The sequence below is a fragment of the Solwaraspora sp. WMMA2065 genome (assembly GCF_030345075.1).
GTDB lineage: Bacteria > Actinomycetota > Actinomycetes > Mycobacteriales > Micromonosporaceae > Micromonospora_E.
Window position 1 is genome coordinate 2,068,823 of sequence record NZ_CP128361.1, and the last position, 230,686, is coordinate 2,299,508.

Below are 230,686 nucleotides of genomic sequence, written 5' to 3' on the forward strand. Positions count from 1 at the left end.
AGACCGGCAGCGTACCGAGCCGTACCCGGGTGAGGGCGCCGTCCGGGCGCAGCCGTTCCGACACCAGGTCCCGGACCATCGACACGAAGGCCGGGTGGGTGCCGGGGCTGGCCGCCCGGGCGTACGCCAGACCGAGCTCCTTGGCGGTCGCCGCGGCCTCGGTGTCCAGGTCCCAGACCACCTCCAAGTGGTCGGAGACGAAACCGATCGGACTGACCACCACTGCGTCGACCCCCTGACCGGCGAGTTCCCGCAGGTGGTCGTTGACGTCCGGCTCCAGCCAGGGCACCTGCGGCGGCCCGGACCGGCTCTGCCAGACCAGGTCGTACGGCAGGTCCGGGGCGGCGTCGGCGGCGACCAGCCGGGCGGTCTCGGCCAGCTGGGCCTGGTAACGCCCGCCCTCCGGGCCGGCAGCGGCCGCCGCGCTGGTCGGGACCGAATGGGCGGTGAACACCAGCCGGGTACGCCGACGCAGCGCCGGGTCGATCGTGTCCAGCGCGGCCCGGACCGCTTCGACGTGTGGACCGACGAACCCGGGGTGATCGTGGAACTGCCGCAGCTTGTCGATCACCGGGGCGTCCGGGCCGACCGCCGACCGCGCCGCCGCGATGTCCTCCTGGTACTGCCGGCACGACGAGTAGCCGCCGTAGGCGCTGGTGGCGAAGGCGAGGGCGCGGCGGACCCCGTCGTCGCGCATCCGGGCCACCGTGTCGGTCAGCATCGGATGCCAGTTGCGGTTGCCCCAGTAGACCGGCAGGTCGAGCCCGTGGGCGGCGAAGTCGACGCGGATCGCGGCGAGCAGCTCCCGGCACTGCTGGTTGATCGGCGACACGCCGCCGAAGTGCTGGTAATGCTCGGCGACCTCGGCCAGCCGTTCCGGCGGCACGTTGCGGCCCCGGGTCACGTTGCGCAGGAAGGGCAGCACGTCCTGCGGACCTTCCGGGCCGCCGAACGACAGCAGAACCAGTGCGTCGTACGCCATGGGCCCTATTGTTCCTGGTCGGGCCGGGCCGGGCGGCGGCGCATCCCGAAGATCAGGCGCCGATGGCGTGGAAGCCGCCGTCGACGTGCACGATCTCACCGGTGGTCGCCGGGAACCAGTCTGACAGCAGCGCCAGGCAGGCCCGCGCCGCCGGCTCCTGATCGGTCAACTGCCAGCCCAGCGGCGCCCGCTCGGTCCAGGCCTGCTCGAAGGCCTCGAAGCCGGGGATCGACTTGGCCGCCATGGTGCGCAGCGGGCCGGCGGAGACCAGGTTGCTGCGGATGCCCTTCGGTCCCAGGTGCAGCGCCAGGTAGCGGGACGCGGACTCCAGGCCGGCCTTGGCGACCCCCATCCAGTCGTAGACCGGCCAGGCCAGGGTGGCGTCGAAGGTCAGCCCGACGACCGCGCCGCCGGGACGCATCAGCGGCAGCGCCGCCATCGCCAGCGACTTGTACGAGAAGGTGGAGATGTGCAGCGCGGTGGCGACGTCGTCCCAGGGCGCGTCGAGGAAGCCGCCACCGAGGCAGCTCTGCGGGGCGAACCCGATCGAGTGCACCACCCCGTCGAGGCCGTCGACGTGCCCGGCAACCTTGTCGGCCAGCCCGGCCAGGTGCTCCGGGTTGGTCACGTCGAGCTCGATCACCGGCGCTTCGGCCGGCAGCCGCTTGGCGATCCGCTCCACCAGCGACATCCGGCCGAACCCGGTGAGCACGACGGTGGCACCGTTCTCCTGGGCGAGCTTCGCCACCGAGAAGGCGATCGACTGGTCGGTGATGACGCCGGTGACGAGCAGCCGCTTACCGGCCAGCAGTGCGGACACAGGTTTCTCCGTTCGGTGTTTCGTAGCCAGGTCGGGTCGGTGCGGTGTCACAGGTCGGTGCGGCGTCGACGGTCAGTGCCCCATGCCGAGGCCGCCGTCGACGGGAATGACCGCCCCGCAGATGTAACCGGCGGAGTCGCCGGCGAGCCACGTCACCGCGGCGGCCACCTCGTCGGCGGTGGCGAACCGACCGGCCGGGATGGCCTTGCGGTACTCGGCCTTGCGCTCCTCGGGCAGCGCCGCCGTCATGTCGGTCTCCACGTAGCCGGGGGCGACGACGTTGGCGGTGATGTTGCGTCCGCCGAGTTCGCGGGTGATCGACCGGGCCATGCCGACCAGGCCGGCCTTGCTCGCCGCGTAGTTGACCTGACCGGGCGAGCCGAGCAGGCCGACCACCGACGAGATGAAGATCAGCCGGCCCCAGCGGGCCCGCAGCATCTTCGTCGAAGCGCGCTTGGCGCAGCGGTACGCGCCGGTCAGGTTGGTGTCCAGCACCGAGGTGAACTGCTCCTCGGACATTCGCAGCAGCAGCGTGTCGTCGGTGACGCCGGCGTTGGCGACCAGCACCTCGACCGGCCCGAGCTCGGCTTCGACCGCGCCGAAGGCCTGGTCGACCGAGTCGGCGTCGGTGACGTCGCAGCGTACGCCGAACAGGCCGGCCTGCTCGGCGAAGCCGGACCGGTAGGTGACCGCGACCCGGTCGCCCTGCTTCGCGAACGTCTGCGCGATCGCCAGGCCGATGCCCCGGTTACCGCCGGTGACCAGTACGGTGCGGGCCACGTTCCCCCCTCGTCGTCGATGATCCGGCCTTGGAGACTAGGTGCTACCGCCGGGTAAGCAGTAACCCGGGGGTACTACCCCTGTGGTGTCTTGACACCAGGTCGGTCCGGTCGTAGCCGCAAAGTGGTGAAGTTAGTGGCCGCGCAGGTCGGTGCGGCCGGGCTGGCGATCCGGTGGTTGCGAGGCCGGATCGCCACCACCGCCCGGTGGTGGTCGGTGGTCGCGGCGGTGAACCGGCACGCGCTCGGCGTCTACCTGTGGCACCAGCCGGTACTCATCGGGCTGACGGTCGCCGCGCTGGGCTGGCCGGTGGGACCGCCGTCGCCGGGGTGCACACCGCGCCGGAGCATCCCGGGTGGCTGGTCGACCGGGCCGTCTATCTGCCGGTTCTCGCCGTCACACTGATCACGTTGCTGCGGATTGTGCCGACCTGCCGGCCCAGGTGTACGCTCTTGCCCGGTTCAACGGCCGGACGACCTGTGGAGGTGATCGCTGTGCGAGATAGCGATCCTCCTAGTCGTCGCCGGGCCACCGGTCGAGCGCGCTGAGGTCGGCGTGGCTCCTGGTGCGCCCGTGCGATCTGCCCGTGTCGCCCGTCAGCCCGCCCGCCGGTCACCCTGATCCACAGGTGGCCGGCCCGTCGCCGGAGTCCACCCTCGATGAACCGTTACGTCGCACCGCTGGGGTTCACCCTGGCCGCCGTCTGGATCGCCGTCATCTTCGTGCTGGCCAGCGGCGCACGGTGACGGGCCCCGGCCGGCGGCGGGTGTCCGTCGCCTGCCGGGCCGGGCCCTGTCACCTGCTGGTCCGGTCGGGCCGTCTCACGGCAGCCGCGAGGTCCACAGCAGACTGAGTACCGCCGCGCCCAACGCCAGCAGCAACGCCAGGGCCGCGTACCACTGGGTTATCTCCCGGGGCACGGTCCGCTGCCCGATCGACGAGCCCATGTCCTCGTACACCTGGTTGAGCTCGCCGACCGACGCCGCCTCGTAGAAGAAGCCGTTGGTCGCCTCAGCCAGCTCGGCCAGCGCGAACCGGTCCACCGGCACCCGCTGCACCTGGTTACCGATCTGCACCTGGCCGTCGTCGGTGCCGAACGCGATCGTCGACACCGGTACGTTGGCCGCCGACGCCGACGCAGCGGCCTCCTCGACCGACCGGCCCGAGGTGCGGTAGCCGTCCGACAGCAGCACGATCCGGGCCGGCGGCGGGCCCTGCGCACCGTCGGTCGGCACCAGCCGGATCGCCTCCAACGAAGTGAACACGGCCTCGCCGGTGGCGGTGGCCTCGGCCAGCACCAGACCGTCGATCGCCTGGGACACCGCAGCCCGGTCCTTGGTCGGCGAGACCAGCACGTTCGCCGACTTGGCGAACGCGACCAGCCCGATGTTGTAGCCCTCCGGCAGCTCCGCGACGAACTCCTTCGCCGCCTGCTGGGCCGCCTCGATCCGACTCGGAGTCACGTCGTCGGCCTCCATCGACAGCGACACGTCGATGGCGAGAATGACGGTGGCCCGCTCCAGCGACTCCTCAGCGTCGATCGACGGCCGGGCCAGCGCCGACGCCAGCACCAGCAGACTCAGCAGGAACGCCCCGGCGGCCAGGTGACGACGCCAGCCGAGGCCACGCGGGGCCAGCGTGCGCAGCAGGTCCACGTTGGTGAACCGGACCGCGTACGCCTTGCGGCGGAACTGACGCCACACGTACATCCCGGCGATCGCCAGAACCGGCAGCAGGGCGAGCAGCCACCAGGGCTGCAGGAAACGGATCATCGAGCTTCGCTTTCCGGGCGCGGGGTGGGGGCCGGGCGGGCGATGCCACGGGTACGGGCGTGCCGCTGCCCGGCGACGAACCGGACGATGTCCAGCAGCCAGTCCGAGTCGGTCCGCAGCCGCAGGTGGGCCGCGCCGGCACCGCGCAGAGTCTGCGCGATCGCCGCCCGCTGCGCCCCGGCCGCCTCGGCGTACCGCCGGCGCAGCCGCGGATCGGCGGTCTGCACCTCGTGCAGCGTGCCGGTCTCCGGGTCGGCCAGGGTCAGCACGCCGGCGTCGGGCAGCTCCAGCTCACGCGGATCGACCACCTCGACGGCGAGGACGTCGTGGCGGACCGCGAGTTTTCGGACCGGCCGGCCCCACTGCTGCGGCGGGGCCAGGAAGTCGGAGATCACCACGGCGACGCCGCGGCGACGCGGCGGCCGGTTCAGCATGTCGACCAGGGCACCGAGGTCGCTGCGGCCGGGTCGGGACTGGGTGCCGGCGATCGCCCGCAGCAGCCCGTGCGCCTCCTTGCGGCCGGTCCGCGCCGGCAGCCGGGAAAGGACGCCGCCGAGCGCCGGATCACCGGTGCCGATCACCGCGCCCACCCGGTTGCCGCCCCGCGCGCTCAGGTGCACCATCGCCGCCGCCGCCGAGACGGCCAGGTCCCGTTTGAGGCAGCGGGCGGTGCCGAAGTCCAGGCTGGCCGACAGGTCCACCGCCACCCAGGCTTCCAACTCCCGGTCGGCGACGGTACGCCGTACGTGCGGCACGGTGGTCCGGGCCGTCACCGGCCAGTCCATCCGGCGCACGTCGTCACCGGGCCGGTACTCGGTCGACTCACCGGCCTCACTGCCCGGACCGGGCAGCAGCCCCACGTAGTCGCCCTGCAGCAGGCCGTCGAGCTTGCGGGTGACGGTCAGGTAGAGCCGGGACAGCACCGCCTCCGCCCGGCCCGAGCTCGGCACCGCAGCGGTCACTGCGACTGTCCGGGCCAGCCGGCGCCACCGGGCGGGCCGGGCACCGCGGCGGCCGGCGCGGCATGTCCCATCGGTCCCACCGGCTGCGGCGTCGCGTTCTGCCGGGGGGCTACCGACGGCAGCGGCACCATCTGCATGATCCGCCCGACGACGTGGTCGGCGGGCACGTCGTCGGCCAGCGCGTCGTAGCTGAGCACCAGCCGGTGACGCAGGATGTCCGGGGCGATGTCCTGCACGTCCTGCGGCAACGCGTAGTCGCGCCCGCGCAGCAGCGCCAATGCCCGGGTGGCCCGCACGATGCCCAGCGAGGCACGCGGGCTGGCACCGTACTGGATCAGCTGCGCGACGTCCGGCATGCCGTGCTCGGCCGGCGCCCGGGTGGCCAGCACCAGGCGTACGGTGTAGTCGACCAGCGCGTTGTGCACGAACACCTTGTCCGCCTTGCGCTGCAGGTCGACCAGGTCGGTGGGCTTGAAAACGACGCTCGGCTGCGGCGCCTCCACCCCCATCCGGTAGACGATCTCCCGCTCCTCCGCGTCGGTCGGATAGCCCACCACGATCTTCATCAGGAACCGGTCGCGCTGCGCCTCCGGCAGCGGGTAGACGCCCTCCTGCTCGATCGGGTTCTGGGTGGCCATCACCAGGAACGGATCCGGTACGGGATGCGTCTGCCCGCCCAGCGACACCTGCCGCTCGCTCATCACCTCGAGCAGCGCCGACTGCACCTTGGCCGGCGCGCGGTTGATCTCGTCGGCGAGCAGGAAGTTGACGAACACCGGACCGAGCTCGATGTCGAACTTCTCGCTGGACTGCCGGTAGATCCGGGTGCCGACCAGGTCGGCGGGGACCAGGTCGGGGGTGAACTGGATCCGGGCGAACGAGCCACCGACGACGGTGGCCAGAGTCTCCACGGCGAGCGTCTTCGCCACCCCGGGGACGCCTTCCAGCAGGCAGTGCCCCCGGGCGAGCAGCGCGACGAACATCCGCTCGACCATCCGGTCCTGACCGACGATGACCCGTTTGACCTCGAACATCGCCCGCTCCAGCAGGGTCGCGTCGGCGGCCGGTGTCGCCTCGGGGGGCGACGGTGGCGCAGCGGTCGGTGTCGAAGATTCGGGCGTGGTCGGCTGGGCCACCGGTCCTCCACAGCGTGCTCTGGTGTCGTCAGGGTTCTGGCGTCGTCGGGTCGAAAAGGTCGTGCCGCACTAAGCGTCGCACGCCGGTCCGAACCGGCGGGCAGGGGCCGAGAAAGCACCGCCAGGTGGGTAGACACGAGGGGGATCGGCGTGTGTACGATTCAGCCGTCGCCGGGCGGCTTCCCCCGTGGCCGCCCGGCGCTCACTCCTTCAGGTGCGTGCCGCCCTGTCCCGGTGCCGTCCCCGGCATGCTGCCGACCTCGCCCGGTGCCGACCTGGACTCGCCTGGCGCCGGCCTAGACTCGTACCGTGGCCGCACCCCCCGATTCCGCCGACACCGCACCGGGCGAGCAGTTGGTCTGTTCTGCCAAGGGCTGCCGTGCCCCGGCGATCTGGGCGCTCAACTGGAACAACCCCCGGCTGCACCAGCCCGAACGCCGCAAGACCTGGCTGGCCTGCGCCGACCACCGGCACCGGCTCGGCGACTTCCTGCACGTACGTGGATTCCTCCGCGACGTGGCGCCGCTTGGCTGATCGCCTACGCTCGTAAGGGTGACCGAACAGTCCGCCGCACCGGCAGCCCCGATCAGCCCTCTGGAGCCCTGGCCGGAGACGGTGCAGTGGCAGCCCGTCTCCCGCGACCTGGTCTGGGTGGAGCTGATCCGGCTCGCCATCGGGATGAGTTTCCTGCTCGTCGGGCTCGGGGTCGGCTGGGCGATCACCGGTTTCTGGTTCGTTGGCGTCGGCTTCGCCGCCGCCGTGCTGCTCACCGTGCTGCGGGTGGTGGCGACGGTGCGGGCCGTCTACGCCTGGGGGTACGCCGAGCGCGACGACGACCTGCTGGTGCGGCACGGGCTGCTGGTCCGCCGGCTGTCGATTGTCCCGTACGCCCGGATGCAGTTCGTCGACGTCTCCGCCGGCCCGCTGGAACGGGCCTTCGATTTGGCGACCGTGCAGCTGCACACGGCCGCGGCGGCCAGCGACGCCCGGGTGCCCGGGCTGCGGCCCGCCGAGGCGTCCCGGCTACGGGACCGGCTCACCGCGCTCGGCGAGATCCGGGCGGAGGGTCTGTGAGCCAGCCGCACGATCCGGTCCCGCCGCCGTACCCGCTGCCCGGACAGGCCTACCCGCTACCGGGCCAGCCGTACCCGCCGCACGGTCCGGTCGAGGAGCCCCGCCAGCGGCTGCATCCGCTGAGCCCGATCCTCAAGGGCAGCAGGGCCCTCGTGGTGATCATCGCCGGCCTGTCCTGGCAGACGCTCGGCCGGGTCGGCTTCGGTCGCTTCGCGCTGCTGGTCGTGCTGTGCCTGCTCGGCTACCTGGCGGTGGCGGTGATCAGCTGGTACAACACCGGCTACCACGTGGTCGGCCGTGAGCTGCGGATTCACGAAGGTCTGCTGTGGCGGCGGACCCGTGCCATCCCGCTGGAGCGGCTGCAGGCGGTCGAGGTTGTCCGGCCGCTGCTCGCCCAACTGACCGGCCTGGCCGAACTGCGGCTCGAAGTGGTCGGCGGTGGCCAGACCGAGGCGCCGCTGGCATATCTGACCGTCGCCGACGCCGCCACGCTGCGGGCCCGGCTGCTGGCGCTCGCCGGCCGCGCCAAGCCGGCCCCGGACGCGGCAGCTCCCGACGGGACGGCACCGCTGCCGGACGGCACCCCGGCCGGCCTGCCCGACCCGTCCGCGCCGCCACCCGGCCGGCTACTACACACCGTGGTCAACCGGGACCTGCTGATCAGCCAACTGCTCACCCCGCAGACCATGTTCCTGCCGTTCGGTGTCGCGTTCGTTATCACCCAGTTCGCGATGGACGCCACCTGGTCATTCGTGGCGGTCGCCAGCACCCTGACCGCCACCGCCGGGGTGATCCTGCAGCCGATCCGGCGGGTGCTCAGCGACTGGAACTTCCGGCTGGCCCGCGACGAGGTGGGTCTGCGGGTCCGGCACGGGCTGACCGAGACCCGGTCGCAGACCGTACCGCTGCACCGGATCCAGGCGATCGGTGCGACCTGGCCGCTGCTGTGGCGGGGGAAGAGGTGGCTGCGGTTGCGGTTGCACGTCGCCGGCTACGCCGCACCGGACGGGCAGGGTGGCGGCACCCAGTCCGACCAGTTGCTGCCGGTCGGCGTACTGCCCACCGCGAACCACATCCTCGCCGACGTGCTGCCCGGAATCGCGCTCGACGCGCTGCCGATGACGCCGCCGCCGCGCCGGGCCCGCTGGCTCAACCCGCTGGTGCAGCCGAAGCTCGGTGCCGGGCTTGCCAACGACGTGTTCAGTGTCCGCAGCGGGTTGCTGACCCGGCAGATGCTGGTCGTGCCGTACGCGAGGATGCAGAGCGTACGGGTGGTGCGCGGGCCGCTGCAGCGGCTGCTCGGGCTGGCCACCGTGTACGCCGACACCGCCGGCGGGCCGAGCGCCGCCGCCAAGGACCGGGACGTGGCCGAGGCGTGGTGGCTGGCGGCGGAGCTCAGCGACCGGGCCCGCGCCGCCCGCAGCACGCCAGCCGATCCGCCCTCGCCGCAGCCGTCGATCTAAAAGGAGTCGTGGTCGATATACCGGCCAGATCCTTTTAGATCAACTGGTGGACGAGGGCGAGCAGCAGGTCGCAGCGTTCGGCGGCGCGCACCGCGCGGCGCAGGTTTGGTCCGTGCGACGACTGACCGAACGAGATCATCGCCGCCTTCAGGATGCCGCCGCACAAGCGGCAGTCCAGGTCCGCGGCGTCGGCCGCCGCGATCCCGGCGGGCGAGGCGAGCCGCGTCCACCGCAGGTGCCGGTCGCCGGGTCACCCGTCACCGTCGTCGTCCGGCTCGCCGGCCGGCATCAGCCCGGACAGGTGCAGCACAGCCCGGATGCGCCGGGCGGAGCTCGCGTCCCACCGGTCCAGAATGGCGAGTGCCCGCAGGAACGGTCGACACGGTGCCGGGATGCCGCCGCACCGGTGACACTCCCCGGTGGTGCGGTTCGGGATGTGGGTCCGGGCGGTGGAGTTCGCATCATGGACGACTCGGGCCAGCTCCGGTGACCAGGTAGGGTCGCCGCCTCGCGTCGGGTCGTCCGGGGCCCACCGATCCCGTCGTTTCTGATCATCATTACCCCCTCGGATCGATTACGAACAGCGTGTATCTTTCTGCTGAGTTCCACCCTGGATCGCTGACCATGCTCAATGGAAGAAGGCGTTAGGCCCAGGGAATGCACGTGCTGTCCAGGCCAGCAAAAGATCAACAAGTTCGAGCGATTTGGGGGATGTGAAGGTCTATGGCTGGGAGCGATTATCTGATATCGGAGCTACGCCGGCTGCGCGAGTCGTTCGGGCTGACCCAGGATGCGTGGGCCGACCGGATCCACTTCTCGGCGAAGCACGTGGGTGCCATCGAGCGCGGCGAGCGGCCCGCACTGCCGGACTACCTGAAGGCCGTCGACAAGGTGTTCGGCACCGCGCTGGTCAGGTTCTATCGGGAGTTCGTCCGGGGCGACTGGACACCCGTGTGGTACCGGCCGTTCGTCGAGTACGAAGGTCGGGCGACCCTGCTGCGGGTCTACCATCCGACGCTGATCCCCGGACTGCTGCAAACCGAGGCGTACGCACGCGCTCTCCTGCCGGCAATGAACGTCCCGGCCGAGGACGTCGAACAGACGCTCGCGGCACGGCTGGACCGGCAAGAGATCATCACCCGAACCACCAGCCCGTGCCGCCTGGTCGTGATACTCGACGAAATGGCGATCCGCCGCACCTCCGGCGGGCCGGAAGTGATGCGCGAACAGCTCAAAGCACTGACGGAGATGGGCGATCGACCGAATGTACAGATCCACGTGGTGCCACTGGCCACCCCGGCGTATGTCGGGATGTACGGCCCGATCGTCCTGGCCTCGGTTGAGGGTCGCACAGTTGGCTTCCTCGAAGGCCACCAGGAAGGCCGGGTGGTGGAGTCGCCCGACCGCACCGCGAGCCTGGAGAGCGACTGGGAGTCGATCCGGCAGTACGCTCTACCCTGCGCGCAGTCGCTCGAACTGATCACGAAGGCGGGAGAGACATGGACCTGACCAAGCCTCGTTGGCGTAAGAGCACCAAGTCCGACACAGGGGCCTGCGTCGAGGTGGCCGACAACATCACCGGGCGCGTCCTCGTGCGGGACACCAAGGACCGCGACGGCGCGATGCTGACCTTCGGACCGACCGCGTGGCGGTCCTTCGTGTCGACGGCTGCCACCCTGAAGCCTTGAGCCATCGGACAGCGCCGAGTCAGCCGTAGGCCGGATCACCCAGGCTTGACTCCGCCCTCGCGGTTGGAGCCAAGCCTGGGTCGTCCTATTGAGCTGCGGCGCTCTCGCTCGCCGGCAGCCGGTACGTCGCCCGCAGCGGCGACAGCAGGGCCGGCAGGAAGGCGGCGGTCATCCCGGCCGTACCGATCCACAGTACGGCCGACGCCCCGAACAGGCCGCCGAGCGCACCGCCGAGCAGCGCCGCGACCGGCATGCTGCCCCACTGGACGAAGCGGACCGTGGCGCTCATCCGGCCCAGCAGCCGATCCGGAGTGATGCTCTGTTGCAGGCCCGCCTGCGCGACAAGCCGGACCACCCCGCCGAAGGACAGCAGTGCCAGCCCGGCCACAGCAAGCCAGGTCGGCCAGCCGACACTTGTTGCTGGCAGCAGCGCGGCGGCCGGAGCGGTACACAGCGGCGCCAGCCAGATCGCCGGACCCGGGCCGACCCTGGCGATCAGCCGGCCGGCCATCAGCGCGCCGACGAACCCACCGCAGGCCATCGCCGAGAGCACCGAGCCGATGCCGGACGTACTCAGATCCAGCTGCCGGGCCAGGAAGACCAGCAGCATCGTCTGGTACACGACGAGGAAGAGACTGAAGAAGCCGTCGGTGAACAGCATCGGCCGCAGCAGCCGATGACCGAGAACGAACCGCAGTCCTTCGGCAACCTCCCGGATCAGCTGCCGATCGGTTGCTTCCGGCCGCACCACCTCGACGGTACGGATTCGCAGCATGCCGAGCGCGGACAACAGCATCCCGGCGGCGCTCACGATCAGCGTGAGCGGTGCACCGAGCCAGCCGACCAGGGGACCCGCCAGACCGGGGCCGCTGATGCTGACGGCGGAACGGACCGCAGCGATCCTGCTGTTCGCCTCGACCAGGTGGTCACGACCGACCAACGTAGGGACATAGCTTGTGTATCCGACCTCGAACAGTACGGTCAGCAGTCCGTGGCCGAGAGCAATCGCGTACAGCAGCCAGATCGACAGCGCATCGGCCCACCAGGCCAGCGGTAGCGTCATCAGCAGCGCGGCTCGCAGCAAATCCGTGTTGACCATCACCGGGCGCTTGCGCCACCGGTCGACCCACGCACCCGCCGGCAGCCCGATCAGCAGCGACCCGGCCGTGGTCATCGCGGTCAGCACGCCGACCGCGAACTCGTCCGCGTCCAGCCAGAGGATCGCCACCAGCGGCAGCGCGAGGTAGACGAACCGGTCGGCGAGCTGACCGGCGACGGTCGCGCCGAAGAACCGCCGGAAATCTGGCTCGTGAAAGAGACCAAGTCGGACCATCATCGAATCCACTCCTCGCTGCGCACGAGGACCGAGGATAAGCAGGAGGCATCCGAGCATGGTGACGCGGCCGTCGTATGTGGTCACTGGAGGTGCCCGGGGCATCGGTCGCGCGATCGCCGAACGCCTGGCCGACGAGGGGCAGGTTGTCGTCGTGGACGTCACCGGTCAACTCAGCTGGCAGCACGAACGGGTCATGCTGATCACCGGCGACGCCCGTGACGCCGAGACAGGGCGACGAGCGGCGGCCGCCGCCGAGTCCGCCGGTCCGCTGCTCGGCTGGGTCAACAACGCCGCGGTCTTCGGTGACGCGGGTATGGATGACGCGTCTGCGGCCCGGATCCTGGACCTGATCTCCACCAACCTGGCTTTAGCGGTCACCGGCTGCCATGTCGCGGTCAACCACTTCCTGACGCACGGGCGTAGCGGGGCCATCGTCAACGTCTCGTCCCACCAGGCGCAGCGCCCAGTCCGCGGAGCGCTGCCCTATGCGACCGCGAAGGCTGCTGTCGAGGGTCTGACCCGGGCAATGGCGGTGGATCACGGGCCAGCCGGCATCCGTACCAATGCTGTCGCGCTCGGCTCGATCGCCACCGACCGGTTCGAGCGGTACCGTGCCCGGCACCCCGAAGTGGACACCGAGATGGCCGCACTGCATCCGCTCGGCCGGGTCGGTACCGCACAGGAGGTCGCCGACACTGTCGCCTTCCTGTTGTCTCCCGCCGCCGGATTCGTCAACGGCGTCGTCCTCGCCGTCGACGGCGGACGGGCAGTCAACGGACCCGACCCCGAAGCCACCGGGGTCGCGGGGCGGGCCCGGTCGGAGGGCGACCAGCGGCGCGGTGGTGCGTTCGATGTACCAGCGGGTGTAGAAATGTTCGTTGACGACGACTCCGGCTAACTCGCCTGAATCGACCGGCACCCGGACGGCTTAGTGCTCAACACCCACCGCTACCCGGCCGCCAGCTACCTTGTGCTGCACCGCAGCACCTGCCGGACGATCACCGGCGCACCGGCCGGCGGCAGCCGCTGGACCTCGGACTACAGCAAGATCTGTGGCCAACGCCGTGACCTCGAACAGTTGGTGTTGGAACGGCTAGGCGCGGTGGTCCACCCGTGCAAGTTTGTGCGAACCCCCCTGACCGTGCTGGGAAGATGTGGTGGTCGTCGAGGAGAGCGCTATCCGATTGCCACTGTGGCATGAGGTGGATAGCGCTCCGCTCGATGTCGGCGACCGGACGATCGGCGGCCCCGCTACGGGGCCCAGGCGGGGTCGACGTCCCAGGTGACGTCGGCGGCCCAGCTGGTCGGCGAGTTCCAGGACGGGCCACCGGCGCCGTCGCTGAGCCAGATCTCGGCGGCGTAGTGGCGCAGGAACGAACCCGGATAGTTGAACGACTCCAGCGAGACATCAGATCCGGTCAGGCCGCGCCGGGCGCACCAGGTGGCGTCGGCGCGCAGCAGCGCGGTGCCGTCGTCGGGCGAGGTTCGGACCCGGGAGTTGGCATGTCGGAGGTACTGGCCCGGGAAGTTGACCGACTCGAACGAGTAGCAGTCCGGGTTGGCCAGACCGGGCCGGACCACGTACGTCGCGTCGTCCTTGAGTAGTTGCGGGCTGTCGGCGGTGACCACGTCGGTGTAGGCCAGGCTGTCGCGGTGGCGCAGGTAGCGGTCGGTGAAACCGGGTGTGGTGACGCGCAGCGACCGGCGGGCATCCAGCGGCAGGGCGACCGGTGTACGCGGCGGCAGCGCCCGGGAGGTGGCGATCAGCGCCAGGTTGGCCGCCCGTACCCGGGCCTCGTCCATCTTGACCACCTGCCGGTCGTAGGTGAGGAAGCCGTTCAGCTCACCCTCGACGTCGGTGATCTCGGTGTGGACGGCGGCGCTCAAGCCTCGGCCGATCATCAGGTTGGCGGTGCCCTGGATTAGCCCCACGTAGCGGTCGGTCAACGCTGTCGGGGTCGGCTGCCACTCGTACGCCTGGAAGTTGCCGTTCGGGCTGTATTCGTGGCCCGGCACCCGCAGTCCGGGGCCGCCGAACTCGCCCAGCACGGAGATCCGCCCGCCGGTCGGCGCCGGGGCTCCAGGGCCGACGTAGACGTGCCAGTCGTCCATGTCGCCGTTGCCGGGGCTGCCCAGCGACTGGCAGCAGTTGTACCCGCTGTGGGTGTTGACCAGCCGGGTCGGGTCGAGGTCCTTGACGGCCTGGCCGACCCGGATCGTGTCGGCCAGGGCCCGCTCGCCCCAGCCTTCGTTGTAGACGACGTAGGCGACCACCGACGGCGAGTTGCGGTGCTCGTTGACGATCTGGCGCGCCTCGGCCTCGAACTGGGCCTGCTGGGCGTCGGCCGGGTCGATGTCCTGGGCGGTCATCGACGGGATGTCCTGCCACACCAGCAGGCCGAGCCGGTCCGCGTGGTAGAACCAGCGCTGCGGTTCGACCTTGATGTGCTTGCGCACCATGTTGAACCCGAGGTCCTTGTGTTTGCGCAGGTCGAAGGCGAGTGCCTCGTCGGTCGGCGCGGTGTACCCGCCGTCGGGCCAGTAGCCCTGGTCGAGGGTGCCGAGCTGGAAGACGAACTCGCCGTTGAGGGTCGGTCGCAGCACCCCGTCAATCGTCCGTACGCCGATCTCCCGCATCCCGAAGTAGTGGGTGGTCCGGTCGACGACCCGGCCACGCCGGTCACGCAGGGTGACCCGCAGGTCGTAGAGGTACGGTCGTCCGGCGACCAGCGGCGGGCGTTCGGCACGGGTACGGCGAACTCGGTGAAGCCGCCGGTGGCGGTGCCGACGACGGTGCCGCCGGCGAGGGCTTCGGCGCGGACGGTGTGGCCGGCAGCGTTGTCCGGATTGCCACCCGGACCCGGATGGTGTCGCTGGCCAGGTCGGGGCGCAGGTCGACGTCGCTGATCGAGGTGGCCGGGGTGGGTTCCAGCCAGACGGTCTGCCAGATGCCCGAGGCCGGGGTGTAGAAGATGCCGCCGGGGGTACGGGTCTGTTTGCCGATCGGTGGCAGGCTGCCGTGCTGCCGGCTGTCGGTCGGGTCCCAGACCGCGACGATCAGTTCGTTGGGGGCCGCGACGCAGCGCACGAGTGATGTCGAAGCTGAAGGCGTCGTAGCCGCCGGTGTGATCGCCGAGCCGCCTGCCGTTGACCCAGACGGTGGCCTGCCAGTCGACGGCTCCGAAGTGCAGGTGCACCCGCCGCCCGGTCCAGCTGCACGGAACGGTGAAGGTGCGCCGGTAGGTCAGGTGGTGCCGGTCGTCGTCGGCGGCCCGGCCGATGCCGGACAGCGCCGATTCGACCGGGAACGGCACGTTGACCCGTTCGGGCAGGTCGACGCCGAACTGTGGAGCGTCGTCGGTGGTGGACTGTCGCAGTTGCCATTCGCCGTTGAGGTTGCGCCAGTCGGGGCGGGTCATCTGCGGTCTGGGGTATTCGGGCAGCGGGGTGCCGGTGAGCGCCTCGGCGGTCCACGGGGTGGTCAGCGGCGCGGGGCGGGCGGGCACCGCGACGGCGGCCGAGGGCGCGACGAGCAGGCCGGCGGCTGCGGTCGCTGCCGCAACAGCGGTCCAACGGGTACGGGGCGATCGCATGTCGTCTCCATCGGTGGACGGGCCGGGGACGGGATCGGATCAGGGAACGCATCGAGGCACGTCGAGGTTTGTTTATAACGTTATAGACGCCCGGTCGACCGCCGTCAATCTCCGCCCGTCGATGTGTGCCAGGATCGACGGATGGGTGCCAGTCTGCGGAGCATCGCCGAGCGCGCGGGCGTCTCACTGGCCACGGTCTCCAACGTGGTCAACGGCTACCGGCCGGTGGCCGAACCCACCCGACGCCGGGTGCAGCAGGCCATCGACGAACTCGGCTACACCCCGAACCTCAGCGCGCGGCACCTGCGGCGCGGCCGGACCGGACTGATCGCGCTGGCCATTCCCGAGCTGACCAACCCGTACTTCGCCGAGCTGGCGGAGACGGCGATCCGGGAGGCTGCGGCCCTCGGCTACACCCTGGTGATGGAGAGCACCGACGCCGACCCCGACACGGAGCTGGCGCTGCTCGGCGGCTCCCGCCGGCACGTGGTCGACGGACTGATCCTCAGCCCGGTGCGAATCGGCCGCGCCGAGGTGCTCGCCCGCCGCGACGCGCTACCGCTGGTCCTCATCGGCGAGGGCGTCTCCGACGTGCCGCATGACCACATCGCCATCGACAACGTCGCGGCCAGCCGCGCGGCGGTGGCGCACCTGGTCGCGCTCGGCCGCCGCCGGATCGCCTTCATCGGGGCCCGGGGCCACGACGACCGACAGTCGGCGCAGCTGCGGCTGCGCGGTTTCCGGGCGGGCATCGCCGCCGCCGGGCTGCCCGACCGACCGGAACTGACCGTGGTCACCGACCGGTTCGGCCGGGCCGACGGCTCGGCCGCGATGCGTCGGCTGCTCACCCTCACCGAGCCACCGGACGCGGTCCTCGCGTACAACGACCTGATCGCGCTCGGCGCGATGCGCGCCGCCGCCGATGCCGGCCGGCGGATCCCGCAGGACGTCGCGGTCGTCGGGATCGACGACATCGAGGAGGGACGGTACGCCAACCCGAGCCTGACCAGTATCTCCCCTGACAAGGCGGCGATCGCCCGGCTGGCGGTCCGACGGCTGGTCGACCGGATCGAAGGGCGTCCGCCCCGGCCGCCGTACGATGTGCGGACCCCGTTCACCATGGCGGTCCGGCAGAGCACCGTCGGCGCGCGGTCCGGCTTTCGTGGTCCGACACAGGTCGAGCACCTAGGCTGATTGGTCATGGGACACACGCCGGAGAACAGCTTCCGCCCGGGTGCCACCGCCCGGGTCGAGCTGACCGTGACCGATTCCGACACCGCCCAGGCGGTCGGCTCGGGCGACGTACCGGTCCTCGGTACCCCGCGGCTGCTCGCCCTGGCCGAGGCGGCGACGGTCGCCGCCACCGCCACCGGGCTGCCACCCGGCATGACCACCGTCGGCACCCGGGTCGAGCTGGACCACCGGGCGGCGACGCCGGTCGGCCGTACGGTGGCCGCGCTGGCCCGGCTGACCGAGGTCGACGGGCGGCGGCTGGTCTTCGAGGTGGTGGTGTTCGAGGCGGGCACGACCATCGCGCAGGGCCGTATCGAGCGGGCCCTGGTCGACCGGCACCGGTTCGTCGAGCGGGCCTTCGACCGCACGCCGGCGCCGCGGGCCGGCGACGACCCCACCGGTGAGCGGGCAGTCTCCGGATGAGTGCCCGGTTCGTCGAGGTCGGCGACCGGGTGTATGTGCTGCGCCGACCCCGGCTCGACGTCAACTCGACGCTGGTCGTCGGCGCGGCCGCCGCCGTGCTCGTCGACACCGGCAGTACGCCGGCCGAGGCCGCCGAGCTGGTCGAGGCGGCCCGGCGGATCACCCACCTGCCCTGGTCGGTGGTGAACACCCATCACCACTTCGACCACTGCTTCGGCAACCAGGTGGCCGCCGGGGATCCGCCCGCGCCGGTGTGGGCCCACCAGGAGGCGGCCCGGCTGCTGGCCCGCCCGGTCGAGGTGGTCCGCGACGAGGCGTACCGCGAGATGATCGGCCACGATCCGCAGCTGGCCGAGCAGCTCAGCCACGCGGTGGTCCACCCACCGGACCGTACGGTGACCCGCGCCGCGACGCTCGACCTGGGCGGCCGGGTGGTTGAGCTGTGGCATCCCGGGCGCGGGCACACAGTCGGCGACCTGGTGGTGCACGTCCCGGACGCGGACCTGCTGGTCGCCGGTGACCTGGTCGAGCAGGGTGCCCCACCGTCGTTCGACGACGCCTACCCGCTGGAGTGGCCGGACACCCTCGCGGCGGTGCTGCGGCGCCTCGGGCCGGCCAGTGTCGTGGTGCCCGGCCACGGCACCTGCGTCGGCGTCGACTTCGTCCGGGCCCAGCACGCTGACCTGGTGGCGTTGGAGTGGCTGATCCGCGACGGGCACGCCGACGGGGCGCCGCCGGAACAGGTCGCCGCGCGGGCACCGTTCGGGCCGCAGGCGGCGGGCACCGCGGTCGTCCGCGGCTACGCCGAACTGTCCAACCGGGCCTGACCGCACTCGGCGCGACCGACGGGAGCCGGCGACGGCGGTCCGGAGTCGATGGTGAGTAGGGCGGGCAGCGGACCCGCGTCGGCGTCGACGAGGTCACCGAGGCGAACCTCGTCGAGCGCGGAGAGGAAGGCCGCTCGGGCCCGGCGCAGCTCGACGCGCAGTCGGCAGTCGGCGCGCAGCGGGCAGGCCGGCTGGTCGCAGGAGACAACCTCACCGTCGCCTTCGAAAGCCCGTACCACCTGGGCCACGGTCATCTCGGCGGCGGCCGGGACGAACGCGGTGCCGCCTGCCCGGCCCCGCACCGTGACCAGAACGCCGAGCCGTTGCAACCGCTGCACCACCTTGGCGACGTGGCTGCGCGGCAGGGCGAGCCGGGCGGCCAGGTCGTCCACCGTGGTACGGGTGCGAGACGCGGCGGTGAACATGGCGACCCGTAACGCCATGTCCGTGGACCGGTTGAGCTTCACGTCCCGACCCTAGTCAGCCACGGCAGACGGCACGGCCCGGCGTGAACGGCCCGGCCCGGCGCGGTGTGATCGGGGCTCGGGACCAATGGCCCTAAAAGAGGAGTCACAGATTCCTGTTTAGTGGCGTCGTACCCGTCCGATCCCCAAAGGAGTGACCGTGCTCTCGAAGTCCTCAGCAGCGGTGGTGACCGCGACCCTGCCCGTCGTACAGACCCACGGCGAGGCCATCACCAGCCGGTTCTACCAGCGGATGTTCGCCGCCCATCCGGAGCTGCTGGATCTGTTCAACCGGGGTAACCAGGCGACCGGCCGCCAGCAGGCGGCGCTGGCCGCCGCGGTGGTCGCCTACGCCGAGCACCTGACCGGGCGCAGCACGCTGCCCTGGGCGCCGATCCTGGACCGGATCGCACACAAGCACGCCTCCCTCGGCATCACCGCCACTCAGTATCCGATCGTCGGACGCCATCTGCTCGCCGCCGTCGGCGAGGTGCTCGGCGACGCCGTGACGCCCGAGGTCGCGGCGGCGTGGGACGAGGTCTACTGGCTACTGGCCTGCGAGCTGATCGCCCGGGAGGCCCGGCTGTACACCGTCGCCGGCCTTCCCTTGCGGGCCGGTGCCGGCTGGCGGCCGTGGCGGATCGTCGAGAGGATTCCGGAGACCGCCGACATCGTGTCGCTGATCCTGGCCCCGGCCGACGGCGACCCGGCACCCACCTTCACCCCCGGCCAGTACGTCTCGGTCGCGGTTGATCTGGCCGGCGGCCAGGGTCAGCAGATCCGCCAGTACAGTCTGTCCGGCCGTCCCGGCGCCGCGACCTGGCGGATCACCGTCAAACGGCTCCGGGGCGGGGCCGGCGCGGCGGGCGGGTCAGCCGGGTCGCCGGCACCGGACGGAACAGTCTCCAGCCAGCTGCACGACCGGACCGCCGTCGGTGACGTCCTGCGGCTGAGCCCGGCGTTCGGCGAGGTCAGCTCCATCGGCGCGCTCGGCGTGCCGCTGCTGCTGGTCAGTGCCGGGATCGGCGTCACCCCGGCGATGGCCGCCCTCGCCCAGCTGGGCGCGGTCGCGCCGGCCCGCGAGGTGGTGCTGGTGCACGCCGACCGGTCGGCGGCCGCGCACCCGTTGCGCCACGAGCTGCCGGAGCTCCAGCAGCGGATGCCCAACCTGTCGGTACACCTGTGGTACGAGGACGCCACCGACGGCGGGCTCCCCGATTTGAAGGCGACGATCCACCCCGGATGGGTCGATCCGGCACGGATCCCGCTCGCACCGGACACGTACGCGCACCTGTGCGGGCCGGTGCCGTTCATGGCGCAGGTTCGTGGCGAGCTGCTGCGCCGGGGCATGCCGGCCGAGCGGATCGGCTACGAGGTGTTCGGGCCGGGGATGCTGGCAGGCTGAGCCGCCGACACCGCCGTCGGCGGGCGACGGTCAACAGCACCGCCGAGTCCTCGTCGGCGTACAGCGCGTGCCGGGCATCCGGGATGACCAGCAGGTCACCCGTCTCGCCCGGCCAGGACCGGTCTCCGGCGACCAGCCGGATCCGGCCGCGCAGGTGCTGCGCACGTTCTGCCGCCGCTCACCCCGAGAGCCACTCATCTCGAGAGCCGCTCAACCCGAGACAAGAGCCGGCAGGACCGTACCGATCGGCTCGCGCACCACCGCGTCGGCGATCGTGTCGTACGGGGTCGGCGCGGCGTTGATGATCACGACGCGGGCACCGGACTCGGCGGCGATCTCGACCAGCCCGGCGGCCGGCTGCACCGTCAGCGAGGTGCCGACGGCGAGCATCAGGTCGCAGTCGGCGACGGCCCGCGCCGCCCGCCGCAGGGTCGGTCCGTGCAGCGACTGGCCGAACGAGATCGTCGCCGTCTTGAGGATGCCGGCGCAGTGCCGGCAAGCCGGGTCGTCCTCACCGGCGGCCACCCGGTCCAGGACCTCCTGGATGCCCGTACGGTCGGCGCAGCCGAGGCATTCGGCCTCGTACAACGTGCCGTGGATTTCGATCACGGTGTCCGGTGAGTTGCCGGCCCGCTGATGCAGCCCGTCGATGTTCTGGGTGACGATCGCAGCCAGCTTGCCGGCGCGCTCCCACTCGACCAACGCGGCGTGGCCGACGGAGTCTGTGGAGATGCCGGCTCCGGTCAACGCAACGATCCGGCGGGCGTCGGCGACCCATTCAGTGACCTGTCGGATGTCGACGTCGTCGCGTAGACCGCTCATCCTGCGACGGTAGCCGGCGTCACCGTCGGACGACGACTCCGGCCGGGCCAGCGCGTCCTCGTCCGGCCAGACCATGACCACCGACGGATTCCACTCCACCGGCCGAAACGGGGACAACGCACACGAGTTCCCGGTCACCTGTTCACGGGTGACCGGGAACTCGTCACGTTTGCCGTGAGCTATTAGCAGGACTGCGTCACATACCCGGTGGCCGCGCCGACGTGGGATGCCACCTCACGCCAGATTCCACCCGATAACGTGGCTTCAACCTGCGATCTCTACCGCCCCTATAGATCCCATTACCATCCGTCGGTTGCGGTCTTCTTGCGGCATCATCGGCGTCCGGCAGGGCTATGTCCCATCGGCCACCAATCTGCCCATCAAGAAATGCACCGCGCATCGAGTCAGCACCACGATCGTCGCCGCGCGGTACATCACCACCGTCACCACGAGAAAACTGACCACTAGAATACTCTACGTAGATACGTTGTATGCGATAGCCGATCGGACGACGAACACCTGGCTGACTGCGCTCAACAGCACGCGCCGCAATGAGGAAATCACTCACGAGCCGGTCGACTGCAGCACCTTCCGTCTCCGCCTCGACGAAGGCCTCGACTTCGATGACCCCTTCGACAGCGTCACTGGAGGTCGAAATATCTGCGACCTTAGCGGCATCCGCAACCCCGAGGATCCCTTCCAAGATGTGTTTTGCATCTGCGTGCAGTTCGGCCTCGACTGGCCGCAAGCCGGAGCTCCACCATCGGGGCACGACTCGCAAGACGACTCTAACCTCCACTCCCGCACCAGCTCCCTATGGGATCCAAGCCTCCAATTCCGCTTCCGCACCCTTCTGGGGCGCCGCCGACAGTCTAGCGAGTTAGCCCAATCCAGAAGTCTCTTGGCATACCTCTCGGCGTTCTGCGGGCGCCAGCTTACACTTCTCTGATGGCAACCCTTGGCGCAGACAATCGCTCCCTCCGGTTGATCCAGTTCAACCGTGAAATTGCGGATTCTCAGATCCTCCAAGACGTTATTGACCTCGATATCGGGATGGATTTGGAATCCAAACGCTCCCATTCTTCTCCCAACGTTGGGCACCCCTACCGCACGGCGCAGCGGTCCGTACCACAACGAGCGGATGCCCCATGGGTGACGCGGAGACTTTGTGGATCTCTTAGCACTCAGCACTTCAGCGCCAAGAGGCCCCGAGCATCAAGGCTTATCAGTATTCATGCCAGCGCATACTTATCATCCTGGTAACTTACCGCAGTTCCATAAATGTCGACGGACAATCTGTCCGTCGACCCATTTCCGGAGGCACCCGCAGCAGCGGACACGCCGGCCGTGATGTACGCGAGGCGGCGTCGAAGTCCGACGCAGTGAGCGCCAACCATGGCCGAGATCCGGGCGGTCGCCGCAACCCACCGTCTGACAACTCTGGCGAGGCGGACCGGTACGAGCCCGATCCGGACTGGACTAGGCCTGCGTGTGGACGAGCTGCGGGGAGCATGGCGGCCAACGGACGCTTGCACGCGAGCCCCAGACGCGGACGTGACCGGAGCCTCATCCGGTTAGCGCTCACCTACACCGGTCAAGGTTCCAGCGATACTCGTGTGAGATGTCCGCGAAACCTGGGTCCCACGTGGATTCTCACCTGGATGGAGCCGACTGCCACCGAGGTCGCCGACCGGGTGCACGCGCTGCCGACCCGGTCTCGCCGCCAACGTCAGCGACGACCAGGTCAGCCGGGCGCAAAAAGTCAGCCGAAACGTTCGGCGACGGCCGCCCGGGTGGGCATCGACACCGCGCCGCCCGGTGACTCGCACACCAGCCCCGCCACCTGTAGGGCGAACCCGACCCGGGCGGCCCAGCCGGCGGCGTCGGCCGGCAGCCCGGTGCCGAGCAGTTCGGCGATCAGTGCGGCCATCACCGAGTCGCCGGCGCCGGTGGCGTCGACCGCGGCCACCGTCGGGGCGGCCACGGTCAGCACCTCGCGGCCGGCGCTGACCAGGGCGCCGGCCGCGCCCCGGGTGACCACCACCGCACCGGCACCGAGATCGTGCAGCAGCGCGGCGGCGGTCACCGGGTCGGCACCGTCGTAGAGCACCTCGGCGTCGGCGGCGCTCAGCTTGACCAGGTCGGCGGTTGCCGCGAAGCCGGCGACGACCTGCCGGTACGCAGCCAGCGAAGCGGTGTCGGGCAGCAGCCGGGGCCGGACGTTGGGGTCGAACACCCGCAGCCCGCCGGTGCCCGCCCAGGCCTGTCGGGCGGCGACCCGGGTCGGCTCGCACAGCAGCGCGATAGAGCCGCAGTAGAGCACGGCGGCGTCGCCGACCAGTTTCCCATCGAGGCTGGCCGGTTCGAGCAGCCCGTACGAGGGTGGGTCGCCGTAGAAGCGGAAGTCCGGCTCGGCGCCGGTGAAGGTGGCCACCGCCAGGGTGGTGGGCGCGGGCACGGTGACCATGGCCCGGTCGCCGACCCCGGCGGTACGCAGGAAGTCTCGGATCCGGTCGGCGAGCGGGTCGTCGCCGAGGGCCCCGGCGAACTCGACCGCACCGCCGAGCCGGGCGACGCCGACCGCGACGTTCAGCGGCGCCCCGCCGATCACCTGGCGGTAGACCGGTTGGCCGGCGCATTCGCCGTCGAGCAGGTCGATCAGTGCCTCGCCGAGCACCACCGCGTACCGCATGGATCTTCCTTCCACCTGCAGTTTTGCCGCTCCGAAGTCTGCCAGGTCGGCGCCCCGGCACCGGCCGCCACCCCGCACCCCGCACCTCACATCGAGCAGCGACTATTGCACTTCCGATCGATGTATGGTGGGATATCGATTACCAGGACGGCGTGGGGGCAACTCGCTGTCCTTCGGACTCGCCGGGAGCTGCGCGAGCGCGCTAGACGTCCATCGGACGGCACGTCGGTCGACCGCGTCCGCGGCACGGCCGGCCAGTCGCCGTTCCTCCTTATGTTTCCTGACGTTCCGCCATGTCGGAACCCATCGCCCTGTCCGCCGGCCCGGGTCTGTCCCGCGCCGTGGACCGGTTCACGAAGGAGTCTCGGTGAAAGCTCTACGCAGAGTGGCGGTAGTTGCCGCCGCTTCCGCGCTCACCGCCGGCCTGCTCACGGTGGTGACCCCCAACGCGGCTTCCGCGCACGGTGCCGCCATGGCGCCGGGCAGCCGCACCTACCTCTGCTGGGTCGACGGTCTGTCGCAGTCCGGCCAGATCATCCCGCAGAACCCGGCCTGCTCGGCCGCCGTCGCCCAGAGCGGCGCCAACTCGCTGTACAACTGGTTCAGTGTGCTGCGCTCCGACGCGGGTGGCCGCACCACCGGTTTCATCCCCGACGGACAGCTGTGCAGCGGTGGCAACTCCGGCTTCTCCGGCTACAACCTGGCCCGCAACGACTGGCCGCTGACCCACCTGACCGCCGGTGCCCGGATGGAGTTCAAGTACAGCAACTGGGCCCACCACCCTGGCACGTTCTACTTCTACGTGACCAAGGACAGCTGGAGCCCGAACCGCGCGCTGGCCTGGAGCGACCTGGAGGCGACGCCGTTCCTGACGGTGACCAACCCGCCGCAGCGGGGCGCGGTCGGCACCAACGACGGCCACTACTACTTCAGCGGCAACCTGCCCAGCAACAAGAGCGGCCGGCACATCATCTACTCGCGGTGGGTCCGCTCGGACAGCCAGGAGAACTTCTTCGGCTGCTCGGACGTCACGTTCGACGGTGGCAACGGTGAGGTCACCGGGATCGGGGGCAACCCGAACCCGACCCCGCCGCCGACCACCGCTCCGCCGCCCACCACGGCCCCGCCGACCACCGCGCCCCCGACCACCGCGCCGCCGACCAGCAACCCGCCCACCGGCGGCTGCTCGGCGACCTACCGGACCACAAGCTCCTGGTCCGGTGGATTCCAGGGTGAGGTGACGGTCACCAACAACAGTTCCGCGAGCATCGGCGGATGGACCACGACCCTGAACTTCGGCAGCGGGGTCACCATCAACAGCCTGTGGAGCGGCACCCACACGGTGAGCGGATCGAGTGTCACCGTCCGCAACGCGGCCTGGAACGGGTCGCTGTCGCCGAGCGGGTCGACCACGTTCGGCTTCGTCGCCAACGGCAGCCCAGGCACACCGTCGACGGCCTGCTCCGCGAGCTGATCCACCGCCGTACACGGCCGATTCCCACCTGACCGGGCCCGGCAGCGCGAGACGCTGCCGGGCCCGGTCGGTGCGTGGCCTCGCAGGTCGAGTCGACGCGTGACTCGGTAGTCCCGGCGAGCCGGACCGCAGTGGGTCAGGCCACCATCGACCCGACCACCGGCTTGGTGAGCAGCGCCGACTGGTTGCGCCGGATGCCGGGGTCGAGTGAACGTTCCACGAAGATCGCGTGCCAGATGCAGAACACCAGCACCGTCCACACCTTGCGGGAGTGGTCGGCCTCCTCACGCTTATGCTCGTCGAGCAGCCGCATCGCGTACGACAGGTCGAGCAGGTCACCGGCGCCCGAGGTGGCGAAGATGTGCCGGGCCCACTCGTACATCTCGCCGCGCAGCCACACCCGGGTCGGGGTCGGGAAGCCGAGCTTGCGGCGGTTCACGATGGCCGGCGGCACCACGGCCTGCAGGGCCTGGCGCATCGCGTACTTGGTGGCGTCGGAGCGGGGCGGCAGCCGTAGCTCCACCGGGATCTTCGCGGCCACGTCGAAGACCTCCTTGTCGAGGAAGGGCACCCGCACCTCCAGCGAATGCGCCATCGAGATCCGGTCCGCCTTGACCAGGATGTCGCCGCGCAGCCAGGTGTACAGGTCGACGTACTGCATCTTGGTGACGTCGTCGAGCTCGGCGCACTCGGCGTAGATCGGCGCGGTCACGTCGGTGTAGCGCACCGACGGGTCGTAGCGGCGCAGCAGGTGCCGCTTCTCCTCCTCGGTGAACATCCGCGCGTTGCCGTAGTAGCGCTCCTCGATCGGGGTGGTGCCGCGTTCCAGGAAGCTCTTACCCTTGACCCCCTGTGGGATCACCTTCGAGACGGCACGCAGCCCTTTCTGCATCGGATCCGGCAGTCCGTGCACCGCGCCCAGCGACAGCGGCTCGCGGTAGATGGTGTAGCCGCCGAAGAACTCGTCCGCGCCTTCGCCGGAGAGCACCACCGTCACGTGTTCGGCGGCCTTCTGCGCCACGAAGTACAGCGGCACCAGCGCCGGGTCGGCCACCGGGTCGTCCAGGTGCCAGACGATGCGCGGCAGCGCCTCCATCATGTCCTGTGGCCCGATCTTCGTCGGGATGGTGGTCACGTTCAGGTGCCGGGCCGAGTCCTGGGCGACCTCGATCTCCGAGTAGCCCGACACGTCGTACCCGACGGTGAAGGTCAGGATGTTCGGGTTGAACTCGCGGGCCAGCGCCACCACCGCGGTCGAGTCGATGCCGCTGGACAGGAACGCTCCGACCGGCACGTCGGCCCGCATGTGCATGCGTACGCTCTCCCGCAGCGTCTCGCGGATCTCGTCGTACAGCCGCTGCGGGTCCGGCGTCGGCGTCGGCCGGAAGATCGGCTGGTACCAGCGGCGGACCTGTACACCACCGGCCGGGTCCGGCGCCGGCCCACCGGTCGTCGGGTCCAGCGCCGGCGGCGACCAGGTCAGGCACTCCCCGGAGCCGATCCGGCTGATTCCGGAGTGCAGGGTGCGCGGCTCGGGCACGTACTGCAGGGTCAGATAGTGCGACAGGTTCGCGGTGTCCACCCCGGCGTCGCCGGCACCCGCGGCGGCGGAGAACGGCAGCAGCGCTTTCTTCTCCGAGGCCAGGTAGATGCCGTCCGGGGTCTGCAGGTAGTGCAGCGGCTTGATGCCGAAGTAGTCCCGGGCGCCGAACGCGCGACGCCGCTGCCGGTCCCAGATCACGAAGGCGAACATGCCGCGCAGCTTGTGCAGCACCTTCTCGCCCCAGTAGTGGTATCCGGCGACGATCACCTCACCATCACCGGCGGTGGCGAACTGCGCGCCGAACTCCCGGACCAGCTGGTCCCGCAGCTCGATGTAGTTGTAGATCTCGCCGTTGAAGGTGAGCAGGTAGCGGCCGTCGGCGTAGGCGAGCGGCTCCTGGCTGGACGCCACGTCGATGATGGCCAGCCGCTTGTGCGCGAACACCGCGTCCGCCCACCGGCCGGTCGGGTCGCCGATCACCTCCACGCCGGTCTCGTCCGGGCCACGGTGGTGCAGGCATTCCAACGCGTGGGCGATCGCGTCGCGGTGTGCGCCGGCGTCGCCGCGGGCGCTGAAAAAGGCCAGGAGTCCGCACATGGCAGACATCTTTTCACGAGCCGGTCACGCGGTACCGTCGAGTACGCCCAACCGTGGGGAGGACGCAGTGACACACGATCAGACCGAGGGCACGGCACCGGACCGGGCCGGAGCCACCGGCACCGAGATGACCGCCGAAGGCACCGAGACGACCGCCGAGGTCGCCGCCGAGCAGCCGCGCACCGAGTCGCACGACCCGGACTTCCCGGAGAAGCTCCTGGAGTTCATGCGCACCGGCTGGCGCGACGACACGCTGCCGCTCGCCCCGCGCGCCGAGGTGCCGAACCACGCCCGCCGCCGTGCCGCCCTCGCCGACGCCTTCCCCGGCGAGACCCTGGTGGTGCCCACCGGCACCGAGAAGACCCGGGCCAACGACACCGACTACCCGTTCCGGCCGGGCAGCGACTTCGTCTACCTGACCGGTGACCACGATCCGGACAGCGTGCTGGTGCTGCACCCGACCGGCGACGGACACGACGCGGTGCTCTACACCCGGCAGCGGTCGTCGCGCGACAACGACGAGTTCTTCCGCAGCCGCGACGGCGAGCTGTGGGTGGGCCGGCGGCGCACCCTGGCGGAGAAGTCCACCGAGCTGGGCCTGCGCACGGCGCCGCTGAGTGAGCTGCCGCAGGCGTTGGCCGGGTGCGCGCCCGCCCGGACCCGGGTGCTGCGCGGCTTCGACCCGCGGGTGGACGCGGCGGTGCTGCCGTACGACAGCGGCGACGACGCCGGGGCCCGCGACCGCGAGCTGGCCTCGGCGATCGCCGAGGCGAAGCTGGTCAAGGACGAGTGGGAGGTCGCCCAGCTGCAGGCGGCGATCGACGCGACGGTCCGCGGCTTCGAGGACGTGGCCCGGGTACTGCCGGCCGACCGACCGGTCGCCGAACGGCTGCTGGAAGGGGTCTTCGCGCTGCGGGCCCGGCACGACGGCAACGACGTCGGCTACGGATCGATCGTCGGCGCGGGCGCGCACGCGACGATCCTGCACTGGGTACGCAACGACGGCGTCACCCGTCCGGGTGACCTGCTGCTGATGGACATGGGCGTGGAGGGGCACCACCTCTACACCGCCGACGTGACCCGGACCCTGCCGGTGTCCGGCCGGTTCACCGCCCTGCAGCGCCAGGTCTACGACATCGTCTACGCCGCGCAGCAGGCCGGAATGGACTACATCAAGCCGGGAGTGAAGTTCAGCGACGTGCACCAGACCTGCATGCGGGTGCTCGCCGAAGGCCTGGCCGAGCTGGGCGTGCTGCCGGTCAGCGTGGACGAGGCGATGGAGAAGGAGTCGACCGTCTACCGCCGGTGGACGCTGCACGGCTTCGGCCACATGCTCGGCATCGACGTGCACGACTGCTCGTACGCCCGTAAGGAACGCTACCGCGACGGCGAGCTCGGCGAGGGGTACGTGCTGACCGTCGAGCCCGGCCTGTACTTCCAGCCGGAGGACGAGCTGGTGCCCGAGGAGCTGCGCGGCGTCGGCATCCGGATCGAGGACGACGTGCTGGTCACCGCCGCCGGCGCGGTGAACCTGTCGGCCGGGCTGCCCCGGCAGGCCGACGAGGTCGAGGCCTGGCTGGCGGCGCAGCGCGACGCCGGCCCCCGGCTGCCCTGACGCACGCCTGCCCTGACGCACGCCCGCCCCGACCATTGTCGGCCCCGATCTGCACCGGATCGGCACCGGTGCCGATCCGGTGGGCCGTCAGGTCGGCCCGACGAAGACCGCCACGGTACGCGGCGGCACGGTGAACGTGCCGGTGGCGGCGTCGAAGCTGGCCTGCCGGCTCACCGGGGCGGCCGAGTCGCGCAGCACCGGGTGCAGTTCGATGGCGGCCCGGCGTAGCTCGGGCAGCCGCTGCCGGGCGGTCTGCGGAGTCGCGTTGAAGATCACCGTCACCGACCCCCACCGCCGGTCCAGGCCGGCGGAGCGCAGCCGCATGGTGATCACGCCGGGGGTCTCGGCCGGCCCGGCCAGCGGGAAGCTGACCCGCTGCTGCACCTCGCGGGCGGTGGACAGGGCGAACACCGGTGACGAAGCACGGATTCGCAGCAGTTCGGCGTACCGGGCGGCGGTCGCCTCGATCGTGGCGCAGTCCGGCACCAGGGCCGGGTCGGCGAGCAGCGGTCCGGCGTACGGCCATTTGTCGGCGTTGTCGGCGGCAGCCCGGCGCCGAATCCGTTGCCGGCAGCGCAGTCCCAGCGGATCTGGTTGAACCAGTCCCCCGAGTTGTACGAGTTGCGGTCCAACGACTTGGACCGCAACCGTTCACTGCCGGCGGTGACGAACCCGGTCCCCTGGGCGAAGACCACCGTCGACAGGGCGAGCAGCTGGGCCCGGGACCGGTCGGCCGCCGACGTGCCCGCCGGCAGCTTGTACGCCAGCGCGTCGTAGAGAATCTCGTTGTCGTGGGCGTCGACGTAGGTCACCGCCTCCCCCGGTGCCGCCGTGTAGCCGGCCGGTGAGCCGTTGTAGTCGACGTCGGCGCCGGTCACCCGATCGCCGCTGGCAGCGGTGAACGAGTACCCGGCCAGGTTGCCGGTCAGCCCGACCTTGATCAGGTCCTGCTGGTGGCGCAACCGGGTCTGCTGCTCGGCGCGGCTGCCGTTGACCGGATCCCCGTTCGGATCGGTGAACAGGCCGGAGGCGAAGCCCTGCACCCGTGGGTTGGCGTCGAACGGGCCACCGCCGCGCACCGCGTCACGCAGCCGGTCGGTGAACGTGCCGACCCCGGTGCCGGCCATGTTGGCCTGGGTGGCCTGGACGAACCGGGCGTCGCCGGCGACCTCGCCTAAGTCCCAGCCCTCGCCGTAGAGCAGGATCGACCGGCCGTCCACCCCGTCCCGGGCCACGGTCAGCCGGTCCAGCGCCCGGCGTACCGCCAGGATGTTCGCCTTCGGGTGGTGGCCCATCAGGTCGAACCGGAAGCCGTCCACCTTGTACGCCCGGGCCCAGGTGACCACCGAGTCGACGACCAGCCGGCCCATCATGGCGTGTTCCGGTGCGGTGTTGGCGCAGCAGGTGGAGGTGGCGACGGTGCCGTCGTCGAGCAGCCGGTGGTATTGACTACGCCAGAAGTCGAAGGTGGCCGTACCGGCAGGCACTGCGTTGTCGCGATGCATGTCCACTTGGTTTTCGTGACGAGGTTCCGGCACCCGGTGTTCGCCGACCGGCACCTGACCCGCATGAAAACAGATCATGCGGGACGTGTGCACGGACTTCGAGGCCGGACTGGTCGAGTTCAACGGCGGCCACAACCATGTCCACCTGCTGGTCGACCACCCACCCGAAGTCGCCGTGGCCCGCCTGGTCAACTCACTCAAGGGCGTCCCGTCGCGCCGCCCCCGGCAGGAAATTCCCGACCTCGCACGCCACTACCACCGGGCCAACAAACTCTCTGGTCGGGCTCGTACCTCGCCGGCTCCGCCTGCGGCGCGCCACCGAGCATCGTGACGCAGTACATCGAGCAGCAGACCCGGCCAGGTTAGAGCACTGCTCGGGCCCTGGCGGCCCTCCCAGCGCGGGCCACCACCCCCGGCCTGAAGGCCGGAGCGCTGGCCCGCATTCCGGTAGCGGCCCCGCCAGGACGATTCACCGCGTACCGACCAGACGCCGGTGCGGTCGTCGCGGCGCATCGCCACGGTCTGCGGCTCGGCGGTCGGCGTGTCGAACAGCTCCAACGCGACGGTCCGGGCGGTCGGTGCCCAGACCGACAGGGTCGGTCGCCGGCCGGCGAAGGTGACGCCGAGCGGGGCTTTCGTCGCGGCGGCGTACAGGTCGTCGAGCACGCCCGGCGTCTGCACGCCGGTGACCGCCAACAGGTTGCCCTCGTGGTCGCGTTCGGTGACGACGACCTGGCCGCGCAGCGCGGCGGCGAGCGTCGCCCGGTCCCGGGCATCGACGGTGAAGGCGCGGTGTGCCCACAGGTGCGGCAACGCCGCACGCTGGGTCTCGGTGAGCCCGTTGCGCCGCGCGGTCAGCGGGATCGACCGGTGGTCGCCGACGAGGTCGTCACCGTCGACCCGCAGCCCGCCGGCGGGTGCCCAGACCAGGTCGTAGCGTCTGCCGTCGGTCGGCCCGGTAGCCCAGGCCACGGTGGACCGGTCGATCCAGTGGGCCCGCTGGACGGTCAGGTCGAGGTCGCGGCGGGCACCGCCGGGTGCCGGTGGCAGCAGCCGCTGCGGGTCACCGGCGAGCAGCCACACCTCGCGGCCGACGGCGTCGAAGTCGAGCCGCTGGTCGGTCGGCAGATCCTTGTCGTCTCCCCGGTGGACGATGTAACTCAGCCCGGTCGCGTCGTCGGTCAGCGGCACCCGGAAGGTGACGCCGTAGTCGTCCCGGTCGGCGGGCGGCAGCGGATCGGCCCAGTCGGTGGGGGTGGCGGCGCCGTCCCAGACGTGCAGCCCCCAGCCGGTGTAGTCGCCGTCGGCGCATCGGCCACCGGCGCCGGGACGGCGGCCAAGGTGACAGCGAGGACGGCGGCGAGAGCATACGGCGCCAAGCGAAACGCACGGGTGCGGACGGGTGCGGCTTCCATCGACAGCCTTCCGTTGACGATGAGCGCACGCCAACCCTTGCTGCAAGATTCTGCAATAACTTGCAGGCGTGGTCAGTCCAGGTCGCAGGGCGCGCCGTTGGCCAGGCACCGCTGCGGGGTGGTGCCGTGACCGTGGCGTTCGAAGTGGAACCGCAGCGGTACCGACGAACGGGCCCCGACCGGCACCGAACCGGTGAAGACGTACTCCCGGCCGGACCGGCGCATGGTCGCCTGGGGCGCACCTTCGACCCACGCGGTGTGCATCCGGCTGACGTTGTCCGGGAAACTGATGGTCACGGTCCAGGCACGGTCGTACCGCGAGGTGTTCATTACCAGCACCTCGGCAATGAACCCGTCGCCGAACTGCTGGAGCACCCGGTAGCGGCCGATCACGTCGGGAGCGGCCGCCGGCGCCGAGGCGCTGGGCGCGGCGGGCGTGGTGACACGCGGTGGATCGTAGGACGGAGTGGACGGCAACGACGGCAAGGTGGCCGAGGTGGACGGCAGCAGCGAGGAGGAGGCCGGCCAGGAGGGAACCGGAGAGGACGAGGGAGCTGGCCGCAGGACCGCCTCGCCGGACGGCGGTGGGGCTGTGGCGACCAGCTGGCCGCCGGTGTTCACCGCCGGTGGGCTCACCGCGACCCGCGGCTCGGGCTCCGGCCGCACGGTCGGCTGTGACTCACCGATGGCCCGGGTCTGCACGGGTACACAGCCGGCGGCCACCAGAAGGATGACCACCATGACAGCGACTCCACTCAGGACGACCACCCACGGCGCCAGGGCGATCACGGTGGAGGGGGTCCAGGCGGTGCGCGCGGAGTGTCTGCCGTCCACGATGGCCCCCTTTATGCGCCGACGTCCCGCGGAAGAGTAGCGATTTCGACCCGCAACGCAAAAGGCCCAGTTACTGACTAGTTAGTGGAGTGGGGTAACAGTACAGATACGCACCGCGTCGCGACGAAGCCGCAACAGGTAGTGGAATCGCTGACCGGGCACCGACCGCCCGTCGGCGTCGAGGTACTCCCACTCCACCTCGACCGCCACCAACGCAATGCTCACCTGCCGAACCTGGTGGAAGCGGGCGTGCGACGCGACGATCCGCCGCTGGGCGTAATCGGGCGCGGCGCCGACGAAGGACAGCGCCACCGCCGCCGGCGAGGAGAACGCGAAGCTGTAGGCATCGGCGACGACCATCGCCGGCGACGCGAAGCAGTCCGCGATACCGGGCACATCGCCGGCGGTGATCGCCGCGCCGTACCGGTCAAAGAAGCCGGCGAGGGTGTCGAGGTCGGTCGAGGTGTCCACGAGACCGCGGTGCCCGGTGCGACCGCTCGACAAACCCGTCCCGGAAGCCGACACCGGGTTGCGACAATAGCAAGACGGACGTACGGTTTTGTTGCGAGCCGCGCTCCGGGTAAGTGTTACCTCACCCCGACGCCGCGGTAATCCGTACGAAAGACTGCCAGGACGACCAGGGACACAGCGGTAAGGAGTCCGACGTGGCGAGCCTCGACACCTTCGGTGCGAAGAGCCAGCTGCGCGTCGCCGACGCGAGCTACGAGATTTTCAAGATCAACACAGTGGCGGGTCACGAACACCTGCCGTACAGCCTGAAGATCCTGCTGGAGAACCTGCTCCGCACCGAGGACGGGGCCAACGTCACCGCCGGGCAGATCCGGGCACTCGGCTCCTGGGACCCGACCGCCGAGCCGAGCGTCGAGATCCAGTTCACCCCGGCCCGGGTCCTCATGCAGGACTTCACCGGCGTGCCGTGCGTGGTCGACCTGGCCACCATGCGGGAGGCCGTCCGCGAGCTCGGCGGCGACCCGACCAAGGTCAACCCGCTCGCGCCGGCCGAACTGGTCATCGACCACTCGGTCATCGCCGACCTGTTCGGCCGCGAGGACGCCTTCGCCCGCAACGTCGAACTGGAGTACGGCCGCAACAAGGAGCGCTACCAGTTCCTGCGCTGGGGGCAGACCGCGTTCAACGAGTTCAAGGTCGTCCCGCCCGGCACCGGCATCGTGCACCAGGTCAACATCGAGTATCTGGCGCGGACGATCATGGAACGCAACGGGCAGGCCTACCCGGACACCGTCGTCGGCACCGACTCGCACACCACGATGGTCAACGGGCTGGGCGTCGTGGGCTGGGGCGTCGGCGGCATCGAGGCCGAGGCCGCCATGCTCGGCCAGCCGGTCAGCATGCTGATCCCCCGGGTCGTCGGGTTCAAGCTGTCCGGCGAGGCACCCGCCGGCACCACCGCCACCGACCTGGTGCTCACCATCACCGAGATGCTGCGCCAGCACGGCGTTGTCGGCAAGTTCGTCGAGTTCTACGGACCCGGTGTCGGCGCCGTACCGCTGGCCAACCGGGCCACCATCGGCAACATGTCGCCCGAGTACGGCTCCACCGTCGCGATCTTCCCGATCGACGCGGAGACCATCAACTACCTGCGGCTCACCGGCCGCGACGACGCGCAGGTAGCGCTGGTCGAGGCGTACGCCAAGGAACAGGGCCTGTGGCACGACCCGGCCGCCGAACCGTACTACTCGGAGCGGCTCGAGCTCGACCTGTCGACCATCGAGCCGTCGCTGGCCGGACCGAAACGCCCGCAGGACCGGGTGCCGCTGGGCAGCGCCAAGACCATGTTCCGCTCGGCGCTGACCGACTACGTCGCCGACGACCACACCCCGTCCGTGGCCGGCCCCGCCGACGAGGCCAGCGTCGAATCCTTCCCGGCCAGCGACCCGCCGGCCGCCGACGGCGCCGACGACCCGGCCGACAAACCGCACGAGCTGATCAGTGCCTCGGTCGGCGCCGGCGGACGGGCCAGCAAGCCGGTGCAGGTGACCGGTGCCGACGGCGCCCGGTTCGAGCTGGACCACGGGGCCGTGGTGATCGCGGCGATCACCTCCTGCACCAACACCTCCAACCCGCAGGTGATGCTCGGTGCCGCGCTACTGGCCCGCAACGCCGTCGACCGGGGGCTGGCCCGCAAGCCGTGGGTGAAGACCACCCTGGCACCGGGTTCCAAGGTCGTCATGGACTACTACGAGCGGGCCGGCCTCACCCCGTACCTGGAGAAGCTCGGCTTCCACCTGGTCGGCTACGGCTGCACCACCTGCATCGGCAACTCCGGCCCGCTGCCCGAGGAGATCTCCGCCGCGGTCAACGAACACGACCTGACCGTGGTGTCGGTGTTGTCCGGCAACCGCAACTTCGAGGGCCGGATCAACCCGGACGTCAAGATGAACTACCTGGCCTCGCCACCGCTGGTCGTCGCCTACGCCCTCGCCGGCACGATGGACATCGACCTGGCCAACGAGCCGCTCGGCACCGGATCCGACGGCCAGCCGGTGTTCCTGCGCGACATCTGGCCCAGCAACGCCGAGATCGAGCAGGTGCGGGCCAGCGCCATCGGCGCCGCCGGGTTCGGCGCCGCGTACGCCGACGTGTTCGCCGGCGACGAGCAGTGGCAGTCGCTGCCCACCCCCACCGGCGACACCTTCACCTGGGCCGACGAGTCGACCTACGTGCGCAAGCCCCCGTACTTCGAGGGCATGGCACCGACACCTCGGCCGGTGACCGACATCGCCGGTGCCCGGGTGCTGGCCAGGCTCGGCGACTCGGTGACCACCGACCACATCTCGCCGGCCGGTGCGATCAAGCCCGACTCCCCCGCCGGGCGCTACCTCAGCGAGCACGGTGTCCCCCGGCACGAGTTCAACTCGTACGGGTCCCGGCGCGGCAACCACGAGGTGATGATCCGGGGCACCTTCGCCAACATCCGGCTGCGCAACCAGCTGGTGCCGGGCGTCGAGGGCGGGTTCACCGTCAACCACCTGACCGGTGAGCAGACCAGCATCTACGACGCGTCGGTGGCGTACGCGCAGGCCGGCGTGCCGCTGGTGGTGCTGGCCGGCAAGGAGTACGGCTCCGGTTCGTCACGGGACTGGGCGGCCAAGGGCACCATGCTGCTCGGCGTACGGGCCGTCATCGCCGAGTCGTACGAGCGGATCCACCGCTCCAACCTGATCGGCATGGGGGTGCTGCCGCTGCAGTACCCGGCCGGGCAGGACGCCGCCTCCCTCGGGCTCACCGGCACCGAGACGATCGACATCGTCGGGGTGACCACGCTCAACGACGGCACCACTCCGCGTACGGTGACCGTGCGCACCGACACGGGTGTCGAGTTCGAGGCCGTGGTCCGGATCGACACCCCGGGCGAGGCCGACTACTACCGGCACGGCGGCATCCTGCAGTTCGTGCTGCGCAAGATGCTGGCCAGCTGATCCGGTCACGGATGAACGGCGGCGGTGGGTGGTGACCCGGTCCGGTCACCACCCACCGCCGTGTTGTGCCAAGCTCGGACCATGGACGACAGGACCTTGCTGGCCCGAATCCAGGAACTGGTCGACGAGGAGCACGAGCTGCGTGGCAGGTTCGCCGCCGGGCAGCTCTCCGCAGACGAGGAACACGCCCGACTGGGCGCGCTGGAAGAGGCGCTCGACCAGTGCTGGGACCTGCTGCGTCGCCGCCGGGCCGCCCGGGACGGCGGCGGCGACCCGGACGCCGTCCAGCCACGGCCCACCGGCGAGGTGGAGAGTTACCTGCAGTAGTGGCTGCGGCGAGGAGAACCGCAGGTCAGCCGGCCAGCACCGCGGCCACGGCCGGGATCACACCGGACGCTTCCCGGGTCGGCGCGTACCGCTCGTCCAGCCAGTTGCGGCCCCGGTGCAACCAGACGCTGGGCAGTCCGGCCGCGGCGGCTCCGCCGATGTCGGCCTCCGGGCTGTCACCCACCATCCAGGCGCCGCGTAGCCGCATCCGCACGCTCTGCGCGGCCAGTGCGAAGATCCTCGGGTTGGGTTTGCTGACCCCGGCGGCCTCCGAGATCACCCAGTCGGCCACGTACCGGTCCAGGCCGGTCCGGCGGATCTTCGCCTCCTGCTGGCGGGCCGTCCCGTTGGTGACTATCACCGGCACCCAGCCGGCGTCCCGTGCGATCGCCAACGAACAGGCCACCAGCGGATCCAGCCGGGTGTGCCGCACGACGCCGTCGTGCAGCTCCTCGACCAGGTCGACCGACGACGACCGGAGTCGATACCGCTCCCGGAGCGCATCGGCCAGATCCCACCGGTCGGTCAGCCCGTCGGCATCGACGGAGACCAGCCAGTCGATGTCGTCTCGTGGGGCACCGACCGAGTCCAGGAATTCCTGACCCCACACGCGAAACGCCCCGGCCCGGTCGAGCAGGGTGTTGTCCAGATCCAGGAGCAGGAGTGGCACGGGCGCACCTTACGCGACACCGTATGGCGGGGAACAGTCCCAGAATGTAAACGAGTACCGGTAGCAAGCCGTACGTACGGCTTGCTACCGGTCTGCCCACCTGACACGATCACATCATGCCCCGGGTGAGCCAGATCCAGCTCGACGCACGCCGCCAGGAGATCCTCGCCGCCGCCCGGGTCTGCTTCGCCCGGCACGGGTACGAAGGTGCCACCGTCCGCCGGCTGGAGGAGGCCACCGGGCTGTCCCGGGGAGCGATCTTCCACCACTTCCGGGACAAGGACTCACTGTTCCTGGCGGTCGCCGAGGACGACGCGGCCGCGATGGTCGAGACGGTGGCCCGCAACGGCCTGGTCCAGGTGATGCGCGACCTGCTCACCCGGGCAGACTCCCCGGACACCGCCGGCTGGCTGGGCAGCCAGCTCGAGGTGTCCCGGCGGCTGCGTACCGACCCGGACTTCGCCCGGCGCTGGGCCGCCCGGTCCGCCGCGATCGCCGAGGCGACCCGGGAGCGGCTCGGCCGCCAACGCGATGCCGGCGTGCTGCGCGACGACGTACCGATCGACGTCCTGGCGCGGTTCCTGGAACTGGCCTACGACGGGCTGGTGCTGCAGCTGGCAATGGGGCGGCCTGGCAGCGACCTCGGCGCCGTCCTCGACATCGTCGAGGAGGCGGTACGTCGACCTCCGCCACGCTGACCGGTGGCACGGCTGTCCCACAATAGGGACCACCGTCAGCGCGGGAGCGTCGGTGACCCGACGCCCGCCCAGCGACCAGGAGACCCTATGACGCCCGGTGACACCTGGGGCATCCCCGGCCCCACCTTCCTCGTCGTCTTCGGACTGACCGCGCTGGTGCTCCTCGTCGCCAACCTCGGCTACCGGCGGATCGCGCTCTCCGGGCACGACGGCCGCACCGGATCACTCGGCGGCGCCGAGGTCGCGTACCTCAACGGCGGGGGCCGGTTGGCTGTGTACGCCAGCCTGGCGGCGTTGCGCTCGGCGGGCAGCGTCGACGTCGGCAGCCGCGGTACGTTGCGGGCGGCCGGTCCACTGCCGGCCGGTGCCGGGCAGCTCGACCAGGCGGTCCACCACGCCGCGCAGCGCCAGGTACGGGTCCGCGACCTGCAGACCGATCAGTGGGTCGTCGACGCGCTGCATCGAATGCGCGACGGCCTGGTCTCTGCCGGGTTGGCCATCGGTGACGGCCAACGCCGTACCGCCCGGCTGCTCGCCGGCACGGTCGGGATCCTCGCCGCCGTCGGTGTGCTGCGGGTGTTCGCCGGCGCCGCGAACAACCGGCCGGTCGGCTACCTGGTGCTGATGCTCGCGGTCACCGTACCGGTGGCGATGGTGCTGTTCTTCTCGGTGCCGCGCCGTACCCGGGCCGCGAATCGCCTCCTCACCAAACTGCGCAGCCAGTACCGTCACCTCTCGCCGACCTTGCGGCCGGCCCCCGCGACGTACGGTGTCGCCGGCGCTGCGATGGGGGTCGGCGTTTTCGGAGCGGCGTCCTTGTGGGCCATGGACCCGGCGTTTGCGGGGACCGCGGAGATCCAGCGGGTGAGCTCCGGCACCGGGTCCTCCGGTTGGGGCGGTGACAGCGGCGGGGGTGGCGGTGACGGAGGAGGCGGCGGCTGCGGTGGCGGCTGCGGCGGATGAGCCTGATGTCCGTCACCGCCTGGCCGCCCAACCCCGACGGTGGGCTCGGGGTCGGCATCGGCTGGCGGCCGGAGATCTCCGGCTTCGTCGATGGATTGCCCGGATTGCGCTTCTGCGAGGTGATCGCCGAGTCGGTCGACCCCGGCCGGCCACTGGACGACGGGCTTCGCCGGCTCCGTGAGCGTGGGGTGACCGTCGTGCCGCACGGCGTACGGCTGTCCCTTGGCAGTGCCGAGCCGGTCGAGCAGGACCGGGTCGATCGGCTCGCGGGCGTCGCCGAGCTGCTTGGCGCGCCCCTGGTCAGCGAACACATCGCTTTCGTCCGGGCCGGCGGGGTCGAGGCCGGGCATCTGCTGCCGCTGCCCCGCACCTGGGCGGCGGTCGACACGGTCGTCGGCAACGTCCGGCGGGTGTCCGCCGAGCTGCCGGTGCCGATCGCGCTCGAACCAATCGCCGCAGTGTTCGACTGGCCCGACGACGAGCTCGACGAGGCCGACTTCGTCAGTGAGGTCATCGAACGCTCCGGCGCGCTGCTGCTGTTGGACGTCGCGAACGTTTACGCCAACGCCCGCAACCGGGGCGACGACCCGGTCGCCCTGCTCGACCGGCTGCCGCTGGAACGCATCGCGTACCTGCACGTCGCTGGCGGTGCCGCCGACCGGGACGGGATCTACCACGACACGCACACCGACCCGGTCCCAACCGAGGTGCTGCAGCTGCTCACCGACCTGTGCGCCCGGCGGCGGCCACCAGCGGTGCTACTGGAGCGGGACGGACGCTATCCACCGGCCGAGGTGCTGCGCGCCGAACTGGACACGATCTCGGCGACAGCCGGTCTGGACCGGGTCACGTGACCGGCCAGGCATCGTCCGACGACGCTCCCGACCCCCGTACCGGGCTTGCCGCCACCCGACGGGCAGAGCTCGCCGCCGCCCAACGTGCGCTGGTCGCGTCGCTCGTCGACGACACCGATCCGCCGCCCGGCTTCGACCCGTACCGGCTGTCGGTCGCCCGTACCGCGCTGCTGCGCAAGCGGGCCGGTGAGGTGGCCCGGCACTGGCCGTTGCTGGCCGCCTCGCTGGGTGACGCCTGGCCGGCCGTGTTCGTCCGCTGGGCTACGGGCCGGCGGTCGGCGGGTGGGTTGCGCGACGGCTGGGACTTCGTCCGGGCGCTGGCCGCCAGCGACCGTCTGCCGGGCCTGGCCGTGGCGGAGCTCGCCGGCCGGGAGGCCGGCTGGTGCTACGACGGGTCGTCAGCTCCCCGCCGACGCCGTCTCCCGGCGGTACGACGGCTGCCCGGCGGGTGGACGGTCCAGGTCGCCGGCCGGGTCCGGACGTTCGGCCTCCGCCGGTAGCCGGCCCGGTCGTCCGCCGGGGTCACGACCGGCGGCCGCCGGGGTCACGACCGGCGGCTTCACGGCATGCGGCAGGATCGTGGGCATGGACCTCGGCCTCGAAAACCGGGTGTACGTGCTCACCGGCGCGTCCCGTGGACTCGGCTACGCCACCGCCGCCTGTCTGGTCGCCGACGGAGCACGGGTGGTGCTCGCCGCCCGGGACGCCGCCGGGCTGACGGCGGCGGCACACCGCCTCGGCGGCCCGCGGCAGGCGATCGCGGTCAGCGCCGACCTGGCCGAGCCGGACTGCGCGGCACGCCTGGTCGCGACGGCCCAGGAGCACTTCGGCCGGATCGACGGCGCGTTGATCTCGGTCGGCGGGCCGAAACCCGGTCCCAGCCACGCGGTCAGCGACGAACAGTGGCGGGCGGCCTTCGACACCGTGTTCGTCGGCACGGTACGGGCGGTACGGGCCGTCGCCGACGCGCTACCCGCCGGCGGTGCGGTCGCCGTGGTGCTGTCGACGTCGGCCCGGATGCCACTGCCCGGCCTGGGCATCTCCAACGGGCTGCGGCCCGGTCTCGCGGCGGTCGCCAAGGAGCTCGCCGACGGCTACGCCGGCCGGGGCGTCCGGGTGGTCAGCCTGCTGCCGGGCCGGATCATGACCGACCGCAACGTGGAGCTCTTCGCCGCGAGCGACGATCCCCAGCAGGCCCGGGCCGAGGCGGAAGCGGACATCCCACTCGGTCGGCTGGGCGAGCCGGAGGAGTTCGGGCGGGTGGCGGCGTTCGTGCTGTCCCCGGCCGCGAGCTATCTGACCGGAATCACGCTGCCCGTCGACGGCGGCGCGCTGCCCTGCCCCTGAACGGCTTTTCGGCGTGTCCACCGACCGGGCCACGATGGCGCAGCTGCTGGCCGACGCTGTCGGCCGTACCCTGCCCGACGTCGTCGGACCCGATCTCGACGTGCTGTTCTGCGGAATCAATCCGAGCCTGTACTCCGCTGCCGTCGGCCACCACTTCGCCCGCCCGGGCAACCGGTTCTGGCCGACGCTGCACCGGTCCGGTTTCACGCCCCGGCGGCTCGACCCCAGCGAAGATCATCTGCTGCCCGGGTTCGGGCTGGGCGTGACGAACCTGGTCGCCAGGGCGACGGCGCGGGCCGACGAACTCACGCCGCCGGAGCTGGTCGCCGGAGGCGCGCGGCTCGTCCGGCTGGCCGCCGCGTGCCGACCCCGGTGGATCGCCGTGGTCGGGGTGACCGCCTACCGGCTGGCGTTCGACCAGCCACGGGCGGTCGTCGGACCCCGGCCCGAGGACCTCGGCGGCGCGAGGCTCTGGGTGCTGCCCAACCCGAGCGGGCTCAATGCCCACTACCAGCTCGACCGGCTCGTCGCCGAGTTCGACCGGCTACGGCAGGCGGTGACGGCCGGACCGCCGCAATAGGCGGTTACTGGTGGCGGGCCAACCGCTCGCGGATCAGCTGACCGAACAGGCCGGCAGGTTGTCCGCAGTCGAGGCACTGAAGACCTTCGTCGAGACGTGGCCCCCCGCACTGGGCGCACCGGCCCCGGTCGCGCGGATCGTGGTACGACCGCAGGGCGGCGCAGAGCGCCGCAGCCACCGAGTCGGTCAGTACGACAGGGTCGGCGTCGCCGACGCGAACCGCCACGCCAGCCGACCGGGCCGGTGCCAGATCGAGCGCGGCCAGCCGCGCAGCGAACTCGCGCAGTGCCGCCGCGACCGCAGCCTCCGGTTCCATCGGCCCAGCGTAGTCGACGGCGGACCGCTATCCGGCGGCGGTGCCCGACGGCGGGGGCAGGTCCTGTTCGGCCGGAAATGCCCGACCCGACCCGGCAGTCACCGGATCCAGCCCGGTGTCGTCGAGGTACGGGGTCGGCGAGTCGGCCATCGCGAACTGGGTTCGGTACAGCTCGGCGTACAGCCCACCGGCGGCGATCAGCTCGGCGTGTCGACCGCGCTCCACGATCCGGCCCTCGTCGAGGACGAGGATCTGGTCCGCGTCGCGCACCGTCGACAGCCGGTGCGCGATGACCAGTGCGGTACGGCCGGTGAGCGCGACCGACAGGGCGCGCTGCACCGCCGCCTCGGACTCCGAGTCGAGGTGGGCGGTGGCCTCGTCGAGGATGACGATCGACGGTGCCTTGAGCAGCAGCCGGGCGATGGCAATCCGCTGTTTCTCGCCGCCGGAGAAGCGGTAGCCGCGCTCACCGACCACCGTGTCCAGCCCGTCCGGCAGGGCCCGGACCAGCCCGTCGACCTGCGCGCCGCGCAGCGCCGCCCACATCTGGTCGTCGGTGGCGTCCGGCCTGGCGTACCGCAGGTTCTCCGCGATCGTCTCGTGGAACAGGTGGGAGTCCTGGGTGACCACCCCGATGGTGTCGCGCAGCGAGTCGAGTGTCGCGTCACGCACGTCCACCCCACCCACCCGGATCTCGCCGTCGCTCACGTCGTACACCCGGGAGACCAGCATGGCGGTGGTGCTCTTGCCGGCGCCGGACGGGCCGACCAGGGCGACCAGCTGCCCCGGCTCCACGGTGAACGACACCCCGCGCAGCACCGGCTCGGAGACCGTGCGGTCGAGCGTCGCGACGTCCTCCAGCGAGGCCAGCGAGATCTCGGCGGCGCTGGGGTACCGGAACCGGACGTCGCGGAACTCCAGTCGGCTCGAGCCGGGCGGCACGACGACGGCGTCCGGGCGCTCGGCGATCGACGGGGCGAGGTCGAGCACCTCGAACACCCGGTCGAAGGAGACCAGCGCGCTCATCACGTCGACCCGCACGTTGCTCAACGCGGTCAGCGGCCCGTAGAGGCGGGTGAGCAGCAGGGCCAGGGTCACCACGGTGCCGGCGCTGACCGCGCCGGTGACCGCCAGCCAGCCGCCGAGTCCGTAGGTGAGCGCCTGGGCGAGCGAGGCGACCAGCAGCATCGCCACGAAGAAGGTACGCGAGTACATCGCCGACTGGATGCCGATCTCCCGGACCCGGTCGGCCCGCTCGGCGAACCGGCGTGCCTCGACCTCGGGCTGGCCGAAGAGCTTGACCAGTAGCGCGCCGGCGACCCCGAACCGCTCGGTCATCGTGGCGTTCATCTTGGCGTCGAGGTCGTACGACTCCCGGGTGATCTCCGCGAGCCGCTTGCCGACCCGGCGGGCCGGCACGATGAAGATCGGCAGCAGCACCAGGGACAGCGCGGTGATCTGCCAGGACAGGGTGAACATCACCGCGGCGGTGAGCACCAGTTGGATGACATTGCTGACCACACCGGACAGCGTCGAGGTGAAGGCCCGCTGGGCGCCGATCACGTCGTTGTTGAGCCGGCTGACCAGCGCACCGGTCTGGGTCCGGGTGAAGAACTGCAACGGCATCCGCTGCACGTGGTCGAAGACCCGGGTCCGCAGGTCCAGGATGATGCCCTCACCGATCCGGGCGGCGTACCAGCGTTGGGCCAGGGAGAGCAGCGCGTCCACCACGGCGAGACCGGCGATCAGCAGGGCCAGCCGGACCACGGTCGCGCCGGCGTCGGCGCGACCGGCGGTGATCGTGTTCACCACGTCGCCGGCGAGGACCGGGGTGGCGACCCCGATGCCGGCCGCCAGCACGACGGTTACCAGGAAGACGCTGATGTCCCGCCGGTACGGGTGGGCGAAGGCGACGATCCGCCGGGTGGTGCCCCGGCTGACCCGGTGGGAACGTAGCTGGTCGCCGTCGCGCATCGAACGCAGCATGCCCCAGCCGGCCCCCATGCCACCCATCCCACCGGATCCAGCCATCGGCACCCGCCACCTTCGTCTCGCCACCGTCGCGGGTACCAGTGTCCCGGACGCCTACGACAACAGTTCAGGTAACTGGTGTCTTCCCGTTGAGGCCTTACTGCCCGACCCGGCGGCTACTCGCCGGCTCCGGTCAGGTCCCGGATCCGTCGGGTCTGCGCCTCCCGCTCGGCGCGCAGCTGGGCGGCGGGGGTGCGGTCGGTGGCTCCGGTGAGCAGGGCCTTGATCTCGACGACCGCGTCGCGGGGCCCGGCCAGCACGGCCGCGACCAGGTCGGCGACGGCCGGGGCCAGCTCCGTCGCGGGCACCACCAGGTTGGCCAGCCCGAGCCGATCGGCCTCGGCCGCGTCGAGCCAGCGACCGGTGACGCAGATCTCCAGGGCCCTGGCGTAGCCGACCAGGTCGACGAGTCGCCGGGTGCCACCGAGGTCCGGCACCAGGCCGAGGGTCACCTCGGCCATCCGCAGCCGGGCGTCGTCGGCCAGGACGCGCAGGTCGCAGCCGAGGGCAAGCTGGAATCCGGCGCCTACGGCCGGCCCGTGCACGGCGGCGACGCTGATCACGTCGGGGCGGGCCAGCCAGGTGAAGGCCTCCTGGTACTCGGCGATCCGGGCGGCGCACTCGTCCGGCGACAGGGCGGCCAACGGCGGCGGGGTCGGATCGTCACCAGGCGGACCGTCACCAGGCGAGTCGGCTCGCGGATGGTCGGTCGCGGCGAGATCCGCATCGGTGCCACCCGCAGCGCTGGGATCGAGCAGTGCCTGGATCGCGCCCCGGTCGAGGCCGGCGGAGAAGGCCCGACCGGCGCCGCGGACCACCACGACGCGAACGTCGCCGCGCAGCTCCCGGCCGATGCCGCGCAGCGCCCGCCACATCTGCGGGGTTTGAGCGTTGAGCACGTCGGGCCGGTCCAACGTCACTGTCGCGACCGGCCCGTCGTAGTCGAGTCGTACGCCACCGGACACGGTCAACGAGGGCCTTGACCGTGACAGCGGGGTACGGGGCGCAACTGGATCGTCACCCCTTCTTGCGACGCCGAGCGCCGCCACGCTGGCGCAGTTGCACGCCGGACTCGGTGAGCACCCGGTGGACGAACCCGTACGAGCGGCCGGTGGAGGCCGCAAGGGCGCGGATGCTCTCGCCGGATGTGTACCGCTTGACCAGGTCCTTGGCCAGGGTCTGACGCTCGGCTCCGACGATCCGGCGACCCTTCTCGGTGGTGGCGGCTGTGCCGGTGGCTGCCATGCTGATTCCTCACGTCCCAGACTGTGCGGTTCGATGCGGTCCCACCTATTAGACCGTCTCCAACGATCATGCGCCAGATATCAACTGTTCGCCAACCGACACGCACAGCCCTGTCAGTTACCCGATACGGCGCCACCGAGGAATCCCACCGGCATGCCGGCAGCCCTTCGTCAGCCCCACCCGGTGCGCCTTGTTCATACAATTCACGCTATCCGATAATGACGTTCACCGATGAAGCATCGCCCCGGGCCGGGCTGCCGGACGGACCGCGCCCTCATGCAAGTTCCACGAGTTCGAGCAGGTCGTCGCTCCACGCGTCCTCATCACCGTCGGGCAGGAGAATCGCCCGGTCTGGTTTGAGAGCCAGCACCGCACCCGGATCATGGGTCACCAGGACGATGGCGCCGGGATACCGGGCGATGGCATCGAGAACCTGTTCACGACTGACCGGATCCAGGTTGTTGGTCGGCTCGTCGAGCAGCAATACGTTCGCCCCCGAACAGACCAGCGTGGCCAACGCGAGCCGGGTCTTCTCCCCACCGGAGAGCACCCCGGCCGGCTTGTTCACGTCCTCACCGCTGAACAGGAACGCACCGAGAATCTTTCGCAGGTCGGTATCCGCCTGGTCGATCGCCGCACTGCGCATGTGGTCGAGCACCGAACGCTCGACGTCCAGGGTCTCGTGCTCCTGCGCGTAGTAGCCGATCCGCAGCCCGTGCCCGGGCCGCACCGCACCGGAATCCGGCTCGACCAGGCCACCGAGAATCCGCAGCAACGTCGTCTTGCCGGCACCGTTCAGCCCGAGGATCGCCACCCGGGAGCCACGGTCGACCGCCACGTCGACCCCGGAGAAGATCTCCAACGATCCGTACGACTTCGACAGCCCTGCCGCCGTCAACGGCGTCTTGCCGCACGGGGCCGGGCTGGGGAACCGGACCTTGGCCACCTTGTCGGCAACCCGCTCGTCCTCCAGACCGGCGAGCAGTTTCTCCGCTCGCCGGGCCATGTTCTGCGCAGCCACCGTCTTGGTGGCCTTGGCCCGCATCTTGTCGGCCTGGGCGAGCAGCGCACCGGCCTTCTTCTCGGCGTTCGCTCGTTCCCGGCGGCGGCGCCGCTCGTCGGTCTCCCGCTGCTGCTGGTACGCCGCCCAGCCGACGTTGTAGACGTCCACCACCGAGCGGGTGGCGTCGAGGAACCAGACCTTGTTGACCACCGCGTCCAGCAGGTCCACGTCGTGGCTGATCACCACCAGCCCGCCCTTGTGCCCGGCGAGGAAGCCACGCAGCCAGGTGATCGAGTCGGCGTCCAGGTGGTTGGTCGGCTCGTCGAGCAGCAGGATGCCGCCGCCGTTCTCGGCCGCGTCCCGGAACAGGATCCTGGCCAGCTCGATACGGCGGCGCTGACCGCCGGAGAGCGTCCCGATCGGCTGGCCCAGCACCCGGTCCGGCAGACCCAGGTTGGCGCAGATCCTGGCTGCCTCCGCCTCGGCGGCGTACCCGCCGAGGGAGGCGAACTGGTCCTCCAGCGTGCCGTAGCGACGGACCAGGCGCTCGTCGGTGCCGCCCTGCGCCAACTGCTGCTCGACTTCGTTCATCTGGGACATCAGCCGGTCCAGGCCGCGGGCCGACAGCACCCGGTCGCGAGCGGTCACGTTCAGGTCGCCGGTACGCGGATCCTGCGGAAGATATCCGACCGCGCTGCGCCGGTCGATCTGTCCGGTGTACGGCAGGCCCTCGCCGGCCAGCACCTTGAGGGTGGTGGTCTTGCCGGCACCGTTGCGGCCGACCAGGCCGATGCGGTCGCCGGGCTGCACCCGCAGGGTGGTGTCGGACAGCAGGATCCGCGAGCCCGCACGCAGTTCCAGGCCGGTAGCGGTGATCATTGGTAGCTCACTCCTGAGATCGGAAGCTGACTCGCGGACACGACAAAACGCCGACCGGACGTCCTGTCCGTCGGCGTGGGGCGGTTCAGCCTTCGCAGAGCAGCACGGCCCCATACTACCGGCGGCCGGCACCGCCACCCAGCCGGTTACCGGAGCCAAGATCGTCGACGGTGGTGGGTGAGTACGACGGCATCCGGTGATCCATCCACGACGGTGTCGCGGGACGCCGGCTGGCCAAGCGGTATGCGGCGCACCGCCGGCCCGGTGGACCGGCCTGACCGAATCGGGGAACTTGTCCGCCGACGGGGTGATGCACCACGCCGACCAGGGATGTTAGGCACATCAGGCGCGCGTAACGATCACTTGACTCCCTGGAGACGACACTCATGCTGCCCGGTGGGATGATGCCCATGACCCAGCTGATCGCGATGGTCCGCAGCACTTCGCCGCGACAGGCTGTCGGGCTGCTGGCAGCCATGCCGGCCGACCGCATCCCGGTGGCAGTTGCCGAGCTGACGACCACCGACCTGGTCCGGCTGCTACCGGCCGCCGGCGACGATCTGCGGTCCCGGTTGATCGGTCTGCTCAGCACCGATCAGGTGGCCGACCTGGCCCGAGCCATGCCGACCGCCGAGGCGGTGGCCATGCTCAATCGGCTTCCGGCCGAGCAGGTGCACGCGGTCGCCGACCGGCTGCCGCAACCCACCGTCGCTGCCCTGCTCACCGCGATGCCTGCGGACCGGCAGACCGACCTGCTGTCGGTGATGCGTCCGCAACAGGCGCATGCGGCCTGGGCCGGTACCTACCAACGGGAGGTGGCCGAGGCGCTCGCCCGGGCCAATGCCGAGGTGAGCATCCCGGCGAACGCCCCACCCGGAATCGTGCTGGTCCAGATCTTCGGCTGGCAGATCACCGTGGCCGCCCGCCGTGACGACGACGGACGGGTGGCGGTACGCGACGCCGAGGACGCGGCGTACCGCATGCGCGCCAACGCGGCGCTCGCGGTGACCGACTACCAGCCGGCCACCGACGTGCTGGACTACTGCGACGAGGCCCGCCGGCAGGGGCGCCCGATCAGCGCGGTCAGCTGGGTCGACGACCGGCACGACGGTTTCCTCAAACGGGCCCTGGTCAGTCTGGTGCACTGACCCGCCGAGCGCCGCCGGCCGGACTGGACGGCCGGCGGCGGCGCGGGTGCCGTCAGACGTTGAAGCCGAGCGCCCGCAACTGGTCCCGGCCCTCGTCAGTGATCTTGTCGGGCCCCCACGGCGGCATCCACACCCAGTTGATCCGGATGTCGGACACCAGTCCGCCACCGGGTCCAGTGGTCAACGCGGTACGGGCCTGCTCCTCGATCACGTCGGTCAGCGGGCAGGCCGCGCTGGTCAACGTCATGTCCAGGGTGGCCACGTTGTCATCGTCGACGTGTACGCCGTACACCAGGCCGAGATCGACCACATTGATGCCCAGCTCCGGGTCGACGACGTCCTTCATCGCCTCCTCGATGTCGGCGATCGCCGGCTGGCCGACGGTCGCTGCGGCGGCCGTACCGCCGTCGGTGGGCTCCGTCGCCTGTGTCGCCCCGGTCATGGTCTCTTCGGCACTCACTGCTTCACCTCCGGGCTCGCGCCCACACCGGCGCGTGCCGCGGCGTCCTTGAAGGCCATCCACGGCAGCAACGCACACTTCACCCGGGCCGGATAGCGCGCCACACCGGCGAACGCCACCCCGTCACCCAGCACATCCTCGTCCGGCTCGACCTCGCCGCGGCCGGACACCAGCGCGACGAAGGCACCGTGCACCGCGAACGCCTCGTCCACCGGCCGACCGTCGACCAACTCGTACAGCACGCTCGCCGACGCCTGGCTGATCGAACAACCCTGACCGTCGTGCGACACCCCGAGCCGGGTGTCCGCACCCAGACTCACCCGTACGGTGATCTCGTCGCCGCAGGTCGGGTTGACGTGATGCGCCTCCGCCGCGTACGGCTCGCGTAGACCACGCCCCTGCGGACGCTTGTAGTGGTCCAGGATGATCTCCTGGTACAGCTGGTCGAGCTCCATCAGCCGAAGACCTTCCGCGCCTTCTCCAGACCATGCACCAGCGCGTCGACCTCGCCGGTCGTGGTGTAGAGGTAGAACGAGGCCCGGGTGGTCGCCGGGACGCCGTAGCGCACGCAGACCGGCCGGGCGCAGTGGTGGCCGACCCGTACCTGCACCCCCTGGGCGTCCAGGATCTGACCCACGTCGTGCGGGTGGATCCCGTCCACCGCGAACGAGACCGTGCCACCCCGCCCGTCTGGTCCGGGCGGGCCGACGATCCGCAGCCCCGGCACGGTGGCCAGCGCCTCCAGGGCGTACCCGGTGATCCGCTGCTCGTGCGCGGCGACCGCCGGCATGCCCAGCCCGGCGAGGTAGTCGACGGCGGCACCGAGGCCGACCGCCTGGGCGATCGGCGGGGTGCCGGCCTCGAACCGGGCCGGCGGGGCGGCAAACGTGGACCCGCTCATCGCCACCGTCTCGATCATCGAGCCGCCGCCGAGCACCGGCGGCATCGCGGCGAGCAGCGCGGCGCGGCCCCACAGCACCCCGATCCCGGTCGGTCCGCACATCTTGTGCCCGGTGAAGACGATGAAGTCGGCATCCAGCGCGACGACGTCGACCGGACGGTGCGGCACCGACTGCGAGCAGTCCAGCAGCAGCAGCGCACCGACCTCGCGGACCCGCCGGGTGATCGCGGTGAGGTCGTTGACCGTGCCGAGGATGTTCGACATGTGCACCAGGGAGACCAGTTTGGTCCGCTCGGTGACCAACTCGTCCAGCTGCGACTCGTCCAGCCGACCGTCCTCGGTCAGCCCGAACCAGCGCAGTGTGGCACCGGTGCGTTCGCAGAGCAGCTGCCACGGCACGATGTTCGAGTGGTGCTCCATCTCGGAGATCACCACCTCGTCACCTGGGCCGAGCCGGAACCGGGGGTCGGCCCCGATCGCGGCGCCCGTCGAGGCGTTGGAGAACGCGTACGCGACCAGGTTGATCGCTTCGGTGGAGTTCTTGGTGAAGACCACCTCGTCCGGGCTGCCCGCGTTGACGAACGCGGCCAGCTTGGCCCGGGCGCCCTCGTACGCCTCGGTGGACTCGGTGCCGAGGGTGTGCACCGAGCGGGCGACGTTGGCGTTGTGCGACTGGTAGAAGTCGGTCAGCGCGTCGAGCACCTGGCGCGGCTTGTGCGAGGTGTTGGCGCTGTCCAGATAGACCAGCGGATGCCCGTTGACTTCCCGACCGAGGATCGGAAAGTCGGCCCGGACGGCCGCGACGTCCAGAGCGGACGGACCGCCCGGCGCCGGTGTGTCCCGGGGGATGGCTATGGTGCTCATCGGCTCGACGCCGCCCTTCTGCACACAGGGTGGTAGTGGATCTCAGGCCGACGCCGCGCCGGCACCCGCGACGTACCGCTCGTAACCTTCGGCTTCCAGCTTCTCCGCCAGCTCCGGGCCGCCCTCCTCGACGATGCGTCCGCCGACGAAGACATGCACGAAGTCCGGCTTGATGTAGCGCAGGATCCGGGTGTAGTGGGTGATCAGCAGCAGGCCGGTCTCCCCGGTGGAGCGAACCCGGTTCACCCCTTCGCTGACCACCCGCAGGGCGTCGATGTCGAGCCCGGAGTCGGTCTCGTCGAGGATGGCCATCTTCGGCTTGAGCAGCTCCAGCTGCACAATCTCGTGCCGCTTTTTCTCGCCACCGGAGAAGCCCTCGTTGACGTTGCGCTGCGCGAACGCCGGGTCCATCTGCAGCCGCTCCATGGCCCCACGCAGCTCGCCGGCCCAGGTACGCAGCTTCGGCGCGGCACCGTCGACGGCGGTCTTGGCGGTACGCAGGAAGTTCGCCACCGAGACGCCGGGCACCTCCACCGGGTACTGCATGGCGAGGAACAGTCCGGCACGGGCCCGCTCGTCGACCGACATGGCCAGTACGTCCGCACCGTCGAGCAGCACCTCCCCGCCGGTGATCTCGTACTTGGGGTGCCCGGCGATCGAGTACGCCAGGGTCGACTTGCCGGAGCCGTTCGGGCCCATGATGGCGTGTGTCTCCCCCGACCGGATGGTCAGCGTCACCCCGGCCAGGATCGGCTTGAGCTCGCCTTCCGGCAGCTTGACCGAAACCTGCAGGTCGCGGATATCCAGAACGCTCATGGTGCGGTCACTCCATTGCTCGGCGTCAGACTGACGTAGATGTCGCCGTCGCGGATCTCGACGGGGAAGACGGGTACGGGTTCGGTGGCGGGCAGCCCGGTCGGCTCGCCGGTGCGCAGATCGAAACGCGAACCGTGCAGCCAGCACTCCAACGTGCAGCCGTCCACCTCGCCTTCGGAGAGGGCGACCGCGGCGTGCGAGCACTCGTCGTACACCGCGTGGAAGGAGTCCTCGTCGGTGTGCACCAGGGCGATCTGCGTACCGTCGATGTCGGCGCTGACCGCCGTACCCTTCGGGATCTCGGTGGTGGCGCAGACCCGGATCAGGTCGGACATGCTCAGCGGGTCCTCTCGGTGACCGCACCGGGCTGGCCGGGCACGGTCGGTGGTGCCGCCACGTCGGCGGTGCGCGGCGCGGCCGCGCCGGCCTCGACGCGGCGCAGCCGCTGCTCGATCGCGTCGCCGAGCCGGTCGCGCAGCTCGGCCACCGGGATCTTGTCGACCAGCTCGGCGAAGAACCCGCGGACCACCAGCTTGCGCGCCTCGGCCTCTGGAATGCCCCGGGCCATCAGGTAGAACAGCTGCTCGTCGTCGAACCGGCCGGTGGCGCTGGCGTGCCCGGCCCCGGCCACCTCTCCGGTCTCGATCTCCAGGTTGGGCACCGAGTCGGCCCGGGCGCCGTCGGTCAGCACCAGGTTCCGGTTGATCTCGTACGTGTCGGTGCCGGTGGCCTCGGCGCGGATCAGTACGTCGCCGACCCAGACGGTGTGCGCGCTGTCGCCCTGCAGCGCCCCCCGGTAGCCGACGTTGCTGCGGCAGTCCGGCACGGTGTGGTCCACCATCTGCCGGTGCTCCAGGTGCTGGCCGGCGTCGGCGAAGTAGAGCCCGAACAGCTCGGCGTCGCCGCCCCGGCCGGTGTACTCGACGCTGGTGAACTGGCGTACCAGGTCGCCGCCGAGGGTGACCTGGATGTGCGTGACCCGGGCGTCGCGGCCGAGCCGGAACTTCAGATGCTGCGCCTGCACCGCGTCGGGTGCCCAGTCGGCGACGGTGACCAGGGTCAGCGTCGCGCCGTCGCCGACGATCACCTCGACGTTGTCGGCCAGAGTGGTCGAGCCGACCTGGTCGAACACCAGGGTCGCCTCGGCGAACCGTCCGACGTCGACCAGGGTGTGCCCGTACGCGATCTGGTCCGCCCCGGTGCCGAGCACCCGGACCACCGCCGGCTCGGCCGGGGTGGCTTCCGGTGCCACCTCCACCAGCAGGACCTCGGCGCAGCCGGTGTAGGCCAGGGCGCTGATCCGGTCGAACGGGGTCAGCACGCCGCCGACCCGTCGGTCGGTGCGGTCGACCTGGCCCGCAGTCACCCCGGCGGGCAGGTCGGCGTACTCGTACCGGACCGAGCCGCTGGCGGCCGGAGTGCCGGTGGCCAGCCCCCGCATTCGCTTGAGCGGGGTGAAGCGCCACTCCTCCTCCAGGCCGGTCAGGGCCGGGAAGTCGGCGACATCGTAGGAGCGCAACGCCTGCGACTTGGTCTTCGGCGGCGCGGAGGCCTGAATAGTCATCTCTTCCTGTTCTCGGCGGTGTCGGTGGGGCGGTGTCTCGGGCGGGTCAGCCGACCGCGCCCTCCATCTGCAGCTCGATCAGCCGGTTCAGCTCGAGGGCGTACTCCATCGGGAGTTCCTTGGCGATCGGCTCGATGAAGCCCCGGACGATCATGGCCATCGCCTCGTCCTCGCTCAGACCCCGGCTCATCAGGTAGAACAGTTGGTCGTCGCTGACCTTGGAGACGGTCGCCTCGTGCCCCATCGCGACGTCGTCCTCGCGGATGTCGACGTAGGGGTAGGTGTCCGACCGGGAGATCGCGTCGACCAGCAGCGCGTCGCACTTCACCGTCGACCGGCTGTGCTGCGAGCCCTCCAGCACCTGGACCAGCCCACGGTAGGAGGTCCGGCCGCCGCCGCGGGCGATGGACTTGGAGACGATCGTGGAGGAGGTGTGCGGTGCCGCGTGCACCATCTTCGCGCCGGCGTCCTGGTGCTGCCCCTCGCCGGCCATCGCCACCGAGAGCACCTCGCCCTTGGCGTGCTCACCGGTCATGAACACGGCCGGGTACTTCATGGTGACCTTGGAACCGATGTTGCCGTCGATCCACTCCATGGTGGCGCCGGCGTGGCAGACGGCCCGCTTGGTGACCAGGTTGTAGACGTTGTTCGACCAGTTCTGGATGGTCGTGTAGCGGCACCGGGCGTTCTTCTTCACCACGATCTCGACCACCGCGCTGTGCAGCGAGTCGGAGGAGTAGATCGGCGCGGTGCAGCCCTCGACGTAGTGCACGTAGGCACCCTCGTCGACGATGATCAGGGTCCGCTCGAACTGGCCCATGTTCTCCGTGTTGATCCGGAAGTAGGCCTGCAGCGGGATCTCCACGTGCACACCCTTCGGCACGTAGATGAACGATCCACCGGACCAGACCGAAGTGTTCAGCGCGGCGAACTTGTTGTCGCCGACCGGGATCACGGTGCCGAAGTACTCCTTGAAGATGTCCTCGTGCTCGCGCAGCGCGGTGTCGGTGTCGAGGAACACCACACCCTGCTCCTCCAGGTCCTCACGGATCTTGTGGTAGACCACCTCGGACTCGTACTGGGCCGCGACGCCGGCGATCAGCCGCTGCTTCTCCGCCTCCGGGATGCCCAGCTTGTCGTAGGTGTTCTTGATCTCCTCGGGCAGGTCCTCCCAGCTGGCGGCCTGCTTCTCGGTGGAGCGGACGAAGTACTTGATGTTGTCGAAGTCGATCCCGGTGAGGTCGGCGCCCCAGGCCGGCATGGGCTTGCGGCCGAACAGCCGCAGCCCTTTGAGTCGCAGGTCGAGCATCCACTGCGGCTCGTTCTTCTTGGCGGAGATGTCACGCACCACCGCCTCGTTGAGCCCGCGCTGGGCGGCAGCGCCGGCCACGTCGCGGTCGGCCCAGCCGTACTCGTACCGGCCGAGGGCCGCGAGGTGCTCCTCCTGGGAGATGGGCGCGACGGTCTGCTCGGTCATCTATCTGTCCTCACAGTGCTGGTGACGTGGTCGGTGGAAACATCGATGGCAACGGTCGGGGCGCCGCCGGCCCGTCTCGGGTCCGGAATGTGCGTGGTGCACACCCCGTCGCCGTGAGCGATGGTGGCCAGCCGCTGCACATGGGTGCCGATCAGGCGGGAGATCACCGCGGTCTCAGCCTCGCACAGCTGTGGAAACTCGGCAGCCACATGGGCCACGGGACAGTGATGCTGGCACAACTGCCCCCCGGAGGCGATGGTGGACGCGTTGGCAGCGTAGCCCTCGGCGCTGAGTGCGGCGGCGAGGGCCTCCGCGCGGGCGATCGGGTCCGCACCGGCATCGTCGATCGCCGCCCGGCACCGCGCCTCCAGCCCGGCGACCTGAGCCGCCGCGAACGCCTCCAGCTCCGCCTCGCCGCCGTGACCGGCGATCCAGCGCAGCGCGGCGGCGGCCATGCTGTCGTAGCGGTAGCGCCCGTGCCGGGACCGGGCGTCGTCGCTGAGCCGGAAGACCTTGGCCGGCCGACCGCGTCGCCGGCGGGCCCGGGTGACCGCGTCCCGGGTCACCACGTCGCCGTCGGCGAGCATCGCGTCCAGGTGGCGGCGGATCGCCGCCGGGCTCAGCCCGAGCTCATCACCGAGCTGAGCGGCGGTCGCCGCCCCCCGCTCCAGCAGCAGCCCGACCAGGCGGTCCCGGGTACGCCCGTCCGGGCCGGCGGCGACCGCACCGGTCGCCGACCCGCCCTCCGGGAGGCCCACCCTGTTTTTCACTACGCCAACGTTACGTATTTCAGCGGTCGGCCGCAAACGCGCCTCCGGGTGATCCACCGCACCGAGCGTGACCGCCACCGGGACCAGCACGGCGAGGCCTTGCCGCAGTCGGCTGGCGGCACCGCAGGGCTGCGGTACCGGCGGCACCGCACGGCTGTGGTATCCGCCATATCGGTACGATTGCCGCCGTGCCCGTCTCCCCGTCCGGTCGGCTGACCGCCGGCCCCGCCCTGCTCCGGCGGCTCGCGCTCGCCTCCTTGGTGGCCAACGTCGCGATCGTGCTGACCGGGGGCGGCGTGCGGCTCACCGGGTCCGGGCTCGGCTGCCCGACCTGGCCGCGCTGCACCGACGACTCCTACGTCACCACGCCGGAGATGGGCGTGCTCGGCATCATCGAGTTCGGCAACCGGGTCCTCGGCATCCTGGTCGGCATGATCGCGCTCGCCACCCTGCTGGCGGTGCTGCGGTCCCGGCCACGCCGGTTGGACCTGCGCGGACCGGCCCTCGGCGTACTGGGACTGGTGATCCTGCAGGGCCTGATCGGCGGGGTCAGCGTCCGGGTGCAGCTCAACCCCTGGGTGGTGGCGCTGCACTTCATGCTGTCGATGGTCACCATCGCGGTGGCGTACGGGTTGTGGCAACGGGTACGCGTCGGCGGCCGCACCAACCGAGACGTGGTGGCCCGGCCGCTGCGCCAGTTGGCCTTCGTGATCACCGCCGTGAGCTTCGGGGTGCTGGTACTCGGCACCGTGGTGACCGGCAGCGGCCCGCACGCCGGCGACCCGGACGCCGGGCGCACCGGGCTGGACCCGCAGGCCATGTCCCAGCTGCACGCTGACTCGGTCGCCCTGCTGATCGGGTTGTCGGTCGCCTGGTGGTTCGCGTTGCGCGCGGTCGGCGCACCCCGACCGGCGGTACGCGCGGCGGCCGTGCTCGTCGTCGTGGAGCTCGCCCAGGGACTGATCGGCGTGGTCCAGTACCTCACCGACCTGCCGGTCGCGCTGGTCAGCGCGCACATGCTCGGCGCGTGTCTGGTGTGGCTGGCCACCCTCGGCGCGCTCTGGTCGACCCGGACCCGGGAGCCGACCGGGCCGCAATCAGCTGCTACCAGGGTGGTTTCCGACGACGGCAACGAACGCCCCCTGGTCGGAGCGCAACCGTAAGGTCACCAACCGTTGAAGACGGTTGAAAACGGCAGACCTATCCCCATAGCGGAGAGTACCGGTGAGGCTACGCCTGTGCCGGGGCACAACCACCGGCACGACGAACCGGGCGCGGCAGTGACGGTCCCCCCGTGCCGTGGCTGCCGCGCCCCTGGTCGGTTCCCTGCCTGGACCAGACCCGCGTAGCGGCACCCCGGACGATCCTCCGTCACCGCACGCGCACTCCCGCGTTTTCCTGACTGACCACTTTCGGAGCTCCCGCGTGTCTACCTTCCGTACGAGCCGGTCCGGCACCGTCGCCGCGACGTTGGCCCGGTCCCGCCTGGGCGTACCCCAGGTGTTGTTCTTCGTTCTCGCCGCCGCCGCGCCGCTGACCGTGGTGGCCGGCGGCGCCAGCACCGGCTATGCCGTCACCGGCACCACCGCGGTGCCGGTCGCCTACCTGCTCATCGCGGTGGTGATGGCGGTCTTCGCCGTCGGCTACGTGGCGATGAGCCGGCACGTCGTCAACGCCGGCGCGATGTACAGCTACGTCGCGCACGGTCTCGGCCGGATCCCCGGCATCGCGGCGGCGTTCGTCGCCGTCGTCGCGTACAACGCGATGCAGATCGGGCTGTACGGCGCTTTCGGCGTGGTTGCCGCCGAGGTACTCGCCGTCGCCGGTGCCACCGTGCCGTGGTGGCTCTGCGCGCTGGCCGGCTGGGCCCTGGTGACCGTACTCGGCCTGGCCCGCGTCGACCTCAACGGCCGGATCCTGGCTGGCCTGCTGCTGGCCGAGCTCGCGGTCATCATCGGCTACAGCATCGTCATGGTCGGCCACCCCGCCGACGGTGCCGCCGTCGCGGGTCTCGACCCCCGCCAGCTGCTCACCCCAGGGGTGGCGGCGATGCTGGTCGGCGGCATAGCCGGTTTCGTCGGTGTCGAGGCCGGCACGGTGTTCGCCGAGGAGACCCGTGATCCGCGTCGTACGGTCGCCCGGGCCACCTACTTCGCGGTGACGATCGCCGGAGTGTGCTACGCGGGTTCCGCCTGGGCGATGGCGGTGGCGGCCGGCCCGAACGACGTCGTCGCCCAAGCCCGCGAGTACGGCACCGAACTGATGTTCGTGCTGGTCGACCCGCACATCGGCACGACGCTCGTGGACGCCGGCCGGTTGTTGTTCCTGACCAGCCTGTTCGCCGCGCTGCTCGCGTTCCACAACACCGTTGCCCGGTACCTGTTCGCCCTCGGGCGGGAACGGGTGCTGCCGGCGGCGCTCGGCCGGACGAACCGGCGGACCGGCGCGCCGAAGCTCGGCTCGCTGGTGCAGAGCGGGCTCGCCGTCGCGGTGATCGTGGGGTACGCGGCGACCGGGCTGGATCCCATCACCCACCTGTTCTTCTGGGTGACCGTCACCGGTGGGCTCGGCGTGCTGATCCTGATGACCGTGACCTCACTCGCGGTGATCGGCTACTTCCGCCGCGACCCGCGTGGCGAGTCGGCCTGGCGACGACTGGTCGCGCCGGGCGCGGCCACCGGCGCGCTCGGGCTGATCCTCGTCGGCACCGTCACCAGCTTCGGTGACCTGCTCGGCATCGGCGCGTCCCCGCTGCGCTGGTGGTTCCCGGCCGGGTACGCCCTGGCCGCGCTGGCCGGCGTCGGTTGGGCGCTCTGGCTGCGTACCAGGCGTCCGCAGACGTACCGGACGATCGGCTGGGGCGCCGACAGCGGCACCGCCCAACCGGTGCCGCCGGCACCCGTCCGGCCGTCGGCCCGCGTCTAACCGCTGTCCAGCTGGATGTCCAGCCGCGGTTGCGGCGGCGGACAACGAGCGAGACCCGGGCGGTACGCCCGGGTCTCGCTCGGCTCTGTTCCTCCAGCTGACAGACCGCTCGTCCAGTCACGCAACTGGTCGTCGTTCGTTGTGCAGGACGGGAAAGGGCTGGTCAGCGCGCCAGACTGCGACGCGACATCGACCGCCACAGGTCGTTGCTGGGCCGCATCTGATCCATCAGCTCCCGCTCCCACTCGTTCTCGATCTCGACCCCCGCCTTGAGGCAGGCGGCGCGGGCCACGTCGGTGCCGTCAGCGAACTGGTCGCCCCAGGCGCCGTCCTCCCCCACCAGGACGATCCGTGCGCCACGCTTGCCGACATACTCGATGACCGCCTTCGCGCCGCCGTGGCCAGCGGCGAAGGACCGGATGCCGGCGACCAGACCAGAGGGGGCGTCCCCCGGGACGGATTCGGTCGCCAGCGTCGTATCGGAACCATCTGCCATACGCGAAGCGTAAGCAGAGCGACGACCTTTCGCCGATCAGATGTCGGCTTTTTGTGACTCCAATCATCCGTGGGTTTAAGAAGTCCCACAGATGATTGATGGTGATTTCAGTGTCCAAAAAGGGACAAATTCCAGCACGAAAAGCGGCAAACGCGACAGAAGTTTCGAGACCTGGACGGGACGGGACCCCGGCGTCAGACCAGCGCGTCCAACGCCACAGCAACGAAGAGCACCGTGAGGTAGGTCGTCGACCAGTGGAACAGCCGCATCGGCTGGACCGGCAGACCACGCCCGGACCGGCGCTGCAGCCGGTGAGCCTCCAACAGGAAGACGACCCCGACCACCACCGCCGGGACCGCGTAGATCAATGACATGCCCAACGGCCAGACCAGCACCGACGACCCGACCGTCAACCAACTGAACAGTACGATCTCCACGCCGACCCGACGTTCGGAGGCCACCACCGGCAGCATCGGGATCCCGGCCCGCGCGTAGTCCACCTTGTACTTGATCGCCAACGCGTAGAAGTGCGGCAGCTGCCAGAAGAACACCACGGCGAACAGTGCCCAGGCCACCGGGGCCAGGCCGCCGGTCACCGCCGCCCAGCCGATCAGCACCGGAGCGGCGCCGCAGACACCACCCCAGAACGTGTTCTGTGGCGTCGTACGCTTCAACCACAGCGTGTAGACGAGGTCGTAGTAGGCGATCGCCGCCAGGGTCAGCCCGGTGGCGAGCCAGTTGGTGAAGACCGCCATCAGCGCCACCGAGCTCACCGCGAGCACCAACCCGAAGATCAGCGCGTGCCTGGGGCTGACCACGTGGTTCGGCAGCGGCCGACGCTTCGTCCGGCGCATCAGCTGGTCGATGTCCCGGTCGATGAAGCAGTTCAACGCGTTCGCCGCACCGGCGGCCAGGGTGCCGCCGACCAGCACCACCGCCACCAGCCCGAGCGACGGCAGGCCACCGGCCGCGACCATCATCGTCGGTACGGTCGTGACCAGCAGCAGCTCGATGATCCGCGGCTTGGTGAGCGACACGTATGCCCGGACCACAGCCAGCAGGTCGGGCACGGCCACCGGCCCTGGGTCCGCCGCTGTGCCGGGCACCTGGTCCGCTTCGGCGACGGACCTGACCCGCGCCCGGTCATGGGCGGGGCGCTCGGTGACCATGCTCACGGGCTGCACCTTCCGGCGTCGGCGGCGGGTGACCTTCAACTGGCGGCGACCTGCGGGCCGACGCGCCTCCGACAGCGTACGCGCAGGTATTTTGCCTGCCCGGCCGACCCGTCACCGGTGCTCGTCGTCACACTCGGCAGGCTTTTCACCGGCCACGATGCGTATCCCCCGGTGCCCGATCGTCGGGTCCGACGATCGGGCACGACCCTGGACGACCATCCGGTTGTCGAGATCGGCGGGCGCACCGTGAACCCTGCTCGATAGGGTCGTGACGAGGGTTCCGCCTACCTGCTGGACGAGGAGCACACCCACCGTGGCTGCAACACCAACCGATGCCCCCCTGAACTGGTCCGACCTCGACCGCCGCGCGGTCGACACCGCACGCGTGCTGGCCGCCGACGCCGTAGAGAAATCCGGCAACGGCCATCCGGGCACCGCGATGAGCCTCGCTCCCGCGGCGTACCTGCTGTTCAACCGGGTCATGCGGCACGACCCGAGCGACCCGGGCTGGGCCGGCCGGGACCGGTTCGTCCTCTCCGCCGGGCACTCCAGTCTCACCCTGTACATCCAACTCTTCTTCTCCGGTTACGGGCTGAGCCTGGACGACCTCAAGGCGTTGCGGCAATGGGGATCGCTGACCCCTGGACACCCGGAGCACGGCCACACCCGGGGAGTGGAGACCACCACCGGTCCGCTCGGCCAAGGGCTGGCCAACGGGGTCGGCATGGCGATGGCCGCCCGCCGGGAACGCGGACTGCTCGACCCGGACGCCGCGCCCGGCGAGTCGGTCTTCGACCACAACATCTGGGTGATCGCCTCCGACGGTGACATCGAAGAGGGCATCACCCACGAGGCCAGCGCCCTGGCCGGGCACCAGAAGCTCGGCAACCTGACCGTCGTCTACGACGACAACCAGATCTCCATCGAGGACGACACCCGGATCGCGCTCAGCGAGGACGTCGCCGCCCGGTACGCCGCGTACGGCTGGCACGTGCAGACCGTCGACTGGCGGGCGGGCGCGGCCGGCGACGGCGAGTACCACGAGGACGTCGAGGCGCTGTACGCGGCGCTGACCGCCGCCCGTGCGGAGACCGACCGCCCGTCGTTCATCGCGCTGCGCACCATCATCGGCTGGCCGGCACCGAAGAAGCAGAACACCGGCAAGATCCACGGCTCGGCGCTCGGCGCCGACGAGGTCGCCGCCACCAAGGAGATCCTCGGCCTCGACCCCAACCAGCACTTCGCGGTCGACGACAAGGTCCTCGCCCACATCCGCGAGGTGCTCGACCGGGGCCGGCAGGCACACGCCAAGTGGACCGAGAAGTACGACGCCTGGGCGCAGGCCAACCCGGAGCGCAAGGCGCTGCACGACCGGCTCGCCACCCGTACCCTGCCGACCGGCTGGACCGACGCGCTGCCGGACTGGCCGGCGGACCCCAAGGGGGTCGCCACCCGGGCCGCCTCGGGCAAGGTGCTGACCGCGCTCGCCGCCGAGCTGCCGGAGCTGTGGGGCGGCTCGGCCGACCTGGCGGAGAGCAACAACACCACGATGAAGGGCGAGCCGTCGTTCGTCCCGGCCGAGTACGCCACCAAGGAGTTCCCCGGCCATGAGTACGGCCGCACCCTGCACTTCGGCATCCGCGAACACGCCATGGGGGCGATCCTCAACGGCATCGCGCTGCACGGCGGCACCCGCCCGTACGGCGGCACGTTCCTGGTGTTCAGCGACTACATGCGCCCGGCGGTGCGGCTGGCCGCGCTGATGAAACTCCCGGTGGTCTACGTCTGGACGCACGACTCGATCGGGCTCGGCGAGGACGGCCCCACCCACCAGCCGATCGAGCACCTGTCGGCGCTGCGGGCCATCCCCGGACTGGACGTGGTCCGCCCGGCCGACGCCAACGAGACCGCCTGGGCGTGGCGGGTCGCCCTGGAGCACACCGACCGGCCCACCGCGCTGGCGCTGACCCGGCAGGCGGTGCCGGTCATCGACCGGGGCACCTACGCCTCGGCCGAAGGGGTCCGCAAGGGCGGCTACGTGCTGGCTGACGCCGGCAACGCCCAACCGCAGGTGATCCTGATGGGCTCGGGGTCCGAGGTGCAACTGCTGCTCACCGCCCGGGAACGCCTCGAAGCCGAAGGCGTCGCCACCCGGGTCGTCTCGATGCCGTGCCAGGAATGGTTCACCGAGCAGGACGAGGCATACCGCGAATCGGTGCTGCCGCGCGGGGTCAAGGCCCGGGTCAGCGTCGAGGCCGGCATCGGCATGTCCTGGCGTGGCCTGGTCGGCGACTGCGGCGAGTCGGTCAGCATTGAACACTACGGGGCCAGCGCCCCGTACCAGGTGCTGTTCGAGCAGTTCGGCTTCACCGCCGACGCCGTGGTCGCGGCGGCGCACGCGTCGCTGACCCGGGTCGGCGCCATCACCGGCACCACCACCGGAAACTGAGGAGGCTCCAGATGACGGACCGATTGGGAAAGCTGACCGCCGCAGGCGTGGCGGTCTGGCTCGACGACCTGTCCCGGCAACGGCTCAGCACCGGCAACCTGGACCAACTGCGCCGGGAGAAGCACGTCGCCGGCGTGACCACCAACCCGACCATCTTCGCCGCCGCGCTCGCCGACGCCGACGAGTACAACTGGCAGCTGCGTGACCTGGCCGCCCGGGGCGTCAGCGTGGACGAGGCGGTCCGGATGCTCACCACCTACGACGTGCGGTGGGGCTGCGACGTGATGCGCCCGGCGTACGAAACCAGCGGCGGCGTCGACGGCCGGGTGTCGATCGAGGTCGACCCGCGGCTGGCGTACCGCACTGCGGAGACCGTCGCCGAGGCGAAGGCGCTGTGGTGGCTGGTCGACCGGCCGAACCTGTTCATCAAGATCCCGGCGACCGAGGCCGGGCTACCGGCGATCACCGCCACCCTGGCCGAGGGGATCAGCGTCAACGTGACCCTGATCTTCTCGCTGGACCGCTACAGCGCGGTGATGGACGCCTTCCTCGCCGGTCTGGAGCAGGCGAAGGCCAACGGCCACGACCTGACCACCATCGGCTCGGTCGCTTCGTTCTTCGTCTCCCGGGTGGACACCGAGATCGACAAGCGCCTCGACAAGATCGGCAGCGACCAGGCCAAGGCGCTCAAGGGCAAGGCCGCCGTGGCGAACGCGCAGCTGGCGTACGAGCGGTACGCGGAAGTCTTCTCCTCGGACCGCTGGCAGGCCCTGGCCGACGCCGGCGCCCACCCGCAGCGCCCGCTGTGGGCCTCCACCTCGACGAAGAACCCGGCCTACCGGGACGTCATCTACGTCGAGGAGCTGATCGCCCCCGGCACGGTCAACACCATGCCGGAGTCGGTGGTGCACGCCTACGCCGACCACGGCGAGACCCGGGGCGACACGGTCACCGGCTCGTACCCGGCCGCCCGGCAGGTGCTCGACGACCTGATCGCCGTCGGCGTCGACCTCGACGACGTGGTCAAGACCCTGGAGTCTGAGGGGGTGAGCAAGTTCGAGGCCAGCTGGCAGGAGCTGCTCGACGGGGTCCGCTCGTCGCTGGACGCGGCCGCGGCCGGCGCCGGTGAGCCGAACGCGGCCGCGAGCGGGCACGCCGCCGCGGCCAAGCAGGCCGGAGGTAACGCATGAGCGACTTCTTCGACGGCGGGGTCGAGGCCGCGGCCGGGCTGAGCGTGTACGGGGCCGACGCGGTCGACGCCTCGGCCGCCTCGTCGACCCGGGGCGCGCTGGTCGGCGACGAGGTGCCCGGCTCACTCGCCCGCAAGGACCCGACGCTGTGGGGCCCGGACGCCGAGGCCGAGGCGAAGATTCGGCTCGGCTGGCTGGACACCTTCACCCGCAGCCGGGACCTGCTGCCGCAGCTCGCCGAACTGCAGGCCGAGCTGGGCGACCTGGACCACGTGGTGCTGGCCGGGATGGGCGGGTCGTCGCTGGCTCCCGAGGTCATCTCGCTCACCGTCGGCAAGCCGGTCACCGTGCTGGACACCACCGACCCGCACCAGGTGCGGGCGGCGCTCGGCGACCGACTGGACCGGACCGTCGTGGTGGTGGCCAGCAAGTCCGGCGGCACCGTGGAGACCGACAGCCACCGTCGCGCGTACTGGCAGGCGTTCCTCGACTCAGGGCTGAGCGAGGCCGAGGCGGGGCGGCGGTTCGTCATCGTCACCGATCCCGGCTCGCCGCTGGCCACCACCGCCGAGGAGATGGGCGCCACCGTGGTGCTCGCCGACCCGGAGGTCGGCGGACGGTACTCGGCGCTGACCGCGTTCGGTCTGGTCCCGTCGGCGCTGGCCGGCGTGGACGTGGTCGAGCTGCTCGACCAGGCCGAGCAGCTGTCCGCCGCGCTCGGCGGCGACCGGGACAACCCGGGGCTGGCGCTCGGCGCGGCGCTCGGTGCGGCGGCGACCACCGGCCGGGACAAGGTCGCGCTGGTCTCCGACGGCACCGGCATCGAAGGGCTCGGCGACTGGATCGAGCAGCTGATCGCCGAGTCGACCGGCAAGGACGGCATCGGCATCCTGCCGGTGGTCGTCGAGGCACCGGACGCCCCCGGCGCCGCCGGCCCGGACGTGCTCACCGTCACCTACGGCGGTGCCGGCCAACCGGGCGGGGTGCCCGGCGGCGGGGTCCGCCCCGACCTGGCGGTCAACGGACCGCTCGGCGCGCAGTTCCTGGTCTGGGAGTACGCGACGGCGGTCGCCGGCCGGGTGCTCGGCATCGACCCGTTCAACCAGCCCAACGTCACCGAGTCGAAGGAGAACACCAACCGGATCCTGGCGGCCGGGCCGCCGGCCGAGGCACCGTCGTTCGTCGAGGGTGCGATCGAGGTGTACGGGCCGGACGGCGTACCGGGTGAGCTGGTCGGCGCGCTGCGCTGGCTGATCGACGGCGTCGGCACCGACGGATACCTCGCGGTGATGGCCTACCTGGACCGGTTCGGCGACGCCGACGCGGCCGGGATTCGGCCACTGCTGGCGGCCGCCGCCGGCCGGCCGGTCACCTTCGGCTGGGGGCCGCGGTTCCTGCACTCCACCGGGCAGTACCACAAGGGCGGGCCGCAGGTCGGCGCGTTCCTGCAGATCACCGGTGCGGTCACCGACGACCTGCCGGTGCCCGGTCGCCCGTACAGCTTCGGTGAGCTGCAGGCGGCGCAGGCCGCCGGTGACCGTGAGGCGCTCGCCGGGCGGGGCCGGCCGCTGCTGCGGCTGCACCTGACCGATCGGGCCGCCGGCGTCGCCCAACTCCTGGACACGATTCGAAACCTGCCCAGCTGACAATTGGTCCGGAGGAAAACGGACTGAGGAGGCGACGTGAACCCCCTGCGCGACCCGCAGGACCGGCGGCTGCCGCGCATCCCGGAGCCCTGCGCTCTGGTGATTTTCGGTGTCACCGGTGATCTGGCTCGCAAGAAACTACTCCCCGGCATCTACGACCTGGCCAACCGAGGGCTGCTGCCACCCGGCTTCGTGGTGCTCGGCTTCGCCCGGCGGGACTGGACCGACGGCGACTTCGAGTCGCTGGCCCACGACTCGGCCAAGGAGTACGCGCGTACCCCGTGGCGTGAGGAGGTCTGGTCCCGCCTGGCCGGCAACATCAAGTTCGTCGGCGGCTCGTTCGACGACGACGCCGCGTTCGACAAGCTGTCGGCCTGCCTGGACGGGCTGCGCGAATCGCACGGCATCCACGGCAACGCCGCGTTCTACTTCTCCATCCCGCCGTCGGCGTTCCCGCAGGTGCTCAAGCAGCTGGCCCGCACCGGCATGGCCGACAACGAGCGGTGCGGCGGCTGGCGTCGGGTGGTGGTGGAGAAGCCGTTCGGCTACGACCTGCCGTCGGCGAAGTCGCTCAACGACCTGGTCGACGACGTGTTCACCCGTGACGATGTGTTCCGCATCGACCACTATCTGGGCAAGGAGACCGTCCAGAACATCATGGCGCTGCGGTTCGCCAACAACCTGTTCGAGCCGCTGTGGAACTCCAAGTACGTCGACTCGGTGCAGATCACCATGGCCGAGGACGTCGGCATCGGCAGCCGGGCCGGCTTCTACGACGCCACCGGCGCCGCCCGTGACGTGGTGCAGAACCATCTGCTGCAGCTGCTGGCCCTGGTCACCATGGAGGAGCCGACCAGCTTCGACGCCGCCGAGATCCGGGCGGAGAAGCTGAAGGTGCTGCGGGCGATCAGCCTGCCCGACGACGTGGCCGCCGGCACCGTCCGCGGTCAGTACCTGAAGGGCTGGGTGGCCGGGCAGCGGGCCGTCGGCTACCTGGAGGAGCCGAACGTGCCGGCCGACTCGACCACCGAGACGTACGTGGCGATGCGGCTGGGCATTCAGAACCGCCGGTGGGCCGGGGTGCCGTTCTATCTGCGCGCCGGAAAGCGGTTGCCGCGGCGGGTGACCGAGGTGGCGGTGATGTTCAAGGCCGCACCGCACCTGCCGTTCAACGGCACCGACGTGGAGATGCTCAGCAACAACCAGCTGGTCATCCGGGTGCAGCCCGACGAGGGCGTGGTGCTCAAGTTCGGCGCCAAGGTGCCGGGCACCACCATGGAGGTCCGCGACATCGCGATGGACTTCCAGTACGGCGAGGCGTTCACCGAGGCCAGCCCGGAGGCGTACGAGCGGTTGGTGCTCGACGTGCTGATCGGCGACCGCACCCTGTTCCCCGACGCCGCCGAGGTGGAGCAGAGCTGGCGGGTGATCGACCCTCTCGAAGAGGCCTGGGAGGGCACCCGGCCGGAGCCGTACCGGTCCGGCGAGTGGGGTCCACGGGCCGCCGACGAGATGCTGGCCCGCGAGGGCCGGTCCTGGAGGAGAGCATGATCAGCCTGTGGGACACCACCGGCAACGAGGTGGTCAAGGCCCTGGCCGCCGAGCGGCGCAGCGCCGGCGGCGTGGCCAGCGGAATGGCGCTGACCCTGATCGTGGTGGTCGACGAGAAGCGGGTACGCGAGGCGGAGGCGGCGGCCACCATCGCCGCCGCAGCCCACCCGTGCCGGCTGCTCGTGGTGGTCCGCTCCGACATCGACCGCAAGGTCAGCCGGCTCGACGCCGAAGTGGTCGTCGGCGGCCGGCTCGGGCCGTGCGAGGCGGTCGTCATGCGTACCTCCGGCCGGCTGGCGCTGCACGCCGAGTCGGTGGTGATGCCGCTGCTGGTGCCGGACGTACCGGTGGTGACCTGGTGGCACGGCGAGCCGCCGGAGCAGATCGCCAACGACTACCTGGGGGTGGTCGCCGACCGGCGGATCACCGACTCGGCGCAGGCCCCCAACCCGGTGCAGGCGCTGCTGCAACGGGCGGTCGACTACGCGTCGGGCGACACCGATCTGGCGTGGACCCGGATCACCCCGTGGCGCACCCTGGTCGCCGGGGCGTTCGACACCACCGACGCGCAGATCACCGGCGCCACGGTGACCGCGCCCCGGGCCGACCCGACGGCCGCCTTGATGATCAGCTGGCTGGCGGCCCGGCTCGGCATCACGCCGCGCTGGGAGGAGACCAGCGCGTTCCCCCGGATGCGGTCGGTGGAGCTGCGCTGCGCCAACGGTGACGGGCTGAGCCTGGTCCGCGAGGACAGTTCGGCGATGTTCACCCGGACCGGGCAGCCGGAGCGGCAGATGCCGCTGGTGCGTCGACCGCTCGGCGAAGAGCTCGCCGAGGAGCTGCGGCGGCTCGACGCCGACCAGGTCTACTCCGAGGCGCTGGGCACCCTGGCCGGGCTGCCGGAGCTGTCCTCCCGGCCCGCCAAGCGGGTGCACATCTGGAAGGACCCGGCGAAGGCCACGGGGCCGGCAGCCGGCACCGACCCGGCGGTCGTCGCGGCCGGTCCGGCACGGAGCGGCTCGTGAGCGGCCCCGGCATGCTCGTCGTGCACCCGGACGCCACCGTGCTGGCCAGCGCGGTGGCGTCCCGGCTCGTCGTCCGGCTGATCGACGCCCAGGCCGAGCGGGGCGAAGCGGCGGTGGTGCTGACCGGCGGGCGGGTCGCGGCGGCCGTGCTGCGCGCGGTCGGCGAACTGCCGGCCCGGCAGGCGGTCGACTGGTCCCGGGTGGACGTCTGGTGGGGTGACGAGCGGTTCCTGCCCGCCGGCGACCCGGACCGCAACGAGACCCAGGCCCGCGAGGCGCTGCTCGACGTACTGCCGCTCGATCCGCAGCGGGTGCACGCGATGCCCGCGTCGGACGGACCGGACGGCGACGATCCGGAGGCGGCCGCCGCCCGGTACGCCGCCGTCCTCGACCGGGTCGCCGGCCCGGGTACGGCCCCGCTGCCCCGGTTCGACGTGCTGATGCTCGGCGTCGGCGAGGACGGGCACGTGGCGTCGGTGTTCCCGGGGCATCCGGTCACCGGCGAGACCCGCCCGGTGGCGGCGGTACGGGACAGCCCGAAGCCGCCGCCGACCCGGATCACGCTGACCCTGTCCACCATCAACACCGCCGACGAGGTGTGGCTGGTCGCCGCCGGGGCGGACAAGGCGGCGGCGGTCGGCGGGGCGTACGGCGGCAGCGACCCGGTCGCGGTGCCGGCCTGCGGGGTACGCGGCGTGCGCCGTACCTGGTGGCTGCTCGACCAGGCAGCCGCCGCCGAGCTGGTCACCGCGCCGACCTCGGCTGGCTAGCATCGGAAAACCCGTGACGTGGTGGCCGCCGGACGTTCCCGTCCGGCGGCCTCCGTCGGTTCAGTGCGGGCCGACGGAGGCGAGTAGCCGGTCGAGGGGCTGCGGCAACACGTCCCGGGCGATCGCCGCCTCGACGAGCAGCCGGGCGTAGCGTGACTTGCGGCGCGAGCCGCTGCCCATGAACCGGCGCAGCTGCGCCTCGGGCCGCCGCCCCCGCCAGGCGGGCTGGCCCTGCAGCGTACGGAACGACCCGAGGTCGCCGTGCGTCGCCAGGATCGCCTCGACTCCGTCGACTCCGAGCGCCCGGATCAGTTCGTCCTCCAGGTCGTCGACGCAGACGAAGAACCCGAGTTCGGCGAGGTCGTCGTGCGTTCGGGGCGCACCGATCCCGGCGGTGGCCAGTCCCCGCGCGACGATGTCCACCTCGGCCAGGTCGCACAGCCCGGCGAGCCGTACCCGCGACCGCTGTGGACCGAGGCCGGCCAGGAACCGGCCGGTGGCGTGTGCTCCACCGATCGGCACGACCGCCACCCGTTCCGCGTCGAGGTCCCGGCCGCGGCCGGCCGCGGCCGTCTCCACCGCGATCTGGTCGCTGACCCCTTCGAGGAGCACCAGGGCGACGGCGCGGTCGATCTTCGTCAGGGCGTGGGCGGTCGCCTGCACCGGTGCGTCGTGACCGCTGGCATAGCCGTCGAGCACCCGGCGGGCAAGCTCGCGGCGACGAGCGGAGTCCATCGGTCTCACCTACCGGCACTTGGTGTCATGACCGCCATCGTCCGTGAACGCGACCCGGCCGACAACCGGTAAACCCGCGCTGCGTAAGCGTCGGAAGACACCCCTTCGGATTGAAGAAGTGACATCGGCGATGGTTGTCGTAGGCCTCCAGGCGAGACCGGAGGCCTACGCACCAAGGACAAGAGGAGCCGGCCGGCTCAGGTGACGGCCACGGCGGCAATGGCCAGTACGCCAACTGCCAACGTCCGGATGGACCAAGTGATTCGGACAAACTTTCGGTATGCCACCATATTCGCTACCCAGAGCTGCCCAGCGATCGCCCGTTCGAACCCGTCCGGATCGTCGGAGGCGTCCAGCCACGCATCGATAAACGCTTCTCGATCGTCGCCGTACCGCTGGGCGACGTTCTCGAAGTAGTGCAGCGACCACGCCGCCGTTGCCTGCTGACGTGGGGCCAACGTGTAGAGCGCCAGCAACGCGCTGAGCGCGACGCAAGCGCCGGCGACAAGCAGGATGCTCTCGGACAGGGGTCCATGGGCGGACGGCAGTTGCCCAGCCAGAACACCGGCAGCGGCGAGAACTGCCGCCGCCTTCACATCGGCAAAACGAATCATCTCGTTCGCCTGTTGCAGGGAGGCTCGTCCGGCTTCCCTCATGAGCCTTCCAGCCTCTCTGCCAGATCGGACCGATCGTATGATGAAAACAACTGCCCAAGCTGACTAACCAAAAATCGGCGATCGGCGTCCTCGAGTCGCCCGAGGAATTCACCAATCAGCTTGGCAATCACCAGGAACCGTGTATCCTCCCGGTTCCTGAACTTCTCAGCAATCCCCTCGAAGTCAATGTCTAGCATCGATTTCAGCTGGTCGGGATGGTGGTAAAGCCAGTAGCTGCGGGCGACATCGGGATGGGAGTAGACACTCTCCCTCAAGTACCTGATCCGATCCAGCTCGGCCCGCTGCCGCTGGCGTTCCAGGGCTGCCTGTCGATTGATTTCTAGGATGGCCTCTGCGGCCGCGTACGCTTGCCGGCCGACCGTCAAGCGCACGCTGACGCCGTCGGGAGTACAAGTACTTACCTCGTTTTCGGCATTGCCGGCCTGAGTGACGCAGTATCTGGCGGTCACCTGATCGGCCCGGTCTGTCACCCTCCGCCGCGCCGCCCAGAAGGCAGCCCGGTCATCGCCCTTCCAACAGCACTGGAAGGTCGCGTTGAACATCACATACGGATGGCAGCTGCGTAGCTCGGCGGTGAATGTGACGGGCTGTTCGGGTTCCTCGGATCTCGTCCGCCGACCTGACAGCCGAACCCGCCAGTTCTCGATCATGCGACAGCCAACGGATTGGCGCGTTGCAATCGTTCCTGAATTTGGTCACGCAGGCCACGGGCAGCCGGATGCTCCTCGTCGCAAGCCACCGGCTGCCATTCGAACAGCAATCGCGTCATTCGGGCGAGACGTTTACTGGCACCTTGCCCGTTCCCAGCGGCACCAACCATGAGGTCGGAGATCAAGTGCTCGTACGTCGATTCCCTGGTTGCCGCGTCCAGCCATCGCATAAGCGCATCGAGGATGCCACCCTGCGGCACAGCGTCGGTAAACAGGAAGGATAGGGCGTCTTTCAACTTGACCCGTAGGGCCGCGTCGCCGGCCAGTTCAGTGAGGAGAATCCCGGCCTGTTCTGGGGTTTCGGAGATCGCCGCCAGCGCGAGCAGGCCTACACTTTGGCGCTCGTCGCGTTCGGCAGCCCAGTCGATGATCCGCTGCAGAGTTGGCTGCCGGTGCATCGGCCGTTCCCAGAGCGACTTCACGGCTGTCACCACCGCATCAGTGACGGATTCCACCCCACGTCCGGCCAGGTTGTTCAGTCTGGTCAGCGCCACTTGCGGATAGGCATCGGCGAGCGCTCCGCAGCAGACTTCAGCCACGGCACAGAGCAGCGGGTGGCTCCCCGAATACTTGGCCCACTGGTTCAGCCGCCCACGCATCGCCGGTCCAGCCTCGGGACTCAGGGTCAACGCCGTCATCAGGTCGACGACCAGCGGACGCAGAGTCTTGTAGCTCCACCACCGCTCGACCAAGGTCCGCACCTCGGGCGCGTCGGCACCGGGAAGTGCCCGGGTCACCTCGAGCATGGCCGAGGCCACCTGTCCTGCGACGCGGGCGTTGGCGGATCCACCACTGCGAATCGGCAGGTCGGACGCCCAGGCCCAAAGGCGTGTACGAAAGGCCTTCGACTGGTCGCTGTGCACGTAGCGCAGAATCGCGACGTCATAGGACGGCAGGGTGAAAAAGATCCGGTGCTGATCGTCGAGATTGGCACTGACTTTATTAGCCAGCTGCCGGATCCCCGGCGCGCCAATGCCGCCGCGTACATTCGCCGGCTCGGCAAGCTTCTCGGCAAGCTTCTCCATAGCGTGTAGGACGTTGGTGGCCTGCGCCCCTTGCAGGAAGGCCAAGGCAACGAGAAAGAGCCTGGTTCGTGGATCTGGGTTGCGCTCAAACCAGTCGCCCAGTTCTTCGTCCCAGTTCCGATATGCCTGGAGTGCCTTACGTACGATATCGCCAAGGAGTTCCTCCGGATCGCTCGCAGCAGCCCGGATCCGGTTGGACAGCCTGGTGATCTGGGTCGGAGTGGCATCAGCCAGCATCTCTCGCAACGGCGGTTCCTGAAGTAGCGCGTCTACGTTCAGGCGCGCGTGCTGGTCGGTCAGAAGCCGGCGCAACAGCTCTTCACGTGCGGGGGCAGTCACCGTGAGAGCCGCGAAGCCCGGGACGTCCTCCGACCTCTCGAGCGTGTCCGGCTCGACCAGGACGACCAGATAGGAATCCCGCTTCTCTACTTCCTCCCGGTATGCCATCAGTACCTCGCGCAACCGCCCATCACGGCTTCCAGGCGGGACCGTGAGCAGGTACGAGCACCGGCCGTACGACTCCCATGGCACCTCGGCGACAGGCAGGAGCGACTTCTCGTCATCATCAGTCGGGATCTCCCGTCGGGGCGACGGAACGGCGGCGAGCAAGCCAACTGCGGCCGTACGCCGGCCGGTGTCGCGGCGCGCGACCAGCAGCACGTGACGCCGTTCCTGCAGGATGCGGGCCGCCGCTTCCCTGGACAGCCCATCCGGACCGTAGGCGCGGTCCACGAAGCTGTCCATCGTCTCCCGTACAAAGGCGTCGGACAGTTCCCAAGCTGCCCGGTAACGCCCGAGCCAGTTGTGGACATTCAGCACCTGGTCGCGGGCGACGTGCCCGGCGACCTGTCCGTTGTTCTTGTTGACGTACTGGCCGCCGTTCTCGGTGACGGCGATGCTGTCGTCGATGTCATCTGCGTAGGAATCGTCGATGTCGGGGTCGACGGGCTCGATCGGATCGGTCATCATCGGCTACCGTCCCGCTGCTGCGTCATATTCTCGACCGTGGTGGCGACCTGGCCGTTGTTCTGCCTCACCCGTGGTCCGGAGATCCGGGGACTTGTCCGCTTCTCCCCTGCCGGCGCCGTAGGAGGAGACGACGCCGGCAACACGCCGACCAGGTTTCCGGAGATCACGGGCACGTGGAGCCACGCCCGTTGTTCGAATGCCTTGCCGTCGACAGTCGCCGTAACCGGAATGCAACGGTCCGGATGCAGTCCGGCGTATCCGGCGGCGATGACGTCCTTGAAGACGCGGTCGGAGAATACGCAGGCCACGTAGGTCACGCGCGGGCTGGCCCCGGCGAGCATGGCCTTCACAGGTGCGGAATCGAGCAGACGATGAGCATCGTTGCGCGACTCCCCGTTACCTGTCCAGTGAGGGCTCTCCGGGTCGGCCGGTAGGGGACCAACGTGCAGGCTGACCCGCAACTGCAGTTGCGTCCGGGCGTGGCGGTTGTGCTCAGCGAGACGTTGCTGGAGCAGGCTCGGGAAGGGGTCCACCAGGTAGGGCAGAACGCGAGTCGGAAGTCCGACGGCGAATCCATCTCCGGTCGGGCCGAGGAATGAGGGACGTTCCCACTCCTTCCGCAGCCCGGCAACAGTCAGCGCGTCACCAACCAGGTCGAGCAGCCTGTTGCTGATCGCCTGATGAGTGCTACCTGGCTCCTCGGTGAAGCCCTTGGCGTCCACGGCCAGGATCGCCCGGTACGGGGGGAGATCGATCGAACTAGCGAACGGGATGTGTTCCACAGGAGTCCCTTCTCGAGGACGGACTCCCTCAGCGTCGGTCGGGACCGCCCGGTGCTCTGCCCAGTTCTGGGCAGAGCCCGTGTGACCGATCGCTCAGCGCCGCCGGATCCACGATGATGACCTCACGGCGTCCGGTGGTGACGATGCCGGCCTCGCGTAGCGCAGTCAGTTCAGCGACGACCGCGTTGCGCGAGGCGCCGACCAGTTCGGCGAGTTCTGCCTGGGACAGCCTGATAGCGGGTTGTCCGTCGGCTCGTTGGCTCTCCGTGTGGAGCTGAACCAGCGCCCGGGCCAGCCTTTCCCGCACGGGCAACAGCGCCAACGCCGTACGCTGGGCATCGGAGGTACGCAGCCGGTTCACCGTGTAGGAGGCAAAGCCTGTCGCGAACGCAGGCCGACCGAGAAAGCGTCGGAACTGTGGACCCGTCAGCAGCCGGGTGACCGTGGTGGTAAGGGCGGTGACCGTGGCCGACCGGGGTTGCAGGTCCACAGCGGCCAGATCGCCAACCACGTCGCCGGCGACCCGAAGCGTCAGAATCGCGCGGCTTCCGTCCCTCTCCGAGCGAACGATCTTGACGCAGCCGGCCAGGACCACATGCACGTGCTGCGTGGTGTCACCTTGGCGCAAGAGCACGTCGCGAGGTTCGAAGCGGACAGGAATCCCGGTGCTCCGGACTCGGAGCCATTCTTCCTGTGGGAGATGAGCAACAAGCCCTGACTCGCTGCATTCATGCATGCACATATTATATCGCCGACAGCTACAGCTTCGAACGACCGGTTGATGTGGTGTATGATCCAGTACCCCGTCGCCAGTAGTCACGAGAGTGCCGCACTGGCCGAAGCCCAGGCGGTACCCCATCCATACAGTCAACGGCTCCACCGCACTACCAACTGGCACCAGGGCTACGCTCGATGATCAGGCTGGGTACAGCCGTCAGCTATGACGTCTGGCGGATTTGCGCTTTTGAGCAGCAGGTGACCCGGCCTCTCGCCGCCGAGCTAAGTGTGGCGCTGCGCGAGATCGGCGAGGATGTCCTGGGCTGCTCAAGTCGCGGACCTACGGTCCTTCAACCATGCGGCTGCGGCGACGAGTTCTGCCAGAGCCTCTACACGCAGCCACCGCCGGTCGGTGCCTAAGGCCGGGTCACCGGAACATCGGTTTAGAGTCCCGACCGATCAGGCATGCTCGTTCTCGATGTGCTTGACGAGCTCATCATGTTCGTCGAGCTCATCGACCGACCGCCGCTGGTGTGAGCATCTCGCTACTGGCGGACCAGGAGGCGCTGGAGGACCATCGGTGTTCACCGTGGCGCGAGTCGAGATCGAGATCACCGCAGAGCCGGCTCGTGCCCGTTACGCGAAACCGCGCGGCAGCCGAATCCCTGTCGGCAGGCCGCGACGGCTAGAACGGAGATCGTGTTGACCGACGCCGCGCAGCCCTCCCCCAGGGTGTTGGAGATCTCGTGGGGACAGATGGACGTCGAAGGCCTCGGAACCGGCAAGGACTTCATGCTCTACCCAGGCGGCGGCCGGGCCTGGGACTGGTCCGAGACCGGGACCCGGCACAGCCCAGGGATTCAACCGGAGGACGTCGAGGAACTGCTGCGCAACGGCGCGACCGCGATCGTCCTGTCCCGTGGGATGCAGCTCCAGCTTCAGATCGACCCGCGCACACTTGAGCTTCTCGACCGGCACGGCATCACGCCGTACGTCGCCGAGACGACGCAAGCGGTGCAGCACTACAACGAGATGGCCGCGACGCGGCCGGTGGGCGGCCTGTTCCACTCGACCTGCTGACCGGGCGCACCGCGCCCAACGTGATCCACTACGCGCCATCGACCCGACACGCCGACAGCCTGTCAGACCACACGCATCCGATCAGCCCCAGTCGGCGGACGGACGGGCCCTCCGGTCAGCCCTCGCGCAGTAGGGCGTGGGCGATGGCGCGATCCGGCGCGCTGTGCCATGCCGGGCCGCCGGCTCCGGACTCCCAGAGCAGGTTCTGCAGTACGCGGCCGAGCGTCCAGCCGATCGCCCGTTCCCGGTCGACGCCCACCACCTCGGTCATCAGGTCGAAGCGTCTGCGGACCGCGCGCGGCACGTCGCCGGTGGCGACCACGTCGTCCCACCGGTTGCACAGGGCGGGGAGCAGCTCGAAGCAGGGATCTCCGGCGAGCGGCTTCGGGTCGATCGCCAGCCACGGCTCCCGAGCGCCGGACACGGTCGAATCGGACCTGGCCGAGTCGGCCCGGGACGCGAGGACGTTGTGGTAGTGCAGATCCCAGTGCAGAAGCCGGTCACCGGCCTCCGGCAGCAACTCCTCGACAGCCGCCGCGCACCGCCGGATCAGCGGATGGTCGGCGGCGGGTAGCCGTACCAGCGCCTGCGGCACCCGGTCGAGCATCCCGGCGGCGACATCGGCGAGACGGCGGACGTCGGGCGGTGCGGCCACCGAGGTCAGCCGGGCGAGCAGCTGGCTGAGGATCCGCAGCGCGGCCAGGTCGTCGGGGACGACCGCCAGGGTACGGTCGGCGTCGAGTCGTTCCAGCAGCATCGTGCCGGAGCGCGCGTCGTGCCGCAGGAGGCGTACCGCGCCGTCGCCGCCCCAGGCCCGCAGCGCCGCCGGCTCGCCGACGGTCTCCTCGTCGATCGGCTGCACCTTCAGCATCGCCGGTGACCCGTCGCTCTGCACGACGGGCAGCACCAGGGCGATCGCTCCGCAGCTCGACGGCCCGTCGCGACGCAGTCCCCACCTGTCCATGGTGGCCGTGGTCAGCTGTGGCAGCGCCGCGATCCAGGCCCGCCCGGCCTCACCGAAGTAGGTGGCGTGGGATGCGGCCAGCTCCGCCGGGACCTCAATGCCCGATCCACTGGCGGTCACCTGCGCGTGCCCGGTCAGCTGGGGTCGGCGGCCTTGAGGGTGGTGAGGAAGCCGGTCCAGGCTGACGGGTCGAACGCGAGCGCCGGGCCGCTACGGTCCTTGGAGTCGCGTACGCCGATGGTGTCGGCGCTGAGCCGGACCTCGACGCAGGCGGCGTTCTCCGAGCTGCGTGAGGACGTGAACCAGCCGCGTGCAGGGGTGTGTTCCGTCATGTCATCTCCTGGGCGACCTGGCGGATCAGGGCGAGGGACTCCTCGAAGCTTAACGCCCGCTCCAGGGTCTCACCGAAGGTGATCATGTAGTCGGCGACCCGGCTGGACTGGTCGATGATGTCGCTGGAGGTCAGCACCTCCTGCCAGACCAGATCCGGCACCCGTGGCGACGGAAATGTCAGGATCTGGAACGGCCCACCGAGCGCCGGGTACGCACCGGCCGAGAACGGGATGATGTGCACCCGGATCTGCTCCGGATGGCGGGTCATCAGGTCGGCCAGGTGATCGAGTTGGGCGCGCATCACCGCCGGGCCGCCGACCTGCTGGCGAATGGTGCTCTCGCCGAAGATCGCGGTGACCCGCAGCGGCGGGTCCTCGGCGAGCCGGCGCTGCCGGGCCAGTCGTACCTCGACGCGCTGCTCGGTCTCGGTGAGCCGGACGTAGGTGTTGCCGCCGCGCAGGATCGCGCGGGCGTACGCCTCGGTCTGCAACAGGCCGTGGACGATCTCGTTTTGGTAGGTGCGGACGTGGTCGGCACCGGCCTCGTAGCCGAGGAAGCGCAGGAACTCGGCCGGGAAGAGCTGCTTGTACGTGTGCCACCAGGCGCGGGCCATCGCGCCGATCCGCAGCGCTTCCAGCTCGGTCGCCTCCTGGTCGTCGATCTCGTAGATCTTGACGAGCTGGGCGAGCCGGTCGGCGGGGAGTTTGACCTTGCCGATCTCCACTCCAGAGACGTACGCCTGGGTGATGCCGCTGCTGCGGCCGACGCCGACGGCGGTCATGCCGAGCTCTTCGCGGCGCTCGCGCAGTCGGATGCCGAGCTCCATGGCCTGCACGGTGGGCGACATGGCGGGGTTGGCGGGTGCCTTGCGGGTCCTCGGTGCACGTGCCATCGGTGGCCTCTCTCACGATTGGACGGTGACCACGACATCACACCAGGTGATCATGAACAACACAAGGGGTTGATATAAGCGAGTTTTAGCGCGATGCTTCGTGCACCGCAGCATCCAATCAATGATCATGGAGGACACAGTGGCCGTACAACTCAGCTGGGTGGACAGTGAGCAGCGCGAACGTTACGGATTCTCGCTGTGCCGGGTGGTTGACCCCGGTGGCACCGACGAACGCTATGACCTGCTCGGCGTCATCGAGGTCCCGTTCGACCAGCGCCACCCGGAGCGCGTCGCCGACCAGCTCCACCCGTGGGCCATCGCCACCCTGCGGGCCGGCGGGTACGGCTTCGGCCACTACCTCGCCGAACTGACCGGCCTCGACGAGGACGGCGAACCGTGGCACCACATCCGAAACGCGCACATCAACTGGTCAGGCACGACAGTGCTGGTGCCCGCCCCTGACTGACCCCATGCCGCAGTGGCGACGCAACCCTCGCCTGACGGACGGCAGCGGGATACTGGAGTCCGACGAAGGGACTTCGCCATGGATGAGGAGCGGGAGCGGACAGCGCCGTCGGCGGACGACGAGTTCGATCAGCTACGGCGCGCCAGGTTCGGCAAGCTGCCGGCCCGGGTGGCACCGGAGGACATGTTCGGCGCGGTCGACGCCGATCCCGGGCATGATGAGCCGGGCCAGCCTCCGGTGCGTCGGGAGTGGGGCTAGGCAGCCGGTCAGGACTCGCCGCGTCGAGCGCGGACCGCCGCGAGCGCCTCGGCGAGGATCGCCTCGGCGTCGGCGTCGCTGCGGCGCTCCTTCACGTACGCCAGGTGCGACTTGAACGGCTCGGTCCGTGGCCGGGCCGGCGGATTGTGCCGGTCCTGCCCGGCGGGCAGCCCACAGCGGGGACACTCCCAGGTCTCCGGGGCCGCCGCCTCCACGGCGAGGCTGATCTCCACCGCATGCGCATTGGCACACCAGTAGGTCGTCTGCCGGCGGGGTGCGGGCTCGGCCCGCTCGGTGGGCCGGGCCGGGCTGGCACCGATCCGGCTGCCCCGGATCGTGTTGGCACTCGCCATGTTGTCGCTCCTGTCGTCGGGAAGGGGTGTCACCACGGCACGATGCGGTGGTGCGACGCCGGTGAAGCGGGCGTACCCAAAAGAATGCGCGGCCCGTATCAACGGGCCGCGCGAAATCTTACGACGGAATGCGACGGATCACACACCCGCACTCATCGCGACCTTCAGCCACAGGCCGAGGCCGACGATGCAGGCGAACCATACGATGCCGGTCAGTACGGTGTAGCGGTCGAGGTTCTTCTCGGCCACCGAGGATCCGGCCAGGCTGGTGCTCACGCCACCGCCGAACATGCTGGACATGCCGCCGCCCTTGCCCTTGTGCAGCAGGATCAGCATGGTGAGCATGACGCTCGTGATCACCAGCAAGACGATCAATACGTAGGCGAACTCGATCGGCATGGCAGTGGTCAGTCCTCTCATCACGGTCGCCGGCTCGCGAAGCGGGGCGAACCGGACAAACCCGAGTGGGCCGACACCCGGGCCACCCCAGGATAGCGGGCCGGCTCGATCCATGCCGACCGGCTCCGACGATCTCCGCGACCACCCACCCGTGTGGTCCGCCGCGAGAAGGGTAACCCACTGGATGAGACGACAGGGAAAGCCCGCCGAGCGGATCCGGGGCCGACCCACCGGCGTCGGGCGGGCATCGGACCGGGCAGCCGAACGGATCAGCGACGACCTGCGTCTGGTCGACACGCCGACGCTGCGGCGACGGCGGTGGTCGGCCGGGCTGACCCTGCTTGCGGCCGGCGCCTACGCGGTGGTCGCCACCTACCAGTACGGCCTGGTGCGGCACCTGCCGGAGCCGGCGCTGCCCTGGCTGGACGCCGATCGGGTGGACGCCAGCGGCGAGGCGTACGCCGCCGGACACACCCCGGATACCGCGCTCGCGCTGGCAAACGCCGGCGTCACCCTCGTCCTGATCGGGACGGGCGACGCCGACCGGGCGACCCGCCAACCGTGGCGGCCGTTGTTCGCCGCCGGCAAGGCGGCCGGTGACGCCGCCGCCGGGGCCTGGCTCTTCGCCGAACAGCTCAGCCGGCACCGCCGGATCTGCGGCTGGTGCAGCCTGGCCGCCGCCGCCACGACCGTGGCCGCAGCGCTCACCGTGCCGGAAGCCACCCAGGCGTGGCGCCACCTCCGTAGCCGTCCGGCATGACGGTCCACCAGCGGCACGCACGCCGGGTCGTCGTGGTCGGCGGCGGCCACAACGGCCTGGTCGCCGCCTGCTACCTGGCCCGCAGCGGCTGGCGGACGCAGGTGCTGGAGCAGTCCGACAAGCTGGGCGGCGGCGCCCGGACCGAGGAACTGCTGCCGGGCCACCGCTTCAACACCCACTCCGCCGCGCACAACATCATCAACGCCACCGGCATCGTCGAGGACCTACGGCTGCGGGACGCCGGGCTGGTCTACCGCGAGATGGACCCGTTCTCCATCGCGGCGTTCCGCGACGGCACGATCGTCCGGTTCCACCGCAGCGTCGAGTCCACCGTCGAGTCGATCGCCGAGGTCGACCGGCGGGCCGCGCGGCGGTACGCGGCCTGGATGCGCCAGGCGTGGCCGGTCGTCACCGCGATGCGGACCATGCTGGACCCCGGCACCAGCACGATGCAGCGTCTGCGGCGGATGCCGGGCCTGGTGGCGGCAGGTGGCCGGGCGGTGGCCCGCAACGGCGGGCCGGTCGGGCTGGCCCGGACCCTACTGGCACCGTACGGGCGGGTGCTGCGGGAACAGTTCGACACCGAGCTGGTCCGGGCACCGGTGGCGGCGTTCGCCGCACACGCCTCCGCCTCACCGCAGCAGGTCGGCGGGGCCACCTTCGCGTTGTGGCAGGCGTTCTACCACCAGGTCGGGCAGTGGCATCCGGTCGGCGGGTCGCAGGCGTTGACCGACGCGCTCGCCACCCGGCTGGCCAGCTACGGCGGCAGTTGGCGGGTGAACGCGCCGGTGGCCCGGATCCGGCGCACCGGGCCCGGCACCGACCGGGTCACCGGGGTCGAGCTGGCCGACGGTGCGCGGATCACCGCCGACGCGGTGCTCACCGCCATCGACCCGCGCACCGCCCTGCTCGACCTGCTGGATCCGCCGCTGACCGGCCCGGTTGCCGACCGGCTACGGGCCGCCGGGCGCGGCAACGCCGTACAGAGCCTGGTCCTGCTGGCCACCACCGGGCTGCCCGGCTACCCGCAGGCCCGGCCCGGCGACTGGAACGGACTGCAGTCGTACGTGGACAGCCTGGACTCGCTGTCCGCCGGGTTCGCCCAGGCCGAAGCCGGTCAACTGCCGGACGATCCGGTGCCGACGTACGCGTTCACGCCGTCGGCGCTCGACGACAGCCTCGCCCCGCCTGGCCGGCACACCGTTTACCTGGCGTGCCCCTGCTCCCCGTACCAGGTGCGGGGCGGTTGGGACGCCGCCCGGGAGGAGTTCGCCGACCGGATGGTCGCCGCCGTCGAGGCGCGGGCACCCGGGTTCGCCGCCAGTGTCGTCGACCGGGTGACGCACACCCCGGCCGACATGGCCCGGCAACTGCGCTGGCCCGGCGCGCACCCGATGCATCTGGACATCAGCCTGGACCAGCTGGCGATGCTGCGCCCGACGCCGGACCTGGCCGGCCACCGCACCCCGCTGACCGGGCTGGTGGTGTCCGGGGCGGGCACTGCCCCGGTCGGCGGCATCGCCGGACTGCCGGGCCGCGACGCGGCGTACGCGTTGATCACCCGGCCGCCCGCGCCGGGCGGGCCCGCCGGCCGCCGATGGCCGTGACGAACTGGGCGGCGGCCAGCTGGATCCCGTACGACCAGGTGGGGTAGGCGTGGGTGGCCTGGGCGAGGCGGCCGGCGAACATGCCGCTGGCCATCGCCAGCGCCGGTTCATGGATCATCTCGCCGGCCCGGCCGGCGACGACGGTGGCTCCGAGGATCCGGCCGCCGCCGAGGTTGCCCAGCAGCCGACGCGGCCCGGCGACCAGGGTGACGAACCCGTCGGTCGCGCCGGCGGTCACCGCCCGGTCCATCTCCGTCATCGGCAGGTACGCCACCCGGCCGCCCCGGTCGACCGACTGTGCCTCGGTCAGCCCGACCCGGGCCACCTCCGGGTCGGTGAAGACCACCCACGGCGTGGCGGCCGGGTCGTAGCGCTGCCGGCGACGCGACAGCGCGTTGCCGGCGGCGATCCGCCCCATGGCGAACGCGGCGTGGGTGAACGGCATCCGGCCGGTGACGTCCCCGGCGGCGTACCCGCCGGGCGCGGTCGTGGCCAAATGGGCGTCGGTGACCACGTACCCCCGGTCGTCGACGGCGATCCCGGCGGCCGGCAGGTCGAGCCCGTCGGTGGTCGGCCGGCGACCGGCCGCGACCAGCAGCCGGTCGCCGTGGACCTGTCGGCCGTCGGCCAGCCGCAGCGTCACGCCGCCGACGGTGGTGCCCGCTTCGATGACCTGCGCACCGAGGCACAGCGTGACCCCTTCGCGAGCGAACACGTCGGCGATCACCGCCGAGACCGCCGGTTCGTGGCCGGGCAGCAGCCGGTCGGCGGCCTCGACGATGGTCACCCGTGTGCCGAACCGGGCATACGTCTGGGCGAGTTCGCAGCCGACCGGGCCGCCGCCGAGCACGATCAGCGACCCGGGTGCCGCCGCGAGGTCGAAGACCGTCTCGGTGGTCAGGTACGGGACCTCGGCCAGCCCCGGCACCGACGGGACCGCCGGTACGGCTCCGGTGGCGACGACGTAGCGGCGGGCGGCCAGCACGGTGCCGTCGACGTCGATCCGCCCCGGCGCGACGAACCGGGCCCGACCCCGGCGTACCTCGATTCCCTCGGCGTGCAGCGCGGCGGCGTCCTCGGTGGCGGCGATCTGCGCGATCACCGATCGCATCCGTCGTACGGCGTCGTCGAACGGCAGGCCGCGCCCGGCCGCCTCGATCAGCGTCTTCGACGGCACGCAGCCGGTGAACGTGCAGTCGCCACCGGGCGGCCCGTCGGTGACCAGCAGCGCCCGGGCACCGGCTCCGGCGGCGGCGCGGGCCGCGCCGAGACCGGCGGCCCCGCCGCCGATCACCACCAGGTCGTGTCCGCCGGTCACGGTCTCGCCGCCACCAGCAGGCCGTACCCGATGATCCGCTCGGCGATCGCCGCGCGGGCGGCGGCCAGCACCGCCGGTGCCTGGGCGAAGTCCAGCCCGGCCGCCTCGGCCCGGTCCCGGGCGGTCATCCGGACCAGCGTCAGCCGGGCCTCGATCTGGTCCAGCATGGCGGCGACGGCGGCGTCGTGGTGTTCGGTGTACGTCACCCGCAGCCCGGCGGCGGCCAGCAGCTCGGCGTACTCGGCCAGCGGGCGGGCGTCGGCGACACAGGCGATCCAGCCGCCGAGCCCGGCGAGTTCCGCCGGCAGCCGGGCCTGGTCGACGGTGACGTCGGTGAGGCCGAGCCGCCCGCCCGGCCGCAGCACCCGGGCGAACTCTGCGGCGGCGGTGGCCTTGTCGGGGAACGTGCAGAAGGCGCATTCGCAGACCACCGCGTCGAACGCCGCGTCGGGCACCGGCAGCCGCTCGGCGTCGCCGAGCTGGAACCGCACCGATCCCCGGGCATCTGCCGTCCCGGTCGCGGCAGCCGCCTGCGTCGCGGCGGACACGTTGGCCGCCGACAGGTCGACGCCGGTGACGTCGGCTCCGTATGAACGGGCCAGCAGCAGCGCGGTGGCGCCGCGCCCGCTGGCCACGTCGAGCACGGCCGCGCCGGGACGCAACGCGAGCCGGTCGGCCAGCCGCCGGGTCAACGCCAGACCGCCCGGGTGGTACGACTCGCCGAGCAGCAACGCGACGACGTCGGAGCCGTACGCGGCGGCGCAGCACGCCTTCGCGTCAGTCTCCGCGTCCCTCTCCGTGTCGGCGGAGACAGTGGGACCGTCCACCGGCGAGGCCCGGCCGGTCACCGGAGCCGCCGGCCGACGTTGGTGGTGTCCGGGGCGATCCGACCGGTGCCGGTACGTGCGCCGGGCCGGGCCACCTTCGACCCGTACGGTGAATCGGCGAGCACCGGCTGCAGCGGCAACGCGTTGGGCACCACGTCGGCCACCGCGACACCGGACAACTGCTCGCGGACCTGTTCCCGGTAGCCGACCGAGTTGTACGCGCAGAACGGGATCATCCGTCCGTCCGGCGTGATCTCCTCGACGCAGCATTTCATCAGCTGTTTGACGTTGAGTGTGTACGGGTCCTGGAAGTCCTGGATGACGATCATGAAGGCCCGGTCGGTGATGTCGGCGATCGCCGCCGGCAGGTTGATTCCGCAGGCGTCGGCGCAGTCCAGCGCCGTTGCGGCGGCCGTCAACTGCTCGCTGGTGGTCCCGGTGCCCATGAACGCCGACGCCGACCACAGCTTCTCCAACGCCTCGCGGATCGCCAGGTCCGGCAGCACCCGGTTGGCGACGTAGTCGAGGTAGTCGGCGACGTTGAGCAACCGTGGGATCGGCACCACCCCGAAGCCGGGTTCGCCCGGGGTGCCCTCGCTCAGCAGGTAGGTGATGGACCGGCAGGTCGGGAAGCAGCACGGCACCGGGAAGAAGTCCGACGCGGTGAACCAGTCGGGTCGCTGCGCCACGATGCCGTGGATGATGTCGGAGTTGGTCAGCCGGTGCAACGGGTCGAACTCGACGTGCCGACCGGCGTGGGTGACCGGTTGGAACGACACCGACCGTACGGCGGGGTGCGTCAGCCCGTACTCGATGATCGCGCCGAGTTCGTGGTCGTTGAGCCCGCGTTCGACGGCGGCGACCAGGGTGACGGTCAGCCCGGCCTCGGCGCAGTTGTCCAGCGCCCGCCGCTTGACCTCGCGCAGGTCGCGGCCGCGGATCGCCCGGTGGGTGCGCTCGTCGAAGCCGTCGAACTGCAGGTAGATGTTGATCGCCCGATCCGGGCTGTGCCGCCGGCCGAGTTCGGCGACGAACCGCCTGTCGGAGGCGAGCCGGATGCCGTTGGTGTTGAGGTTGACCGCCTTGATCGGCCGGGCCTGGGCGGCGTCGACGAACTCCAGGATCTGCTTGTGGATGGTGGGTTCCCCGCCGGAGAACATCACCACCTCGGGTTCGCCTTCGGCGGCGACGAAGGTGTCGAGCATCCGCTCGCACTGGTCGAGGCTGATCGAGTAGCCGTCGGGTTGGTGGCCGGAGTCGGCGAAGCAGATCGGGCAGTCCAGGTTGCAGCCGGTGTTGACCTCGATGATGCCGAGGCAGGCATGCTGTTTGTGCTCGGGGCAGAGCCCGCAGTCGCTGGGGCAGCCGTCGACCACGTCGGTCTGGAACGCCAGCGGGATCGTGCCGGGCTTGTTGAACCTGGCCGAGTCGAGGTACATCTGTGCGTCGCCGTAGACCAACGCCTCGAACTGCCCGTGCTCGCGGCAGCGTTTCCGCAGGTAGACCTTGTCGTCGCGGATGTTGACCTGGGCGTCGACGACGACCTTGCACACCGGGCAGATCGACTTGGTGTACTCGATGAAGATTTCGTCGCGATCCTGTTTGGCGGTCATCCGGCTCCCTCGGCGGCGCGGTGGATCCCCAGGGCGACCAGTCCACCATCACCGACCGTGGCCCGGCAAGCACCGAAGCCGCAGGCCGCAGCCGGCGACAGGCAACGGACGACGGACGACGGACGACGGCATGATGCCGCAGAGGCGTGATCGTGCCTCTGCGGCATCATGGCCCGCGACGGTATGTGTGACGGCCGAAACCTCGACGGTGTCGACCGGTCAGCGCTTGACGTGCTCCGGGAAGCGGGCGATCTGCGCGAACTCGTCGGCGTCCAGGCTGGCGCCGCCGATCAGCGCGCCGTCAACGTCGGCCTCGGCCATGATCGCGGCGATGTTCGCCGCCTTGACCGAACCGCCGTACAGGATCCGGGTCTGGTCGGCGGTGGCCTGGTCGTACGACTCGGCCAGCCGGGCCCGGATCGCCCCGCACACCTCCTGCGCGTCAGCCGGGGTGGCGGTCTTGCCGGTGCCGATCGCCCAGACCGGCTCGTACGCGATGACGACCTTGACCACCTGCTCGGCGGTCAGCCCGGCCAGCGCGGCGTCGACCTGGTCACGGCAGTGCGCGACGTGGCCGCCGGCCTCCCGCACGTCCAGGCCCTCACCGACGCACAGGATCGGGGTGATCCCGTTGGCCAGTGCGGCGGCCACCTTGGCCTTGACCACCGCGTCGTCCTCGTTGTGGTACGCCCGCCGCTCGGAGTGGCCGACGGTGACGTACTGGCAGCCGAGCTTCGCCAGCATCGCCCCGGAGATGTCACCGGTGTAGGCACCGGAGGCGTGCGGCGACAGGTCCTGCGCGCCGTAGCCGATGGCCAGCTTGTCGCCGTCGATCAGCGTCTGCACGCTGCGCAGCGCGGTGAACGGCGGCAGCACCGCCACCTCGACGTCGGTCAGCTGCTGCTCGTTCAGGCTGAACGCCAGCTTCTGGACCAGCGCGATGGCTTCCAGGTGGTTGAGGTTCATCTTCCAGTTGCCGGCCATCAGCGGCCGGCGGGCAACGGTCTCAGGCACTGCTCTCACTTCTCCAGGGCGGCGATGCCGGGCAGGGTCTTGCCCTCCAGGTACTCCAGCGAGGCGCCCCCGCCGGTCGAGATGTGCCCGAAGGCGGACTCGTCGAGGCCGAGGGTGCGCACCGCTGCCGCCGAGTCGCCGCCGCCGACGACGGTGAAGCCGTCGACCTTGGTGATCGCCTCGGCGACGCCCCGGGTGCCGGCGGCGAACGGGGCCAGCTCGAACACACCCATCGGTCCGTTCCAGAAGACCGTCCGCGCCCCGGCGAGGGCCTCGGCGAACGCGGCGACGCTGCGCGGACCGATGTCCAGCCCGAGCCGGTCGGCCGGGATCGCGGCGGCGTCGACCACATCGTGGTCGGCGTCGGCGGCGAAGGCGGTCGCGGCCACCACGTCCACCGGCAGCACGATCTTGCCGGCACCCCGCTCCAGCAGGTCGCGGCAGGTGTCGACCATCTCGGCCTCCAGCAGCGACTTGCCGACCTCGTGGCCCTGGGCCTTGAGGAAGGTGAAACACATGCCGCCGCCGACCAGCAGCTTGTCGACGGTCGGCAGCAGCGCCTCGATGACGGCGAGCTTGTCGGAGACCTTCGACCCGCCGAGCACCACCACGTACGGCCGCTCCGGTGCGCCGGTCAGCTTGCCGAGCACCTCGACCTCACGGTGCACCAGCTTGCCGGCGACGTGCGGCAGCCGCGCCGGCACGTCGTACACGCTGGCGTGCTTGCGGTGCACGGCGCCGAACGCGTCGTCGACGTACGCGTCGGCGAACGCCGCCAGCTGGTCGGCGAAGGCACCCCGCTCATCGGCGTCCTTGCTGGTCTCCCCCGGGTTGAACCGCAGGTTCTCCAGCAGTGCGACCTGGCCGCCGGTCAGGCCGGCGACGGTGGCCTGCGCCGAGGTACCGACGGTGTCGGTGGCGAACGCGACCGGCGTGCCGAGCAGTTCGCCGAGCCGGGCGGCGACCGGGGCCAGGGTGTACTTCGGGTCCGGGGCGCCCTTGGGCCGGCCCAGGTGGGAGCAGACCACCACGGCCGCGCCGGCGTCACGCAGCGCGGTCAGGGTGGGCAGCACCGCACGGATCCGGCCGTCGTCGGCGATGACCCCCGGGTTGTCCTTCTCGAACGGGACGTTCAGGTCGGCGCGCAGCAGCACGCGCCGACCCGACACACCCTCGGCGAGAAGGTCGTCGAGAGTGGTTACCTGGCTCACAGGGACGCGCCCACCAGCTTGACCAGGTCCACCAGGCGGTTGGAGTAGCCCCACTCGTTGTCGTACCAGCCGACGACCTTGACCTGGTCGCCGATCACCTTGGTCAGGCCGGCGTCGAAGATGCACGACGCCGGATCGGTGACGATGTCGGCCGACACGATCGGGTCCTCGGTGTAGGTGAGGATGCCGGCCAGCGGGCCCTGCGCGGCGGCCTTGACCGCGGCGTTGACCTCTTCGACGGTGGTCTCCCGGCCGACGGTGACGGTCAGGTCGGTGGCCGAGCCGGTCGGGATCGGCACCCGCAGCGCGTAGCCGTCCAGCTTGCCCTTGAGCTCCGGCAGCACCAGGCCGATCGCCTTGGCGGCACCGGTCGAGGTCGGCACGATGTTCAGCGCGGCGGCGCGGGCCCGGCGCAGGTCGGAGTGCGGGCCGTCCTGCAGGTTCTGGTCCTGGGTGTACGCGTGGATGGTGGTCATCAGGCCACGCTCGATGCCGAACGTGTCCTGCAGCACCTTCGCCATCGGGGCGAGGCAGTTGGTGGTGCAGGAGGCGTTCGAGATGATCGTGTGCTTCGCCGGGTCGTACTGGCCGTCGTTGACGCCGAGCACGACGGTGAAGTCCTCGTTCTTGGCCGGGGCCGAGATGATCACCTTCTTGGCGCCGCCGTCGACGTGCGCCTTGGCCTTGGTCGCGTCGGTGAAGAAGCCGGTCGACTCGATCACCACGTCGGCGCCGAGCTCACCCCAGGGCAGCTTGGCCGGGTCGCGCTCGGCGAGCGCCTTGATGGTCTGCCCGCCGACGGTGATCTCGTCGCCGCTGGCCTTCACCTCGTGCGGCAGCCGGCCCAGGATGCTGTCGTACTTGAGCAGGTGCGCGGTGGTCGCGGTGTCGCCCAGGTCGTTGAAGGCGACGATCTGGATGTCCGCGCCGGAGGCGAGCACCGCCCGCGTGAAGTTACGGCCGATACGGCCGAAGCCGTTGATGCCAACCCGGATGGTCACAGGTCCCATCTCCTTGCTTCTCGCCCGTCCGGGCCGGAGCCGGACGGATTGGTGTGCGCCGACCGCGTGGCGGGCCGGGCGCCGATCAGATGATCCGGCTGGTCACGCCGCAGCCGTACGTGGCTCGGGCGGGACACCCGAGGCGGTGGTCGCGGCGGGAGAGCCGGGTGCCGGCCCCGTCGCCGTACACTGCGACCCTATCCGAGAAGCCCGTGCCGTGTTGCGCCGGGGCGTCCGGTCACCCTGGTTCACAACTGGTGTTCACCCGACGAGCATCTCCGCCGTCACCGCGTCCTCGGTGTCCGGAATGCCGAGATCGCGGGCCCGTTTGTCGGCCAGCGCCAGCAGCCGCCGGATCCGCCCGGCGATCGCGTCCTTGGTCAGTGGCGGGTCGGCCAGCGCACCCAGCTCCTCCAGCGACGCCTGGCGGTGCTCCAGCCGCAGCCGGCCCGCCGACGTCAGGTGCCGTGGGGCGTCGTCGGCGAGGATCTCCAACGCCCGGGTCACCCGGGCGGCGGCGGCCACCGCCGCGCGTGCCGAGCGGCGCAGGTTGGCGTCGTCGAAGTTGGCCAGCCGGTTCGCGGTGGCCCGCACCTCCCGGCGTACCCGCCGCTCCTCCCAGGTCAGCACGCTGGAGTGCGCGCCGATCCGGGTGAGCAGCGCGGCGATCGCGTCACCGTCCTTGACCACCACCCGGTCCACGCCGCGCACCTCGCGTGCCTTGGCGGCGATCCCCAGCCGCCGGGCGGCACCGACCAGCGCCAGCGCCGACTCCGGCCCCGGGCAGGTGATCTCCAACGCACTGGACCGGCCCGGCTCGGTCAACGACCCGTGCGACATGAACGCGCCCCGCCAGGCCGACACGGCGCAGCAGACGTTCGCCGACACCAGGTGCGGCGGCAGGCCACGCACCGGCCGACCCCGAACGTCCAGCAGCCCGGTCTGGCGGGCCAACGCCTCACCGTCCTTGACCACCCGGATGATGAAGTGGTTGCCCTTACGCAGCCCGCTCGGGCTCAGCACGTGGATCTCACTCGAGTAGCCGTAGACGTCGGCCACCTCCCGGCGCAGCCGCCGGGCGACCGCGTTGGTGTCCAGTTCGGCCTCGACGACGACCCGGCCGGCGACGATGTGCAGCCCGCCGGAAAAGCGCAGCAACGCGGCCATCTCGGCACGACGGCAGCACGGCTTGGGCACGTCGACCCGGCTCAGCTCGTCCTTGACGGCAGCGGTCATCGCCATAGTCATTCACCTCACGGGGGCCGGTTAGACGGCGGGTACCGATACGTACGTGCTTAACGAGCGGACCCCAGGACAGGCACCAGGGCGGCACCCAACGCGACCGGATCGTGCCGGGGGCTGCCGTCGGCGACCGCCAACGGGGCGAGCGTCAAACGCGCACCCAGCGATTCTGCCGCACGGGCCGCCGGCTCGGGATCGCCGACCGCCGTACCGTCGGCGAGCACCGTGTCGACCTGCAGCTGCGGCAGGTACCAGCTGAGCGCGGCGAGGTGGTCGGCGACCGACAGCCCGAGGGTCTCCTTCTCCGCCGCCAGGTTCAGGGTGACCAGCCGACGGGCCGGGCTGGCCACGATCGCGGCGGCCAGGTCCGGCACCAGCAGATGCGGGATGACGCTGGTGTACCAGCTGCCCGGCCCGAAGATCAGCCAGTCGGCGTCGCGCACCGCCGCCAGCACCGGCCGGCAGGCGGCCGGCGCCTTCGGCTGCAGCCGTACCGACTCGACCCGGCCCCGGGTGACCGCCACCGCGTGCTGGCCCCGGACGGTGATTACGTCGGCCGGCCGGCGCGGGTCGCCGCCGCACACGTCGGCTTCGATCGACACCGGCTCGCAGGACATCGGCAGCACCCGGCCGGTCGCGCCGAGCAGCCGGCCGACGTGGTCGAGCGCGGCGACCGGGTCGCCGAGCAGCTCCATCAGCCCGCACAGCACCAGGTTGCCGACCGCGTGCCCGGTGAGTGGGTCAGGACGGTCGGTCGCCGGCGCCTCCCCCGGCACCGGCACGAACCGGTGCTGGAACAGCTCGGCGGTCAACTGGTCGGCCGACGCCGGCCCGGCCAGCGCGGCGAGCGCCTGACGTAGATCGCCGGGGGGCAGCGCGCCACGGTCGGCCCGCAGCCGGCCACTCGACCCACCGTCGTCACCGACCGTGACCACCGCGGTGAGGTCCAGCGCCAGCTCGGCACCGGCGTGACGCAGGCCACGCAGCGAGGCGGCCAGCCCGTGCCCGCCGCCGAAGGCCACCACCCGCAGTGCGCTCACTCGCGCCCCAGGTCACGGTGCTGGGCGTTGACCGACAGCCGGGCCTGACGCAGCCGTACGGCGAGCTCCTCGGCGATCGCCACGCTGCGGTGCTTGCCGCCGGTGCAGCCGACCGCCACGGTCAGATAGCGTTTGCCCTCCCGCTCGAACCCGGCGGTGGTGGCGTTGACCAGCTCGGCGTAGTTGCGGACGAAGTCATCGGCGCCTTCCTGGCTGAGCACGTACCCGCTGACCGACGCCTCCCGGCCGGTGTACTCGCGCAGATCCGGGACCCAGTACGGGTTGGGCAGGAACCGCGCGTCGATCACGAAGTCGGCGTCCGGCGGCAGCCCGTACTTGAAGCCGAACGACAGCACGGTGATCCGCAGCCGGCGGGCGTCCTCGCCGCCGAACAGCTCCTCGACCCGGCGCCGGAGCTGGTTCTCGTTCAGATGGCTGGTGTCGATGATCACATCGGCCTGGTCGCGGGCCTCGGCGAGCAGCTCCCGCTCGGCGGCGATGCCGTCCGCCAGCCGACCGTCACCCTGCAGCGGATGCGAGCGCCGGACACTTTCGAACCGGCGGATCAGCACGTCGGCGGCGGCGTCGACGAAGACCACCCGGGGCTGGTATCCGCGCTCCTTGAGCGCCCGGATCGCGCCGACCAGGTCGGTGGAGAAGGCACGGCTGCGCACGTCCAGCACCATCGCGGTACGCCGGGCCGCCCCGCCGGCCCGCATCGCCAGCTCGGCCATGTCGAGCAGCAACGCCTGCGGCAGGTTGTCCACCACGTAGTAGCCGACGTTCTCCAGGGCCCGGGCCACGGTGCTGCGTCCGCCCCCGGACACCCCGGTCACCACGACCAGCCGGGCCTCGTTCTGGTCGGCCACGGTGCCGGCCGGTTCGCCGTCGTGTACGGCGCTGCTGGCCAGGTCGTCGACCGCCGCGACGCTGGCCGGTGTGTCGTCGGCCGGCCGGGTGATGTCGTCGCCCGGGTTCGGGCTGTTCTGCCTCACGGTCCTCCTGCCTCGGGTACGCGGCGCGCCAGGTGCGCGCAGGTCGGCACCACAGATGGGATTCTAGGTGCGATCCGCGCCGTCATCCGGCGACCCGGCGAGCGCAGCGACGATCGTCTCCGCGGTCCGCCGCCCGATGCCGGGTACCTCGGTGATCTCGTCGACGGTCGCCGAGGCGATCCGCCGGACCGAGCCGAAGTGCCGCAGCAGCGCCTTGCGGCGGGTCTCGCCGAGCCCGGGCACCTGGTCCAGCCCGGAGGCGGTCATCCGCTTCGACCGGCGCTGCCGGTGGTAGGTGATGGCGAACCGGTGCGCCTCGTCGCGGATGCGTTGCAGCAGGTAGAGCCCTTCAGAGGTGCGCGGCAGGATCACCGGGTAGTCGTCGCCGGGCAGCCACACCTCCTCCAGCCGCTTGGCCAGCCCGCACAGTGCCACGTCGTCGACGCCGAGCTCGGCCAGCACCGTCGCGGCGGCCTGCACCTGCGGCGCACCGCCGTCGACCACAACCAACTGCGGCGGGTACGCGAACCGGCGCGGCCGCCCGGTCTGCGGGTCGACGCCCGCCGGCAGCTGCCCCACGTCCACGGCCGGCGGCGCCGGTACGTCATCAGCAGGCACCGACCGTTCGGGGGCGGGCTGGCGATGGCGGGCGAAGCGTCTGCGCAGCACCTCGCTCATCGCGGACAGGTCGTCGGTCGCGCCGCGGACCGCGAACCGGCGGTACTCGGCCTTGCGGGGCAGCCCGTCCTCGAACACCACCAGGCTGGCCACCACGTCGGTGCCCTGGATCTGCGACACGTCGAAACACTCGATACGCAACGGCGCGGCGGCCAGCCCCAGGGCCTCGGCGATCTCCTCCAACGCCTGGCCGCGGGTGGTCAGGTCACTGGCCCGGCGCAGCTTGTGCCGGGTCAACGCCTCGCCGGCGTTGCGGGCCACCGTCTCCATCAGGGCGCGCTTGTCGCCGCGTTGCGGCACCCGCAGCGTCACCCGGCCGCCCCGGCGGGCGGTCAGCCAGTCGGCGAGCGCCGGCGCGTCGGCCGGCAGCTCGGGCACCAGCAACTCCCGGGGCACGTCGGTCTCACCCTGTTCGGGGCCGTACACCTGGGTGCAGAAGTGATGGACGAGGTCGGCGGCGGTCAGCTGCTCGACCTTCTCCACCACCCAGCCGCGCTGACCGCGTACCCGGCCGCCGCGGACGTGGAACACCTGCACCGCGGCTTCGAGCGGGTCCTCGGCGAAGGCGACCACGTCGGCGTCGGTGCCGTCACCGAGCACGACGGTTTGCTTCTCCATCGCCTTGCGCAGCGCGGCGACGTCGTCACGCAGCCGGGCGGCCCGTTCGAACTCCAACGCCTCGGCGGCGTCGTGCATGTCCCGCTCCAACCGGCGCACCATGGTGTCGGTGCGCCCGGCCATGAAGTCGCAGAACTCGTCGACGATTGCCCGGTGCCCGGCGGCGTCGACCCGGCCGACGCACGGTGCCGAGCACTTGCCGATGTCGCCGAGCAGACACGGCCGCCCGACCTGGCCGGCCTGCCGGAACACCCCGGCCGAGCAGGTCCGCGCCGGGAAGACCCGCAGTAGCAGGTCGAGGGTCTCGCGGATCGCCCAGGCATGCGAGTACGGCCCGAAGTAACGCACCCCTTTGCGTTTCGCCCCGCGCATCACCTGCAGCCGGGGAAACTCCTCGTCCAGCGTCACCGCCAGGTACGGGTAGGACTTGTCGTCCCGGTAGCGGACGTTGAACCGGGGGTCGTACTCCTTGATCCAGAGGTACTCCAGCTGCAGCGCCTCGACCTCGCTGCCGACGGTCACCCAGTCGACCGACGCGGCGGTGGTGACCATCTGCTGGGTGCGCTGGTGCAGCTGCCACAGGTCGCCGAAGTAGGAGTTGAGCCGGCTGCGCAGGCTCTTGGCCTTGCCGACGTAGATGACCCGCCCGGTGGGATCACGGAACCGGTAGACCCCCGGCGAGTCCGGGATGGTGCCGGGGGCAGGGCGGTAGCTGGACGGATCTGGCATCGCCGTCAGCGTAGTCCAGGGCTGTGACAGCTCCGGTCGTCCGCGTCCGCGTGGGCGGCACGCACCCGGCGGACGCGGACGACCGGACCCGTCAGGCCACCGAGATGGTCTCGCCGTCGACGGTAATGGTCTTCTCCTCCAGCGGCGCCGACGCCGGGCCGGAGAGCACCGAGCCGTCGGAAATGGAGAAGCTGCTGAAGTGGCAGGTGCAGTTGATGGTGCCACCGTCGAGGTTGGCCACCGGGCAGCCCTGGTGGGTGCAGACGTTGCTGAATGCCTTGAACTCTCCCTCGGCGGGCTGGGTGACCACGACCCCCTGGGCGGCGAGGATGACGCCGCTGCCGACCGGCACCTGGCCGGTGGTGAGCCCGTCGCCGCCGGACCCGGTGTCGCCGCCGCCGTCCGTTCCGCTGTCCGTACCGCCGTCCGTGCCGGCGGGCTGGCCCGCGTCGACCGGCGCGTTCGCACCGTCGCCCAGGTCGTCGTCGGTACCGGTGCCGCAGGCGGCGAGCGCCACGGTCGCTCCGACCCCGCTTGCGCCGATCAGCAGCGCCCGGCGGCTGGTCGGACCGGTGTCGGTCGTCGTCTGGTGCTCAGTCATTCAGCTTGCCTCCTGTCAGTTGCCACGGCTGGTCGTCCGTGGCCACGCCAGTAGAAACGGCGACGCGTCACGAACGGTTCATCCCGGTATGACGGTAGGACCATGATTCATACGCAGCCGTAGACGCCGCTGTACGGGAGCTGTGTCAATGCTGTGCGACGGCTTCGGCCGCCCGGCGCCCACCAGTGCCGCGCTTGGCTCTGGCCGTCGGGCTCTTCGTCCGGCCGGGCGTACCGTTGGCCTTCGCGGCCCGCGCGGACGCGGCGGCGGCTCCACCGGCGTCGCCGGCGCGGCCCAGGACCGGGCGCAGGAACGCCCCGGTGTGGCTCTCGGCGACCTCGGCGACCTCCTCCGGCGTGCCGGCGGCCACCACGGTGCCGCCCCGGTGCCCGCCCTCCGGCCCCATGTCGATCAGCCAGTCGGCGGTCTTGATCACGTCGAGGTTGTGCTCGATGACCACCACGGTGTTGCCCTTGTCGACCAGACCGGCCAGCACGGTCAGCAGCTTGCGGATGTCCTCGAAGTGCAGCCCGGTGGTCGGCTCGTCGAGCACGTAGACGGTCCGGCCCGTGGAGCGTTTCTGCAACTCGGAGGCGAGCTTGACGCGCTGTGCCTCGCCGCCGGACAGGGTCGGCGCCGGCTGGCCGAGCCGTACGTAGCCCAGGCCGACGTCGACCAGGGTCTTCAGGTGCCGGTGGATCGCCGGGATGGCCTCGAAGAAGTCGGCAGCCTCCTCGATCGGCATCTGCAGAATCTCGGCGATGGTGCGGCCCTTGTAGTGGACCTCGAGGGTCTCCCGGTTGTACCGGTCGCCCTTGCAGACCTCGCACGGCACGTAGACGTCCGGCAGGAAGTTCATCTCGATCTTGATGGTGCCGTCGCCCGAGCACGCCTCGCACCGGCCGCCCTTGACGTTGAACGAGAACCGCCCCGGACCGTAGCCGCGCACCTTGGCCTCGGTCGTCTCGGCGAACAACCGGCGGACGTGGTCGAACACCCCGGTGTAGGTCGCCGGATTCGACCGTGGGGTACGGCCGATCGGCGACTGGTCGACGCCGACGACCTTGTCCACGTGGTCCAGCCCGGTGATCCGGGTGTGCCGGCCGGGCACCAGCCGGGCGTTGTTGATCTGGTTGGCCAGTACGGTGTAGAGGATGTCGTTGACCAGCGTCGACTTGCCGGAGCCGCTGACCCCGGTGACCGCGATCAGCTGGCCGAGCGGGAACGTGACGGTCAGGTTGCGCAGGTTGTGCTCGCGGGCGCCGTGCACCACCAGCTCCCGGCCGGCCGTCGCCGGCCGCCGGGTGGCCGGCACCGGGATCGCCCTGCGACCGGACAGGTACGCCCCGGTCAGCGACTCGTCGCTGGTCAGTAGCTCGTCGACCGGCCCGCTGTGCACGATCCGGCCGCCGTGCTCACCGGCGCCCGGCCCGATGTCGACGATCCAGTCGGCGGTCCGGATGGTGTCCTCGTCGTGCTCGACCACGATCAGCGTGTTGCCCAGGCCGCGCAGCCGCACCAGGGTTTCGATCAGCCGGTGGTTGTCCCGCTGGTGCAACCCGATCGACGGCTCGTCCAGCACGTACAGCACCCCGACCAGGCCGGAGCCGATCTGGGTGGCGAGCCGGATCCGCTGCGCCTCGCCGCCGGACAGGGTGCCGGCCGGGCGGTCCAGCGACAGGTAGTCCAGTCCGACGTCGACCAGGAACCGCAGCCGGGCGTTGATCTCCTTGAGCACCCGCTCGGCGATCATCTTCTGCCGGTCGGTGAGCACCAGCCCGCCCAGCAGGTCGGCGCACTCGCCGACGGACAGCCCGGTCACCTCGGCGATGTTGCGCCCGGCCACGGTCACCGCGAGCACCTCGGGCTTGAGCCGGGCGCCGCCGCACGACCCGCACGGCACGTCCCGCATGTAGCCCTCGTACTTCTCCCGCGACCATTCCGACTCGGTGTCGGTGTGCCGCCGCTCGATCCACTGCACCACGCCCTCGAAGCCGGTGTAGTAGGACCGCTCCCGGCCGTACTTGTTGCGGTAGCGGACGTGCACCTGGTCGTCGGCGCCGTACAGGATGGTCTTCTGCGCCCGGCTGGGCAGTTTGCGCCACGGGGTGTCCAGGTCGAAGTGCTCCGCCTCGCCGAGCGCGGCCAGCAGCCGGGCGAAGTACTCCTGGGTCTGCCCGCCGGACCACGGCTGGATGGCGCCGTCGCGCAGGGAGCGCTCCACGTCCGGGACGACCAGCTCCGCGTCGACCTCTTTCTTGGTCCCCAGACCGACGCATTCCGGGCAGGCACCGTAGGGCGCGTTGAACGAGAAGACCCGCGGCTCCAGGTCCTCGATCGCCAGCGGATGATCGTTCGGGCAGGCCAGGTGCTCGGAGAAGCGTCGCTCGCGGGCCGGGTCGTCCTCGGCGAGGTCGACGAAGTCGAGCAGCACGATGCCACCGGTGAGGCCGAGCGCCGACTCCACCGAGTCGGTCAGCCGACGCCGGGCGCTGGCCTTGACGGTCAGCCGGTCGACGACCACCTCGATCGTGTGCTTCTCCTGCTTCTTGAGCTTCGGCGGCTCGGTCAACGGGTGGACCACGCCGTCGACCCGGGCCCGGGCGTACCCCTTGGCCTGCAGATCGGCGAAGAGGTCGAGGTACTCGCCCTTGCGCCCGCGCACCACCGGGGCGAGCACCATGAACCGGGTGCCCTCGGGCATGGCCAGCACCCGGTCGACGATCTGCTGCGGGGTCTGTCGGGAGATCCGCTCGCCGCAGACCGGGCAGTGCGGCTCGCCGACCCGGGCGAAGAGCAGCCGCAGGTAGTCGTAGACCTCGGTGATCGTGCCGACGGTGGACCGCGGGTTGCGCGAGGTGGACTTCTGGTCGATGGAGACCGCCGGAGACAGCCCTTCGATGAAGTCGACGTCCGGTTTGTCCATCTGGCCGAGAAACTGCCGGGCGTACGACGACAGCGACTCGACATAGCGCCGCTGTCCCTCGGCGAAGATGGTGTCGAACGCGAGGCTCGACTTGCCCGAGCCGGACAGCCCGGTGAACACGATGAGCGCGTCACGTGGCAGGTCAAGGCTGACGTCGCGGAGGTTGTGCTCACGCGCGCCACGGATGATCAATCGGTCGGCCACGGTCCGCCTGCTCCCGTAGAGGCTCACAAGATCTGCGTTGGTCGGGTGTCTGAATCGTCATTTTCGTCGCTTCTAGCCAGTGGTCTGTAGCTGACCTGGCCGACGCCCCGGCAACTGTAGCCCCAGGCTCCGACAACTCTGCCCGACACACGTCGTCACCCGATCGAGGTACCCCGGAACCAGTCCCGCCGATACCGCCCGGGCGGGCCGGATCGGCCGGCATACTGCACATACTGGTCAAGTCACCCATTGACCTGGCGTGGAGCAGGGGGTTCCTCCACGTGTCAGCGGGCCGGCCCGTCCGATCGGGGGGTGGGACGGGTCGGCCCCCGCTGCCACCCGGCCGGCAGGACCGACCAAGCCGGCAATGTCGGGCCGGTCAGCGGCACCGTATCCTCTGGTCCCATGTCCGACGCTGTCTCCGACGCCACGGTCGACGCGAACGCTACGCCCGATGCGAGAGTCATGCTCGATACGAATCTCAAACCCGACGCGGCCGTACCCGAAACCGACGGGTCGCCGCCCGGCACGACAGGGCAGCAGCCCTCCCGCCGCCGTGGCGGCCGCTGGCTGCGTCTCGCCCTGCTCGTCACAGGGCTGTCGCTGATCCTGGTGGTCGGCGGTACCGCCGCCGCCGGGTGGCTGTACGCCCGGTCCGTCGAGTCGCACGTCGACAAGGTGGAGATCTTCACCGCACTGCCCGAGGCGCAACGCCCGGTCAAGGCCGTCGAGCAGGCGAGGAACTTCTTGATCGTCGGCAGCGACTCGCGGGATCCGGACACCTCCGGTTCCCGCACCGACACGATCATCCTGGCGCACCTGCCGGCCGACCGCGGCGGCGTACAGATGATCTCCATCCCCCGGGACACCTGGGTCCGGGTGCCGGACCCGGACGGCGGCGACGGCCGCCAAGACAAGATCAACTCCGCGTACGCGACCGGCGGGACGCCGCTGCTGGTGCAGACCGTGGAGGGATTCACCGGGGTCCGGATCGACCACGTGGTGCTCATCGACTTCGCCGGCTTCGCCGAGATCATCGACGCCGTCGGCGGAATCGAACTCGCCGTCGACGAGTCGTTCACCTCGGTCCACCCGCCATACCGGCAGTTCACCGCCGGGCTGCAGCAGATGGACGGCGACACCGCGCTGGACTACGCCCGGCAGCGCAAGCAGTTCGCCGACGGCGACTTCACCCGGGTGCGGCACCAGCAGGAGATCATCGCGGCGGTGCTGGACCAGGCCAGCGGCAGTGGGCTGCTCACCAGCCCGGGCCGGCTCGACGACTTCCTGCGCGCCACCGCCGACGCGGTCACCGTGGACGAGGGCACCTCGGTGTTCGACACGGTGTGGGCGCTGCGGCAGCTGCGCAGCACCGACCTGACCATGCTCACCTCGCCGTCGGCGGGCACCGGTCAGCAGGCCGGGCAGAGTGTCGTGTTCCCCGACGACGCGGCCGCGGCCGACCTGTACGCGGCGGTCCGCGGCGACACCGTCGACGACTGGCTGCGCGAACACCCGACCGGCCGCTGACCCGGCGTCACCGCTGCCGGTTACGTGCCCGGTTCTCCTTCGAGATCCGCTTCCACCTGGCCCGCTCGGCGGCGGCCAGCCGCGCGTCCCGGCGACGCATCTCATGCGCGACCTCCCGCTGCAGGCGCTGCCAACTCTCCCAGCGGCGCACCGGCAGGTCGCCGGACTCGATCGCGGCACGCACCGCGCAGCCCGGCTCACCGCTGTGCGCGCAGTCGGCGAACCGGCAGGCGGCGGCGAGCTCGGCCACGTCGGAGAACGCCTCATCCAGGCCGTCGGCGGAGTCCAGCAGACCCACCGCCCGTACGCCCGGGGTGTCCAGCACCGCCCCGCCGCCGGGGATCGGGATCAGCGCCCGGTAGGTGGTGGTGTGTCGGCCCTTGCCGTCGACCCGACGGATGGCCTGCACCCCCATCACCTCGGTGCCGGCCAGCGCATTCACCAGCGTCGACTTGCCCGCCCCGGACGGCCCCAGCAGCCCCAGGGTGCGGCCGGGCGCCGCGAGCCGGGACACCTCGTCGATGCCGTCACCGCGCTGCGCGCTGACCGCGATGACCGGTACGCCCGGTGCCACGGCGGACACCTGGTCGCCCACCGCCGCCGGGTCGGCCACCGCGTCGCACTTGGTCAGCAGGACCACCGGCTCGGCGCCGGACTCCCAGGCCAACGCCAGGAAGCGTTCGATGCGGCCCAGGTCGGGTGCCGGGTGCATCGGTTCGACGACGGCGGCCGTGTCGACGTTGGCGGCGAGCACCTGCCCGGTGGAGTCCTTGTCGGCGGTACGGCGCACCAGCGCGGTCCGCCGGGGCAGCACCTGCTCGACGGTGGTCCGCTCGTCCGGCCAGGTCCGCACCAGCACCCAGTCGCCGGCGCAGGGCAGGGCCACCGGGTCGGACGCGGCGGCGGTGAGGACCGCGCCGGCGACACTGGCCCGCATCGGTCCGTCGGCCACCAGTACGGTGCACACCCCGCGGTCCACCCGGGCCACCCGGCCGGGCTGGTGGTCGGTGTCGGGAGCCGGCAGGGCACGGTCGTGGAAGGCGTCCCAGCCGAGGGACGCGAGATCGAACGTCATGGGAACCCTTGTCAGGTCGTGGGGTGCCCGCCGGCCGGACCGGCCGGACGACCCCGGTGGGAAGGAGAGGCGGACGGACCGCAGGGGACAGTCACGGTCACCACCACCTCCCTCCGGAGAGCTCTGCCTGACGCGTCACGGCAACGGTAGCCTTCTGACGGCAGCCGGGGAAAGCCAATTCCGCCCAGCCACGACCAGCAGGAGGTTCCGGTGCCCTACCAGGGAGATGTCACCGTCGGCGGCGCGCCGGACGTCCGGGAGCTGACCGGGCTCACCATCACCAAGATCGCGGTCGGGCCGATGGACAACAACTCCTACCTGCTGCGCTGCACCAGCACCGGCGAGCAGGTGCTGATCGACGCGGCGAACGAGGCACCCCGGCTGCTGGAGCTGATCGGGCCGGCCGGGCTCGCCGCCGTGGTCACCACCCACCAGCACATGGACCACTGGGTCGCGCTGGAGGAGGTGGCCGCCGCGACCGGGGCCGCCTCGCTCGCCCACCCGGCCGACGCCGACGGGCTGCCCCTGGTCACCGCCACCATCACCGACGGCGACCGGGTCGCGGTCGGCGACTGTGAACTGGAGGTCGTCCACCTGGTCGGGCACACGCCCGGCTCGGTCGCCCTGCTCTACCGGGATCCGCGCGGGGTGGCGCACCTGTTCACCGGCGACGCGTTGTTCCCCGGCGGGGTCGGCAACACCCGCGGCGACCGGCGCAACTTCCTGTCTCTGATCGACGACGTCGAGCGCAAGCTGTTCGACCGGCTGCCCGACGACACCTGGTTCTACCCCGGTCACGGGAAGGACTCCACGCTCGGTGCCGAGCGTCCGGCGCTGCCACAGTGGCGGACCCGCGGTTGGTGACCCGTCACCGGCGACGCGGCGACGCGGCGACGCGGCGACGGTCAGATCGTGCGGCGACCGCCGGTCACGGCGAGCACCTCGCCGGTCGTGTAGCTGGACTCCTGCGAGGCGAAGAAGACGAACGACGGGGCCAGCTCCGCCGGCTGCGCCGGCCGACCGATCGGCGACGTGGTGCCGAACTTGCCCACCGCCTCCGGCGGCATGGTCGCCGGAATCAACGGCGTCCAGACCGGCCCGGGCGCCACCGAGTTCACCCGGATCCCCTGGTCGACCAGGTTCGCCGCCAGCCCTTTGGTGAAGTTCACGATGCCCGCCTTGGTGGTCGCGTAGTCCAACAACGACGGCGACGGATCGAACGCCTGGATCGACGACGTGTTGATGATGCTGGACCCCGGCGGCATGTGCGGCACGGCCGCCCTGCAGATCCAGAACAACGCGTACAGGTTGGTCTTCAGCACCCGGTCGAACTGCTCGGTGGAGATCTCCGCGATCCCCTTCTCCTGCGCCATCTGGTACCCGGCGTTGTTGACCAGAATGTCGATGCCGCCGAGCTCCTCGACGGCGCGTCGCACCAGCTCCACGCACTGATGCTCGGTGGTGATGTCGCCCGGTACCGGCACCGCCCGCCGGCCGGCCGACTCGACCAGCCGGACCGTCTCCCGGGCGTCGCGCTCCTCCTGCGGCAGGTACGACAGCACGACGTCGGCACCTTCCCGGGCGAACGCGAGCGCCACCGCGCGACCGATCCCCGAGTCCCCGCCGGTGATCACCGCCCGCCGGTCGGTCAACCTGCCGGAGCCGCGGTAACTCTCCTCGCCGTGGTCCGGCGGCGGGTCCATCCTGACCCCGGTGCCCGGTGGCGGCTGCTTCTGCACCGGCTGCCCCCGCCGCTGACCGTACTGCTCCGTCGGATCCTGCCGGCTGTGCTGGTCGGCCATGATCGTTCGCTCCTCACGGTACGGGCGCAACGGGTGTGAACACCGCAGCCGTACCCACACCACCCCGGACCGAAACCGCCTGCCGGTTCCCGAACCCAATCGCCGACCGCTCAGTTCTGCAGGAAGCCCTGGGCGACCCGGGCCTCGGCCAGCAACCGGGAGCAGGCCGCCGGGTCGGACTCGGTGATGGTGGGCACCTCGTCCTCGCCGCTGAGGCTGCGCAGGAACGCGAGTTCGGCGGGCCCGATGTGCCGGACCTTGCCGCTGTCGTGCACGACGTAGATCGGGTTCGGGGTCTGGATGGTGCACTGCACGAGGTACATGACGGTGTCTCCCGGGTCGTCGAGGTCGTCGATAATCCATCGTGGTCGGGGTGGTACCGGCGGTCGGATCGCGGTGACGATCTGCGCTGCTCGGGCGACGATCGTCGGTTTCTGAGCGACGATTGCCGGACCGGGACACTGGCTGTGTCCCCAGTCGAAGCCGTTCTCGGCACCCATGCTGTGGTGGCCCAGTCCGCGTTCGCGCGGGCTGTTCGCGTTGCGGACCGGCACGCCGTGTTCGAGGTGTGATCGGGCCAGCAGTTGGGCGTTCGCCTCCAGCTGGGGTGCGGTGAGCCGGTCCGGCAGGAACCCCTCGTTCTCGATACTGAGCCAGGTGCGGTTGCCCGCCCGCTGTGTCCACGCCCGGATCTCGGTGTCGACCATCTGCGCGATGCGCCCGTCCTTGGCCACGACGAAGTGCGACGACACCCGCGACGCGGGGTTGCGCTGCCAGGCGATGGTGCCCTCGAAGTATCCGGCGGCGATGTGCACCACGATGCCGTGGTGCGCGTCGAGGCGGTCCTCCGGCTCGTTCAACGCACCGGTGCCGTTGCCGCTGTTCACGGTGGGACCCCGCCAGGTAGCGAGATCGGTCCAGATTCCCATGTGGTGGTGCCTCCTTTCCCAGCCGGCGGATGGGTGGGTGGGTGGATCGATTCCGGTCGACGTCGGAGGAACGTGGGACCGTGGACCGGCTCGGCCGCCGCCTGCCGGGTGGCCCCGCTCACCGGGGCGGTTCCGCTCGCCGGTGCGGGCGCCGCCGCGACATCAGGTCCACTGTGCGCACCAGCTGGCCAGGCCGGTGACTCACCTCGACTGGCACGTCCGGCGACGACTCGACTCCGGTCCTCCCGGTGTCGTCAGTCCTGGTGACCGACGCCCTCCCGACGGTGCCATGTATCGAGAATAGCGTGACTAGCAAGCTCCTGACCAGGGCGAATAACTCTGAGTATTGGCAACGATGCGCAGGGTGTGAGTCGCTGCCGACTCTGGCCGGATGACACCGGCCCGCCGCCGGAAGATCCTCAGTCCTGTGTGACCGGCAACCAGACCACCGACGGCCGCTGCGGGTCGTGGAAGATCCACCGTTCGCTGCTCCGCAGCCGCGCGGCGGTACCCAGCGGCTCACCAGATCCCGGGTTCCTCGCCCACCGCGGATGCGCGCCACCGCTGACCTGCACCCGTAACCGCTCTCCTGCTGCCAGCCGGCAGGCGGTCGGCCAGAGGGTCACCGGCACCCGGACCACCTCGCCGCCCGCCTCGCCATCCACCCGGGACAGACCATCACAGATGTTCCAGGATCTACCGCGCAGGTCGACGCGGCACAGCCGGACGAACACGTCGAAGTACGCGACGCTGCAGCGGACGTACACCTCGGCCGTCACCGGGCCGATCAGCTCCACCGGCCGGTCCAACGGCCCGCTCGTGTAGGTCAGCACGTCCGGGCGGGCCTCCAGCCCCCGGTTGTCGCGCACCCCGGCGTGCTGGGCGATCAGCATCGGCCCGCCCACCGCCGGAGTCGGTGCGGCCGGGTCGTAGCGGTGCCGGTCCGGCGCCGACCGGGGCGGCACCGACCGGCCCAGCCGACCGCCCGGCCACAGGTACCACCCGGTGGTCGTCACCGGCGGCGGCCAGTCGGCGAGGTCACGCCACCCGGCCCCGGCGACGTGCACCCGCACCGGCCGGTGCCCGGACGCGGCGGGCCCCTCGCCGAAATGGGTCGCGAAGAACTCCGCCGCCTCCCGGTACGCCGTGACGAACAGTCCGGGACTGCCGTGCGTCCACGGCCCGACGATGAGCCGGGGCCGCCGGCCGGCCGCCCGCAACGCCGCGTAGTCGGCCAACTGGGCCGGCAGGAAGATGTCGTGCCAACCGGTCACCATCGACACCGGGGCCCGGACCTGGGCGACCTCGCGGTGGAAGGTGCGGGGCAGCCAGTACGGTGCCGCCGGACGGTGCTGGGTGAGCCACTCCTGGAAGAACGGCACGGTGGCGCCGGTCGCGACCCGGTCGGCCTCGGCCAGTGGCAGGTGCGCCAGACCTGCGGTCAGCCGGGGCAGGCCACGGCGTAGCTCACGCTGGCGGCTCAGCCACGGCACCTGCTGGGCCGACATCAGCTCCGCCCAGGTCAGCACCGTGTCCAGCGAGAAGCCCCCGCCGGCGTACGTGGAGTCGCGGGTCTGCGCGGCGGTGACCACCGCGACCATCGCCCGCAGGTCGTCGCCGGCGTGGGCGGCCGTGGCCCACTGCCCGAAGCCCTGGTAGGAGATGCCGAAGGTGCCGAGCCGGCCGTCGTACCAGGGTTGCCGGCGCAGCCACTCCAGGGTGTCCAGCCCGTCGGCCTGCTCGTGCAGCAGCGGCTCGAACAGCCCGTCGGACCCGAACGTGCCCCGGCAGGACTGGACGACGCAGTGCCAGCCACGGCGGGCGAACAGCAGACCGAGCAGCCGGACCGGACCGCCTCGACCGTACGGGGTCCGGATCAGCACGGTCGGCGCGGTGCCCGCACCCACCGGCCGATAGTGGTCGGTCCGCAGCCGCAACCCGTCGCGGGTCCGCACGGCGAGGTCGCGCCGGATCCGCACCCGCGACGGACCCCCGGTTCCGAACCGCCGCAGGCCCGGGATCCCGAACCGCCGCAGGCCGGCGACACCGTGCCGCCGATCGGGCCGGCCGCCGGCTACGCCGTCAGCGCCCACGGCCACCGTCCCGGGCGGCCGCGCGCACCTCGTCTCGGTGCTCCCGGGTTGACTCGCCCATCGCCGTCAGGAACCGGCGGACCGTCTCCAACTCGTCGTCGGTGAAGTCGGCCATCACGGCGTCGGTACGCCGGCCCAGCGGGGCGAAGAACTCGCGGGCCAGGGTGGCACCCTCGGCCGCGTACCGCAGCCGCACCTTGCGCCGGTCGTCCGGGTCCCGGTCGCGGTAGAGGTGTCCGGCCCGCTCCAGCCGGTCCACCAGTGCGGTGACCGAGCCGGAGGTCAAGTTGAGGTGTGCGCCCAGGCCGCCCGGGGTAATCGGTTCGCCGCTCTGTTCGGCGTCCATCACCGCGATCAGCGCCTGCAGGTCGGTGGCGTGCAGGTCGTGCAGCGCGGCGAAGGCATGACCGACGTGGCCGGCATCGACGGTGTAGCTGCGCAACCGGCGGATGATCTCCGCCACCACCGCTGGCCGACCGCTCGGCCGGGTCCCCCATACACCGGCGCCCACCGTGTGCCCTCCGATCCATGTCCTGACACGACCCTATCCCAGCCCGGCTATAGTCTTGATGAACGAGATACTGGATGGCCGTGAGATTTGGTACCCGCCCAATCGGCGACGAACGAGGTGCAAACATGCCCACACCGCTCGGCACCCGGCTCACCGGCATCATCTGCGGCCGGTGGACCGCCTGGCTGGTCCTGCTCACCGCAGCGGCCTTCTCCGCCGTGGTGATCGGCTTCGCCGGTGACCCCCGCACCGGTGACGACCCCACCGGGGCGCTGCCCGACTCCGCCGAGTCCGTCCAGGTCGCCGAACTGCGCCGGCAACTACCCGGCGGGCAGCTCAACCCGGCCCTCGTCGTCTACTCCCGCGGCGGTGCCCCGCTGACCGCCGACGACGACGCCGCGATCACCGCCGACCGCGCGGCCTTCGCCCGCGACGCCGTCGGCGACGTCGGCCCACCGGTGTACGCCCCCGACCGCACCGCCGCCCTGGTCGCCGTCCCACTACCCGCCGAGATCGACATCGAACGCCTCGGCGAAGTCGTCGACCGGCTCCGCGCCGAGGCCCGCGCCGGACTTCCCACCGGCGCCAAAGCCGAACTCACCGGCGGTGCCGGCTTCACCGCCGACGTCGCCGCCGCCTTCGACGGCGCCAACGTCACCCTGCTCGCCGCCACCGTCGCCGTCGTCGCCGCACTGCTGCTGATCACCTACCGCAGCCCTTGGCTGTGGCTGGTGCCGCTCGCCGTGGTCGGCACCGCCGATGTGGTCAGCAACGGACTCATCGCCATCGTCAGCCGCGCCGTCGACCTGCGGATCGACCCCTCCACCACCGGCATCGTCGACGTCCTCGTCTTCGGCGCCGGCACCAACTACGCCCTGCTGCTGATCGCCCGCTACCGCGAGGAACTGCGCCGCGAACCCGACCGCCGCCGAGCCCTGCGCCGCGCGCTGGGCTCCGCCGGGCCGGCGATCACCGCCAGCGCCCTGACCGTCGTGCTCAGCCTGCTCACCCTGCTCGCCGCCGTACTCGCCAACGACCGCGCGATCGGCGTCGCCGGCGCCGTCGGCATCACCACCGCCATGCTGTACGGCCTGATCGTGCTGCCCGCTGCCCTGTCCGTCTGCGGACGTGGCCTGTTCTGGCCGTTCGTCCCCCGCCCCGGCCAGCCCGACCCCACCCGCAGCGGCATCTGGGCCCGGGCCGGCGCCCTGGTCAGCCGCCGACCCCGCACCGTGCTCGCCGGGTCACTGCTGCTGCTCGCCGTGCTGGCCACCGGCCTGCTCGACGCCCGGATCGGGCTGAGCAAGACCGAACAGTTCCGGGTCAGCGCCGAATCCATCGACGGGCTGGCCACCCTGTCCCGGTCCTTCCCACCCGGGGCCGCCGACCCGGTGATCGTCGTCGCCAATGCCGCCCAGGCACCCGCGGTGCTCGCCGCCGCCGAAACGGTCGACGGAGTCACCAGCGCCCGACCGGCTGGCGGCACCGACGACCTCGCCGTCGTCGAGGTGGTGCTACGCGCCGAACCGGACAGCGCGGAAAGCTACCGCGCCATCCGGGACCTGCGGGCCACGCTCGACTCGGTACCAGCCGCCGACGCCCTCGTCGGCGGCTCGGTGGCCGCGAACCTGGACACCCGCGACGCCGCCCTGCGTGACCTGCGGGTCGTCGTCCCACTGGTGCTCGTGGTGGTGCTGGCGGTGCTGATCGTGCTGCTCCGGTCGATCGTCGCGCCGCTGATCCTGGTCGGTACGGTCGTCGCCACCTTCTTCGCCGCCGTCGGCGCGGCTACCACCCTGTTCACCCAGGTGCTCGGCTACCCGGCGCTGGACACCAGCGTGCCGCTGCTGGCGTTCCTGTTCCTGGTCGCCCTGGGTGTCGACTACAACATATTCCTCACCACCCGGGCCCGGGAGGAGGCGGCCGTCGACGGCACCCGGCAGGGCATGCGGACCGCGCTCGCCGTCACCGGCGGGGTGATCACCAGCGCCGGCATCCTGCTCGCCGCGGTCTTCACCGTCCTCGGCGTGCTGCCGCTGGTCACCCTGACCGAGATCGGGGTGATCGTCGGGTTCGGCGTACTGCTCGACACGTTGCTGGTCCGGACGCTGCTGGTGCCGGCGATCGCGATGGTGCTCGGCCGACGGTTCTGGTGGCCGAGCGCGCTCGGCCACCACCGCGTCCCGGAGCCGGTGCCGGTCAGGGCCGACCCGACGCCGAAGCCGGCCAGGGCCGACCCGATGCCGGGCCGGCGCGCCGATGCCGGAGGATAGGAGCATGCAGACCCGCTCCGATCTCCGTAACGTGGCCATCATCGCGCATGTCGACCACGGCAAGACCACGCTGGTTGACGCGATGCTGCGCCAAGGCGGCCAGCTGCACGCCCGCGCCGAACTGCCCGACCGGGCGCTGGACTCCATGGACCTGGAGCGCGAAAAGGGCATCACCATCCTGGCCAAGAACACCGCGATCAGCTACGTGCCCGACCAGGGCGACCCGGTCGTCATCAACATCATCGACACCCCGGGGCACGCCGACTTCGGCGGCGAGGTGGAACGCGGCCTCACCATGGTCGACGGCGTGGTGCTGCTGGTCGACGCCAGCGAAGGGCCGCTGCCGCAGACCCGGTTCGTGCTGCGCAAGGCACTGCAGGCCCGGCTACCGATCATCCTGGTGATCAACAAGGTGGACCGGCCGGACGCGCGGATCAAAGAGGTCGTCGACGACACCTACGAACTCTTCCTCGACCTCGACGCCGACGAGGCCCAGATCGACTTCCCGATCGTGTACGCCTGCGCCCGCGACGGCGTCGCCTCGCTGACCCAGCCGGCCGGCGGCGCGGTGCCGGACGACAGCGACAACCTGGAGCCACTGTTCCGTACCCTGTTGGAGACGATCCCGGCACCGGCCTTCGACCCGGAGGCGCCGTTGCAGGCGCACGTGACCAACCTCGACGCCTCGCCGTTCCTGGGCCGGCTGGCGCTGTGCCGGGTCCGGCAAGGCACCATCCGCAAGGGCCAGACCGTCGCCTGGTGCCGCACCGACGGCAGCCTGCAGAAGGTCCGCATCTCCGAACTGCTGATGACCGAGGGACTGGAACGCAAGCCCGCCGAGGCCGCCGGCCCGGGCGACATCATGGCGGTGGCCGGCATCCCGGACATCATGATCGGCGAGACCCTGGCCGACGCGGACGACCCCCGCCCGCTGCCGTTGATCACCGTCGACGAGCCGGCGATCTCGATGACCCTGGGCACCAACACCTCACCGTTGGCCGGCAAGGTCAAGGGGTCGAAGGTGACCGCCCGGCTGGTCAAGGACCGGCTGGACCGGGAACTGATCGGCAACGTGTCGCTGCGGGTGCTGCCCACCGAACGCCCGGACGCCTGGGAGGTGCAGGGCCGTGGTGAGCTGGCGCTGGCCATCCTGGTCGAGCAGATGCGCCGCGAGCAGTACGAGCTGACCGTCGGCAAGCCGCAGGTGGTCACCCGGGAGATCGACGGACGGGTCTGCGAGCCGGTGGAGCGGCTGACCATCGACGCCCCCGATGAGTACCTGGGCGCGATCACCCAGCTGCTGGCCACCCGGAAGGGCCGGATGGAGCAGCTGGTCAACCACGGCACCGGTTGGATCCGGATGGAGTGGCTGGTACCGGCCCGCGCGCTGATCGGGTTCCGGACCGAGTTCCTCACCGAGACCCGCGGCACCGGCATCCTGCACCACGTCTTCGAGTCCTACGAGCCGTGGTTCGGCGAGCTGCGGACCCGGCCCACCGGATCACTGGTCGCCGACCGGACCGGCGTGGCGACCAGCTTCGCCATGTTCAACCTGCAGGAACGCGGCTCGCTCTTCGTCGAACCGGGCACCCCGGTGTACGAGGGCATGCTGGTCGGCGAGAACTCCCGCGCCGACGACATGGACGTCAACATCACCAAAGAGAAGAAACTGACGAACATGCGTTCGTCGACCGCCGACGAGTTGGAGCGGCTGGTGCCGCCCCGCAAGCTCTCCCTGGAGCAGGCGCTGGAGTTCTGCCGCGAGGACGAGTGCGTCGAGGTCACCCCCGAGGCGGTACGGTTGCGCAAGGTGATCCTCGACCAGACCGCACGGGCCCGGGCGGCGGCCCGCCGCAAGCACCAGAGCTGAACCGCACTGCCGGTGGGAGCCCTCGGCACGGGGGTTCCACCGGCGGTGTCGGTCACTTGACGATGTCGGCGAGCTCCCGCTTACGGTCCCGGGACGTCTTGACCAGGCTGGCCACCGTGGTGACCAGCAGGGTCACGAAGATGACGGTCAGCGACAGCCAGATCGGGATGTGCGGTGCCCAGCCGACCGGATCGCCACCGTTGACGAAGAACAGGGTGTTGTCGGCCAACGCCTCCAGCACCAGCTTCACCCCGATGAAGCCCAGCACCACAGCCAGGCCGTAGCTGAGGTAGACCAGCCGTTCCAGCAGGCCGCCGAGCAGGAAGTAGAGCTGCCGCAGCCCCATCAACGCGAAGACGTTGGCGGTGAAGACCAGGTACGGCTCCTGGGTGATGCCGAAGATCGCCGGGATCGAGTCGAGCGCGAAGATCAGGTCGGTGACGCCGATCGCGATCATGACGATCAGCATCGGCGTGAACATCCGCCGGCCGGCCTCGGTCTCCGTGGTCAGCCGCCCACCGTCGTACGAGCCGGAGACCGGCAGCACCCGCCGGCTCCACCGGATCACCGCGTTCTCGGAGAACTCGTCGGTCGTCTCGGGCTGGCGTAGCTGACCGATCGCAGTGTAGATGAGGAAAGCGCCGAAGATGTAGAACACCCAGGAGAACTGGGAGATCAGCACGGCGCCTGCCGCGATGAACCCGCCTCGCAGCACCAGCGCCAGCACGACGCCGACCAGCAGCACCTTCTGCTGGTACTTCCGGGGCACCACGAACCGGCCCATGATGATCACGAAGACGAAGAGGTTGTCGACGGAAAGGCTCTTCTCCGTGACGTAGCCGGCGAAGAACTCGCCGGCGTACCGCCCGCCGGACGTGGCCCACACCCCGAGGCCGAAGATCACCGCGAGCACGATGTAGAAGACGGTCCAGCCGGCTGACTCGCGCATGCTCGGTTCATGCGGCCGCCGGACGATGATCAACAGGTCGGCGATCAGCACCGCGGTCAGTACGACCAGGCTGACCAGCCAAACCCAGGCTGGGATGTTCACTCGGACCTCCGGCAGACACAGGGCACCGCCGACCGGAACCGGGACGGGCTGCCCCGGTCTTCGTGGAGATGCGCACAGCAGTGACTGACGGAGGTCTCTTCCGCCACCATCCACCGAACTGTCTGCTTCGGGGACGACGACCGCAGGTGCCGGGTCGGTCCACCATGCGGTCCAACCGTGCTGACGACACCAGCGCGAGGGAATACTCCCCTCCTCCTGCGTCATTGTCGCGCAACTACCGGGCAAACGACACACCGGGCGGGTCACCGGTGACGACAAGCACAACTTCTGAAGGCGTCCTAGGAGGCTAGATGGTTCTCGAAGCGGTGGCACGCCGGCCTCAGCCGGCCCCTCGGGCCGGTCCGGGCGCAGCCGTGTGGCAGGCTGCCGCCATGGTGCTTGAGATCGCGCTGGTCGATGTCCAGCCCGGCCGGGAAGCCGACTTCGCCGCAGCGTACGCTGCCGGCCGCCACCTGCTGGCCACCACTGACGGCTGCCGGTCGGTGCGGATGACCCGGGGGGTGGAGAGTCCCAGCCGGTTCGTACTGCTGGTCGAATGGGACTCTGTCGACGCGCACGAGCAGAACTTCCGCGCCACCGACCGGTACCTGCGGTGGCGGGAACTGATCGGTCCGTACTTCGCCGCGCCGCCGGTGGTCGAACACTTCGTCGACCTGCCGGCGTGACCCGGACCCTGCCGGTGTCCGGCCGGTCCGGAGCACGTCGGAGCCCGCGGTGCGGATAGAGATCGTGACCGCTGGTAGCCGGGGCGACGTCGCACCGTACACCGGGCTGGGGCAGGCACTGCTCGCCGCCGGCCACCGGGTCACCGTGACGACCCACGGCACCTTCGACGCGCTGGTGACCGGCAGCGGCCTCGACTTCCGGCCGCTGCCGGGTGACCCGTACGCCGCCCAACTCACCCCCGGCGGGCGGCGGCTGCACCGGCTCGGCGGTGGGCTGCGCGGCACCGCCGAGTTCGTCCGGCAGGGCCGGCGCTACCTCGACGACCTCGCGACCGGGCTGGCCGACGTCGGCACCGACGCCGATGTGCTGCTGCTGGCCACCACGACCGCGCCGCTGGGCTACTCGGTGGCACAGCGACACGCGATCCCGAGCATCGGGGTCTTCCTGCAACCGGTCGCACCGACCGGCGACTTCCCGCCGGTGCTGCTCGGCGACCGGTCCTTCGGGCCGGTCGGCAACCGGGCGCTGGGGCGTGGCGCCGAGGCGGCCAGTGCCCGGGCGTACGACCACTCCTCGCGGCGGCTGCGCCACCGGCTCGGCCTGCCGCCGGTCCCGCTGGCCGCTCTGCTGCGGCAGGCCAGGCGCTCAGGCTGGCCGGTGCTGCACGGGTTCAGTCCGAGCGTGCTCCCCCGACCAGCCGACTGGCGCCCCGGGCTGGAGGTCGTCGGCTACTGGTGGCCGGCCACCGATCCGCACTGGACTCCCCCGCCGGAGCTGACCGGATTCCTGGACGCCGGCCCGCCGCCGGTGCTGATCACCTTCGGCAGCATGGCGGTGCTCGACGCGTCACTTCCGACACTGATCGGTACGGCGCTGCGCCGGGCCGGCGTACGCGCGATCGTGCAGGCCGGTTGGGGCGGGCTGCGGGTCGGCTACGACGGCGCCCGCCCAGTCAGCGACGACGGCGTCCTCGCGGTCGGCGACGTACCGCACGACTGGCTGCTGCCCCGGGTGGCGGCGGTGGTCCACCACGCGGGAGCCGGCACCACCGCCGCAGGGCTACGGGCCGGGGTGCCGGCGGTGACCGTGCCGCTCATCGCCGACCAGCCGTTCTGGGCCGCCCGGCTGACGCGTCTCGGAGTCGCCGCCGAGCCGCTGCCGGCCCGACGGCTCACCGCCGACCGGCTGGCCGACGCCATCCGCACGGTGCTCGACCGGCCCACGTACGCCGAACGGGCCCGGCACCTCGCGGCCCGGATTGCCGCCGAGGACGGGCACGCCGCGGTGCTGCACGCCGTCGACCGGGTCACCCGCCGCTGACCGGATCCGCAGCGGCGCCCGGCCCGGCCACCCCTGCGACCTCCGACGCCGTATCGGGGAGGCGTGCGGGATGCGTTCCAGGACGCCGCCGGCGAAGACGTCGTACAGCGGCAGCTCCCGCAGATGCACGTAGCCGATGTGACAGTCGCACGAGACCAGTGGGCAGGGGCGCGGGCGCAGTGCGGCCCGGTAGGAGCCGTCGTAGAGGTTGCCCAGCGGTTCGGCGACGAAGTGGCACCGGCGTACCGTGCCGGACCCGTCGACCGAGACCACCGACTCCCCGGTGCGGCACGACCGCCCGGCCGACGGGTGCGGGTGCACGCTGTAGCCGAACAGCGGGTCGAGCTCGGTCCACGCCCGCTGCTGGGCGGAGTCGTAGCGGTGCCCGTCGGCGGCGTTGACCCAGAGGTAGACCTCGGCCGGCAGCGCGGCCCGCAGCGACCGGGCGGCCGCCAGGTGCTCGGGCAGGCCGACGACCCCTACCGAGAACCGCACCCCGGCGGTACGCAGCGTGCCGCAGCGGCGCAGGAAGACCTCCCGGTCGACCTGGCCCGGGTGGTACGTGGCCCAGAACGCCAGCCGGCGACGCTGGTCGGTGTCGGCCTCGGCCAGAAAATCCAGCCGGGCGGCCAGGTTGGTCTGGATCGCCACCCGGCCCACCTGCGGCAGCCCGGCCAGCCGCAGCAGCGCCCGCCGGTACCAGGATCGGGTCAACGCCTCGCCCCACGGGGTGAACAGCACCGAGATCCGATCGTCGTGCGGATTACGCACGGCCCAGTCGACGAACCGGTCGAGCGCCACCCGGTCGGTGCGCAGCGTTGCCGGGTCGTCGCGGCGCTTGGCGAACGGACAGTACGGGCAGTCGTAGTTGCAGCTGGCCAGCGGACCCCGGTAGAGGATGCTCAGGTCCATCCGGCTCACCGGGCCGGCAGGCCGGCCATCGCCGCCCGCACCGGGGTCGAGACCAGCCACGGGCCGATCGCGTCACTGCGGGCCAGGCCCGCCGCGGTCAGCGCCAGCCTGTCCGGGGTCACCGTCAACCAGCCCCGGTCGACCAACGTCGCCAGCTGCGGGAAGTCGTCGACGGCCCGGGTGGCGAACCGCGCCGCGTACGCCGCCTGGTCGCATCCGTCGGCGCGCAGCAGCGAGGTGATCAGCCAGCGCCGACGCTGTTCGTCGCGGTCCAGCCGGAAACCCACCTCGGCGACGTCGAAGTCGGGCTCCGGCCGGCGCAGGTAGTCGACGATGATCGCCCGCACCTGCCCGACGGAGACCGCGTAGTCGAACGAGTAGTGCAGGTCGCTGGTGTAGGACCGGGCGCCGCAGCCGAGTCCGACCATCCCGTCCTCCTGGCAGGAGTACGCCGGGGCGTCGACGACCGGCAGCGCCGCGCGACGGAAGTGCCGCATCGACAGTTGCCGGTAGCCGGCGGCGCGCAGCCGGTCGACGCCGTGCCGGTACAGCGTCTGCCGTTGCGCGTCCCACTGTGGATCAGGCAGGTCGGCCGGGGCGCGGCGGGCCAGGCCGGTCAGTGGGCGGACATAGAGCGGGTAGAGGTAGATCTCCTCCGGCTCCCAGCGCAGCGCCGCGTCGAGCGACTGTGCCCAGGTGGTGTCGGTCTGGCCGGGGATGCCGTAGATCAGGTCGATGTTCAGCTCCGGGATCGGCTGGTCCCGGATAGCGGCCAGGGCGCGCTCGACCTCGACGCGACGCTGCGGCCGGCCGGCGGCCCGTGCCTCGGCGTCGAGGAAACTCTGCACCCCGATGCTGATCCGGGTGGTGCCGCGGGCGGCGAGCACCGCCAGCCGGTCCGGGGTGGCGGTGGCCGGTGAGGTCTCCACCGCCGTCGGCACGCCCGCCGGCCGGAACCTGTCGACCAGGTCGAACATCGTCGACAGCTCGTCCGCGTCCAGGTAGGTCGGCGTACCGCCGCCGACGGCGACCCGGGCGAACCGGGCGTCGTCGCCGAGCGCGGCGGCCACCCGTACCGCCTGGCGGCGCAGCTGGTCGAGGTAGGCGGCCACCTGCCCGGCCGGCGGGTTGGCCCGGGTGAACAGGTTGCAGAAGCCGCAGCGCATCTCGCAGAACGGCAGGTGCAGGTAGAGGAACAGCTCCGTGCGGCGCTGCCCGGACCAGACGTCGACCAGCGCGGGACGCGGCCGCAGCGGCCGGTACGCCGTCTTGTGCGGATACCCGTACAGGTAGCCCTGGTACGGCGAGGCGTCCAGGGCGGCGACGGTCACGCCGGGTCCGGTGTCGCGGCGTCGGACCAGGCGCCGGGGTCGATCACGAAATCGGCGTACGGGACCGTCCACACCACCTCGTGGCCGACCCGGTGTCCGCTGTGTCCGTCCTCGCCGTACGCGGTGCCGTGGTCGGCGCAGATGATCGTCAGACAGGGCCTGCCCCGTGAGCTGGCCATGGCGAACAACCGGCCGATGTGCCGGTCGACGTACTCCAGGGCGGCGGCGTGGCTGTCCCGGTTGTCGCGTTCGGTGCCCGGCAGGTAGTGCCGGTTCGGCTGGTGCATGGCGGCCACGTTGACGAACAGAAACAGCGGCTGGTCAGCGGGAACGGCCGGGACGACCTCGGCGATCCGGTCCAGCTGGGCCTCGAAGCAGCCGGGCGCGGTCACCCCGAACGCCGACTCCCAGTGCGACTCGGCGAACAGGCCCGGCAGGGTCGCGCCCAGCGGCGAGGAGCGGTTGAAGAACCCGACCCCGCCGACGCACACCGTGTGGTAGCCCTCCTTGCGCAGCGCGGTGACCAGGTCGGGTGCGTCGAAGACCCAGGTGTGCTCGTCGGTGGTGGCGCTGCCGGGGAAAGCCGCGGCGAACATCCGGGGGTGGCTGCCCGGTTCGGCCGGGGTGGGCAGGAAGCCGGTGAAGAACGCCTGATGTGCGGCGTACGTGAAGCTGGCCGGGCTGTGCCGGCGTTGCCACTGCCCGTCCGGTAGCGCGCGGGCCAGCTGCGGTGTCCGGCCGGCGGCGAGCAGCTCGACCGCCACGTCATAGCGCAACGTGTCAAGCGTGACGAACAGCAGGTCGTGGCTGCCGATCAGGTCCTTCATGCCGACCTCCCCATCGCGGCCGTGGTCCGCCAGGCGGCGAACCGGCCGGTACGTATGGCATGCAGCTGGGCAGCGTAGCTGTCCCGCCCGGCAGCGTCGCACACCGTGGGGAGCAGATCGCCGAAGGCGTTCACCTCCGCCACGGCGTGCCGCCGCCAGTCACTGCCGATCATCAGGTCCACTCCGACGTGCAGGCTGCCGGTGAAGCAGCGCGCCGCGCGTACACAGTCGGCCAGCGCCGCCGCCCACCGGCGGGGGCCGAACGCCGCCCGTACCGCCGCCGGGTCACCGCGCCGGTTGCCCAGGTGCAGGTTGGTCAGCGGACCGTCGCTGCTGCGCACCACCAGGTGGCCCGGCTCACCGGCGATCACCAGCACCCGCAGGTCGACGACCCGGCCGTGCAGGCCGGCCTTCGGGAACCAGCGCTGCACCAGCAACCCGTCCGGGGCCAACCGGTCCACGATAGAGGCGACCTCCCGCTCGGTACGGTAGGTCCGCACCCGCAGCGAGTTGAACAGCCGCCCGTCGTCGGTCAGCTCAACCGAGGTGACCGCCTGCGTCCGCCGGCCGTGCGCGTGCAGGGCGAGCACCCCGGACGCCGACGACCCGTGCACCGGTTTGACGAAGACCCGGGCCCAGCCGGCGTCGGACAGAGCGGTACGCAGCTGCGCCCAGTCACCGGGTGCGGTGTCCAGGATGGCCGGCTGGGCCACCCCGGCGGCGGCCAGCCGCCGGTGCCCGGCGCGTTTGTCGAACAGCACGGCGATGTCGGCCGGGTCGTTGAGCAGGGTCGCGCCGGCCCGCCGGGCGGCGTCGGTGAGCCGGCCCAGGGCGGCGCGCAGCCCGGCGTACCAGGCGGCACCGCCGCTGATCTCGCCGTGGTCGAGCGGTCGGCCGGCGCCGCGCAGCAGCCGATCCACCTCGGAGTCCTCGCCGGGCGAGTCGATCCGTACCGTCGCCCCGCCGGGCAGGGCGACATCCTCCCCGGCGGCGAGCTTCCGCCAGGGCAGCACCCGAACCCGCAGGCCAGCGGCGTGCGCGGCGGTGCGGAACGCCCCGACCCGCCGGTTGCCCGGGTTGCCGACCACGACCAGCGGCGTGGTGTGGCTCATCGGGTGAGGTTAACAACCGGTCATTCGCCGACCGAGACGTACCGCCCCCGGTGCGGGTCGACCTCCTGCTGATCGCTCAGGTCGACGTCGACGCCGGGCAGTGCGGCCGGCAGCCGGACCATCATCGCGTCGGACAGGTAGTGCCGGTGCAGGTCGAGACGGCGCAGATGGGTCAGCGGCTGCCCGGCGAGCAGGGCGGTGGCCCCGTCGTCGCCGAGGGTGCCCAACGACAGGTCGATGGTTTCCAGGCGGGGCACCACCGCCGCGGCGGTCAGCGCGGCGGCGACCGCGTCGGCGATCTCGGCGTTACGCAACCCGAGGGTACGCAGCGCGGGCAGCCGGGTGCCATCGAGGATCGACGCCAGGTCGTCCACTGAGGTGTCACCTTCGTAGTCGGGGGTGCCCAGCCACAGTTCCAGATGGGTGCAGGCCGGCAGGTCGCTGGCGGCGACGGCGCGGGTGAGGGCGGCCGGCAGCCCGCCGGACTCGATGGCGAACTCCCGCAGCCCGGTGTGCCGCACCGGCTGCAACAGCAGCGACATCGCACCGCGTACCCGCAGCACCTGCAGCGCCGGGTAGGCGGCCAGCAGCGGGGTGATGTCGGGCTGCAGGATCCAGGAGATCTCGCACTCGTCGAAGGTCATCTCGCCGAGGAAGACGGCCCGCAGGTTGGTCAGCCGGGGCGCGGCGTCGACCAGCAGCTCCAGCGGGAACGTGACGTCCCACGGTTCTCCCCAGTCGCCGGTCACCAGCGCCTCGACGCTCGCCGGGTCGACGGTGTCCAGCCAGGTGGCGAAGAGCTGGGCGAATTCGACCTCGTCCTCCTCCGACGCGCTGAGTCGCCAGGCGACCGGGGAGCCGGTGTGCTGCGCCGCCGTCTGCGGGTCGAAGTCGACCACCGGCAGTCCGGCGAAGTGGGTGATGTGCTCGTTGATGGTCATCGACGGTGCTCCGGGGGAGGGCGTGGGGCTGCGGACCCGGCACGATAGCAACCCGGTGCGACGCCGCGCTGCCCGTGCGGCCTACTGCGGCGACTGCAGTTCACTTGGTTGCCCGGAGTCGGCCACTGATGGAAGGGCCGCAGCGATGCAGTCGAAAACCCGCTGGAGTCCGTCTCGGAACTGGTCGTCGCGGCTCAGGTGTGGCTGACGCGCCTGCGTTACGATCTTGGTGAAGATCGGGTACTCGCCGCTTCTCACCAGCTGGTCGACGTACGGGTGGCTCCGCGCCATCCACTCCGACTCGCTGAGCCCACTGCGGCGCAGCTCCTTGGTTGAGCCGATCTCCTCGCGGACGGTGCCCTCGATGTAGCCGCTCAGCATGGCTATGAGGCCGAGGTTCTCGTCGATGGGGATGAGATCATCGAGCACGCCCATCAACCGTTCGATCAGGAGCAGCTGGTTAGGGCCGAAGCTGGGCAGTGACCGCTGCACGGCGGCCATCCAGGGATGCCTCAGCCACATGGCCCGAAGCCCGTCGGCATAGCGCGCCAGGTCCGTGCGCCAGTCGCCCGAGGGCATCCCCGCGACGTCGATCTCGCCTGTCACCTGGTCGGCCATGAGATCGACAAGGTTGTCGCGACTCGGGACGTACCGGTAGAGGGACATCGCACCGGCGCCGATCTCAGCGGCGATCCGTCGCATGGGTCGCCTGGGCTGGACGCTCACCGACGGGCTGACCCTGATTGGCCGCGAGCTCACACGGCTGCGGCAGGAGCCCGGGCAGATCATCGCCGCGCTGGTCTTCCCCGCCGTCATGGTGGTGCTGTTCGGCTACGTCCTCGGCAGCGCGATCCAGGTGCCGGGTGGCGGTGACTACCGCGAGTACCTCATGCCCGGCCTGTTCGCGATGGTGACCTTCTCCGCATGGTTGGGGGTCATGACGCGGACGGCCAGCGACGCCACTCGCGGCGTGATGGACCGATTCCGCTCCATGCCGATGGCGCGCTTGGCGGTGCCGTTCGGGCAGACCGGCACCGACCTGCTGACCGGCCTGTTGATGCTGACCATCATGGTGGGTGCGGGACTGCTGGTGGGCTGGCAGCCCCACCGTGGCCTGATCCCCACGATTCAGGCGTTCCTGTTGATGATCGTGCTGCGGTACGCGCTGAGCTGGGTGGGCGTCTATGTGGGCCTGGCGGTCAAGAACGACCAGGTCGCCGACGCGATGGTGCCGCTCGGCCTGCCGTTCACGATGCTGTCCAACGCGTTCGTCCCGACCGACGGCATGCCGGGCTGGTTGCGCTTCCTGGCGGACTGGAACCCGGTGAGCGCGCTCACCGCCGCCTCCCGGGAGCTGTTCGGCAATCCGGGCGCCCCCTCGGGAAACGTAGCCTGGCCACTCGCGCATCCGGTGACCGCCGTCCTGCTCTGGTCGGCCGTACTGTTGGTGATCTTCGTCCCGCTGTCGTTGCGCGCCTACACGCGCCGAGGACGCTGAAGGCTCCTGGTTTCCTACTCTTCTGACGCCAGGCGGGGCGGCTCGTCAGAGTGCGCCCAGCGGCGGTGCCAGCGGGCCGGCGGCGCGCTGCTGGAGCAGACGCCCGGCCTCGATCAGCAGGTCGACGAGGCTCACCGCGACGATGACGGCGACCCAGAACTTGGCGGTACGGTCGGCTTCGGGGCTCAGGTAGACCGGACCGGCGAACAGCACCCAGGTCAGCGCGGCGCAGATGGCCAGTCCGAGGAGCATCCCGACGGTACGGGTCACCGGCCGCCACCGGCCGTGGATGGTGACCAGGAGGTGGTGCACCAGTGTGGCGATCAGCAGGGCGAGCACGAGTGGGCCACGGAGCTGGGCGAACTCACGGTCGAAGGTGAGGGCCTGCACGGCCTGCGGCGCGGCCCCGAGCTGATCCAGCAGCCAGGCCGCGTTGACCAGCACGACCGTACCGGCGACGTAGAAGGCGAAGGCGGCGATCCGGCCGGACCGGTTGACGAAGCCGGCGGCCGACCTGCGCGGCCGCCAGGCGAAGCGGTCCGGCCACCGACGTCGCGCCCAGCCGGCGAGGCCGAATCCCACGACGAGGAACCCGGGCCACCAGAACGCCGGTAGCCCGTACGTCCAGTACCAGTCGACCGCGTCGGTCGCGGCGGCCACGCCGAGCAGCCAGATCACCAGCACACCGGCGACGCTGAGCCGGACGAAGCGGCGGGTGTCGGCCGGGTCGACGGCGATCGGCGGCTGCCCGTACCGGGCGGCCACCTCGGCGGGGCGGCCGAAGGCCCGCAGCCGGGCCACCGGATCGTCGCTGTCGGCCAGTTCGTCGCGCAACAACGTCGTCAGTTCGAGAGCCACGTCCCTACGCTGCCGGCGGGGTAGCAACCGCGCCACGTCGGCGACGTACGCATCGATCAGTTCCTCGGTGGTCAGCACTTACCTGTCACCTTTCAGCAGCTGGCCCATGGCCTCGTTCATCCCATGCCACGAGTCCCTGAGCCGGTCGTACAGCTCTTCGCCGGCGGGGCTGCGGCGGTAGTAGCGGCGTGGCTGCCCTTCGGTCCGCCACTCGCTGACCAGGACGCCCTGGCTCTCCAGCCGCCGCAGCAGCGGGTAGAGCGTTCCCTCCTCGATCGGGAGGCCGTTGTCGGACAGCGACTGGCGCAGCTCGTAGCCGTAGCGGAACTCGCCCAGCTGTGACAGCACCGCCAGGACGACAACGCCCCGGCGCAGCTCAAGCTCCAGCCTGTCGCCAACCATGTGCCACACAGTACTGTGCAGCGCACAGTCCGTCCAGTGCCAGGGATACGGTTCGACTGCCCGGTCGACACCCCAGGCCCGGGTAGGGCGGGCCCTGGCCCGCAGTGATGGGTGTGCAGGCTCGCTGGCTCTGGGAGAATCGACGTCATCAGCCTGGAGGACCTGGAGCGGCGAATCTCGGCGATGGAGGCCGAGCTCGCGATCGTGCGGCAGGAAGCCGCCGCCGCGCGGGCCCTGGAAGGCCGCCGTCGCGCGAGGGCCGGCACTCGGCGATGACCTCGCCGGTGGCGAGGTTGAGCGCGGCGAACAGGTTGGTGGTGCCGTGCCGGAGGTTCCCCGGATACCTACTGCCGAAGGTCGGTCGTCGCGGGACCCGCTGGGACGGCGGAGGTTCGAGGCCATGTCCAGGCGGAGCCCAGGATGAAGGCCAGAAGCAGCACCTCGAGTCCGATCGAGAGGCCGTAGAAGAAGGCCCAGTCCCAGGACTCCCCTGCCGCGTTGAACACCGTGAGGGGGATGTAGAGCGATGCGGTGACGAGGTTCGTGGCGCGGTTCGCCCGGGCGGGCAGCGTCATGGAGAGAATCACCATCAGGGCCGGGATCGCCACGGACGCGAGGAAAATGGTCAACAACGTCGGACTGATCTCGAACTCGAAGATGACGCCACCCCGGATTCCGTCGATGACGCCGGGCTTGTAGAGGTGGAAGTAGTCGACGTAGATGTAGAGGAACATGCAGCTGGTCCATGCGGCGGCGAGCTTGGCCTGCACCGGGATCGGTAGGTTGTCGAGCTGGTTCGGGGTTTTCGTTCGGATGGTCATCGGTTCTTCCTTCGAGAGGAGCGGCCCCTCCGCCGCAGTGGTGGCAGGTTTGGGCGTGCATACGCACGGGTGGTCGAGATCGAGGCGGTCGCTGCCGTCCCCGGGCAGCCCTCCACGGGGGTCCTCGTGCGCGTGCGCGACCTCGGCACAGCCCTCATCTCGGTCACGACCGGACGAGGCGCACGCCGGTCGCGAGCAGCCAGACGAGCCAGGCGACGAACCCTAGGAGTCCGACGAGGATCAGCGGCGAGCCGTCGGCGATCGCGAGGTTGCCCAGCCCCGCAGCAAGCAGCAGGCTCCCGCCCACCATGCCCAGCAGGCGCTGCCAAGCCGGAGCCAGCCCGCTCGCGTGCGCGGCGAGGGCCGAGCCGATGCAGGTGGCGCCGAGCATCGGCAGCGCCAGCGCGAACGCCGCCGCGTGCATCTGCCAGACGAGCCCGAACGCGGGCGTCGGCTCGGCGAGCCCGCTGGCGGAGAGCACGAGCCCGATCTGCAGGACGTTGACAAGCACGAAGATTGCCGACAGCGTCGCGCCAGCGGCCACGGCGAGGCGCGCCCAGTCGGTGCCTGCTCTGCCCCGCCGCTCCACGAGGCCACGCAGGCCCGTCACGAACACGAGCAGCAGCGGCAGGTACACGGCTACAAGACCGGACACGATCGCGACCGCGTCACGGTTGGCCGCGTAGTAGGCCAGCACGTCCTCGATCGGAGCGCCGTAGGGCAGCGCGCCCGTCACCAAACAACACGTTCTCGATCACCACCAACACCGCGAACACGATCGCCGCTGCACCGACGAGCCGGCCCCCTCGAACGAACAAACTGCGGGCTGGCGTGGTGGCGGTGTCCTCCGGGGATCTCATCTCTTACTCCTTCATCACGGTCGGATGGCCGGCGGATTGTCGAGCGCGTTCGAGGTGCGGCCGGCTCGTACACCGTACGTCGTACACCGTACCAGGATTCGTACACTGTACTATCGCCGTACGCTGTACGATCGTCAAGCCGTTCGAGGGAGCGAGGAGGCCCGGGTCTGTGAGGAAGCAACGCCAGGTCGCGTCAGACGCGGGGCTGAGCAAGCAGCGGGTGGTGGCCGAGGCGATCCGGATCGCTGACCGCGAGGGGGTCAACGGGCTGAGCATGCGCCGGCTGGCTAGCGCGCTCGACGCGGGCGCGATGTCGCTCTACTACTACGTGGCGAGCAAGGACGAGTTGCTGGACGCCATGATTGATGTCGTGTTCGAGGAGATCGAGCTCCCGCCCGAGGGGACCGACTGGCAGTCTGCGATGCGACGGCGGTCGGTGTCCGCCCGCCAGGTTCTCGCACGCCACCCGTGGGCGATCGGCCTGATGGAGTCACGGACGTCGCCGGGGCCCGCGCACCTGCGCCACCGCGAGGCGGTCACCGCCTGCCTGCGCAGGGCCGGCTTCTCGGTTCTGATGGCGACGCACGCCAACTGGTTGCTCGACGTCTACGTCTACGGGTTCGCCCTGCAGGAAGCCAGCCTGCCGTTCGACACCGCCGACAAGTTCGCGGACATGGCCGAGGACGTCTACCTGCCCCAGCTTCCTGCTGACGAGTTCCCCTACCTCAACGAGTCCGCCGCTGCGCTCGTCGCGGCCGGCTACGACCCGGCCGAGGAGTTCATCTTCGGCCTCGACCTCGTCCTAGCCGCCCTCGATCCGCTGAGAGCCTCCGCGTAGCAGCGCTCACGGACCGTCACGCAGCCCGTTGGGCAGACCTCAAGACATGCTGATCCAAACTTCGTCACTGACGATCGCAAGGCACCGAAGCTGTTCGGTCAGGCGCGCAGGCCGTCCACGAAGGAACGCCACGCGGTGGCGGGGAAGGCCAGCCGTGGACCGGTCGGGTCGGTGGAGTCGCGGACCGCCACCACCCCGCCGGCCGGCGCGACCTCGACGCAGTTCCCGTTCGCGTTGCTGCGGCTGCTCTTGCGCCAACACAGCGACTCGGTTGGGGTCGACTGCATGCCGCACCCCCTTTCGGCAGGCGATTCAATCAACTCTCTGCCACCAGCTTAGCCAGCAGATCCCGGCTTTCATCGGCCGGCAGCGCCGCCTGCTGAAGCCAGCGACCGATCCGGGCGTACAGCATCACGTCCTCGTCGTCGGTGAGGTGAATGTCGCTGGTCAACGTCTCCAGCACCACGGTGCGGGGATCGGCCGGGTCGGGGAACGAGTAGAGCGAGAAGCTGGTGTGCGGCATGAACGAATCGTGCACGACCGCTTCGAGCGGCAGCACCTGGATGGTGACGTTGTCCAGCTCGCTGAGCGCGGTCAGGTGGCGCAGCTGGCCGCGCCGGGTCTCGGGTGGCACGCTGGCCCGCAGCAGCGCACTCTCGTCGATGACCGCCTCGTAGTGCGGCGGATGTTCGCGACGCAGCACTTCCTGTCGGGCGGTACGCGCCAAGGTGTCAGCGTTGATGTCGAGGTCACCGTAGACGTCGCGACCGGAGCGGACCCTCAGCCGGGCGTACTCCGGGGTCTGCAGCAGCCCAGGCACCAGCAGTTGCTGGTACTCGAAGATCGTGGCAGCGCTGGCTTCGAGCTCGGTGTAGCCACGCTGGCGCTGACCCATCGAGCCGAGCGCCTTCCACCAGCCACGGGTGGCGGCGGCGTCGCGGGCGATGATGACCAGCTTCTCCCGCTCGGCCGGCACGACGTGGTAGACGTCGAGCAGGTCCAGAATGTCGGCCAGGTCTGGTCTGCTCTGGCCCAGTTCGAGCCGGGACAGCTTCGATGTCGACGCCCAGCCGAGCTGGTCGCAGACCTGCTCCAAAGTCATTGCGGCCGCGCGGCGGAGCCGACGCAGCTCGCCGCCAAGCCGCTGCCGCCTGATCGTGGGACTTGCAGGCATCGCCACTTTCGGCTCCCTCCGTTCGCGACCGAGGGTAAGCAGAAGGTAGCGAGATTTCAAGACTTGAATATCCACCAGTTGCGGCGAAGCATGGGATTCCCACGAGATACAACTTGGAGGAACAGTGAGCGACGCTTCGGTTCCGGTGCAGTTCCTGCTGATCGAGCCGGTCGACCCGGTGGACGGGGCGCCTGAGTTTCCAGCCGTCGGGTGGGGTCTGGAGTACGCCGACGAGGCACTGGTCTACTTCCGGCACCCGCAGCGGGAGATCCGCGAAGTCGGCATCTTCCGCACCGTCGAGGACGCCTGGACGTTCTACCTGCAATGGGGTGAGCTGGAGCTGGTCCGCCCCGGCGAGCCGGGCTGGCCTGCCACGCCTGCCCAACCGACACCACAGCCCGGCCAGACCGCGCCCGACAGACAAGGCGACGACGAGGCAGGACTCGACGACACGTGGGGGCTACTGTGGCGGGCCAGCCAGCGCCCCGGTGCCGAGCTGGCCCAGCTCTACCCCGGCGATCGGCTCAGCTGACGCCGGCGACGTCCATCGCCCGCAGCTCCTTCTTCAGCTCGGAGATCTCGTCGCGGATCCGGGCGGCCAACTCGAACTGCAGCTCGCGGGCAGCATTGAGCATCTGGTCGTTGAGCTCCTGGATCAGCTGGGCCAGGTCGGCGCGCGCCATGCCGGCGCTGGACGGGGTGGTGGTGCCCCGGCCCTTGCTGCGGGTCTCCGGCACCGGGCCCTTGCCGCGCGACATCTGCCGGCCGGAGCCGCCGACCGACCGACCGGCGAGCGCGCCGTCGGTGTCGTCGGCCTCCCGGTAGATGTCGTCGAGGATGTCGTGGATCTTCTTGCGCAGCGGCTCCGGCGAGATGCCGTTGGCCTCGTTGTACGCCACCTGCTTGGCCCGACGCCGGTTCGTCTCGTCGATCGCGTCGGTCATCGACGGGGTCATCTTGTCGGCGTACATGTGGACCTCGCCGGAAACGTTACGGGCGGCCCGGCCGATGGTCTGGATCAGCGACCGGCCGCTGCGCAGGAAGCCCTCCTTGTCGGCGTCGAGGATCGCCACGAGCGACACCTCGGGCAGGTCCAGGCCCTCGCGGAGCAGGTTGATGCCGACCAGTACGTCGTAGTCGCCCTTGCGCAGCTCACGCAGCAGCTCGACCCGGCGCAGCGTGTCGACCTCGGAGTGCAGGTAGCGCACCCGGATGCCGTGCTCCAGCAGGTAGTCGGTGAGGTCCTCGGCCATCTTCTTGGTCAGCGTGGTGACCAGCACCCGCTCGTCGCGGTCGGTGCGCAGCCGGATCTCGTGCATCAGGTCGTCGATCTGACCCTTGGTCGGCTTGACCTTGACCTGCGGGTCGACCAGACCGGTGGGGCGGATCACCTGCTCGACGAACTCGCCGGCCGCCTGTTCCAGCTCCCATGGCCCGGGGGTGGCGGACAGGAACACCATCTGGCCGACCCGCTCCAGGAACTCGTCGAAGCGCAGCGGCCGGTTGTCGGCGGCGCTGGGCAGCCGGAACCCGTGGTCGATCAGCATCCGCTTGCGGGAGGCGTCGCCCTCGAACATGCCGCCGATCTGCGGGATCGTCACGTGCGACTCGTCGACGACGGTGACGAAGTCGTCCGGGAAGTAGTCGAGCAGGGTGTGCGGCGGACTGCCGTAGTCGCGGCCGTCGATGTGCATCGAGTAGTTCTCAATGCCGGAGCAGAAGCCGACCTGGCGCATCATCTCGATGTCGTACGTGGTGCGCATCCGCAGCCGCTGCGCCTCGAGGAGCTTGCCCTGCCGGTCCAGCTCGGCGAGCCGGTCGGTCAGCTCGGCCTCGATGTCGCGGATCGCCCGCTCCATCCGCGCCGGCCCGGCGGCGTAGTGCGTGGCCGGGAAGATCAGCAGCTGGTCGACCTCGCGCACCACGTCACCGGTCAACGGGTGCAGGTAGTAGAGCCGCTCGATCTCGTCACCGAAGAACTCGATCCGGACCGCCAGCTCCTCGTACGCCGGGATGATCTCCAGAGTGTCGCCGCGGACCCGGAACGTGCCCCGGCTGAACGACAGGTCGTTGCGGGCGTACTGGATGTCGACCAGGCGGCGCAGCAGCGAGTCGCGGTCCTGCTCGGCGCCGGCGGTCACCTTGACCGCGCGCTCGAGATACTCCTGCGGGGTGCCCAGGCCGTAGATCGCCGAGACGGTGGCGACCACGATCACGTCGCGGCGGGTCAGCAGCGACATGGTCGCCGAGTGGCGCAGCCGCTCCACCTCCTCGTTGATCGAGGAGTCCTTCTCGATGTAGGTGTCGGTCTGTGGGATGTACGCCTCGGGCTGGTAGTAGTCGTAGTAGGAGACGAAGTACTCCACCGCGTTGTGCGGCATCAGCTCGCGGAACTCCTTGGCCAGCTGGGCGCAGAGCGTCTTGTTGGGGGCCATCACCAGGGTGGGCCGCTGCAGCCGCTCGACCAGCCAGGCGGTGGTGGCGCTCTTGCCGGTGCCGGTCGCGCCGAGCAGCACCGAATGTCGGTCGCCACGACGCACCCGGCGCTCAAGCTCGTCGATGGCTGCCGGCTGGTCGCCGGCCGGCGAGTAGTCGCTGACGACCTGGAAGCGGCCGTCCAGTCGCGGGATGTCGAGCGCCATGGCCCCAACCTACGCCGTGGGTCCGACAGAGTGCCGCCGGTCGCGGATCGGCATCGATATTGTCATTGTGTGGGTTGCCTCACCCGCGATACCGTGACAGGGTAGGCCGCTCGCGGCGGCCGCGCGGACCACCGGCAGCGCCCATCGCGGCGCGCCACGGGTCCGGGTGTTCGGGTAGCTGCCCTGGCGCCAGCCGGTGAGCGCACCCGAAGTTGTCACGCCCCGCGTGACCCGGCCGCCGCGAGCGCCCCACCTACTCATCCCGCGCTGGCTGGTCCGTCGTCACGGCTGCCAGCCGGTCTCCTCGATCCACCGCAGCAGGCGTGGCCAGACCTGGTCGAACCACGGCTCCTTGGCTCCGGCGTACTCCCGGGTGGTCGGCGCGGTCGCCGCGATCCGCCGCTTGACGGCCAGGTAGTCGGCCCGCACGCCCGCATCGGCGCGCAGCAGGTCCCGGAACGCCAGCGCGTAGCGCCAGCCAGGTGAGCCGCCGACCCGCACGTGCAGGTTGACCGGTCGGCCCGGGTCGGCGTTGCCGTGCAGCCGCTTCGGCCAGTGTTCGCCCGGCCGGCCGGTGGCCGGGTCAGGTTTCGGGTTGTCCCACCGTCCGCCGGGGAACCGGGGGAACCCGGCTGCGGCGAGGGCGGCGGCGCACCGGTCCGCGTCGTCCAGCGACTCGACGGTGAGCTGAATGTCGATGACGTCCTTGGCCGGCAGACCGGGCACCGAGGTGGAGCCGATGTGGTCGACCCGCTGTCCGACGCCGACCGCCCGCCGTATCCGGGCGGCCAGCCGGTCGAACTGCTCCGGCCAGGTCGGGTCGGGTTCGGCGAGGACCGCCCGCGGCGGGCGCGGCGCGGTCCGGCCGGCCCGCAGGTTCGCCTCGTAGGGCACCAGCCGGTCCCGCCAGAGCCGGTCGACGGTGACGGTGAGGTCGTCGCGACTACCGTCGTTGGCCAGCAGGACGTCAGCGGCGGCCCGGCGTTGCGCGTCGTCGGCCTGGGCGCGGATCCGGGCCCGCGCGTCGTCGGGTGCCATCCCCCGGTCGCGGGTCAGCCGTTCGACGCGCAGCTGCTCGGCCGCGGACACCACGACCACCAGGTGGTACGTGGCGGCCAGCCCGGTCTCCACCAGCAGCGGTACGTCGTTGATCACGACCGCGTCGGGCGGGGCGGCGGCGGTCAGCTCGGCGGTCCGGGCCCGGACCAGCGGGTGCACGATCTCCTCCAGCCGGCGCCGCGCGGCCGGGTCGGCGAAGACCCGGGCGCCCAGGGCGGGCCGGTCCAGGGCACCGTCGTCGGCGACGACGTCCGGCCCGAAGGCCGCGACGACCCGGGCCAGCCCGTCGGTGCCGGGCGCCACCACCTCCCGGGCCAGCCGGTCGGCGTCGACGATCACCGCGCCGTGTGTGGCGAGCCGGTTGGCGACGGCGCTCTTGCCGGCGCCGATGCCGCCGGTGAGACCTACCCTCAGCATGTCGCCCAGTGAACCGGATCGGCTGCCCGGCCGGTCCGCCGGGGCTCGTGTCCGCCGGATCGGGTCAGTGGATGGTCCCACAGGGGCGGGGCCGCACAGTGGGCGCGGCAGACAGCGGTGCGCCACGACAGACAGCGGTCCCGCCGGGCGTAATGCCCGGCGGGACCGCCGTCTGTGTCAACCGGTGTTGCTATGCCTCAGCTCTTGCCACCGGCCAGCTTCTCCCGCAGCGCGGCGAGCGCCTCGTCGGTGGCGAGGGTGCCGGCCGGCTCCTCGCTGGCCCGCGACGGAGTCGAGCTGGAGGTGGCCCCACCACCGCCGCCACCGCCACCGCCCGCGGGGGCGGCGACCGGCGGAGCCGGGTTGGCGGCGGCGTCCGCGTCGGCGGCCCGGGCGGTCTGCACCTGCCGGGTGTGCGCTTCCCAGCGGTTGCGGGCCTCGGCGTACTGCTGCTCCCAGGTCTCCCGCTGCTTGTCGAAGCCTTCCAGCCACTCCCCGGTCTCCGGGTCGAAGCCTTCGGGGTAGATGTAGTTGCCCTCGTTGTCGTACGTGGCGGCCATGCCGTACAGCGTCGGGTCGAAGTGCTCCTCGCCCTCGACGAAGCCCTCGTTGGCCTGCTTGAGCGACAGCGAGATCCGGCGACGCTCCAGGTCGATGTCGATGACCTTGACCATGACGTCGGAGCCGACCTGGACGACCTGCTCGGGGATCTCGACGTGCCGCTCGGCGAGCTCGGAGATGTGCACCAGGCCCTCGATGCCGTCGTCGACGCGGACGAACGCACCGAACGGCACCAGCTTGGTCACCTTGCCGGGCACGATCTGCTGGATCGCGTGGGTCCGGGCGAACTGACGCCACGGGTCTTCCTGGGTGGCCTTCAGCGACAGCGAGACCCGCTCGCGGTCCAGGTCGACGTCGAGCACCTCGACCTCGACCTCCTGGCCGACCTCGACCACCTCGGACGGGTGGTCGATGTGCTTCCAGGACAGCTCGGAGACGTGCACCAGACCGTCCACCCCGCCGAGGTCGACGAAGGCGCCGAAGTTGACGATCGAGGAGACGACGCCCTTGCGGACCTGCCCCTTCTGCAGCTTGTTGAGGAACTCGGTGCGCACCTCGGACTGCGTCTGCTCCAGCCAGGCCCGGCGGGACAGGACCACGTTGTTGCGGTTCTTGTCCAGCTCGATGATCTTGGCCTCGAGCTCCCGGCCGACGTACGGCTGCAGGTCACGGACCCGGCGCATCTCCACCAGCGACGCGGGCAGGAAGCCACGCAGCCCGATGTCCAGGATCAGACCGCCCTTGACCACCTCGATGACCGAGCCACGGACGACCCCGTCCTCGTCCTTGATCTTCTCGATCGTGCCCCACGCGCGCTCGTACTGGGCGCGCTTCTTCGACAGGATCAGCCGGCCTTCCTTGTCCTCCTTCTGCAGGACAAGGGCTTCGATGTGGTCGCCCACCGAGACAACGTCGGCTGGGTCCACGTCGTGCTTGATCGACAACTCGCGCGAGGGGATGACGCCCTCGGTCTTGTAGCCGATGTCGAGCAGGACCTCGTCCCGGTCGACCTTGACGACGGTACCTTCCACGATGTCGCCGTCGTTGAAGTACTTGATGGTCTCGTCGATCGCCGCGAGGAAGGCTTCCTCGGTGCCGAGGTCGTCGACGGTGACCTTGGGGGCGCTCGAGGTGGCCTCGATGCTGCTCGTCATGTGGGCGGTTGCTCCGGATCGGATGGGTGTCACTGCTGGCTTGTCGTTGCGGTGACCTGGCGTGGCTCACGGATCCGCCGGCGGGCACACCGCGACGATGACGTCTTCGTCACCGACCGTGACCGAGGGGATCATCGACCGCCGCTGCCATCATCGGATGTAACCGCCGACCGCGGACCTGCTCCCTGCCGAGGCACACGATCCGCGAGCGCATCGTCTAGCCTACCGGTTGCATTACCACAGCGTGCAAGCCCTCCCGGGAGCTATCCGGGCGCACATGTCGGTGGTTGGGAAAAATCGGACCCACAGGCGGGGATTCCCGCGCTTTCGGGGACTCGCTGTGACCGAGATCACACCCGTTTCGCGGGCCGTCAAGCGTAGCACGCCGAGCCGGTAACGCTCCCACGCGACGCTGCCCGTACCGTCTGCCCGTGACCACCGCACCGCCCACACCCGCCGACAGGCCCGGCGTCGGCCCGGATCCCGACCTCCTCCCGGATCCCGACCAACTCAGAGTGACCAGGCGCGAGGTCACCGACCAGCAGGCCCGACAGGCCAACCGGCGCTGGTGGGACGCCGACGCCGACGACTACCAGACCGAGCACGGCGAGTTCCTCGGCGACGCCGACCTGCGCTGGTGCCCGGAAGGCCTGCGGGAGGCCGACGCCGGGCTGCTCGGCGCCGTCGCCGGGCGGCGGGTGCTCGAACTGGGCTGCGGAGCGGCCGCCGGCAGCCGGTGGCTCGCCGGACAGGGTGCCCGCGCCGTCGCGCTGGACCTGTCGGCGGGCATGCTGCGCCAGGCCGTCGCCGGCGCCGACCGCACCGGCGTACGGGTGTCGCTGGTGCAGGCCGACGCGCTGACGCTGCCGTTCGTCGACGCCGCGTTCGACACCGTCTGGACCGCGTTCGGCGCGGTGCCGTTCGTCGCCGACTCGGCGGCCGTGATGCGCGAGGTGCACCGGGTGCTGCGCCCCGGCGGGCGCTGGGTCCTCGCCGTCACCCACCCGATGCGCTGGATCTTCCTCGACGACCCTGGCGAGCGCGGCCTGGTCGCGGTGCACTCCTACTTCGACCGGCGGCCGTACGTGGAGACCGACGACGACGGCACCCCCAGCTACGTCGAGCAGCACCGTACGCTCGGCGACCGGGTCCGCGAACTCGTCGCCGCCGGGTTCCGGCTGCTCGACGTCGTCGAACCGCCGTGGCCGGACGGGCACGAGCAGATCTGGGGGCAGTGGAGTCCGCTGCGCGGGCGGCTCTTCCCCGGCACCGCGATCTTCGTCGCGGACCGGCCGCCAACGACCGGCTGAGACGGCCGTCGCGCACCGCGCCGCACCGGTCGCCGGCCCTCGCCAGCACCCCGACGACCGTACGCTGACCGGGTGAGCGCCGAGCCGATCCATCCTGCCGCAGCGTCCGGCGGGGCGCGGACCGCACCGTGGCAGCCGGACCCGGTCCGGCAGCAGCTGGCTGACTACAGCATCGAAGACGTCCTCGCCCTGCCCGCCGACGCCCCCCGCGTCGAACTCCTCGACGGAGTCCTCACCGTGGTTCCCTCCCCCACTCTCGACCACCAGGACATCTCGTCCCTGCTCTGCGCCTGGCTGCGCCGGCACGCGCCGGACGGCTACCGGGCCACCCAGGCGGTCGGGGTCGCCGTCGGGCCACGCAACACCTACGAGCCCGACGTGCTGCTGCACCGCGCCGAAGGCAGCCGCGACCGGCACTACCTGACCCCCGACGAGGTGCTGCTGGTCGTCGAGGTGGTCTCCCCGGCCACCCGCCGCCGGGACCGGTTCCACCGGCCCGCCGGGTACGCCGCCGTCGGCATCGGCCACTACTGGCGGGTCGAGCAGGATCCGGTGCGGATCTACGTCTACCAGCTCGGCGACCGGCCGGGCGCCAGCGGCGAGCGGGAGTACGCCCTCGTCGCCGAGTCCGCCGACCTGCTTGAACTCGACGCCCCGTTCCCGGTGAAGCTGCCGATCTCCGAGATCACCCCGTAGACCTTGCGCCGGCGGGATTGCCGGCCCGGCCGGCGGGTACCCGGCCGCCATGGCGAGGAACAAACGCCCCCGCGAGGGCGACCGGCCCGACCAGCGGCCCGGCCGACCGGTTGAGCATCCCCGACCCGGTGACCGGGTCAACTGGCGCAGCCACGGGGTGACCGTGCCGGGCACCGTCGAAGAGGAGATCACCACCCGGCGGGAGGCAGCCGGCCGTACGGTGGTCGCCGACCAGGAGCACCCGCAGTACCGGGTCCGCAGCGACAAGTCCGGCCGCGACGCGGTGCACAAGCCGGAGGCGTTGCGCCGTGCCGAGTGACCGCACCCGCACCGCCGGGCACCGCCCGACCCGGACCGACGCGTCCGACGGCGCGGCGGCGTACCGGGCGTTCGTCGAAGCGGTCAACATGAGCCCGGGTGAGCTGGAGAAGTGGCTGCGTACCCCGGAGTCGACCGCCGCCGGGCAGCACCACGACGGCGGCGAGTCGGTGGGGCACGCCTCCGGCCGCCGGATCGTCGACCTGCTGCGGACCAAGCGGGAGGCATTGTCCGACGACGACTACGCGCACATGCGCAAGGTGGTCGGGTACGTGCACCGGCACCTGGCCCAGCGTCCGTCCGGCGACGTCAGCGACACCCGGTGGCGGCACTCGCTGATGAACTGGGGGCACGACCCGCTGAAGGCGTGACCGGCGGCAGGTCAGTGCCCGGCGGTGTGCCAGTCGGTGCCGACCCCGACGGAGACCTCCAGCGGCACCGACAGCGGGTGGGCGCCGCCCATCTCGCGGCGGACCAGGCTCTCCAGCTCGGCCCGCTCCCCCGGCGCCACCTCGAAGACCAGCTCGTCGTGCACCTGCAGCAGCATCCGCGACCGCAGCGACGAGGTGCGCAGTGCGGTGTCGACGTGCAGCATCGCCACCTTGATCAGGTCGGCGGCGGAGCCCTGGATCGGGGCGTTGAGCGCCATTCGCTCGGCCATCTCCCGGCGCTGCCGGTTGTCGCTGACCAGATCCGGCAGGTAACGACGGCGGCCGAGGATGGTGGAGGTGTAGCCGTCCTGGCGGGCCTGGCCGACCAGCGCCTGCAGGTAGTCACGGACCCCACCGAACCGGCGGAAGTACTCCTCCATCAGCGCCTTCGCCTCGTCGGTGGCGATGCCGAGCTGCTGGGACAGGCCGAAGGCGCTCAGCCCGTACGCCAGCCCGTAGTTCATCGCCTTGATCCGCCGGCGCTGCTCGGCGTCGACCGACTCCAGCGGCACCTGGAACACCGACGCCGCGGTGACGGCGTGGAAGTCCTCGCCGGAGTTGAACGCGTCGATCAGCGCCTCGTCGCCGGACAGGTGCGCCATGATCCGCATCTCGATCTGGCTGTAGTCGGCGGTCAGCAACGACTCGTAGCCGGCCCCGACCACGAACGCCCGCCGGATCCGGCGGCCCTCCTCGGTGCGGATCGGGATGTTCTGCAGGTTGGGGTCGGTGGAGGAGAGCCGGCCGGTGGCGGCCACCGTCTGGTTGAAGGTGGTGTGGATCCGGCCGTCGTCGGAGATCGACTTGAGCAGCCCGTCGACCGTCGACTTGAGCCGGGCCACGTCGCGGTGGCGCAGCAGGTGGGCCAGCAGCGGATGCTCGGTCTGGGCGAACAACCACTGCAGCGCGTCGGCGTCGGTGGTGTAACCGGTCTTGATCTTCTTCGTCTTGGGCAGCCCCAGGTCGGTGAAGAGGATCTCCTGCAGCTGCTTGGGCGAGCCGAGGTTGAACTCACGGCCGATCACCCCGTACGCGGCCTGGGCGGCGGCCTTGACCTCGGCGGCGAACTGCGCCTCCAGCTCGGTCAGGTACTCGGTGTCGGCGCCGATGCCGGCCTGCTCCATGCCGGCGAGGACCTCGACCAGCGGCAGCTCGACGTCGGCGAGCAGCCGGGTCGAGGCGTCCCCGTCGCGGGCCAGCTCGGCGTCGATCGCCGCCGCCAGGTCGAGGGTGGCCCGGGCACGCAGCATCAGGTTCTGCTCGACCTCGCTCTGCGGGCCGAGCCCGTCGAGGGTCAGCTGGCCGTCGTCCGGGGCGTCGACCCGCAGCTCCCGGTGCAGGTAGCGCAGCGCCAGGTCGACCAGGTCGTAGGAACGCTGGTCCGGCCGGGCCAGGTAGGCGGCGAGCGCGGTGTCCCGGTCGATGCCGTCCAGCGACCAACCGTGCGCGGCGAACGCCAGCCGGGCCGGTTTGCTGTCGTGCAGCACCTTGCGCCGACCGTCGTCGGCGAGCCAGCCGGCGACCGCCGCCTCGTCGGCCGGGTCCAGCGCGGCCGGGTCGAACCAACCGGCGGCCCCGGCGGCGGTGGCCACCGCGATCGCGGTCAGGGCGCCGGTGCCCCGGCCGAAGCTGCCGGCGACCGCGACGCCGACGCTGGCCCCGGCCGGAGCGTGCGCGGCCAGCCAGGGGGCGACCGCCCCGGCGCCGAGCACCTCGCCGGCCAGGTCGAAGCCGGCTTCGGCCTCCGGCTCGACGGCGTCGAGGTACTGGTAGAGCCGGTCCCGCAGGATCCGGAACTGCAGGGTGTCGAAGACCTGGTGGACGGCTTCCCGGTCCCACCCGGTCCACCGAGAGTCGGCCGGGGTGAGCGGTAGATCCAGATCAGCCACCAGACAGTTGAGCTCGTAGTTGCGGATCACGTCGGCGAGCCGCTCCCGCAGGCTCTCCCCCGCCTTGCCCTTGATCTTGTCGGCCTGGGCGATCACCCCGTCCAGGCCGCCGTACTGGCTGATCCACTTGGCGGCGGTCTTCGGACCGACGCCGGGCACCCCGGGAAGGTTGTCGCTGGACTCGCCGACCAGCGCGGCCAGGTCGCGGTAGTGGCCCGGCCCGACGCCGTAGCGGGCGGTGACCGCCGACGGATCCATCCGGGCCAGGTCCGACACACCCTTACGCGGGTAGAGCACGGTGGTCCGGTCGTCGACCAGCTGGAAGGCGTCCCGGTCGCCGGTGCAGATCAGCACCTGCATGCCGGCGTCGCGCCCCTGGCTGGCCAGGGTGGCGATGACGTCGTCGGCCTCGTAGTTGTCCTTGGTGACGTACGGGATGCGCAGCGCGGCCAGGACCTCCTGCACCAGGCTGACCTGGCCGGCGAAGTCGGCGGGGCTCTCCGAACGGCCGGCCTTGTACTCGGCGTACCGCTCGGTGCGAAACGACCGGCGGGACACGTCGAAGGCGACCACGATGTGGGTCGGCCGCTCGTCGCGCAGCACGTTGATCAGCATCGAGGTGAAGCCGTAGACCGCGTTGGTCGGCTGGCCGGTGCTGGTGGAGAAGTTCTCCACGGGCAGCGCGAAGAACGCCCGGTAGGCCAGCGAATGGCCGTCGAGCAGCAGCAGGCGGGGCGCGTCGTCGGTCACGTCAAGCGACTCTAGTCGTGGGGTACGACACCGCGCCGGGCGGCTCGCGCCGGGCGCGGCGGCCTCGCGCCGGGCCCGAGGTCACAGCACCTCGCGCGAGGTCACAGCACCTTGCTGAGGAAGGCCCGGGTCCGGTCGTGCCGCGGATCGGCCAGGACCTGCCGGGGTACGCCCGACTCGACCACCACCCCGCCGTCCATGAAGACCAGCGAGTCACCGACCTCCCGGGCGAAACCGATCTCGTGGGTCACCACGATCATCGTCATCCCGTCCCGGGCCAGGTCCCGCATCACGTCCAGCACCTCACCGACGAGTTCCGGGTCCAGCGCGCTGGTCGGCTCGTCGAACAGCATCAGCTTGGGCCGCATGGCCAGCGCGCGGGCGATGGCCACCCGCTGCTGCTGCCCACCGGACAGCTGCCCCGGGTAGGCGCCCGCCCGGTCCGCCAGACCCACCCGGTCCAGCAGCGCCGCCGCCAGCTCACGGACCGCCGGCCGAGGCTGCCGGCGGACCCGCAGCGGCGCTTCCATCACGTTGTCCAGCGCGGTCATGTGCGGGAACAGGTTGAACCGCTGGAACACCATGCCGATCTGCTGGCGCTGCGCGGCCACCTCCCGGGCGGGCAGCTCGTGCAGTCTGCCGCGCCGCTGCCGGTAGCCGACCAGTTCCCCGTCCACCCGGATCCGCCCGGCGTCGATCTTCTCCAGGTGGTTGATGCAGCGTAGGAAGGTCGACTTGCCGGAGCCGGACGGCCCGATCACGCAGCACACCTCACCGGGCCGGACCGCCAGGTCCACCCCGGTGAGCACGTCGACCGGGCCGAACGACTTGTGCACGTTCTCGGCGTGCACCATCAGGGTGTCCGACCCGGCGGGCGGCGTGGTCATCAGGTCCCCTTCGCAGCAACGGTGCCGAAGCCGCGGGAGAACCGCCGTTCGACGAAGGACTGGCCGACCATCAGCACGCTGGTCAGCGCCAGATACCACAGGCAGGCGGCGACCAGCATCGGGAAGACCTGGAAGGTCCGCGAGCCGACCGCCGACAGTTGGAAGAACAGCTCGTTGGTGACCGGTACGAAGGCCAGCAGCGAGGTGTCCTTGAGCATCGCGATGGTCTCGTTTCCGGTCGGCGGCACGATCACCCGCATCGCCTGGGGCAGCACCACCCGACGCAGGGTCAGACCCTGACTCATGCCGAGCGCGGCGCACGCCTCGGCCTGGCCTGGGTCGACCGAGCCGATGCCGGCGCGGACGATCTCCGCCATGTACGCGGCCTCGGACAACGCCAGCCCGAGCAGGCCGGCGACGAAACCACTGATCGCGGTACGGGCGTCGAAGCCCCAGATCCGGGCCTCGAAGTCGGTGATGCCGAACAGCGCGCCGAGTTGACGGTCGAACGGCAGCCCGAACTCCAGCCGCTCCCAGAGGATGCCGAGGTTGCCGAAGAGCACCAGCAGCACCACCCGGGGTACCGCCCGGAAGAACCAGGTGTAGAGCCAGGCGACGCCGGCCAGGACCGGGTTGCCGGACAGGCGCATCACCGCGACCAGCACCCCGAGCGCGACGCCGATCACCATCGCGAGCAGGGTCATCGTGATGGTGGTCCGCACGCCTTCGACGATCGGCGGCCGGAACATGTTGTCGACCATGAACGTCCACTGGAACCGGTCGTTGGTGACCAGCAGGTGGACGAACATCGCGGCGAGTACGCCGAGCACGCCGACCGCCAACCAGCGGCCCGGCCGGCGCACCGGCACCGCCCGGATCGCCTCGGGTCGGTCACGTGCCGGCTCCGGCGAACCCGACTCGGGCGCCGGCCGCCCGGATGGGAGTGCCTCCCCGGACGGCGTCACGCCGTCCGGGGAGGAAGGGTTGTCCGCGGACATCGGCAGCCGGGGCTCAGGGGTTGACGGCCGGGTCGGTGATTCCGCCCGCCTCGACGCCCCAGTTGCTCAGCGCCTGCTCGTAGCCGCCGTCGGCGATGATCGCGTCGAGCGCTTCGGCCAGGGCGTCAGCGAACCCGGCCTGGTCCTGGGCGACCACATAGCCGTACGGCGCCGAGTCGTAGATGTCACCGGACAGTTCCAGTTCGCCGTTGGTCTGCTGGACCGCGTACGCGCAGACCGGCGAGTCGGCCAGCATGGCGTCGTTCTTGCCGGAGACCACCGAGGTGGTCGCCTGGTCCTGCCCCTGGAACTGTTCGATGACGATCTCGGGGTCGCCGGCGTCGACGCACGCCGCCGAGCGGGCCTCGATGTCCTCCACCTGCACGGTGCCGGCCTGGACCGCCACCCGCTTGCCGCAGGCGGCGTCCGGGTCGACCGGTTCCCCGGCCCGTGACGCCCATTGGGTGCCGGCCGAGAAGTAGGACACCATGTCGACCTGGGCCTTGCGCTCGTCGTTGATGGTGAACGAGGAGACCCCGATCTCGTACTTGCCGGACATCACCCCGGGGATGATGTCGTCGAACTGGCTGGGCACGTACTCGGTGGTCAGACCGAGCTTGCCCGCGACGGTGTTGAACAGGTCGACGTCGAACCCGATGACGGTGCTGCCGTCGGTGTCGAGGAACTCCGCCGGAGCGTAGGTCGCGTCGACGCCGACCAGGATCTTGCCGTCGGCCTTGATCTCGTCGGGGACGAGCGCGGCCAGCTCGTCGTCGGCCGACGCGCTCGGCGCGTCGCCGCCGGGCTGTTCGACGCTGTCCTGCTCACCGCAGCCGGCGACGGCCAGCAGCAGAGCGAGCGCCCCGGCGATGCCGGCGGCGGCCCGCCGGATCCGGTGATGTGAGGTGGTCACGTTTCCTCCGAGGGGGTGGTCGGGTCGTACCGGTGCCGGGTCAGGCGACACCGAGGTACGCCTCCTTGACGGCCGGGTCGTGCAGCAGGTCGGCGCCGGTGCCGGACTTGACGATCCGACCGGTCTCCAGCACGTACGCACGGTGCGCCCGGGACAACGCCTGTTGGGCGTTCTGCTCAACCAGCAGGACCGTGGTGCCCTGCTGGTTGATTTCCACGATGATGTCGAAGATCTGCTGGATCAGCATCGGGGCGAGCCCCATCGACGGCTCGTCGAGCAGCAGCAGCTTCGGTCGGCTCATCAGCGCGCGGCCCACGGCGAGCATCTGCTGCTCGCCGCCGGACAGCGTGCCGCCGTGCTGCCTGCGACGCTCGGCCAGCCGGGGGAACAGGCCCAGCACCCGGTCCAGGTCGGCGGCGATACCGGCGCGGTCGCGCCGGGTGTACGCCCCCATGTCGAGGTTCTCCAGCACCGTCATGCCGGGGAAGATCCCCCGGCCCTCAGGCGCCTGGCACAGTCCGCGCCGGACCCGCAGGTCGGCCCGGAGCTTGGAGATGTCCTCGCCGTCGAAGGTAATCCGCCCGGCGGCGATCGGCCGGATGCCGGAAATCGCACGCATGGTGGTGGACTTGCCGGCACCGTTGGCACCGATCAGTGCAACGATCTCGCCCTCGTTCACCGTCAGGCTGATGCCGTGCAGCGCCTGGATCCGCCCGTACAGCAGGCTGACGTCGTCGATCTCAAGCAGCATCGTCGGGCACTCCCAGATAGGCGGCGATCACCCGGTGATCGTCCCGCACCTCGGCGGGCAGACCTTCGGCGATCTTCTTTCCGAACTCCAGCACCACGATCCGGTCGGTGACCCCCATGACCAGACGCATGTCGTGCTCGATCAGCAGCACGGTGACGCCCCGGTCGCGGATCTGCCGGATCAGTTGGAGCAGCTCCTCCTTCTCTGCCGGGTTGAATCCGGCCGCCGGCTCGTCGAGGCAGAGCAGCACCGGGCTGGTGGCCAGCGCCCGGGCGATCTCCAGCCGCCGCTGTTCGCCGTACGACAGGTTGCGGGCCATTTCGTCGATCCGGTGCCCGATGCCGACGAAGTCCAGCAGGTCGCGGGCCTTCTCCCGGCCGTCACGTTCCTCGCGCCAGTGCCTCGGCAGCCGCAGCATCGCCGAGACGACGCTGGTCTTGTGGTGGGCGTCCGCGCCGACCTGGACGTTCTCCAGGGCGGTCATCTCGGGAAAGAGCCGGATGTTCTGGAACGTCCGGGCCATGCCCATCTTGGTGATCTGGTGACGCTTCTTGCCGGTGATCCGCTGACCGCGGAACCGGATCTCGCCCTCGGTGGGCCGGTAGATGCCGGTCATCGCGTTGAAGCAGGTCGTCTTGCCGGCCCCGTTCGGACCGATCAGGCCGAGGATCTCGCCCTTGTAGAGGGTGAAGTCCACGTCGTCCAGGGCGACCACACCGCCGAAGCGCAGCGTGACGTGGTCGACCTCGAGCAGGGGTTCGCGGGTCACGGCGGTCGGGCCGGTCCCGGTCGCTTCGGTGTCAGCCACCGACGGCCACCTCCTTACGGCGGTCCTTGAACTCGGCGGATCGTCGCCGGTTGGCGATCAGGCCCTGCGGTCGGAAGATCATCATGACGACGAGAGTCAGGCCGAAGACCAGGAACCGGTACTCGTAGAGCTCGACGCCGAACAGCTCGATGCCCCGGAAGCGTTCGATCAGGTACGCCACCAGGCCGCCACCGACGATCGCGCCGACGATGTTGCCGGAGCCGCCGAGGATCACCGCGGCCAGGATGATGATCGAGTTGAGCAGTTCGAAGTTCTGCGAGCTGACGAAGTTCTGCTTGCCGGCGAACAACGCGCCGGCCAGGCCACCGATCGCCGCGCCCATGGCGAACGCCCACAGCTTGAACTTGAAGGTGGGCACCCCCATCAGCTGGGCGGCGTCCTCATCCTCCCGGATCGAGACCCAGGCCCGGCCGACCCGGCTGCGGTTGAGGTTGCTGACCAGGATCACCACCACGATGATCAGGGTGAGCACCAGCCAGTAGTACGGGCGGGCGTCCAGCACGCCGAAGACCGGTTTGCCGTCGGCGTACTCGCCGGGCGGGTGCGGGATCTGGTTGAGCCCGCGCTGGCCCTTGAGGAACTCGGAGCTGACCGCGGCGATCCGGATCATCTCGGCGAAGCCGAGGGTGACGATCGCCAGGTAGTCGCCGCGCAGCCGCAGGGTCGGGGTGCCGAGCATCAGACCGGAGATCATCGTGATGCCGATCGCCAGCGGCAGCGCCATCTCCCACTGCCAGAGCGTCTTCAGGTCGCTGCTCGGCGAGGTGAGCACCGCGACCGTGTACGCCCCGACGGCGAAGAAGCCGAAGTAGCCGAGGTCGAGCAGGCCGGCGAAGCCGACCACGATGTTCAGCCCGACCGCCAGCAGCACGTAGATGGAGACGGTGAACAGCACCTGACCGAAGTTGGACTCGGTGGTCGGGATCGGCCCGAGGTGCTGGTAGAAGCCTTCGTTGGGCAGGGCATAGAAGAACACCACCACGGCGGCGATCAGCACCCAGCGGGTCCACTTGGGCATGTGGTGCCAGCGGTCGGAGAGCTGGCCGCGTGCGTCGTGCAGCTTGGTCCGCAGACTGGTCATACCCGCGCCCTCCCCAGGGACTCGCCGAGTAGGCCGGTCGGCCGGAACATCAGTAGGACGACCAGCACGGCGAAGGCCACGAAGTCCTTCCACTGCGTACCGAACAGGCCGGAAGCGTAGTTCTCGACCACGCCGAGCAGGAAGCCGCCGAGCAGCGCGCCGCGCAGGTTGCCGATCCCGCCGAGCACGGCGGCGGTGAACGCCTTGAGCCCGAGCAGGAAGCCGACACTGTAGGTGAGCACCCCGATGCGGACGTTGTAGAGCAGGCCGGCGACGCCGGCCATCAGGCCGCCCATCACGAAGATGATCATGATGATCCGGTCCTTGTTGACCCCCATCAGCGCGGCGGTGTTCGGGTCCTGGGCGACCGCCCGCACGCCCCGGCCCATTCGGCTGCGGTTGATGAAGAAGTCAAGGCCGATCATCATGCCCAGCGCCGCGACGACGGTCAGCACCTGCACGATGCTGACCGGCACCCCGGCCACGGTGAACCACGGCTCGTTGCTGACGATGGTCGGCAGGCCCTGCGGCAACCGCCGGGTGTAGATGCCGAACGCCTCCGCCATCACGATGGACGCGCCGATCGCGGTGATCAGGAAGGCCAGCGGCGGCGCGTTGCGCTTGCGCAACGGCCGGTACGCGACCCGCTCGACCAGGGTCGCGGTCGCCGCCGACGCCAGCGCGGCGGCGACCATCGCGATCAGGAAGTAGAAGATGATCTGGCCCACTCCGCTGACCACCGAGTCCTGGGTCAGGCCGAGCGCGCCCCAGGTCCACAGCGCGGCGAACGCGCCGGCGATGAAGACCTCGGAGTGGGCGAAGTTGATGAGTCTGAGTACGCCGTAGACCAGCGTGTAACCCAGCGCGACCAGGGCATAGATGGCGCCCTGTGTCAAGCCGGTTGTGGTGAGCTCTCCGAAGTTCGAGAGCAGTCCGTTGACGTCCAAGGAGGGTGCTCCATCGAGGGCTGGGAAAAGAGTCGGGTGCGGCCGGGAGCGTGCTCCCGGCCGCACCCGCTAGACAGCTGATCTCGCCGATCGGGCAGATCAGGGCTTGGGGATCTCCTGGTCCGCCACGACCTCGCCGTCGACGACCTTGAACGCCCAGACGACGACCTGGTTGACGTCCATCTCGCCCTTGTCGTCGAACTTGTAGCTGGCCGCGACGCCTTCGCCTTCGTAGCCACGCACCCACTCGAGCAGCGCCTCGCGGGTGGTGTTGCCCTCCTTGATGCCCTCGAGCATGATGTTCGCCGCGTCGTAGGCGGTGTCGCTGTAGGTGCCCGGCGGGCTGCCGTGCAGCGCCTCGAAGTCGGCGGCGAAGCTGCCGCGCGCCTCGGTGGCCGGCTGGCAGGGGCAGGTGAGGATGGTGCCCTCGGCGGCGGCCGCACCGGCCGACTCGACGAACGCCGGGTCGTTGACGCCGTCACCGGCAACCATCGTCGCGGTGATGCCCGCGTCGGTGAGCTGCTTACGGATCAGGCCGGCCTCCTGGTAGTAGCCACCGAAGAAGACCGCGTCCGCTTCCGAGGAACGCACCTTGGTGACGGTCGCGGAGAAGTCGACCTGCTTGCCCTCGCCCTGGACCTTGTCGGAGTCGACGACCAGGTCGCCGAGGACGTTCTTGACCTCGTCGGCCAGCCCGGCACCGTACGCAGACTGGTCGTCGATGACGAACACCTTCTCCGCGTTCAGCACGTCGCGGATGTAGACGCCGGCGGCCGGACCCTGGCTCAGGTCGTTGCCGACGCCACGGAAGAAGGTCGGCCAGCCCTGGTCGGCCAGGCTCGGCCGGGTCGCCGACGGGGTGATGGTGACCAGACCGGCCTCGGCGAACAGCGGACCGGCCGCCTCCGACTCACCGGAGTACGCCGGACCGACGACGCCGAGCATCTTGTCGTCGTCGATGGCCCGCTGGGCCAGACCCGGCGCCTGGTCCGGACTGCCCTGCGAGTCCAGCCCAACCAGCTCGACCTTGCAGTCCGGGTTCGCCTCGTTGTACTGCTCGACCGCGAGCGCCGCGCCGTTGTTCTCGTTGATGCCGAGCGCCGCCGAGGGGCCGGTCAGCGCCCCGAAAAAGGCGATCTTGTAACCACACGCATCGCCGCCAGCTTCCGTGGTGTCGCCATCGCCGCTGCCGCAGGCGGCGCCGCCCGCGACGAGCGCCATCATGGCGACGCCGCCGAGCACGCGGACAAGATTACGCTTCAAGGCTCGAAACCCTCCTAGATCCAATTGGCCCGAACCACCCACTGCCGATTGGCTCTTGCGGGAAGCACGCACCCGGCCGCTATCCCGGCCTTGGGGCGGGACGCTATCCCACCTGCCGGGCACGCCGTAAGGTCCAGGAAGGGCCGTTGACAAAAACGTTACGTAGCGTGGCCTGACTGCCCGTATGGCTGTAACACGCGTCGGCTGTCATCCCCCGACGCCGATGCCGGGGCGACGGCTCACTGCTGCCGCCGGCGTCACCGCTCTGCTGCTGACTGGCGGCCTCGGTTCACTGCTGCTGGCTGGCGGCCTCACCGGGCGTCTCGGCCAGGATCCGGTCGGCGACGTCGCGCATGGTCATCCGATGGTCCATCGCCATCCGCTGGATCCACTTGAACGCCTGCGGCTCGGTCATGCCGTACGAGGTCATCAGCATGCCCTTGGCCCGCTCGACGACCTTGCGGGTCTCCAGCCGGTCGGTCAGGCCAGCGACCTCGGACTCCAGCGCGGCCACCTCGGAGTAGCGGGACAGCGCGATCTCGATCGCCGGCACCAGGTCGCTCTTCTGGAACGGCTTCACCAGGTACGCCATCGCACCCGCCGCCCGGGCCCGCTCCACCAGGTCCCGCTGGCTGAACGCGGTGAGGATGACCACCGGGGCGATCCGGCCACCGGCGATCCGCTCGGCCGCCGCCAACCCGTCCATGATCGGCATCTTGATGTCAAGGATGACCAGGTCGGGCTTGAGCTCCTCGGCGAGCCGGACGGCCGTCTCGCCGTCCCCGGCCTCGCCGACCACGTCGTAGCCCTCCTCCAGGAGCATCTCCGCCAGATCGAGGCGGATCAACGCCTCATCCTCCGCGATCAGCACCCGCCTGCGCTCGGCACCCGCCTGCCTGTCGGCCACGTACCCCTACCCCCAACGCTTGCCACCCGACACCCACCGGGTTGGGTGTCACCGCCTTCAGCGTAGTAGGTAGGCTTGGCGTAGCCGGGCCCCAGACCCGACAAAGGTCCCCGTACTCCAACCGGTAGAGAGACGGAGCTCAAACCTCCGACAGTGTGGGTTCGAATCCCACCGGGGGCACCACCCAGCTAGGCGCGGCCCTTCGGTCCGGTGGGCCGGACTCGATATCAGCGCTGTCCCGCCGTTGGCCCGTGGCTTCCGCTGCGCAGCATCGGCGGATACAGCACGGTCGCCCCACCGGCACGGTAGAGCGCGGCGGGCCGGCCCACGTCGGTCACCCGGCGATGGCCGGTAGGAACGAGAAAGTCGTCGGCGTTGACCACCTTGCGGTGGAAGTTGCGGGGATCGATACCCATCCCCCACACCACCTCGTACACCCGCCGCAGCTCGGTGATGGTGAAGGTCGGCGGGCAGAACGCCGTCGCCAGGGTCGTGTACTCCAGTTTGGCGCGGGCCCGTTCGACTCCGTCGGCCAGGATCGTGGCGTGGTCGAAGGCGAGGTCGTCCGAGCCGAGCTCGTCGACCGGCGACCACCTTGCGTGTCGCGCGTCGGTGCCGGCCGCCGGCAGCGGCAGGTCCGGAGCGAGCGCGAGGTACGCGATGCTGACCACCCGGCCTCGCGGATCGCGCCCGGGCTCGGTATAGCTGTACAGCTGTTCGAGGTGGAGGGCGCGGCCGTCGATCCCGGTCTCCTCGGCGAGCTCCCGCAGGGCGGCGGCACCGGAGTCCTCATTGGCGCCGACGAACCCTCCAGGTAGGGCGGTCCTGCCCAGAAAGGGCTGCTTGCCTCGTTCGATCAGCAGCACGTGCAACCGCTCGTCCCGCACGGTCAACACGACCAGGTCAACCGTCAGTGACACCAGGGTCACTACTCCTCGACCGTTCACGGCCCGAGTGTATCCAATCGTCACCTTGACGATAACCGATTGCCCACTTACGCTTGGTAACTGATATCGTCAGCCTGACGATATCTATCGGCTACCTGTGACGACCCGGTCCCGCCCGGTCGTCGTTCAACCGCGATCCGATTTCAGCACCCTCCCCGGAGGTCGCCCTCATGACCGATCAGATCTCCCCCGTGCCGCCGCAGCGGCCGCCCACGCCGCAGCCGGCCACACCGCAACCGCCGACGCCGACGGTGGCGGTGGCGGTGGCGGTGGCGCCCACCTCAGCTACCCGACACCTTGTCGTCGGCGCGTACCTCGACGAGCGGTTCTGCCGGGCCGCGCTACGGGAGGTGTACGACCAGCCGACCCGGGCGGTGGCACCGTCCTACGGGTTCGACCTCGGCACCGTGCTCGGGCACTGCCGACAGGCCGGGCGCATCCTCACCATCCGGGACTCCGTCATCGTCGGAGTGCTGCTCCTCAGCCTCTGCATCGGAGGGTTCGGCATCCTGGCGACCGGCATGCTGCTCGGCGCCGTGCAGTCGGTTGTCTCGACAATCCGGTTGGTGCGCGACTCGCTGCACCGGACAGCCGTCGACGAGTCGCGACGGCTGAGCCGGATCGTTGGCTCCGCCGCCGCGAGTCTGGTCAGCATCGGCGCGTTCTGGCTGTTCCTGGCCCTGCTCTTCGGCTCCGCCAGCCTCCTGGTGACCAGTCAGGCGTTCCAAGGCGAAGACCCCGTCACGAGCTTGTTGGTAGTCGTCCATATCGGAGCCGTGATGGCTTTGTGCGCTGCGTTCGGGCCCACCGTGGTCGCCAACATCGTCCGGTGGCACGAGGCCGCGCAGCATGGGCCCGCCAGCCGTCCGCCGGCCCCGCCGTCGGACGGCCGGATCCAGGAGATCCTGCGGCAGCAGGGCGGGAACACCATCGTCTACTCCGGCTACTCTCCCTTCGTCGGATCGGGAAAGGTCCTGGGAATCTCGGACCTGGCCGTCCGGATGATCCGCCCGCAACAGGGCTTCGATGACCGGTCCTCCGAGTCACAGCGGGAGATCGACGAACTCCCGTTCGCTGCGGAGCAGCTCGTCGGATACGTCCGGGACCGGCTCGCGACGCTCAGCCAGGCGGACTCGCCGGAGCACCTGTTGCCGGGCCTGACGGTGGTGGACAAGGTCTTCACCGCGGGTACCGAGACCACCGAACTAGCCCAGATGACCTGGGGACCCACCATGGTGGACATCATCCGGCAGCCGCGCGACGCCCGCCGGCACTACCTCGCCTGCCAGGTCACCTCCTGGCGGGGCGAGCTGGTCACCACCGTGTACGCGCACTTCGCGCTGCAGGGCCGCACGCTCTACCTCGAGATCGCCACCTGCGCGCTGGCCCCGTGCCGCGACGAGTACCGGATCGTTGACGACGTCAGCAGCATCGGACTACTGCCCTACGCCAGGGCCGCCCTGTCCGGTCTGGCCGAATCACCGCAGGTGGTGGCGATGGCTCCGGTCAACCTGGCCCGGACCGTCGTACGGTCGCTGATCCGGCGCGTCGCGACGAGTCGGTCGGCCCTGCCGTACGGCATCGACCGGGGCGCCCGGGTCGGAGTTCGCGAGCTGGCCACCTTCGACGAGGTCCGCAACGACTTCCAGAACCAGGACGTCGCGAAGTACCAGGAGATTGTCACTCGCCGCCTGGTCGCCGCCACCCTCGACTTCCTCGTCGAGCAGGGGGTGGACGTCACCGAGTTCCGCCAGCGCGCAAACGTCCTGATCAACAGCGGCTTCTACGCCGTTGGCAACGTGCAGACCGGCAACATCTCCAACTCGTTCAACCCGGTCCGGAAGTGAGCATCTGATGAATCAGCCAGGCGTCAGTCACAACAGCGGCTTCTACGCCAGCGGCAACGTACGCACCGGCAACATCTCCAACTCGTTCAACCCGGTTTCCGGCGGCGCCACGCCACACCGGGGCGACACCCGTGCCGTACCGCAGCAGTCCGAAACCGACCCCGCCCAGCAGCGGGCCGATCTGGGTGTGCTGACCGTACTGCCGCAGGAGACGCGCGCCGTCGTCGAGGTCTTCCAGCAGGCCGAGGAGTACCGCCGCAAGGTGCTCCCCGACGGCAGCCGGGTGCACGAGGCCACCTTCGAGACTCCGCACGGGCCGCGCACAGCGGTGCTGATGCAGACCCTGGACCGGGGGCAACTGTCGGCCACCGCCGCCTACACCCGGCTACGGCACTGGTACGCGCCGCCGATCATCGCCCTCGTCGGCATCGCCGGTGGCATCAGCGCCCAACTCGACGTCGGCGACGTGGTCCTCGCCGACCAGATCATTTTCTACGACAACCATCGGGACACCGCGGACGGTCCCCGCTGGCGGGGCGAGTCGACGGCGCTGACGGCGGCACTGACCATCGCGGTAAACGACCTGTTCAGCACCGAGGGCGAGCCATTGCGAATTCCCTCACCGGATCACGGCGGCGACTTCCGCGTACGACGCGGGCCGCTGGGTTCCGGCAGCGCGGTGATCACCGACGAACACTCCCGGATCCGTACGTTCTTGCATGACTTCCAGGAGAAGTGCCTCGCTGTCGAGACCGAGTCCGGTGGCCTCGTACAGGGCTTCCGGGAGGAGTTCGCCGACGGTACCGGGCTCACCGGCTGGCTCGTGCTCCGCGGCATTTCCGACCATGCAGACGCGGCAAAGGGCCACCGCGACCATGACCTGGCGGCCCGAAACGCCGCCCGGGCGTTCCACCGCGTGCTGCCCTACCTGTGGGACGCACGCCGCTGACAGGTGCTGCCCGGACCCGGTCCGGGCAGCACCTGCCGTACCAGGAGGATGCGATGCCAGGTCCGGTTCGCGCCTGGCCACCGCGCAGGCGTGGTCTGTTCAGCCACCGGCTGGACACCGTAATCACCGTCCTGCTCGCCCTGGCGCTCGGTCTGCTCGGCGTCCTTGACGTGGTCGACACCGCCACCGTGGCTGCCGCGACGCTGGGAACGCTGGCCCTGCTCACCACGACTGTGGCCGGGGAGCGCCGGCAGCTGGACCAGGTGGTGCGCCGGCTGGACGGCGCGGTACGGCTGATTCGGCACCTGCCGGCCCAGCCGTCCGGCGGGATGTCGCTACGGGCCTCCACCTCCGGTGCAGACGTCGACCTCACCGACGTCGAGGACATTGCCCTAGTCGGGGTGACCCTCGGCCGGACCCTGCGTAACCAGGTCGATCAGATCGCCAGCCGGCTTGCCGCAGGTGCCCGCATCAGAGTGGCGCTCATCGACCCGGCGACCTCCGTACCGGCCGAGGCCGCCCGGCGGGCCACCCTTCCGGACGACCGGGACATCTTCGTCAACCGGGCCCGGCCTACTCTCGACCTGTTACGCGAGCTGGCCCGTACCGCCCGTCCCGGCACCGGCTCCCTGGAGGTACGGTTGCTGCCGCTCGTGCCGGCGTCGGGGATGATCCTGCTGGACGCCGACGAGGAGACCGGACGCATTCACGTCGACCTCTACTCCCACCGCCCGTCGGCAGCCGAACCGATGATGACGCTGACCACCGCCAGTCTGCAGTGGTACCGACACTTCCGTGACGAGTTCGAACACCTCTGGCGGCACGGACGGCCGGTCGACCTCACTGGTGCTCCGGTGCCCTGACCGGCCGCTCTGGTTCGGCCCGGCTGCGGTGCAGGTGGCGTACGCTCGGGCGAGCTATCAGTGCAGGCCGCCGGGGTCGCTGCGTCACCGCTGGCGAGGCAGGGAGCAGGAGGACATGGAACTGGCCATCGGGCTCTTCTGCCTGATTTGTATAGTTGTGGTAGTCTTCGCCGGGTACGGCGTCGCGGTGTACAACGGACTGGTCACCGCCCGTAACGCGTTCCGGAACGCGTTCGCCCAGATCGACGTACAGCTGACCCGACGCCACGACCTCATCCCCAACCTCGTCGAGGTTGCCAAGGGGTACATGAGACACGAACGTGAGGCGCTCGAAGCGGTGATCGCCGCTCGCGGCGGCGCGGTCGACGCGCAGGCCGCCGCGACCGGTAAGCCGGGCGACCCCGCAGCGATGCAGCAGCTAGCCGGGGCCGAGAACATGCTGACCCAGAGCCTGGGAAGGCTGTTCGCGCTCTCCGAGGCGTACCCGGACCTCAAGGCCAACCAGAACATGATGCAGCTGACCGAGGAGCTGACCTCCACCGAGAACCGGGTCGCGTTCGCCCGGCAGGCCTACAACGACGCGGTGATGGGCTACAACAACAAGCGGGAACGCTTCCCCGGCAGCATCGTGGCGAGCATGTTCTCGTTCAGCCCGGCCGCCCTGTTCGAGGTCGACGATCCGCAGCAGCGGCAGGCTCCCCAGGTGAACTTCTGAGCGAATGAACTTCTTCGAACGGCAACGTCAGGTCCGACGGGTCTCCGCCCGGCTGGTCGTGCTGTTCGTGGCCGCCGTCGTCGGCATCGTGGCCGTGGTCGACCTCGCCGTCTTCGTCGTCTTCGACGGCGCGTCCCGGCAACCGGTCGCGCTCCTCGGCATGCTGGTGGTGACCAGTCTGGCGACCGTCGCGGTGATCGGCCTGGCGGCGCTGGTCCGCACCGTCACGCTACGCGGTGGCGGCGGACGGGTGGCCCGGGAACTCGGCGGCGTACCGGTGCCGCCGGACACCATCGACCCGCAGCTGCGCCGGCTGCGCAACGTGGTCGAGGAGATCGCCATCGCCTCCAGCGTGCCGGTGCCGGAGATCTACCTGCTGCCGCGCGAGGAGGGGATCAACGCGTTCGCCGCCGGCTGGTCGACCTCGGATGCGGCGATCGCGGTCACCCGTGGCACGCTGGAGCGGCTCAACCGCGACGAGCTGCAGGGCGTCATCGCCCACGAGTTCAGCCACGTGGTCAACGGCGACATGCGGCTCAACATCCGGTTGATGGGGCTGCTGTTCGGCATCCTGTTCCTGGCGGTGATCGGCCGTGGCCTACTGCGCACCGGATTCGTCAGCGGTGGCCGCTCCCGCAGCGACAACCGGGGCGGCAATCCGCTGCCGCTGATCGGGCTGGCGATGGTCGCCGCCGGGTACGTCGGTGTGCTGGTCGGCCGACTGATCAAAGCGTCGGTGTCCCGGCAACGCGAGTACCTGGCCGACGCGTCGGCCGTGCAGTTCACCCGGCAGACCGCCGGGCTGGCCGGTGCGCTCAAGAAGATCGCCGGGCTGCCCGCCGGGTCACAGTTGAAGAGTCCGAAGTCCGAAGAGGTCGGCCACATGCTGTTCGGCCCGGGTGGCAGGCTGACCGCGCTGTTCTCGACGCATCCGCCGATCGCCGACCGGATCAAGGCACTCGATCCCAGCTTCGACGCGACCGAGCTGACCACACTGTCCCGGCGGTGGGCGGCGGCCCCGCCGTCCGGGCTGGCCGAGGACCGCGCGCTCGGGCTCACCGGCGGCACCCCGGGCGGCGCCGCGTTGCCCGCCGACGCCGCGTTGCCCGCCGACGACACCCAGGTGCCGATGGACCCGGCCCAGGTTGTCGACCGGATCGGCGCGCCGCCGGCGAGCGCCTACCAACACGCCGCCGACCTGCTCTCCCGGATCCCGCAGGAGCTGACGGAGCAGGCCCGTCGACCGGACACAGTGGCACCGTTGATCCTCGGCCTGCTGCTGTCGGCCGACCCGCAGGTCCGCGCCGGCCAGCATGCCGCCATCGCCCAGCGGTACGGCTCCGCGCTCGCCGACGCCGCCTGGCAGGCCGGTGCGCGCACCGCCGGCCTGCACCCGATGCTACGGCTGCCGCTGGCCGAGGTCGCCTTCCCCGCGTTGGCGCAGCGGTCACCGGCCGACCGGGACGCGCTCGCCGACGCGATGGCCACCCTGGTCCGGGCCGACGGGCGGATCAGCGTCTTCGAGTACTGCCTGTCCCGGCTCGTCGGCGACGAGCTGCGCGAATCGCTGCGGCCATCGTCGAAGCCGGGCCACGGCCGCCGTACGCTGCGCGCCAGCCAACCGGCTGTACAGACGCTGCTCAGCGTGCTCGCCCAGGCCGGGCACCCGGACCCGGCCGCCGCGCAGCGGGCCTTCGCCGCCGGTGCGGCGCATGCTCTGCCCGAGGCATCCGCCCGGTTCACCCCGCCTGCGGGCGGCGTACTGGAACTGGAATCGGTCTGGCCGCTCCTCGACGAACTGCGCCCGGTGGAGAAGTCCCGGCTGGTGGCGGCGGCGGTCGCGGTGATCGGACACGACGGGGTGATGACCGTGCCGGAGGTCGAGCTGCTGCGGACCATCTGCCTGATCCTGCACAGCCCACTGCCACCACTTCCGGTGCCGGCCTGACCGCTCACAGCCTGCCCCTGGAGCCGCGCTCGTGACGACGTCCTCGCTGACCGACCTCGTACAGCCGTGATCCACAGCGTCTCTTCGACCCGACACGCCGGCGTGTGGTCAGCTCGAGCGCAGCGGATCACGGCACATGCGTCTGAAGATGGGCGGCTACCTCGTTACTGTGGCGAAAACGAGGAAGGCATCCCGTCCGTGGGACGTGAAGATCAACGTCGCCCCTTCCCTATCTTTGCTGTCCCGGACAGCGACGATTCCTGGGTAGTTAGTTGCAACCTCGACACAGTTGCCTTGTGAGCTACTTTGGCTGCTCTTCCGCCGCTCCGCACCGGTCAGATCAGACATGATTCCTCCCCGGTTGACTTCCGCCTATCTCCTACCTACCAGGGTAGTAGCTTGCGGTTGTAGAAGAGGTCGCCGGTGGGTCCATCGTCGGGGAGCGTGGCCAGCCAGGTGAAGGTGTCGGCTGCTTCGCCGGGAGTGTCATTGGCTTTTCCGTAGGCGAGGCGGGTGTCGACCTTCCCCGGCGACGCCGCGTTGACGAGGATGTTGTGCTCGTGTAGCTCTGCGGCGAGGATCTGGGTGAACGCGTTGACGCCTGCTTTGGAGACTCGGTAGGAGACGCTGCCGGTGCCCATTTCGGCGGACGTACCCATGTGGCTGGTGACGTTGACGATCCGGCCGTACCCATTTCGCTTCATCTCCGGGATGGCGGCGGTGCAGCAGCGCCAGGTGCCGATGAGGTTCGCGTCGAGGGTCGCAGCGACCTTCTCCATGTCGGCCGCGCTGGCTGCCTGGCCTCGGTCGATGGCGATGGCAGCGTTGTTGACCAGGACGTCGAGCCGGCCGTACTGGTAGCCGACGTCGGCCATGGCGCGCGCGACGCTGGCGGGGTCGGTGATGTCGAGCTGGTGGCCGGAGGCAGGCAGGCCGAGGCCGGTCAGCTCGGCGGCGGTGCGCTCTGCGGCTTCGACGCTTCTGGCGGTGACCACGACGTGGAGGCCGGCCTGTGCAAGCTGCTGGGCGATTGCTCGGCCGAGCCCTCGGTTGGCTCCGGTGACGACGGCTACCCGCTGGACGTCCGATGTCATGGTGCTATGCGACCAGACCCCGTACGCGTTCGTCCAACTCGCGGGTGGCGGGGGTGTCGTACTTGGTAAGGCGGCTGTGGATGCCCATCAGCCGGTGATGATTCCGTAGCGAGCGGGTCTTCACGACCTCGGGTGCTGCGCGGTGTACGTAGGCGCAGGCTTGTTCGACGTCGCCGAGGCTGGCGGCGACGTCTGCTCGCCAGATCAGGTAGGTGGCGCGGTCCCGGCTACGGGTCGTGGGTTGCAGATCCAAGGCTTGGGCGAGCCAGCGGTCGGCGTTCTGGTACCGGTCGAGCATCAGGTAGCAGGCCGCGACCTGAGCGCAGTACTCGGCTTGGTCGAAGTAGCCCGCCCAGGCAGGGCCGGGCTCGTCGTCTGCTCGGGCCATGTGCGTTTCGGCGCTGGTGAGGCAGCGCTCCGCTGCACTGGCGTCGTTGAGGGCGGCGTGGGCGCGGGCCTGGCGCGTGGCGAACATCGCCAGGACCCGCGCGGGAGCGTCCCCGGCTCCGTTGACGGCGGCGGTTGCCAGTGCGAGTGCTTCGTCTGCCCGGTCGCTGTCGACTCGCTGCAGACTCATGCACTTCAGAATGTTCGCGCCGGCGGTTCGGTCGTCGGCGAGGTGCGCGGTGTGCAGCGCGGCGACCCAGTAGCGCTCGGCTGCGGCCTGGTGGCCGGCGTCGAAGCTGGCCCAGCCTGCGATCCTGCCGAGTTCGGTGGCGACTGCGAACATCCGTCGGCGGATGCTGTCGGCGTAGGAGCTGTTGTTCAAGAGGTCGGTGACGAGTCGCAACTCCGCGTCCACGACGTCACGGACGCTGCCGCCGCCGAGGAGCGCGTCGATCTGCCGGAGAGTGGGGAGGCGCTGCTCGAAGCAGTCGACGAGCGAGGCGTCGAGTGGGCCGCCGTCCAGCCCCGAACGCAACGGTGGCGGATCAAGCGTGAGCCACTGCTGTGCGAGTGTCGCCGCCGCGCCGACACCGAGGATCATGAACCCGCGCCGATCCAACACTGCTGCTCCCGCCGTCTCTCTCAACAGCGTCAATCCGCCGTCCATCGTCCAAGGGGTGTCGGTATCGATCCGCTGACCGACCGGTAGCCAATGGGGCCAGCCCAGCTCGCGGACCGCCTGACGCGGTACGCCCAACTCGTCGGCGAGCGCGCACTGAGTTGCGAGGTCGGGCACGACGCCCCAACGCTCCCAGCGCCACGCTTTCTCGCGTCGGGCAGCGGTGTTCAGCCGCCGGCGCGGGCCTGCGGCGACCGGCACGGACCGTACGCGCACTACACGTTCACCGCCGGCCGCGTGGAGCCGACCGGCCGGCACCACCATCTGGCGTTCCTGGCGGCGGCACCCTGGCTGAGACGGCGAGGCATCGGGTCGGCGCTGCTGGCCGCGCATCATGCCCGGCTCGACCGGATCGGGATGCCGGCCGTGGTCGAGGCGAGCAGCCAGCGACAGCGGGTGTTCCACGAACGCCACGGCTACCGGATCGTCCGGGTGGCCCACCTGCCGGCCGGCGGCCCACCGCTGTGGGCGATGCGCCGCTCCGGTGACCCGGTCGACCAACCGCCCATGGCGGTAGCCCGGCGTGTCGGCTGAGCCAGAAGAGCCGCAGCGCCTCGTCGATGTAGAGGCTGAGATACCTCAAACCTGCGTCATAGGGTGTCTCAGCCTCACATCGACGCGTGCCGGCGAGGAACCGACCGGCCTGGTCGGGTCACCAGTTGTGCATCGACCCGTCGGTGAGGCGGTTGACCGGCAGCGAGGCCGGCGCGTACGGGTAGCGCGCCGCCGCTGACTCGTCGATGTCGACGCCGAGCCCGGGTTCCTCGCCGGGGTGCAGGTAGCCGTCGGCGAAGTGGTACGAGTGCGGGAACACCTCGTCGGTGGCCTCGGTGTGCCGCATGTACTCCTGCAGGCCGAAGTTGGGGATGCTCAGGTCGACGTGCAGCGCGGCGGCCATGCAGACCGGCGACAGGTCGGTGGCGCCGTGCGATCCGCTGCGGACGTGGTGCAGCGCGGCCAGGTCGAAGATCCGCCGCAGGTGGCTGATCCCGCCGGCTCGCACCACCGTGGTACGGACGTAGTCGATCAGCTGCTCGGTGATCAGCTGCTGGCAGTCGAAGATGGTGTTGAAGACCTCCCCGACGGCGATCGGGGTGGTCGTGTGCTGGCGGATCAGCCGGAAGCCCTCCTGCAGCTCGGCCGGGACCGGGTCCTCCAGCCAGGTCAGCCGGTACGGTTCCAGGTCCTTGCCGAGCCGGGCCGCCTCGATCGGGGTGAGCCGGTGGTGGGCGTCGTGCAGCAGCTTCAGGTGCGGGCCGAACTCGTCGCGTACCGCCGCGAAGACCTGCGGGGTGTGCACCAGGTAGCGCTCGGTCGACCAGGTGGTCTCGGTGGGGATCACGGCGTCGGCCGGCTCGTAGAACATCCGGTCCTTGCCGACGCCGTAGGTGGCCGGCAGGCCCGGGACGGCGGTCTGCACCCGCACCGCCCGGTAGCCGAGGTCGACGTAGCGGGCCACCTCGGCGAGCACCTCGGGGACCGTCTCGGCGTTGGCGTGGCCGTAGACGGTGACCCCGTCGCGGCAGCGACCGCCGAGCAGCTGGTAGACCGGTAGTCCGGCGGTCTTTCCCTTGATGTCCCACAGCGCGGTGTCGACTGCCGCGATGGCGCTCATCGTGACCGGACCGCGCCGCCAGTAGGCACCCCGGTACAGGTACTGCCAGGTGTCCTCGATCCGGCTCGCGTCCCGACCGATCAGCGTCGGCACCACGTGGTCACGCAGGTAGCTGGCGACGGCCAGTTCGCGGCCGTTGAGGGTGGCGTCGCCGACGCCGGTCACACCGTCCGAGGTGACGATCTTCAAGGTGACGAAGTTGCGGCCCGGGCAGGTCACGATCACCCGGGCGTCCACGATCCGCATCGACCAGTCTCCTCGTCTGCGCGGCCGGCTGCCGCTCGCCGCCGAGGTTAGCCGAACCGACGATGCCGGGAGATCCGTGCGGCGGGAAGATCCGGGCGGGTACCCGGGTTGGGCACAGGTGTGATCGACGTTCCGCTCTCCGTCCTCGACGTGGCCCCGGTCGCCGCCGGCAGATCCGCCGGTGAGGCGCTGCGGCACACCACCGAGCTGGCCCGCCGGGTCGAGCAGCTCGGCTACCACCGGTTGTGGGTGGCCGAACACCACAACATGCCAGCCATCGCAAGCTCGGCACCGGCGGTGCTGCTCGCCCACCTGGCCGCGGCCACCTCGACGATCCGGGTCGGCTCCGGCGGGGTGATGCTGCCCAACCATCCGCCGCTGGTGGTCGCCGAGCAGTTCGGCACGTTGGAGGCGCTGCACCCGGGCCGGGTCGACCTCGGCATCGGCCGGGCCCCGGGCACCGACCAGGCCACCGCGCTGGCGCTGCGGCGAACCATGGCCGGGCTGGGCGCTGAAACGTTCCCGCAGGAGCTGGCGACCCTGATCGGCTATCTGCGCGGCGACGCCGGACCGATCGCCGCGACCCCGCACGCCGGGCAGTCACCGGCGATCTGGCTGCTCGGTTCCAGCGGATTCAGCGCCCAACTCGCCGGCACCCTGGGCCTGCCGTTCTCTTTCGCACACCATTTCAGTGCGGCCAACACGCTGCCGGCGCTCGCGCTGTACCGGCGGCATTTCCGCCCGTCGGCGTGGTTGGACCGGCCGTACGCGATGGTCGCGGTCAACGTCGTCTGCGCCGAGTCGGACGAGCGGGCCGAGTGGCTGTCCGGCCCGGCCGCCCTGGCGTTTCTGCGGCTGCGCGCCGGGCGGCCGGAGGCGCTGGTCAGCCCGGAGGAAGCGGCCGCCTATCCGTACACGGATCTCGAGCTGCAGTTCATCCGCCAACGCAACGAGGAGCAGGCGGTCGGCTCCCCCGACACGGTCCGGCGGGCGCTGCACGAGTTGCGCGAGCGCACCGGTGCCGACGAGCTGATGTTGACCACGATGGTGTACGACGTCGCCGACCGGGTGCGCTCGTTCGAGCTGGTGGCCGGTGACCCGGGTCACCCCACGGACGGCGATCAATAGCTGGAAACAGGAGCTTCATCAGCCGGTCACCGCCGCGCGACGGTCCGCTGGCTATCGTCTTTGGCAGGTGATGGTTCGACGCACGAGATCACGCGTGGGGTGGATGTCGTCGCGTCCGCCGACGGGGGACCGGGTTCCGGTCCCCCGTCGGCGCGTCTACGGCCGTCGACTCACTCAGTCGGCCGCCGGATTCACTAGAAGGGAAACATTCACCGCACGTAGACGTTCGGCGTCGGTGGTGCCGGCATGTTGGCGCCAATGAAGAACGACGGGTGTGGCGGCTGGTTGTAGGCGGTGTTCTGCCAGGCGACCGCCACCCGGTACTGCGGGTCGTGCATCAGGGTGTGGATCCGTCGATCGGTGGCGTGCGGTGTGGCGTAGATCCGCAACGCGCGGGAATCGCTGGTCCGCCAGATGACCTCCTCCCGCCAGTCGCCGAACAGGTCGGCAGACAAAGCGGGGGTCGCCTTGGTGCCGTTGTTCGATGCCACCCCGGAGCCGGTCAACAGCCGGGTGTCGCCGGAGGTGCCGTACTTGTCGATCCGGGTCTGGTCGAGCAACTCCCGGACCGGGTCGCCGTCCCACCAGCTGAGGAAGTTGGCCGACGACGGCTTGCGTCCGACGTTGCCGCCGGTCGGCGAGCGCAGCTCGGAAACGGCCGACGACCAGGACTCGGCACCGGCGCTGCCAGCCCAGATGTCCGCCGACACGCCCCGGCCGTTGTCCCCGCCGGTCGGGGTCTGCCAGATGATCTGCCCGGTACGGGCGTCGATCAGCGCCGACGACGGCTTCGAGCCGTCCTCCTGGACCTTGAAGTACTCCAGCCCGGCACGGCGCGGGTCGAGGTCACCGACGTGGCCGGCGTCGCCGTGGTTCAGGCTGGTGTTCCACAGCCCGCGACCGTTGTCGTCGATGGTGGCACCGCCGAAGACGATCTCGTCGCGGCCGTCACGGTCGACGTCGGCGATGGACAGCGAGTGGTTGCCCTGCCCGGCGTAGCTGCCGTTACCCGACGAGTTGGAGTCGAAGACCCACCGCTGGGTGAGGTTGCCGTTGCGGAAGTCCCAGGCGGCGATGACGGTACGGGTGTAGTAGCCGCGTGACATGATCAACGACGGCCGCTGCCCGTCCAGGTAGGCGGTGCCGGCGAGGAACCGGTCCACCCGGTTGCCGTACGAGTCGCCCCAGGACGACACCGTGCCCCGGGCCGGTACGTAGTTGACGGTGGACAGGGCGGCGCCGGTCAGACCGTCGAACATGGTCAGGAACTCCGGGCCGGACAGCACGTAGCCGGACGAGTTGCGGTAGTCGGCGCCGGAGTTGCCGATCACCGTGCCCCGGCCGTCCCGGCTGCCGTCGGCGGTCTTCATCGCCACCTCGGCCCGGCCGTCGCCGTCGTAGTCGTACACCTGGAACTGGGTGTAGTGGGCGCCGGCCCGGATGTTGCGCCCCAGGTCGAGGCGCCACAGCCGGGTCCCGTCGAGCCGGTACGCGTCGACGTAGACGTTGCCGGTGTAGCCGGAGTGCGCGTTGTCCTTGGCGTTGGACGGGTCCCACTTCAGGACAATCTCGTACTGTCCGTCACCGTCGAGGTCGCCGACGCTGGCGTCGTTCGCCGAGTAGCTGTAGCTCTCCCCGGACGGGGTGGTGCCGCCTGGCGGCACCTGCAGCGGCACGTCCAGGTAGCCGTTGGCGAAGGTCAACGACGCCGGCGACGCGGGCTGCTCGACGCCACCGACCACCGCCCGGACGGTGTAGCTGGCGTTGGACGCGGTACCCGCGTCGTAGTAGTTGGTCGACGCGGTGACCGGCGACGAGGTTATCCGGGTGGAGCCACGGTAGACGTGGAACCCGGTGCCGGCGGCCTCGGTGCCGAGCAGCCGCCAGGAGACCAGGTTGCCGGATCCGGAACGGACGCTGATCAGCCCTCGGTCGAGGTCTTCCATCTGCTTGGCGCCGGGCCCCGGCGTCGGCGGCGCGGTGGTGGGCGGTGGCGCCGTGGTCGGTGGGGCGGTCGTCGGTGGTGCCGTGGTCGGGGGTGCCGTCGTCGGCGGGGGTGCGGTGGTCGGCGCGACGCCGCCGGTGCAGGTGGTCCCGTTGAGCGCGAAGGTCGTCGGCACCGGATTGCTGCTGTTGTTCCAGGATCCGTTGAAGCCGAACTCGGTGCTGGCGTTGGTGGCCAGGTTCCCGTTGTAGCCGACGTTGTCCGCGGTGACCTGGGCACCGTTCTGCGTCACCGCCGCGTTCCACGCCTGGGTGATCGTCTGCCCGGCGCCGAACGACCAGGTCAGCTGCCAGGAGGTGACGGGGTCACCGAGGTTGGTCACGGACACGCTGGCGCCGAAGCCACCGGGCCATTGGCTGGTGACGCGGTAGTCGACCGCGCAGCCAGCGGCTGCGGCGGCCGGCGACGCGAGGATCGTGGTGGCCACACCGGCACCGGCCGCAGTGGCCACCGCGGTCGCGACGGCGAGCAGGGCTCGGCGGGGAGTCCCGGGCTGGGACCGGGAACTGTTGGGAGGGACATTGCGCATGGGAGTCTCCGGGAGCAGAGGGCGGGCGGCAACGGACGGACGCCCGGCTGCCCGGCCGGGGCGTGCGCCCGGTGGCGCTGCGCTGGATCGGTCGACCTCGGTGCGGCGGTCGTCGGTCGGCTCCCGTGCAGGCCAATGCTAGGGCAATCGCTTTCCTCGATCAATGTCGATGTCCATCGGAGCCCGGCGGGGTCCGTGTCGGCGGAGGCGGTCACCCACCGGGTGGTCCGGCTCCCGCAGCACCAGCAGCCCGCCCGCTGGCACCCGGACCCGACGAGCGCCCCGGCCGCGACCCGGTGTGCCGGTGACACCGGCCGAGCTGACCGGCCATCGGCCGGTCGACCGGCCGGAATCAGCCGAGCCGGCACCGACCGCCAGCAGGACCTCACCGGCGGGCAGAACGTCGCTGGCCACCATGATCTCCCCGGACGGTAGGACGCCACCGGAGACCAGCACCTCACCGGTGGCCGCCACCACCGCCTCCTCCCGGCCATGGTTGAACAGGAACAGCCACCGGGTGGTGCCGTCCACCCGGCGTACCGCCTCCACCCCGGCGGGCGCGGCGGGCAGCACCGGTGCCACCCCGGCCTCGGCGGCGACCACCGCCAGCAGTTCCCGGTAACCGTCGTCGTCCAGCCTGGTGGACAGGTACCAGGCGGCCCCGGCACCGACCGCCCGGCGGGTCACCGCCGGTTGGCCGGCCAGCACGCCGTCGACGTAGTCGAGTACCGGCTCGGCGGCGCCGGCCCCGAAGCGTTCCCGCCACAGCCGGCCGGTACGCCCGCCGGACAGCCGCACCGTGCCGTCCGGACCGAGCGGCAGTAACTCCTCGCTGCGGACGCCGAGCAGTTCACGCAGGGCGCCCGGATATCCGCCCAGCCGGACCCGGGCGTCGGAGTCGGCGACCCCGGACAGGTAGCTGACCACCAGATGGCCGCCGGCGCGCACCCAGTCGCCCAGGGCGTCCGCGACGGCGTCGTCCATCAGGTACAGCGCGGGCAGCACCAGCATCCGGTAGCCGGTCAGCTCCGGCGGCCCGGCCGCCGGGCAGACGAAGTCGGTGGTGATCCCGCACCGCCACAGCGCCCGGTGCGCGGCGGCCACCTCGTCGGCGTACGAGATGTGCCCGGACGGCATCCCGGGATGCTGCAGCGCCCACCCGCTGGCGGCGTCCCAGCCGATCGCGGCCCGGGCCGCCACCGTGGCGGTGTCGGTCGCGGCGAGCAGCCGCAGCGCCTCGCCGAGCTGTACCGCCGACCGGAAGGTCCGAGAGTCGGCACCGGCGTGCGGCACCATCGCCGAGTGGAACGCCTCGGCACCGCCGCGCGGCGCCCGCCACTGGAAGAACATCGCGCCCCGGGAGCCGCGCGCGACGTGGGCGACGCTGTGCCGCAGCATCCGGCCAGGCTCCTTGGCGTAGGCGGTCCCCTCGGCGTACCGGTAGATCAGGTTGGGCGCGCTCTCCATCAGCAGCCAGGGCCGGTGCCGGCCGGCCGGTGCCGGTGACCTGTCTCCGGTGACCGGGCGTGACCAGGACCGGGCGAGGTCGGCGGCGAGCGCGGTCTGTTCCTCGGCCCGGCCGTCGGTCTCGGTCGGATAGTGGTCGACGGCGACCAGGTCGACCTCCCGCGCCCACCGGGCGTGGTCCACCGGAACCCAGTCGCCGAACACGTAGTTGGTGGTGACCGGTACGTTCGGCGTGTGCTCGCGGAGCAGGTCGCGCTGGTCGCGGTAGGCGGCGAGCAGTTCGTCGGACCAGAACCGGCGGAAGTCCAGCGCCTGCGTCGGGTTGGCCAGGTACTGGGTGGCGCGCGGCGGTTCGACCTGCGCCCAGTCGGAGTAGCGCTGGCTCCAGAACGCGCCGGTCCACGCCTCGTTGAGCCGGTCCAGGTCGCCGTACCGCTGCCGGAGCCAGCGCCGGAACGCGGCGGCCGCGTGCGGGCAGTGGCAGACCGTGCCGTACTCGTTGTGCACGTGCCACATGGCCAGCGCCGGGTGGTCGCGGTAGCGGTCGGCGAGCATCGCGGCGATGCGCCGGGCCGCGACGCGGTACGCGGGGGCGGCCGCGCAGTACGTGTCCCGGCTGCCGTGCCGCAGCCGTACCCCGTCGGCCGTGACCGGCAGCGCGTCGGGGTGGGCGAGGGAGAACCACGGCGGTGGCGAAGCGGTCGGGGTGGCCAGGACGACTCGGATCCCGCCCCGGTGCAGCAGGTCGAGTGCCCGGTCAAGCCAGTCGACGGTGTACTCGCCGGGGTGCGGTTCCAACCGGGACCAGGCGAACACCCCGACGGTGACCAGGTTGACCCGGGCGCGTCGCATCAGCTCGACATCCTCGACCCAGGTCGTCTCCGGCCACTGTTCGGGGTTGTAGTCCCCGCCGTAGCAGAGCCCGTCGAGTCCTTTCGGCCAGCGCATCGGCGCTCCCTCCGACGTTGACAGTTTGTTGGGTTAGCAAAGAAACTAATTTAGTCGCCCCCAGGCCGCAGGTTCCACCAGGAAGCGTCGAGCGCCGGACCCGACGAGGGTCGAGCGCCGGACCCGACGAGGAGAGCCCATGCCGTACCGTCCGCCCCTGGTCCCCCACGAGACGTTCGTGGCCGACCCACCCGACCTGCCGGTCCGCGCGCCCGGCGAGGAGGGCCTGTCCGCGCTGGTCCGCGCAGAGTTGCTGGGCACCGACGCGGCCGGGATCACCTGCAAGGGCGGCACCGCCGACGGCGAGACGCTGACGGTCGCGGTCAGCGCCGCCGGGGAGGGGGTGATCCGGGTCCGGCTCAGCGCGACACCCGACGCCCGCAGCCGGTCGGCCCGGGCGCTGCCGCTGGTCGATCCCCAGCCTTCTCCGGCCACGGTCACCGTGGCCGGCGACACGGTACGCGTCGACGCCGGTACGGTCGTCGCCGAACTGCGGCTCGACCCGTGGCATCTGCGGTTCCTCGACCGGCAGGGTCGGGTGCTGCTCAACCAGAACCGGGGCGAGCGTGACATCAGCGGCCGGCTGCGCACCCTGCCGTTCGGCCGGTCCCTGGTCGACGGGACCGTCGCCGCGTACCACGAGAGCTTCGACGCGCCCGGTGACGAGCGCTTCGTCGGCCTCGGCGAGAAGTTCACCCGGCTGGACAAGCGCGGCCAGCGGGCGCTGATGTGGAACTTCGACGCCTTCGGCAGCGAGTCGGACCGGTCGCACAAGAACGTCCCGCTGTACCTGTCCGACCGTGGCTACGGGGTGCTGGTCGACAGCGGCATGCCGGTGGAGTTCGACATCTGCTCGTCCACACACAGCTGCGTCCAGATCCTGGTGCCGGACGACCTGATCGACTACTACGTGATCGCCGGCCCCACCCCCGCCGAGATCCTGGACCGCTACGACGGGTTGACCGGCCGACCGGTGCTGCCACCGAAGTGGGCGTTCGGCACCTGGATCTCCTCCGGCTTCTTCGTGGACAGTCAGGACAAGGTCCTGGACCGGGCCCGGCGGATCCGCGCCGACGGCATCCCGTGCGACGTGCTGCACCTGGACTGCTACTGGCAGGCCGACGGTGCCTGGTCCGACCTGGCCTGGGACGCCACCAACTTCCCCGACCCGGCCGGCATGCTGGCCACCCTCGCCGGGCAGGGGTTCAAGGTGAGCCTCTGGATGAACCCGTACATCATGACCGGCAGCCCGGTCTTCGCGCAGGCCGACGCGGCCGGCTACTTCCTGCGCCGCCCGGACGGCTCCACCTACATCGCCGACGTCTGGCACGGCTCCTACCCGGTCTGCGGGATCGTCGACTTCACCAACCCGGCGGCCACCGAGTGGTTCACCGGTCTGCTGCGCGACCTGCTGCGGCAGGGCGCGATGGTGTTCAAGACCGACTTCGCCGAAGGGGTGCCGGCCGACGCGGTGGCACACAACGGGATGACCGGCGTCGAACTGCACAACGTCTACACGTTGCTGTTCAACGACGCGGTCGCGGCGGTCACCCGGGAGGTCGCCGGGCACGGCATGGTGTGGGCCCGGTCGTCGTTCCTCGGCGGGCAGCGGCATCCGGCCCAGTGGAGCGGCGACGTCAACGCGACGTACCCGGGGATGGCCAGCACGTTGCGCGGCGGACTGTCGCACGGCCTGTCCGGCGTACCGTTCTGGAGCCACGACGCCGGCGGCTTCCACGGCACCCCGACCCCCGACCTGTACGTGCGGTGGGCGCAGTTCGGGGCGTTCTCGCCGCTGGTGCGCTTCCACGGCACCACCAGCCGGCTGCCGTGGGACTTTCCCGACGACGCCGCGCGGGACGCGGTCGAGGCGATCCGGCTGCGCTACCGGTTGATGCCCTACCTCTACTCGGCGGCGGTCACGGCCGCCCGCACCGGTGCCCCGATGATGCGGGCGCTGCTGGTCGACGCGCCGGACGATCCGGCCGCCTGGGGTGCCGAGCTGGAGTACCGGCTCGGCACCGACCTGCTGGTCGCGCCGATGATCAGTCCGGACGGACGGCGGCACGTCTACCTGCCGGCCGGTGACTGGGTCGACCACTGGACCGGCCGGACCCACACCGGCGGACGCCACCTGCTGGTCGAGACGCCGTTGGACCGGATCCCGTTGTTCGTCCGGCACGGCGCGCTGATCCCGACGTCGGAGCCCTGGGACACCGTCGGCGACGGCCCGTTCACCGACGTGACCCTGGTCAGCTGGGGCGGGGTCAGCGCCGAGACGTTGGTCTGCGACGTCGACGGCGACACCACGGTCCGGGCGGTACGCGACGGCGGCACGTTGCGGGTCGACGTCGACGGGCCGCTGCCGGTCCGCCGGGTCGAGGTCGTCGCGGTGACCGGCACCGAGCCACCAGCCACGGTGCTGCTCGACGGCGTACCGCTGTGACCAGCGGTGCCGGCCGGTCAACCCTTGATCGCGCCGGTGATGACGCCCTTGGTGAAGTGCCGCTGCACGAACGGGAAGATCACCACCGCCGGCAGTACGGTGATCACCACCACCGCCATCTTGACCGCCAGGGTCGGCGGGTACGCGGTGACCCCGGGGATGTTCACCGGCGCGCCGGTGACCGACGGCGACTGGCCGGCCAGGATGTAGCTCTGCAGCACCCGCTGGATCGGCCACTTGTCGTTGTCGTCGATGTAGAGCACGGCGTTGAAGTACGCGTTCCAGTAACCGACGGCGTAGAACAGCCCGACGACGGCGATCACCGCCCGCGACAGCGGCAACATGATCCGCCACAGGATCCGGAACTCCCCGGCGCCGTCGATGCGGGCCGCGTCGATCAGCTCGGCCGGCACGTTCATGAAGAACGCCCGGATCACCACCAGGTTGAACACGCTGATCGCGGTCGGCAGGATCAGCGCCCACAGGCTGTTCTTCAGGCCCAGCCCGGTCACCACCAGGTAGCTCGGCACCATGCCGGGATAGATCAGGAAGGTGAGCAGGAACAGGAACAGCAACGGACGGTGCGCGACCGAGTCCTTGCGGGACAGCCCGTACGCCGCCAGCACCGTCAGCACCAGGCTGAACGTCGTGCCGACGACGGTGACCAGGGTGCTGACCCACACCGCCCGGCTGATCTGACCGCCGGAGAAGATGTTCACGTACGCCGACAGGTCGATCTCCCGGGGGATCACCACCATGCCGCCGGTGGCGTTGATGGTCTCCCGCGACGCGAGGCTGGTCACCAGGACCGACCATATCGGGAAGATCACGGCCAGCACCATCGTGGCGAGGACGAGCCCTTTGACGCCCTGGCCGACCGGGCTCGGCGGCTCCTCCCAGACCGGCCGGCCGCCGCCGGGGCGCCGCCGTCGGGGCGGCTGGTTCACCGGGTTGAGCCGGGGTCGGCGCCCGGCGGCCAGCGTACGCGCGATGCTCACCTGGAGTACACTCCCTGCTCGCCGAGGCGGTGGGCGAACTTGTTCGCGGCGATGATCAGCACCAGCCCGATGACGCCCTTGAACAGGCCGGCGGCGGCACCCATCCCCCACTGCTGCGGGATGATCGCCTGGTAGTAGACGTAGGTGTCGAGCACCTCGGCGGCCTGCCGGCCGACCGCCTCACGCTGCAGGATGAACTGCTCGAACCCGACGGTGAGCGCGTCACCGAGCCGCAGGATCAGCAGCAGGATGATGACCGGACGCAGCCCGGGCAGGGTGATGTGCCACAGCCGCCGCCAGCGTCCGGCGCCGTCGGCCGCCGCCGCCTCGTAGAGGTTCTGGTCGATGGCGCTGAGCGCGGCCAGGAAGATGATCGCCCCCCAGCCGACGTCCTTCCACACGGACTCGGCGGTGACCAGCACGATGAACGTGTCCGGGTTGCCCATCACGTTGAGCGGGTCGAGCCCGGCGTCGCGCATCCGCTGGGCGAGCAGGCCGGCCCCGCCGAGCATCTGCATGAAGAAGGTGACCACCAGCACCCAGCTGAAGAAGTGCGGCAGGTAGACGACGCTCTGGATGAACCCGCGCACCCGGGTCGACAGGATGCTGTGCAGCAGGATCGCCAGCAGGATCGGCAGCGGGAAGAAGAAGACCAGCTGGAACGCGGTGATGGTCAGGGTGTTGACCACCGCGTCCCAGAACGCCGGGTCACGGAACAGGGTCTCGAAGTTGCCGAACCCGATCCATTCGCTGTAGACGAACGCCTCGAACGCGTTGTCGCCGACCCACGGGTTGTAGTCCTGGAAGGCGATCACGTTGCCCAGGGTGGGCAGGTAGTGGAAGACGAGCAGCAGCAGGGCGGCCGGCGCGGCCATCACCAGCAGCGGCCAGTCCCGGCGCAGCCGGGCCCGCAGCGGCACCTTGCCCGGTGTCCGCCGGCTCCGGTTGGCCCCGGAACCGGCGGACACCGGGGTGTCGGTGGACCTCATCGATTGTTGTCTTCGAGCGCCTTGAGGAAGAAGTCGCGCCCCTCGTCACCGCCGCCGCTGCGCCACTCCTGCGTGATCTGCTCGAGGTCGCTGGTCGGCCGGCGGCCGCGCAGCACGTCGAGGATCTTGTCCTCGGTCGGCTGCTGCACCCGCGACAGGTTGGCCGGCAGCTCGAACTTGATCCCGGCCCACGGGTTCGGCTCCAGGTACTTCACCGTCTCGTTGGAGTAGTCCAGCAGGGCCTCGACGAAGCCGGGGACGTCGGCGGTCTGCACGATGGTCGGGTAACGCCCGACGATGAAGGTGTACTGGTCGGCGATCTCCTGCCGGCCCAGCTCGGTCAGCTCCGGGCTGCCGTCGGCGCTGACCGTGTGGTGCTGGTCGGCGACGCCGTACTGGCGCAGGTGGTACTCCTCGGTGCCGAGCGGCGCGGCGCACCAGTCGAGCACCCGCAGGATCTCCTCGACGCGCTCCTTGCCCAGCCCTTTCTTGATGAACGTGTAGAAGATCGGCTTTTCCTCGCCCCAGGCGACCGGGGTGCTCTGCCCGTCGGCGGAGAAGATCGGCACCGGCCGCATGTCGAACGTCGGGGTGATCTGCCGCTGCTCCGAGTACATGCCGCGCCAGGCGCCGACGCCGTCCTCGTAGCAGACCATCTTGCCGCTGTTGAACAGCTGCTTGGCGTCGGCGGCGCCCTTGCTCTCCACGATGTCCGGATGCACCAGCCCTTCGGCGAACAGTCTGGTGGTGAACTCCAGGGCCTCGCGGTACTCCTCGGTCTCGTACTTGAATTCCAGGCCGCCGCCGTCGGTGCGCCGCCAGCCGCCCTGCGAGCCGGGCACACCGTAGAACATCTGCACCATGTTGAAGATCGAGCCGAAGGCCCAGACGCCGTTGGCCGGATCGGTCATCGCCTTGCCGAACTCGTGCAGCTCCTCAATGTTCTTCGGGGCCTGCACGCCGGCGGCGTCGGTGAGGTCCTTGCGGTAGAACAGCGCGTACGGGAACGGGCCGTCGGTCGGCCACGGGACGGCGGCCAGCCGGCCGCCCCAGACCGCGTACTGCCAGGCCCCGGTCGGGAAGCTGGCCAGGTGCGGGTAGGCCAGCGCGGCGTCACCGGCCAGGTGGTCGGTCAGGTCCTCGAACAGCGCCGAGACCGCGTCGGAGAACCGCGGGATCTTGTCAATCTCCCAGTTCGGGGCGCAGAGCAGGTCCGGCACGTCGCGGGCACCGAGGATGGCGCTCAGCTTGTCGGCGTAGGTGTTGCCGTCCTGGACGCTGAAGTCGATCGGCACGCCGAGCCGCTCGTTGACCGCCTGCAGGTAGGCGTTGCGGTCGATGCCGGGCGGGGTCGGCCCCCACCAGGGCGTCATCGCGGTGAGCGGCTCACCGCTGCTGCCGGGCGTCTCGGTGACCGCCCTGACCAGGTCGGTCGGGTACGTCAGGTAGCCGTCGGCGATCGGGCGTACCCCGGCGATGTCCGGGGTGATCAGCTCGACCGGCTGGTATCTGGGCAGAACCGCGCTGACCGCGTCGACGTCGGTCGCCGCGCCCTGGGTGCCGGCCGGCCGGCTGCAGCCGGAGAGAAAACCGCCACCGGCCATCGCGGTGGCGCCCAGGCCGACCAGGCCCAGGAATCGACGTCGGTTGGTGGCCGCGCCCGCGAGGGATCGATCCACGGCGCGCTCCCTTCATATCGGCGAGCCAGGCATCCCGGCGACGGTGGGACGAACCAGCTCGAAATGGGGGTGTGGGGGTACGGTTCGCACGCTAGAGTTAGTTCGGCTGCTGACTAAACAAAGTAGCCGACGGTGACAGGTGCCACAAGGGAGGCCGACATGACGCGAACCGCCGGTGGCTGCCCACCCCGCGGTGACCGCCGCGACACGCCGTCCCGCCGGGGGGCCGGCCCGAGCCACCCGGCCGGGACCCGGGGCGTAACGTGATCACCATGCGGAGCGGCCCGCAGCCAGCGGACCTGACCGACGTACGCGCCACCAACCTCGCGGTCGTGCTGCGCTACGTCCGGGCCAACGCGCCCTGCTCCCGGGCGGACATCGCCGGTGCCACCGGGCTCAACAAGGCCACGGTCTCCAGCCTGGTCGGCGACCTGATCGACCGCCGGCTGCTCCGGGAGACCGGCCTCACCGAACACCGCATCGGACGCCCAGCCACCATGCTGGTCGTCGACGGCGACGCGTACGCCGCGATCGGCATCGAGATCAGCGCCGACCACCTGACCGCGGTCGCGCTCGACCTGGCCGGCGGTGAGCTGCTGTCCTGGCGACGCGCCTTCACCGGGCTGGCCGCCACCCCGGGCAAGGCGGCCAGCACGGTGGCCGCACTGGCCGGCCGGGCGGCGGCCCGGGTGACCCGGCAGGGGCGACAGGTGCTCGGGCTCACCGTCGGGGTGCCCGGCCTGGTCGACCAGCAGGGCCGGGTCAGCCTCTCCCCCGAGCTGGGCTGGCACGACGTCGACCTGCACGCCGATCTGGTCCGGGCGCTGCGCGGGCCGGTGTACGAGGTCGTGGTGGACAACGACGCACAACTGGCCGCGCTCGCCGAGCACCGGCACGGGCCGTACGCCGGCACGGCGAACCTGGTGCACCTGACCGGCGGTGCCGGCATCGGCGCGGGGTTGGTGGTGGACGGGCGGCTGCTGCACGGCGCGCGGGGGTTCACCGGCGAGATCGGGCACATCCAGCTGGATCCCCAGGGTCCGCCGTGCCGCTGCGGCGCGAACGGCTGCCTGGAGGCGCTGGCCGCCGTACCGGCGCTGATCCGCCGGGTGCTGCCGGACGCCGAGACCGACGGGCCGGTCACCGACTTCGCGCCGGAGATCGACCGGGTACAGGCGGCGGCGCGCGCCGGTGATCCGGCGGCGCTCGACGCGCTCGACGAGGTCGGCCGGCACCTGGGCACCGGAGTGTCCATCCTGGCCAACCTGATCAACCCCGAGGTGGTACTGCTCGGCGGCTACTACGTTCCGCTCGCCCAGTGGCTGCTGCCGGCGGCCCGGCAGCAGCTCGCCGACCGTACGGTGGCTCCGGCCGCCGGTGGCACCCGGCTGGCAGCCTCCGACCTGGCCGGCGGCGCGGCGGCGATCGGCGGCGCGGCCCGGGCGATCGCCGCGATCGACAACGGCCTGATGCCGATCCGTCCGGCCGGCTGACCGCGCCGGCGTCTGACGTCAATTTGTGGCGGCCAGCCCCTTGACCGTCCGTACTGATGGATGTCAACCTCAAAGGGCTCCACGGTTAACACGACTGAAATCGTGTCGACAGTGGAGCGTTTTTCGGGATGGTCGTCGAAGCGCTTCGAGCCAGCGCTTCCCGGGCTGACGGCCAGCCTCCACCGCGTACCGACGCCTGCCCGTGATCCGGTGACCGCTGCGCTGCCCGCACCGCAGCCGCAACCCACACGGGTGCCCTTGCCGATCCCGGAAGGCGATCCACGTTATGAGCGACAGCACGTTCCGCGACCCCGACCAGCCGGTGGCCGCCCGGGTCACCGACCTGCTCCGCCGGCTCACCCTCGACGAGAAGATCGCCCTGCTGCACCAGCATCAGCCCCCGGTCCCCCGACTCGGCCTGCCCGCCTTCCGCACCGGGACCGAGGCGCTGCACGGGGTGGCGTGGCTCGGCCCGGCGACCGTCTTCCCGCAGGCGCTCGGGCTGGGCTCCAGCTGGGATCCGGACCTGCTGCGGCGAATCGGCGAAGCGGTCGGCGACGAGGTACGCGCGTTCCACCACAAGGATCCCGCCAGCGTCGGACTGAACGTGTGGGCGCCGGTGGTCAACCCGCTGCGCGATCCACGGTGGGGCCGCAACGAGGAGGGCTACGCCGAAGACCCCTGGCTGACCGGGGTGCTGGCCACCGGGTACGCCAGCGGGCTGCGCGGTGACCATCCCTACTACCTGCGGACCGCGCCGACCCTGAAGCACTTCCTCGGTTACAACAACGAGACAGACCGGGCCACCACCAGCAGCAACCTGCCGCCCCGGGTGATGCACGAGTACGAGCTGCCGGCGTTTCGCGCCCCGATCGCCGCCGGTGCCGCGGTCGCGGTGATGGCCTCTTACAACCTGGTCAACGGACGGCCGGCACATCTGAGCCCGCTGATCGACGAACAGCTGCGTCGGTGGACCGACGACGACGTCCTGGTCGTCGGCGACGCGGGGGCGGCCACCAACATCGCCGGCGCGCAGGGCTACCACCCGGACCACGTCACCGGCTACGCGGCCGCGCTCCGCGCCGGGATCGACAGCTTCACCGAGGACGATACCGACTCGCTGCCGACCGTCGCGCGGATCACCGAGGCGGTGGTGCGCGGGCTGCTCACCGAAGCGGACGTCGACCGCGCAGTCCGCCGGACCCTCTCCGTCCGGATCCGGCTCGGCGAACTGGATCCACCGGAACGCAACCCGTTCGCGAAGACCGGCGTCGATGTGATCAACTGCCCGGCCCACCAGGACCTGGCCCGGATCGCGGTACGCGAGTCGGTGGTGCTGCTGCGTAACGAACCGACCGAGTCCGGATCCGACCCGGTGCTGCCGCTGGACCCGGGCCGGATCCGGCGGGTCGCGGTGGTCGGACCGCTCGCCGACACCGTCCACACCGACTGGTACGCCGGATCGATGCCGTACGCGGTCACCGCCCGCGCCGGGCTGACCGCGCGGCTGCCGGCGGCGACCGTGACCCACCACGAGGGAGTGGACCGGATCGCGTTGCGGCTCAGCACCTCGGCGACCGTCCTGCGGGTCAGCGGCGAGGCCGCCGGTGGACCGCTGCGGGCCGACAGCACGGCGGTGGGCGGACCGGTGCGGGCTGCCGGGCCGGAGGCGGTGCCGCAGTGCTGCTTCGACGTGTTCGACTGGGGCGACGGGGTGGTCGCGCTGCGCAGCGTCGCCAACGGCCGCTACCTGGCCGCCGGTGACGACGGGGTACTGGTCAACGACCGGTCCGGTCCGGGCGGGTGGGTGGTCAACGAGACCTTCCGGCTGGTCCGCGCCACCGACGGCCGTGCGGCACTGCACCACCTGGCCCGGGACCGCTACGTCACCGTCGGCCCGGACGGGCTGCTGCGGGCCGAGGCCGCCAGCGTCGACACCGCCGCCACGTTCTCCGTCGAACTGGTCACCGACGGCGCCCGGGAGGCGGCGGCGCTGGCCCGCGACGCCGACGTGGCGGTGGTGGTGCTCGGCAACCATCCGATGGTGTGCGGGCGGGAGACCGAGGACCGGGTCGACCTGGCGCTGCCCGCCGCCCAGGCGGCGCTGCTGCGGGCGGTCCGGGACGCGAACCCGCGCACCGTGCTGGTGCTGTCCAGCAGCTACCCGTACGCGGCGGAGTGGGCCGACCGGCACGTCCCGGCGATCGTCTGGTCCGCGCACGGCGGTCAGGAGTACGGCACCGGGCTGGCCGAGGTGCTCTGCGGGGACGCCGATCCGGGCGGCCGGTTGACCCAGACCTGGTACCGGCGTACCGCCGACCTGCCCGACCTGCTCGACTACGACGTGATCGCCTCGGACGCGACGTACCTCTACTTCCGGGGGGAACCGCTGTACCCGTTCGGCCACGGCCTGAGCTACGCCTCCTTCGACTACCGTGACCTGCGGTTGTCGGCCACCGAGGTGGATGCCGACGACACGGTCGAGGTCAGCGTCACGGTGCGCAACACCGGCGCGCGGGCCGGGACCGAGGTGGTGCAGCTCTACACCCGCCAGCGGCACTCCCGGGTCAAGCAGCCGCTGCGCCAACTGCGTGACTTCCGCAAGATCAGCCTCGCGGCGGGGGCGCAGACCACGCTCCGGTTCCGCCTCGCCGCCGCCGACCTGGCGACCTGGGACGTCACCCGGGACCGGCCGGTGGTGGAGAGCGCCCGGCACACCGTGTCGGTCGGCCGGTCCAGCGCCGACCTGGTGGCAACCACCACCCTGACCGTACGGGGTGAACGGATCGGGCCCCGCGACCCGCTGGCCGGACCGTTGTGGGCTGCTGACAATGACGACTACGCCGGCACGGCCCCGGCCGATCATCCCGACGGTCGGGACGCGGTGGGCGCGGCGGAGGACGGTGGTTGGATCGCGTTCACCGACGTCGACTTCGACTCCGGACCTACCGCGGTCACCGCCCGCGTCGCGCACCGGCCGCCCCGGGCTGGAGCCGACCCCGGTGCCGTCGGCCGGGCGGCGGACGGGTCGACCGTCACCCTGCGGCTGGACGATCCGCTGGCCGGCCCGGTCGCCGGTAAGCTTCCGGTACCGGCGACCGGCGGCCGCGACGACTGGGCAGAGGTACGGACGGAGCTGCACGGGCTGCGCGGAACCCGAGACCTGTATCTGCTTTTCAGTACGGCAGGCGCTACGGTGAGCTACCTGAGTTTTGCCGGGTCCGCCACCGACGGTCCGGCGAGGGACATGGATGGAGGAGCCTAGTGTCAACTCCGTCACAGCCGACCGGCGCCGGGCCCGACCCGACGCGGGACCGGACCGGCAAGCGGGCCGACATGGTGACGATCGCCGACGTGGCCCGGCACGCCGGCGTCGCGGTCAGCACGGTGTCCTATGTGCTCAGCGGCAAGCGGGCGATCTCGGCGACCACCCGGGAACGCGTCCTGGCCAGCATCCACGCCCTCGGCTACCACCCGCATGCCGGCGCCCGGGCGTTGGCCAGCCGGCGGGCGAACGTGATCGCCCTGGTGCTGCCGCTGCGCTCCGGGATGCACCTGCCGGTGCTGATGCAGTTTGCCACCAGCGTGGTCACCACCGCCCGGCAGTTCGACCACGACGTACTGCTGGTCACCGCCGACGAAGGGCCGGCTGGGCTGCGGCGGATCGCGGTCAGCGCCATGGTCGACGGCATCGTGGTGATGGACGTGGAGATGCACGACCCACGGGTGCCGCTGCTGCGTGAGCTCGAACGGCCCAGCGTGCTGATCGGTTTTCCGGCCGAGTCCGCCGGTCTGACCTGCGTCGACCTGGATTTCTACCGGGCCGGCGAGGCCTGCGTCGAACATCTCGTCACGCTCGGCCACCGGCAGCTCGCCCTGCTCGGTGCCCCGGCCGTGGTCTACGAACGGGAAACCGGCTTCGCCCACCGGACCCGGGCCGGCTTCACCGAGACGGCGGCCCGCTGCGGCGTCACCGCGGTCGCCCAACCGTCCGAGGAGAACTACGACGCGGTACGCCGCGAACTGGCCGGGCTGCTGCACCGGCACCCGGGGCTCACCGCGCTGGTGGTGCACAACGAGGCTGCGGTCGGGCACGTGCTGGCCGCGTTGCCGACCCTGGGCCGGCGGGTCCCCGACGACATCTCGGTGGTGGCGATCTGCCCGGACGAGGTCGCCGAGCGGGCCGGCCCGGCGCTGACCTCGGTGCTGATCCCGGCTGAGGAGGTCGGTCGGCAGGCAATCAGCCTGCTGATGCGCAAGGTCCAGGGCGACGCGGTGCCGGCCGCGACGCTGCTCGACCCCCGGTTGACCGTCCGGGCCAGCACCGGCCCCGGCCCGGCCGGCGCGATGCCGGGCGGCGAGGCCGGTGACACCGGCGTCGCAGGCACCGGGCCGGAGGCGATGGTGGCGCTTGCCCGCCGTACCGATTCCTGATCAACTCGTCCGCATGGCAGGCGACGCATCCGCGCCGGGCACCACGTCGGGCGCAGGCACCACGGCCGGCGCGCACACCACGGCCGGCGGGCACATGTCGGCGGACGAGTTCCGCCGGGCCGGGCACGCGGTGATCGACTGGATCGCCGACTACTGGCAGACGCTGGAGAAGCATCCGGTGCGACCGTCGGATCCGCCCGGCACGGTCGCCCAAGCGCTGCCGGTGACGCCACCGGAGCACGGCGAGCCGTTCGACCGGATCCTCACCGACCTGGACCGGGTGGTCGTCGGCGGACTCACCCACTGGCAGCACCCCGGCTTCTTCGGCTACTTCCCGGCCAACACCTCGGCCCCGAGCGTGCTCGGTGACCTGGTCAGCGCCGGCCTTGGCGTCCAGGGCATGCTCTGGGCCACCAGTCCGGCCTGCACCGAGGTGGAGACGGTGCTGCTCGACTGGCTGGCCCAGCTGCTCGACCTGCCGCAACGGTTCCGGTCGGGGTCCACCGGCGGCGGCGTCATCCAGGACTCGGCGTCGTCGGCGACGCTGGTGGCCACCCTGGTGGCCCTGCACCGGGCCAGCGGCGGCAGCTGGCGCACGGCGGGCACCACCGCCGGCTACACCGTCTACACCTCGACCGAGGGCCATTCGTCGATCGAGAAGGCGGCCCGGATCGCCGGGGTCGGTGATCAGGGAGTACGGCTGGTCGACGTCGATCCGGTGACGCTGGCGATGCGGCCGGACGCGTTGCGCCGCGCCCTCGACGCCGACCTGGCCGCCGGGCGGCGACCGGCGATCGTCGTCGCGACCGTGGGCACCACCTCGACCACCGCCGTCGACCCGGTCGAACAGATCGGCGCGATCTGCGCCGAGTACGGGGTGTGGCTGCACGTGGACGCCGCGTACGCCGGTGCCGCAGCGGTCTGCCCGGAGCTGCGCTGGACGCACGCCGGGCTGGATCGGGCCGACTCGTACTGCTTCGACCCGCACAAGTGGCTGCTGACCGGGTTCGACTGCGACGCATTCTGGGTGGCGGACCGGGCCGAGCTGGTCGAGGCGCTGACGGTGATGCCAGAGTACCTGCGCAACGCGCTCAGCGACACGGGCACGGTGATCGACTACCGGGACTGGCAGGTGCCGCTGGGTCGCCGGTTCCGGGCCTTGAAGCTGTGGTTCGTGCTGCGCTGGTACGGCGCACAGGGGCTGCGGGCGCACATCCGTTCGGCGGTGGCGCACGCGACCTGGTTCGCCGACCAGGTGCGCGCCGACGACCGGTTCGAGCTCGTCACGCCGGGGCCGTTCTCACTGGTCTGTTTCCGGTTGCGCGGCCAGCCCGACGAGGTCAACTCCGCCCTGCTGGCTGCGGTGAACGCCAGCGGCTCGGTGCTGCTGACCCACACCCGGGTGGCGGGCCGGTTCACCTTGCGGCTGGCGGTCGGCGCGCCGCGTACCGAGCGACGGCACGTCGCCGCCGCCTGGGAGCTGATCGCGGACACCGCCACCGGGCTGCTCGCCGACCAGCGCTGACCGGCGCTGGTCACGACGGGCCGTGCGCAGCACCCGGACGGCCAGCCCGAGGGCCAGCGCCCAGCCGACGACGATCACCGCGTACCCGGTGAACCTCGGGCTCTGGGGCAGGTCGACGGCGCGCATCAGCGACCGGGCGTTGGTCAGCACGATGAGACCGCCGACCGCGGCGCCGAGCAGTTGTGCCGGCACGATCCGCACCAGGTAGGCGGCCAGCGGGGCGGCGAGCAGGCCACCGGCGAGCAGCGCCGCGACGACGGGCAGGACGAAGCCCTGGCCACCGAGCCCGATCAGGAAGCCGGCGCTGGCCGCCGCCGCGACGAGGAACTCCGAGGTGTCCACCGAGCCGATCACCTTGCGCGGCTCCATCCGCCCGGAGACCAGCAGAGACGGGGTGGCGACCGGCCCCCACCCGCCGCCTCCGGTCGCGTCGATGAAGCCGGCGGCCAGCCCGAGCGGGGTGAGGAACCGGCTGCGCAGGGGTCGGCTGACCCGCCGGGCCGGGATCGGCCGGGCGAACCGGATCAGCAGGTACACCCCGAGGGCCAGCAGGATGCCGGCCATCCACGGCCCGGCGGCCTCGGTGGAGACGGAGCTGAGGACGGTGGCACCGGCGAAGGCGCCGACCGCCCCGGGTACGGCGATCCGGCCGACGACCCGCCAGTCGACGTTGCCGAACCGCCAGTGCGCAGTGCCGGAGGCGAGCGTGGTGCCGATCTCCGCCAGGTGCACCGAGGCGCTCGCCGAGGCCGGGGCGATTCCGGCGAGCAGCAGCAGCGTGGTCGAGGTGACGCCGTACGCCATTCCCAGCGCGCCGTCCACCAGTTGGGCGAGCAGTCCGACGAGGGCGAGGACCAGCAACTTTCGCACAGCACACCTACTTGAGATAGCAAACCTATCGGCTTAGCAGAGAATGCGGACGGCCGGTGCTGTTGTCAACCACATCGACGAAGCCGGTCGCGGCCGGTCAGGTCCAGGCGCGTGGGTTGGCGGCGAGATCCCGGATCCGCTCGGGAAGCCGGCCGGTGGCGACGTCGGCGACGGTGACCGACTCGAGGATCTCCCGCTCGCTGGCCCGCAACGCTATCCAGACGTCCTGCAGCGCGACCGCCGCACCCTGGTAGCCGAGCTCCTCCGGCCGGCGGCCCCGCACGTGGGCGAGCGGGCCGTCGATGACCCGGATGAGCTCCGCGAGACTGATCTGCTCGGCCGGGCGGGCCAACCAGTAGCCGCCGTCCGGGCCGCGCTGGGCCTGCACCACGCCGGCCCGGCGCAGCTGCAGCAGGATGCCCTCGAGGAACTTCGGCGGAATGCCCTGAGCCCGGGCGACCTGCTCGGCGGTCAACACGACCCGCGCCGACGCCGCAGCCGCGACCGCCAGCTCGGCGGCGGCCCGCAGCGCGTAGTCGACCCGGGCAGAGAGACGCATACCTCTCAGGTTACGGCACTGTTTCCATTATCGGACCGGCCGACCGACGCCAGCCATCGACCTTGATCGCGGCCGGCCGGGCGGTCGGCCCCGTCACGAGCCGACCCGCCGGACCAGTCCCTCCTGTACGGCGCTGGCGATGTGCCGGCCGTCGCGGGTGAACATCCGACCGGTGGCCAGCCCGCGCCCGCCGGCGGCCGACGGACTCCAGCAGTCGTAGAGGAACCATTCGTCGGCCCGGAACGGCCGGTGGAACCACAACGCGTGGTCCAGGCTGGCCCCGATCACCCCGCCCGGACCCCAGACCTCTCCGTGCACGGACAGGACCGAGTCGAGCAACGTCAGGTCGGAGGCGTAGGTGAGTACGCAGGCGTGCAGCAGCGGATCGTCGGGCAACTTGCCGTCGGCGCGGATCCAGACCCGCTGGTACGGGTCGGCCGGGCGGTCCCCGGGGGCGACCAGACCCGGTGCGCCGACGTACCGCACGTCCATCGGCCGGGGGATCACCGCCCAGACACCGAGCCGCTCCGGATAGCGGGCGAGCCGCTCCACCATGGTCGGCACCGCGTCCGGCGGCGGGACGTCCGGTGGCTGCGGGGCCTGGTGGTCCAGCCCGTCCTCGGGCCGGTGGAACGACGCCGACATGAAGAAGATCGGTTTGCCGTGCTGGTACGCCACCGAACGGCGGACCGAGAAGGACCGGCCGTCGCGGATGTTCTCCACTTCGTAGTCGATCGGCTCGGCGCCGTCGCCGGGGCGGACGAAGTAGCCGTGCAGCGAGTGCACCAGCCGCTGCGGGTCGACGGTCCGCCCGGCGGCGACCAGCGCCTGACCGGCGACCTGGCCGCCGAAGACCCGCTGCGGCCCCACCTTGGGACTCATCCCGCGAAACGCCGACGGCCCGGTCCGGCTCAGGTCGAGCACCTCGAGCAGTTGATCGACGGCGGCCTGCCCGCCGACCGGATCACCGGTCACTGCAACGCCCGGGCCGCCGCGGCGTCGACGAGGCTACCGAGCTGGTGCACCCGCAGCGTGTTGGTGGAGCCGGGGGTGCCGACCGGGCTGCCGGCGACGATCACCACGTACTCGCCGGGATTGGCCCGGCCGAGGCCGAGCAGTGCCTGGTCGACCTGGCGGAACATGTCGTCGGTGTGCTGCACGAACGGCATCAGGAAGGTCTCCACCCCCCAGGAGAGGGCAAGCTGGTCGCGCACCTCGGCGACCGGGGTGAAAGCCAGCAGCGGCAGCTCGCACTGCAGCCGGGAGAGCCGACGCACGGTGTCACCGGTCTGGGTGAAGGCGACCATCGCCTTGGCGCCGATCGCCCGGGCGATCTGCGACGCGGCCGAGGTGAGCGCACCGCCGTGGGTACGGGGGTCGTGCTGCAGCCGGGGCACCGAGATCGAGCCGTGCTCGGTCGTCGTGACGATCTTGGCCATGGTGCTGACCGTGAGCACCGGGTACTTGCCGACGCTGGTCTCGCCAGAGAGCATCACCGCGTCGGTGCCGTCGAGCACCGCGTTGGCAACGTCGGAGGCCTCCGCGCGGGTCGGCCGCGAATTCTCGATCATCGAGTCGAGCATCTGGGTGGCGACGATGACCGGCTTGGCGTTCTCCCGGCACAGCTGCACCGCGCGCTTCTGCACCAGCGGCACCTCGTCGAGCGGCAACTCGACGCCGAGGTCGCCCCGGGCCACCATCACCCCGTCGAACGCGTCGACGATCGCCTCCAGGTGGGTGACCGCCTCCGGCTTCTCGACCTTGGCCAGAACGGGTCGACGAACCCCCTCCTCGTCCATGATCGCGTGGACCAGCTTGATGTCCTCGGGCGACCGGACGAACGACAGGGCGATGAAGTCGGCGCCCAGGCCGAGCGCGAACCGCAGGTCGTCGGTGTCCTTGTCCGACAGGGCCGGCACGCTGACCGCGACGTTCGGCAGCGAGATGCCCTTGTTGTTGGAAACCGGGCCGCCCTCGACCACCAGCACCCGGATGTCGTTGCCGTCCACCGCACTGACCTCGACGGCCACCTTGCCGTCATCGATCAGCAGCCGGTCCCCGGGACGAACCTCCTGGGGCAGTTTGCGGTAGGTGCAGGAGACCCGCTCCCGGCTGCCGAGGACGTCGTCGCTGGTGATGACGACCGAGTCGCCGGTGCGCCACTCGTGCGGCCCGTCGGCGAACCGGCCGAGACGGATCTTGGGGCCCTGCAGGTCGGCCAGCACGGCGACCGCCCGGCCGGAGGCCTGGGCTGCCTCCCGGACCAGCTGGTACACCTGCTGGTGGTCCTCGTGGCTGCCGTGGCTGAAGTTCAGCCGGGCCACATCCATGCCCGCTTCGACGAGCCCGCGGATACGCTCCGGGGACGCGGTCGCGGGGCCAAGCGTACAAACGATCTTTGCGCGGCGTGTCACGCCCATGAGGCTAGTCTCTCCCCTGAACCGGCCGATCGGCCGACCCTGTCTGATGTCCGAACGGAAGTGCCCACCAGCGCTCGGCGCTCCGCGAGACATCGTACTGGTGGGTGGAACCGTGACGGTGGACCGGCGGGCATCGACGACCGCGCCCTCAGGGTAGCGCGGTAGTTGACCATCGCGGTACGCCCGGACGGCCGACGCCCAGACGTTCGGGGTTCATTCGCCGAACCGTCACATAGATCCGGTTAACTGGTCACCACACGACCGGAGGGTGGCACGGTGACACAGCGGGTACGGACACGAACAGTGACCGCTCTGGTGGCGATGATCGCCACCGGTCTGACGGCGGGGCTGGCGCCCGGGACAGCGACGGCAGGCGGCAGGCAGGGCGACGAGCGCGGCGGCGTCCGGTTCGCCACCTTCAACGCCTCGCTCAACCGGAGCGTCGACGGCGGCCTGGTGGCCGACCTGTCCACCCTGGGCGACCGGCAGGCCGCCAACGTCGCCGAGGTGATCCAACGGGTCCGCCCCGACGTGCTCCTGATCAACGAGTTCGACCACGACGCCGAGGGGCGGGCCGTCGAACTGTTCCAGCGCAACTACCTGTCCCGCGGGCAGGGCGGGGCCCGGCCGATCCACTACCCGTACCGGTTCAGCGCCCCGTCGAACACCGGCGTACCGTCCGGGCACGACCTCAACCGCGACGGTACGGTCGGCGGCCCGGATGACGCGTACGGCTTCGGGCTGTTCCCCGGCCAGTACGGCATGGCGGTCTACTCGCGCCACCCGATCGACCGGCGGTCGCTGCGCACCTTCCAGACGTTCCGCTGGCGTGACATGCCGGGGGCGCTGCTGCCGGACGACCCGGACACCCCGGAGCCCGCCGACTGGTACTCCCCCGAGGCCCTCGCGGACGTACGGCTGTCGTCCAAGAGCCACTGGGATGTGCCCGTGCGGATCGGCCGACGCACCGTGCATCTGCTGGCCAGCCACCCCACGCCGCCGGTCTTCGACGGTCCGGAGGACCGCAACGGCCGGCGCAACCACGACGAGATCCGGTTCTGGGCCGACTACGTCACCCCGGACCGGTCCGGCTACATCTACGACGACCGGGGCCGCCGCGGCGGGCTACGCCCGGGTGCCCGGTTCGTCATCGCCGGTGACCTCAACTCCGACCCGTACGACGGCGACAGCATCCCGGGATCGGCCCAGCAGGTCACCGGGCATCCGCTGGTCGACGACCGGCGGCCGCCGACCAGCGCGGGCGGGCCGGCGGCCAGCCAGCGCCAGGGCGGGGCGAACCTGACCCACGAGGGCGACCCCCGCTACGACACCGCCGACTTCGCCGACGGCACGCCGGGCAATCTGCGGGTCGACTACCTGCTGCCCAGCCGCCGACTGCGCACGGCGGGCAGCGGGGTGTTCTGGCCGACGCCGGAGGATCCGCTGTTCCGGCTGGTCGGCGACTACGACCCCGCGCTGCCCGGCGGGTTCCCGACCTCGGACCACCGGCTGGTCTGGCTCGACCTGCGCTGCTGAGCGGCGGCGCCGAGCGGTCAGTCGGTGCCGGTGGCGGCGAGCGATCCCGGTGGGCGGGCGTCGCGGGAGGCGATCGCGTTCATCGGGATCTGCGCCGCGCGCACCCCCATGTCGAGCCGGGCCCGCTGGTAGAACTGCGCCCGGGCACGGCGGTAGTCGGCGAACCCGGTGCGCCAGGTCTGTTCGTCGACCGGTTCCTCACCGGTGGCGAACCCCTCCAGCCGCCACAGCGTTTCCGTGAGGGCCTGCGCGGCGGCGATGGTCGGCCCGTCGGCGAGCAGCAGGATCGACTCGAAGCACACGGACCGGTCTGACTCAGCCTGTCCGAGCCGGGCCAGCCCTTCCTCGCGGTCGATCGGGCTGATCGCGGTGACCAGACCGCGGCTGGCCAGCACCCGCGAGGTGAGCAGGGCGATCTGCTTGGCGGTGGCGGCGAATTCGACGTACCCGGCGAGCCGCCGCTCGTCCCACCGCACGGATTGTTCCCGGCGCCACCGGTTGCGCTCGGTGATTCCGGTGCCGACGTAGGTGAGCACCCCGCCGACGACCACCGCGAGGATGGTCGGCAGATGTTCCAGCAGAGACATCGCACTCTCCGTCGCATGGCCGGGCTTCAGGGTAGGAAGCCGGCACAAGCCCGTGTGCCGACCGCTCGCCCCGGTCCCCCGCAATCTCCGCTTGCTCCCGCCTTACGCTGTAAGTTAATCTGCCTTACAGCGTAAGATCGACCGGTCGCGTCTACGGACGCCCGGCGGACGAGAAGGGGGATCTCTCATGAGCGATCTGGTCCGCACGGCGCGGCTGACCGGCGTGTTCTATCTGGGACTCGGCGTCACCGCCATGCTCGGTTTTCTGGTCGTCCGACCCCAGCTGTTCGCCGCCAGCGACCCCGCCGCGACACTGGGCAACCTGGTCGGGCACGACATGCTCGCCCGCGTCGGCGTCGCGCTCGAGCTGGGCGTCGTCGTCACCCAGGCACTCGCCGCCGTCTGGTTCTACCGCCTCTTCCGCACCGCCGACCCGGTCGCCGCCGGCAGCATCGGCGCGTTCGGTCTGGTCAACGCGGTGGCGATCATGGGCAGCGCGGCGATGCTCGCCACGGCCGGCGAGGTCGCGGCCGAGCCGATCGGCGACGCCGCAACCACCGTCCAGACCCTCTACCTGGTCAGCGACAACCTGTGGGGGGTCGGCAACCTGTTCTTCGGGCTCTGGCTCATCCCGATGGGCACCAGTGTGCTCCGGTCACGCTGGATGCCGCAACCGCTCGGCTGGGTGCTCGTCGGTGGCGGAATCTGCTACCTCGCGAGCGGATTCCTGCGCTACCTCGCGCCCGACGCCCGGATCGTCGCCGACCTGCTCGTGGCGCCGGCCACCGTCGGGGAAATCTGGATGATCGGCTACCTGCTGACCGTCGGCGTCCGGCGACAGGTGCCGTCGCGGGTGTTGCCGCACCGTCAGGGCGGGTAGGCGAAGATTGCAGCGGATCACGTGCGACGCCGCGATCGGGCCCGACGAGGTGCGGAGAGCTGGCGAGGAGAGCTTCATCGGCAACGGGCAGTTCCTCAAGTCGATGATCCCGCACCACTCGCGGGCGATCCTGGTATGCGAGCGGTCGGACATCACCGACCCGGAAATCATCGAGCTGTGTGGACAGATCGTCGAGACGCAGCAGGAGGAGATCGACCAGATGAAGCAGATCCTGCAGCGGTACGAATGAGTCACCTCCGCGCGGCGCTCGGCGTCGTCCTCGCTGTCGTCGCCATCGGGGCGGGCACCCTGGCGGCCTGCACCGCCGACCCGCCGGAAGCCGATACCGGCCCGCCCGCCACCAGCGGCGCCGACCCGGTCGACCAGCGGTCAGCGGCGCCGCCGCCGGTCGCGCCCGCTCCGACGATCGCACCGCTGCCCGGCCCAATGGCCGACGCCCGGCCCGTCGCCTCGGTGGCCGCCACCAGCGGCCCGGTCTCGGTCGGCACGGTCGAGGTCCCGCCCGGCCGGTTGTCGGTCAGCCTCGACTGCGTCAGCGGCGGCCGCGGGGATGCCGCCGCCGCCAGCGGCGCGGCCGACCTCGCGGTGTTCCTCGACCCGGAGATGCGGTTCGAGCTGCAGTGCCCCGCCGACGAGGTGACGATGACCCGCAACGTCGACCAGGACCACCCGGGCGGTCCGGTCACCATCCGGGTCGAGGCCGGCGCGGACGTGCGGTGGAACCTGCTGGTCGAGCATCAGCCGGGCTAGGCTGCACCGGTGAACGGGTGCGTGTTCTGCCGGATCATCGCCGGGGAGTCCCCCGCGTGGCGGGTAGCCGACTCCCCCACCGGGGTGGCGTTCCTGGACACCCGGCCGGTGTTCCCGGGCCACGTGCTGATCAGCCCGCGCCCGCACGTGGTCACCCTGACCGACCTGCCGCCGGCCGATCTGGCCGGGTACTTCTCACTGGTGCAGCGGGTCGCGGCGGCGGTCGAGGCTGGCCTGGACGCGGGCGGCACCTTCGTCGCGATCAACAACCGGGTGTCCCAGTCGGTGCCGCACCTGCACACCCACGTGGTGCCCCGGACCAGGGGCGACGGGCTGCGCGGCTTCTTCTGGCCGCGCCGGCGCTACGCCGACGACGTCGAGGCCCGGCGGTACGCCGAACGGGTCGCCGCCGCGTTACCTCCCGGGCCGGATCTGCCGTGAAGCCGCCCTCGTGATCAGGCGGAGCGACGCGCGGAGTCAGCCTCGCCCGATATCCGGCAGTATATATAGACGTGCATATATTGACCTGGTGCGTGGACCCGACGGACCGCCCGGTCCCACGCCGGGTGGTACGGGAGTGGGGCCGGGCGGCGGATGGTCACCAGCGAGCCGTTATCCGGACCACCGTGTACGGCAGCACCGGGTCGGTCGCCCCGTACTGGAAGTTGACCAACAGCAGGTCGCGGCCGTCGAACGCGGCCGTCGACGGGCCGTGCAGCCGGGGGTCGGTGACCCGGGCCAGCAGCGTGGCCCGGGTGGCGTGGCGGTGCAGCCGCAGCACGTTGACCGTGTCGCCGTTCCCGTCGATGTTGCTGACCGCGTACAGCAGGTCGCCCCGGATCAGCAGGCCGTCGCCGTGCACCGCCGCGCCGCCCAGGTCGATCGCGGAGACGGTACGCCGCCGCAGGTCGACGCGGTGCAGCGCGCCGTCGTTGTAGTCCGCGACGATCAGATACCGCTGGTCCGGGGTGACCACCAGTCCGTTGAGGTTGAACCCGTCGTCGTAGTCGATGCCGGTGCCCCGCAGGTCGACGAACGGCCGCAGCGGCGCGGTCGCCCCGACGCCGCCACGCAACTGCCCGGCGGTGATCCGGTACAGGGTGGGCTGAAACGAGTCGGTCACGTAGACGTCGCCGTTGGCGGCCAACGCGACGTCGTTGAGCATCGAGTTCGAAGTGGCGGTGGCGAAGCGGTGCAGCAGGTCGCCGCTGCGGGTGTCGTACACCCAGACGTAGCCGGTGCCGCCGCCGGCGACGATCAGCCGGCCTGCCCGGTCGACCTTCATGCCGCCGGCGGTGGTCCGGCCGTCGGCATCGTCGCCGGCCAGCCAGACGGTGGTACGTGGGGAGCGAACGTCGCCCCGGTAGATCCGCCCGTCGGTGAGGCTGCTGACGTAGAAGTACGGGCCGCGCGGGTCGCGGGCGATGCCTTCCGGGTAGGCATCGTCGCCGGCCAGCACGTAGCTGCCCGGCCGCTGGTGGTGCTGGTGGTGCTGGTGGTGCTGGTGCGCTTGCGCCGAGCCGGCGTGAAATGCGATCGGTGCGGCCGCGGCGGGAGCTGCGGGTGCCGCCGGCCCAGCGGCGAGTACGCCGGACGTCGCGGCGACGGCGGCCGCGACGAGCAGTCGAGATGTGTGCACTGTGTCCCTTCCGGTGGTCGGTCGATTCGAGCCTGACCGGCGGGAACGACCCGCAACAAGATCACCTGAGTATGTCGGGATACCGTGCCGGTATGTCGGTCGAGCTGCGCGTCATGCGGTACGTCGTCGCCGTCGCCGAGGAGGGCAGCTTCGAGAGCGCGGCGCGCCGACTGCACATGGCGCAGCCGCCGCTGAGCCGACAGATCCGCGACCTGGAGCGGCAGCTCGGCGTACCACTGTTCGAGCGTCGGCCGACTAGGCTGACCGACGCGGGGGCGGCGTTCGTGGCGTCCGCCCGGCGGCTGCTCGACGACGCCGACTCGGTGGTCCGGGCGGCCCGGGCCGCCGGGCAGGGTCAGATCGGGACGGTGCGGATCGGGTTGGTCGCCAGCGCCACGTCGCAGGTGCTGCCGCGCCTGCTAGCGGCGGTACGGGCCGCCCATCCGCAGATCACCGTACGGACGCGGGAGGCGTGGCCGGCCGAGCTGGACGCCGGGCTGCGGGCCGGCCGGTTCGACCTGGTGCTTTCCCGGGGGATGCCGGGCTACCAGGACCTGGACCGCCAGACGGTACGCCGGGAGCCACTGGTAGCGGTGGTCGACGCCGGACATCCGCTGGCCGGGCGTACCGCTGTCGGGTCGGACGCGGTGGGGCCGGACACGGCCGGGTCGGAGACGGTCAGGTCGGACGCGGTCGGGTTGGCCGACCTGGCCGGCGGCCGGCTGAGTCTGCCGCCGGAGGAACTGACGCCCGGCTACCGGTCGGCGATCCTGGCCGCCTGCGCCCGCGCCGGGGTGGTCGTCGAGGTGGTCGACTGCGAACAGGTGGGGTGGCGCCGGATCGGGCTGGCCGACGTCGACGGTTTCGCCCTGGTACCCCGATCGCTCACCCAGTTACCCACAGTGGACGGGGTGGTGCTCCGGCTGACCGACGAGCTTCCCGCCCCTGATCTGGAGCTGGTGTGGCGGCGGGACGCCACGTCACCGGCCGGACTGGCCGTCGCCCGGCTCGCCCACGACCTTCATTGATCATCGAACGGGGCCGCTCAGCTGTCCGACGACCGACGGGTGACCGCGCGGGCCAGCGGCGAAACCTTCGTCAACCGGGCCGAGGCGGCGGCGGTGAGCGCCTTACGGCCGTAGGTCTGCAGGGTCGCCCGGTAGACGGCCTCCGGCTGGTGCCAGCCGAGGACGCTGGCGTGCCCGGCCATCACCTGCGCGAGTTCGGCGGGCGGCACCTCCTCCAAGGTGCGTGGACCGAGCGCCCGGGGCAGCGCCGGCGGTTGATGGGCGAGCCGGTAGGTGCTCGGCTGGACTCCGGACTCACCGAGGGGGTTGTCCCGGACGAGCAGACCTCTGCGTACCACTGCGGTGACCACCTTGTTGATCGCGCTCGCCGAGGCCCGGCCGACGCGCTTACCACCGGCCGCATGCACGTACGCGGTCTGCAGCCGCTCGCCGGTCATCGGGCCTTCGCAGGCGACGATGGCGAGAATGGCCTCCTGCATCCCGGGCGGCGGCGGAGTCTCGGCGCGCGGGGCGTCGCCCTGGAAGATCTCGTACGGCTTGAGCCCAGGCGCCGGGTCCGAATCCCGCTCGGCGGGTTCCACCGGACCGACCGGCTCCACCTGCTCGACGGGTTCCACCGGACTGACTGGTTCCGCCTGGCTGACTGGTTCGCGCGCCGGTTCGGCTGCCGCTGCCCAGCCGGACGGGCGGATACCCCGCCGGTCCAGCGCCGCCCGCAGATCCTGCAACACCGCCGCTTCATCGACGACGAACGACGACTGCGGGATACGGAAGAACTCCCAGCCGCAGCGCTCCAGTTCCCGCTGCCGGGCCATGTCGGCCTCGTAGCGGTCGGGCCCGTGCCAGGCGTCGCCGTCGCACTCGACCGCGAGCCGTCCGTTCGGACCTATCACCACCAGGTCGATGAGATAGCCGATCGCCTCGAACTGCGGCACGACGGTGAAGCCGGCGGCGACGAGCCGGTTGTAGACACGCTGCTCGAACAGTGAGTCGAAGGGTGCGACCCGGCGGTCCTCGGGCACCTCGGTCGGCAGTCGGGTGCCGTCGTGCTCGCTCGGGCGGGCGGTCACGCCGTAGCAGTAGTCGAGCAGCTGGTAACGCATGTCCTCGGGATTGCCGAGGTCGCTGAGTCGGACCGAGTGGAAGACCCACATCTGGTCCTTGGCGCGGGAGGCGGCGACGTTGTAGCGCTGCACGTACATCTCGGCTATGGCGGCACCGATCCGTACGCCGTCCTCCATCGCCGCGACCATGCTGAGGAACACGACGTCGCGTTCGGATCCCTGGAAATCGGCGGAGTCGCCGCACCGCAGCTCCCGGCGCTCCCATTCCGCCGGATCGAGCTGTTCCAGCAGCAGCCGTTCAATCCGCTTGGCCTGATGGACTCCCTGCAGCGAGATCACGCCGAAGGTCAGACCGTCGTAGCGGGGGTCCTGCGCACAGGCCACGATCTGCGCGACGACCGCCTCGGCCTCCGGCGGGTTGACCTTGTTGCTGGTGCCGCTGACATAACCGTTCCCGACGTGCACCGGCCGGATCGGTTCGAGGCGGTCGGCCCCGTACTGACGGACGGGGATCAGCCGGATGTTCTCCGGCTCGTACGCGATCCGGTTGGAGAAGTTGATGATCTCCGGAACGCAGCGGCGGTGTTCGGTCAACGGAATCAGGCCGCTTAACCGCATCTTGGCCTCGTCGAACAGGCTTCGCTTCGGGTCCTGCCACGACGCCCGGTACGGGTCGTCGCCGAGGTACTGGTCCGCGAGGTCGCGCAGATGTTGCTGGTCGACGCCGACCCCGCTCGGTGAGACCTGCTTGTCGTCGCCGATCACCACGATCTTCGGCGCCAGGTACTGCAGGAACGTCGCGGCCAGCCCCGCCTGTGACGCCTCGTCCACGACGACGACGTCGAACATGTCCGGCTGCACCTGCAGCTGTTCCGCGATCCGGTAGATCGGCATGATCCAGACCGGTACCGACGGGCGGCAGCGGTCCATGGCCTGGCGGATCTCGGCGCGACGCTGATGGGCGTACTTGCCGGTGCCCTTGCCGAGCCCTCGCACGAGTTGGCCGTACTGCTGCAGGTTGGCCCGGGCGGAGCCGCTGATCCGGTCCGGCGAGGCGGCATGTCGCCAGGCGCGGGCGGCGGCCAGCTCCTCGACGTGGCCCCGGATCCGGCCCTCGAGCTCACCGATCTCGGCCTGCAGCCGGTTGAGATCGGTGATCTGCCGGTCGGCGAGCCACGCGCCGACGACCGCCCAGGCCCAGGCGTCGTCCCAGCCGTCGAGGCGCTCGTCCCATCTGTCATCGGCGCAGTCGGTGACGACGGCGTCGTGCAGGCGGGGCGCCACCGCCCGCAGCCGGGAACCGAGCGCGTCCCGACGGTCGACGAGTTCACGCACCTGGGTCAGTCGCGTGAGCCGAGCGACAGCGGCGGCGTACCTGCCCACGTCCCGGGCGGCGACCGCCTCCACCAGCTCGCGCAGCGGTGCAGCGGCGGTCGGCTGATGGCTCAGCGCGACGACCGGCTCCCCGATGGCGTTCACGGCGGTCCGGGTCCGCGCCAGGTGGTCGGCGGCGGCGGCCGAGTCCACCAACGCGGCGTAGGCCCGTACTGCCGAAAGATCCGACCACTGTGGGCGGGGTAGCTGTGCGGCCGCCAGCCGGTGCTCCTGGTCGGTCAGCCCGGCGCCGAGCGCGAGAACCCGCTGCAGTTGGCTCAGCTCGGTCTGGTGCCAGGTCAGCCGTTCCTGGAAGGTGTCCTCGGGCGGGACGACGACGGTGGCCGGCCAGGCGCGGTCGGCAGCGGTCAGCAGCCGGGTGGCCTGTGCCCAGGCGAGGAACGCGTTGACGGCCTCGACCGTGGTCGGCGGGCGACCGTCCACGCGGACCCGGCTGAACAGCTCCCGAGCCGCCTTGACCGGCTTGGCGGCGAGCAGGTTCAGCACCGGCGTGCCGTCGGCTGCGAGCTTGACCCTGCCGCCGGCCGCCAGGTGCTCGCGCAGGTGGTTGGCGAGCGACACGAGTTGGGCGACGTCCGGCCCGGCCTGGGGCACGCCGCCGGCCTGCACGCCGGTGACCTGCACGTCGGTGATGCCGAGGTAACGCACCTGCGGTTCGGCCTGTGCCACCAGTTGCCGCAGTTGCGCGGCCCGGTTGTGCCACAGCTGTCCCCGGCCGCAGGTCACGTCGGCCAACGCGTCGGCCATCCACGGTTCGCGTCGTCGCGCCAGGTCGTCGGCGGTGTCGGCGAGGCGGTGCAGATCCTGCTGCAGCGCGGTCCGGGCCGCCGGAGGCAGCGCTCTGACCACCGCGTACGCCGGATGTTGCCGGCTGTCGTGCCGCGCGTCGTGGGCGGCGCGGGCCTGTTGTTCGGCGGTGACGGCAGCGGCGAAGTCCGCTGGCGGGGCCAGCCGCGCGGGGTCGGCCAGCGTGGCCCGCGACGACGCTTCGTCCGCGATCAACTGCTGGTCGCGCAGCAGCCGCAACCACTCAATGATCTCGGTTCGGGTCAGCGGGGGCTCGTCACCGGGTGCTGCCGGTGCCCACGGATGAATCCACCCGTACCGTTCTCCGGCGTGGCGGTGCGCCTCGGCGATCGCGGCCAGCGTGCCCCGGTACGGTCCCCGTTCGTGCCGGACGACTTCGGCGGCCCGCACGTCGACCAGCCGTTCGTGCAGTTGGGCACGCTGACGCCGGAGTTGGTCGATCGCGTCGAGGTGCCGGGTGATGGTCAGGTCGGACTCGTCGGCGTCGAAGTCGATGGCATGCTGCGAGATCGTGTTGACCGCGACCTTCAGGTCCGCCATGTCCTCCCTGGACGCGCCGACGACCGCGACCGACAGCGGCCGGATCGCCTCCGGGAGCTTTGTGCGCACCTCCTTGAGCGCACGATCGGTCTGCGCGGTGACCAGGACCCGCTTGCCCTGGGCGAGCAGATGGCTGAGCAACGCGGCGGCGGTGTGTGTCTTGCCCGTGCCGGGCGGGCCCTGCACCAGGGTCTGCGCGTGCCGATCCACCTGCTGAAGGATCTTCAGTTGCTTGTCGTTCACCGGCAGCGGCAGGTAGAACTCGTCGTCGACGGCGACCACCGCGCCGGGCGTCGGGTCGGTCACGGTCACCGGACGGTGATCCGGATCCACCAGCGGCAGGATCCCCTCCGGCACGAAAGCCGCGTCGATCAACTGCTTGCGGATGCGCTCCAGCACCTCGACCAGCCCGTGGCTGCGCCGACGCAGGACGATCGCGGGCGCCAGGGTCACCTCGGGCCGCGCGGGACCGCCGCTGCCGGGCAGTTCCGTCTCGAGGTAGCCGCCGTCCGGGTCGAGGCTGTGCGCCACGCGTTGCAACAGCTCGCCGATCGTCGCCACGTTCAGCGGATGGTCGGCGAAGGTCCGTGCGGTTTCCCGGACCTCGCCGATGTGCCGCGACCGCGTCAGGTGCGAATCCAGCATGTCGAGTTCGAGGCGCAGCGGGTCGGCCGATTCGGCGGCGTTGACGTGCAGTGTGCCGGTTACCGGGTCGAGGTCGATCGTGACCGGTACGGTGAGCAGGTGTCGCCGTACGGCCGGATGGTCGGCTGGCTTCCAGGTGAGGCATCCGACGGCGAGGACCAACTCCTTCTCTTCGGGATTACTCGCCGCCGCCGCTTGCATCGAGAAGAGCGTGCCGTACGCCTCACGCACCGGCTGATCGACGCGTTCCCGCTCCGCCCAAGTCTCCCAGCGGATCAGCCAGGCCCGGTAGGCGTCCTCGATGTCGGGGTGCTCAGCCAGACGAAACACCGCAGGGTTGCCGTCGACGTCCGGCTCCCCGTCCGGATCCGGAACTTCCACCTTGAGCTGCGGGGTGATCTGTGGATCGTCGATGCCTGCGGTCAACCAGCGGCGCAGCGCCTCGCCGACGGCGGGCGGTCGGACCAGATCGATCCGGTCGATGTGCCCGACCTCGTCGCCCGGCTCCGGCGTCGCGCCCCAGTGCGCGAAGTGCACGGCGGAGTGTCGTGGCATTCTCCGCGTCCAGGCGACCTCCTCGTAACTGTCGACCGTGCGGGGCGCCGAGACGACCGACTGCTGTGCCCGCGCCAGGAACTCGAAGAGTCGCACCGCCCGATCGAGGCGGTTCGCCGCAGAGGACGTCAAGATACGGTTTCCTAATGAGTTCTGGGAGTGAGCCATCCGGCAAACTCCTGGTGGGTAGGTAGCCGCCAGCCGGTGAGCACTCCGGGTTCCTGGACGTCGAGTCCTGACGAAAGATCGTGCCCCGGCTGGTCGGTGTGGAGAGTTGATCGCTGATGGGATGTCGTGCCCGCCCGGTCGCGGCGTGAGCACTGCTTCATTAGGTCGCTGATGGTTCTCCTCCTGGCTACCAGCGGTGATCGACTCAATAGGCGGGAGAGACGTTGCTGTTCATAGGAGATGACTGGGCGGAGGACCACCACGACGTCGAGCTCATGGACGCCTCCGGCCGCAGGCTGGCCAAGGCGAGGCTGCCCGAGGGCATCGCCGGCATCACCAGGCTCCACGCGATGATCGGCACGGCGCTCGGCGACGACATCGACGCCGACGCTGCTGCTGCTCAGGTGAAGATCGGTATCGAGACCGATCGGGGCCCGTGGGTGCAGGCGCTGGTCGCCGCCGGGTACACGGTGTACCCGGTCAACCCGTTGCAGGCGGCCCGCTACCGGGAACGTCTGGCGGTGTCCCGGGCCAAGAGCGACGCCGCCGACGCGCACATGCTGGCCGACATGGTGCGCACCGACTCGCACCAACTGAGCCCGATGGCCGGAGACTCGGCGGACGCCGAGGCGGTCAAGGTCGTCACCCGGATGCACAAGACGCTGATCTGGGAACGCACCCGTGCTGTGCAGCGGCTGCGGCACGCGCTGCGGGAGTACTTCCCTGCGGCGTTGGAGGCGTTCGAGGACCTCGACGCCGCTGACACCCTGCAACTCCTCGCGAAGGCCCCTGATCCGGCCAGCGCCGCCCGGCTGAGTATCAGCCAGATCAGCGCCGCTCTCAAACGGGCCCGGCGCCGTGACGTCGCGGCCAAGGCCGCGTCGATCCAGGCGGTGCTGCGTGCCGAGCACCTCGGCCAGCCGGCCGTGGTCACCACCGCCTACGCCGCGTCGGTGCGCGCCCTGGTCGCCCTGCTGGTCACTCTCAACGAGCAGGTCAAGGCCCTGCAAGGGCAGGTGGAGGACCATTTTGGCCGGCACCCGGACGCTGAGATCATCCTGTCCCAGCCCGGACTGGGTGCCGTCCTCGGCGCCCGGGTGCTCGCCGAGTTCGGTGACGACCACGACCGCTACGCCACCGCGAAGGCCCGGAAGAACTACGCCGCGACCAGCCCGATCACCCGCGCGTCCGGGAAGAAGAGGACCGTCGCGGCCCGGTTCGTCCACAACGACCGGCTCATCGACGCCCTGATGACCCAGGCGTTCTCCGCGTTGAAGGCCTCGCCGGGTGCCCGCGCCTACTACGACCGGCAACGTGCCCGCGGCGCCAGCTACAACGCCGCGCTGCGCCAACTCGCCAACCGGCTCGTCGGCATCCTGCACGGATGCCTGAAGACCGGCACCGTCTACGACGAGGCGACCGCGTGGTCGCATCACCTCAGCAAGGCTGCTGCTTGACATTCAAGCTCCTGGGATGTCTTTCGACGCTGGACCACCCGATCGAACATAGAGGAAAGAACACCGGCGCCACACCTCCGCTCTTCGGCGCTGGTTCCGAGGCCGTACGGACGATCAGCGCCAGATGCAGTGATGCTCGCCGATCGGCGATGTGGAATCGGGACAGGCGGTCGCCGGGTCAGCGGCGAAAGATGGTGATCGAGTGACCGACCTGGTCGATCGGCTCACTGCTGTCGATCAGCTCGCGCAACTCACCGCCGGTGGTCGCCACCCAGGTGTTGGACACCACCAGCAGTCCGCGTACCTCCTCAGGCGGCACCTCGCGCGGATCGGTGGCGGTGATGCCGTAGTACTCCGGCACGCCGGCGCCCTTGTAGGCCAGCCACACCCGCTCGTCCGGGTACCGCTGCCGCAGCCGGTCGGCCAACCGGCTCAGGTCCTGCCCCCAGTCCACGTTCGAGTCGTGCAGGTGGTGGTAGGTGCGCGCCGGGCCGCCGAACGCCTCGTTGGCGTACGGCAGGTAGAACGGGAACGCGCGGGCCGAACTTGCCGCGACCAGCGCGACCAGCACCACCGCGGCCGGCCGGGCGTACCGGGCGGCCGCGGCGGGCCACCGTACGGCGGTCACGGCCGCCGCCGCCACGGCCAGAAAGACCGGGACGACGATCGCGTACCGGACGCCGAGGTCGCGGGATCCGGTCATCGCGACGGCCAGCAGTACGCCGGCCGGCAGCAGCAGGTACCCGGCGGCCGGGCGCAGCCGGGGCACCGACAGCATCGCCACCGCGCCGACCAGCCACAGCACCAGCGCCCCGAGCGGCGTCTTCACCAGCAGCGCGGCCGGCAGGTAGTACCACCGGTGGCCGGAGTAGGGCTCACCGAACAGGTACCCGCCCCATTGCCAGTCCTCGAAGCCGAACTGAATCCGCATGCCGTCGCGGAACGACTCCGGAAACGGCAGCCAGTCGACCACGGTTCCGCGCAGCCCGCCGATCGCCGGCACCGAGCCGGAGGGCACCGTCTGCAGCCGTGGGTCGACGACGAGGTAGCTGGCCCACACGGTCAGCAACGCGAGGAGTCCGATCGCGGTCGCGGCCGCGCCGGTGACGACGTACCGCCGTGCCCGGGGTGAGGACGGGCGGGGCGGCCAGGCCGGCCGGGCGTGCCGGACCGACCAGGCGGCCAGCGCCAGCAGCACCGGCACCGCCGCCAACGCGCTCATCTTGGTGGCCAGTGCCGCGCCGAGCGCCAGGCCGGCCAACGGCAGGTAGAGCCACGGTCGCCGCCGCGCCCGCCACAGCAGCCAGACCGAGGTCAGCAGGAACCCGGCGGTGGGCACGTCGAGGGTGGCCAGCGAGCCGTGCGCGATCACGTCGGGCGTGAACGCGTACACCGCCAGGGCAATCAGGGCACCGGCCCGGCCGGTGATGTCGCGGGCGAACGCGAAGACCACCAACCCGAACGCCAGGGTCAGCAGAATCATCGGCACCCGGGCCAGTAGCAGCAGCCGGTCGGCGTCGTTGCCCGCTTCGTACAGCACGTGCCGCCCGAGGTCCGTCTGGTTGCCCTGGAAGGACGGCTCGATGTACGGGTCGGCGAACGCCAGGCCGGCCCCGATGATCAGTTTGCCCAGCGGCGGATGTTCCGGATTGACCTGCAGACCACCGCCCTGCAGGTAGAGCGCCGCCGCACCCACGTACACCGGCTCGTCGATGGTCGGCGCCTGCGCCACCGCAGTGGCGACCATCGCGAACGCCATCTGCCCCAGCAGCAACGCCACGACCAGCGGATACCACCAACGCCGGTGCCGTCGCAGCCAGCCGGGCCGATCCGAGTTCTCCGTCACCGTGGCCGGCTGGTCATCCGGGGTAACGGGTACATCCCGGTCGAGGGCTCCCGACCTGCGAAAAAGACTCACGGGCCGGCAGCCTACCCGTCACCCGACTACGATCGTCACCTCGCTTGGATGATGCCCCCGGGGGAAGGACGGACGACGGTGGCCCGGGGTAGCTGAAGCCGGCTACCTACCGAGGATCGCAAAGACTCCGGGGCCGAGTCGGGAGGCCGGCACGGTTCGATCGGAGTTCGGACGCCCTTAGCCATTTCCGCTCCGGCGAGCGGAACCGCCGCCGGCTCACCTGCCGGCGGCGGTTCCGCCTGCGATGCGGACCGTAGTGAGTAGACCGAGCAGGGGTGTTCAGGTGACCCGGGCGCCCCTGCCGGACACGGCCGTCCTCAGATCAAGTGCGTGTTGGGCTCCAGCCCGCACAGCACGCGCCCGTACAGCTCGAGGTTCGTGTCCGGGTGCACGACGCCATGCAGACTGATCGTCTGGACATCACGCTCAATGCGTTGCATCGGCTTGTCCGAATAGATGGACGACCCACCGCTGGCGGTGTTAAGGATCTCCACCGCCTCTTTTGCAAGTTGGGTGGACACACCCAACTCCATGCGCGCGAGGGCACGCTCCTGAATGCTCCAGGACTCGCCATTGCGGACCTTGCTGTCCACTCGCTCGGCGGCGCGGCGCACATGGAACTCGGCCTCGTCGATTTTCATTGCGGCCCGAGCCACCTGCAGATGAGTGAGAGCGGATTCGGCCTGGTGTTCGTTGCTGGTGTAGGCGATCTTCCGGCTCGGTAGTTGCTCGAAGAAGGCGTCTCGCGCAGCCTTGGCCATGCCCAACGGGACAGCGGCGGCGCCAGCTGCAGTAATTGGAGAGAAAGGCGCCCTCCACATCAGTGAACCGGCATTCAGCCTGGAACGATGCTGGTTCTGCATCACCAAGGGGGCGATCGGCAGAATGCGCCCCTCGGGGACGAACAGGTCCGCCACGATGGTCGTCACGCTACCCGTACCGCGCAGACCCACGGTGTGCCAGTCGTCGACGATCGTCATGTCCGAGGTGGGCACGGCGAGCATCGCCGGAGCGGGCTCGCCGTCTGCACCGGCCAGTACGGCCGAGTGGATGAACCACTGGCTGTGCAGCACACCGGTGCTGAACGCCCACCTGCCGTTGAGGACGGCACCACCCTCGACCGGGGTGGCGACACCGTTCGGGCTGACGCTGCTGCCGATGAGGACGTCGGGGTCGGCGAAGATCTCGTCCTGCGTCTCGTCCGGCAACAGGCCGGCCAACCATGAGCTAATCGTCATCGTGCTCACTGCCCACCCGACGGAGCCGTCGCCGCGGGCAAGCTCGGAGATCACGTCGCAGACGGCGCCCACAGAGGACTCGAAGCCGCCGTAGCGGATCGGTACCCGCATCTTCATCAGCCCAGCATCGGCGATCGCCTGGAGCACCTCCTCGTGCAGGACCCGGTTCTCCTCCTGCCACGTTGCGTACCTGCGGATTAGCGGTACCAGCTCAGTTGCCCGGTGGACGAGCTCGGCGCTCGTCGGCGCCTCGATAGCCGTCATCAATACTCCCAACAGGATGCGAGGAAGGAACATTGCCCCTCCAAGCTGGGCGCCGATTAATTACCGGCATTAACAACTTTGACATGCTGTTACATTAGCCAACTTCTCTCAAGTTGCCGAGTTTACACTGCATCCGCATGGCCCATTAACCACAGTTTCGATAGCCGAACAGAAGACACTCCAAAGACGGAACTCGCACCATTTCTGCGGAGTGGAGGATCATTGAATGCCTTTGCCGTACGCAGAACCCGGAATGTTGTCGCAGGTCCGGGTGATGTCGGCAGACTGCCGATGATCGCATCACGGCTCAGTTCGACATCGCCCTGATCGGCCAGCGACGCCAGCGTCTGCGCCGGGCCAACCATGGACAACCAGATCCTGCGGGACCTGTTCGACGGGGTCGCCCGGGCCAGCGAGGTCCTCGTGGCTGGCCGACTGGGTCGAGCCGGAGCGCAACCACCGGCACGTCTCCCAGTCTGCCCGATCATCGGCAGCCGGGCCAGCGACAGCACCTGGTCGGCGTCGTTGCCCGCCTCGTACAGCACGTGCCGGCCAAGGTCCGACTGGTTGCCCCGGAAACCGGGGTCGATGCGGGGCTCGGCGAACATCAGACCCGCCCCGATGATTAGCTTGCCGAGCGGCGGATGTTCCGGGTTGACCTGCAGACCGCCGCCCTGCAGGTACAGCGCGGCCGCGCCCACGTACACCGGCTCGTCGATGGTCGGTGCCTGCGCCAGGGCGGTGGTGACCATCGCGAACGCCATCTGGCCCAGCAGCACGACCACGACCAGCGGTTACCACCAGCGCCGGTGCCGCCGCAGCCAACTTGGCCGCCGCTGCGGGTCCTGCGCCGCCGGGGTCGGAGGGTCATCCGGGACGTGGGGTGCATCCCGGTCGAGGACTCCCGGCTTACGCAAATGAATCACGGGCAGCGAGCCTACCGTCAGCCGCCGATCGCCAGCGCCGCCTACTCTGCCGGACGACCTGGTCTGGTTCGGTACGTCATCGATCCGATCGGCCAGCGCAGGAACATCCGCTCCTCGCCGTCGACGGTCCGGCGGTCCAGCAGTTCGGCGCCGAGCAGCAGGTACGGGCGCAGCCGCCGACGGGTGCAGGTGGCGTAGGCGACGTCGAAGCCGCGCGACGCCAGGTCGCGGTAGCCGACGTCGCGGATGAACCCGGTGTACGTGGCACGGGTCCAAGTGCGCCCGCCACCGGCGTGCATGACGTTGAGGATCTCGCAGACCCGACCACCGGCACGGCCCGCGTCCGGTGACATGGGCGGGCTGAACCCGAAGGAGGCGGACTGCAACCCGCGTTCGACGGCGACGCTGACCGCCATGGCCCCGATCAGCCGGCCGGTGGGCTGCCGCCAGCAGTAGACGACCTGGTCCTGGTACGGGATCCGGGTCCGCAGCCGTCGCCCGGTGTCGTCCCACTCCCAGATCAGCCGGACCAGCCGGTTGTCGGTCAGGCCGACGTAGGCCCGGTAGAAGTCCCCTTCGTACTCGGCGACCTGTGCCGGGTCGGCCGGGTCGAGCACGCCGTAGAAGGTGCCGTCGCCCGCAGCGAGGGCGTTCATGCCGGACCCACCAGTTCGACGTTCATGAGCAGCCCGTGCCGGAGATACTGGGTGACCGCCGGTGCCGCCTCGACCGGATGCCCGTCGACCGGTGTCAGCCGCACCCGCTGCCCGGCGACCGCCAGCACCGTCAGCATCTCGGTGATCGCGAAGTTCGTGCCGATGCACTTGCGCTGCCCGGCGGCGAACGGCAGGTAGGCGCGCCGCTGGTCGGTGGTCAGCCGGCCCGGCGCGAAGCGGTGCGGGCAGAAGGAGTCCGGCTCCGGCCAGTACTGCGGCATCCGGTGCAGGGTGTGCAGCGGGATCACGAGGTTGTCGCCCTGGTGGATCCGCCGGCCGTCGATGTCGTCGTCGGCGGTGGCGGTGCGGGTGAGGGTGTAGACCGGCGGGTAGAGCCGCATCGACTCCTGGATCACCTGCCGGGTGTAGTCCAGGGTGCCCAGGTCGTCGTAGGTCGGGGCCCGTCCGCCGAGCACCCGGGCCAGTTCCTCACGGAACCGGCCCGCGATCTCGTCGTCGTGTTGGCCGAGCAGGTGCCAGGTCCAGGCCAGCGCGGTCCCGGTCGTCTCGAAGCCGGCGAAGAACAGGGTGACGACCTGGTCGCGCAGTTCCCGGCGGCGCCGGCCGGCCTGTTCGCCGTAGGCGCGGATCAGATCGCTCAGGATGTCGGGGTACCGGTCGGTGTCGGCCAGCCGTTCCTCGATCCGCTCCGCCACGAAGTCGTCCACCGCCCGCAGATGGCGGGCGAACCGGCGGTGCAGCCGGGTGGGGAACCACAGTGGCACCGTCACCGGGCTGATGTTGCGGCGGACCACCACTTCCAACCCGACCCGTACGGTGTCGACGAAGTCGTTGGCGGTCGTCTTCGGATCGTGGCTGAACAGCGCCACGGCCATGACCCGCATGGCCAGGGTCTGCATGTCGCTGAACACGTCGACCGGTTCGCCCCGCTCGCGGGCGCGGTCCCAGCCGTCGACGACCTCGGTCACCAGGGTGGCGGTGATCTCGACGACGCGTTCGAGCAGCGCCCGGTTGAACACCGGCTGGGTCAGCGTCCGCTGCCGCCGCCACATCTCGCCGTCACTGCAGATCAGTCCCTGGCCGATGATCAGCGACAGGTTGTCGTGCTGCAGGCTGCGACCGTAGCCGGGCAGGTTCCCGATGAACACCCGCTGGTTGGCGTCCGCATCGGCCAGCAGCGTGAAGACCCGGTGCAGTACGCGGTACCGGACGAATCCGTCGTGGTCGGCGACCAGTCGCTTCTGCACGCCCAGCAGGTCGGTACGCAGGGCGCTGAGCCGCAGCCGCAGCGGCGGGTGGTCACTTCGCGGCACTGTCTTCGCCTCCCTGCAGTGTGAGGGTCTCGGTGACGAACGTGTCGTCGAGACCGGCGGCGTTCTCGATCAGCCCGGCCAACGTCTCGCCGAACCGGGCTCCGGGTGCACCGTCGACGATGTCGTGGTCGACCGTGACGGTGGCGCTGAGGGTCTTACGGGGCGCGGCGGCACCGTCGATCCACCGCACCTTGTCGAACATTCCGCCGACGATGAGCGTGCTGGTCAGGAACGAGATCGAGATCCCCCAGGACGGGCGCGGGCTGATGAAGGAGCCGACATTGGACAGTCCGACGGTGCCCCACTGACGTTTGACCCGGGCCGGGTCGCGCCGCATCCACCACCAGAGCGCCCGCCGGGCCGGGCGCGGCAGCCGCAGGAGCTGGCGGCGTCGACGGACCCCTTCGTCGTCGTACAGGTCGGTACGGGCAGCGGCGCGCATCTCGTGGTTGACCTGCGCCAGACTCTTGCGGTTCGCGGCCCGGACCACGTAGATGACCGGTACCAGCGATCCGTCGGGCTTGCGCTTCTCCAGCAGTGTGTTGACGTCCACATCGTCGAAGACGACCAGCTTGCGACGGCCCTTGCGGAAGGCGTGCAGCATCTTGTGTTCGTCGACCGCGTGACCGAGGCAGTAAACCAGAAAGGCGGTGAACGACAGCCCGTCGGGCACCTGGGCCCGGTAGTGCGCGACCAACTCCATCGGGCGGGACACGTCGAACTCCACCATGCCGTGCGCCATGTGGGTTCGGTGACCGACGCTCAGCGCGTCAACCACGAGTTCCCGGATACGCGGCCAGGGCAGTTCCTGGAACGGAGCAGCATTCATCGTGGCTTGTCTCTATCGTTCGGTGGACGGTTCGGGTGGCAGGTCCGTCGTCCGGTTGCGGCGCTCGAAAGTGTGCAGGAAGTCGACCAGCCGTTCGACCGACTCGACGGTCACCGCATTGAACAGGCTGGCCCGGCAGCCACCCACCGAGCGGTGCCCGGCCAGCCCGGCGATACCGGCCTGCTGCGCCTCGGCCAGGAACTCCGCCAGCAGCTGCGGGGTGGGCAGGTCGAACACCACGTTCATCAGCGAGCGCGACGCCGGGTCGACGGTGGTGCGGTAGAACGGGACGCCGTCCAGGTAGTCGTAGAGGATCTGCGCCTTGCGTCGGTTGATCCCGCCCATGCTGGCCAGCCCGCCGATTTCGTCGGCCAACCAGCCCAGCATCAACCAGGTGACGTAGATGGCGAAGGTCGGCGGGGTGTGGAAGTTCGACCCGTGTCGTCGGTGCACCCGGTAGTCGAGCACCGCCGGCAGCTCACCGACGATGCCGTCCAGCATGCACCGACGCGCGACCACGACGGTCACTCCGGCGACGCCGATGTTCTTCTGCGCGTGGGCGTAGACGACGTCGTACGCCGCCGGGTCGAAGGTGTCGGACATCAGGTCGGAGCTCATGTCCGCGATCACCGGCACCGCGACGGCGGGTGCCTGGTGGAACTGGGTGCCCTCCACCGTGTTGTTGGTGACCAGGTGCAGGTAGCGGGCGTCCGGCCGGGGCCGGATCGAGCCGTCCGGTGGAACGTAGGTGTGGTCCCGGTCGGCGGAGGAGGCCACTACCGCCACGTCGCGTCCGAGGGTCCGTGGCTCACGGATCGCCTTGGCTGCCCAGTACCCGGTGTCGACGTAGTCGACCGGGTCACCGGGTGCCGAGAAGTTCATCGGGACCATTGCGAACTGGAGCGATCCGCCACCCTGCAGCAGCAGAACGTCGGACTCGTCGCCGAGGCCCAGCAGGCGACGGACCCGTTCGGTCGTGTCGGCCAGGAGGAACTCGACCTCGGGTGCCCGGTGGCTGATCTCCATCACGCTCATCCCGGTGCCCTGGAAGTCGTCGAGTTCGACGCGGATGCGTTCCATGACGCTGCGGGGCAGGCCGGTAGGTCCCGCGTAGAAGTTGAGAACCGCACGGTCCATCGACACTGCTGCCACCTCACCACCGCCCCCGCCCGGTCGGGCTGCGCCAAGATCGTCGCACAGTCGCTCCACCCGATGTCTGAGGCGGTGCTGAGGGAAAAATGAGGATTCCCTGGTGGGCTCCGGCCGTCCAGCGGCGGAGTACGGGTCGGCGGTAGCGTCCGAATTGTCCCGCGACGGCGACATGCTCGCCGCCATGCAGGCCGCGATGCACGGCCTCAGCTCCGAACGGACCAGCAAACAGCGGGTCGTCGTGCGTGGCTCCGGCAACGTACCGACCAGCTCCCGGCTGTCGCTGCCCAGCTACACCGTGCTGGACGTGTGCGGCACCATCAACGTGACCGGCTCCGGCTCCGGTGACATGGCCCTCGGTGTACCCGCGGCACCACCGATGTCAAGGTGCAGAACCTGCGGCTGTCCGGCGGGCTCGGCATCCGCATCGACAACCACGGCGACGACCGCGCGGTCAAGGTGCGCAACGGTCATCGCCAGCGGCGGCGGACGCGGCATCTTCTGCTTGTCCGAAAGCGGCGGGCGGGCCCGCAGCGAGTTTCCCGATCTCCCCCGGGATCACCTTCCAGAACCTGACCGTCACCAACATCGAATCGTGCAGAGCCCCTGCGGCGGTGCCAACAACGTCATCCGCAACGTCACCCGGGTCAACTTGTCGTTGAGCTGGTGCTGACCCTGGCCAGCTGATGTCGGCGTCCAATCCGGGCGTCGACCGGACGCCGACGCCACCCGCCGCCGCGCCACCCGGCAATCCGGCGCGGCGGCGGCTCTCAGAAGGCTCTGAATTTCCCGCCGCATGCTGTTGACGCAGATCCATGAAACGTCAGCTTCGACGCACCGGGAGGAACGAGCATGGTGTCGGCAAGAGCAGGAGTGCTGTTGACAGCGCTGCTGGCCCTGGTCCCAGCGGCACCCGGGGCGGCCGCCGCGCCACCGGAGGCGACTGTGCACGCCGTCGGCGGCGCCACCGCCGTGGCGGACTCGTACATCGTCGTCCTCGCCGACACGGCGGCCGGCGGCGCCGCCGACACCGCCAGCGGGGTCGAACGCACCGTGTCCGCGCTCGCCGACCGGTACCGGGGTGACGTCGCCCAGGTCTACCGGCACGCGCTGCGTGGCTTCGAGGTCCGGCTCCCACAGCGCCAGGCCCGCCGCCTGGCCGCCGACCCCCGGGTGGCCTCGGTGACGCAGAACCACACCGTGACGGCGGCGGACGTGCAGACGCCGGTGCCGTCCTGGGGCCTCGACCGGATCGACCAGCGGACCGGACCGCTCGACGACGCGTACGCCTATCCGGACGTCGCGCCGGTCGTGCGGGCCTACATCATCGACACCGGCATGCGACTGACCCACCACGAGTTCACCGGACGGGTCCGTTCCGGGCGGGACACCATCGACAGCGACGACGACGCCAGCGACTGTCGCGGGCACGGCACGCACGTCGCCGGCACGGTCGGCGGCACCACCTACGGGGTGGCCAAGAACGTGGAGCTGGTCGCCGTACGGGTGCTCAACTGCAACGGCGAAGGCAACGTCGCCACCGTGATCGGCGGCATCGACTGGGTCACCGCCGACCACGACCCGGGCGAGCCGGCGGTGGCCAACATGAGCCTCGGCGGTTTCTCCTACACGCCGATGGACCAGGCCGTGGCCCGGTCCGTCGCCGACGGCATCACCTACGTCGTGGCGGCCGGCAACGACGGCACCGACGCCTGCACCAGGTCCCCGGCCAGGGTGCCGGAGGCTATCACCGTCGGTGCCACCGGTCCCGACGACGCCCGCGCCCCGTTCTCCAACGTGGGCGGCTGTGTCGACATCTTCGCCCCGGGCGTCGACATCGTCTCGGCCGGTCTTGACAGCGACACCGCCGCCGTGCCGGCCAGCGGCACCTCGATGGCCGCCCCACACGTCACCGGCGCCGCCGCGCTGATCCTCGCGGACCACCCCGACTACACCCCGGCGCAGGTCACCGCCGAGCTCCTCGCCGAGGCCACGCCCGGGGTGGTGACCAACCCCGGCACCGGCTCACCGGACCGGCTGCTCTACGTCGACGACGTCACCGCCGACGACGACTTCAGCCTGACCGCCGGGCCGGCGAGCGCGACCACGCCGGCCGGGGGCACCGTCACCACCACCGTCACGGCGACGGTCACCGCCGGCGCGGCGCAGTCCGTCGGTCTCAGCGCGGTCGGGCTGCCGCGGGGCGCAAGCGCCACCTTCACCCCGGCCACGATCGGCTCGGCAGGCAGCACCACGCTGACCATCAGCACCGCGGCCCTCACCAGCGCCGGCACGTACCCGGTGGTGATCCTCGGCACCGGTACGGCCGCCACCCGGACGACCAGCTTCACCCTGACCGTCGATGCGCTGCCGGGCTGCGCCGCCGTCAACGACACCGACACGGCGCTGCCGTTCAGCGGAGCCGTCGACATCCCCATCACCATCACCGGCTGCGCGGGCAACGCGGCCAGCAACAGCACCATCGAGGTACGCATCGAGCACACCGCCATCCACGACCTGCAGGTGGAGCTGTTCGCCCCGGACGGCACCCGTTACTTCCTGCTGGTCCGCACCGGCAGCGGAGCAGGCCCCGACGTCGACCACACCTTCACCTACGACCTGTCGGACAAGGTGGCCAACGGGACGTGGCGCCTGCAGGTGCGCGACGCCGGCCCGCAGGGCACCGGATTCTTCGACTCCTGGGCGTTGAACCTCGCCGGGGCCGACCTGCCGGTGCCGGTGTGCGGCGGTGTGGCGACCGCCGACGTGCCGATCGCCGACCATGACGTCGCCGAGAGCCCGATCACGGTGACCGGGTGCGACCATGCACCGGGCCGCAGCGCCTGGGTGGACGTACGCGTGGTGCACCCGTGGTCCCGGGACCTCAGCTACCAGCTCGTCGCGCCGAACGGGCAGGTGTTCACCCTGCAGGGCGTCAACGGCATGGGTCTGCCGAACATGTTCCGGACCTTCGTCGTCGACCCGTCCGGGCAACCCGCGAACGGCACCTGGAAGCTGCGGGTCGAGGACCACTACTGGGGGGTGTCCGGGCCGGCGTACATCGACAGCTGGCGGCTCAGCTTCTGACCCGGCCGATGACGGAAGGTACGCGGCTGTTGGACACCACCGGCAGGCCGCGTACCTTCTCGGGCGGCGGCCGGTCAGAGTTCGTCGGTGGTGATCAGGCCGTCCTGCAGGGCGCGGGCGACGAGGGCGGCCTTGGTGGGCGCTTCCCGGCCGACGTTGGCGTACTTGACGCGGACCCGTGGTCACGGTCGTGGTGGTAGTGGTGGCGTTGACCAGGGGCGGCGGACCCACCGCCGAGTTCGAGCAGGCCGCCGAGCAGTTCCACAGCCGCTACGAGCCGTTGGCGGACGCTGTTGAGGCCGGCCGGGTTCTGATGGTGAACCCGGCCGGCTTCTTCTCGAAAGGCCCGATGGAGTCCATCCTGGATGACCTGCGGCCCAGGACCGAGGCCGTCACAGCTGAACGCGAACAGCGTTGCGCCAGGCGTTGGGCGGTTCCTAGCGGTCGACGGTGTCCGGCTGCTGCTGGGATGCCGCCCACGAGGCGAGCAGCCGTAGCGCGTCCGCGGACGGGCTGCCCGGCTCGGCCGCGTAGATCGTCAAAGTCAGTCCGGGCTCGGCGGCCATCTCCAGCCCTTCGTAGGCGAGGGTCAGCTCACCGACGACGTGGTGCCGGTACGTCCTTGTGCCGGTGCCGTGGTGGCGGACGTCGTGCGCGCCCCACCGGGTGCGGAAGCCGGCGCTGCGGGTGGACAGCTCCCCGACCAGGTCGTGCAGGTCCTTGTCATGCGGATCGCGGCCGGCCTCGGTGCGCAGGATAGCGACCACGATGTCGGCCGCCGTCTCCCAGCCGGGGTAGAAGTCCCGGGCTGCCGGGTCGAGGAAGGTGAACCGGGCCAGGTTCGGTGGCCGCGGTGGCTGCGCGTACACCTGGTCGTAGAAGGCGCGGGCCAGCTGGTTGCCGGCGAGCAGGTCCATCCGGCCGTTACGCACGAACGCCGGCCCTTCGGTGACGGCGTCGAGGGTCCACTGCAGGCTCGGGTGCGGGGTCCACTGCCGGGTGCGGCGACGCCGGGGCCGCATCAGGGTCCTGCTGCCCTCGGCGGCGCGGGCCAGGTCGAACAGGTGGGCCCGTTCGGCGTCGTCGAGCTGCAAGGCACGGGCGATCGCGTCGAGCACGCTGGTCGACACCCCGGCCAGCGCGCCGCGTTCCAGCTTGGCGTAGTACTCGATGCTCACCCCGGACAGCGCGGCGACCTCGGCCCTGCGCAGCCCGGGGACGCGGCGGTTGGTGCCGGCGGGCAGCCCGGCCCGCTCGGGGCTGATCTTGGCGCGGCGCGAGACGAGGAACTCGCGGACCTCGGTGCGGTTGTCCACGTCACCGACGGTACGTCGGGCCGCCCGCCGGTGGGGTGCCCTGCCGGTACACCTCTCGACAGGCACTCCCCGACCGGCCGGAAACCGGGTTGGCTGGGCAGTGCCGGTCCCCTCGCGGCGGACCGCCGCGAGGACCGGCCCGACCATCCGTGTTCGGGTGAAGGAGTACGCACCATGCTCGGAACCGTCCTGCACGCCCCCGCTGACGTCCGGGTGGAGCAGCGGGAGCAGCCGACGATTGTCGCCCCGACCGACGCGATCATCCGGTTGGCCGCGACCTGCGTCTGCGGGTCCGACCTGTGGCCGTACCGGGGAATCGAGAAGATCGCCGGGCCGCAGCCGATGGGCCACGAGTACGTCGGCTACGTCGAGGAGGTCGGCGGCGAGGTCCGCACCGTACGGCCGGGGCAGTTCGTCGTCGGCTCGTTCTTCGCCTCCGACAACACCTGCGATATCTGCCGGGCCGGCTACCACACGCACTGCGTCAACCGGGAGTTCGCCACCCCCACCGGCTCGCAGGCCCAGTACGCCCGGATCCCGCTGGCCGACGGCACCCTCGTCGCCACCGCCGACGCCCCGGACGCCGACCTGGTCCCGAGCCTGCTCGCCGCCTCCGACGTGTTGGGCACCGGCTGGTTCGGCGCGGTCGCCGCCCAGGCCGGGCCGGGCCGGACGGTGGCCGTCGTCGGTGACGGCGCCGTAGGCCTGCTCGGCGTCCTGGCCGCCAAGCAGCTCGGCGCGGAGCGGATCATCGCGATGAGCCGGCACACCTCCCGGCAGAAGATCGCCCTGGAGTACGGCGCGACCGATATCGTCACCGAACGTGGTGACGAGGGTGTCGCCCGGGTCAGGGAGCTCACCGGCGGCCTCGGCGCGCACTCGGTCATCGAGGCCGTCGGCACCCAGGAGTCGATGCTCCAGGCGATCCGCTCCACCCGGGCCGGCGGGCACGTCGGCTACGTCGGCGTCGCCCACGGCGTGCAGCTGCCCGGCATGGAGCTGTTCTTCTCCGGCGTACACCTGCACGGCGGTCCCGCCCCGGTACGCCGCTTCCTGCCCGACCTGGTCGACCTGATCCTGCGCCGGGAGATCGATCCGGGCAGGGTCTTCGACCTGACCCTGCCCCTCGACCGGGCCGCCGACGCCTACCGGGCGATGGACGAACGCCGCGCCATCAAAGTTCTGCTCCGGCCCTGACCCGGCTGACGCTGCGGCGGCGGGTCGGCAGCCGCAGGGTCGGGTTGGCGACGCTCCAGGCGGCACCCTTGCAGACCAGCTCCTTGTAGACGGCGGCGAGCCGCCCGGTCAGCACCGCCGGCCTGGCCCGGTCGTCGGCGGTGACGTACTGGATCAGGCCCTCGCGGCGGCCCAGCGAGATGCACTGGTTGAAGTAGCGCAAGGGCGTGTTCGGCAGTTTCCCGCCGGTCATCCGGGCCGCGACCGCGTCGGCGGCCTGCCAGGCGGTCGGTATTCCCGAGGCGCACGACATCCGTAGTGGCCTGTCCCCGGGGCCGATCACCCAGGCCGCGTCGCCGACCGCGTACACGTTCGGATGCGAGACCGAACGCATGGTTTCGTCGACCACGATCTGGCCGCTGTCGGCGAGCGTCAATCCGGTGTTACGGGCGATCGGGTGGACGGCGAACCCGGCGGTCCAGACGGTGACCGCGGCCGGGACGGCACCGCCGTCGGCGGTGGTGACCCGGTCGGCGGCGACGCCGGTGACGGCGGTGTGCTCGTGCACGGTGATGTCGAGCCCGGCGAGGACCTTGCGCAGATGCGCGCGGCCCTTCGGCGAGAGGGTGCCGCCGAGGCCGTCGCGCACGGCGAGGGCGACGTCGAGGTCGGGGCGGGCCTCGGCGATCTCGGTCGCGGCTTCCAGGCCGGTCAGTCCGCCGCCGACCACGATGACGGGTTGCCCGGCGGCAAGGCCGGCAAGGCGCTGCCGCAGCCGCAGCGCGCCGGGCCGGCTGGCGATCTCGGCGGCGTGTTCGGCGACGCCGGGGACGGCTCCCGGGTTCCAGCCGCTGCCGAGGGCGTAGACGAGGGTGTCGTAGCCGAGCACGTCGGTGCCGCCGGTGCCGTTGCCGGCGGCCGTGTCGCCGTCGCTGGCGGTGACCGTGACGGTTCCGGCGTCGACGTCGACACCGGTGACCTTCGCGATCCGCAGCTCGACGCCGGTGCCGGCGAACATCTCCCGCAGCGGTCGCGGCTTGAGGTCCTGGCCGGTCGCCAACTGGTGCATCCGGACGCGTTCGACGAAGTCGGTCTCGGCGTTGACGACGGTGATGGCGACGTTTCCGGGGTCGAGCCGCCGAGCGAGGCGGCCGGCGGCGCTGGCTCCGGCGTATCCGGCGCCGAGGACGATGATGCGGTGCCGCATGTCCTGCTCCTGTCTGTCTGCACGGGGTGTGACACCACCTGAACCGGGCAGCCCGGCGTTTGCTGACGCGACAGCGGCGTGAAGCACCTCACACGGTGCGGTCAGAAGGCGGTGAACAGCGGTTCCCCGTGGTCGGCGGCGGCCCAGGACGCGGTGGCCCGGTGCAGCTTGTCGGGGTTGACCTGGCTGCGGATCACGGCGACACCCTCGGCGGTGACCTGCAGACACATGACGCCGATGACCCGACCGTCGACGACGACCACGACTGCGGGGCCACCGTTGGCGGTCCACGCGTAGACCGCTGGCGAGCCACCGAGCAGCGCACGCTTGGCCGCACCCGGGGTGAACAGGCCGCGCAGGAACTTCGCGACCGCGACGGCCCCGACGACCGGCGTCGCACGGGCCGGGACGTGACCGCCGCCGTCACCGATCGACACGGCGTCGCCGGTGAGCAGGCGTACCAGTGGTTCGATCCGACCGCTGGTGGCGGCGGCCAGGAACTCTTCGACGACCCGCCGGGCGGCGACCCGGTCGACCTCGGTACGGGCCCGGCCGGCGGCGAGGTGCTGCCGGGCCCGGTGCAGGAGCTGCTGGCTGGCGGCTTCGGAGACGCCGAGGATGCCGGCGATGTCGCGGTGCGGGTAGTCGAACGCCTCGCGCAGGACGTACACGGCCCGCTCCTGCGGGGTCAGCCGCTCCATCAGGGCGAGGACGGCGTACGAGACGGATTCGCGCTGCTCGGCGGTGTCGGCCGGGCCGAGCATCGGGTCGCCGGCGAGCAGCGGCTCGGGCAGCCACTGCCCGACGTACGTCTCGCGGCGGGCCCGCGCGGAGGTCAGCTGGTTGAGGCACAGGTTGGTGAGGACCTTCGTCAGCCACGCCTCGGGGATGTCGATCCGGTCGACGTCGGCGGCCTGCCAGCGCAGGAACGTCTCCTGCACGGCGTCCTCGGCCTCGCTGGCGGAGCCGAGCAGGCGGTAGGCGATCGCCGCCAGGCGCGGCCTGGCCGCCTCGAACCGGTCGACGTCGTCCGCCGTCAGCGCCATGGACTCGATGCTATGTCTGGCCGTCGACCCGGCGTTAGACTCGCCGGCCATGGGTCTGCTCACCTTCAGCATCAACCTCACCCTGGACGGTTGCGTCGACCACCAGGAAGGAATCGCTGACGATGAGACGCACGCCCTGTTCACCCGGCTCATGGACGAGAGCGGGGCGATGCTGTGGGGCCGCGTCACCTACGAGATGATGGAGAGCTACTGGCCGGCCGTCGCCCGCGGCGACCAGGAGGCGCCGCCGGCCATCCGCGAGTGGGCGGTGAAGCTGGAGGCCAAACCCAAGTACGTGGTGTCGTCGACGCGTACCGACTTCCCGTGGACCAACAGCCACCACATCGCCGGTGATCTGCGCGAGGGCGTGCAGAAGCTCAAGGACGCGACCCCGGCCGGGGTGCTGCTCGGCAGCGGCACGCTCGCGACCGGGCTCGACCGGCTGGGCCTGATCGACGAGTACCAGCTGCTCGTCCATCCCAGGATCGCCGGCCACGGCCCGACCCTGTACGAGGGCGGGCTGCCCGGCACCCGCCAGCTCGAACTGCTGTCGGCGGAGCCGCTGCGCAACGGCGCGATGGCCATGCATTACCGCCGCACGCGCTGAGTCACCGGGTACGGGTACGGATACGGTCAGCAGAACTCGACCGGGTCACCGGAGCGGATGACGCCGGCCTCCAGCGGCCGGGCGTACACCCCGGCACACGGCAGAACGCCGACGTCCGCCAGTCGCAGACGGTTGTGCCGGCTCAGCACCTGCAGCAGCGCGACATCCGGCTGGCCGTCACCATGGCGCAGCGCCGGTACCACGCATCGTGGGGTCGCGGTCGTCATCAGCTGCAGGGGCGCGAAGTCGAAGAAGGTGCCGGGTGGAGAGCCGGCAGCCAGTGTGGAACTGCCGGTCTGCGCGCGTGACAGGTCGTCGTCGGTGCGTACCTGGTCCGGGTCCATCCGTTCGATGCTCGCGCCCGGCGCGGCCCGGTCGAGCAGGCGCACGTCCCGGCCCAGCAGCGTGGACAGCGCCGGATCGCGGTGGCCGGTCACCCGTCACGGTCTCGGTCGTACCGTCCGCCATGGTCAGCCGGACCGCCGGGGTGCCGGTGGTGCCGGGGGGCGTCAGCGTGGACCGTACGGTGAGCATGTCCCGCCACAGGCGCGGGTTCTTGGCGCTGGCCACCTTGCCGGTGAGACAGTCGAGCACGGCGAAGGCCCGGTCACCGTCGACGCCGGCCTCGTCCACGTACGCCTGGTCCAGATCCTCTCCCAGCATCGACTTCACCGGGTAGCGCGACAGCTGCCGGACCTTGCCTACCCGACGATCGTGACGCATGCCAAGGAACCTAGCCGAGGATCTGACGCTGTCGGTCAGCTGTTCGTGAGGTTGGTGACAAGGGTGCGCAGCCAGGGCTGCGCGAGTGCGTGGTCGCGTCCCACGGCGCGGGCGACGGCGTGCCGGCCGGCCCGACTGCGTCCGTACGCCACCAGCGCGGCGGCCTCGGCGAGGGCCTGTCGGGTGCGTTCGTCGCGGCCGGGTCCGGCGGCTTCGGCCATCCACCGGTCGGGGTACAGCGAGCGGGTCAGCTTCACCTGGTGGTCGCCGAAGTACGACCAGACCCATGGATGCTCAACGGACGCCGCCGCCACCGGCTCCCGGACCTGACCGCCGGCCGCTGGAACGACAGCGGCAGCCGATGAAGTCGCTGCACGCCGACGGGTCCGGCGAGGACTCCGCCGAGCAGGTCGAACATCGAGTCCAACGATCTGCCGACGAAGTACAGGTCACCGTTTCCGCTGCGGGCCAGCACCTTCCCGGTGCAGGTGACGAGCTCATCGAGGAACCACAGGTCCGGCGGCGCGGCACCGTCGAGCATCGTTCCGAGTTGGTCCGGTGTGACCAGGTCCCACCGGAACGGCACACTCTCCTGCCAGGTCTGCACTACCAGGTGAAGCCGACCGTGAACGGGGTGTTGACCGGGCTGCCAGCGCTGTTTAGGCAGGTCACGCCGACCTTCATGTCGGTGGTGCCGACCGGATGCCAGTACTGCACGTGGCAGTGTGCGTCCTGATAGCCGAGCGCGTACGCCACGGCGTGCCCGGAGTAGTCGATGATCTGCGGGAAGACCATCTCGTACCGTCCGGTGCCGGTGCGGGTGACGGCGTAGTCGCCGCTCACCGAGCTGTCGTTGGTCCAGGTGATCGCCGGTGCCGGCCCACCCGACGGGTACGTGTCGTCGACCGTCGCCAGCGCCGTCGGGGCGATCTGCTGCAGCAGGTTGTGGATCGTCCAGGTGATGGTGAACCGGGAGTCGACGAAGGCTCCGGAGGCGTCCCGGCACCGCACCCGGGCGATCCCGTCGGCCAGGTACGAGTCCACCTTGCACTTCACGGCCGCCGAGGTGTAGGCGGTGATCTGGTAGAACGTGGTCTGGGTCCGGGCGGCCGAGGCGGGCAGCTCCACCGCGTACGAGCCGGGCGCGTCCCGTGCCACCCACGGGGTGACGCCGCCGGCGTCGTAGCGGTACCAGGCGCTCGGGGTGTACATCGGCGAGGTCGGATTGTTGGACCAGAGGTACGACACGCCGTCGGCGGCGAGCGTGGAGCCGCTGGCCTCGACGAAGTTCGCCACGAAGTACGTGTCCTGCCGGGCACCGCCGGCCCCAAAGCAGTACACGTTGACCAGCAGATCGGCACCGGACGGGTACCAGGAGCCCACGGTGCAGAACCGGGCCGCCGCGCCGTACGCCTGGGCGTGGGCCACTCCCCCGCCGCCGGTCACCAGCGAGCCGAGCCCACCGAACCGCACCTGGTATGCGCCGGCACCGGACCGGGTCACGGTGATCGGCCCGCCGCCGGGATTCTTGGCGTACGAGTAGTAGGTGCGGCCGCCGGAGGTCCACATCGGCACCGTGTAGCTGGCGGCGGTGGGGTTGCTGGCCCACACGTAGCTGGTGACGGCCGGGGTGACGGCCGCCGCAGCCGGTACAGCCGCCGTGACGGTGGCGGCCGCGCCGACCGCCGCGGCACCGAGGACGGTCGCGATTCGTCGGAGAAGCCCACTGATCATGGCCCCGACGCTAACCACCGCCGTCAACCGTCCGCGCCGGTCACCTCGCGTCCCGGGTGACCGGCTGACCCAACGGACCGATTCCGATCAGCCCACTGCGGTGACGATGTCGGCGACCTGCTGGGGCATGGACAGGAAGGGCGTGTGGGACGCGTCGAGCGCCTCGACGGACGTCGGGTTGTCGGGGAACGCGGCGTCCGCGTCGACGATGAACTTCTGCTGGAGCGCGGGCCTGATCGCCATGTCCTGGGCGCAGGTGACGTAGGTGCGGGGGACGGAGCCCCAGCCGGACCGGGTCAGGGCGGTGGCGCCGAGCGCGATACCGGCCGGCGCGTCGGGGGTCAGCAGTGCGATGGCCGCGTCGGCAGAGTCTGGATCGATGTCGCCGAAGAACACGCTTCGAAGCTGCTGACGGTAGCCGGGCTCGACGGACCCGACGTCCAGCCTGAGCGCACCGACCGCGACGGGGTCCGCGCACAGCGACGGCCCGATGAGTTCGCCGGCGTTCTCCGGCATGTCGATGTAGGCGATCGCCGGTAGGCCCGACGCCGGCATGAACGCCGTCAGGTATACGGCATGGGCGACCAGCTCGGGTGCCTGCTCGGCCACCCGGGTCAGCACCGTGCCGCCCATGCTGTGCGCCACGACCGTCACCGGGCCGCCCCGGCCGACCTGCTTGAGCTGCGCGACGAGCAGGTCCCCGGCCTGGTCGAGGTCGACGGCGGCCACCGGGGAGACCTCGGTGGCGATCGCCTGCGGGTCGAACGGGCGCGCGTAGACCGAACGGGGCCGCCGGGCCCGCAGGCCGTGCCCGGCCATGTCCACTGCGACACTGGCCCGGCCGGCTGCCGCGACGCAGGCGGTGACTTCACTCCAGCACCAGGAGCCGTGCCAGTATCCGTGCAGGAACAACAACGGTGTCGACGAACTCATAGGAATCCCTTTGTGAGGCGCGCTCAGCTGATCGGTGGAACCGCCGGGCCAGGGGTGTCGACGACCCGCCGTGAGCGTACTCTTCCGTACGACGCCTCCGCAGACGAACCGAGCCCCCTGCTCACAGCCGAACTGCCAGCCGCCGCAGCCGGCACTGCGGGCGTGACTACACGGCCGCGCCGACTCCCCGCAGCACCGAGGACGGTCGCGATCCGTCGGGAAAGCCCACTGATCATGCGCCGACGCGAACCACCGGCGTCGTCCGTGCGCGCCACGTCGCGTCCCGCCAAACCAATAGGTCTGTCGCGCAACGACTACAACGCCGACTCGTCGAGGATGCGGCGCATGGACCCGAGGGGAAGCTGCGGGTTGGCGGCGGCTTCGTCGACGACCTCGGGATCAGCATCGGCGAGCAACTGCTCCAACAGGGCCGGGGTGGCATGGGCGTGCCGCGCCGCTCCGCGCCGGATGAATGCCTCGGAGTCGGCGGCAAGCCGTTCCAGCACCGCTGTCGGCAGGTCAGGATCCTCAAGGGCGATGTACCGGATATGAGGGTCCGGATCGTCGGCGAAGGCCCGCAGCCGGTGGCGTGGAAAGTTCGGGTGCTCGACGATCGGCGGCCGGATATGGAACATCGCGCCACCCGTACGCACGAGTCGTTCAAGGACGGCGGCGGGGGCGTCCGGCCGGGCGGCGGCGTACCGGCGCACCCGCAGGTCCGGGTCGTTGTCGAGCCGTTCCCAGGCGGCGTCCGGCAGGTCACGGCAGCTCGCCAGCACCCGACGGAACGGCGGATGCGGACAGTCCAGGTACGCCAGCCGCTCGGTAATCGGCACCTCACGGAGCCAGCCCGGTTCGTCGAAGTTCCAGCACAACGCAACGTAGGCGGCGATGCTGCCAGCGTCGGCCTCGGCCGCCACCGGCGCGAACAGCCGGTCTCTCGTGTCGGCGTCGATGTGCCGGCTGTACGCGACCGCCACCCGCACCTGCGGATCGTCCATCTCGATCAGCAGCTCGACCGCCCCGGCAGGCAGCTCAGGATTGGCTGCCACCGCCCGACACGCTTCGAGATCCCCACTGCTGATCAGGTCGGTCGCCTGCTTGACGGTCAACGGCACATAGCGCGCGACGTTGACCCGGGTAGCCGGGTCAGTGAGGCACCTCTCCCGCCATTCGACGGGTACCCCCGGATGGCGGCGCAGGGTCGCCGCAGCACGTACCGATGGGTCGGGGTCGGCGAGCAGCCGCAGCTGCACCGCGAGTGGCCGATCAGCCCAGGTGTCCGCGACCGCCGCCCGGAGCTTCGGATCCGGCGAGTCGACCAAGCTGGACCGGCTCTCCTCGAAGGTCTCCTCAAGCGACTCGATGCCCAGCGACGAGTTCAGGTCCACCAGGTCCCGGACGAAGTTGGCGTACGCGTGCCGGATGGCAGGATCAGGATGCTCGGCGATCACGTTCCGCATCCGGATGGAGATGCGCTCGCCGTTGAGGTGGATGGCCGACTCGCTGCCGCCATGCTCCAGCAGAGCTTCCACGACGGCGTCTGCCAGCCGACCTCGCCGCAGCGATATCCCGTGGCGGCCGGCAGCATGGGCTGCCAGGCGTACCAGGAGATCGTCCGGGGTCGCCGGGTTCCTCCCCAGCCCGGACAGCTGGGGATGCCTCACGTTCGTCACGACGCCACGGTAGGTGCACGTGTCCGTCCCACGCGGCCTGGCATCAGGCGGGGTTGGGGCAGCTGCACCGAAGCCCCGGTTCACGTTCGTCGGTGAGTCGATGCCGGATGGCGTGGGCGTGACGGCCGACCTGTCGCAGCTGGTCGGCGGTCAGGCGGCGGGCCGCCCAGATCAGCTCGGCGACCTCGGCCGCGTCCGGGTGCGTCGGCTGGTCGACCCCGGCCAGGTCGATTCCGGTCAGCGCGCTGAGGTCGTCCCAAGGAACGTCGAGGAACGCGGCGAACCCGGCCAGCAGCTCGGGTGTCAACACCTTCTCGGCACCGCCGATCAAGCCGATCGTCGACCCCGACAGCGCCGGACCGTTGCCGATGCCGAACAGGTACTTGGCTGAGCCGTGCAGATTCAGGTTCCGGTTGTGCAGCAGGCGCACCACCAGGCCACCAGCACCGCACCGGCGTCGGTGGCGCGGTGGCACCGCTGGCGGCGAGGCCGGACGGGGTTGCTGCGGCATCGCGCGTACGAGCTGGTGCAGTTCCGGTACGGCACCCGGCAGGTACGTCAGCGACCAGGCCAGCCAACCGAGCGCGCTCGACGCGGTGGCGTCCAGCGGGGTGAGGTCGTCCGGCACCGGCTGACCGGCGATCACGAACAGGTCGCTCCGATGCAGGCCGAGGGCGGGGCCGAGCCGGCGCAGCAGCGACGGGTCCGGCTAGCCGGGGCATCAGCGTGATCCAACCGTGTCCGGCCCGCGCCGGCAAGGTGCACTCTCGACTGTCAGCCGGTCGGCCCATTCCGGGCTGCGCCGCCCGCCGAGCAAGATGACCGGGTGAAGGCGTTCGTGGGGGTCACCGACGGCGAGTGGCGCAGCTTCCTCGCCGCCCGACCGCAGATCAACGAGGTCAACTTCTGGCGGCCGGGCGGCGGCAGCTTCAAGGTCCTGACCCCCGGCGAGCCGTTCTTCTTCAAGAGCCGCTACCCGCACAATCGGATCGTCGGCGGCGGCTTCTTCAGCGGCTTCGCGAAGCTGCGGCTCTCGGAAGCGTGGGGGCTGTTCGGGGAGGCCAACGGCGCGGGTTCCCTGGCCGACATGGCCCGCGACATCGGCAAGTACCGCAGGGATCCGATCGGCCCCGGCGAGGACCCGGTCATCGGCTGCATCTTCATCCGCGACACGGTCTTCTTCCCCGAGGGCCGTCAGCCGGAGCCCCCGCCGGAGTTCTCGCCGAACCTCACCCAGGGCAAGACGTACGACCTGTCGTCGGGCACACACTTCGACTACTTCGAGCAGTTGACGAAACTCCTGCTCGGCGGCGAGGTCCGCGTCGATCCGGAGGGTGCCTGGCACCGGCCGGGTCCGGTGTTCGGCGACTCCCGGCTCCGGCCGCAGCGCCTCGGGCAGCAGTCGTTCAAGGCGGTCGTCCTTGACACGTACTCCCGGCGCTGCGCGATCACCGACAGCAAGCTGCGGCCGGCGCTGCAGGCCGCGCACATCCGCCCGGTGGCCGCCGGCGGCGAGCACCGCATCGACAACGGCATGCTGCTGCGGGCCGACGTACACATTCTCTTCGACCAGGGCTACCTGGGCGTCGACCCGAAGTACCGGCTGCTGGTCAGCCGACGCCTGCGCGACGACTTCGGCAACGGCGAGCAGTTCTACGCCCGCGCCGGCACCCAGATCGCCGTACCCGAGCAGAAGGCCCGCCGCCCCGACCACGACCTGCTGGAATGGCACACTGACACGGTCTTCCAGCACTGAAGCTCAGGCCCGGAGGCCAGTCGTGGTGCCGCGTACCGTTGCCGTCAGTCTCGTCGTCGGTGCCGTCCTTGTCGGCGGGGCGCTGTTCGTCGCCGCCCGCGTCGGCGGCGGCCCGGATCCGGCGGCCGAGACGAACGCGACCCCGGCCGCCGCCGGGGTCACCCTGCCGCCGGTCGACGCCCGGTTCGACTACCAGATCGGCGATCCGTACGCCCCACCGAGCGGCGTCACGGTGGTCAGCCGCGACCGCGAGGCGGACCCGGCCGCCGGCCTCTACACCATCTGCTACGTCAACGCCTTCCAGGTCCAGCCCCACGAGGTCACCTGGTGGCAGCGCAACCACGACGACCTGCTGCTACGCGACGCCGACAGCGAGTACGTCGTCGACGGCGACTGGAACGAGATCCTGCTCGACATCTCCACCGCCGCGAAACGCACCGCGATCGCCGACATCGTCAACACCTGGATCGACGGCTGCGCCGCCAACGGCTTCCAGGCCGTCGAACCCGACAACATCGACTCGTACGACCGCTCCGACGACCTGCTCACCCTCGACGACGCCGTCGAATACCTGAAACTGCTCGCCCCGCACGCCCACGCCGCCGGCCTGGCCATCGGCCAGAAGAACACCACCGAACTCGGCACGAGAGGCAAAGCCGCCAGCCTCGACTTCGCCATCGCCGAGGAATGCGGCCGCTACGACGAATGCGGCGACTACACGACGGTGTACGGCGACCACGTCATCGACATCGAGTACACCGACGACGCCTACACCACCGCGTGCGCGGCGGTCGGCGCGAACGTGTCCGTGGTCCGCCGCGACCTCGACGTCACCGCACCCGGCAGCCCGACCTACGTCTACCGGGCCTGCTGAGGACCGGCAGACCCTCTCGCGAGAAGGACGCCGGCAGTGTCAGGTCAGGTGCCCGACCGTACCCGTCGACGGGCGACGACCGTCGTGTTCCAGTCACCACCGGAGAACGTAGTCACCAGTCGACACCTTTGGCTACCCCAGCTCGCACCATGTTAGGTCACGAACTACATCAGACCACTTCGGATATAAACAGAGTCTCTACGTCAGCTTCATGACGTGGTCAGGTCCCAACGATCCATTGCCGGAAAAAGTGCGAGTAGGCACGCCTGAGCAGGCGGACCATCCGAGGTCTGCGCACTCCCATCCTGTGTCCGACATATCGATTACGAAGTTCCCTCGACGTTGACTCGACAGACCGCCGACATCTAGAGTCCAAGGTGGCCTCAGCGCTTGCCGAGGCCGCGCAGTCCCCGACCTGAGAGGATGTCATGCGCCCAACCACGAGTCGGCCCAAGTCACGCCTACGCGTACAGCTCGCGCAAGCAGCGGTGTTTGGGAGTGCTCGCCGCCGGAGCGGTCGGCCTCACCGTCGGTCCCGCATCAGCAGCGGGTACGTCCAGCAAGGCCGGAAACTGCTACACCCAGTGGTGGAATACCGCGTGGGCACAGAAGTGCGATCCCCCGTCCGGAGCTTCCTACAGCACGATCTACCAGTCGGTAATGGAATGTAGTCTACAGGGCCTCAGGTCACTTCCCGTCTACCGCACGCAGGGCAACACGACGACTCACAGCGGCGCTGACTGCACTTTCAGCGCAGTCAGGGGAACGATCAACGTTCACTGACAAATTAGATCAATGGCGGGGAGTGCGTTGATTCGCACTCCCCGCCTCCGTGGGGTTAAGGATCAATATACTGTGACTACGGTTCTCGATTCACTGGTGCAGGGGTATGACAGGAAGACCGTCATCGACAGGCTTGACCTGACACTACGTCCGGGCATAACAGCCCTACTCGGCCCGAACGGCGCCGGAAAGACGACCTTGCTCCGGACTCTCGCGACCATCATGCCACCACGCTCGGGAACCATCTGTATCGACGACATCTTGATTGACTCCGAACGAACGGCCCGCACCGTCCGCAATCGAATTGGATACCTGCCCCAGGACTTTGGTTTCGATCCTCAGATGACCGTCACTGATTTTGTGACTTATGCAGCGTGGCTTCGCGGTGTTTCCACAACTGATCTACGCCGACATGTTGATCAAGCGCTTGCACAGGTTGATTTGGCCGACCAGCGGCGGAGCCGGATGCGAAAGCTGTCGGGTGGGATGCGGCAGCGGGCCGGAATAGCATGGGCAATCGTCGGGCAACCACGCCTTGTTCTGCTCGACGAGCCCACCGTCGGACTCGACCCACGCCAACGGTTGCACTTCAGAAAGATCATTACCGGACTCAGCAATACAATCGTGCTATTGAGCACCCATCTGATTGATGACGTTGCCGCAACGGCCGACCGAGTTGTCGTGCTCCATGCCGGGGCAGCCAGGTTCGATGGCACTGTTGCCGAACTCGAACGTATGGACCGTGCAGATCTCCCGGGACATACCGCACTTGAACGCGCATACATACACCTGCTGCCAGAGGGAGAGCAGCGGATATGAGAATCCTGTGGCTCCATATTCGCAACTCACCGATCCGGGTGGCTGTGCCCATTCTGATTGCCCTGGACCTGGCGGTGCTGTTTTTGCGTAGCAACTTTTGGATTGGCTCCTGGCCGGAGACTGGCGCCGCAGCACAGGTGCCCGCTTATCTCGTCGGCATACTTGGCGCAGGTGCCGCAGCATGGGCAGCAGGCGCGACGAACAGGCACGGGCTGGACGAACAAATTTCGACCGCTTCAGTTCGCACCCATAGGTTGGAGGCACACCGACTTGGATCGACCGCTATTATCCTGCTAGCCCCCTATCTAACCGGGCAGGCAGTTGCATTTGCAATAACCGCCCGATCATTTCCGCCTGGAGTACAAGTCTGGGCCGGATACTTTCTTCTTGGCATTTTCGTCACCCTGTTTGCCACAGCGATAGGCTGGCTGATCGGCAAGCTTTTCACCCCCGTCTTTGCAGCCATGACCGCCTCTGTTGGGTTCCTGTTCCTTCTTGCCCTGTTGGATCGAGCGGGCGGCTTCATCGTGGTAAGCGGGCATCCGAATGCCATGATCGACCCCCTCGGTATCACATTTCGGATGCTGACCATAGCAGCACTCATTGTTGGGTTGGCCTGGATTCCAACCAAGCCTTCCCGCACTCGCCTTCCCGTCGCCGCAGCACTAATCACCACAATTCTTATGGTCATCGGCGTGGCAGTAGCAAGACCGTTGGTTGTCGACCGCGAACCGATAGGGAGCAACGCCCTCTGCACCAACGGAACGGTCACGATATGCATCTGGCCCGAACACAAGAAGTATTTATCATCGATTACTGGTATCAGCGCTCGAATCGATCAGTTGCCGGCGGAGTTTGAGCGACCGGAACGTATCATCCAATTCGGGGTGGAGCGCACAGTCCGCATCGACGACGGAGTGATATACGAAATCGAGGAGGCTTCGCCCCACTTCTACATACTCGAAGGCAGCCCGTGGTCATATGCAAGCGACATCGCAAATGCCATCGTCACGGCCACTTTCCCGGGCCACTCCGGGGCAGCCTGCATCTGGGACTCATTGACCTCCGCAGACCAGGCCCGCCTCTCCACTCTGAACGCCTGGCTGGAAACCTACCTAGCAGGAAACGGACAGCCCGATTATCAAACCAACGCCCCTGACCACATGCAGGAAGCATTCGCGGCCGGACGCGCGATCGCTAACGATCTCAGACAGGATCAGCAGTTCGACTGGGCTCAGCGGGAGGTAGGTGAAATCCATGGAAGATACTGCAACAAGAGTTCGTGAATTATTCACGACCGCAGCACCTGAACGCGCTTTTCTCGCCGCTCGACGATTCAGCCACGTCCTTACCGCTACGACGATACTAGCCGCACTTGCTGCTACTTTCGGCGACTACGAGACAGCGCTACCGACGGCCACGCGAGATGGAAGCATCACCGTACCGATTTGGCGTTTCTTGGCCATGGCAGCCGCGACACTTCCCGTTCTCGGCCTGCATAGCCACCTCTCCACGCTAGAAGCGGTCGCGACCAGACGCTTTCGGCGCTGGCAGCGCGGATATCTCTGCGGCACCACGATCACATGCGCAATTGCCTATCTTGGGATCTCATCACTGACGACAAGCCCAGTCGTTCTACTGATGATCGCACGGTCCTGGCTCGCCTGGACCGGCCTGGCCCTTCTATCCGGCTTGTGGCTCGGCTGGCGGTTGGCATGGACAGGGCCGGCGCTGGTAGCCGTGATCCTCTTCTACTGGGGCACCTCCCGGCAGGGCGAGTACTTCTGGTGGGAGTTCACCGCACGCCCAGGAGATGACCTTGCATCGCTCCTACTCAGCGCGGCCATACTCGCCATCGGGTTGGGAGCCTACGCGGCGACGCCGTGGCGGCGCCGGCGGCTGAACTCGTGGCGACGGTCCCGGTGATACCCGAAGGCGTCACGTTTCGTGTGCTATATGCGGGTGTCGACGGCCGAACCGGCTGTAGCACCGTAGCTCGTAACGCGTCGACGATGAGTCGCACAGCCGGTCTCTGTGGTCCGCCGCGACCTCGACGTCACCGCGCTCGGCTGTCGCACCTAGGTCTTCCGGGCCTGCTACAACGCCCCGGGCTCACCGAACCGTTCGGTGCCCGGGTGGCGGGGGTGCTGTCGTCGCCGCCGAGCTCGGCCGCCGAGCCGCAGTCGCTCACCCCAACCATCGCCCGACCAGCAGCAAACTGCCGGTCGAGGCGACTATCGCATCAGCATCGACTCGGGTTACCGGTCCCCGTTGGCGGCCGGCGCTTCATTGAGGACCGCGTGCCGAAGGACGGCGTATCGATGGACGGCGTGTGGGTGCTTGCCGCGGTCTGCAATCGACGGTGCGTGGACCGCCTCGGTTTCTGCCTCACGGCGTGGCGCATTAGGCCCTGGTGCCGCGCTACGCCACGATCTGACGGACGAGTTCGGCGAGGCCGGCCGCGACTGCGCCACCGGCGAGGAGCACCACCGCGCAACCGCTGCTGCGCGCCGCCGACGCGGCCCTGGCCTGCCGCTCGCGAAGCTCCGCCATGTCGACCTGGTGCACGTACGGCTCGTTCCAACTCCGATCCCGCGCCACGAACGTCTGGTGGTACTGGGCGTCGGTCAGCTCGTACTTACGCCAGGACCCGTGCCACTCGGGTCGGGAGCGTCGACCCTCATTGGCACGTTCGGCCGCGATCCGTTGGGCGACCTGTTCGCCGGTCTGGTCGGCAAAGAGCCCGGTCGCACGTTTCGCGGCCTCGTCTTCCAGCAGCTTGCGAGCATGCTCAGGAGCAAGAACGTCGACACCGGCCGCAGCCGGCTTCGCCAACCGAGGATCGTCAGCCAACGGGTCGTCGCACACCACCAGGCGTACCGTCTTGGTGAAGCTGACGGCGGCCTTCGCACCGTGCTCCACGGAGTAGTCGATCACCTCGGTAGCGGCGGGCGAGTCGCCGATCGGCAGGATCCGCCAGCCCTTGAGCGGCCCGTTGGCCCTGGCCCGGTTGGCGGCTGCCGCTTCCTCCAGGTCGCTGATGAGGTGCGATGATGCGAGTTCCCGACCCGCCCGCTGCAGTTCCCGGAGCTCTGCCGGGGTGACCACGCCGTCGGCCTCGGCTCGGGCTCGGGCGTCTGCCAGGAACTCTTCGTGCACCTGGCGGGCGGTGGTCTGGGTCAGTCCGGCGTTGGTGGCCGCGACCGCCAGTTGGTTGGCTTCCTCGCCGACGATCCGACCATCGGCCAGGGCGTGGCCGAGCAATGCCCGATAGTCGGCCAGTCCGCCCGGCCGGGGCTGCGGCGGGTACGCCATGCGCGGCAGTCGCGCGGTGAGGGTCGCCAGCCATCCTTCGGTACCTTTGCGCAGCCCGGCAGCTCTGGGTGCGACGATGCCGGTGCGGGGTAGCGCCGGAATCGGTGCGGGTTGCGGCCCGATCCAGGAGAGCCGCTGCGGCGCCTCGTTGATGAACTTCGTCAGGGTCACGGCAAGTGCCCTTGCGTCGCCGAGCGCCGAGTGCACCGCGTCGAGCCACTCCCCCGTGACCAGATGATGGACGTTCTCCAGCTTGTAGCCCCAACTGTCGACCTGGGTCCGGGCGGTGACCAACGAACACAGCCCGGGAAGACCACTGAGGTTGACACCGAGCCGCCCGAACTCGGCGATCAGGAACTTCTCCTCGTGGTCGAGGTTGTGACTGACCACGACGGCATCGCGGAGATAGGCCAGCACGTCGCCGGCGGCCTGTTGAAAGGTCGGAGCATATTTGACGTCGGCGTTGGTGATGCCGTGGTACTCGTCGTTGTTGATCCGCATGCCTGGGTTGATCAGGGTCGAGTACTCGTCGACGACGACGCCGTCACCCCGCATCCGCACGATCGCCAGCTCGCACACGCGGGATCCCTTGTTCGGGTGCAGCCCGGTGGTCTCCAGGTCGATGATGGCGTACGTCAGGGCACGCGGGTCGGCGCCACTTCGGCGAGTTAGTTCACCACGGGTGAACATAAATCCGACCTCCATCAAAATCATGTCGATAGCGTCTGCCTCCGCATGATCAGCAGAGGACGACGTTTCCGAGCCGACGCACGGCGATTCACACCTTTATCCAGCCGGAAAGCATGACTCAGGCCCAATTCGCTCGAAGCACATCTCGGTGGATCGCTCTCGCTGGCTCAGACCGGCACCTTACGTCGCTCGATTCCGCGTCCGGTTCCACCGAAGGGTTCATGTTCACGGTCCATGGTTCAGCCGCAGTCAGCCGGAGAAGTTCCTTCCACCGCCATGCGGGCTGTCCATCCGGCAAGATCGTTCCCCGAGTATCGTTCGCGAAGCCGACAGTATGAGGCCGACCGAGGACCTACTTCATCCGGTACGGTCGAAGCTACTGCGATCGTCCGATGGGGAGGATGTCGGCGTGAGTTCGGTTGAAGAAGTCAAGGCGGGGGTCGCCCGGTTCGGTGACGAGGTCGGCCAGCAGGTCGGCGCGATCCGGGCCAGCGCGGAAGCCCTCGACCGTAGTACGGCGGCGCTGCGCGGCATCACGAGCGGGTCCAGCCACTCGCAAGTGTCCGAGACGATCGCCAAGGTCGAGCAGGCGAAGCAGAAGCTGGCCGAGGCGGCTGCCCTGACGCAGAGCGCGATCGAGTCCAGCCGTGGCTACGCGGCGAGTTTCTGACTGGCTGGGAGGATCACCTGATGTCGACTGTGATCGTGCCCGCCGGGCTGAGCATGGGTCCCCGCTACCGGTACGTCCGCCCACCGGACCCGACGCCGGAGTGCTACGAGGTGCACCTCGGTGACGACCTGGTCGAGCTGACCGAAACCGAGGCCGCCGTCTGGGCCGCCGCCTTCCTCTACCCGGACCAGCACGCGAAGCTCAGGGTCAACCGCGATTCCCTGGTACGCATGCTGGAAACCGCCCCGAAGCCGGAGCAGCACGCCGCCCGCTACGTCGACGACCTGATCGCCCGTGGCCTGCTCGTCGAGTTCGACCCCGACGGCGACCTGCAACCAATCTTCAGCCGCCACAAGCTGCTCCCCCTCGCCCAGGGCCTCGGCACCACGCCCGAGGAACCCGACCTGCACCGCATCGGCGTCGGCGACAAGGCGGCGGTCGCGGTACCCATCCAGGTCTACACCCAATGGTCGTACGCCTTCCTGCACGCCAACTTGTGGGACGCGTGCGCCTTCTACGCAGACCAGTCGGAGGAGGAGGCCGCTGGCGAGAAGCTGCTGGAGCTGACGGCGGCGGGGGTAGCCCGCGACGTCGCGATCAACCTTCCGATGATGGTCGTCACCGGATGCGCTTTCTTTGACCCGGTCGTCCAGACATGAGGTACGGCCGGAAGCAGCGCAAGGGCCAGCAGCAGGCCGAGACCTTCGGCCAGCAGTTCCGCCGGGAGCTGTCGAAGGAGTCACTCGGCAAGTTGGCCGAGCTGGGCGGTGCCGCCGTCGGCATGCTGCTCGGGCTGGCCTCGACGAAGGCCGGTCTCCCTGTGCCGCCGTCGACAGCCGCGACCGGTGGCGCGATCGCGGGCGCGATCCTCGGAGTCCTGGGCAAGTCCGCAGCCGGTACGGCCGTGGACCGCCTCATGAGTCGGAAGGCCGACGAGGGCAAGCAAGAGACATCGGGCGGCAAGCCGCCAACGACGATCCTGGGTACGGGCGAGCCGAAGCCGGTGCTTCGAGCGGTCGACCCGGCGAGACGGGAACCACGACGTGCACCACCGCATCGGCCCCGCCGGCTCACCCAGCCCCGAGGTGGGTCGGAGCCCGGGTCGGCCGGTGGGTACATCGGGCGGCTCCGACAGATCCTCGACGAGATCGAGACCCAGCAGGCGAAGCTGGCAAACGTGGCCAACGCGATGCGTGCGAGCCAGCTCGGCCTGGCGCAACTCCTTGCCGGCGGCCGGCAGGACCGCACCCAGGAGATCTACACCTGGGCCGAACTGTCCCGCACCAACATCGAAGGAGCCGCCATCCTCACCCACCAGGCCACGCAGAACATCAGGGCATACCTCACCAATTTGTAGAAACCAGGCAAGTATGACCGATTGCATCAACTCCCTCCGATCACCTATTTGCATGGCTGGTTTGGCGGACGAGAGTCACGAGAATAATCAGGTCAAAAGCCTTTTCGCCGTCGATCAAGGCAAATCGAGCACCCCGACAGCATCACCGGCCGACGGCAACCTGATTCACTAATGTTGTCATCTTCAGCTACAGTTTGTTTGCACGGCAACCAAAGAGGGAACCTAGCATATGCCGATCGGAGATTCGATGCAAGAAACGTTCTGGCTATATGAATGGATGGATGAAGAGGGTATCACCTCCGGCAGCGATGCCAATCGGGTCCTAGCTTCTCAACAGCTACGCGCAAGGTTCGCGACACGAATTAAGGAGGAATGGGATAAGCGCCAGGTATTTAGGCCAGTTGATAAAAATCTAGACGTGGTGATGGCCGGCCGGGCAATCGATATGTCAGCTCACGCAAGCTGTGCAAGATGCGGCGGCCCAGAGGTGGTACTCGACCAAGTATTTCGTTCGGTCTGGCACTACTTCGATGCCGTCATCGTGGAAGGGCTGAGCCCCATCACTGCAGGTAACATCCTTAACTCATACGATTTATATCCAAGACTGGCGAAAGGCGAACTCGCCGCTCACATAAACGCACTTATCAAGATCCGCTCAATGGGAGCCGAGGACATGCTCATATTTCGACAAAAATACGTTCCCTGCTCCAAGCATTGGGACCACCACCTGTCGGAAACCGGACTTGACCTTATTGAATCTCGAGCAGGGCAAATAATTTCAACATTCGAGCATGAAGGCAGGCTCGAATCACTCTCCAAGACCGGCAATAAATGGTCATACTCATACCAACATCCACTCCTGGGCGATGGCCCCATCTTCGGCAACCTAATCCAGGAGGAGGACTCTGCGGATCCCGAGCTCCATCCCCGGCGCGCAGTGGCACAAAGCGTCTTCAAAGATTTTGCGGGCCGGACAGTGGCAGATGTTCGATCAGCGAGGGACTACGGTGTCCCGCTAGGAAGCGCAATAAGGCGCACCGCGCCGTTAGCCATAATTAATGACACAGATCCAGATGAAGCATCTGTCGCACTAGCCCTCCGACTACCGAGACTAGAAGGCGTTCCCGTCGATGACCTTATTCGGATCCGAAGAGATGAGTCACTGAGTTTCGACCGTTTTCGCGTTGCGATTCGTTCAGCGATCAGAGAGAGGGTCGCCTCCGCCGGCGCCGCGTCGTCGGAGGCAATAGCACGAGACATCCAGAAAGACATCATTGAGCCCGCTCTCCTGGAGATCGAAGGCAAGCTCTTGGCCGCCCGGAGGGTTCTTCGTCGCAAGACCGGCGCGTCTATTTTACTGACGTCTTTCGCCACCGCCGTTGGACTCGCCGCAAACATTCCATTGCTACTACCCGCCGGAGTAGCAATGGGCTTGGCTACCGCCACCTCCACCTACTTCGGAAAATATCAAGAAGAAGTACGAGATATTGAACTAGATAAACTATATTTCCTGTGGCGCCTTGGAGACTACCAACACTAGCCTAGTTGCAACTCCCCTAACAAGCGAGCGGCTGGATAGGCACCTGATGCCGGTAAGGCTATCTGCTATGGATGCTGATAGGTTGTTGGCGTTGAACACTGGGCTGGCCGCGCGGCTGGAGCAGGCGCTGACAAGGGTCGCCAGCCTCGATTCCCAGTCTGGGCAGTCGAGCAAATCGTCGAAGCCGCCATTCAGTTACGGGCTGACCAAGCCAGCGGCGGAGTCGCTGCGGGGTCATTCGGGCGCCGGTCGGGCCGACCAGCCCAGGGTAGCAAGGGCACTACCCTGTCCCAGGTGGCCGGTCCGGACGTGGTCGTTCGGCACGTGTTCGGATACCTGCGGTGACTGCTTGACCGATGCGACCGAGGCCGCTGTCACCCGCCGGCAGGTGTTCGACATCCCCAACCCCGGGTTGTGGTGACCAAGCCATCGCACCCAAGCTGACCGTCAATATCTGCTGAGTCACCTGAAGGCCAACACCCACTGTGCATGCCAGCGGGGATCAGCCTTGCGGCTCGTTTGGGTCGACGACGAAGACGCCGACTCCCGGCACGCCCTCGACGACACGTTCGGCCTTCAGCGTGTTGATCGCCTGTCGCACGACGATCGCCGAGACGCCGTGCTCACGGCCAAGCTCGCTGGTCGATGGCAGCTTGTCGCCTGGAGCAAGGTCTCCAGAGGCGATCTTGGCGCGGATGCCGTCGGCTATCTGCGCCCACTTCGGTTTGGCGGGCATTGTCTACTCCCAGATCTGCACCTCACATTCGACCATGAATCGGTTGGTATGGCAAGCGATGACCAGCGCACTTGCTCGTACATCACTTGTTATATACGATGACCGGGCAACCCGCTCCCAGGTCTGCAAACCCGGAGCCAGTTGCGCCGCAAGAAGCCCGGTCGGCCGACGCCGCCTGTCGGTCGGCCGGGTGCGTCAACCTGCCCGCCACCTGCGACAACAGTCGCATCAGCGGCGGGTGCCATCTCCACGCGTACGGGAGGCAACGTCCGGTGACACCCGACCCCCGCCCCACCCCGACCGTCCCACCACCACCCACCCGGCTACGCCCGGCCGGCAACCAGCGATCCGCGACCTACTACACCCGGTACGCCCGCGCTCGCGTCGTCGAGGCGCAACGCACCATCGACAGTCACACCACCTCGGCGTACACCGGGTGTTGTCTCGGCTGTGGACGGCCCGGACCGTGCGCGGACCTGACCGAAGCCGAAGCGACGATGCACCGCTACCACCGGCTGCCGTTCCGCCGCCCCGGCGCGACCCTGCTCGACCCCGGCCGGGTCGCCGACACCCCGGACCGGCCCCGCTTCTCCTGGCTGAGCAGGTCGGCATGAGCACCCGGGAGTACGCCGCCGACGCCGCAGCCCTGCAGGTCGCCGCCGACACGATCGGCGCACTACGGGCCGTCTGCCTCGCCCTGGAGACCGCCGTCACCCACGTCACCGAGCAGCTCGGCGACGCCCACACGCTCGCCCCGGACGCCCGGCTCGCCGTCGACCGCTACGAGGAAGCCCTGCACCAGGCGTGGGAGGCGTACGGCGAAGTCTTCGACGCCGTCACCGTCGCCCGGCCGCAGCTGCCCGGCAGCCGCCCGGTCGGCGTCGCCACCATCATGCGCGGCCTGCGGACCGCCCGCGAGCACGCCACCCACGCCGCCGGCACCACCGGCGACGCCCGACCCCGGGTGGTGGCCGCCGCCGACCGCCTCGCCCGCAGCGACGACCCGTACGCCCAGGCCGCCGCCGCCCGGCTGCGCACCGCCCTGGCCCGCCTCGACCAGCTCGGCGGCAGCCTCGGCGTCGGCACCGGCGCCCTCGACCGCTACTTCAACGCCCTCGCCAACGGCGACGACCCGCCGCACCAGCGGCTGCGCCGGCTGGCCGCCCGACGCCCGCTCACCGGCACCCCACCCGCCACCGCCACCGCCGACGGCGATCCACCCGACGACGGCGCCGACTCCGCCGGGCGGCAGCCACCGACCGAGGTACGCGGAGTCGCCGCCCGTACCGCCGCGTCGCTGGTCGCCACCGGCCGCCACCACGTCAGGTTCCGCACCTTCTGGCAGCTCGTCCGCCACCACATCTGGGAAGACGCCTTTCGCACCTGGAGGAGCCGGTGACCAGCGCACCCACCGCCGCCCTGACCTACCTGGTCGCCGGGCAGACCGGCGCACACGAACGCCAACTCGCCCGCTTCGACGACAACCAGTGGCAGGAATACCTCGACCTGCTCAGCGGACTGTTCGTCCTCACCGCCGAACGACGCTTCCGGCCCGGCGAACCGGCCGCGGTGATCCGCTTCGTCGCCAGCGTCCGGGAACGCTTCGACCCCGCCGGCACCGCCATCGACCCGACCGTGGCCGAGACCCTGATGTACGCCGCCCTCGGCCAGCACGACACCCTGCCCGCCACCGCCGAGACCATCACCGCGCAGACACTGCTGGTCGTCGCCCTGGTCACCGACGAAGGGCTCAGCCCGGCCGGCCTGGCCGACCTGATCGACGACACCACCGCGATGATCGCCGCCGAGCCGGACGACCGGCCAGCCGCCGTCACCCCGGACGGGTCGGACGCCGTCACTCCGGACGGGCCGGACGCTGTCACCTCGGACGGGCAGCCGGCCGACCAGCGGCGGCCCGACGGCCACGAGCAGCAGCCGGCTGAACCGACCTGACCAGAGCGGCGATCGACGATTCGACGGCGGCGGTGTCCAGCGGCTCACCGATGGCGAAGTGTTGCAGCAGGACACCGTCGACGAAGACGGCGACCGCGTACGCCGCGCGGTCGCCGGTCAGCGGCGTCAGGATCTCGCAGAGACGGTCCCGCCAGGCGCGGGCCAGTGGCCGCAGCTCGGGGCTGCGGGCCGCGGCCAGGTACAGCTCCAGCTCGGTCAGCGCCCGGCCCCGGTCGGCCAGGTACTCCCCGATCAGCCCGGTGAGCCGGGCCGGCAGGTCGGTGCCGTCGCCGAGCTGATCGGCCCAGCGGCGCAACTCGGCCTCGACGTCCGTCTGGGCCTGCCGCAGCCCGGCCACGATCAGATCAACCAGGGTCGGAAAGTAGTAGGTCGTCGCCCCGAGCGGGACACCGGCGCGGGCGGCGACCGCCCGGTGTGTGGTCCGCCCGATGCCGACCTCGGCGACCACTTCCAGGGTGGCGGCGGCCAGCGCCCGGCGGCGGCCCTCCGGATCCCGGGGCCGCACCGGACGGCGGTCCCGGCTGTGGGCCGAGCCAGCCGGGTCGGCGGTCAATGGGCACCGCCCAGGTTGAGCACCACCACACCGGCGATGACCAGCCCGATCCCGGTCACCTTCGCCAGGGTCAACGGCTCGCCCAGGAACGTCGCGCCGATCGCGGCGATGGCCGCCGTGCCGAGCCCGGCCCACAGCGCGTACGCGACACCGACCGGGATCGTCTTCACCGCCTGGGCGAGGCAGGCGAACGCGGTGACGTACGCCGCGACCAGGGCGAGCGTCGGCCACAGCCGGGTGAACCCGTGGGTCGACTTGAGCAGGCTCGTCCCGATCACCTCGGCGGTGATCGCGGCGGCGAGGAACACGTACGCCATGATCGTCTCCGTTCTTGTACACACGTACATGTACAACCGTACAAGAAACGGGTGGGCCGGCAGCGGATATCCCGGCCGACCACCGGGTGAGCAGCTGCCGCACGGATCGGCCCGACCATGAGCCGGTACGCAACTACCGGCAGGACGCCCGGCAGGTCGACTCCTGCCGGGCGTCCTGCCTGTCACCCCACATCAGACGCCGCTTGACTGAGCGTCATGGCATCAGTTCGAAAAGTGACCACCCTTGCGGTGGTCGTCGCAGCGATGGTCGGCGCGACCACGCTCACCGGTCCCACCGCCGCCAACGCCGAGGCCCACCAGCCGGAGCCGGCCGGGACCACCGAGTCCATCCTCGACCTCATCCCGGCACCGACCCTGGACCGGATGGTCGCCCAGGCTCCGCTGGTCGACGCGGCCAACGTCATCCGCACTGCGGTCGACCGTGCGCCGGGCCGGGGCTACGCCGGCATCGGCCTGGTCGACGACCAGGTCACCCTGTGGTGGAAGGGAGAGCCACCCGCCGACATCGCCGCGGCCGTCGCCGCCGCCCGCCGCACCGCGCCGGTCGAGGTGGCCGACGCCACCTACTCCCGCGCCGAACTGCGTACGGCAGCCGCCCGGATCGCCCCGGTGGTGGAGGCCGACCCGACCGACGCCAGCCACTCGGTCCGGCTGCGTACCGACGGCACCGGCATCGAGATCGGCGTCGACTACAGCTCGAGCACCGAGCTGCCGACGCTGCCGGAGACCGGTGTCCGTACCACCTTCGTCGAACGCGACCAGATGGTCGAACGGTCGCGAACCGACGACGCCGCACCGTTCGACGGCGGGGCCGGCATCGGGCCCACCACGCCCTGGTGTACGGCCGGCTTCGGCGTACGTGACGCGGACACCACCGCCGGCTACATCCTCACCGCCGAACACTGCGGGTCGATCGGCTCGGCCTGGCATACCGGCTGGGACACCACCACCGGCACCGGCACGCTGGTCGGCTACGCGGTCGACAGCAACGACGACCACGACACGATGATCATCTCGACGTCGGCACCCGGCGGCCACATCTACGTCGGCGGTCAGCACGACGAGGTCCGCGCCGAAGTGGTCGGCTGGACCGAGGTCTTCCCCGGTCAGCTGCTGTGCCAGTCCGGGTACACCTCGGCGGGAGTGCTCGGCGGACCCATCTGCAACCTGCGGGTCGACTACCACTACGACGACATCGAGGACCTCGTCGAGGCCACCCAGCTCGACGGCCAGGACTCCGCCCGGAGTGGCGACAGCGGCGGCCCGGTCTACTTCGTCAACCCCGACGGCACCGTCCTCGCCGCCGGCACCACCACCCGGTCGGCCGGCCCGGGCTTCGGGTTCCAGGACTTCGCCACCGCCCGCGACGACTACGGCAACCTGGTGCCGGCGACGGCGATCGCCAGCAGCTGCCGGGTCTCCTTCGTCGTCACCGACTCGTGGGGCACCGGCTACACCGCCAGCGTCACCGTCTACAACGACGGCCCGGCCGTCAACGGCTGGTCGGTGGGCTGGACCTTCCCCGGCGGGCAGCTCCTGCAGGGTCACTGGAACGGCGTCTTCCAGCAGACCGGATCGGCGGTGACCGTCACCAACGAGAACCACAACGCCGCCATCCCGACCGGCGGTGCCGTCAACTTCGGCTACACCGCGGACGGCTCCCCCACCGTCCCGGCGCCGTTCACTCTCAACGGGACCACCTGCAACTGACCCTGTCCACCGGCACCGGGTCCCGCCGAATCGCGGCGGGGCCCGGTCCCCTTCGGGGCGGATCAGCATCTCGGCGCGGATCAGAATCCCGGCGCGGATCAGAATCCCGGTCAGGACCCGGCCAGTTCGCGTCGCAGGGTGGCGCGCAGGGTCCGCACCTGCGGGGCGTCCAGTTCACCGCACCGGTCGAGCGCCCGCTGGCGCAGCAGGCGCGCGGCGGCCGGATCCGACGCCGCGCCGGCCAGAGCGGCGAGCGCGGACAAGGTCTGCGCCTCCCACCACGGGCAGGACAGTGCCGCGTACAGGTCCAGCGCCGCCCGCAGCGCCTCGGCCGCCGCGTGGGCCTCGCCCAACGACGCGAGCGCGAGCCCGTACCGGTGCACGGCGTTGGCTTCGCTGAACGTCGCACCGCACCGGTGGAACACCCGCCGGGCGCGGGCGTACTGGTCGGCGGCGTCGCGCAGTTGGCCCATGCCGGCCAGCGCCGCCCCGAGACTCATCATCGCGCCGGCCCGGGCCACCGCCGCGCCGGTCCGGCTGAGCCCGGTGCCCCGGCCGTGGAACGCCAGCACGCCACGGTGC

General features: G+C 70.5%; 208 protein-coding genes, 1 tRNA gene and 8 pseudogenes (3 of these 217 running past the window's edge). 88 read left to right on the plus strand and 129 right to left on the minus strand.

Going from position 1 to position 230,686, the window contains the following annotated elements:
• A protein-coding gene (locus O7610_RS09330) for an HAD-IIA family hydrolase (RefSeq protein WP_475049614.1) crosses the window boundary here: on the minus strand, positions 1–2 show a 2-nt sliver of it. The gene continues 835 nt to the left of window position 1, outside the view; only 2 of the gene's 837 nt are visible here; the start codon is cut by the window's left edge — 2 of its three bases fall inside, at positions 1–2; the stop codon falls past the left edge of the window.
• On the minus strand, positions 1–982 hold the 5' portion of the coding sequence (locus O7610_RS09335; protein WP_281555369.1) for a ferrochelatase. It extends 59 nt beyond the left edge of the window; 982 of the gene's 1,041 nt are visible here — the first part of the coding sequence; its start codon is at positions 980–982; the stop codon falls past the left edge of the window. Before O7610_RS09335 ends, O7610_RS09330 begins: the two co-directional genes overlap by 61 nt.
• 52 nt (positions 983–1,034) lie before the next feature.
• Entirely contained in the window at positions 1,035–1,802 is a 768-nt protein-coding gene (fabI, locus tag O7610_RS09340; protein ID WP_281555370.1) for an enoyl-ACP reductase FabI, read from the minus strand.
• A 72-nt stretch (positions 1,803–1,874) separates the two neighbouring features.
• Entirely contained in the window at positions 1,875–2,582 is a 708-nt protein-coding gene (gene fabG / locus O7610_RS09345) for a 3-oxoacyl-ACP reductase FabG (RefSeq protein WP_281555371.1), read from the minus strand.
• Positions 2,583–2,708: 126 nt separating this feature from the next.
• Between fabG and O7610_RS09350 the strand changes: the two genes are divergently transcribed.
• On the plus strand, positions 2,709–2,987 hold the full coding sequence (locus O7610_RS09350; protein WP_281555372.1) for a hypothetical protein: 279 nt from the start codon (positions 2,709–2,711) through the stop codon (positions 2,985–2,987).
• Between the two features lie 416 nt (positions 2,988–3,403).
• Here the strand turns inward: O7610_RS09350 and O7610_RS09355 are convergent, their stop codons facing one another.
• From O7610_RS09355 to O7610_RS09365, 3 genes are read right to left on the minus strand one after another with little or no spacing between them, the layout of a single operon-like run.
• On the minus strand, positions 3,404–4,354 hold the full coding sequence (locus O7610_RS09355; RefSeq protein WP_281555373.1) for a VWA domain-containing protein: 951 nt from the start codon (positions 4,352–4,354) through the stop codon (positions 3,404–3,406).
• Complete coding sequence (locus tag O7610_RS09360) at positions 4,351–5,334, minus strand: DUF58 domain-containing protein (protein ID WP_281567476.1); 984 nt, start codon at positions 5,332–5,334, stop codon at positions 4,351–4,353. The genes O7610_RS09355 and O7610_RS09360 overlap by 4 nt, the downstream gene beginning before the upstream one ends.
• Positions 5,313–6,452, minus strand: a complete 1,140-nt coding sequence (locus O7610_RS09365; RefSeq protein WP_289213072.1) for an AAA family ATPase — start codon at positions 6,450–6,452, stop codon at positions 5,313–5,315. Before O7610_RS09365 ends, O7610_RS09360 begins: the two co-directional genes overlap by 22 nt.
• Positions 6,453–6,761: 309 nt before the next feature.
• Between O7610_RS09365 and O7610_RS09370 the strand changes: the two genes are divergently transcribed.
• The 5 genes from O7610_RS09370 to O7610_RS09390 all read left to right on the plus strand — a co-directional run bounded on the left by O7610_RS09370 (position 6,762) and on the right by O7610_RS09390 (position 10,677).
• The gene (locus tag O7610_RS09370; protein ID WP_281555376.1) at positions 6,762–6,986 is read left to right on the plus strand and encodes a hypothetical protein; all 225 of its coding nucleotides are present in this window, start codon (positions 6,762–6,764) and stop codon (positions 6,984–6,986) included.
• Between the two features lie 18 nt (positions 6,987–7,004).
• Positions 7,005–7,526: a PH domain-containing protein gene (locus O7610_RS09375; RefSeq protein ID WP_281567327.1), complete on the plus strand. Its 522-nt coding sequence runs from the start codon at positions 7,005–7,007 to the stop codon at positions 7,524–7,526.
• A 35-nt stretch (positions 7,527–7,561) separates the two neighbouring features.
• On the plus strand, positions 7,562–8,989 hold the full coding sequence (locus tag O7610_RS09380; protein WP_281567475.1) for a PH domain-containing protein: 1,428 nt from the start codon (positions 7,562–7,564) through the stop codon (positions 8,987–8,989).
• Positions 8,990–9,712: 723 nt separating this feature from the next.
• Positions 9,713–10,498 (plus strand): helix-turn-helix domain-containing protein, encoded by a 786-nt coding sequence (locus O7610_RS09385; RefSeq protein ID WP_281567326.1) that lies wholly within the window; start codon positions 9,713–9,715, stop codon positions 10,496–10,498.
• The gene (locus O7610_RS09390) at positions 10,489–10,677 is read left to right on the plus strand and encodes a DUF397 domain-containing protein (protein ID WP_281555380.1); all 189 of its coding nucleotides are present in this window, start codon (positions 10,489–10,491) and stop codon (positions 10,675–10,677) included. The genes O7610_RS09385 and O7610_RS09390 overlap by 10 nt, the downstream gene beginning before the upstream one ends.
• 85 nt (positions 10,678–10,762) lie before the next feature.
• Here the strand turns inward: O7610_RS09390 and O7610_RS09395 are convergent, their stop codons facing one another.
• Entirely contained in the window at positions 10,763–12,013 is a 1,251-nt protein-coding gene (locus O7610_RS09395; protein WP_281567325.1) for an MFS transporter, read from the minus strand.
• Between the two features lie 55 nt (positions 12,014–12,068).
• Here O7610_RS09395 and O7610_RS09400 point away from each other — a divergent pair, with 55 nt between their 5' ends.
• Both O7610_RS09400 and O7610_RS09405 read left to right on the plus strand, forming a co-directional pair.
• Positions 12,069–12,911, plus strand: a complete 843-nt coding sequence (locus tag O7610_RS09400; protein ID WP_289213073.1) for an SDR family NAD(P)-dependent oxidoreductase — start codon at positions 12,069–12,071, stop codon at positions 12,909–12,911.
• A gap of 33 nt (positions 12,912–12,944) precedes the next feature.
• Positions 12,945–13,214 (plus strand): hypothetical protein, encoded by a 270-nt coding sequence (locus tag O7610_RS09405; protein WP_289213074.1) that lies wholly within the window; start codon positions 12,945–12,947, stop codon positions 13,212–13,214.
• Between the two features lie 50 nt (positions 13,215–13,264).
• Here the strand turns inward: O7610_RS09405 and O7610_RS09410 are convergent, their stop codons facing one another.
• The 3 genes and pseudogenes from O7610_RS09410 to O7610_RS30615 form a co-directional block, all read right to left on the minus strand.
• The gene (locus tag O7610_RS09410; RefSeq protein ID WP_289213075.1) at positions 13,265–14,617 is read right to left on the minus strand and encodes an AbfB domain-containing protein; all 1,353 of its coding nucleotides are present in this window, start codon (positions 14,615–14,617) and stop codon (positions 13,265–13,267) included.
• Between the two features lie 76 nt (positions 14,618–14,693).
• A complete protein-coding gene (locus O7610_RS09415; protein ID WP_289213724.1) occupies positions 14,694–15,101 on the minus strand; it encodes a hypothetical protein in 408 nt (135 codons plus the stop codon).
• 34 nt (positions 15,102–15,135) lie between these two features.
• Positions 15,136–15,606, minus strand: a pseudogene (locus tag O7610_RS30615) (AbfB domain-containing protein); the annotation flags it as partial.
• Between the two features lie 141 nt (positions 15,607–15,747).
• Here O7610_RS30615 and O7610_RS09425 point away from each other — a divergent pair.
• From O7610_RS09425 to O7610_RS09435, 3 genes are read left to right on the plus strand one after another with little or no spacing between them, the layout of a single operon-like run.
• Positions 15,748–16,800, plus strand: a complete 1,053-nt coding sequence (locus O7610_RS09425; RefSeq protein WP_281555382.1) for a LacI family DNA-binding transcriptional regulator — start codon at positions 15,748–15,750, stop codon at positions 16,798–16,800.
• 6 nt (positions 16,801–16,806) lie between these two features.
• Positions 16,807–17,262: a thioesterase family protein gene (locus tag O7610_RS09430; RefSeq protein ID WP_281555383.1), complete on the plus strand. Its 456-nt coding sequence runs from the start codon at positions 16,807–16,809 to the stop codon at positions 17,260–17,262.
• Entirely contained in the window at positions 17,259–18,089 is an 831-nt protein-coding gene (locus O7610_RS09435) for an MBL fold metallo-hydrolase (protein WP_281555384.1), read from the plus strand. Before O7610_RS09430 ends, O7610_RS09435 begins: the two co-directional genes overlap by 4 nt.
• Here the strand turns inward: O7610_RS09435 and O7610_RS09440 are convergent.
• Complete coding sequence (locus O7610_RS09440; RefSeq protein WP_281567322.1) at positions 18,062–18,556, minus strand: RrF2 family transcriptional regulator; 495 nt, start codon at positions 18,554–18,556, stop codon at positions 18,062–18,064. The two genes, O7610_RS09435 and O7610_RS09440, sit on opposite strands and share 28 nt — an antisense overlap.
• Before the next feature lie 151 nt (positions 18,557–18,707).
• Between O7610_RS09440 and O7610_RS09445 the strand changes: the two genes are divergently transcribed.
• Complete coding sequence (locus tag O7610_RS09445) at positions 18,708–19,958, plus strand: globin domain-containing protein (protein ID WP_281555386.1); 1,251 nt, start codon at positions 18,708–18,710, stop codon at positions 19,956–19,958.
• 210 nt (positions 19,959–20,168) lie between these two features.
• Here O7610_RS09445 and O7610_RS09450 read toward each other — a convergent pair whose 3' ends face one another.
• A complete protein-coding gene (locus O7610_RS09450) occupies positions 20,169–20,918 on the minus strand; it encodes an SIR2 family NAD-dependent protein deacylase (RefSeq protein WP_289213076.1) in 750 nt (249 codons plus the stop codon).
• A 175-nt stretch (positions 20,919–21,093) separates the two neighbouring features.
• Here O7610_RS09450 and O7610_RS09455 point away from each other — a divergent pair, with 175 nt between their 5' ends.
• Complete coding sequence (locus O7610_RS09455) at positions 21,094–21,729, plus strand: hypothetical protein (protein WP_281567320.1); 636 nt, start codon at positions 21,094–21,096, stop codon at positions 21,727–21,729.
• A gap of 813 nt (positions 21,730–22,542) precedes the next feature.
• Here the strand turns inward: O7610_RS09455 and O7610_RS09460 are convergent.
• Positions 22,543–23,472 (minus strand): carbohydrate kinase family protein, encoded by a 930-nt coding sequence (locus O7610_RS09460; RefSeq protein ID WP_289213077.1) that lies wholly within the window; start codon positions 23,470–23,472, stop codon positions 22,543–22,545.
• Between the two features lie 367 nt (positions 23,473–23,839).
• Here O7610_RS09460 and O7610_RS09465 point away from each other — a divergent pair, with 367 nt between their 5' ends.
• Positions 23,840–24,946, plus strand: a complete 1,107-nt coding sequence (locus O7610_RS09465; protein ID WP_475049561.1) for a lytic polysaccharide monooxygenase auxiliary activity family 9 protein — start codon at positions 23,840–23,842, stop codon at positions 24,944–24,946.
• A gap of 136 nt (positions 24,947–25,082) precedes the next feature.
• Here the strand turns inward: O7610_RS09465 and asnB are convergent, their stop codons facing one another.
• Positions 25,083–27,086: an asparagine synthase (glutamine-hydrolyzing) gene (asnB, locus tag O7610_RS09470; RefSeq protein WP_281555390.1), complete on the minus strand. Its 2,004-nt coding sequence runs from the start codon at positions 27,084–27,086 to the stop codon at positions 25,083–25,085.
• Between the two features lie 127 nt (positions 27,087–27,213).
• Between asnB and O7610_RS09475 the strand changes: the two genes are divergently transcribed.
• A complete protein-coding gene (locus O7610_RS09475; protein WP_281567473.1) occupies positions 27,214–28,701 on the plus strand; it encodes an aminopeptidase P family protein in 1,488 nt (495 codons plus the stop codon).
• 87 nt (positions 28,702–28,788) lie between these two features.
• Here O7610_RS09475 and O7610_RS09480 read toward each other — a convergent pair.
• A pseudogene (locus tag O7610_RS09480) lies at positions 28,789–30,146 on the minus strand (alpha-1,6-glucosidase domain-containing protein); the annotation flags it as partial.
• 54 nt (positions 30,147–30,200) lie between these two features.
• On the opposite strand from O7610_RS09480, the pseudogene tnpA reads away from it, so the two are divergent.
• Positions 30,201–30,572, plus strand: a pseudogene (gene tnpA / locus O7610_RS09485) (IS200/IS605 family transposase).
• A 141-nt stretch (positions 30,573–30,713) separates the two neighbouring features.
• Here the strand turns inward: tnpA and O7610_RS09490 are convergent.
• From O7610_RS09490 to O7610_RS09500, 3 genes and pseudogenes are all read right to left on the minus strand, one after another.
• Positions 30,714–31,730: pseudogene (locus O7610_RS09490) on the minus strand (pullulanase-associated domain-containing protein); the annotation flags it as partial.
• The gene (locus O7610_RS09495; protein WP_281555391.1) at positions 31,694–32,362 is read right to left on the minus strand and encodes a cellulose binding domain-containing protein; all 669 of its coding nucleotides are present in this window, start codon (positions 32,360–32,362) and stop codon (positions 31,694–31,696) included. The pseudogene O7610_RS09490 and the gene O7610_RS09495, both read right to left, overlap by 37 nt.
• A 174-nt stretch (positions 32,363–32,536) precedes the next feature.
• Positions 32,537–32,926, minus strand: coding sequence for a DUF6841 family protein (locus tag O7610_RS09500; protein ID WP_281555392.1), 390 nt, complete (start codon positions 32,924–32,926; stop codon positions 32,537–32,539).
• A gap of 194 nt (positions 32,927–33,120) precedes the next feature.
• Here O7610_RS09500 and O7610_RS09505 point away from each other — a divergent pair, with 194 nt between their 5' ends.
• On the plus strand, positions 33,121–35,916 hold the full coding sequence (locus O7610_RS09505) for an aconitate hydratase (protein WP_289213078.1): 2,796 nt from the start codon (positions 33,121–33,123) through the stop codon (positions 35,914–35,916).
• Between the two features lie 81 nt (positions 35,917–35,997).
• Positions 35,998–36,243, plus strand: coding sequence for a DUF2630 family protein (locus O7610_RS09510; protein WP_281550380.1), 246 nt, complete (start codon positions 35,998–36,000; stop codon positions 36,241–36,243).
• A gap of 25 nt (positions 36,244–36,268) precedes the next feature.
• On the opposite strand, the gene O7610_RS09515 is transcribed toward O7610_RS09510, so the two are convergent.
• Entirely contained in the window at positions 36,269–36,913 is a 645-nt protein-coding gene (locus O7610_RS09515; protein ID WP_281550381.1) for an HAD family hydrolase, read from the minus strand.
• Between the two features lie 116 nt (positions 36,914–37,029).
• Between O7610_RS09515 and O7610_RS09520 the strand changes: the two genes are divergently transcribed.
• The 6 genes from O7610_RS09520 to mug all read left to right on the plus strand — a co-directional run bounded on the left by O7610_RS09520 (position 37,030) and on the right by mug (position 41,355).
• Positions 37,030–37,611, plus strand: coding sequence for a TetR/AcrR family transcriptional regulator (locus O7610_RS09520; RefSeq protein WP_281550382.1), 582 nt, complete (start codon positions 37,030–37,032; stop codon positions 37,609–37,611).
• Between the two features lie 87 nt (positions 37,612–37,698).
• The gene (locus tag O7610_RS09525) at positions 37,699–38,574 is read left to right on the plus strand and encodes a TIGR04222 domain-containing membrane protein (RefSeq protein ID WP_289213079.1); all 876 of its coding nucleotides are present in this window, start codon (positions 37,699–37,701) and stop codon (positions 38,572–38,574) included.
• A 5-nt stretch (positions 38,575–38,579) separates the two neighbouring features.
• Positions 38,580–39,428: an MbnB/TglH/ChrH family RiPP precursor modification enzyme gene (locus O7610_RS09530; RefSeq protein WP_289213080.1), complete on the plus strand. Its 849-nt coding sequence runs from the start codon at positions 38,580–38,582 to the stop codon at positions 39,426–39,428.
• A complete protein-coding gene (locus O7610_RS09535; protein ID WP_289213081.1) occupies positions 39,425–39,928 on the plus strand; it encodes an SCO6045 C-terminal-like domain-containing protein in 504 nt (167 codons plus the stop codon). Before O7610_RS09530 ends, O7610_RS09535 begins: the two co-directional genes overlap by 4 nt.
• Before the next feature lie 85 nt (positions 39,929–40,013).
• Positions 40,014–40,775, plus strand: a complete 762-nt coding sequence (locus O7610_RS09540; RefSeq protein WP_289213082.1) for an SDR family oxidoreductase — start codon at positions 40,014–40,016, stop codon at positions 40,773–40,775.
• A 34-nt stretch (positions 40,776–40,809) separates the two neighbouring features.
• Positions 40,810–41,355, plus strand: coding sequence for a G/U mismatch-specific DNA glycosylase (gene mug, locus O7610_RS09545; protein ID WP_282234700.1), 546 nt, complete (start codon positions 40,810–40,812; stop codon positions 41,353–41,355).
• A 4-nt stretch (positions 41,356–41,359) separates the two neighbouring features.
• Here the strand turns inward: mug and O7610_RS09550 are convergent, their stop codons facing one another.
• The 5 genes from O7610_RS09550 to O7610_RS09570 all read right to left on the minus strand — a co-directional run bounded on the left by O7610_RS09550 (position 41,360) and on the right by O7610_RS09570 (position 46,829).
• Positions 41,360–41,671, minus strand: coding sequence for a hypothetical protein (locus tag O7610_RS09550; protein ID WP_289213083.1), 312 nt, complete (start codon positions 41,669–41,671; stop codon positions 41,360–41,362).
• Between the two features lie 27 nt (positions 41,672–41,698).
• Positions 41,699–43,702, minus strand: a complete 2,004-nt coding sequence (locus O7610_RS09555; protein ID WP_289213084.1) for an ABC transporter ATP-binding protein — start codon at positions 43,700–43,702, stop codon at positions 41,699–41,701.
• Between the two features lie 116 nt (positions 43,703–43,818).
• Positions 43,819–44,673, minus strand: coding sequence for an enoyl-CoA hydratase/isomerase family protein (locus O7610_RS09560; RefSeq protein WP_289213085.1), 855 nt, complete (start codon positions 44,671–44,673; stop codon positions 43,819–43,821).
• 46 nt (positions 44,674–44,719) lie between these two features.
• On the minus strand, positions 44,720–44,947 hold the full coding sequence (locus O7610_RS09565) for a helix-turn-helix domain-containing protein (protein ID WP_123602399.1): 228 nt from the start codon (positions 44,945–44,947) through the stop codon (positions 44,720–44,722).
• A gap of 274 nt (positions 44,948–45,221) precedes the next feature.
• Positions 45,222–46,829 (minus strand): ABC-F family ATP-binding cassette domain-containing protein, encoded by a 1,608-nt coding sequence (locus O7610_RS09570; protein WP_281550391.1) that lies wholly within the window; start codon positions 46,827–46,829, stop codon positions 45,222–45,224.
• Positions 46,830–47,239: 410 nt separating this feature from the next.
• Here O7610_RS09570 and O7610_RS09575 point away from each other — a divergent pair, with 410 nt between their 5' ends.
• A complete protein-coding gene (locus O7610_RS09575) occupies positions 47,240–47,977 on the plus strand; it encodes a magnesium transporter MgtE N-terminal domain-containing protein (RefSeq protein ID WP_289213086.1) in 738 nt (245 codons plus the stop codon).
• A gap of 52 nt (positions 47,978–48,029) precedes the next feature.
• On the opposite strand, the gene O7610_RS09580 is transcribed toward O7610_RS09575, so the two are convergent.
• From O7610_RS09580 to O7610_RS09615, 8 genes are read right to left on the minus strand one after another with little or no spacing between them, the layout of a single operon-like run.
• Complete coding sequence (locus O7610_RS09580; protein WP_281555613.1) at positions 48,030–48,419, minus strand: metal-sulfur cluster assembly factor; 390 nt, start codon at positions 48,417–48,419, stop codon at positions 48,030–48,032.
• A 14-nt stretch (positions 48,420–48,433) separates the two neighbouring features.
• Positions 48,434–48,892, minus strand: coding sequence for a Fe-S cluster assembly sulfur transfer protein SufU (sufU, locus tag O7610_RS09585; RefSeq protein ID WP_281550393.1), 459 nt, complete (start codon positions 48,890–48,892; stop codon positions 48,434–48,436).
• On the minus strand, positions 48,892–50,202 hold the full coding sequence (locus tag O7610_RS09590) for a cysteine desulfurase (protein WP_289213087.1): 1,311 nt from the start codon (positions 50,200–50,202) through the stop codon (positions 48,892–48,894). Before O7610_RS09590 ends, sufU begins: the two co-directional genes overlap by 1 nt.
• A 42-nt stretch (positions 50,203–50,244) precedes the next feature.
• Positions 50,245–51,018 (minus strand): Fe-S cluster assembly ATPase SufC, encoded by a 774-nt coding sequence (gene sufC, locus O7610_RS09595; RefSeq protein WP_281550395.1) that lies wholly within the window; start codon positions 51,016–51,018, stop codon positions 50,245–50,247.
• The gene (locus tag O7610_RS09600) at positions 51,015–51,344 is read right to left on the minus strand and encodes a non-heme iron oxygenase ferredoxin subunit (protein WP_289213594.1); all 330 of its coding nucleotides are present in this window, start codon (positions 51,342–51,344) and stop codon (positions 51,015–51,017) included. The genes sufC and O7610_RS09600 overlap by 4 nt, the downstream gene beginning before the upstream one ends.
• A gap of 11 nt (positions 51,345–51,355) precedes the next feature.
• Positions 51,356–52,582, minus strand: coding sequence for a Fe-S cluster assembly protein SufD (sufD, locus tag O7610_RS09605; protein ID WP_281550396.1), 1,227 nt, complete (start codon positions 52,580–52,582; stop codon positions 51,356–51,358).
• 46 nt (positions 52,583–52,628) lie between these two features.
• Positions 52,629–54,059, minus strand: a complete 1,431-nt coding sequence (gene sufB, locus O7610_RS09610; RefSeq protein WP_281550397.1) for a Fe-S cluster assembly protein SufB — start codon at positions 54,057–54,059, stop codon at positions 52,629–52,631.
• On the minus strand, positions 54,056–54,829 hold the full coding sequence (locus O7610_RS09615) for a helix-turn-helix transcriptional regulator (RefSeq protein WP_475054467.1): 774 nt from the start codon (positions 54,827–54,829) through the stop codon (positions 54,056–54,058). Before O7610_RS09615 ends, sufB begins: the two co-directional genes overlap by 4 nt.
• A gap of 188 nt (positions 54,830–55,017) precedes the next feature.
• On the opposite strand from O7610_RS09615, the gene O7610_RS09620 reads away from it, so the two are divergent.
• Both O7610_RS09620 and O7610_RS09625 read left to right on the plus strand, forming a co-directional pair.
• On the plus strand, positions 55,018–55,992 hold the full coding sequence (locus O7610_RS09620) for a COX15/CtaA family protein (RefSeq protein ID WP_281550398.1): 975 nt from the start codon (positions 55,018–55,020) through the stop codon (positions 55,990–55,992).
• Between the two features lie 262 nt (positions 55,993–56,254).
• On the plus strand, positions 56,255–57,754 hold the full coding sequence (locus O7610_RS09625) for an APC family permease (RefSeq protein WP_281550399.1): 1,500 nt from the start codon (positions 56,255–56,257) through the stop codon (positions 57,752–57,754).
• Positions 57,755–57,917: 163 nt separating this feature from the next.
• On the opposite strand, the gene O7610_RS09630 is transcribed toward O7610_RS09625, so the two are convergent.
• Together O7610_RS09630 and O7610_RS09635 are read right to left on the minus strand one after the other, a co-directional pair.
• Positions 57,918–58,250, minus strand: a complete 333-nt coding sequence (locus tag O7610_RS09630) for a hypothetical protein (protein ID WP_123602407.1) — start codon at positions 58,248–58,250, stop codon at positions 57,918–57,920.
• A 194-nt stretch (positions 58,251–58,444) separates the two neighbouring features.
• Positions 58,445–59,425 carry a heme o synthase gene (locus tag O7610_RS09635; protein ID WP_281550400.1) on the minus strand — a complete coding sequence of 327 codons (981 nt, stop codon included), beginning with the start codon at positions 59,423–59,425 and terminating at the stop codon, positions 58,445–58,447.
• Between the two features lie 313 nt (positions 59,426–59,738).
• On the opposite strand from O7610_RS09635, the gene tkt reads away from it, so the two are divergent.
• Genes tkt through pgl form a run of 6 tightly spaced genes read left to right on the plus strand, consistent with a single transcriptional unit; the run spans position 59,739 to position 68,056 of the window.
• Positions 59,739–61,874, plus strand: coding sequence for a transketolase (gene tkt, locus O7610_RS09640; protein ID WP_281550401.1), 2,136 nt, complete (start codon positions 59,739–59,741; stop codon positions 61,872–61,874).
• A gap of 11 nt (positions 61,875–61,885) precedes the next feature.
• Positions 61,886–63,064, plus strand: a complete 1,179-nt coding sequence (tal, locus tag O7610_RS09645) for a transaldolase (protein WP_281550402.1) — start codon at positions 61,886–61,888, stop codon at positions 63,062–63,064.
• Positions 63,061–64,710, plus strand: coding sequence for a phosphoglucose isomerase-related protein (locus O7610_RS09650; RefSeq protein WP_289213088.1), 1,650 nt, complete (start codon positions 63,061–63,063; stop codon positions 64,708–64,710). Before tal ends, O7610_RS09650 begins: the two co-directional genes overlap by 4 nt.
• Positions 64,711–64,746: 36 nt before the next feature.
• A complete protein-coding gene (gene zwf / locus O7610_RS09655; RefSeq protein ID WP_281550404.1) occupies positions 64,747–66,261 on the plus strand; it encodes a glucose-6-phosphate dehydrogenase in 1,515 nt (504 codons plus the stop codon).
• On the plus strand, positions 66,258–67,286 hold the full coding sequence (locus O7610_RS09660; RefSeq protein WP_281550405.1) for a glucose-6-phosphate dehydrogenase assembly protein OpcA: 1,029 nt from the start codon (positions 66,258–66,260) through the stop codon (positions 67,284–67,286). The genes zwf and O7610_RS09660 overlap by 4 nt, the downstream gene beginning before the upstream one ends.
• Positions 67,287–67,297: 11 nt before the next feature.
• Positions 67,298–68,056: a 6-phosphogluconolactonase gene (gene pgl, locus O7610_RS09665; protein WP_289213595.1), complete on the plus strand. Its 759-nt coding sequence runs from the start codon at positions 67,298–67,300 to the stop codon at positions 68,054–68,056.
• Between the two features lie 60 nt (positions 68,057–68,116).
• Here the strand turns inward: pgl and O7610_RS09670 are convergent, their stop codons facing one another.
• From O7610_RS09670 to O7610_RS09695, 6 genes are all read right to left on the minus strand, one after another.
• A complete protein-coding gene (locus tag O7610_RS09670) occupies positions 68,117–68,791 on the minus strand; it encodes a TOPRIM nucleotidyl transferase/hydrolase domain-containing protein (protein ID WP_289213089.1) in 675 nt (224 codons plus the stop codon).
• 197 nt (positions 68,792–68,988) lie between these two features.
• Entirely contained in the window at positions 68,989–69,447 is a 459-nt protein-coding gene (locus O7610_RS09675; protein WP_289213090.1) for a Pycsar system effector family protein, read from the minus strand.
• Positions 69,444–70,010: a hypothetical protein gene (locus O7610_RS09680; RefSeq protein WP_289213091.1), complete on the minus strand. Its 567-nt coding sequence runs from the start codon at positions 70,008–70,010 to the stop codon at positions 69,444–69,446. The genes O7610_RS09675 and O7610_RS09680 overlap by 4 nt, the downstream gene beginning before the upstream one ends.
• 104 nt (positions 70,011–70,114) lie before the next feature.
• Positions 70,115–72,172, minus strand: a complete 2,058-nt coding sequence (locus O7610_RS09685; protein WP_289213092.1) for a hypothetical protein — start codon at positions 72,170–72,172, stop codon at positions 70,115–70,117.
• The gene (locus O7610_RS09690; RefSeq protein ID WP_289213093.1) at positions 72,169–72,954 is read right to left on the minus strand and encodes a hypothetical protein; all 786 of its coding nucleotides are present in this window, start codon (positions 72,952–72,954) and stop codon (positions 72,169–72,171) included. Before O7610_RS09690 ends, O7610_RS09685 begins: the two co-directional genes overlap by 4 nt.
• Before the next feature lie 28 nt (positions 72,955–72,982).
• Positions 72,983–73,813, minus strand: a complete 831-nt coding sequence (locus O7610_RS09695) for a Crp/Fnr family transcriptional regulator (RefSeq protein ID WP_353850342.1) — start codon at positions 73,811–73,813, stop codon at positions 72,983–72,985.
• A gap of 560 nt (positions 73,814–74,373) precedes the next feature.
• On the opposite strand from O7610_RS09695, the gene O7610_RS09700 reads away from it, so the two are divergent.
• The gene (locus O7610_RS09700) at positions 74,374–74,751 is read left to right on the plus strand and encodes an Mth938-like domain-containing protein (RefSeq protein WP_289213095.1); all 378 of its coding nucleotides are present in this window, start codon (positions 74,374–74,376) and stop codon (positions 74,749–74,751) included.
• A 115-nt stretch (positions 74,752–74,866) separates the two neighbouring features.
• On the opposite strand, the gene O7610_RS09705 is transcribed toward O7610_RS09700, so the two are convergent.
• From O7610_RS09705 to O7610_RS09715, 3 genes are read right to left on the minus strand one after another with little or no spacing between them, the layout of a single operon-like run.
• Complete coding sequence (locus tag O7610_RS09705; protein ID WP_289213096.1) at positions 74,867–75,835, minus strand: aminoglycoside phosphotransferase family protein; 969 nt, start codon at positions 75,833–75,835, stop codon at positions 74,867–74,869.
• A gap of 14 nt (positions 75,836–75,849) precedes the next feature.
• Positions 75,850–76,047 carry a DUF397 domain-containing protein gene (locus O7610_RS09710; protein WP_289213097.1) on the minus strand — a complete coding sequence of 66 codons (198 nt, stop codon included), beginning with the start codon at positions 76,045–76,047 and terminating at the stop codon, positions 75,850–75,852.
• Complete coding sequence (locus O7610_RS09715; protein WP_281550416.1) at positions 76,044–76,940, minus strand: helix-turn-helix domain-containing protein; 897 nt, start codon at positions 76,938–76,940, stop codon at positions 76,044–76,046. The genes O7610_RS09710 and O7610_RS09715 overlap by 4 nt, the downstream gene beginning before the upstream one ends.
• Positions 76,941–77,067: 127 nt before the next feature.
• Between O7610_RS09715 and O7610_RS09720 the strand changes: the two genes are divergently transcribed.
• Together O7610_RS09720 and O7610_RS09725 are read left to right on the plus strand one after the other, a co-directional pair.
• The gene (locus O7610_RS09720; RefSeq protein WP_289213098.1) at positions 77,068–77,406 is read left to right on the plus strand and encodes a hypothetical protein; all 339 of its coding nucleotides are present in this window, start codon (positions 77,068–77,070) and stop codon (positions 77,404–77,406) included.
• A gap of 78 nt (positions 77,407–77,484) precedes the next feature.
• Entirely contained in the window at positions 77,485–77,664 is a 180-nt protein-coding gene (locus tag O7610_RS09725; protein WP_281550418.1) for a hypothetical protein, read from the plus strand.
• 8 nt (positions 77,665–77,672) lie between these two features.
• Here O7610_RS09725 and O7610_RS09730 read toward each other — a convergent pair whose 3' ends face one another.
• Together O7610_RS09730 and secG are read right to left on the minus strand one after the other, a co-directional pair.
• Positions 77,673–78,017 (minus strand): RNA polymerase-binding protein RbpA, encoded by a 345-nt coding sequence (locus O7610_RS09730; RefSeq protein ID WP_289213099.1) that lies wholly within the window; start codon positions 78,015–78,017, stop codon positions 77,673–77,675.
• Positions 78,018–78,155: 138 nt separating this feature from the next.
• A complete protein-coding gene (gene secG, locus O7610_RS09735) occupies positions 78,156–78,416 on the minus strand; it encodes a preprotein translocase subunit SecG (RefSeq protein WP_278169949.1) in 261 nt (86 codons plus the stop codon).
• Between the two features lie 184 nt (positions 78,417–78,600).
• On the opposite strand from secG, the gene O7610_RS09740 reads away from it, so the two are divergent.
• Positions 78,601–79,176, plus strand: a complete 576-nt coding sequence (locus O7610_RS09740; RefSeq protein WP_289213100.1) for a vitamin K epoxide reductase family protein — start codon at positions 78,601–78,603, stop codon at positions 79,174–79,176.
• Positions 79,173–80,783 carry a phytoene desaturase family protein gene (locus O7610_RS09745; protein WP_289213101.1) on the plus strand — a complete coding sequence of 537 codons (1,611 nt, stop codon included), beginning with the start codon at positions 79,173–79,175 and terminating at the stop codon, positions 80,781–80,783. The genes O7610_RS09740 and O7610_RS09745 overlap by 4 nt, the downstream gene beginning before the upstream one ends.
• Here O7610_RS09745 and O7610_RS09750 read toward each other — a convergent pair.
• The 12 genes from O7610_RS09750 to uvrA all read right to left on the minus strand — a co-directional run bounded on the left by O7610_RS09750 (position 80,734) and on the right by uvrA (position 96,800).
• The gene (locus tag O7610_RS09750; RefSeq protein ID WP_289213102.1) at positions 80,734–82,101 is read right to left on the minus strand and encodes a dihydrolipoyl dehydrogenase family protein; all 1,368 of its coding nucleotides are present in this window, start codon (positions 82,099–82,101) and stop codon (positions 80,734–80,736) included. The genes O7610_RS09745 and O7610_RS09750 overlap by 50 nt on opposite strands.
• A complete protein-coding gene (locus tag O7610_RS09755; RefSeq protein WP_289213103.1) occupies positions 82,098–82,928 on the minus strand; it encodes a class I SAM-dependent methyltransferase in 831 nt (276 codons plus the stop codon). Before O7610_RS09755 ends, O7610_RS09750 begins: the two co-directional genes overlap by 4 nt.
• Positions 82,929–82,945: 17 nt before the next feature.
• Positions 82,946–84,541, minus strand: a complete 1,596-nt coding sequence (locus O7610_RS09760) for a radical SAM protein (RefSeq protein ID WP_289213104.1) — start codon at positions 84,539–84,541, stop codon at positions 82,946–82,948.
• Between the two features lie 219 nt (positions 84,542–84,760).
• Entirely contained in the window at positions 84,761–85,525 is a 765-nt protein-coding gene (gene tpiA / locus O7610_RS09765) for a triose-phosphate isomerase (protein ID WP_289213596.1), read from the minus strand.
• A 35-nt stretch (positions 85,526–85,560) separates the two neighbouring features.
• The gene (locus tag O7610_RS09770; protein ID WP_282231276.1) at positions 85,561–86,766 is read right to left on the minus strand and encodes a phosphoglycerate kinase; all 1,206 of its coding nucleotides are present in this window, start codon (positions 86,764–86,766) and stop codon (positions 85,561–85,563) included.
• A complete protein-coding gene (gene gap / locus O7610_RS09775; RefSeq protein ID WP_281550424.1) occupies positions 86,763–87,767 on the minus strand; it encodes a type I glyceraldehyde-3-phosphate dehydrogenase in 1,005 nt (334 codons plus the stop codon). The genes O7610_RS09770 and gap overlap by 4 nt, the downstream gene beginning before the upstream one ends.
• 261 nt (positions 87,768–88,028) lie before the next feature.
• Positions 88,029–89,009, minus strand: a complete 981-nt coding sequence (gene whiA / locus O7610_RS09780; protein ID WP_123602428.1) for a DNA-binding protein WhiA — start codon at positions 89,007–89,009, stop codon at positions 88,029–88,031.
• Between the two features lie 53 nt (positions 89,010–89,062).
• Positions 89,063–90,049: a gluconeogenesis factor YvcK family protein gene (locus tag O7610_RS09785; RefSeq protein WP_281550425.1), complete on the minus strand. Its 987-nt coding sequence runs from the start codon at positions 90,047–90,049 to the stop codon at positions 89,063–89,065.
• Positions 90,046–90,918 (minus strand): RNase adapter RapZ, encoded by an 873-nt coding sequence (rapZ, locus tag O7610_RS09790; RefSeq protein WP_281555620.1) that lies wholly within the window; start codon positions 90,916–90,918, stop codon positions 90,046–90,048. Before rapZ ends, O7610_RS09785 begins: the two co-directional genes overlap by 4 nt.
• Before the next feature lie 189 nt (positions 90,919–91,107).
• Positions 91,108–93,069 (minus strand): excinuclease ABC subunit UvrC, encoded by a 1,962-nt coding sequence (uvrC, locus tag O7610_RS09795; protein ID WP_289213105.1) that lies wholly within the window; start codon positions 93,067–93,069, stop codon positions 91,108–91,110.
• A gap of 91 nt (positions 93,070–93,160) precedes the next feature.
• Positions 93,161–93,670, minus strand: coding sequence for a Rieske (2Fe-2S) protein (locus tag O7610_RS09800; RefSeq protein WP_289213106.1), 510 nt, complete (start codon positions 93,668–93,670; stop codon positions 93,161–93,163).
• 145 nt (positions 93,671–93,815) lie between these two features.
• Positions 93,816–96,800, minus strand: a complete 2,985-nt coding sequence (gene uvrA / locus O7610_RS09805; protein ID WP_281550428.1) for an excinuclease ABC subunit UvrA — start codon at positions 96,798–96,800, stop codon at positions 93,816–93,818.
• A gap of 405 nt (positions 96,801–97,205) precedes the next feature.
• Between uvrA and O7610_RS09810 the strand changes: the two genes are divergently transcribed.
• On the plus strand, positions 97,206–98,330 hold the full coding sequence (locus tag O7610_RS09810) for an LCP family protein (RefSeq protein WP_281550429.1): 1,125 nt from the start codon (positions 97,206–97,208) through the stop codon (positions 98,328–98,330).
• Here the strand turns inward: O7610_RS09810 and rsgA are convergent.
• Positions 98,325–99,405: pseudogene (gene rsgA / locus O7610_RS09815) on the minus strand (ribosome small subunit-dependent GTPase A); the annotation flags it as partial. The gene O7610_RS09810 and the pseudogene rsgA sit on opposite strands and share 6 nt — an antisense overlap.
• A 210-nt stretch (positions 99,406–99,615) precedes the next feature.
• Between rsgA and O7610_RS09820 the strand changes: the two are divergent.
• Complete coding sequence (locus O7610_RS09820; protein WP_281550431.1) at positions 99,616–100,269, plus strand: MBL fold metallo-hydrolase; 654 nt, start codon at positions 99,616–99,618, stop codon at positions 100,267–100,269.
• Positions 100,270–100,310: 41 nt separating this feature from the next.
• On the opposite strand, the gene O7610_RS09825 is transcribed toward O7610_RS09820, so the two are convergent.
• From O7610_RS09825 to O7610_RS09840, 4 genes are all read right to left on the minus strand, one after another.
• Positions 100,311–101,207: an SDR family oxidoreductase gene (locus O7610_RS09825; protein ID WP_475050865.1), complete on the minus strand. Its 897-nt coding sequence runs from the start codon at positions 101,205–101,207 to the stop codon at positions 100,311–100,313.
• 110 nt (positions 101,208–101,317) lie between these two features.
• A complete protein-coding gene (locus O7610_RS09830; RefSeq protein ID WP_281550432.1) occupies positions 101,318–102,136 on the minus strand; it encodes an N-acetylmuramoyl-L-alanine amidase in 819 nt (272 codons plus the stop codon).
• A gap of 419 nt (positions 102,137–102,555) precedes the next feature.
• Complete coding sequence (locus O7610_RS09835; RefSeq protein WP_281555622.1) at positions 102,556–104,172, minus strand: CocE/NonD family hydrolase; 1,617 nt, start codon at positions 104,170–104,172, stop codon at positions 102,556–102,558.
• A gap of 46 nt (positions 104,173–104,218) precedes the next feature.
• Positions 104,219–104,740, minus strand: a complete 522-nt coding sequence (locus O7610_RS09840) for a MarR family winged helix-turn-helix transcriptional regulator (RefSeq protein WP_281550433.1) — start codon at positions 104,738–104,740, stop codon at positions 104,219–104,221.
• Positions 104,741–104,865: 125 nt separating this feature from the next.
• Here O7610_RS09840 and O7610_RS09845 point away from each other — a divergent pair, with 125 nt between their 5' ends.
• Together O7610_RS09845 and typA are read left to right on the plus strand one after the other, a co-directional pair.
• The gene (locus tag O7610_RS09845; protein WP_281550434.1) at positions 104,866–107,013 is read left to right on the plus strand and encodes an MMPL family transporter; all 2,148 of its coding nucleotides are present in this window, start codon (positions 104,866–104,868) and stop codon (positions 107,011–107,013) included.
• Positions 107,014–107,017: 4 nt separating this feature from the next.
• Complete coding sequence (gene typA / locus O7610_RS09850) at positions 107,018–108,883, plus strand: translational GTPase TypA (protein ID WP_281550435.1); 1,866 nt, start codon at positions 107,018–107,020, stop codon at positions 108,881–108,883.
• A 52-nt stretch (positions 108,884–108,935) separates the two neighbouring features.
• Here the strand turns inward: typA and O7610_RS09855 are convergent, their stop codons facing one another.
• Positions 108,936–109,934, minus strand: coding sequence for a TerC family protein (locus tag O7610_RS09855; protein ID WP_281550436.1), 999 nt, complete (start codon positions 109,932–109,934; stop codon positions 108,936–108,938).
• A gap of 392 nt (positions 109,935–110,326) precedes the next feature.
• On the opposite strand from O7610_RS09855, the gene O7610_RS09860 reads away from it, so the two are divergent.
• Together O7610_RS09860 and O7610_RS09865 are read left to right on the plus strand one after the other, a co-directional pair.
• Positions 110,327–110,620: an antibiotic biosynthesis monooxygenase family protein gene (locus O7610_RS09860; protein WP_278169981.1), complete on the plus strand. Its 294-nt coding sequence runs from the start codon at positions 110,327–110,329 to the stop codon at positions 110,618–110,620.
• Between the two features lie 49 nt (positions 110,621–110,669).
• Positions 110,670–111,941 carry a glycosyltransferase gene (locus O7610_RS09865; RefSeq protein ID WP_281550437.1) on the plus strand — a complete coding sequence of 424 codons (1,272 nt, stop codon included), beginning with the start codon at positions 110,670–110,672 and terminating at the stop codon, positions 111,939–111,941.
• A 78-nt stretch (positions 111,942–112,019) separates the two neighbouring features.
• Here the strand turns inward: O7610_RS09865 and O7610_RS09870 are convergent.
• From O7610_RS09870 to O7610_RS09895, 6 genes and pseudogenes are all read right to left on the minus strand, one after another.
• Positions 112,020–112,853, minus strand: a pseudogene (locus tag O7610_RS09870) (STM4011 family radical SAM protein); the annotation flags it as partial.
• 5 nt (positions 112,854–112,858) lie between these two features.
• Entirely contained in the window at positions 112,859–114,184 is a 1,326-nt protein-coding gene (locus O7610_RS09875; protein ID WP_281550438.1) for an STM4012 family radical SAM protein, read from the minus strand.
• Complete coding sequence (locus O7610_RS09880) at positions 114,181–115,011, minus strand: STM4013/SEN3800 family hydrolase (protein WP_281550439.1); 831 nt, start codon at positions 115,009–115,011, stop codon at positions 114,181–114,183. Before O7610_RS09880 ends, O7610_RS09875 begins: the two co-directional genes overlap by 4 nt.
• Entirely contained in the window at positions 115,008–116,123 is a 1,116-nt protein-coding gene (locus O7610_RS09885; RefSeq protein WP_281550440.1) for an STM4014 family protein, read from the minus strand. Before O7610_RS09885 ends, O7610_RS09880 begins: the two co-directional genes overlap by 4 nt.
• A 20-nt stretch (positions 116,124–116,143) precedes the next feature.
• Positions 116,144–117,064: an STM4015 family protein gene (locus tag O7610_RS09890; protein ID WP_281550441.1), complete on the minus strand. Its 921-nt coding sequence runs from the start codon at positions 117,062–117,064 to the stop codon at positions 116,144–116,146.
• 81 nt (positions 117,065–117,145) lie between these two features.
• Complete coding sequence (locus tag O7610_RS09895) at positions 117,146–117,766, minus strand: TetR/AcrR family transcriptional regulator C-terminal domain-containing protein (RefSeq protein ID WP_281550442.1); 621 nt, start codon at positions 117,764–117,766, stop codon at positions 117,146–117,148.
• Here O7610_RS09895 and O7610_RS09900 point away from each other — a divergent pair.
• Positions 117,765–118,562 (plus strand): ABC transporter permease, encoded by a 798-nt coding sequence (locus O7610_RS09900; protein ID WP_289213107.1) that lies wholly within the window; start codon positions 117,765–117,767, stop codon positions 118,560–118,562. The two genes, O7610_RS09895 and O7610_RS09900, sit on opposite strands and share 2 nt — an antisense overlap.
• 45 nt (positions 118,563–118,607) lie before the next feature.
• Here the strand turns inward: O7610_RS09900 and O7610_RS09905 are convergent, their stop codons facing one another.
• From O7610_RS09905 to O7610_RS09920, 4 genes are all read right to left on the minus strand, one after another.
• Positions 118,608–119,498, minus strand: a complete 891-nt coding sequence (locus O7610_RS09905) for a hypothetical protein (RefSeq protein ID WP_281550444.1) — start codon at positions 119,496–119,498, stop codon at positions 118,608–118,610.
• Positions 119,499–119,822 carry a PadR family transcriptional regulator gene (locus O7610_RS09910; RefSeq protein ID WP_281550445.1) on the minus strand — a complete coding sequence of 108 codons (324 nt, stop codon included), beginning with the start codon at positions 119,820–119,822 and terminating at the stop codon, positions 119,499–119,501.
• 344 nt (positions 119,823–120,166) lie between these two features.
• Positions 120,167–120,643 carry a DUF6326 family protein gene (locus O7610_RS09915; RefSeq protein WP_281550446.1) on the minus strand — a complete coding sequence of 159 codons (477 nt, stop codon included), beginning with the start codon at positions 120,641–120,643 and terminating at the stop codon, positions 120,167–120,169.
• A gap of 163 nt (positions 120,644–120,806) precedes the next feature.
• A complete protein-coding gene (locus O7610_RS09920; RefSeq protein ID WP_289213108.1) occupies positions 120,807–121,379 on the minus strand; it encodes a DUF4386 family protein in 573 nt (190 codons plus the stop codon).
• 293 nt (positions 121,380–121,672) lie between these two features.
• Between O7610_RS09920 and O7610_RS09925 the strand changes: the two genes are divergently transcribed.
• Positions 121,673–122,341: a TetR/AcrR family transcriptional regulator C-terminal domain-containing protein gene (locus O7610_RS09925; protein WP_281550448.1), complete on the plus strand. Its 669-nt coding sequence runs from the start codon at positions 121,673–121,675 to the stop codon at positions 122,339–122,341.
• Between the two features lie 98 nt (positions 122,342–122,439).
• On the opposite strand, the gene O7610_RS09930 is transcribed toward O7610_RS09925, so the two are convergent.
• Complete coding sequence (locus tag O7610_RS09930) at positions 122,440–122,628, minus strand: DUF397 domain-containing protein (protein ID WP_281550449.1); 189 nt, start codon at positions 122,626–122,628, stop codon at positions 122,440–122,442.
• Positions 122,629–122,657: 29 nt separating this feature from the next.
• Complete coding sequence (locus O7610_RS09935; protein ID WP_475050875.1) at positions 122,658–123,521, minus strand: helix-turn-helix domain-containing protein; 864 nt, start codon at positions 123,519–123,521, stop codon at positions 122,658–122,660.
• Between the two features lie 118 nt (positions 123,522–123,639).
• Here O7610_RS09935 and O7610_RS09940 point away from each other — a divergent pair, with 118 nt between their 5' ends.
• Complete coding sequence (locus O7610_RS09940; RefSeq protein WP_289213109.1) at positions 123,640–124,047, plus strand: hypothetical protein; 408 nt, start codon at positions 123,640–123,642, stop codon at positions 124,045–124,047.
• Here the strand turns inward: O7610_RS09940 and uvrB are convergent.
• The 3 genes from uvrB to rpsA all read right to left on the minus strand — a co-directional run bounded on the left by uvrB (position 124,040) and on the right by rpsA (position 129,348).
• Positions 124,040–126,157 (minus strand): excinuclease ABC subunit UvrB, encoded by a 2,118-nt coding sequence (uvrB, locus tag O7610_RS09945; RefSeq protein ID WP_289213110.1) that lies wholly within the window; start codon positions 126,155–126,157, stop codon positions 124,040–124,042. The two genes, O7610_RS09940 and uvrB, sit on opposite strands and share 8 nt — an antisense overlap.
• Positions 126,158–126,439: 282 nt before the next feature.
• Positions 126,440–127,633: a dephospho-CoA kinase gene (gene coaE, locus O7610_RS09950; protein WP_281550452.1), complete on the minus strand. Its 1,194-nt coding sequence runs from the start codon at positions 127,631–127,633 to the stop codon at positions 126,440–126,442.
• 197 nt (positions 127,634–127,830) lie between these two features.
• Complete coding sequence (gene rpsA, locus O7610_RS09955) at positions 127,831–129,348, minus strand: 30S ribosomal protein S1 (RefSeq protein WP_278170007.1); 1,518 nt, start codon at positions 129,346–129,348, stop codon at positions 127,831–127,833.
• Positions 129,349–129,863: 515 nt separating this feature from the next.
• Here rpsA and O7610_RS09960 point away from each other — a divergent pair.
• From O7610_RS09960 to O7610_RS09975, 4 genes are all read left to right on the plus strand, one after another.
• Entirely contained in the window at positions 129,864–130,658 is a 795-nt protein-coding gene (locus tag O7610_RS09960; RefSeq protein ID WP_289213597.1) for a class I SAM-dependent methyltransferase, read from the plus strand.
• A 72-nt stretch (positions 130,659–130,730) separates the two neighbouring features.
• Positions 130,731–131,354, plus strand: coding sequence for a Uma2 family endonuclease (locus O7610_RS09965; RefSeq protein ID WP_281550454.1), 624 nt, complete (start codon positions 130,731–130,733; stop codon positions 131,352–131,354).
• Positions 131,355–131,403: 49 nt separating this feature from the next.
• The gene (locus tag O7610_RS09970) at positions 131,404–131,673 is read left to right on the plus strand and encodes a hypervirulence associated TUDOR domain-containing protein (RefSeq protein WP_281550455.1); all 270 of its coding nucleotides are present in this window, start codon (positions 131,404–131,406) and stop codon (positions 131,671–131,673) included.
• A complete protein-coding gene (locus O7610_RS09975; protein ID WP_278170011.1) occupies positions 131,663–132,043 on the plus strand; it encodes a DUF3140 domain-containing protein in 381 nt (126 codons plus the stop codon). The genes O7610_RS09970 and O7610_RS09975 overlap by 11 nt, the downstream gene beginning before the upstream one ends.
• A gap of 11 nt (positions 132,044–132,054) precedes the next feature.
• Here the strand turns inward: O7610_RS09975 and polA are convergent, their stop codons facing one another.
• The 10 genes from polA to O7610_RS10025 form a co-directional block, all read right to left on the minus strand.
• Positions 132,055–134,742 (minus strand): DNA polymerase I, encoded by a 2,688-nt coding sequence (polA, locus tag O7610_RS09980; RefSeq protein ID WP_281550456.1) that lies wholly within the window; start codon positions 134,740–134,742, stop codon positions 132,055–132,057.
• Positions 134,743–134,843: 101 nt separating this feature from the next.
• Complete coding sequence (locus O7610_RS09985) at positions 134,844–135,629, minus strand: amino acid ABC transporter ATP-binding protein (protein ID WP_281550457.1); 786 nt, start codon at positions 135,627–135,629, stop codon at positions 134,844–134,846.
• The gene (locus tag O7610_RS09990; RefSeq protein ID WP_281550458.1) at positions 135,629–136,498 is read right to left on the minus strand and encodes an amino acid ABC transporter permease; all 870 of its coding nucleotides are present in this window, start codon (positions 136,496–136,498) and stop codon (positions 135,629–135,631) included. The genes O7610_RS09985 and O7610_RS09990 overlap by 1 nt, the downstream gene beginning before the upstream one ends.
• Positions 136,499–136,640: 142 nt before the next feature.
• A complete protein-coding gene (locus O7610_RS09995) occupies positions 136,641–137,540 on the minus strand; it encodes an ABC transporter substrate-binding protein (RefSeq protein WP_281550459.1) in 900 nt (299 codons plus the stop codon).
• Positions 137,541–137,580: 40 nt separating this feature from the next.
• The gene (locus O7610_RS10000; RefSeq protein ID WP_281550460.1) at positions 137,581–138,291 is read right to left on the minus strand and encodes an ABC transporter ATP-binding protein; all 711 of its coding nucleotides are present in this window, start codon (positions 138,289–138,291) and stop codon (positions 137,581–137,583) included.
• A complete protein-coding gene (locus O7610_RS10005) occupies positions 138,281–139,099 on the minus strand; it encodes an ABC transporter ATP-binding protein (RefSeq protein ID WP_281550461.1) in 819 nt (272 codons plus the stop codon). Before O7610_RS10005 ends, O7610_RS10000 begins: the two co-directional genes overlap by 11 nt.
• Positions 139,092–140,201 carry a branched-chain amino acid ABC transporter permease gene (locus O7610_RS10010; RefSeq protein ID WP_281550462.1) on the minus strand — a complete coding sequence of 370 codons (1,110 nt, stop codon included), beginning with the start codon at positions 140,199–140,201 and terminating at the stop codon, positions 139,092–139,094. The genes O7610_RS10005 and O7610_RS10010 overlap by 8 nt, the downstream gene beginning before the upstream one ends.
• Complete coding sequence (locus O7610_RS10015) at positions 140,198–141,148, minus strand: branched-chain amino acid ABC transporter permease (protein ID WP_281550463.1); 951 nt, start codon at positions 141,146–141,148, stop codon at positions 140,198–140,200. Before O7610_RS10015 ends, O7610_RS10010 begins: the two co-directional genes overlap by 4 nt.
• A 99-nt stretch (positions 141,149–141,247) precedes the next feature.
• Entirely contained in the window at positions 141,248–142,372 is a 1,125-nt protein-coding gene (locus O7610_RS10020; protein ID WP_475053785.1) for a branched-chain amino acid ABC transporter substrate-binding protein, read from the minus strand.
• 328 nt (positions 142,373–142,700) lie between these two features.
• Positions 142,701–143,318 carry an ANTAR domain-containing response regulator gene (locus O7610_RS10025; RefSeq protein WP_281550465.1) on the minus strand — a complete coding sequence of 206 codons (618 nt, stop codon included), beginning with the start codon at positions 143,316–143,318 and terminating at the stop codon, positions 142,701–142,703.
• 106 nt (positions 143,319–143,424) lie between these two features.
• Here O7610_RS10025 and O7610_RS10030 point away from each other — a divergent pair.
• Positions 143,425–143,501: transfer RNA gene (locus O7610_RS10030), tRNA-Leu, on the plus strand.
• 44 nt (positions 143,502–143,545) lie between these two features.
• Here the strand turns inward: O7610_RS10030 and O7610_RS10035 are convergent.
• Entirely contained in the window at positions 143,546–144,238 is a 693-nt protein-coding gene (locus O7610_RS10035) for an NUDIX hydrolase (RefSeq protein ID WP_281550466.1), read from the minus strand.
• 197 nt (positions 144,239–144,435) lie between these two features.
• Between O7610_RS10035 and O7610_RS10040 the strand changes: the two genes are divergently transcribed.
• From O7610_RS10040 to O7610_RS10060, 5 genes are all read left to right on the plus strand, one after another.
• Positions 144,436–146,112, plus strand: a complete 1,677-nt coding sequence (locus O7610_RS10040; protein ID WP_289213111.1) for an AbeC-like domain-containing protein — start codon at positions 144,436–144,438, stop codon at positions 146,110–146,112.
• Between the two features lie 7 nt (positions 146,113–146,119).
• Complete coding sequence (locus O7610_RS10045; protein WP_289213112.1) at positions 146,120–147,061, plus strand: 5'-methylthioadenosine/S-adenosylhomocysteine nucleosidase family protein; 942 nt, start codon at positions 146,120–146,122, stop codon at positions 147,059–147,061.
• Positions 147,062–147,114: 53 nt separating this feature from the next.
• Positions 147,115–147,924 carry a hypothetical protein gene (locus O7610_RS10050; RefSeq protein ID WP_281550469.1) on the plus strand — a complete coding sequence of 270 codons (810 nt, stop codon included), beginning with the start codon at positions 147,115–147,117 and terminating at the stop codon, positions 147,922–147,924.
• 115 nt (positions 147,925–148,039) lie between these two features.
• Entirely contained in the window at positions 148,040–148,639 is a 600-nt protein-coding gene (locus tag O7610_RS10055; RefSeq protein ID WP_281550470.1) for a LemA family protein, read from the plus strand.
• 4 nt (positions 148,640–148,643) lie between these two features.
• Positions 148,644–150,587 (plus strand): M48 family metallopeptidase, encoded by a 1,944-nt coding sequence (locus O7610_RS10060; RefSeq protein WP_289213113.1) that lies wholly within the window; start codon positions 148,644–148,646, stop codon positions 150,585–150,587.
• 156 nt (positions 150,588–150,743) lie between these two features.
• Here the strand turns inward: O7610_RS10060 and O7610_RS10065 are convergent, their stop codons facing one another.
• Genes O7610_RS10065 through O7610_RS10075 form a run of 3 tightly spaced genes read right to left on the minus strand, consistent with a single transcriptional unit; the run spans position 150,744 to position 152,963 of the window.
• On the minus strand, positions 150,744–150,935 hold the full coding sequence (locus tag O7610_RS10065) for a DUF397 domain-containing protein (protein WP_289213114.1): 192 nt from the start codon (positions 150,933–150,935) through the stop codon (positions 150,744–150,746).
• Positions 150,936–150,970: 35 nt separating this feature from the next.
• The gene (locus tag O7610_RS10070) at positions 150,971–151,681 is read right to left on the minus strand and encodes an SDR family NAD(P)-dependent oxidoreductase (protein WP_289213115.1); all 711 of its coding nucleotides are present in this window, start codon (positions 151,679–151,681) and stop codon (positions 150,971–150,973) included.
• 4 nt (positions 151,682–151,685) lie between these two features.
• Positions 151,686–152,963 (minus strand): NsdA family TPR-like regulatory protein, encoded by a 1,278-nt coding sequence (locus O7610_RS10075; protein ID WP_289213116.1) that lies wholly within the window; start codon positions 152,961–152,963, stop codon positions 151,686–151,688.
• A gap of 21 nt (positions 152,964–152,984) precedes the next feature.
• Between O7610_RS10075 and O7610_RS10080 the strand changes: the two genes are divergently transcribed.
• A complete protein-coding gene (locus O7610_RS10080) occupies positions 152,985–153,281 on the plus strand; it encodes a GNAT family N-acetyltransferase (protein WP_289213117.1) in 297 nt (98 codons plus the stop codon).
• Between the two features lie 118 nt (positions 153,282–153,399).
• On the opposite strand, the gene manD is transcribed toward O7610_RS10080, so the two are convergent.
• A complete protein-coding gene (gene manD, locus O7610_RS10085; protein WP_289213118.1) occupies positions 153,400–154,608 on the minus strand; it encodes a D-mannonate dehydratase ManD in 1,209 nt (402 codons plus the stop codon).
• Between the two features lie 120 nt (positions 154,609–154,728).
• Between manD and O7610_RS10090 the strand changes: the two genes are divergently transcribed.
• On the plus strand, positions 154,729–155,736 hold the full coding sequence (locus tag O7610_RS10090; protein WP_281550480.1) for an LLM class flavin-dependent oxidoreductase: 1,008 nt from the start codon (positions 154,729–154,731) through the stop codon (positions 155,734–155,736).
• A 209-nt stretch (positions 155,737–155,945) separates the two neighbouring features.
• On the opposite strand, the gene O7610_RS10095 is transcribed toward O7610_RS10090, so the two are convergent.
• Positions 155,946–158,270, minus strand: a complete 2,325-nt coding sequence (locus O7610_RS10095) for a rhamnogalacturonan lyase family protein (protein WP_289213119.1) — start codon at positions 158,268–158,270, stop codon at positions 155,946–155,948.
• Between the two features lie 138 nt (positions 158,271–158,408).
• Positions 158,409–160,685: a beta-galactosidase gene (locus O7610_RS10100; protein WP_281567316.1), complete on the minus strand. Its 2,277-nt coding sequence runs from the start codon at positions 160,683–160,685 to the stop codon at positions 158,409–158,411.
• Between the two features lie 139 nt (positions 160,686–160,824).
• Here O7610_RS10100 and O7610_RS10105 point away from each other — a divergent pair, with 139 nt between their 5' ends.
• Positions 160,825–163,131 carry a TIM-barrel domain-containing protein gene (locus O7610_RS10105; protein ID WP_289213120.1) on the plus strand — a complete coding sequence of 769 codons (2,307 nt, stop codon included), beginning with the start codon at positions 160,825–160,827 and terminating at the stop codon, positions 163,129–163,131.
• A 17-nt stretch (positions 163,132–163,148) separates the two neighbouring features.
• On the opposite strand, the gene O7610_RS10110 is transcribed toward O7610_RS10105, so the two are convergent.
• Genes O7610_RS10110 through O7610_RS10120 form a run of 3 tightly spaced genes read right to left on the minus strand, consistent with a single transcriptional unit; the run spans position 163,149 to position 166,797 of the window.
• A complete protein-coding gene (locus tag O7610_RS10110) occupies positions 163,149–164,129 on the minus strand; it encodes a carbohydrate ABC transporter permease (RefSeq protein WP_289213121.1) in 981 nt (326 codons plus the stop codon).
• Positions 164,126–165,118, minus strand: a complete 993-nt coding sequence (locus O7610_RS10115) for an ABC transporter permease (RefSeq protein WP_281550485.1) — start codon at positions 165,116–165,118, stop codon at positions 164,126–164,128. The genes O7610_RS10110 and O7610_RS10115 overlap by 4 nt, the downstream gene beginning before the upstream one ends.
• Entirely contained in the window at positions 165,115–166,797 is a 1,683-nt protein-coding gene (locus tag O7610_RS10120) for an extracellular solute-binding protein (RefSeq protein ID WP_281550486.1), read from the minus strand. The genes O7610_RS10115 and O7610_RS10120 overlap by 4 nt, the downstream gene beginning before the upstream one ends.
• A 272-nt stretch (positions 166,798–167,069) precedes the next feature.
• Here O7610_RS10120 and O7610_RS10125 point away from each other — a divergent pair, with 272 nt between their 5' ends.
• From O7610_RS10125 to O7610_RS10140, 4 genes and pseudogenes are all read left to right on the plus strand, one after another.
• Positions 167,070–168,290, plus strand: a complete 1,221-nt coding sequence (locus tag O7610_RS10125) for an ROK family transcriptional regulator (protein ID WP_281550487.1) — start codon at positions 167,070–167,072, stop codon at positions 168,288–168,290.
• A 286-nt stretch (positions 168,291–168,576) separates the two neighbouring features.
• A complete protein-coding gene (locus O7610_RS10130) occupies positions 168,577–171,555 on the plus strand; it encodes a glycoside hydrolase family 3 C-terminal domain-containing protein (RefSeq protein ID WP_289213122.1) in 2,979 nt (992 codons plus the stop codon).
• Entirely contained in the window at positions 171,555–172,724 is a 1,170-nt protein-coding gene (locus O7610_RS10135) for a LacI family DNA-binding transcriptional regulator (protein ID WP_281550489.1), read from the plus strand. Before O7610_RS10130 ends, O7610_RS10135 begins: the two co-directional genes overlap by 1 nt.
• 94 nt (positions 172,725–172,818) lie before the next feature.
• Positions 172,819–173,988: pseudogene (locus O7610_RS10140) on the plus strand (pyridoxal phosphate-dependent decarboxylase family protein); the annotation flags it as partial.
• Positions 173,989–174,024: 36 nt separating this feature from the next.
• Here the strand turns inward: O7610_RS10140 and O7610_RS10145 are convergent.
• The 4 genes from O7610_RS10145 to pyk all read right to left on the minus strand — a co-directional run bounded on the left by O7610_RS10145 (position 174,025) and on the right by pyk (position 178,098).
• Positions 174,025–175,119 carry a sulfite exporter TauE/SafE family protein gene (locus tag O7610_RS10145; protein WP_281567313.1) on the minus strand — a complete coding sequence of 365 codons (1,095 nt, stop codon included), beginning with the start codon at positions 175,117–175,119 and terminating at the stop codon, positions 174,025–174,027.
• A 97-nt stretch (positions 175,120–175,216) separates the two neighbouring features.
• On the minus strand, positions 175,217–175,678 hold the full coding sequence (locus O7610_RS10150; RefSeq protein WP_281550491.1) for an RrF2 family transcriptional regulator: 462 nt from the start codon (positions 175,676–175,678) through the stop codon (positions 175,217–175,219).
• Between the two features lie 93 nt (positions 175,679–175,771).
• Positions 175,772–176,653, minus strand: coding sequence for an acyl-CoA thioesterase (locus tag O7610_RS10155; RefSeq protein WP_281550492.1), 882 nt, complete (start codon positions 176,651–176,653; stop codon positions 175,772–175,774).
• Positions 176,650–178,098 (minus strand): pyruvate kinase, encoded by a 1,449-nt coding sequence (pyk, locus tag O7610_RS10160; RefSeq protein ID WP_281550493.1) that lies wholly within the window; start codon positions 178,096–178,098, stop codon positions 176,650–176,652. Before pyk ends, O7610_RS10155 begins: the two co-directional genes overlap by 4 nt.
• A 303-nt stretch (positions 178,099–178,401) precedes the next feature.
• Between pyk and O7610_RS10165 the strand changes: the two genes are divergently transcribed.
• Entirely contained in the window at positions 178,402–179,634 is a 1,233-nt protein-coding gene (locus tag O7610_RS10165) for an endonuclease/exonuclease/phosphatase family protein (protein WP_281550494.1), read from the plus strand.
• A 17-nt stretch (positions 179,635–179,651) separates the two neighbouring features.
• On the opposite strand, the gene O7610_RS10170 is transcribed toward O7610_RS10165, so the two are convergent.
• Positions 179,652–180,221, minus strand: coding sequence for a hypothetical protein (locus O7610_RS10170; RefSeq protein WP_281550495.1), 570 nt, complete (start codon positions 180,219–180,221; stop codon positions 179,652–179,654).
• 187 nt (positions 180,222–180,408) lie between these two features.
• Here O7610_RS10170 and O7610_RS10175 point away from each other — a divergent pair, with 187 nt between their 5' ends.
• From O7610_RS10175 to O7610_RS10190, 4 genes are read left to right on the plus strand one after another with little or no spacing between them, the layout of a single operon-like run.
• Positions 180,409–181,101 carry a DUF4386 domain-containing protein gene (locus O7610_RS10175; protein ID WP_289213123.1) on the plus strand — a complete coding sequence of 231 codons (693 nt, stop codon included), beginning with the start codon at positions 180,409–180,411 and terminating at the stop codon, positions 181,099–181,101.
• 7 nt (positions 181,102–181,108) lie between these two features.
• Positions 181,109–181,351 (plus strand): DUF305 domain-containing protein, encoded by a 243-nt coding sequence (locus O7610_RS10180; RefSeq protein WP_289213124.1) that lies wholly within the window; start codon positions 181,109–181,111, stop codon positions 181,349–181,351.
• Positions 181,348–181,872, plus strand: coding sequence for a hypothetical protein (locus O7610_RS10185; RefSeq protein ID WP_281550498.1), 525 nt, complete (start codon positions 181,348–181,350; stop codon positions 181,870–181,872). The genes O7610_RS10180 and O7610_RS10185 overlap by 4 nt, the downstream gene beginning before the upstream one ends.
• Before the next feature lie 9 nt (positions 181,873–181,881).
• A complete protein-coding gene (locus tag O7610_RS10190) occupies positions 181,882–182,313 on the plus strand; it encodes an HIT family protein (protein ID WP_281550499.1) in 432 nt (143 codons plus the stop codon).
• A 157-nt stretch (positions 182,314–182,470) separates the two neighbouring features.
• Here the strand turns inward: O7610_RS10190 and O7610_RS10195 are convergent, their stop codons facing one another.
• Positions 182,471–183,511, minus strand: a complete 1,041-nt coding sequence (locus O7610_RS10195; RefSeq protein WP_289213125.1) for an SMP-30/gluconolactonase/LRE family protein — start codon at positions 183,509–183,511, stop codon at positions 182,471–182,473.
• A gap of 92 nt (positions 183,512–183,603) precedes the next feature.
• Between O7610_RS10195 and O7610_RS10200 the strand changes: the two genes are divergently transcribed.
• The gene (locus O7610_RS10200) at positions 183,604–184,539 is read left to right on the plus strand and encodes a LysR family transcriptional regulator (RefSeq protein ID WP_281550501.1); all 936 of its coding nucleotides are present in this window, start codon (positions 183,604–183,606) and stop codon (positions 184,537–184,539) included.
• Positions 184,540–184,556: 17 nt separating this feature from the next.
• On the opposite strand, the gene O7610_RS10205 is transcribed toward O7610_RS10200, so the two are convergent.
• On the minus strand, positions 184,557–189,641 hold the full coding sequence (locus O7610_RS10205) for a PDDEXK-like endonuclease domain-containing protein (protein WP_289213126.1): 5,085 nt from the start codon (positions 189,639–189,641) through the stop codon (positions 184,557–184,559).
• Between the two features lie 296 nt (positions 189,642–189,937).
• Between O7610_RS10205 and O7610_RS10210 the strand changes: the two genes are divergently transcribed.
• A complete protein-coding gene (locus tag O7610_RS10210; RefSeq protein WP_281551456.1) occupies positions 189,938–191,170 on the plus strand; it encodes an IS110 family RNA-guided transposase in 1,233 nt (410 codons plus the stop codon).
• A 178-nt stretch (positions 191,171–191,348) separates the two neighbouring features.
• On the opposite strand, the gene O7610_RS10215 is transcribed toward O7610_RS10210, so the two are convergent.
• From O7610_RS10215 to serC, 7 genes are all read right to left on the minus strand, one after another.
• The gene (locus O7610_RS10215; RefSeq protein ID WP_289213127.1) at positions 191,349–193,088 is read right to left on the minus strand and encodes a phospholipid carrier-dependent glycosyltransferase; all 1,740 of its coding nucleotides are present in this window, start codon (positions 193,086–193,088) and stop codon (positions 191,349–191,351) included.
• A 317-nt stretch (positions 193,089–193,405) separates the two neighbouring features.
• Positions 193,406–194,590: an acyl-CoA dehydrogenase family protein gene (locus O7610_RS10220; protein WP_281550505.1), complete on the minus strand. Its 1,185-nt coding sequence runs from the start codon at positions 194,588–194,590 to the stop codon at positions 193,406–193,408.
• Between the two features lie 122 nt (positions 194,591–194,712).
• The gene (locus tag O7610_RS10225) at positions 194,713–195,375 is read right to left on the minus strand and encodes a hypothetical protein (RefSeq protein WP_281550506.1); all 663 of its coding nucleotides are present in this window, start codon (positions 195,373–195,375) and stop codon (positions 194,713–194,715) included.
• A gap of 182 nt (positions 195,376–195,557) precedes the next feature.
• The gene (locus tag O7610_RS10230; protein ID WP_281550507.1) at positions 195,558–196,172 is read right to left on the minus strand and encodes a hypothetical protein; all 615 of its coding nucleotides are present in this window, start codon (positions 196,170–196,172) and stop codon (positions 195,558–195,560) included.
• Positions 196,169–197,506, minus strand: a complete 1,338-nt coding sequence (locus O7610_RS10235) for a cytochrome P450 (protein WP_289213128.1) — start codon at positions 197,504–197,506, stop codon at positions 196,169–196,171. The genes O7610_RS10230 and O7610_RS10235 overlap by 4 nt, the downstream gene beginning before the upstream one ends.
• Positions 197,493–198,335 carry a 2-oxo acid dehydrogenase subunit E2 gene (locus O7610_RS10240; RefSeq protein ID WP_289213129.1) on the minus strand — a complete coding sequence of 281 codons (843 nt, stop codon included), beginning with the start codon at positions 198,333–198,335 and terminating at the stop codon, positions 197,493–197,495. The genes O7610_RS10235 and O7610_RS10240 overlap by 14 nt, the downstream gene beginning before the upstream one ends.
• A 12-nt stretch (positions 198,336–198,347) precedes the next feature.
• Positions 198,348–199,472 (minus strand): 3-phosphoserine/phosphohydroxythreonine transaminase, encoded by a 1,125-nt coding sequence (serC, locus tag O7610_RS10245; protein ID WP_289213130.1) that lies wholly within the window; start codon positions 199,470–199,472, stop codon positions 198,348–198,350.
• A 115-nt stretch (positions 199,473–199,587) separates the two neighbouring features.
• Here serC and O7610_RS10250 point away from each other — a divergent pair, with 115 nt between their 5' ends.
• Both O7610_RS10250 and O7610_RS10255 read left to right on the plus strand, forming a co-directional pair.
• Positions 199,588–200,157: a hypothetical protein gene (locus O7610_RS10250; protein WP_289213131.1), complete on the plus strand. Its 570-nt coding sequence runs from the start codon at positions 199,588–199,590 to the stop codon at positions 200,155–200,157.
• 200 nt (positions 200,158–200,357) lie between these two features.
• Complete coding sequence (locus O7610_RS10255; RefSeq protein WP_502959105.1) at positions 200,358–202,571, plus strand: S8 family serine peptidase; 2,214 nt, start codon at positions 200,358–200,360, stop codon at positions 202,569–202,571.
• 437 nt (positions 202,572–203,008) lie between these two features.
• Here O7610_RS10255 and O7610_RS10260 read toward each other — a convergent pair whose 3' ends face one another.
• Positions 203,009–203,887, minus strand: a complete 879-nt coding sequence (locus O7610_RS10260; protein ID WP_289213133.1) for a helix-turn-helix transcriptional regulator — start codon at positions 203,885–203,887, stop codon at positions 203,009–203,011.
• A 174-nt stretch (positions 203,888–204,061) separates the two neighbouring features.
• Between O7610_RS10260 and O7610_RS10265 the strand changes: the two genes are divergently transcribed.
• Positions 204,062–205,084: a zinc-dependent alcohol dehydrogenase family protein gene (locus O7610_RS10265; protein WP_289213134.1), complete on the plus strand. Its 1,023-nt coding sequence runs from the start codon at positions 204,062–204,064 to the stop codon at positions 205,082–205,084.
• On the opposite strand, the gene O7610_RS10270 is transcribed toward O7610_RS10265, so the two are convergent.
• Both O7610_RS10270 and O7610_RS10275 read right to left on the minus strand, forming a co-directional pair.
• Positions 205,062–206,270: an NAD(P)/FAD-dependent oxidoreductase gene (locus tag O7610_RS10270; protein ID WP_289213135.1), complete on the minus strand. Its 1,209-nt coding sequence runs from the start codon at positions 206,268–206,270 to the stop codon at positions 205,062–205,064. The two genes, O7610_RS10265 and O7610_RS10270, sit on opposite strands and share 23 nt — an antisense overlap.
• A gap of 101 nt (positions 206,271–206,371) precedes the next feature.
• Complete coding sequence (locus O7610_RS10275; RefSeq protein WP_289213136.1) at positions 206,372–207,316, minus strand: RNA polymerase sigma-70 factor; 945 nt, start codon at positions 207,314–207,316, stop codon at positions 206,372–206,374.
• A gap of 49 nt (positions 207,317–207,365) precedes the next feature.
• On the opposite strand from O7610_RS10275, the gene O7610_RS10280 reads away from it, so the two are divergent.
• Positions 207,366–207,923, plus strand: a complete 558-nt coding sequence (locus O7610_RS10280; protein ID WP_289213137.1) for a dihydrofolate reductase family protein — start codon at positions 207,366–207,368, stop codon at positions 207,921–207,923.
• A 26-nt stretch (positions 207,924–207,949) separates the two neighbouring features.
• Here O7610_RS10280 and O7610_RS10285 read toward each other — a convergent pair whose 3' ends face one another.
• From O7610_RS10285 to O7610_RS10315, 8 genes and pseudogenes are all read right to left on the minus strand, one after another.
• Positions 207,950–208,360, minus strand: coding sequence for a hypothetical protein (locus O7610_RS10285; RefSeq protein ID WP_289213138.1), 411 nt, complete (start codon positions 208,358–208,360; stop codon positions 207,950–207,952).
• Between the two features lie 100 nt (positions 208,361–208,460).
• Positions 208,461–208,646, minus strand: a pseudogene (locus O7610_RS30620) (MOSC N-terminal beta barrel domain-containing protein); the annotation flags it as partial.
• A 35-nt stretch (positions 208,647–208,681) separates the two neighbouring features.
• Positions 208,682–208,903 carry a hypothetical protein gene (locus O7610_RS10290; RefSeq protein ID WP_289213139.1) on the minus strand — a complete coding sequence of 74 codons (222 nt, stop codon included), beginning with the start codon at positions 208,901–208,903 and terminating at the stop codon, positions 208,682–208,684.
• Positions 208,900–209,232, minus strand: a complete 333-nt coding sequence (locus O7610_RS10295) for a hypothetical protein (RefSeq protein ID WP_289213140.1) — start codon at positions 209,230–209,232, stop codon at positions 208,900–208,902. The genes O7610_RS10290 and O7610_RS10295 overlap by 4 nt, the downstream gene beginning before the upstream one ends.
• Positions 209,233–209,252: 20 nt before the next feature.
• On the minus strand, positions 209,253–210,380 hold the full coding sequence (locus O7610_RS10300) for a hypothetical protein (RefSeq protein ID WP_289213141.1): 1,128 nt from the start codon (positions 210,378–210,380) through the stop codon (positions 209,253–209,255).
• Between the two features lie 87 nt (positions 210,381–210,467).
• Complete coding sequence (locus O7610_RS10305; protein ID WP_281550518.1) at positions 210,468–211,313, minus strand: alpha/beta fold hydrolase; 846 nt, start codon at positions 211,311–211,313, stop codon at positions 210,468–210,470.
• A 314-nt stretch (positions 211,314–211,627) separates the two neighbouring features.
• Positions 211,628–212,989 carry a hypothetical protein gene (locus O7610_RS10310; RefSeq protein WP_289213142.1) on the minus strand — a complete coding sequence of 454 codons (1,362 nt, stop codon included), beginning with the start codon at positions 212,987–212,989 and terminating at the stop codon, positions 211,628–211,630.
• Positions 212,990–213,032: 43 nt separating this feature from the next.
• Complete coding sequence (locus O7610_RS10315) at positions 213,033–213,635, minus strand: XRE family transcriptional regulator (RefSeq protein ID WP_289213143.1); 603 nt, start codon at positions 213,633–213,635, stop codon at positions 213,033–213,035.
• 180 nt (positions 213,636–213,815) lie between these two features.
• On the opposite strand from O7610_RS10315, the gene O7610_RS10320 reads away from it, so the two are divergent.
• The 5 genes from O7610_RS10320 to O7610_RS10340 all read left to right on the plus strand — a co-directional run bounded on the left by O7610_RS10320 (position 213,816) and on the right by O7610_RS10340 (position 219,147).
• On the plus strand, positions 213,816–214,745 hold the full coding sequence (locus O7610_RS10320; RefSeq protein WP_289213144.1) for an HNH endonuclease: 930 nt from the start codon (positions 213,816–213,818) through the stop codon (positions 214,743–214,745).
• 25 nt (positions 214,746–214,770) lie between these two features.
• Entirely contained in the window at positions 214,771–215,619 is an 849-nt protein-coding gene (locus tag O7610_RS10325; protein WP_289213145.1) for an endo alpha-1,4 polygalactosaminidase, read from the plus strand.
• Positions 215,620–216,474: 855 nt separating this feature from the next.
• Complete coding sequence (locus O7610_RS10330; RefSeq protein ID WP_281567308.1) at positions 216,475–217,221, plus strand: ATP-binding cassette domain-containing protein; 747 nt, start codon at positions 216,475–216,477, stop codon at positions 217,219–217,221.
• Positions 217,218–218,507 carry a hypothetical protein gene (locus O7610_RS10335; RefSeq protein WP_281550525.1) on the plus strand — a complete coding sequence of 430 codons (1,290 nt, stop codon included), beginning with the start codon at positions 217,218–217,220 and terminating at the stop codon, positions 218,505–218,507. Before O7610_RS10330 ends, O7610_RS10335 begins: the two co-directional genes overlap by 4 nt.
• A gap of 355 nt (positions 218,508–218,862) precedes the next feature.
• On the plus strand, positions 218,863–219,147 hold the full coding sequence (locus tag O7610_RS10340; protein ID WP_281550526.1) for a hypothetical protein: 285 nt from the start codon (positions 218,863–218,865) through the stop codon (positions 219,145–219,147).
• A gap of 495 nt (positions 219,148–219,642) precedes the next feature.
• Here O7610_RS10340 and O7610_RS10345 read toward each other — a convergent pair whose 3' ends face one another.
• Positions 219,643–221,250 carry a 3'-5' exonuclease gene (locus O7610_RS10345; RefSeq protein WP_289213146.1) on the minus strand — a complete coding sequence of 536 codons (1,608 nt, stop codon included), beginning with the start codon at positions 221,248–221,250 and terminating at the stop codon, positions 219,643–219,645.
• 385 nt (positions 221,251–221,635) lie between these two features.
• On the opposite strand from O7610_RS10345, the gene O7610_RS10350 reads away from it, so the two are divergent.
• The 4 genes from O7610_RS10350 (at position 221,636) to O7610_RS10365 (ending at position 224,793) form a co-directional block, all read left to right on the plus strand.
• The gene (locus O7610_RS10350) at positions 221,636–221,896 is read left to right on the plus strand and encodes a hypothetical protein (protein WP_282231370.1); all 261 of its coding nucleotides are present in this window, start codon (positions 221,636–221,638) and stop codon (positions 221,894–221,896) included.
• A gap of 20 nt (positions 221,897–221,916) precedes the next feature.
• On the plus strand, positions 221,917–222,555 hold the full coding sequence (locus tag O7610_RS10355) for a hypothetical protein (RefSeq protein WP_289213147.1): 639 nt from the start codon (positions 221,917–221,919) through the stop codon (positions 222,553–222,555).
• Complete coding sequence (locus O7610_RS10360) at positions 222,552–223,253, plus strand: hypothetical protein (protein WP_289213148.1); 702 nt, start codon at positions 222,552–222,554, stop codon at positions 223,251–223,253. The genes O7610_RS10355 and O7610_RS10360 overlap by 4 nt, the downstream gene beginning before the upstream one ends.
• Before the next feature lie 247 nt (positions 223,254–223,500).
• Complete coding sequence (locus O7610_RS10365) at positions 223,501–224,793, plus strand: hypothetical protein (protein ID WP_289213149.1); 1,293 nt, start codon at positions 223,501–223,503, stop codon at positions 224,791–224,793.
• A 502-nt stretch (positions 224,794–225,295) separates the two neighbouring features.
• On the opposite strand, the gene O7610_RS10370 is transcribed toward O7610_RS10365, so the two are convergent.
• Positions 225,296–225,529 (minus strand): winged helix-turn-helix domain-containing protein, encoded by a 234-nt coding sequence (locus tag O7610_RS10370; protein ID WP_289213150.1) that lies wholly within the window; start codon positions 225,527–225,529, stop codon positions 225,296–225,298.
• A gap of 272 nt (positions 225,530–225,801) precedes the next feature.
• Between O7610_RS10370 and O7610_RS10375 the strand changes: the two genes are divergently transcribed.
• The 3 genes from O7610_RS10375 to O7610_RS10385 are packed head-to-tail and all read left to right on the plus strand — an operon-like array spanning position 225,802 to position 227,482.
• Entirely contained in the window at positions 225,802–226,143 is a 342-nt protein-coding gene (locus O7610_RS10375; RefSeq protein ID WP_289213151.1) for a hypothetical protein, read from the plus strand.
• Positions 226,140–226,928 (plus strand): hypothetical protein, encoded by a 789-nt coding sequence (locus O7610_RS10380; protein ID WP_289205441.1) that lies wholly within the window; start codon positions 226,140–226,142, stop codon positions 226,926–226,928. Before O7610_RS10375 ends, O7610_RS10380 begins: the two co-directional genes overlap by 4 nt.
• Positions 226,925–227,482: a hypothetical protein gene (locus O7610_RS10385; protein WP_289213152.1), complete on the plus strand. Its 558-nt coding sequence runs from the start codon at positions 226,925–226,927 to the stop codon at positions 227,480–227,482. Before O7610_RS10380 ends, O7610_RS10385 begins: the two co-directional genes overlap by 4 nt.
• Here O7610_RS10385 and O7610_RS10390 read toward each other — a convergent pair.
• A complete protein-coding gene (locus tag O7610_RS10390) occupies positions 227,409–228,056 on the minus strand; it encodes a TetR/AcrR family transcriptional regulator (RefSeq protein ID WP_289213153.1) in 648 nt (215 codons plus the stop codon). The two genes, O7610_RS10385 and O7610_RS10390, sit on opposite strands and share 74 nt — an antisense overlap.
• Positions 228,053–228,376, minus strand: a complete 324-nt coding sequence (locus tag O7610_RS10395; protein WP_353850380.1) for a DMT family transporter — start codon at positions 228,374–228,376, stop codon at positions 228,053–228,055. Before O7610_RS10395 ends, O7610_RS10390 begins: the two co-directional genes overlap by 4 nt.
• A gap of 231 nt (positions 228,377–228,607) precedes the next feature.
• On the opposite strand from O7610_RS10395, the gene O7610_RS10400 reads away from it, so the two are divergent.
• Entirely contained in the window at positions 228,608–230,104 is a 1,497-nt protein-coding gene (locus O7610_RS10400) for a cellulose binding domain-containing protein (RefSeq protein WP_289213154.1), read from the plus strand.
• A 110-nt stretch (positions 230,105–230,214) separates the two neighbouring features.
• Here O7610_RS10400 and O7610_RS10405 read toward each other — a convergent pair whose 3' ends face one another.
• Positions 230,215–230,686, minus strand: partial view of an ATP-binding protein gene (locus O7610_RS10405; RefSeq protein WP_289213155.1) — the final stretch only. The gene runs 1,931 nt beyond the window's last position; only the last 472 of its 2,403 coding nucleotides appear in the window; its start codon lies beyond the right edge, outside the window — the gene reads right to left on this strand; the stop codon is at positions 230,215–230,217.

What these genes read in the sequence shown, in the direction of transcription:
- O7610_RS10345 (WP_289213146.1), bottom strand. Translation starts at nt 221,250, where the DNA reads ATGATTTTGATGGAGGTCGGATTTATGTTCACCCGTGGTGAACTAACT.
- O7610_RS09390 (WP_281555380.1), top strand. Translation starts at nt 10,489, where the DNA reads ATGGACCTGACCAAGCCTCGTTGGCGTAAGAGCACCAAGTCCGACACA.
- O7610_RS09800 (WP_289213106.1), bottom strand. Translation starts at nt 93,670, where the DNA reads ATGACTGAGCACCAGACGACGACCGACACCGGTCCGACCAGCCGCCGG.
- sufD (WP_281550396.1), bottom strand. Translation starts at nt 52,582, where the DNA reads ATGACTATTCAGGCCTCCGCGCCGCCGAAGACCAAGTCGCAGGCGTTG.
- O7610_RS09915 (WP_281550446.1), bottom strand. Translation starts at nt 120,643, where the DNA reads ATGACCATCCGAACGAAAACCCCGAACCAGCTCGACAACCTACCGATC.
- O7610_RS09550 (WP_289213083.1), bottom strand. Translation starts at nt 41,671, where the DNA reads ATGGAACCGGAGGCTGCGGTCGCGGCGGCACTGCGCGAGTTCGCTGCG.
- O7610_RS10060 (WP_289213113.1), top strand. Translation starts at nt 148,644, where the DNA reads ATGAACTTCTTCGAACGGCAACGTCAGGTCCGACGGGTCTCCGCCCGG.
- sufC (WP_281550395.1), bottom strand. Translation starts at nt 51,018, where the DNA reads ATGAGCGTTCTGGATATCCGCGACCTGCAGGTTTCGGTCAAGCTGCCG.
- O7610_RS09435 (WP_281555384.1), top strand. Translation starts at nt 17,259, where the DNA reads ATGAGTGCCCGGTTCGTCGAGGTCGGCGACCGGGTGTATGTGCTGCGC.
- O7610_RS09630 (WP_123602407.1), bottom strand. Translation starts at nt 58,250, where the DNA reads ATGGCAGATGGTTCCGATACGACGCTGGCGACCGAATCCGTCCCGGGG.
- mug (WP_282234700.1), top strand. Translation starts at nt 40,810, where the DNA reads ATGGCGCAGCTGCTGGCCGACGCTGTCGGCCGTACCCTGCCCGACGTC.
- O7610_RS09400 (WP_289213073.1), top strand. Translation starts at nt 12,069, where the DNA reads ATGGTGACGCGGCCGTCGTATGTGGTCACTGGAGGTGCCCGGGGCATC.
- O7610_RS09720 (WP_289213098.1), top strand. Translation starts at nt 77,068, where the DNA reads ATGGAGGACACAGTGGCCGTACAACTCAGCTGGGTGGACAGTGAGCAG.
- O7610_RS09910 (WP_281550445.1), bottom strand. Translation starts at nt 119,822, where the DNA reads ATGGTTGGCGACAGGCTGGAGCTTGAGCTGCGCCGGGGCGTTGTCGTC.
- O7610_RS09985 (WP_281550457.1), bottom strand. Translation starts at nt 135,629, where the DNA reads ATGACCACGCCGCCCGCCGGGTCGGACACCCTGATGGTGCACGCCGAG.
- O7610_RS09540 (WP_289213082.1), top strand. Translation starts at nt 40,014, where the DNA reads ATGGACCTCGGCCTCGAAAACCGGGTGTACGTGCTCACCGGCGCGTCC.
- O7610_RS09830 (WP_281550432.1), bottom strand. Translation starts at nt 102,136, where the DNA reads ATGGGAATCTGGACCGATCTCGCTACCTGGCGGGGTCCCACCGTGAAC.
- O7610_RS10055 (WP_281550470.1), top strand. Translation starts at nt 148,040, where the DNA reads ATGGAACTGGCCATCGGGCTCTTCTGCCTGATTTGTATAGTTGTGGTA.
- O7610_RS09845 (WP_281550434.1), top strand. Translation starts at nt 104,866, where the DNA reads ATGCCCACACCGCTCGGCACCCGGCTCACCGGCATCATCTGCGGCCGG.
- O7610_RS10305 (WP_281550518.1), bottom strand. Translation starts at nt 211,313, where the DNA reads ATGAGTTCGTCGACACCGTTGTTGTTCCTGCACGGATACTGGCACGGC.
- O7610_RS09660 (WP_281550405.1), top strand. Translation starts at nt 66,258, where the DNA reads ATGATCAGCCTGTGGGACACCACCGGCAACGAGGTGGTCAAGGCCCTG.
- O7610_RS10010 (WP_281550462.1), bottom strand. Translation starts at nt 140,201, where the DNA reads ATGACCAGTCTGCGGACCAAGCTGCACGACGCACGCGGCCAGCTCTCC.
- whiA (WP_123602428.1), bottom strand. Translation starts at nt 89,009, where the DNA reads ATGGCGATGACCGCTGCCGTCAAGGACGAGCTGAGCCGGGTCGACGTG.
- O7610_RS10100 (WP_281567316.1), bottom strand. Translation starts at nt 160,685, where the DNA reads ATGCGCTGGCCGAAAGGACTCGACGGGCTCTGCTACGGCGGGGACTAC.
- O7610_RS09355 (WP_281555373.1), bottom strand. Translation starts at nt 4,354, where the DNA reads ATGATCCGTTTCCTGCAGCCCTGGTGGCTGCTCGCCCTGCTGCCGGTT.
- secG (WP_278169949.1), bottom strand. Translation starts at nt 78,416, where the DNA reads ATGCCGATCGAGTTCGCCTACGTATTGATCGTCTTGCTGGTGATCACG.
- O7610_RS10340 (WP_281550526.1), top strand. Translation starts at nt 218,863, where the DNA reads ATGATCGCACGGTCCTGGCTCGCCTGGACCGGCCTGGCCCTTCTATCC.
- asnB (WP_281555390.1), bottom strand. Translation starts at nt 27,086, where the DNA reads ATGTGCGGACTCCTGGCCTTTTTCAGCGCCCGCGGCGACGCCGGCGCA.
- O7610_RS10115 (WP_281550485.1), bottom strand. Translation starts at nt 165,118, where the DNA reads ATGAGGTCCACCGACACCCCGGTGTCCGCCGGTTCCGGGGCCAACCGG.
- uvrC (WP_289213105.1), bottom strand. Translation starts at nt 93,069, where the DNA reads ATGCCAGATCCGTCCAGCTACCGCCCTGCCCCCGGCACCATCCCGGAC.
- O7610_RS10365 (WP_289213149.1), top strand. Translation starts at nt 223,501, where the DNA reads ATGCAAGAAACGTTCTGGCTATATGAATGGATGGATGAAGAGGGTATC.
- coaE (WP_281550452.1), bottom strand. Translation starts at nt 127,633, where the DNA reads ATGCTGAGGGTAGGTCTCACCGGCGGCATCGGCGCCGGCAAGAGCGCC.
- O7610_RS10150 (WP_281550491.1), bottom strand. Translation starts at nt 175,678, where the DNA reads ATGCGTCTCTCTGCCCGGGTCGACTACGCGCTGCGGGCCGCCGCCGAG.
- O7610_RS09825 (WP_475050865.1), bottom strand. Translation starts at nt 101,207, where the DNA reads ATGGCCGACCAGCACAGCCGGCAGGATCCGACGGAGCAGTACGGTCAG.
- serC (WP_289213130.1), bottom strand. Translation starts at nt 199,472, where the DNA reads ATGGACCGTGCGGTTCTCAACTTCTACGCGGGACCTACCGGCCTGCCC.
- O7610_RS09565 (WP_123602399.1), bottom strand. Translation starts at nt 44,947, where the DNA reads ATGGCAGCCACCGGCACAGCCGCCACCACCGAGAAGGGTCGCCGGATC.
- O7610_RS09430 (WP_281555383.1), top strand. Translation starts at nt 16,807, where the DNA reads ATGGGACACACGCCGGAGAACAGCTTCCGCCCGGGTGCCACCGCCCGG.
- tal (WP_281550402.1), top strand. Translation starts at nt 61,886, where the DNA reads ATGACGGACCGATTGGGAAAGCTGACCGCCGCAGGCGTGGCGGTCTGG.
- O7610_RS09740 (WP_289213100.1), top strand. Translation starts at nt 78,601, where the DNA reads ATGAGACGACAGGGAAAGCCCGCCGAGCGGATCCGGGGCCGACCCACC.
- O7610_RS09670 (WP_289213089.1), bottom strand. Translation starts at nt 68,791, where the DNA reads ATGGACTCCGCTCGTCGCCGCGAGCTTGCCCGCCGGGTGCTCGACGGC.
- O7610_RS10370 (WP_289213150.1), bottom strand. Translation starts at nt 225,529, where the DNA reads ATGCCCGCCAAACCGAAGTGGGCGCAGATAGCCGACGGCATCCGCGCC.
- O7610_RS10230 (WP_281550507.1), bottom strand. Translation starts at nt 196,172, where the DNA reads ATGAACGCCCTCGCTGCGGGCGACGGCACCTTCTACGGCGTGCTCGAC.
- pgl (WP_289213595.1), top strand. Translation starts at nt 67,298, where the DNA reads ATGCTCGTCGTGCACCCGGACGCCACCGTGCTGGCCAGCGCGGTGGCG.
- O7610_RS09650 (WP_289213088.1), top strand. Translation starts at nt 63,061, where the DNA reads ATGAGCGACTTCTTCGACGGCGGGGTCGAGGCCGCGGCCGGGCTGAGC.
- O7610_RS10185 (WP_281550498.1), top strand. Translation starts at nt 181,348, where the DNA reads ATGAGTCACCTCCGCGCGGCGCTCGGCGTCGTCCTCGCTGTCGTCGCC.
- O7610_RS09510 (WP_281550380.1), top strand. Translation starts at nt 35,998, where the DNA reads ATGGACGACAGGACCTTGCTGGCCCGAATCCAGGAACTGGTCGACGAG.
- O7610_RS10105 (WP_289213120.1), top strand. Translation starts at nt 160,825, where the DNA reads ATGCCGTACCGTCCGCCCCTGGTCCCCCACGAGACGTTCGTGGCCGAC.
- O7610_RS10070 (WP_289213115.1), bottom strand. Translation starts at nt 151,681, where the DNA reads ATGACATCGGACGTCCAGCGGGTAGCCGTCGTCACCGGAGCCAACCGA.
- O7610_RS09970 (WP_281550455.1), top strand. Translation starts at nt 131,404, where the DNA reads ATGGCGAGGAACAAACGCCCCCGCGAGGGCGACCGGCCCGACCAGCGG.
- O7610_RS10020 (WP_475053785.1), bottom strand. Translation starts at nt 142,372, where the DNA reads ATGATGGCGCTCGTCGCGGGCGGCGCCGCCTGCGGCAGCGGCGATGGC.
- pyk (WP_281550493.1), bottom strand. Translation starts at nt 178,098, where the DNA reads ATGGGCGTGACACGCCGCGCAAAGATCGTTTGTACGCTTGGCCCCGCG.
- O7610_RS09745 (WP_289213101.1), top strand. Translation starts at nt 79,173, where the DNA reads ATGACGGTCCACCAGCGGCACGCACGCCGGGTCGTCGTGGTCGGCGGC.
- O7610_RS09695 (WP_353850342.1), bottom strand. Translation starts at nt 73,813, where the DNA reads ATGGGGTACCGCCTGGGCTTCGGCCAGTGCGGCACTCTCGTGACTACT.
- O7610_RS09880 (WP_281550439.1), bottom strand. Translation starts at nt 115,011, where the DNA reads ATGAAGGACCTGATCGGCAGCCACGACCTGCTGTTCGTCACGCTTGAC.
- O7610_RS09475 (WP_281567473.1), top strand. Translation starts at nt 27,214, where the DNA reads ATGACCGCCGAAGGCACCGAGACGACCGCCGAGGTCGCCGCCGAGCAG.
- manD (WP_289213118.1), bottom strand. Translation starts at nt 154,608, where the DNA reads ATGCGGATCGTGGACGCCCGGGTGATCGTGACCTGCCCGGGCCGCAAC.
- O7610_RS10380 (WP_289205441.1), top strand. Translation starts at nt 226,140, where the DNA reads ATGAGCACCCGGGAGTACGCCGCCGACGCCGCAGCCCTGCAGGTCGCC.
- O7610_RS10130 (WP_289213122.1), top strand. Translation starts at nt 168,577, where the DNA reads ATGAGCGACAGCACGTTCCGCGACCCCGACCAGCCGGTGGCCGCCCGG.
- O7610_RS09685 (WP_289213092.1), bottom strand. Translation starts at nt 72,172, where the DNA reads ATGATGACCGATCCGATCGAGCCCGTCGACCCCGACATCGACGATTCC.
- O7610_RS09520 (WP_281550382.1), top strand. Translation starts at nt 37,030, where the DNA reads ATGCCCCGGGTGAGCCAGATCCAGCTCGACGCACGCCGCCAGGAGATC.
- O7610_RS10040 (WP_289213111.1), top strand. Translation starts at nt 144,436, where the DNA reads ATGACCGATCAGATCTCCCCCGTGCCGCCGCAGCGGCCGCCCACGCCG.
- O7610_RS10335 (WP_281550525.1), top strand. Translation starts at nt 217,218, where the DNA reads ATGAGAATCCTGTGGCTCCATATTCGCAACTCACCGATCCGGGTGGCT.
- O7610_RS10240 (WP_289213129.1), bottom strand. Translation starts at nt 198,335, where the DNA reads ATGAATGCTGCTCCGTTCCAGGAACTGCCCTGGCCGCGTATCCGGGAA.
- O7610_RS09570 (WP_281550391.1), bottom strand. Translation starts at nt 46,829, where the DNA reads ATGATCACCGCTACCGGCCTGGAACTGCGTGCGGGCTCGCGGATCCTG.
- O7610_RS10095 (WP_289213119.1), bottom strand. Translation starts at nt 158,270, where the DNA reads ATGCGCAATGTCCCTCCCAACAGTTCCCGGTCCCAGCCCGGGACTCCC.
- O7610_RS09575 (WP_289213086.1), top strand. Translation starts at nt 47,240, where the DNA reads ATGACCCAGCTGATCGCGATGGTCCGCAGCACTTCGCCGCGACAGGCT.
- O7610_RS09675 (WP_289213090.1), bottom strand. Translation starts at nt 69,447, where the DNA reads ATGAGGGAAGCCGGACGAGCCTCCCTGCAACAGGCGAACGAGATGATT.
- O7610_RS09555 (WP_289213084.1), bottom strand. Translation starts at nt 43,702, where the DNA reads ATGGCTGGATCCGGTGGGATGGGTGGCATGGGGGCCGGCTGGGGCATG.
- O7610_RS10265 (WP_289213134.1), top strand. Translation starts at nt 204,062, where the DNA reads ATGCTCGGAACCGTCCTGCACGCCCCCGCTGACGTCCGGGTGGAGCAG.
- O7610_RS09495 (WP_281555391.1), bottom strand. Translation starts at nt 32,362, where the DNA reads ATGGTGGTCATCCTTCTGGTGGCCGCCGGCTGTGTACCCGTGCAGACC.
- O7610_RS10170 (WP_281550495.1), bottom strand. Translation starts at nt 180,221, where the DNA reads ATGTCTCTGCTGGAACATCTGCCGACCATCCTCGCGGTGGTCGTCGGC.
- O7610_RS10270 (WP_289213135.1), bottom strand. Translation starts at nt 206,270, where the DNA reads ATGCGGCACCGCATCATCGTCCTCGGCGCCGGATACGCCGGAGCCAGC.
- O7610_RS09680 (WP_289213091.1), bottom strand. Translation starts at nt 70,010, where the DNA reads ATGTTCAACGCGACCTTCCAGTGCTGTTGGAAGGGCGATGACCGGGCT.
- O7610_RS09860 (WP_278169981.1), top strand. Translation starts at nt 110,327, where the DNA reads ATGGTGCTTGAGATCGCGCTGGTCGATGTCCAGCCCGGCCGGGAAGCC.
- O7610_RS09460 (WP_289213077.1), bottom strand. Translation starts at nt 23,472, where the DNA reads ATGCGGTACGCGGTGGTGCTCGGCGAGGCACTGATCGACCTGCTCGAC.
- O7610_RS09885 (WP_281550440.1), bottom strand. Translation starts at nt 116,123, where the DNA reads ATGAGCCACACCACGCCGCTGGTCGTGGTCGGCAACCCGGGCAACCGG.
- tpiA (WP_289213596.1), bottom strand. Translation starts at nt 85,525, where the DNA reads ATGGCCGGCAACTGGAAGATGAACCTCAACCACCTGGAAGCCATCGCG.
- O7610_RS10220 (WP_281550505.1), bottom strand. Translation starts at nt 194,590, where the DNA reads ATGACGGCTATCGAGGCGCCGACGAGCGCCGAGCTCGTCCACCGGGCA.
- O7610_RS09730 (WP_289213099.1), bottom strand. Translation starts at nt 78,017, where the DNA reads ATGGCGAGTGCCAACACGATCCGGGGCAGCCGGATCGGTGCCAGCCCG.
- O7610_RS10050 (WP_281550469.1), top strand. Translation starts at nt 147,115, where the DNA reads ATGCCAGGTCCGGTTCGCGCCTGGCCACCGCGCAGGCGTGGTCTGTTC.
- O7610_RS09590 (WP_289213087.1), bottom strand. Translation starts at nt 50,202, where the DNA reads ATGAGCACCATAGCCATCCCCCGGGACACACCGGCGCCGGGCGGTCCG.
- O7610_RS10045 (WP_289213112.1), top strand. Translation starts at nt 146,120, where the DNA reads ATGAATCAGCCAGGCGTCAGTCACAACAGCGGCTTCTACGCCAGCGGC.
- O7610_RS10300 (WP_289213141.1), bottom strand. Translation starts at nt 210,380, where the DNA reads ATGATCAGTGGGCTTCTCCGACGAATCGCGACCGTCCTCGGTGCCGCG.
- O7610_RS09525 (WP_289213079.1), top strand. Translation starts at nt 37,699, where the DNA reads ATGACGCCCGGTGACACCTGGGGCATCCCCGGCCCCACCTTCCTCGTC.
- O7610_RS09395 (WP_281567325.1), bottom strand. Translation starts at nt 12,013, where the DNA reads ATGATGGTCCGACTTGGTCTCTTTCACGAGCCAGATTTCCGGCGGTTC.
- O7610_RS09890 (WP_281550441.1), bottom strand. Translation starts at nt 117,064, where the DNA reads ATGACCATCAACGAGCACATCACCCACTTCGCCGGACTGCCGGTGGTC.
- O7610_RS10275 (WP_289213136.1), bottom strand. Translation starts at nt 207,316, where the DNA reads ATGGCGCTGACGGCGGACGACGTCGACCGGTTCGAGGCGGCCAGGCCG.
- O7610_RS10200 (WP_281550501.1), top strand. Translation starts at nt 183,604, where the DNA reads ATGTCGGTCGAGCTGCGCGTCATGCGGTACGTCGTCGCCGTCGCCGAG.
- O7610_RS09895 (WP_281550442.1), bottom strand. Translation starts at nt 117,766, where the DNA reads ATGCGACGGATCGCCGCTGAGATCGGCGCCGGTGCGATGTCCCTCTAC.
- O7610_RS09930 (WP_281550449.1), bottom strand. Translation starts at nt 122,628, where the DNA reads ATGCAGTCGACCCCAACCGAGTCGCTGTGTTGGCGCAAGAGCAGCCGC.
- sufU (WP_281550393.1), bottom strand. Translation starts at nt 48,892, where the DNA reads ATGGAGCTCGACCAGCTGTACCAGGAGATCATCCTGGACCACTACAAG.
- O7610_RS09760 (WP_289213104.1), bottom strand. Translation starts at nt 84,541, where the DNA reads ATGACCGCCAAACAGGATCGCGACGAAATCTTCATCGAGTACACCAAG.
- uvrB (WP_289213110.1), bottom strand. Translation starts at nt 126,157, where the DNA reads ATGGCGCTCGACATCCCGCGACTGGACGGCCGCTTCCAGGTCGTCAGC.
- O7610_RS09425 (WP_281555382.1), top strand. Translation starts at nt 15,748, where the DNA reads ATGGGTGCCAGTCTGCGGAGCATCGCCGAGCGCGCGGGCGTCTCACTG.
- O7610_RS09530 (WP_289213080.1), top strand. Translation starts at nt 38,580, where the DNA reads ATGTCCGTCACCGCCTGGCCGCCCAACCCCGACGGTGGGCTCGGGGTC.
- O7610_RS09710 (WP_289213097.1), bottom strand. Translation starts at nt 76,047, where the DNA reads ATGACGGAACACACCCCTGCACGCGGCTGGTTCACGTCCTCACGCAGC.
- O7610_RS10125 (WP_281550487.1), top strand. Translation starts at nt 167,070, where the DNA reads ATGCGGAGCGGCCCGCAGCCAGCGGACCTGACCGACGTACGCGCCACC.
- O7610_RS09580 (WP_281555613.1), bottom strand. Translation starts at nt 48,419, where the DNA reads ATGACCGGGGCGACACAGGCGACGGAGCCCACCGACGGCGGTACGGCC.
- O7610_RS09385 (WP_281567326.1), top strand. Translation starts at nt 9,713, where the DNA reads ATGGCTGGGAGCGATTATCTGATATCGGAGCTACGCCGGCTGCGCGAG.
- O7610_RS09715 (WP_281550416.1), bottom strand. Translation starts at nt 76,940, where the DNA reads ATGGCACGTGCACCGAGGACCCGCAAGGCACCCGCCAACCCCGCCATG.
- O7610_RS10065 (WP_289213114.1), bottom strand. Translation starts at nt 150,935, where the DNA reads ATGTCTGATCTGACCGGTGCGGAGCGGCGGAAGAGCAGCCAAAGTAGC.
- O7610_RS09810 (WP_281550429.1), top strand. Translation starts at nt 97,206, where the DNA reads ATGTCCGACGCTGTCTCCGACGCCACGGTCGACGCGAACGCTACGCCC.
- O7610_RS10355 (WP_289213147.1), top strand. Translation starts at nt 221,917, where the DNA reads ATGTCGACTGTGATCGTGCCCGCCGGGCTGAGCATGGGTCCCCGCTAC.
- O7610_RS09900 (WP_289213107.1), top strand. Translation starts at nt 117,765, where the DNA reads ATGGGTCGCCTGGGCTGGACGCTCACCGACGGGCTGACCCTGATTGGC.
- O7610_RS09725 (WP_281550418.1), top strand. Translation starts at nt 77,485, where the DNA reads ATGGATGAGGAGCGGGAGCGGACAGCGCCGTCGGCGGACGACGAGTTC.
- typA (WP_281550435.1), top strand. Translation starts at nt 107,018, where the DNA reads ATGCAGACCCGCTCCGATCTCCGTAACGTGGCCATCATCGCGCATGTC.
- sufB (WP_281550397.1), bottom strand. Translation starts at nt 54,059, where the DNA reads ATGACCGAGCAGACCGTCGCGCCCATCTCCCAGGAGGAGCACCTCGCG.
- O7610_RS10280 (WP_289213137.1), top strand. Translation starts at nt 207,366, where the DNA reads ATGGGTCTGCTCACCTTCAGCATCAACCTCACCCTGGACGGTTGCGTC.
- rpsA (WP_278170007.1), bottom strand. Translation starts at nt 129,348, where the DNA reads ATGACGAGCAGCATCGAGGCCACCTCGAGCGCCCCCAAGGTCACCGTC.
- O7610_RS10000 (WP_281550460.1), bottom strand. Translation starts at nt 138,291, where the DNA reads ATGCTGCTTGAGATCGACGACGTCAGCCTGCTGTACGGGCGGATCCAG.
- O7610_RS10175 (WP_289213123.1), top strand. Translation starts at nt 180,409, where the DNA reads ATGAGCGATCTGGTCCGCACGGCGCGGCTGACCGGCGTGTTCTATCTG.
- O7610_RS10360 (WP_289213148.1), top strand. Translation starts at nt 222,552, where the DNA reads ATGAGGTACGGCCGGAAGCAGCGCAAGGGCCAGCAGCAGGCCGAGACC.